This is a genomic window from Polaribacter sp. Hel_I_88 (genome assembly GCF_000687935.1).
Classification (GTDB): Bacteria; Bacteroidota; Bacteroidia; order Flavobacteriales; family Flavobacteriaceae; genus Polaribacter.
The window spans coordinates 1,441,785-1,672,470 of sequence record NZ_JHZZ01000001.1; the positions used below are offsets into that span (position 1 = coordinate 1,441,785).

The window sequence follows — 230,686 nt, forward strand, 5'->3', positions numbered from 1 at the left end:
AAACAACCCAATGTCCTATTGCTGTTCGCTCCTCTAGTTTGTTAGAAGATTCTAATTACCAACCCTTTGCAGGAGTTTTTGCAACCTATATGGTTCCAGATTCTCATATTGATAAAAAAGTTGAAATGGTTTCTAATGCCATAAAATCGGTTATTGCATCTGCTTTTTTTCAAAATAGTAAATTATATTTAAAAGCGATAGCACACACTATAGAAGAAGATAAAATGGCTGTAATTTTACAAGAAGTTACTGGAAAACAATACAAAGATGTGTATTATCCAAATGTTTCTGGAGTTGCACGATCTATTAATTTTTATCCTATTGGCGATGAAAAAGCAAATGAAGGAATTGCCAACATTGCTTTAGGTTTGGGAGAAATTATTGTTGGTGGAGGCCAAACCTTGCGTTTCTCACCTTATTATCCAAAGAAAATATTACAACTATCATCTCCAGGCTCTACTCAAAGAGATACACAACAACACTTTTATGGTTTAGATTTAAATCCTGAAAGTTATAAAATTTCTACAAGTGAAGCTATCAATAAAAAGAAAGTATCTGTAAGGCAAGCAGAAGACCATGGTTCTTTAAAATTTGTTGCATCTACTTACGATTTACAAAACAATACAATTAGGCCAGGAGTAATGCATGATGGAGTTCGTGTAATTACTTTTGATAATATTTTGAAGTATAACACATTTCCTTTACCAGAAATTTTGCAAGAATTGTTACGAATTGGGCAAAGAGAAATGAGAAACCCAATAGAAATAGAATTTGCTGTAAAATTAGATGTACCACCAGGAAAACCAAAAGAATTTAGCTTTTTGCAAATAAGGCCTATTATAGAAAGTATGGAAACAGTAAGCAAACTACCAAAAGATTTGGATGTTTCTGAAACCATAATTTACTCGGAATCTGCTTTAGGAAATGGAAAATATGAAAACATTTATGATGTAGTGTATGTAAAACCAGAAACCTTTAAAGCTGCCAATACAAGAGATATTGCCAATGCTGTGGAAGCCATTAACAAAAAATTTGTTGCAAAAGATAAACCTTATATTTTAGTGGGGCCAGGAAGATGGGGATCTAGCGATTCTTGGTTAGGGATTCCTGTACTTTGGTCGCAAATTTCTGCTGCAAAAATTATTGTAGAATCGGGTTTAAATAATTTTAGAATAGATCCTAGTCAAGGAACTCATTTTTTTCAAAATTTAACGTCTTTTAAAGTGGGTTATTTAACCATTAATCCATTTATAGAAGATGGTTTTTTTGATGTTGATTATTTAAACAAACAAGAAGCTGTTTTTGAAGATAAATATCTAAGACACATTTCTTTTAAAAAGGAACTTACTGTAGTTATTGATGGTGAAAATAATAAAGCTGCAATTTTTAAAGAAGGTGTATTATTAGAAAACACGATTTCTACTATAGAAGAATCTATAGAAGAATTACCACCAGAAGGATTTATGTAGAGATAGATATTGTAAAAAATCAACTTAAATAGGTAGTAAAATTTGCACATCCTTAAAAAACGGATAAATAATTGTTAAATGTTAAAAAACTCAAAATATATAGTGAAATATTATCAATATTAAAATGTATTTTTGATGTCAAATTTATTCAATAAATAGTTATTAAAAATAGTAGTATGAATGTAAAAGAAATTTTAACAAATCTAGAAACTAAACATCCTGGAGAAATAGAATATTTACAAGCTGTAAAAGAAGTTTTAGAGTCTATTGAGACAATATATAATGAAAATCCACAATACGAAGCTGCTAAAATTATAGAGCGTTTAGTAGAACCAGATCGAATTTTAACCTTTAGAATTTCTTGGATTGATGATGCAGGTCAGGTACAAGTAAATTTAGGACATAGAATTCAATTTAATAATGCAATTGGCCCTTATAAAGGAGGAATTCGCTTACACCCAAGTGTAAATTTAAGTATTTTAAAGTTTTTAGGATTTGAGCAAATCTTTAAAAATGCATTAACAACATTACCAATGGGTGGTGGAAAAGGAGGTTCTGATTTTAATCCTAAAGGAAAATCCGACACTGAAATTATGCGTTTTTGCCAAGCATTTATGTTAGAGTTGTGGAGAATGATTGGTCCAAGTACAGATGTACCTGCTGGAGATATTGGAACTGGTGGAAGAGAAATTGGTTTTATGTATGGAATGTACAAAAAGTTACAACAACAACATACAGGTGTTTTTACTGGAAAAGGTTTAAACTGGGGAGGAAGTTTAATAAGACCAGAAGCAACAGGTTTTGGTGGCGTTTACTTTACCAAAGAAATGCTTGAAACTAAGAATGATACGTTTGTAGGAAAAACAATTGCACTTTCTGGTTTTGGAAATGTAACCTGGGGTGTGGCTTTAAAAATTACAGAATTAGGTGGAAAAGTAGTTACTATTTCTGGACCTGATGGTTATATTCATGACGAAAAAGGGTTGGATGCTGATAAAATAAATTACTTATTATATTTAAGAGCTTCTAATAACGATATCGTTTCTCCTTATGCAGACGAATTTCCTGAAGCTACATTTTACCCAAATGAAAAACCTTGGAGCGTAAAATGTGATATTGCAATGCCTTGTGCTACTCAAAATGAATTAAATGGAGATGATGCAGCTAAATTAGTTGCAAATGGTGTACAATATATAGCTGAAGTTTCTAATATGGGTTGTACTGCAGAGGCAGTTCATATTTTTCATAAAGCTAAAATTTTATATGGACCAGGTAAAGCTGTAAATGCTGGTGGTGTTGCAACTTCTGGGTTAGAAATGACTCAAAATGCAATGAAAATGAATTGGACTAAAGAAGAAGTAGATGATAAATTAGTTCAAATTATGCACTCTATTCATACAGCGTGTTTAAAATACGGAACTGAAGAAGATGGTTATATAAATTATGCTAAAGGAGCAAATATTGCAGGTTTTATTAAAGTAGCAGATTCTATGTTAGACTTAGGTGTTATTTAAACTAAGCAACATATTTAAAGAAGAAAAAGCATCATTTAGTTGATGCTTTTTTTTTGCATCAAACTAAAATATCAAACTTCATATTTATATTAATAATTTTTTGGAAACATCGATATTATTCTATTTGTACAATTTTTCATCAATTATTTCGCAATAAATTATGATGAAAAACTAAGTCATCAATTCACGAACTTTAATTATTGTAAAATATTTTTGTTTACCAACATAAAAATCCAAAGGATTTTTAAAATTAGTGAATTCGTGGCAAAAATTTGATACAATCGAAAATTTGAAATTAAATGTTAGAAAGTTTTAATTTAGTCTTGGTTCTTAAAACGAAGCAATCTTATCATTTTTTATCAAACAAAATAAATTTTATTTTAAATTGATGTAATAATAATAAGATACTTAATTTTATAGCATTGAAAATTATTATATTTACAGCATTATCTTTTATATAATTCGTAAAAAAACATACTTTAAATTATGGAATCAAAAATTAAAGAGTTCATGAAAATGGTTAAAACTAGAAATAACCATGAACCAGAATTTTTACAAGCTGTTCAAGAAGTTGCAGAAACTGTAATTCCTTACATCGCAAAAAATGATATTTATAATGGTAAAAACATTCTTCTAAGAATGGTAGAACCAGAAAGATTAATTTCTTTTAGAGTTAGTTGGGTAGATGATGATGGAGAAATACAAGTAAATAGAGGGTATAGAATACAAATGAACTCTGCAATTGGTCCATATAAAGGTGGTTTGCGTTTTCACCCAACAGTAAATGCAAGTATTTTAAAGTTTTTGGCTTTTGAACAAGTATTCAAAAACTCTTTAACAACTTTGCCAATGGGTGGTGGAAAAGGAGGTTCTGATTTTGATCCAAAAGGAAAATCAGATAATGAAATTATGCGTTTTTGTCATGCTTTTATGAGCGAATTGTTTAGACATATTGGTTCAAATACTGATGTGCCAGCTGGAGATATTGGTGTAGGAGCTAGAGAAATTGGTTTTATGTTTGGTAAATATAAGCAGCTTTGTAACGAATTTACTGGGGTTTTAACTGGTAAAGGGCAATCTTGGGGTGGTTCTTTAATTAGGCCAGAAGCAACAGGTTATGGAAATGTTTATTTTGCAGACAATATGCTAAAGCGAAAAAATGATTCCTTTAAAGGAAAAAAAGTTGTTATTTCTGGTGCAGGAAATGTAGCCCAATATGCAGCTGAAAAAGCGATTGAATTAGGCGCAACTATTTTAACATTATCAGATTCTGGAGGTTATATTTTTGATGAAGATGGAATTGATACAGAAAAGTTAAAACACGTAATGTATATCAAAAATGAAAAAAGAGGACGAATTAGCGAATATGTAGATAAATATCCGAATGCAAAATATGTTGAGGGAGAAAGACCTTGGTCTGTAAAATGCGACATTGCTTTGCCTTGTGCAACTCAAAATGAGTTAAATGGCAAGGAAGCTAAAATGTTAATCGATAATGGTTGTATGTGTGTTTCTGAGGGTGCAAATATGCCTTCAACTCCAGATGCAGTGCATGCTTTTACAAAGGCAAAAATACTATTTGCTCCAGGAAAAGCAAGTAACGCTGGTGGAGTTGCAACTTCTGGTTTAGAAATGTCTCAAAACTCATTAAGAATTTCTTGGTCTAGAGAAGAAGTAGATTCTAGATTAAAAGATATTATGGAAGATATTCATGATTCTTGCGTACAATATGGAGAACAAGAAGATGGTTCTATAGATTATATAACTGGCGCAAATATTGCAGGTTTTGTAAAAGTTGCAGATGCTATGTTGGCTCAAGGTGTTATTTAAAAAAAGCAATTACGTTAGTATAAATAGGAAACGCATCAATGTATTGATGCGTTTTTTTGTTTTTTTGTGCTGATATAAAAATATGGACATTTTTCTCTTTATAGTTTTGGGTTTTTTTATAGCTGCTGGAGGCAGTATAACCCCTAGTTTTTTAAATTTAACGGTAGTAAAATTTAGTTTAAGAAATGGTGTAAAACCAGCACTTTATTTAATTGGTGGTTATGCAACTGTTTTATTTTTTCAGGCAAATATTGGTGCGTATTTATCGAATATTTTAATGGAAAATTCAGAATATATTACCTTAATTCAAAAAATAGGAACTGGTATTTTACTATTGTTATCAATCAATTTTTTTAGATTGTATTTTACATCAAAAGAGAAAAAAGAAAAAGTAGATATTCCTAAATCTAAGGCCTATTTTCATGGAGTTTTAATGTCTTCTTTAAACACAATTGCTATTCCTTTTTATTTTACATCAATTTCCTTTTTAATAGGATTAGAGTATTTTGAATATTCCTATTTAAATGGATTTTTCTTCTCTATTGGTTCAACTTTGGGTTCTTTTACATTGTATTCTTTGTATGCAATTGTTGCCAATAAAATTGAAGATAAGTTAACATATATTGCCACAAAAATGGATTTTATTTTAGGCTGTTTAACTGGTTTTGTTGCAATTGCAAATGCTGTATATTTGTATATCCAATAATATGTCTTGAATTTATTTTTACTTTTTTCTTCGGATTTTTCTTTTCGTTTGTGGGCTCAATTACTCCAAGTATGTTAAATATGACTGCTTTAAAAGTTAGTTTAGAAATTGATGAAAAAGCCTCAAATAGTTATGCCTTAGGGGTTTGTTTAGTAGTAATTCCACAAGTTTATATTGCTATAATTCTAACAAAATACATTACTGAAAACCCAACAATTTTAGAATCTTTAGAGAAAGCAGGAATTGTAATTTTCTTTCTATTATCATTCTATTTTTATAGAGAATCTAAAAAAAGTAAAATTCAAGTGGAAGGTATCACATCAAAAAAACAAAATACTTTTTTAACAGGAATTACCTTATCACTTTTAAACATGTTTGCCATTCCTTTTTTCTGTGGAATAGCAGTGTTATTAGAATCTTTTAAATTTTTTGGTTTTGATATTTTCTCGGTAATTTCTTTTATTTTAGGTTCTGTAATTGGAACCTATTATATCCTCTTTTTATATGGAAAATTTGCAAAAACGATTCAAAAAAGAACTGGAAAAATCACAAAAGATATCAACCTTATATTAAGTATTTTAACAGCATTTGTTGCTCTTTTTTCTTTGATTAAGTTGATTTATGGTTCTATGACTTAAATTTTTTTTTAAGACTTTCTACCTCTTTTAAATTTTTGAAAGTAAATCTTTATATCCTATTTTTAGATTTTAAATATTTTAAGATAGAACAAAATTAACAGCAACTCACCAAAAGTAATGTTACATTATGATAGAAAACAAATAAATAGTTTTTGTTTATTAAAATTTATAGAATTAGTATCTTGTTTTTAAACCATTTATATTTACAAACTAAATTTCTTAAATATGATTTCAAAATATTACGATATTAAAAACTTAAAAGGTGATTTAACTGGAGGTTTGGTTGCAGGTGTTGTTGCACTTCCTTTGGCATTAGCTTTTGGTGTACAATCTGGTTTGGGTGCAATTGCAGGCTTATATGGTGCAATTGCAGTTGGTATTTTTGCAGCTATTTTTGGAGGAACAGCTACACAAGCAAGTGGTCCAACTGGCCCAATGACAGTAGTTTCTGCAGCATTAGTTGCAAGTGCAATAGAGCTTACAGGAAGCCTAGAAAATGCCATGGGTATTATTGTACTCACATTTCTTTTAGGCGGAATTTTTCAAATTATTTTTGGGTTTATCAACATTGCTAGTTATGTAAAATATTTTCCTTATCCTGTAGTTTCTGGTTTTATGAGTGGAGTTGGGTTAATAATTATTATTCTACAATTATTTCCTTTTGCAGGTTTATCATCAGCAAAATCAACTTGGTTGGTAATGCAAGATCTACCAAGAATGTTTACAGATTTTAATTGGCAAGCATTGGTATTAGGAGGTTTAACAGTTTTTGTATACTACGTTTTTCCATATATTACAAAAATAATTCCAAGTGCTTTGGTTGCTTTAATCGTGGCTTCAATTGCTGCTTATTTTTTGCAATGGGATGTTCCAATAATTGGCGAAATTCCTTCTGGTTTGCCTTCTTTACAAATTGATGGACTTTTATCAATCGATTCAAATGCTTATATGTTAATTATAGAATATGCTTTAGTGCTTTCTGTTTTAGGTTCTATAGATTCCTTATTAACTTCTGTTATTGCAGATAATATGACCAAAACAAAACACAATAGTAATAGAGAATTAATTGGGCAAGGAATTGGAAACGCAATCGCTGCAATATTTGGCGGAATTCCTGGAGCTGGCGCAACAAAAGGAACTGTGGTAAATATTAATTCTGGAGGAACAACTAGAGTTTCAGGAACTATTCATGGTTTGGTTATGCTAACAGTTTTATTAGGTTTAGGAACATTAGCTGGGTATATTCCTTTAGCAGTTTTAGCAGGTTTATTAATACCAATTGGTTTTAAAATTATTGATACAAAAGGTTTAAAACACCTTTTAAGAGTGCCAAAGGCAGATGCTTTTGTGTTGATATTAGTATTGCTAATTACAACTTTTGGAAGTTTAATTCAAGCTGTAGGAATTGGGTTATTATTAGCATCATTACTATTTATGAAACGTGCAAGTGATATTGGAGAACAAGGATTAAGAGTTGGAACGTTAGCTGGTTTTGATGGCGAAAAACCCTGGCAAGATGAATTAGAATTTTATGAAAATTACAAAGACAAAGTATTTATAAAACATTTATATGGACCTTTATTTTTCGGGTTTACGTCTCATTTTCAAGATGAAATGAAAAACATTCCAGACGATGTTAAAGCATTGATTATAAGAATGGATAGAGTTCCTTATATAGATCAATCTGGTTTGTATGCTTTAGAAAACTCGGTTTTAGAATTGCATACTAAAGGGGTAAAAGTAATTTTGACAGCTGTGCAAGAACAACCAAAAGATAAATTAGCATCTATCGATATTGTACCAGATTTAATTTCTGAAGAGCACATATTTGATAACATAAATGATGCTTTCGATTATTTAAAGACAAATTTTAAATTATAAATAGTTACTATTTTGAATGATATTAAGATTGTAAAACAGATACTTTTAGAAGGAAAACACCAAAAACCAATTGTAACTGATGTTTTTTACAAAGAAACTCATCAACCAAAAAAAATAGTAATTTTTTGCCATGGTTATAAAGGTTTTAAAGATTGGGGAGCTTGGAATTTAATGGCAGAACAGTTTGCAGAAGCAGGTTTTTTCTTTATAAAATTCAACTTTGCATATAATGGAGGAACTCCAGAAAACCCAATTGATTTTCCAGATTTAGAAGCTTTTGGAAACAACAATTACACCAAAGAATTAGATGATCTAAAAAGTGTTTTAGATTGGATTTCATCCGAAGAAAAGTTTAAAACCGAAGTTAATATTGATGATATTGCTGTAATTGGTCATAGTAGAGGTGGAGGAATTGTGTTGATAAAAGCCAGTGAAGACGCAAGAATAAAAAAGGTGATTTCTTTGGCTTCAATTTCAGATATTGGCTCAAGAAGTTCTGTTACTGGCGATTTAGAAAATTGGAAAAAAGATGGCGTAAAATATGTTGTAAATGGAAGAACGAAACAGCAAATGCCACATTTTTATCAATTTTATGAGGATTTTAAAGCCAATGAACAACGTTTAAATATTCAAAAAGCTGTAGAACAAATTCAAATTCCACAATTGGTAATTCATGGTGATAAAGATACTTCTGTTGCTATTGTTGAAGGTCATAAAATACATTCTTGGAATGCAGAAAGCGCTTTAAAAATCATCGAAAACGCAGATCACGTTTTTAATGTTTCTCATCCTTGGGAAAAAGAAAATGTTTCAAAAGAATTAAAAGAAGTTATAGAAATTTGTATTGATTTTTTAAAGGATTAAAATCATATGAAAAGAAAATCTAATTTTTTTTTACTATTGATTATTGGATTCGTTATTTTTTCTTCATGCTTTTCAAATATAAACGATAAGAAGTTAAATATAGAAATATATGACTGTGTAGAGAAAAAATCAAAAAAACTTTTACAAGGACAATATAATATTTACGAAGAGTTTATAAAAACCGAAAAATTATTAATAGAGGAAGGCATCTTATTAGACAACAGTAAGATTAGCTACAAGAAAGCTTTGACAGAGCTTTTTGACTCAAAAAAAACAAAAGCCAAATACTTAAAAAGTTACAATAAAATTTTAGATAATATAGATTATTCAGGGATGTTATTTTTTTCAGAAACACTTACAACTCCATTCTCTTGTATTGGATTTTATTTAGAAAAGAATAACTTACATAAAACAGATAATTATTCTAAATATTATAAGGTTTTAAAAAAGGCATATCAAGATATGACACCTGAAAACCCTCAAATTTATTATGATTTAATTGATTTTACTCCAAACTATAAAATGGATGAAATTATTTTCAGAGCTCCAATTATTTCAGTTTTTATTGGTGTTTTATATCATAATGTAAGTATAGATTTGTTTAAATAATGGAATTACAACCTCCTTTTCGCAAGATAATTCATGTAGATATGGATGCATATTATGCATCTGTAGCAGAATTAGACAACCCAGAATTGCGAGGAAAAGCAATTGCTGTTGGTGGAGGTGGAGATAGAGGAGTCGTTTCTGCTGCAAGTTACGAAGCCAGAAAATTCGGTGTAAAATCTGCCATGAGTAATGTTTTAGCGAAACAAAAATGCCCACATATTATTTTTGTAAAATCGGATTTTGCACGGTATAAAGAGTTATCAGCACAAATAAGAGAAATTTTTTACGAATACACAGATTTGGTAGAACCTTTGTCTTTAGATGAAGCTTATTTGGATGTAACAGTTAATAAAAAAAACAATCCTTCTGCAAATGATATTGCAAGAGAAATCCGCCAGAAAATATTTGAAAAGACAGGTTTACGAGCCTCAGCAGGAATTTCTATCAATAAGTTTATTGCAAAAGTAGCATCCGATATTAACAAACCTAATGGTCAAAAAACTATTCATCCTGAAGAAGTTATCAAATTTTTAGAAGAATTACCTGTCAATAAATTTTACGGAGTTGGTAAAGTAACCGCTGCAAAAATGTACAATTTAGGCATTTTTGTTGGGAACGATTTAAAGAAAAAATCCTTGGAAGAACTATCACTTTTATTTGGGAAATCTGGTAATCACTATTATAATATTGTAAGAGGAATTCATAATAGCGAAGTAAAACCTAATAGAATTCGAAAATCGGTTGGCGCAGAAAGAACGTTTAGAGAAAATATTTCTTCGGAAATTTTTATGTTAGAAAAATTGCATGATATTGCTGATGAAATTGAAAAACGAATGCAAAAAAGCAATTCTAAAGGAAAAACAATTACCTTAAAAATTAAATATTCGGATTTTACAAGACAGACAAGAAGCAAAACAATGGAGCAATATATGAGTAAAAAAGAAGAGTTTTTCCCTATTGTAAAAGAATTGTTATATCAAGAAGTATTGGCAAATTCGGTACGTCTTTTAGGACTTTCTTTTAGCAATTTGAACATCAATAAGAAAGAACCAATTTGGGTGCAATTAAAGTTTGATTTCTAATTTTTCCTGCAAAATTTCAAAAAACATTTAGGTATTTTCTAATAAATAATGACTTTAAAAAGAACAAATTCAAAGAACACAGATTTTATTAAATTAGTAAAACAATTAGATGCCTATCTTAAAATTACTGATGAAGATGAACACGATTTTTACAATCAATTTAATAATATTGATGTTTTAAAAGAAGTTGTTGTAATTTATGCTGAAACTGAAATAAATTCAGCACAAGTAAATATTCCAGTTGGTTGTGGAGCTTTTAAAAAGTTTAATGATATTGCTGTTGAAATAAAAAGAATGTATGTTGTACCCGAAAAAAGAGAGCAAGGTTTTGCTCAAAAAATAGTATCTGAATTAGAAACTTGGGCAAAAGAATTGGGCTACAAAAAATGTGTTTTAGAAACAGGTAAAAGACAGGTTGAAGCTGTAAAATTTTATAAAAAATGTGGATATTCAATTATTTCAAATTATGGACAATACATAGGAATAGAGAACAGTATATGTTTTGAAAAAGAAATTTAAATGAACTACAGTTATTGGGAATTAAAAGAATGGTTTACCAACGTCGATTTTACGATTGTTGGTAGTGGAATTGTGGGACTAAATTGCGCTTTAGAATTAAAGAAAAAGCATCCAAAAGCAAAAATTTTAATTCTTGAAAAAGGAATGTTACCTCAAGGAGCAAGCACAAAAAATGCAGGTTTTGCTTGTTTTGGAAGTCTCTCTGAAATTATTGATGATTTAAACTCTCATACAGAACAAGAAGTTTTTAATTTGATTGCTAAACGTTGGAAAGGGTTACAATTATTACGCAAAAATTTAGGTGATGCAACTATCGATTTTCAACAAAATAAAGGTTTTGAATTGTGTGAATCTGGAGATTTTTTTCAGGAATGTATTGCTGAGAAAGAGAACATAAATCAACTGTTAAAACCTATTTTTAAAAGTGATGTTTTTTCAACTTGCGATAATACTTTTGGTTTTCAAAAAGTGCATCAACAATATATTGTTAATAATTTTGAAGGGCAGATTGATACAGGTAAAATGGCATCAGAATTATTAAAAAAAGTGCAGAGTTTAGGAGTTAAAATGCTGAATAATATTACAGTTGAAAGTTATATTGAAAACAATTCAAATATCAACATAAAAACCAACAAATTAGATTTTTATACAACTAAATTGCTAATTGCAACCAATGGTTTTGCGAGTCAATTATTACAAGAAAATGTGAAACCTGCAAGAGCGCAAGTTCTCATTACAAAACCCATAAAAAACTTACTTATTAAAGGCACCTTTCATTTAGATAAAGGCTACTATTATTTTAGAAATATTGATGATAGAATCTTATTTGGTGGAGGAAGAAATCTCGATTTTAAAACAGAAGAAACTACCGAATTTGGTGAAACAGAAATCATTCAAAATCAACTTGAAAAAATATTAAAAGAAACCATTTTGCCAAATACCAATTTTGAAATTGAACACAGGTGGAGTGGAATTATGGGCGTTGGCAATCAGAAAAAAGCCATCGTAAAACAAGTGTCTAACAATATTTTTTGTGGAGTTCGATTAGGAGGAATGGGCGTTGCTATTGGTAGTTTGGTAGGCAAAGAATTGGCAGAATTAATAAAATAATGAGCACAGAAAATTCAAATTACGATGTAGTTATAATTGGTGGAGGTTTGGCAGGTTTGTGCAACGCAATTCACTTGTCAAAATTTGGCAAAAGTGTTTTGCTGATTGAAAAAAACAGCTATCCAAAACACAAAGTTTGTGGCGAATATATTTCGAATGAGGTATTACCTTATTTAGATTTTTTAGAGATAAATCCTTTTGATTTTGGTGCCGTAAAAATTGATAATTTTCAATTATCAACCACAAATAACAAACTAATTAGTGCAAAATTACCTTTGGGAGGTTTTGGGATTTCTCGTTATCAATTAGATTTTATTCTATCAGAAAAAGCCAAAGAAAATGGCGTTAAAATTTTACAAGACACTGTTTTAAATATAAATTTTAAAGATGATATTTTCAATATTGAAACTAAAGAAAATAGCATTTTCAAATCAAAAATAGCCATTGGTGCTTTTGGCAAACGTTCGTTATTAGATGTAAAAATGGAGCGTAGTTTCATCAAAAAGAAATCACCTTATTTGGGTGTTAAAATTCATGTAAAAGGAAATTTTCAAGAAGATTTAGTGGCGCTTCATAATTTTAAAGGCGGTTATTGTGGCGTTTCTAAAGTAGAAAATGATGCCATTAATTTGTGTTACATTACTAGTTTTTCATCATTTAAAAAATATAAAAATATTGATGATTTTCAGGAAAATGTGGTTTTTAAAAACATATTTTTAAAAGAGATGTTTCAAAACTCAAAACCAATTTTTGAGCAACCTTTATCTATCAGTCAAATTTCTTTTGAAACCAAAAAACCTGTTGAAAAGAATATGATTATGTGTGGCGATTCTGCAGGAATGATTCATCCATTGTGTGGAAATGGGATGAGTATGGCAATTCAATCTGCACAAATTGCATCTAAACTCATTCTAAATTATTTAAATAATGAAAACTCATCAAGAAAAGAACTTGAAAACACTTATATTTCAACATGGAATAAACAATTTAGTTGGCGTTTAAAATCGGGTCATTTTATCGCAAAATTGTTTAGAAATGATAAAATTGCAAACATTTTACTCCAAATTTTAAGTAAAATGCCATTTTTATTGGCAATTATAATCAAACAAACGCATGGTAAATCAATAAAGCTATAATGGACTTTTTTATCAGTACAAAACAAAGAACAGACAAGGAAGAATTGATGGACGATTTTTCTATTGGTGGCGATTTATTACGAGACACTTTAGATAAATTAGAGAACATAAACAGATGGTTAGGAGGAAATAAAGCAACTGTAAATGGTTTGCAATCAATCTTAAAAAATCACCCAAAAGACCAAGAATTTACGATTGTAGATGTTGGCTGTGGACATGGAGATATTTTAAGAGATGTTGCTAAATTCGGACGAAAAAACAACTATAAATTCAAATTAATTGGAATTGATGCAAATCCAACAGCTATAAAATACGCAAATGAATTATCTTTAGAGTATGAAGAGCTATCTTTTGAAACCCAAGATATTTTTTCTGATGATTTTATTAAACGCGAGTTTGATGTTGTTTTAGCGACTTTATTTTTACATCATTTTAAACAACAGGAATTAGTGTCATTTTTAAAAAACACTTTAAAACAAACTAAAATAGGTATAGTTGTAAATGATTTACACAGACATAAAGTAGCTTATTATTTGTTTATGTTGTTATCTATTTTTATCAGTAATAAAATGATTATTGAAGATGGATTAACATCAGTTTTAAGAGGTTTTAAAAGAAAAGATTTAAAAGAAATGTCAAATAAATTAAACGTGAAACCAAATATTTCTTGGAAATGGGCATTTCGATTTTTATGGATTCTGAAGAGTTAAAATTAAACGCAAAGACGCAAAGTTTTTCGCAAAGGGCGTAAAGTGTTTTGTTTAAAACCTCTGTGAATCTCAGTGTAAAAAAAATATATGAAAGTAAAAATAACATCGGTTGCAAAGCAACTTCCAAAATATTATCGAGAAACAAAAGATATCATTCCATTTGTAGAATTGTGGATGCAGAATCAAGACACTCGTTTTAAAAGAAAAGTAACCAAACTTTTTGAAGGAGCAGGTGTTGACAAACGCTACTCAATTATGGATCCTGAAGAAGTTTTTACAGCCACTTCTTTCGAGGATAAAAATAATATTTACGCAAGAGAAGTTGTAAAATTAGCAGAACAATCACTCAAAAAATCTTTAGACAAGGCCAATTTAAAAGCTAAAGAAATCGATTATATTATTACAGTAAGTTGCACAGGAATTATGATTCCTTCTATGGATGCTTATTTGATTAATTCACTGCAAATGAAACAAGATATTGTTCGTTTGCCAGTTACAGAAATGGGCTGTGCAGCAGGTGTTTCAGGTATTATTTATGCAAAGAATTTCTTAAAATCGAATCCAAATAAAAGAGCAGCAGTTGTTGCTGTAGAAGCACCAACAGCAACGTTTCAGTTAGAAGATTATTCTATGGCAAATATTGTAAGTGCAGCCATTTTTGGTGATGGAGCATCAGCAGTAATTTTGTCTTCTTATCAAGATGATAAAGGCCCAGAAATAATAGATGAAGCCATGTATCATTTTTACGATGCAACACATATGATGGGTTTTAATTTGGTGAATTCTGGTTTGCAAATGATCTTGGATAAGGAAGTTCCACAGAAAATTTCCGATCATTTTCCTGCAATTGTGCATCCTTTTTTAGAACGAAATAAGGTAACAATTGATGCTATAAATCACTTGATTTTTCATCCAGGAGGAAAGAAAATTGTTCAAACTGTAGAAGATTTATTTGGAGTTTTAGGTAAAAATATAGACGATACAAAAGAAGTTTTACGTTTGTATGGAAACATGTCTAGTGCCACAGTTTTATATGTTTTAGAACGATTTATGGATAGAAACCCAGCAAAAGGTGAAAGAGGATTAATGTTAAGTTTTGGTCCAGGTTTTTCTGCGCAGAGAATATTGTTGGAGTGGTAACGAATCTAGACCTCACAGGTTTTTGAAACCTGTGAGGTCTCTTTAAAAAAACGAATTAATATGAAATATGAAGTTTTAGTCGAAGATTCTTTTTATCACGTTTATAATTGTGGAAACAATAAAGGAAACATTTTTATTGAGGAACAGAATTATTCTTATTTTTTAAAGTTAACTAAAAATCATCTTTCTAAAACTTCTAATATTTTAGCATACTGCTTATTAAAGAATCATTTCCATTTTTTAATTAAAACGAAAGAAAATATAACTTCAAAAGAAATTTCTCAATCATTTTCAAATCTATTTAATTCGTATTCAAAAAGTATCAATAAAAAATATGGGAGAAGTGGAAGTTTATTTAAAGACCGATTTTCGAGAATAAAATTAGATAATGAAGAGTATTTAAAAAATTTGATTCTTTACATTCATTTAAATCCAATACATCATCAATTTGTAGACGATTTTAGAGTTTACAAACACTCATCTTACAATTCAATATTGTCTAATAAACCAACAGATTTATTAAGAGAAGATGTTATAAATCTTTTTGAAGAAAGGAAAAACTTTATTGATGCACATCAAATTAAAGAGGTAAATATTTTAGAAATCTTAACGTTAGAATAAAGCACAAGACCTCACAGGTTTTTGAAACCTGTGAGGTCTGAAAAAAGAAGCAAATGAACCAAACAGAAATCATAAAAAACCTCCCTTATCAAAAACCTTTTTTGTTTGTGGATGAACTTACAGAAATTTCAGAAAACGGAATTATTGGAAATTACGCATTCAAAGAAAACGAGTTTTTTTATGAAGGTCATTTTAAAGATAATCCAATTACGCCAGGCGTAATTTTAACAGAAACAATGGCACAAATAGGTTTGGTTTGTTTGGGAATATATCTTCTAAAAAATGCAATTTTATCCGAAGAAAAAAAACCGAAAATAGCCTTAACTTCAAATCAAGTTGATTTCTTTTTACCAGTTTTACCAAACGAAAAAGTAACGGTTATCTCAGAAAAAGTATACTTTAGATTTAACAAACTGAAGTGTAAAGTAAAAATGATAAATCCTAAAAACGAAGTAGTTTGCAGAGGAATTATTTCTGGAATGATAATAGTTTAATCCGTGAAATCCGTGTCAAATAATCCACATAAATGAAAAACAGAGTCGTAATTACAGGTTTAGGAGTTGTTGCCCCAAATGGAGTGGGTTTATCCGCTTTTACAAAAGCTATTAAAGCTGGTAAATCTGGAATTACATTTCATCAAGCATTAAAAGATAAAGGTTTTTCTTGTTGTATTGGTGGAATTCCAGAAATATCCGAAGAAAAAAAGCTAGAATATTTATCGCCTTTGCAATTAAGAGGATTCAACTCAACATCAATTTTATATGGATGTATGGCTGGAATTGATGCATGGAAATCAGCAGGTTTTTCTGTTGATGAAAATTCAGAATTAGATTACGATTCAGGTTTGATATTTGGCACAGGAACATCAGGAATTGAGAAATTTAGAGAATCGATTTACAAAATTGATGACCAAAAAGTAAGACGCTTAGGAAGTACTTCTGTAGTGCAAACCATGGCAAGTGGAATATCTGCATATTTAGGTGGAATTCTTGGTTTTGGGAATCAAGTGACCACAAATTCATCTGCGTGTACAACAGGAACAGAAGCTTTATTGTTAGGATTTGAAAGAATCAAAAATGGAAAAGCAAAACGTATGTTAGTTGGCAGTTCAAGCGACTCAAGTTTATACACTTGGGGAGGTTTTGATGCAATGAGAGTAATGAGTTATAAGCATAATGAAAGCCCAGAAAAAGGCTCAAGACCCATGAGTGAAACTGCTGCAGGTTTTGTACCTGGAAGTGGAGCAGGAGCTTTGGTGTTGGAATCTTTAGATAGTGCTTTGGCAAGAAAGGCAACTATTTATGCAGAGGTTTTAGGAGGCAATATAAATTCTGGTGGCCAAAGAAATGGAGGCACTTTAACTGCGCCAAATGCAGAAGCTGTTCAAAAATGTATTACAGATGCTATTATTGACGCTAACATTTCTGCTGATGAAATTGATACGATTAATGGCCATTTAACAGCAACAACAAAAGATAGTTTAGAAATAGAAAATTGGACAAAAGCCTTGGAAAGAAAAGGAGATGATTTTCCTTATATAAATTCGATAAAATCGCAAATTGGACATTGTTTGGCAGCAGCTGGCGCCATTGAATCTGTTGCTTCTGTTTTGCAGATTAAGGAACAATTTGTGTTTCCGAATATCAATTGTGAAGATGTACATCCAGAAATTTCTGAATTAATTGCTAACGATAAAATTCCGACTAAACTGATCGAGAAAAACATTAATATTGTAGCAAAAGCAAGTTTTGGTTTTGGTGATGTAAATGCTTGTGTTATCTTTAAGAAGTTTGAAGCTTGATGTTTGAAGTAGGAAGAAAAAACGGATATTTGATTAGTATTTAATATAAAATTATGACAAAAGAAGAAATCATAAAGAAATTAACGACGATTGTAAAACCTTATATTCATAATGAAGAAGGTTTTAAAAACATGAATGAAGATACCGATTTTATAAAGGATCTAGATATTAATTCTGCAAATTTGGTGGATATTATTTTAGATGTAGAAGATGAATTTGATATTCATATTGACAACGATTCAATGGAAAAAATGCTTTCTGTAAAAGAAACTGTCATTATTATTCAAACTAAAATGAACGCTTAAATGATTGGCAATGATGTTGTTGATTTAAAACTAACAAAAACCGAAAGTAATTGGCAACGTAAAGGATTTTTAGAGAAACAATTTACCGATTCTGAAATCAGCGAAATCTTAAATTCAACAAATCCATTTGTAAAAGTTTGGCTGTTTTGGAGCATGAAAGAAGCTGCTTATAAATGCTATGTTCAAGAACATCAAAAACGATTTTTTGCACCTAAAAAATTTTCTTGTAAAATAATTTCAGATAAGGAAGGAGTTGTGCAAATTGAATCTAAGAAATACTTTATAAATTATTTAATGTCAAATAATTATATAGTTTCAGTAGCTAGAAAAACTAAAAAAATAAAAATGGTTTCAGAGTTGATTTTTATTGATAAAAAAGAAAGTTCAACCAAAATTATTGATGATAAATTATTGTCCTTTTTTACTAATGAAACTCAACTTTTAAAGAACGATTTAGGAATTCCTTCTTTGTATCAAAATAACAAAAAATTACCGATTTCAGTTTCAAAAACACATCATGGAGATTATGGTGCATTTGCTTTTACATTTCAAAAATAATCTATATAATATTTTTTTTTCGATGAAAAAACTGCTAGTATTTATCTTTCTTTTTTGTGCTTTTTCGAGCTTTTCTCAAGAACTTTTGCAAGATGATAAAAATTCTTCTATTACGTTTACCATTAAGAACTTTGGTTTTGATGTAGAGGGTTCTTTTAGCAATTTTAAAATAGTAAGTAATTTTAATGCTGATAATTTAAAAGAGAGTTTTTTAAAGGCAAATATTCCAGTAAATACAATATTTACAGACTCTAAAGCTAGAGATGAACATTTACTAAAATCTGATTATTTTGATGTTGAAAACTATCCAGAAATAGTATTTGAATCTTCAGCAATAGAAAAAAACACAGCTAATAAATTTATTATAAAAGGAATTTTAACCATAAAAGGAATTAAAAAAAACATAGAGACTTTATTAGAAGTTGATGACACAGAAAATAACATTATAATTTCCTCAAATTTTATGATTAATAGAAAAAATTTTAATGTTGGAGGCAGTAGTTTTATACTTTCTAAAAATGTAGATATTAAAATGATATATGTTGCAACTAAAAATTAAACAGCAACTTTTTGAGTTATGTAAAAAGTTTGTTGATAAACGTTTGCAAACGGTTGAAGAAATTATAACATCGAACCAAAAAGCTTTGCAATCTGAAACGAAGAGTTCTGCTGGAGACAAGCATGAAACTGCCAGAGCCATGTTGCAGCTAGAGATGGAAAAAGCGAGTCAGCAATTGGAAGGAATTTCTGTAATGAATCAAATTTTATCAAAAATTGATATTTCTAAAATGTCTAAAATTGCACATTTAGGAAGCATTATTATTACAGAAAAAGCCAACTACTTTTTAAGTATTTCAGCTGGCAAGCTAACAGCTTGTGGTAATAACTATTTTGCGATTTCTGTATCATCACCCATTGGAAAACTGTTATTGAGAAAAAAAGAAAACGAGGAAATTGTTTTTAATGGGAATTTGATAAAGATTAAAGAAGTTTTTTAAAAAGTTTCTATCCAGATTTTTAAGTCAATTTCTTTCCCTTTTTCTAATTCTTCAATATGGTTTAAAAAAACAATTTGTTTTTCAACTTCAGCTTCAATTAACCAAAAAGCACCTTTAAAATAAGAGTTTAAAACAGTTCCAGTAATATCAGATGTTTCTACAATTTTTAGTTGATGAGGATATAATAAATGTTTTTCACCATCAATAATAATAATTTCATTTACATCATCAAACAAAGCTGCAACATATTTCTCTTTTGGATTTTTGTAAATTTCTTTAGGATTATCGTTCGCTAAAATTTTGTTATTTCTGATGATTAGTAAGCGATCAGCAAAAGAAAGTGCATCATTTTTATCATGAGTAGCAACAATACAAGCAATATTTTTTTCTTTTAAATACGCAAACAAACGTCTTCTTAATGAGTTTTTTTTGAAGTTGTCTATTTGTCCAAAAGGCTCATCTAACAAAATTAATTCGGGTTCATTTGCCAAAGCTCTAGCAATAGCAACACGTTGTTTTTGGCCACCACTTAAATTTTTAACTTTCGTGTTTTCGAAAGCTTTCATTTCAATAACCTCCAACAATTCTTGGGTTCTTGCTTCACTTTCTTCAGGATAAAAACGAGATAAGAATTTTTTAATGTTTTCTGAAACAGAAATGTAAGGCATCAAATCAAAATCTTGAGCAACATATTTAAAGAAATCCATTCCTGGAACCAAATGAAATTCTGGTCCTAAAACCTGATTTTCATTCCAAAAAATAGTGCCTTTTTGTAGATCTAACAAACCATAAATTGCTTTTAGTAAAGTAGATTTTCCACAACCACTTTCGCCCATTACACAAAGGTGTTCACCTTTTTGCAACGTGAAATTGAAGTTTTCTAAAACTGTTTTGTTTTTAGAATATCCAAAAGAGATGTTGTTTACTTGAAGCATAAAAAATTATAAAAAACGGTTATACCAACTATCTTCAATTGGTATTTCCCAGAAGTTTTTAAAATCGTGATTGTTGGTTATTAAATTATCAAAAATGATGGTTTTTGCAGTAACAGCTCTATTTTTTACCAATTTTTTGAAGTCTTTCAATTCTTTATATTGTACAAATTCGCCTTGTTTAAAACAAACATTCATTTTATCTAGCAACTCAACTTTATAGGTTTCTTGCAGTTCTAAAATAAAAGAAACAGAAGCATCAATATCAGTATTTGTAATGGTAGCATTTTCATCATCAGCAATTAAAACAATAAACCTGTTGTATAAAAACTGATAAGAAACTTTGAAGTTTTCGTCTTCTTTTTTCCAATTTTCAACAAATGTTTTTATTTTTTGCTCAATTTCTGGAATTTCAGCAGGATAAAATTTTCTATTAGAAGGATAAATCCAAACTTTGGCATCTTCAGAAATTTCGTTATAATCAACAAACATTATATAAGTTTTAAGTTGCAAAGATACCAAAGAAAAATCGCAAACTTGAATTTTTCAAATTTGCGATTTTAATCTATTTTATAAAGTTTCGTTTTGTTTATAAAGATGATTGTATCAACGCAACAAAATCTTCTTGTGTACTTAATCCTTTGTCTTTATTATACCAAACTTGTAAGAATTCTTTAAATTGAGCATCTAAACTACCATGTGTTTCCTTGTAATCTGCAGCCATTTTTGTAGCAACATTTGGTCTTGGTCCCCAAGTATCAATTACGTTATTATCTTTGTCTAATGCAATTAATTTAGGAATAGATCTACCACCATTTGTCAAAAACAAATCCATTAATTCTAAGTTTTCATCACGTAAAACTAATTTTAAATTGATGTTTTTATTTAGTTCAGCCATTTTATGAATAATTGGCAAATTCTGAGCAGCATCTCCACACCAGCCTTCAGTAAGCACCAACCAAGTTTGTGGTGTTGCTAATTTTTGAATTACTTGAGTTGTTTCATCAGAAATTTTTGTGGTTTTATCCAAACGTTTCATTCTGCTCTCATTCAATTTGCTATAATTTAAAATATAGTCAGATTGTTCTGGCCCAGTAGATTTTCCGTCTGCCAATAATGTTTTTACTAAATCTCTATATTCTTGATAAGTATAGGCGTTTTTTAAACTATTTTCGATACTTTTTTTCATTATTCTTATTTTATACAAAGGTATTATTCTATAATAATTTTGGTTGTAACCAATGTTACCAAAAATTATTTTTTTGAAGTAGACGTATTAAAATAGATACCTTACAAGGCTATAGGTTATTGATTTTTTAAACTTTCAAGAATGTCTTCTGTCATCGTTTTTAAATCGAATTTATGCTCCCAATTCCAATCATTTCTGGCTTTAGAATCATCAATTGTTTGTGGCCAACTGTCTGCAATTTGTTGTCTGAAATCTGGATTATAGGTAATTTCAAAATCAGGAATATGCTTTTTAATTTCTGCAGCAATTTCTTTAGGAGTAAAACTCATGGCTGCTAAATTATAGCCATTTCTAATGCTTAAATTTTTAGCATCTGCTTGCATTAATTGAATGGTTGCATTAACAGCATCATCCATATACATCATTGGTAAAGTTGTATTTTCAGATAAAAAACACTCGTATTTTTTATCTTCTAAGGCTTTAAAATAAATATCTACAGCATAATCTGTGGTACCTCCACCTGGTTTCGTTTTCCAAGAAATAATTCCTGGATAACGCAGACTTCTTACATCAACCCCAAATTTATCATGATAATAATTACACCAAAACTCACCAGAAACTTTACTAATTCCGTACACTGTAGAAGGTTCCATAACCGTTTTTTGTGGTGTATTTTCTTTAGGAGTTGTTGGGCCAAAAACAGCGATAGAACTTGGCCAATATATTTTTTCGATATGTTTCTCTTTTGCTAAATCCAATACAGCCAACAAAGAATTCATGTTTAAGTTCCAAGCTTTTTGAGGCATTTTTTCTGCTGTTGCAGATAACATTGCAGCCAATAAATAAACTTGAGTAACACCATATTTTTGGATAACTTGTAAAATTGCTTCCTTATCTGTAGCATCAATTTTTTCAAAAGGTCCAGAAGTCATTAGTTCTAAACTGCCTTCTCTAATATCTGAAGCTATAATATTATTATTGCCATATAATTGGCGTAATTTTTCAGTAAGTTCGGTGCCTATTTGTCCACTTGCACCTAAAACTAAAATAACGGTTTTCATAAAACGAAATTGAATTATTATTAACAACAAAGGTACTTATTTTTATTATTCGCAATTAAGATTCTCTACATCAATTTTTGTTATAGTATCCTTAATTTATTTGTTTAAAAAATTATGTTTTCTATAAGGAAATCAGTTTTAAAAATTGTTTATTTTTACAAACTCAATTTATAATTTTGAAATACTTTTCGATCCTTTTATTATTTGTTTTTATTTTTTCTTGTGATAAAAAACAAGAAACCACCACGCAGCAAGAAGATAGCAAACCACTTTTAAGTGTTGAAAACGAATTTTCCTCTGTAAAAGGAATAAACCCGATTTTTAGAAAAGATGTTGAAGAATGGAAAGAACTAAACGCAGTTACTGATTTTTTAGAGAGATTTAAAAAAGCATCTCCAAAAGAGGTTTTAAGTAATGCTTTAGAGTTAAAAGGCTTAGTAGAGTCTTTAAAAGATAGTATAAAACCAGTAATATTTAATGCTTCATCTTTTGATGCTAGGATAAATATTTTTTACAACGAAACTTTACGATTGGCAGATATGACTACAATACCTGCAATACAAGCGCAGGAAGTAAACGTACAAACAGAAAAAATTTTAGAAGCTTTTTCTGCTGTAAATGCAAAAGTAAATACCATTTTATCTAAAAAAAGATTCGAAGACGAAATAGATATTGATGTAAGTTTTATTGGCTTAGATTCAACAAAAATAGATAGTATTTCTAAAAAAGCCATCAACCAACAGCTGCAGAATAGAAAGATCAATAAAAAAGAGGATTTAGAATTACAAAAAAATCAATAATGATACAAAAGGGAATTTCAATTTTTGCGTTAATGTTTATTTTAGTTGGTTGCAATTCTGATAAAGAAATTTCTATTTCGGAAAGTAGCGTAATTAAAAATAATGTAAACACTCTTTTAAACGATTGGCATTTAGCAGCATCAGAAGCAAATTTTGAAAACTATTTTAGTAAAATGGATAGCATTTCTGTTTTTATTGGTACAGATGCTACTGAAAATTGGAATAAAGAACAATTTATAAACTACAGCAAACCATATTTTGATAAAGGAAAAGCGTGGAGTTTTAATACGTTAGAAAGAAATATTTACCTAAATAATTCAGGAACTTTTGTATGGTTTGACGAACTTTTAAACACACAAATGGGTACTTGTAGAGGTTCTGGAGTATTGGAGAAAAAAGGCAATTCTTGGAAAATTAAACACTATGTTTTGTCGATTGCAATTCCAAATGAAGATGTAAACGCAGTTATTGAAGCAAAGAAAAAGAACGATGCTATTTTTCTAAAGAACTTTTAACTTTAAAGATTTAAATCTACTTATTATTTTCAACATAGTCTCTAGCAGTTTCCTCATCTTTTTTAAGTTGATGAACTAATAATTCAACAGATTCAAATTTATATTCATCTCTTAAAAAATAAAGTAATTCAATCGATAAATGTTGGTTGTACAAATCTTTATTAAAATCAAAAAAATGTACCTCAATAGTTTGGTGATTTCCATTTACAGTGGGTCTGCTACCAATGTTCATCATTCCAAAAATTGTCTTTTTATCAATCGTAGATTTTACCACATAAACTCCTGTTTTTGGTATTAATTTATACGTTTCTTTAACATCGATATTTGCTGTAGGATACCCAATTTTACCACCTAATTTTTTACCATTTACAACAGTACCATTTAGCATAAAATTGTAACCCAAATAATTATTAGCAGTTTTTAGATTACCAGCGTGCAAAGCACGCCTAACTTTTGTAGAACTTACAGAAACACTATCTATATCTTGTGCAGGTATTTCCTCTACAATAAAATCGTATAAATGGCTATATTCTGTTAATTGTGTGATATTTCCTTCTCTATTTTTACCAAAATGATGATCATAACCGATAATTAATTTTGATATATTTAGTTGATTTACCAAAATATCTCTTACAAACTCTAAAGCTGTTGTTTTAGAAAATTCTTTACTAAAAGGATGAATAATCAAATAATCTAAACCTGTTTTCTCTAACAAAACAGCTCGCTCATCAATTGTATTTATCAACTCTAAAGAAGCATCTTTTTGTAACACCATCCTTGGATGAGGAAAAAAGGTGAGCACAACAGATTTTTTTCCTACCTTTTTTGCTTCAGAAACCAGTTTTTTAATAATTTGTTGATGTCCAAAATGCACACCATCAAAAGTACCAATAGTTACAAAAGTTTGCGTTGAAGAAGAGAAGTTAGAGATTCCTTTTACGATTTTCAAAAACTAAATATTTAATAAATTTTAGAGTGCAAATGTACAATAAAGAGAGTTTAAAATGATTAATAAGAGGATGTTTTGGGCTAGCTATATGATAAATTAAAGAACCTTAATTTGTTAAAACTGTAAATAATTGATTGATTTATTCATAAAGTCAAAAAAATTTGTATTTTGCATGATAGTTAACAAACAATTAACAAATAAACCAAATTATGATAAAAAAGATTTTATTTGTAGCATTTATAGCTTTCGGAAGTCTTGCTATGGTTGGGCAAACTACAATAACAGGAACCGTTAAAGATGCTAATACAGGAGAGACTCTTCCTGGAGCAAACATTAAAGTTGCTAATAAATCTGTTGGTACTACAACAGATTTTGACGGAAATTTTGAGTTAAAAGTTACAGACAACCCACCTTTTACATTAGAAATATCTATGTTAGGGTTTCAAATGAAAGAGGTTGAGATTACTAAAAAAAATCAAAGAATAGAGGTAACTTTAGAAGAGAACGCAACTTCTTTAGATGAGATTGTAGTATCTGCATCAAGAACGCCTGAACGTGTTATGGAATCTCCAGTAACCATTGAAAGAATGGATGCTAGATCTATAAAAAACACAACTTCACCTTCATTTTACGATGGATTAGAAAATTTAAAAGGTGTAGATGTAAATACAAACAGTTTAACATTTAAATCTGTAAACACTAGAGGTTTTGCAACATTCGCAAATACACGTTTTATGCAGTTAGTAGATGGGATGGATAATTCATCTCCTGCATTAAACTTTGCAATTGGAAACCTTTTAGGAATGTCTGAATTAGATGTGAATACTGTAGAATTATTACCAGGAGCATCTTCTGCTCTTTATGGTGCAAACGCATTTAATGGTATTATGTTTATGACAAGTAGAAGTCCTTTTAACGATCAAGGAATTAGTTTTTCTTATAAACAAGGAGTTACTACACAAGAAGCAGCAGGAACAAATGAAGTGTATGATGTTAATATTAGAATGGCATATGCTTTCTCAGAAAAACTTGCAGCAAAAGCAACATTAGCATACTTACAAGGTACAGAGTGGTTTGCTACAGACCATAGAAATACTAGAAATGGAGAATATGCTCCTGGAGACAGGTCTTTAAACGATTATGATGGTTTAAATGTGTATGGAGATGAAGTTGCTACAAATTTAGGTGGAGCTGTTGGAAGAGTTAGTAGAACAGGTTATGAAGAGCAAGATTTAATGCTAGATTATGAAGCAAAAAGTGTAAAATTAAATACAGCTTTGCATTATAGACCTTTTGGAGATGACAGATTGGAAGTAATTTTTAACTCTAAATTTGGAACAGGGAATACTATTTATCAAGGTGCAAACAGATACAATATTAGAGACTTTTATTTAGCGCAACAAAAATTAGAGGTTAGAGGTAAAAACTTTTTTGTAAGAGGATATGTTACTACTGAAGATGCAGGTAATTCTTATGATTCACGTTTCGCAGCTATTAACATTAATAGAAGATGGAAATCTGACCAAGACTGGTTTACACAATATGCAGGGACTTATTTAGTAACAGGTTCTCATCAAGCAGCAAGAGCAGCAGCAGATACTGGGCGTTTAATTCCAGGAACTCCTGGGTTTAAAGCAGCTTTTGATGAAGTTACTGCAGACCCAAATTTAGCAACAGGTGCAAGATTTCAAGATCAAACAAAATTATATCATGGAGATGTAAACTACAATTTTCAAGATGTTATTGAGTGGGCAGAATTCCAAGTTGGTGGTTCTTATAGAAGATATTCATTAAATTCTAATGGAAGTATTTTTACTGATAATGATGGTCCTATTGATTATGATGAATATGGAGTGTACACACAAATGCAAAAGAAATTTTTAGAAGACGATCGTTTAAAATTAACAGCTTCTGTTCGTTATGACAAAGCACAAAATTTTGATGGTAACTTTTCACCAAGAGTTTCTTTGGCTTATGCAGGAGGAGAAAATAAAAATGATAACTTTAGAGCATCTTTTCAAAAAGGATTTAGAAACCCAACAACACAAGATCAATATATTGGTTTAGATGCAGGTGCAGCAATTTTAGTAGGTTCTGCTCCAGACAACTTAGACAGGTATACAAGTACACCTTTACCAGTAAGTACAGCAGGTCAAGTAATTTTAGGAAGCCAAACAACTACTTTATCTGGTAGATTGGCTTATGAGAATTCTTTTGCAGCAAGTTCTGTTCAGGCAGGTGCTCCAACAGCATCTAGTGCTCCATTGGTAAAACCAGAAGAAGTTACTGCTTTCGAATTAGGATATAGAGGTTTAATAAATGCAGGAGATTCTAGAATAACTTTAGATGTAAGTGCATATTATAATCAATATAACGACTTTATTTCTGCTAAGAACGTTTTAGTTCCTTTCTATGGAACTGTTGGAGATAATAGTTTATCTCTTTTAGCACTTCAAAATGGAGATTTTAAAGCGTTTCAAGTATACACAAATACGAGTGCAGATATAAATTCTTATGGAGCGTCATTAGGATTAAATACAAAGGTTTTTAATGGTTTTGATTTAGGATTAAATTACACCTATGCTAAATTTGATTTTGATCAAGCATCAGATCCAGATTTTGAAGCAGGTTTTAACACACCAGAGCATAAAGTAAAAATTCAATTTGGTAAAACAGATTTATTTGAAAACTTTGGTTTTAACATAAATGCAAGATGGCAAAATGAGTTTTTATGGGAATCTACTTTCTTAGATGCAACAGTAGATGCAAGAACTGTATTAGATGCACAAATTAACTATACTGTACCAGCTTGGAAATCTACTTTTAAATTAGGAGGTGCAAATTTAGGTGGACAAGAATATTTTAGTGCGCCAGGAGTTGGAGCTATAGGTTCTCAGTATTACCTTTCTTGGTCAATTAATAATTAATAAAAAATATATCAATTCATGAAAAATTATAAATATATAGGTTTGTTCCTTTTATCATTAGGAGTTATCTCTTGTGATGTAAACAACGATTTAGATCCAATTTTAGAAGAAACAGGGCCAGTAGTACAATTAAACACAAACGGATTAGATTTTTCTAGTTATGTTTCTGTAGGAGCTTCTTTTACTGCAGGTTTTACAGACAATGCATTATTTATTCAAGCACAAGAAAATTCATTTCCAAACATACTAGCAGGTAAGTTTAGTACAGATTTTTCTCAACCTTTAATGAATGATAATATTGGTGGTTTGTTATTAGGTGGAAACGTAATTCAAGGACCTAGACTTTATTTTAATGGTGCAGGACCAACAGGATTAATGGCAACACCAACTACTGAGGTTACAACTTCTGTTGCTGGTAACTTGAATAATTTTGGTGTTCCAGGTGCTAAAAGTTTTCATTTTGTTGCTCCAGGTTATGGTAGTTTACAGGCACTACAGTTAGGGAGAGCAAATCCTTATTTTGTAAGGATGGCTTCAGGTGCTAATGCAACTGTTTTAGGAGATGCTATGGCTCAAAGTCCAACATTTTTTACCTTATCAGAAATTGGTGGTAATGATGTTTTAGGTTATGCTACTTCTGGTGGTTCTGGAGTAGATCAAACAGGAAATATTGATCCAAGTACTTATGGTCAATCAGATATTACAGATCCAAATGTATTTGCGAGTGTTTTTAGCAGTATGGTTACAACATTAACTAGTGGTGGTGCAAAAGGAGTTGTTGCCAATGTTCCTTACATTACAAATTTAGCTCATTTTACAACTGTACCTTTTAATCCAGTTCCTTTAGATGCTGCAACAGCAACTCAATTAAATAGCCAATTGTTAGGGCCAGTAATTCAAATTTTAACTGCTTTGGGGCAGCCAGATAGAATTTCTTTGCTTGAGGCATCTAGCAGTAATAAGTTACTTTTAAGAGACGAAAATCTTACAGATTTTTCAGCACAAATTTCTGGAGCATTACAACAAGCTGGAGTATCTGCTGCTCAAGCACAATTAATGGGAAGTTTATATGGACAAGCAAGACATGCAACTTCAGCAGATTTATTTGTATTGCCATTATCTAGTCTAATAGGTACTTCTAAAGCAAACATCCCAGCACCATTTAATACAATAGGTGTTACGTATCCTTTAGATGATAATTTAGCATTAACACCACAAGAACAATTAGCAATTAAAACTGCTACAGATGCTTACAATACAACTATAGCAGCTGTTGCAAGTGCAAACCCTAATGTTGCTTTGGTAGATTTTAAAGGTCTTTTAGAGCAATCAGCTAACGGTATTGCTTTTGATCGTTATACATTAACGACAAATTTAGTTACTGGTGGTTTAATTAGCTTAGATGGTATTCATTTAACAGGTAGAGGATATGCTTTAATGGCTAACAAAATTATGGAAGCTATGGACGCAGAATTCGGTACTAATTTTACAATTGCTACAAATGGTTTAGCGAAAGCAGATGATCATCCAACAAACTACTCACCAGCATTGAGATAGTAATATTATATTATAGAAAACAAAAAAGGTTGAGAATTTAATTCTCAACCTTTTTTTATTTTAAAAAATCTAGCTTTTATAAAAGCATCATTTTTGCTCTTTTAACACCAGCAACTAAAACATCGATTTCTTCTTTTGTATTATAAAAAGAAAAAGAAGCTCTTACTGTTCCTGGTATTTTATAATAATCCATAATAGGTTGTGCACAATGATGCCCTGTTCTAACAGCAATGCCTAATTTATCTAAAATTGCTCCCATATCATAAGGGTGAACTCCATCAATATTAAATGAAATAACCGCTGTTTTTTTGTTTGACGTTCCATATATTTTAAGACCCTCAATTTTTAGTAATTCTTGGGTTCCATAGTTTAAAAGTTCGTCTTCGTACTTGGCAATAGTATCAAAACCGACAGAATTCATATAATCTAAAGCTGCACCAAAGGCAATTCCTCCGCAAATATTTGGAGTTCCAGCTTCAAATTTATGAGGTAAACCTGCATAGGTTGTTTTTTTGAAAGATACAGTAGCAATCATTTCTCCTCCACCTTGATAAGGAGGTAATTTCTCTAACCATTCTTGTTTTCCATATAGAAATCCAACACCTGTTGGCCCACATAATTTATGAGCAGAAGCTACATAAAAATCAGCATCTAAAGCTTGGACATCTGGTTTGATGTGTGGAGTTGCTTGAGCACCGTCAATTAAAACAGCAGCACCAACTTTGTGAGCAGCTTCTATTATTTCTTCAATTGGGTTTACTGTTCCTAAAGCATTAGAAACATGGTTACAAAAAACTAATTTCGTTTTATCGTTTAAAAGTTGATGATACGTTTCCATATCTAAAGAGCCTTCCTCATTCATAGGAATTACTTTTAAAATAGCACCCGTTTTTTCGCATAACATTTGCCAAGGAACAATGTTTGAGTGATGCTCTAAAGCAGATACAATTAACTCATCACCTTTTTGTAAAAGAGATTCAAAACCAGCAGCTACAATGTTTATACTATGTGTGGTTCCTGCAGTTAAAATAATTTCGTATGTTTCTTTTGCATTAAAATGTTTTTGTACTTTAATACGTGCTTCTTCATATTTATCAGTTGCTTCTTGACTTAACGTATGCACTCCTCTATGAATATTTGAGTTGTAGTTACTATAATAATCAACAATTGTATCGATTACAATTTGAGGCGTTTGTGAAGTGGCAGCATTATCAAAATATACCAAAGGTTTTCCGTGAACTGTTCTTTTTAGGATGGGAAAGTCTTCTCTTATTTTATCAATATTCAACATAAAAATCAATTTAAGTTACAAAGATAAAGGTTGATTGTTGAAACGTGTAAAATTCTCAATATGATTTTCTTATTTTTACATTATTAAAACCACTTTACATGAAGATTTTTAAAAGAATTGTACTTTTAGTATTGGTAATTATAACTATTGCTGTTGTTTATAATTATCCTAAGTTAAATATGATTGCAGGCTATGCAGCTAAAAGCGCGGCTTCCTCTGTTTATTTGGCAGATAGAACTTTAGCTTTTACTAACAAAACAGACAATAATTTTTCTCCCATAAATTTAGCTGAGAGTAAAGTTAATAAACCTGAAAAGTGGGCATCTTCGAGTGTTTTTGGTTTATTAACTAGAAAAGCCTTTTACAGAGAAGGTTTAGGAACGGTTTTGGCAATTGATGAGGATGATTTAAACAAAACTTATTTAACTCCAATGAGAGCAGTTGCAGATAATCCAACTCCTTATCCTTATGGAAATGCGCCACAAAAAGATACGGTTTTTGCTAATGTTGATTATCAAAAAATAAATGAGACTTTAGAGGTTTTATTTGATTCTGTGAACCAAACTAGGGGAGCAGTTGTGGTTTATAAAAATCAAATTATTGCAGAAAAATATGCAGAAGGTTTTGATGAGAATTCTAAAATTTTAGGCTGGTCTATGACCAAAAGTATTGTGAGTACGTTGTTTGGAATTTTAGAACATCAACAAAAAATGGATGTTTACAAAAAAACGAATTTTGAGGAATGGAAAAATGATGACAGAAACCAAATAACCATCCATAACTTGTTACAAATGAATTCTGGCTTGGAATGGGATGAAAATTATGAGGAAATTTCTGACGTAACAAAAATGTTATTTCTGGAAAGAGATATGACCAAAAGCCAAATTAGAAAACCTTTGGCAGGCAAACCAAATGAAAGCTGGTATTACTCTTCAGGAACCACAAATTTATTATCAGGAATTTTAAGAAATCAATTTAAAACACACCAAGAATATTTGGATTTTTGGTACACGGATTTAATCGATAAAATTGGCATGAATTCTATGACCATAGAAACCGATTTAGCTGGCAATTACGTAGGTTCTTCTTATGCTTGGGCAACTCCAAGAGATTGGGCAAAATTAGGACTACTGTATTTAAATAATGGAATCTGGAATGGAGAACAACTTTTTACGGAAGATTGGATAAAATACGCTACAGAACCAACTCCAACTTCCGATGGTTGGTATGGAGCACAAATTTGGTTAAATGCAGGTAAAAGGTATCCAAATGTGCCAGAAAACATGTACTTCTTTAGTGGATATCAGGGTCAGAATGTTTTTATATTACCAGATGAAGATTTGGTAATTGTAAGAATGGGTTTAACCAAAAATGCAGATGTAGATGCTTTGTTGAGTGGTATTATTTCGTCAATTAAAAGATAATGAGACTTATTAGCGTCATAATTCTATTACTTTTTGCTTCTTGTAATTCTAACATTAAATTCAATGCTGAAAAATGGTCTTATTATGAATCAGGAGTAATTGGAGGTGATAGAGAAAAAATGTTAGATGACTTAACAAATAATATTATAAAACCATTTAAAACATGGAAGAGAGAAATTGATTCTTTGATTGGTAGGCCAGAAAAAATAAGTAAATTAGATAGTTCTTTAGTTTATTTAGTGACTGAAAAATATGGATGGAATATTGATCCTGAAGGATATGTTTATTTGAAATTATTCTTTAATAGAGATTCAATTGTGCAACATTGGGCTATAGAAGAAACAACTTTTAATCCATAAAAAAACCACTCAAAAAGAGTGGTTTTTGCAATTCTAATATTTTATTTTTTTAGCTTTTTCCTTTAATTAAACTTAGTGCAATTGCTGCAATTCCTAAACCAATTGTAATATAAGCGTTTGTGTTATCTTGAGCTTCTATTAAATCTAAATCTCCAATAGAAACCTGAGTTTCTGGAATTACCATTGCATAAATTCCATATGCTAATAAAATAACACCTACAATTAGTAATACTGTTTTTATTGTTTTGTTCATAATTTGGTTGTTTAATGTGAGTTACAAATGTATGATTTAAAAACAGTTACAATTACCCTTAATAAAATAAAGGTTAACTCAATCAATTATAAATCGAAGCCAATTTTTACACCTAATTTATTGGCAATTAATTTGGTAATTCTTGATTTTACTTCAGGAATTTTTACACTTTCTAAGACTGTATTTGCAAAAGCAAACATTAATAAAGCTTTTCCTTCTTTTTGTGGAATTCCACGTTGTTGCATGTAAAATAAAGCATCATCATCTAATTGACCAATTGTACAGCCATGAGAACATTTTACATCATCAGCAAAAATTTCTAGTTGAGGTTTTGCGTTAATTGTTGCTTTATCACTCACTAAAACATTGTTGTTTTGCTGATAAGCATTTGTTTTTTGAGCTTCTTTGTTTACAATTACTTTTCCGTTAAAAACTCCTGTAGAACGTTCATCAAAAATACCTTTATAATCTTGGTGAGATTCACAATTTGGTTCAATATGATGCACTAAAGTGTGATGATCTACATGTTGTTTTCCTTCAATAATTGTAATTCCTTTCAAAATAGAATCTATATGTTCTCCATTTTGATAAAAGTTCAAATTATTTCTGGTGATGTTTCCACCAAAAGAAAAAGTATGCACAGAAACAACACTATTTGATTTTTGATCTACATACGTATTATCAACAATAGAAGCGTTTAAATCGTCATTCTGAATTTTATAAACATCTACAGTAGAACTTTTTTCAGAAAATATTTCTGTAACTACATTCGATAAAACTGCATTCGAAGTTAAACTTTGATGACGTTCTATAATCTGAACATGTGCATTTTCTTCTACTATAATTAAATTACGAGGTTGCGTCATTATAGCATCTTCAGAACCAGTTGTAAAATTGATAATTTGAATTGGCTTTTTTACTTCTATATTTTTTGGAATATGAATGTAAGCCCCTTCAATTGCAAAAGCTGTATTTAAAGACGTTAAATTGTCTTGTTTAGCAACTTTGTTAAAATAGGTATCAATAACTGTTTTGTATTTTGGATTTGATAATGCAGATGACATCAAACAAACATCAATCGTATCATGAGTAGTTTCTGATAAAAAAGAACTGTATTTACCATCGATAAAAACAATTTTATACGTGTCTATATCGTGAATAAAGTATTTTTTAACATCCGCTAATTCTACTGTTACTTCTTTATTCGGAAAAATAGAGAAATCATTTTTCAGGACACTATTTAAGCTTGTGTATTTCCAAGCCTCTAACTTTTTAGTAGGAAAACCAACTTTTTCAAAATTCTCTAAAGCTTCAGTTCTAATGTCGTGAATTGCAGAATTTGTGTCTACTTTATCTTCAAAAGCTACGTAAGAAGTTACTATTTTATCTTTTAATTCCATCTTTTTTAAGTTTAAAGTTCAAAATTTAGAATTCAAAGTTTATCATCCTTGAACTTAAAATTTTGAATTTTGAACAGGAATTGGTTATACCAATTCTTGCTTAATCCAATCATATCCTTTTGCTTCTAATTCTAAAGCTAAAGAAGCATCGCCAGTTTTTACAATTTTACCATCGTGTAAAACGTGCACAAAATCTGGAACGATATAATCTAACAAACGTTGGTAGTGTGTAATTACAATTACAGCATTGTCTTTAGATTTTAATTTATTAACACCATTGGCAACAATACGCAAAGCATCAATATCTAAACCAGAATCAGTTTCATCTAAAATGGCTAATTTTGGCTCTAACATTGCCATTTGAAAGATTTCGTTACGTTTTTTTTCTCCTCCAGAAAAACCTTCGTTTAAAGAACGAGATAAAAATTTACGATCTATTTCTAACAATTCAGATTTTTCACGAATCATTTTCAACATATCTTTAGCAGGCATGTCTTCTAAACCTTTTGCTTTTCTAGTTTCGTTTATCGCTGTTTTTATAAAGTTAGTCACAGAAACACCAGGAATTTCTACAGGATATTGAAACGATAAGAAAACACCATTATGCGCTCTTTCTTCTGGAGCAAGCTCGCTAATATCTTCGCCATTTAATTCGATAGTTCCATTTGTAACTTCGTAATCTTCTTTACCAGCAACAATATTTGCCAAGGTACTTTTACCAGCACCATTTGGACCCATAATTGCATGAACCTCACCAGCTTTTACCTCTAAATTCAATCCTTTTAAAATTGATTTCTCATCAATTGAAGCGTGTAAATTGTTAATTTTTAACATCGTTTTTAAGCTATTTTACTTATAATTATTTCTATAAGTTGTTTAATAATTTTTCTAATTTTTCGAAATCTTTTGGAGAATGTTGTATAATAACATCTGCATTTTTTTCTTTTGCAAAAGCTTCAAATTTCTCCATACTTTTTAAAGTTGCTTCTACATCATAATTAAAAGAAGGTACACCTTTGTTTTCTCTATTTTCTTCAAAGTGATATAAATCTCCCGTTAATAAAACTGGTTTTTCTAAACCAGCAACTTCAACATATAAAGCTTGATGCCCAACTGTATGACCAGGCATGTATTTAATAACTACTGTACCATCTCCAAAAACATCATGATCTCCATTTAGTTTTTTTACTTCTTTAAGTGTTTCTAAAACAGGGTTTCTCAAAGTTGCAGAATCGCCAACAACAGAATTATATTCATTTTCTTGAACCATCCAAGTTGCTTCTTGCATATAATTTGCGTGACCTGTATGATCAAAATGCGAGTGAGACATTGCAAAATATTCAAAGTCTTCAATTTTAAAACCTTTGGCTTTTAATTGATTTTTTAAAGAATCTGGTCTTTGAATTCTATACACACCACTTGGTTCATCAAAAGGTTCTGGCAATACCAATTGTTCTGGCAAACCTGCATCCCACATTAAATTTCCTTTAGGGTGCGAAATGATATAATACGCATCTGTAAATTGTTTTTGCTGACCTGTATAAGTTGTATCTTGAGAAAAAACTTCTAACTTTTTAACCAAAATAGAACCACCAACTAATTGGTATAATTTTACTTCTGGCTTTTTAGTTTCTTCAGCCTTTTTTTCTGCATTTTTACAACTAACGATGCTAATTGCAAGAAATAAGAAGAGTATTTTTTTCATTTTTGATGATGTTTGTATTTACAACCTGCAAGGTTTGTTTTTAAACTTGTAGGTTTTTCTTAATATATACCTACAAGGTTTTAGAAACCTTGCAGGATACAAATTTTATTATCCTACAGAACCTTCTAAAGAAATTTCCAATAATTTTTGAGCTTCCACAGCAAATTCCATTGGTAGTTTATTTAAAACTTCTTTACTAAATCCGTTTACAATTAAAGCGATTGCTTTTTCGGTATCAATTCCTCTTTGGTTACAATAAAACAATTGCTCTTCACCAATTTTACTGGTGGTTGCCTCATGCTCTATTTGTGCCGATTTATTTTTAACTTCTATATAAGGAAATGTGTGCGCTCCACAAGCATTACCCATCAACAAAGAATCACATTGAGAAAAATTACGAGCGTTTTCTGCTCTACTATTTATCTGAACTAAACCTCTGTAAGAGTTTTGAGAATTACCAGCAGAAATACCTTTAGAAATAATGGTTGATTTGGTGTTTTTTCCCAAATGAATCATTTTTGTTCCTGTATCTGCTTGCTGAAAATTATTAGTTACTGCAATCGAATAAAACTCGCCTACGGAATTATTTCCTTTTAAAATACACGAAGGATATTTCCAAGTTACAGCAGAACCTGTTTCAACTTGTGTCCAAGAAATTTTTGCATTGGTTTCACACAAACCTCTTTTGGTTACAAAATTGTAAACACCACCTTTTCCTTCTTTATTTCCTGGATACCAGTTTTGTACAGTAGAATATTTAATTTCTGCATCATCTAAAGCAATCAACTCTACAACTGCTGCATGTAGTTGATTTTCATCTCTACTTGGAGCTGTACAACCTTCTAAATAAGATACATAACTGCTTTCATCTGCAACCACTAAGGTTCTTTCAAACTGTCCTGTTCCTCCTTCATTAATTCTAAAATAGGTTGATAATTCCATTGGACATTTTACACCCTTTGGAATGTAACAGAAAGATCCATCAGAAAAAACTGCAGAATTTAAAGCGGCATAAAAGTTATCTGTTGTAGGTACAACAGTTCCTAAATATTTACGAACAAGTTCTGGGTGTTCTTGAATAGCTTCAGAAATGGGCATAAAAATAATACCTTTTTCACCTAATGTTTTTTTGAAAGTGGTTGCCACAGAAACAGAGTCCATTACAATATCTACAGCAACATTGGCTAATTTTTTTTGCTCATCTATAGAAATTCCTAAACGTTTAAAAGTGTCTAATAACTCAGGATCAACTTCATCTAAAGAATTTAATTTTGGTTTCTTTTTTGGAGCAGAATAATAGGCAATATCTTGGAATTTTGGTTTTTCATAATGCACGTTTGCCCATTCTGGTTCTTCCATTTGTTCCCAAACTCTATACGCTTCCAAACGCCAGTTTGTCATCCATTCTGGTTCGTTTTTCTTTTTAGAAATTGCTCTCACAACATCTTCACTTAAACCTATTGGAAACGTGTCACTTTCTATATCTGTATAAAAACCATACGCATATTCTTTGGTTTTTAATTCTAATTCTAAATCGTCTTCTGTGTACTTCATACTTCAGGTTCAAAATTTAATATTTAATATTCAAAATTTCTTACTCAAACCTATAAAATTCCGAGTTTTTTTTGAATCTTTTAATTTTTATAATTTAAGGTTATAAATCTTAATCTTTATACTTACTTCCTTTAAAATCGCTTTTTTGCAAATAACTTATAAAACCACCAATCATTTTACTTAAAGCAATTGCCTGATTTTTTAATTTATTAAAATCTTTTTCATTTATATAATTTCTATCAAAAACTCGATATAATTGAGATCTTGTTTCTCCACAAGATGCTTTTGCTATTGATAAAAACTGGATAAATTCTTTATTTCCATTTCTTTCAAATCCTTCTGCAATATTATCCATAACTGAACCAGAAGAACCATCTATTTGATTATATAATCTATAATCTTTTCTTAATTCTGTATTATTTGCAACTATGTTAATATCAATACAAAGAATTCTAGAAAGTTTCCAAATTTATAAATCTTCAAAAATTTTAACAGTTGCCATAACTTTGAATTTTAAATCTTAAACATTGAACTTTTTTAGAGTGAAAATGATTCTCCACAACCACAAGTTCTATTTGCGTTTGGATTGTTAAAAACAAAACCTTTTCCGTTTAAACCGCCAGAATACTCTAATGTGGTACCTACTAAATATAAAAAACTTTTTTTGTCAACAATAAGTTTTACATTATTTTCTTCAAAAACTTTATCGGTTTCTTGTCTTTCTTTATCAAAAGTTAAATCGTAAGATAAACCTGAACAACCACCACTTTTTACTCCAACTCTAACATAGTCTTTAGCTGCGTCAAAGCCATCATCAGTCATTAATTCTATGACCTTTTTCTTTGCTGTGTCTGAAACTTTTATCATAATTTTAAATAGATTAAATCTAAATTGTCCGCAAATATACGATATAACTTGAACAAAATTTGTTAAATTGATTAGCAAGATTAATGTTACTATTGGTTTTATTGATTATTGTTGAAAGGCAGTATTATTGATAAAATCTAAATCGGAAAGTGTTACTAAAAATGCTTTTAAATCGGCTTTATCTTTGGGTGATAAATTTACGCCACCTTTATCAATTTGCTTCATTAAAGGATCTATGGTTGCAGAGGGTTGCAAACCTTCTGAATAATGATTGATAACCTCTTCTAAGGTTGCAAATCGACCATCGTGCATGTAAGGTGCTGTAAATGCTAAATTTCTAAGCGAAGGTGATTTAAATTTTCCATTATCTGCAGGATCTCCAGTAATTTTACCTAAACCTAAATCTGTAAAATTACGATCTAAACCATTGTTATGAAATTGATTATTCGTCCAAAGAGGATTGTTATTACTTCCATGGCAATGAAAACAATCGCCTTTTGCTTCATCCATAAAAACATTAAATCCGTTTTCTTCTTCAGGTGTTAATGTTGCTTTTCCCAGTAAAAATTCATCGAATTTTGAATTGCCAGAAATAAGTGTTCTTTCAAACTGTGCAATTGCATTGGTTACGAATGTAGAATCTATGGTTGATGAACCAAATGCGCGCAAAAATAAGGTTGGATATTCTTGATGATTCTGTAATTTTTCTTCAATTTTTTTCCAATCAGCATGCAATTCAATCGGATTTGAAACGGGTTCAAAAGCTTGATTTTCTAAACCGAAAGCTTTTCCATCCCAATTAAAACGATCATCAAAATTCCAAGCTAAATTAAATAATGGCATTGCGTTTCTAAAACCAATTTTGCCATCAATTCCTACACTAAATTGTTGCTCATCTGTAAAAGCACTTTTTGGATTGTGGCAACTTGCACACGATTTTGTTCCATCAGCAGAAAGAATTGTATCAAAAAAAAGTTTTTTACCAAGTGCAACACCTTCTTCAGTTAAAGGATTATTTGTTGGTATTATAGGCGCAATTAATTTGTCTGCAAATAATTGTGGAATGTCTAAATTGTATGGAATTGGTGTATATATTTCTTCTTCTTTTGATGCGCAACTCATCAACAGAAAAAAGGAAAGAAGAAAAATATATAGTTTTTTCATTTTGTAAATCTTTTAAACTCAGTAAAGTTTTTAAAGCAAAGATAATTTTACACCAAATTTAAGTTTTTTAACTTATAAATTTTACTGTTGACTTTAATTTTGTTTTCACAACCAATAAATTAAAACCTTTTAAAACACTCAAAAAAATCTTGTCTTAAAATTATTACCTTTGTACTTCATCAAAAATAATTCCAATGAAATATCATCAAATAGACTCAAATTTATTCATAAAAAATCGTAAAAATTTTGCAGCAGCAATGCAGCCAAATAGTATGGCAATTTTTAACTCCAATGATGTGTATCCAATTGGTGCAGACAGTACAATGCCATTTGAACAACATAGAGATATCTTTTATTTATCGGGTGTAGATCAAGAAGAAAGCGTTTTGATGCTTTTTCCAGATTGCCCAAATTCAGCTTTAAGAGAAGTGTTGTTTTTAACGGAAACCAACGCACATATTGCTGTTTGGGAAGGTGAAAAATTAACCAAAGAAGCTGCTTTTAAAACTTCAGGAATTAAAACTGTGTATTGGTTGCAAGATTTGGAAAAAGTATTGTTCGAAATGAGCACCTATGCAGATACTTTTTATATCAATACAAACGAACATTATAGAGCAAATAGAGCTACTGAAACTAGAGAAGATCGTTTTACAAAATGGTTATTAGCAAAATATCCTGCACATTCTGTTGCAAAAAGTAATCCTATTTTACAGCGTTTACGTTCTGTAAAAGATACAATCGAATTGGATTTAATGCAACATGCTTGTAATATTACCGAAAAAGGTTTCAGACGCATTTTAAACTTTGTAAAACCAGATGTTTGGGAATATGAAATTGAGGCTGAATTGCTACATGAATTTGTAAAAAATAGATCGAAAGGTTTTGCTTATACACCCATTATAGCCAGTGGAAATAACGCAAATGTTTTGCATTATGTAGAGAATAATCAGCAGTGTAAAAAAGGCGATTTAATTTTGTTTGATATTGCTGCAGAATACGCAAATTATAAAAGTGATTTAAGTAGAACAATTCCTGTTTCTGGTCGTTATTCTGCTAGACAAAAAGAAGTTTACAATGCTGTAAATCACGTTAAAAAAGAAGCAACAAAATTATTAGTTCCAGGAACTATTTGGAAAGAATATCATAAAGAAGTTGGTGATTTAATGACTTCTGAATTATTAAAATTAGGTTTGCTAGACAAAGCTGATGTGCAGAATGAAGACAAAAATTGGCCTGCTTATAAAAAATATTTTATGCATGGAACTTCGCATAACATTGGTTTAGATACACATGATTATGGTCTTTTACATGAGCCAATGCAAGCAAATATGGTGTTTACTGTAGAGCCAGGTATTTATATTCCAGCTGAAGGTTTTGGTATTCGTTTAGAAGATGATGTTGTAATTCAAAAACAAGGAGAACCTTTTAATTTAATGGGAAATATTCCTATTGAAGCTGATGAAATTGAAGATTTAATGAATTCTTAAAATTTAAGAAACATAAAAAAAAGCGAGCTTTATGCTCGTTTTTTTTATGTTTTTATCGATTTAATCTACCTGTAATTTCGCCATTTAAAATAGTAATTACATCTCTTTCGTTTGCGTAATTTACATCACCCAAATACGTATGTTTTATAGCGCAAGCTGCAGATGCAAATTGCATGGCTTTAAAATCATCAAACTTTTGCAAACCGTGAATTAAGCCAGCAGCAAAAGCATCTCCAGTTCCAATTCTGTCTATAATATGTGTAATATCTAAATCTTCGGTTTCTTTAAATTCTTTGCCATTCCACATTCTAGCTCTAATTTTATGCCAAGAAGAATTTATGGAAGTTCTAATTTTATCGAACACTTTTTCTATGGATGGATATTTTTCTATTAATTGTTTACTTGCTTCAATAAAATCGTCATTTGAATACGTGAAGTCCGTTTCTAAAAGTTCATTAATTTCATTAATACCTCCAATAAAAATGGTAGAATGATTTACCAATTCTGATAAAACCTCTTTTGCATTTTCACCATATTTCCAAAGACCACTTCTGTAGGTTGGATCTGCAGAAACTTGCATTCCTTTTTTTCTAGCTAATTTTAAACCTTCTAAAAGAGTTTCTTGACTTCCTTTGTTTAAAGCAGGTGTAATTCCTGTCCAATGAAACCATTTGCCATTTTCTAAAGATTTATCCCAATTTACCATTGCTGGTTTAATTTCTGAAAAAGAAGAATGAGATCGATTATAAGAAATAGAACTTGCTCTCATAACTGCACCAACTTCTAAAAAATAAACGCCTAAAGGTCTTGGAGAACGTACAATAGCAGAAGTATCTAAATCGAATTTATTTAAATAAGAAATTGCAGTATCACCAATAAAATCATCAGAAATACAAGAAATATGTTTTACATTTCCGCCAAAATTTGCAATAGAAATACCAACATTTAATTCTGTACCACCAAAATAAAATTCAACAGCATTAGATTGTACAAACTTTCTGTTTCCTTGTGGAGAAATTCTCATTAAAACTTCGCCAAATGTTATAATTTGATTCATTTATCATCTTTTAAAAAAGTAAATATAAGAGATAATAATTGGTTAACCAATTATGTGGTTCCAATAATTCTAAGCAAGTGCAGAAATAAACTGAATTGTTTGGTTGTTAAAAACGGCTGGTTGCTCTACATTTACAACATGGCCACATTTATCAACTACCACTAAAGAAGAGGTTTTGTGTTTAGAAACAATGTTTTTTATGGATGGTAAAAATAAATGATCTTCTGCACCCATTATATAAAGTGTTGGGATTTTAATTTCTTTTGTTCTAAAAAAACGCAAAAGGGGATTGATTTCTGATGTTAATTTAAACCAACGAATAAATTCTTTTTGGTATAATTTTTTGGCTTCATTTACAAATAACAATCTAGATTTTTTATGATTTTTATTGGGCATAATAATGAATGCAAATAATTTGTACAGTAGCATATAAGGCACTACAGATTTAAAAATATTACCAACTTTCATTAAAACTTGAGAACGGAAATTCATCTTAATTATGGCACCACCCATAATCATACTTTGTACCAATTCAGGTCTTTTTTCGGCTAAATTTCTAATCAAAATTGTACCCAAAGAAATGCCAATAAAATGAGATTTCCCAATCTTTAAATAATCGATAACCTCAACAATATCTGCTGTAATAGAATCGAAGGTGTATTTAGAATTAAAAGTATCTTTTAAACTAGGTTTGCTATTTCCATGACCTCGCAAATCTAAAATTAGCACATTAAAATGCTTTTTAAAATCTCTTATTTGCTTATACCAAATGGAACTACTACCTCCTGCACCATGTACAAAAGTTACCCATTCTTCAGAAGTTTTATGCGGATATAAATAGTAGTTTAACAAATATGTTTGAGTTTAAAAATCTAAAAATCAGATGTAAAAATACTACTTTTTAATTAGTAGGTATAATTTTGAGTGATTCTTAACATAAATTAAGGTCAATTTATAACAAATAGAAAAAATTATGTAAAATTTTAGGGAGTGTTTTGTACTATTTTTGATACATAAAAATCATCAACCATGAAAAAAATAATCTTAACAATAGCAGTATTTAGTTTTATTTCTTTTATTTCTTGTAAAGAAAGAACGCAAGGTCAAACAAAATCATCTAAAGATAAAAAAGAGAAAAATATTGATAAATTAGAAAACTCTAAAAAGAACGTTGAGCATGATGATTATAATGTAAAAGAAAATAAACAACCTTTGGAATCAGTAGAAACAGCTACCATAAAAAATGTAACTAATGCCAACAATAAAATAGAAAATACAATAAAACTCCCTGAAATAAAAACGGTTTCTTTTGAAGGGATAAAAGTTGGAGATACTTTTATAGATCATTCAGATAAATTTAAAAGGGCAGATTCAGAAAAAGACGAAAGTACTTTTAAGGGTTATGAAATAATGGATAAAAATGCAAAAGTAATTGGTTTTGCGTTTGCAAATTCTTCTGACAAATCTAAAATTGATAAGATTGAAATAACAACTCCCAATTACAAAACAAACGAGGGAATTGGTATTGGAAATACTTTTGAAGAGACAAACAAAGCGTATCCTGATTTAAAATTAGTCCAAAATAAAAATTGGGTTACAGTTCATAATTATAAGTTTATTTTTGATGATGATACAGTTAAAGAAACTTCAAAAATTAAAAAAATAACACTTATCAAGTAGAGAGCTAATTTTATTGAATTTAAGATTGTAACTTTTTATTATAGAACATATAGGTGTAGCAAACAAAGTGCAGGTTTGTTAGTTGTTTGAAATATTCTTTTTTACAAAATTAACTTCCTAAAAACTGCGATTCTAAGAAGAGATTTTCCATTAAATTATAATTTTAATATATTTAAAATGTAATTTTTTAAAAACATTTATAGTAACATTAAATAATATGGATAGTAAAAATACTGTTGTAACTACAATTTTTAATGGCATTTCTTTTTCGCAAGAAGAAATCAATTTTATATACGATAGATTTACTAAGATACATATTGAGAAAGGCGATGTATTAATTACTCCAAATACAGATGTAAACCATCAATTTTATGTTTTTAGTGGTTGTTTGCGTGCTTTTTTTAATGATACATCTGGAAAAGAACATACAGTACAATTTGCCATAAAAGATTGGTGGATAACTGATTATGCTTCTTATTTTAATTTAGAAAAATCAATGTTAACTATAGAATGTATTAAAGATTCTGTAGTGTATAAGATTGAAAAAGAAGACTTTGAAGAAATATATGAATTGTACCCAAAAGTGCATTTTTTTATTAGAAAAAAGTTAGAGAGAGGGTATGCAAGCTCCTTTATAAGAATTTTAAAAAACTTATCCCAAACTGCAACTGAACGTTATTTACAATTTTTAGAAAAATATCCAGACATTGAAAAAAACGTTAAAAATTATCATATTGCTTCTTATTTAGGAATTACTACTGAGAGTTTAAGTAGAATTCGTAAAAAAAATCTTAAAAATTAATTTCTTAACCTAGATCAATTTTATCACTTTAAAAATTTTCTATTTTTGTTTTAAATCTAATTTTTAGTTTTTTAATTAACCAAAAATATCGATTTTGTCCCCCAGCAAAGTACATTTTAAAATGTGAAAAAGCACAAGCTTTAGCTTGTGCTTTTTCATTTTATATAATATCGTTTTTAGACGAATAAATTAAATTTAGTAGTATAAAACTCAACAAAGCAGGTAAAATCCAACCTAAACTAAATTCCCCTAAATAAACATAACTTTTCATTTCTATTGCCAAGTTTTTTAAATTAGGAATAAAAACCAAAAAATCGGGAATACTAAATAGAAATGTTACTAAAATTACGCCTCTAAAAACCAATTTTGATGCGAATTTTTCTGGCACAACATTTAGTAAAATTAAAATGATGGTTATTGGATATACAAACATCAAAGCAGGCACAGCAACATCAATAATAAAACCAACATTATAACTACCCACAACAATTCCAATTACAGCACAAATTGCAGCTGTAATTAAATAGGCTTTTTTCGAATTGTTAAAAATACCTTTTATATAATCTGCTGTTCCTGTTACAATACCAACAGCAGTTGTAAAACAAGCCAAAGCTACTAAAACACTTAAAAAAGTAGTTCCTAAATTGCCTAATGTTTGTGTGCTTAAACCCGATAAAACCTCAATTCTTGAAGCGTTTTCTGCAAATGTTGATGAAAATAAAGCACCACTTAAAATTAAACCTCCATAAATTAACAGCAAACCAAAACCAGCAATAAAACCAGCTTTTCTAATTAATGTTCTTCTAGCCGTAAAAGTTGTATGGCTACTATAATCTAAAGAAATAATAATTACTGCACCAACAACAACGCCAGCAATTGCATCAAACGTTTGATAACCTTCCATAATTCCTTTTACAAGAGGATTTTTAAAGGTTGATGCTTGTATATTTCCTGGTGATGTAAAACATGCAATTCCGATAATTACAAGCAAAATTATTACAATAATTGGTGTTAAAAACTTACCAATTAAGCCAATAATTCTAGATCTATTTACAGCAAAAACAAAAACCAATACAAAATAAATAATACTGGTTACAATTGGAGGCGAATCGAAAAAAGGTTGTACTGCCATTTCATGAGTAACTGCAGCTGTTCTTGGTGAAGGAATTGCAACTGCAATGATGTATATTAAAAAACAAAAAGTGGTACTAAAAATTGGCGATACTTTTTTACCAAAATCATATAATGTGCCTTGTAATTTTGCGTGCGCAAAAATTGCTAAAATAGGAATTGCAATGGCTGTTATGATAAAACCCAAAACAACAATCCACCAATCTTCACCAGATTTTAAACCCAAAGTTGGTGGTAAAATTAAATTTCCAGCTCCAAAAAAAAGCGAAAACAATGCAAAACCAGCAATCCAAATTTCTTTTGTTTTATTCAAAATTAATCGAGTTTTTTAAGGTGTAAATGTTCAAAATCGAAACTGAAATCCGTAATTGGTGCAATAAACTTCATAGTTGCACTTTTTGCATTTCCTTTTTCATCAAACGTAAAATTTACAAAAACATCGGCATCAAAACTTCTGTTATTCCATTTTGCAACATAAGTTGTTTGATTATAAGGTAGTAATTCGCCTATAATATCAGCAGATCTTTTGCTTTTTATAGTATATTTATTTTCATCAAAAGAAATTAGAATATCTCCAAACCAATCGTCAGAATATCTGCCAACAATTTGAGCTGGTTTTGGTAAGTTTTTATTGGTTTTTGCCAATTCAACTTTATTGTAAACTGCAGTTTTTAAACTGTCGTTAAATTGTAAATAATCGGTATTTCTATCTCCATAAGTTTTTAGCCAATTTCTATCTTTATAGCCTAAATAACTATCTTTAATTGTATTTGTAATCGTGTTAAAAGCATTTCCATTCATTTGATTCGTCAATACAACAATTCCTAAATCCAAATCAGGAATCATGGTAAATTGTGTAACTGTGCCTAACAAACCACCTGTATGATATACTTGTTTGTAACCTCCTTTTACATCTGTTAAAAACCAGCCTAATCCATATCCTCTAAAATTGGAATTGTACCAATCTCCTTTTCCAACTTTTAAAGGCGTTTGCAATTGCCAAAGTTCATGAAATTGATTTTCGCTTAACAATCTTTTTCCTTCTGCTGTTACTGCATCATTCATTAAAAATTTTGCCCAAGTTAGCATGTCTTTTACGTTGCTTACAATTCCTCCAGCAGCGTTTGCAGTTTCGCTCCAATCATGTGGAATTTGTACAACTTTGCCTTCTGTTCTTGTGTGTGCATCAATAATATTTGTTTTGTTGGAAACTCTATTGTAAGATGCTTTGCTGTTAGTCATCCCAACAGGTTGCATAATTTTTTGTTCGATAAATTCTTCCCAAGTTAAACCACTGACTCGTTTTAAAACTTCTCCAGCAATAATAAACATGTTGTTGTTGTAAGCAAATTCGCTTCTAAAAGAACTTTCTGGTTGTAAATATTTTACATTGTTGATAACGTCTGTTACTGTAAAATCATTTCCTTCAGGAAAAAACATTAAATCTCCAGCGCCTAAAGCCATTCCACTTCTATGTGTTACTAAATCTCTAACCGTAAATTGGTCTGTAACCCAAGCATCATATAATTGAAATTCAGGAATGTGTTTTCTTACTTTATCATCCCAATTTAGTTTACCTTCATCAACCATCATTGCCAATGCAAAACAAGTAAATCCTTTGCTGTTAGAGGCAACACCAACTAAAGTGTTTTCGTTCATTTCCTTTTTATTTGTAAGTGAACGAACTCCAAAACCTTTGGTATAAACCATTTCCCCATCTTTTAAAATACCGACAGAAATACCAGGAACATCAAAAGTTGTTAAGGTATTTTGTATGAGTTTATCTAACTCTTTTTCTTTGATTTGTGCTGAAAACGCTAAGGAAAATGCTAAAAATAAAAAAGTAAATAGTTTTGATAATTTCATAATTGCTAGGTTCTTTTAAAGTTGAAATATACATATTTTCATTATATTTAAAGAAATTATATATTATTAACCCACTAAAAGGTTTTGAATTCTTTGAAGGATGAAGTAAGATAAATTATGAGAGAAATTGAATCTATAAAAACTGATCATTATTATCATATTTATAATAGAGGAAATAATGGAGAAGATTTATTTTATAATGACAAGAATTATTTTTATTTCTTGAAATTGTACAAAAAACATATATTTCCTATTGCAGAAACTTTTGCTTGGTGTTTATTGAAAAATCATTTTCATTTATTGGTTAAAATAAGAAGTGATAAAGAAATCTGCAGTAATTTTTCTATTAATATTGATAAAGTTGATAAAAAACCATCTCAACAATTTTCTAATTTATTTAATGCCTATGTTCAAGCAATAAATAAACAAAATAATAGACATGGTTCTTTATTAGAAACACCCTTCAAAAGAAAAGAAATTAAAGATGAAAAGTACTTGAAAAGTTTAATCATTTATATTCATAATAATCCAATTGAGCATAATTTTGTAAAATATTTAAAAGATTATAAATGGAGTTCTTATAGTTCTTTAATTTCGAATAAAGGAACTAATATTGAGAGAAACAAAGTAATTGAGTTATTTGATAATAAAGAAAATTTTGTCTTTGCACATCAACAAAAAATTAATATTATTGGTATTGAGAAAAGTTTACATATCTAAATTTTATATACTAATCCCTCAAAGGGTTTTAAACCCTTTGAGGGATACAAATTCTAAAGGATATAATAATTAAAAAAGGGAGTGATAAAATCAATACTTTTTAAAAATGCAAACATTTCTTTTTCTGATGAAGGAAAAGGTAGAGCAGTTGTGTTCATTCACGGATTTTTAGAAAATTCTACTATGTGGAAAAATATAATTCCTGCACTTGTTGCAAATAATAGAATTATTACGGTTGATATTTTAGGACATGGAAAAAGTGATTGTTTGGGTTATGTACATTCTATGGAGCTTTTTGCAGAAACTATTGAAGCTGTTTTACAACATTTAAAAATAAGAAAGTATATTTTGGTTGGCCATTCCTTAGGAGGTTATATTTCTATGGCTCTTGCCAAAAATAATCCACTTAAAATAAAGGGTTTGTGTTTGTTAAATTCAACTTCTAATGCAGATTCTGAAGAGGTGAAAATTAGAAGAATTCGTGCAAATAAAATGGCTCAAAATAATTTTGAAAATTTAGTGAAAATGTCTTTTTCAAACTTATTTAGTGTAGAGAGTAGAACTACTTTTAAAGATGAAATTAAGTTGGCTTTGCAAGAAGCTTTACAAACACCAATTCAAGGATATATTGCTGCAAACGAAGGTATGCGAATTCGCCCAAATAGAAATCATATTTTATCAGAAAATAATTTTCAAAAATTAATTATTGTTGGTGAAAAAGATCCTGTTTTAGATGCAGAAACTGCTAAAATAGAGGCTAAAAAAACAAATTCTCAACTTATTATTTTATCTGGTGGACATATGAGTCACATCGAAAATAAAGAAGAATTAATTAAGGTTTTAAAAGTGTTTTTAAAAGGCTGTTAAATTTCATTATTATTATAAAATTGGCAATGCATTAATTGTTCTTTCTCAATCCAAACAGCGCCAAACCAAAAGCAATACTCGTTAAAACTGCTAAAAAAACATAACTCATTACCAAATTGCTAAAATTAGAGATGGCTCCTAAAATTACTGGACCTACTAAAAAGCCAACAAAACCAATTCCAGACACAATTGAGATAGCAAAAGAAGTCTCTAGTTTTTCATTTTTACCAGCCAATCTGTAAATTTCAGGAATAATTACAGAAAGCCCAAAACCTAACAACCCAAAACCAAAAAGACTGGCATAATAGTTTGTTGTTATAATTGATGCATACGCAAAAACTGCAACTAAACTGGCAAATAAAATCGTTTTTCTAGAACCTAATTGTTTGCTAAATCCATCGCCTAAAAAACGACCAAGAGTCATGGTTAAAGAAAATATTACAAACCCTAAACCTGCTTTTCCATTGGTAACTTTTACAACATCAAAAAGATATAAATTACTCCAGTGTTCTACTGCACCTTCATTAAATAGAATAATAAATGCAATTATAGATAATGCTAAAAGAGGTTTTATATTTTTGAAAAAAGAGCCTTTTGTTTTATCCTCTTTTTTCTCATCAACCAAAATAGTAACATAGTTTTTAGCCAGAAATAAATTTGAAACAATTACAAAAGTGGAAATCGCTAAAATATGGATTTGAGGATTTGAATACTGACTCATATAAAAAGTTCCTACAGAAGCACCCACAAAACCACCCAAACTAAAAAAGCCATGTGCAGCAGACATAAAATTCTGTTGTTCTCTTTTTTCGATAGTTGCTGTTAATGCATTTAAAGAAACATCTGTGAATGCAGAAAATACGCCAATTGTAAATAAAGAGCCACAAAGCAATATATAACTTGGTGCTAACAGCGGTAAATTATAAACTACAGCTAAAGCAATAATGCCAATTTTGGTTGATTTCCCTAAACCTATTTTGTTATTAATTCTTGGTATAAAAGGTATTGCAATCAACAAACCTAAAGCTGTAAAAAACAACGCAAAACCAACCTCTGCATCATTTAAAGCAAATTTAAGTTTGATAAATGGAATGTAAAGAATCCATGTACCAATTAAAATATTGATAGACGAAAACACCCAAGCAGGCGCAAAATAAATTAGGTTAGAAAGAATTAAACGTAATGATTTCATTAAAAATGATACTAATAAATTACGAAAAAATTAATCTTTCTGTAAAGAATTCCAACCTTGTGCTTTCAATTCAATTTCTTGGTTTGCTCTTGTAACCAATTGTAGCCCTTGATTTTCTGCAGTAATATGTCCAATAATAGAGAAATGTGGATTTCCTTTTATCTTATCAAAATCGGCAATTGGCACTGTAAATAACAATTCGTAATCTTCACCACCACTTAAAGCAACCATGGTTGAATCTAATTCAAATTCCTCACACGTGGAAATTACTTGAGGATCTAAAGGTAATTTCTCCTCATAAATTTTACAACCAACTTTGCTTTGTGTACAAATATGAAAGAGTTCAGAAGATAATCCATCAGAAACATCAATCATAGAAGTTGGTTTAACTTCTAACTCTTTAAGCAAACCAGCAACATCTTTACGAGCTTCAGGTTTTAATTGACGCTCAATTAAATAGGTATAACTATCTAAATCTGGCTGATTATTTGGGTCAACTTTAAAAACTTGCTTTTCTCTTTCTAATACTTGCAAACCTAAATAAGCTGCACCTAAATCACCAGAAATCACAATTAAATCGGTTTCTTTTGCAGTGTTTCTATACACAGCTTCACCTTTATCAACCTTACCAATAGCAGTTACAGAAATTAAAATTCCTTTGGTAGATGAGGTTGTATCTCCACCAACTAAATCAATAGTATAGGTTTCACAAGCTAGTTGAATTCCTGCATATAATTCTTCAATTGCTTCTAAAGGAAAACGATTAGAAACTGCAATTGATACTGTAATTTGTTCTGCAACACCATTCATTGCATACACATCACTCAAATTAACCATCACAGCTTTATAACCTAAATGTTTTAAAGGCATGTAACTTAAATCAAAATGGACACCTTCAATCAACAAATCTGTAGTAACTAAAGTTTGCTTTTCTGAGGCGTCTAAAACTGCAGCATCATCTCCAACTGCTTTTATGGTTGATGAGTTTGCTACTTTAAAATATTTTGTAATATGATTGATCAAGCCAAATTCTCCTAATTCAGCTAATGACGTTTTTTGCGTATTTTTATCTTCTAACATTTTGCAAAGATAAGTACATTCTAAAAATAGACTCAATTACTTTAAATATCATTTGCTTAAAAATCAAATTATAAATCTTATTTTTGGATTAGTAATTGTGTTTAATTTTTAATTGCAATACTTTCTATAAAAAAAAAATATCTCTCAAAATTAAAAATATGTTTAAAAAAGTCTTCTTTTTATTGATGTTGGTAGCACTTAGCTGCTCAAAAGAAACAATTGAAACTCCAACATTGGTAGATCCAGTAGTTCCTGAGAGTTTAATAGTAAAATGTGAAAATGGCATGGCTGGAATATATCCTTGTAATGATTACGATTTATTGGCACAAATAAGTTTAGAAGATTTAGATCCTACAGCAACAGTTTCATCAAATTTAGGAGGAAATGATTCTTGGGGATGGACAGATGCAACAACAACTAAAGAATATGTTTTAATGGGGTTAAATTCTGGGGTTTCTTTTGTAGATATTAGCAACCCAACAGTACCAATTGTTCTTGGTTTTTTACCAACAGCAACCGTAAATAGCGATTGGAGAGATGTTAAAGTTTATAATAATCACGCTTTTGTGGTTAGTGAAGCTGCAAATCATGGCATGCAAGTTTTCGATTTAACACGTTTAAGAAATGTAGCAAATCCACCAGAAATTTTTACAGCAGAAACTACTTTAACAGATTTTGGAAATGCACATAACATTGTAATTAATGAAGCTTCAGGATATGCGTATGCTGTAGGAACTTCACAAGCAAGTGGAGGGCCACTTTTTATCAACATTCAAAACCCAATAAATCCTGTTATAGAAGGCAGTTTTAGTGAAGGTGGTTATTCACATGATGCTCAAGTTGTAAATTATAATGGGCCAGATGCAGATTATGCATCAAAAGAAATTATGGTATCTAGCAATGGAGAAAGATTTGGAACCAATGAAGTTGTTATTGTAGATGTAACCGATAAAAATAATCCTGTTGAAATTTCTAAAATAACCTATGCAAATGAAGCCTACACACATCAAGGTTGGTTTACAGAAGATCAGCGTTATTTTATTGTTGGCGATGAATTAGATGAAGTTGAAGGGAAGGTTGATAAAACTAGAATCTTAATTTTCGATTTATTAGATTTAGACAATCCTGTTTTATCAAGCGAATATTTTGGGCCAACTGAAGCGATAGATCATAATGGTTATGTAAAAGAGAACACCTATTACCAAGCAAATTATACTGCTGGTGTAAGAATGATTGATATTACTGATGTTAGCAACAAAAACTTAAATGAAATTGCATTTTTTGACACACATCCAGAAAATAATAACACTTCTTTTCAAGGAGCTTGGAATGTATATCCATATTTTACAAGCAATGTTATTGTAGTAAGTGATATAGAAAGAGGGTTGTTTTTAGTCAAAAAATCTGAATAATAATTATTGAAATTGATAAAAAAAATAAGCTTTTTAGCAATACTCTTTTTATGTATTCATTGTTCAAAAGATGAAGAATCAGAAAACCCTACAACAAATTTAAGAGAAACCGAATTTGTTACAACTTTTGGTGGTTCTAAAAATGATGTTTTTCAGTCGGTTGTAAAAACTGCTGACGGAGGTTATGCAGTTTTAGGCTATACACAAAGCAACGATTTTGACATATCTAATAAAACAAACGAAAGTTTTGATTTTTGGTTGCTAAAATTTTCTGCTGATGATAATTTACTTTGGAGCAAAAATTTTGGAGGTTCAGATGATGATAGAGGTTATGATATTGTTGCAACTCAAGATGGTGGTTTTGCACTTTTAGGTTTTAGCAAAAGTTCAGATGGAGATGTTTCAGCAAACAAAGGAAATCAAGATTTTTGGTTCTTAAAAATCACTGCAAATGGTACTATTTCTTGGCAACAAACATTTGGGTATTCAGGTTCAGATTCTGGTACTACCTTTATACAAACTTCGGATTCTGGCTATTTAATCACGGGTGTTTTAGATGTTTCAGCTTCTAATGGACAAGGAAATTCTAAAAGTGCTCAAAAACATGCTGGTGGAGATGTTTGGGCAATTAAACTAACTAATTCTGGAGAGTTAGAATGGAGTAAATATTTTGGAGGTTCTTTTACAGACACACCTTTTGGTGCTGTTGAAACTACAGATAATAATTATATAATTGCAGCTTCTTCTGATAGTGACGATTTTAATATTACAAATAATAAAGGTACCTACGATTTTTGGGTTTTAAAGATTTCTAGTGATGGAAATTTAATCTGGGAAAAAAGTTTTGGAGGTTCAGAAATTGATGAACCAAGAGGGATTACAACTACAAACGATGGTAATTTTGTGATTGTTGGCGATACAAGAAGTCAAGATAAAGATGTAAGTATAAACAATGGAGGTGCCGATTTATGGATTTTAAAAATTTCTGGTGATGGGAATTTAATTTGGGAAAAAACATATGGAGGAAGTAATTTTGATGTAGCAAGATCCATATCTAAAACTCAAGATAATGGATTTATTATTGCAGGAAATTCACGAAGTTCAAATTTAGATTTTACAAACCAAGGTCAAAATGATGCTTGGATTTTAAAAGTAGATAATTCAGGAAATAAAGTTTGGCAAAAATTTGTTGGTGGCTCACAAAACGAGTTTTTATTTGATGCCATAGAATTAAATAGTCAACAAATAATAGCTGTTGGCGAAAGTAGTAGCTCAGACAATCAAATACCTGAAAACAAAGGTTTTTCTGATGGTTTAATCATCAAAATAAAATAGAAAATGAAAAAAATAATCATGTTTTTTTTGATAACAATTGCATTTTCGACTTGTAAAGATGAAACAGATTGTTGTGTAAATCCATCAAAAAGTGTTTCCTTAAAATTTACGCATAATTGGGATGGAACTAATATCAGTGCATCAGATTTTAACAACTTTAAATTCAGCACTAAAAATGGCGAATCTGTTAGCATTACACGTTTACGCTATGTAATTTCTAACATTAGACTTATCAATGGGAATGAAATTTTTACTTTTAGTGATTATAATTTAATTGATATAGGAGAAGAAAAAGGACTCAGTTTAACTTTACCTGAACAAATATTTCCTGGCAGTTATCAATTAAAATTTACGTTTGGTTTTGCAGATGAAGATAACATGGATGGTGTTTATCAAGATTTAAATTCGGCTTCTTTTAATGTTCCAGGAATGCTGGGTGGAGGTTATCATTACATGCAATTTGATGGTAAATATAAAGATACCAACAATGCTGATGCCAATTTTAATTATCATGCAATTAGAGCTGTAGATAGGTCAGATCCAAATAATTTAATTTTTCAAGACACTTCTTTCGAAGTTGATTTGGGTACTTTGAGTTTTATAAATGATTCAGAAATTACCATAAAAGCAAATATTGCAGAATGGTTTAAAAATCCAAATACTTGGAATTTAAATGAACTAAACACAGTTTTAATGCCAAATTTCGATGCTCAACTTTTAATGAGCGCTAATGGGAAATCAGTTTTTTCTTTAGGTGAAGTTGCTCAGTAATATGTAAAAACTACATGAATCTTTGTTTAAAACAGAGAATCATGTAGTTTTTAAAAAATAATTTTAATTTGCTAAATTTCTTTACTGATAGATAAAAAGAAATCTAATATCTTTTCTTTTTAGGAGCGCCAGTTCTTCCTCTTCCAGAAGTTGAACCTGCAGATTTGTTCCCTTTAAAATGAGGTTTTCTTTTTGGCTTATTAGTGTTTGGTGAGCCAGAATTCCCACCTTTTTTCTTTTTCCCAAAAGATCCTTTACTTTGGGTTGCTGCTCTTTTTGGTGGTGCAGTATCTGTTGGCTCAAAACCTTCTAAAACAGACGTTTTTAATTTTTCGTTTAAGATTTTTTCGATTTCTTTTTGGTATTCTGTTTCTTCGCTACAAACAAAAGAGATTGCTTCTCCTTCTGCACCAGCTCTTCCTGTTCTACCAATTCTATGCACATAATCTTCAGGAACGTTTGGTAACTCAAAATTAATTACGTGAGGCAATAAAGGAATATCTAAACCACGAGCAGCAATATCTGTTGCTACCAAAATTTTGATAGCATTATCTTTAAAATTTTTCAAGGCTTTTGTTCTTGCACCTTGACTTTTATTTCCGTGAATTGCAGCAGCAGATATCCCAGATTTTACCAACTTTTCAGTCAATTTATTGGCACCATGTTTTGTTCTTGTAAACACTAAAACTTGCTCCCAATTATTCTCTTTTATCAACTTGATGATTAAAGGTGTTTTTTGTTTTTTATCAACATTATAAACCTTGTGAGATACTTTTTGCGCAGTTGCGTTTTGTGGAGCAGTTTCTACTTCCACAGGATTATTTAAAATACCACTTGCTAACTTTTTAATATCATCAGAAAAAGTTGCAGAAAACATCAAGTTTTGACGTTTTGCAGGCATAAAACTTATAATTTTATTTAAGTCTCTTGCAAAACCCATATCTAACATTCTGTCAGCTTCATCTAAAATTAACACATCAACACGTTTAAAAGAAACCGCTTTTTGATCATGTAAATCTAACAATCTACCAGGAGTTGCTACTAAAATATCTACACCTTGTCTTAATGTTTTTATTTGCGATGCTGCTTTTACACCACCAAAAACTACTGTAGATCTAATGTCTACATATTTGCTATACTCTCTAACATTGTCATGCACTTGAGCTGCTAACTCTCTTGTTGGTGTTAATACTAAGACACGTAAAGGTCTGTATTTTGGGTGTTTTGTAGCTGTTAAATAGTGTAAAACTGGCAAAGTAAAACCTGCTGTTTTTCCTGTTCCTGTTTGTGCAGAAGCTAAAATATCTTTACCTTCTAAAATATGTGGAATTGCTTTTTGTTGAATTGGAGAAGGAGTTGTGTATCCTTTTTCTGTAACTGCTTTTACTAAAGCATCAGATAATCCTAATGATTTGAACGACATAATTATATTTTAAAGAAACAACAAAAGTTAGTGTTTCTAAATAGGCTACAAATGTACGTTCATTTGTTGCTTGTCGTCTATAATATTCCATTAATATTTTATTTGCGTAGTTTTTAGGCATAAAAAAAGATGCTTTTTAGCACCTTTTTTAATTTTATAAAGCTAAAAGTTACCTTCTTCTGCTGCGAGTTCCTCTTAAAACCCCTACTAAAAACAGAATTACAATAGCACCAGTTGCACCAATTATAATATCTTTTAGCCAATAAGGGTTTACATTGATGTTTAAACCTAATTCGCCATAAAGCCATTTTCCAACAAAGCTACCAGCAATACCGATAATAATATTAACTATTAGGCCAAAACCATTATCTCTCATTAAAACATCTGCAATATAACCACAGATTGCTCCAATAATAAGTGTGTACAAAATTCCCATTTGATATAATTTAATTGATTAGTTACATCAAATTTAGTAAAAATTAACAATAAAAACTAAAGTATATATTTAAAAACTAATATTTTAGTGGCTTAAAAAACGACCAAAACTTTATATTTTATGAAAAAATTTACCTTTTATTTCTTCATTTTTTTTAGCTCAATTATTTTAAGCCAATCAAAACCAACAAGTTCTTCTGTTGTTGAGCAGGCATTAGTTGAAAAAGAAAATTTAACAAAAAACTCACTTGTAAAGAATATTAACTTTACGAATATTGGGCCCACAGTAATGAGTGGTCGAGTTGCAGATGTTGCTGTAAACCCTGAAAATCCAACTGAATTTTATGTAGGTTATGCTTCTGGTGGTTTATGGTATACGAATAATAATGGTACAACTTTTACGCCTGTTTTAGACAATTCTCCTACTCAAAATATTGGAGATATTGCTGTAGATTGGAATTCTGAAACTATTTGGGTTGGCACAGGAGAAAAAAATTCTTCACGCTCAAGCTATGCAGGAATTGGAATGCTAAAATCTACGGATAAAGGTAAATCATGGCAAAATGTTGGTTTAACAGATTCGCATCACATCAGCAGAATACTCATCAACCCAAACAACCCGAACGAAGTTATTGTGGCTGTTATTGGTCATTTATATTCATCAAATGAAGAAAGAGGAATTTTTAAAACTGTTGATGGAGGAAAAACATGGATAAAATCTCTTTATATTGATGAAAATACAGGAATTATTGATGTTGATTTTGCACCAGAAAACTTTAATGTAATGTACGCTGCTTCTTGGGAAAGAGAGCGTAAAGCTTGGGATTTTGATGGTGATGGAAAAAATTCTGCGATTTATAAAAGTACAGATGCAGGAACTTCTTGGGCAAAAATTTCAGACAAAAGTGGTTTCCCAACAGGAGATGGAGTTGGTAGAATTGGTTTAGCCGTTTTTAACGAAAATACGGTTTATGCTTTGCATGACAGCCAATTTAGAAAACCAAAAGATGCTGATAAAAAAGTTTCAGACGAATTAACAAAAGATGATTTTAAAACCATGTCTGCTACTGATTTTTTAAAATTAGATGATGGTAGATTAAATACGTATTTAAAAAATAACGGATTTCAAGAAAAATATAGAGCTCCAAATGTAAAGCAAATGGTGCGTGTTGGTTCTGTAAAACCAATGGATTTAGCAAGTTATTTAGAAGATGCAAATGCTATGTTGTTTGATACAGAAGTAATTGGGGCAGAGGTTTTTAAAACAACTAATGGAGGAAAGTCTTGGAAAAAAACACACGATAATTATTTAGAAGGTGTTTATAGCTCTTATGGATATTATTTTGGTGAAATTAGAGTCGATTTACAAGATGAAAATGGAATTTACGTTTTAGGAGTTCCGATTATAAAATCGAAAGACGGTGGAAAAACATTCACCTCAATTAGTGCAGAAAATGTGCATTCAGATCATCAAGCTTTGTGGGTAAATCCTAAAAATTCTGGCCATATTTTAAACGGAAATGATGGTGGTTTAAATCTTTCTTATGATGATGGCGCAAACTGGACAAAATTAAATGATCCTGCAGTTGGGCAGTTTTATTCGGTGTATGCAGATACTCAAAAAAACTACAAAGTTTATGGAGGTTTGCAAGATAATGGAGTTTGGGTTGCCAATAATAATGCAAGAATGGATAAAAGTTGGTTGCAAAGTGGTCAAAACCCTTATGAATCAATTATGGGTGGAGATGGAATGCAAGTGCAAGTAGATGAAAGAAATCAAAATATTGTATATACAGGTTTTCAATTTGGTAATTATTACAGAATTGATAGAGAAAGTGGAAGCAGAAAATACATTCAGCCAAAACATACTTTAGGCGAAAATCCTTACAGATTTAACTGGCAAACTCCTATTCATTTATCAAAACATAACCAAGATATTTTATATTTAGGAGGTAATAAATTACACAGATCTTTAAACCAAGGTGATGATTGGGAAACGATTTCAGGCGATTTAACAACTGGAGGGAAAAAAGGAAATGTTGCTTATGGAACGTTGACTTCAATTTCAGAAAGTCCGTTTCAATTTGGATTAATTTATGTGGGTTCAGATGATGGCTACATCAACGTAACCAAAAACGGAGGAGGAAGTTGGACGCGTATTTCAGATAATTTACCACAAGATTTATGGGTTTCTAGGGTAATTGCATCAGCACACAAAAAAGTACGCGTTTATGCAACTTTAAATGGGTACAGATTTGACGATTTTACAACCTATGTTTATAAGTCTGATAATTATGGAGAAACTTGGGAAAATATTGGAGAGGCAATTCCAGCATCACCAGTAAATGTAATTAAAGAAGATCCTGAAAACGAAAATATTTTATATGTGGGTACAGACAATGGTTTATATGTTTCTTTTGATACAGGCAGTTCTTGGAGTATTTTCAATAAAAACTTACCAAATGTTGCAGTACATGATTTGGTTATTCAGCCAACAGCAAAACATTTAATTGTTGGAACTCATGGACGTAGTTTGTATAAAGCTGATGTTTCATCATTACAAAAAATGACCGATAAAGTTTTAGCAAAAAAGAGTCACGTTTTTGAAGTTTCAGATATTAGACAAAACAGAAATTGGGGGCGTTCTTGGAGTCAGTGGAGAGACGCATATGAACCAGAAATTACCATTCCTTTTTATGTAAATGCTGATAAAAAAGTAGATGTAGAAATTTACCAAGGAGAAACTTTGGTAAATGAGATATCTGTAAATGCTGATAAAGGATACAATGAATTCAATTTTGATGTTTCTTTCTCTAAAAAAGGGTTAAAAAACTACGAAAAAGCAAACAAGGAAGCTAAATTAAAGGCTGCTGCAAATGATGTTTATTATTTACCAAAAGGAAAATATGTTGTAAAAATTGGTGAAGCAAAATCAGCATTTGAGATAAAATAAAAATTAAAATATATTGCTAGTGCTCGTTTTAAACGAGCACTAGTTTTTTTAAAAAATATCATTAAAAGGTAGGTATATAAACTCAAAAAATTTTTAAAAGTTTTTTTGGGTTAAAAAATAACGAATGAGAAAAAAAATTATACTATTATTTTTTATGATTTCGATGATAACGAATGCACAATCAAGCCCAAAAGGTTTTTTTGATCTTTCTGGTCCTAAAAAAATCTGGGTATTATTTCATCCCTTTAAAGCAAAAAAATCATATAGAATATCTCAAGAAGCAAATAGGGTTTCCGATTCTATTGCAAAAACAAATGTATTAGATGGTGATGGTTCTGGAGGTCAAGTAGATGCTTTTAGACACGCTTATTGGATGGCACGTTTGCGACAAGAAATTGGCAAATCTGCGGCACAATCTTTGGGCAAAGCACATGAAAGAGAAAATTATCAAACTTTTAAAAAAAATCAGTTAGAAGATGGGGTTGTGCCAGATGAAATTTCATCGATAATGGATTTATTCAACAATGAAGAAGGGTTAAAACTGACAGTAAAAAGAAGTGAAATATCTCAACAAAGCTTAATTTATAAAGTGATAAATGCTATTAAAGAAGGTGAAATGAAAATCATCAAAAAAAATAATAAAGGCGATTATGTAACGTGTGAAGGAGAGATTATTACACCAGAATCTTTAAAAGGAAAATGGGAAAATAATAAATGTTTAATTCCTTCAAATTAACAGAAATTAAAACACTTTCTTAACATATTGTTAAACGTTTAATCAAATTATTTAAAACTATTCTAAATACATGCGAAAACGATGTAATTTCTTTGTTTTCGGAATTGTTTAGCCGTATTTTTGTGCTTAAAATTATAATAATTTAAACAATGAGCGGATTTTTCAAATCTTCAATTGGAAGAAAAGTGGCGATGGCACTTTCAGCATTTTTTTTGATGTTCTTCCTGTTACAGCATTTATCAATAAACATTTTATCGGTTTTTAGCCCAGAACTCTTTAATGAAGTTTCTCATTTTATGGGGACAAATCCTGTGGTTCAGTTTGCATTACAACCTGTATTAATTTTTGCAGTTGTATTTCACTTTGTGATGGGCTTTATTTTAGAATTAAGAAATAATAAAGCAAGAAATGTATCGTATGCTAAAAATAATGGAAATGCAAACTCTAGTTGGGTTAGCAGAAACATGATTTGGTCTGGACTTACAATTTTGGCTTTTATCGTTTTACATTTTATCGATTTTTGGTTTCCAGAAATTAATACAAAATTCATACAAGGAGATTGGTCTGGAACTATGGAAGGTGTAGAAGGTTTTCGTTATCATGAAGAATTAGTCCATAAATTTGTAAATCCTTTAAGAGTTGGTGCCTATGTATTAGCATTCGTGTTTTTAGGGTTGCATTTAGCACATGGTTTTGCATCAGCATTCCAATCTACAGGACTTTCTACTGTTCGTCAAAAAACATTACAAACAATTGGTAAAGCATATTCAATTATAATTCCAGCAGGTTTTATTTTTATTGCTTTATATCATTATTTTAACCATTAATCTTATAAAATTATGGCTTTAGATTCAAAAGTACCAAAAGGTCCAATTAAAGATAAATGGACTGAATATAAAAATCATATCAACCTTGTAAACCCTGCAAACAAACGTCATATAGATGTTATTGTTGTGGGTACAGGTTTAGCAGGTGGTTCTGCTTCTGCAACTTTAGCAGAATTGGGCTACAATGTAAAAGCATTTGCATACCAAGATTCCCCAAGAAGAGCGCACTCAATTGCAGCACAAGGAGGAATTAATGCAGCAAAAAACTATCAAGGAGATGGAGATTCTACCTACAGATTATTTTACGATACTGTAAAAGGTGGAGATTATAGATCTCGAGAAGCAAACGTATATAGATTAGCAGAGGTTTCTGCAAACATTATTGATCAATGTGTAGCACAAGGAGTTCCTTTTGCTCGTGATTATGGTGGTTTGTTAGACAATCGTTCTTTTGGTGGAGTTTTAGTTTCTAGAACTTTTTATGCGAAAGGACAAACTGGTCAGCAACTTTTATTAGGAGCATATTCTGCAATGAACAGACAAATTGCTCGTGGAAAGATTGAAATGTTCAATCGTCATGAAATGTTAGATGTTGTTATTGTTGATGGAAAAGCAAGAGGAATTATTGCACGTAACTTAGTTACAGGAGAAATTGAAAGACATTCTGCACACGCAGTTGTAATTGCTTCTGGGGGTTATGGAAACGTATATTTCTTATCAACCAATGCAATGGGTTCTAACGTAACAGCAGGTTGGAAAGTGCATAAAAAAGGAGCATTTTTTGCAAATCCTTGTTATACACAAATTCACCCAACATGTATTCCACGTTCTGGAGATTATCAATCGAAATTAACATTGATGTCTGAATCTTTAAGAAACGATGGTAGAATTTGGGTTCCTAAAAACTTAGAAGATGTAAAATTAATTCGTGAAGGGAAGAAAAAACCTACTGAATTAACTGAAGACGAAAGAGATTACTATTTAGAAAGACGTTACCCAGCTTTTGGGAATTTAGTACCAAGAGATGTTGCATCAAGAGCAGCAAAAGAACGTTGTGATGCTGGTTATGGAGTTAATGCAACTGGAGAAGCAGTCTATTTAGATTTTGCTGCCTCTTTTGTAAGATATGGAACTGAGCAAGCTAAAATTCAAGGAATTGTAAATCCTACAGATGCAAAAATTAAGGAATTAGGGCAAGAAATTGTGAAAGCAAAATATGGAAACCTATTTCAAATGTATGAGAAAATTGTAGACGAGAATCCTTATGAAACACCAATGATGATCTACCCAGCTGTACATTACACAATGGGTGGTGTTTGGGTTGATTATAACTTGATGACTACAATACCTGGTTGTTATGCAATTGGAGAAGCTAACTTCTCTGATCATGGAGCAAACAGATTAGGTGCATCTGCCTTAATGCAAGGTTTAGCAGATGGTTACTTTGTATTGCCATATACTATTGGAGATTATTTAGCAGATGATATTAGAACTGGAAAAATACCAACAGATACACCAGAGTTTGATGCTGCTGAAAAAGAAGTTGCAGATAGAATTAAATTCTTTATCAACAATAAAGGAACACATTCTGTAGATTATTACCACAAAAAGTTAGGAAAAATAATGTGGGATAAATGTGGAATGTCTAGAAACGCAGAAGGTTTAAAAGAAGCGATTCAAGAAATATCTGATTTAAGAACAGATTTCTGGAAAAACGTAAATGTTCCTGGAGATGATCATGAATATAATGAGCAATTAGCAAAAGCTGGTAGAGTTGCAGATTTCCTAGAATTAGGAGAGTTGTTTGCAAAAGATGCTTTAGTAAGAGAAGAATCTGCAGGTGGGCATTTTAGAGAGGAACACCAAACAGCAGATGGAGAAGCAAAACGTTTAAAAGAATTTCAGTTTGTTTCTGCTTGGGAATATAAGGGTGAACCAAAAGATGCAGTTTTGCATAAAGAAGAGTTGGTTTATGAAAATATAGAAGTTAAAGAACGTTCATATAAGTAATTGGTTATTAGTTAATGTGTTATTAAAGTTATTTAGGAAAAATGTTGTTTGATGGGTGGTTTTAAATCTTTTGAAGAGTTGACTTGTTGGCAAGCAGCTAGAGAATTAAGATTGTTTGTATCCAAATCAATAGTACCAAAATTTCCAAAAGATGAAAGATATGCTTTAACAGATCAAATTAAAAGATGTTCTCGTTCAGAAGGAAATAATATAGCTGAAGGATATGGAAGATTTCATTTTCAAGAAAACATTCAATTTTGTAGAATAGCTAGAGGCTCTTTATTTGAAACTTTAGATCACGGAATTATAGCTTTTGATGAAAATTATATCTCTAACGAAATATTAGAAGAATTAAAAAAATTACACAACAAAACACTTTTGATTTTAAACGGATACATTAAGTATTTAAAAAGTCAGAAATTAAAATAAAAAGTTAGTGTTGTTTGGTTTTATCATAATAACCAAATAACTAATAACATAATAACACAAAAACAATGAATTTAACGTTAAGAATTTGGAGACAAAAAGACGCATCAACCAAAGGGAAGATGGTCGATTATAAAATTTCTGAAATTTCAGATCATATGTCTTTTTTAGAAATGATGGATGTTTTGAATGAGCAGATTATAAATAAAGGTGAAGAGCCTGTTGCTTTTGACCATGATTGTAGAGAAGGTATTTGCGGAATGTGTTCTATGTATATTAATGGAGAAGCTCATGGGCCAGATAGAGGTGTAACAACCTGTCAATTACATATGAGAATGTTTAAAGATGGAGATACGATTACTATAGAACCATGGAGAGCTGCTGCTTTTCCAGTAATAAAAGATTTAGTAGTAGACAGATCTGCATTTGATAGAATACAACATGCAGGAGGTTATATTTCTGTAAATACATCTGGTAATACACAAGATGCAAACTCAATACCAATTAAAAAAGAAGCTGCAGATACAGCAATGGATGCTGCAACCTGCATTGGTTGTGGTGCTTGTGTAGCAACCTGTAAAAACAGCTCTGCAATGTTATTTGTGGGTGCAAAAGTATCTCAATATGCTTTATTACCTCAAGGACAAGTAGAAGCTGCAGACAGAGTTAAAAACATGGTTGCACAAATGGATTTAGAAGGTTTTGGAAACTGTACAAACACTGGTGCTTGTGAAGTGGAATGCCCAAAAGGTATTTCTTTAGAAAATATTGCAAGAATGAACAGAGAGTTAATGAAAGCTTCTGTGTAATTATTTAAAAGTCATTGCGAGTTTTTACGAAGCAATCTATCTATAAAAAAACAAATTTTATTTTAGATTGAATTCTAAAAGATTACATTCATAAATTATAAATAACAAAACCCAAAACTAATTTTAGTTTTGGGTTTTGTTATTTATAATAGTTTCTATATTTCCTTAAAATCCTTAAAAAAATCGCTAAGATTTACGTCAAAAATTTGTAAAATAAATAGTAAACGCTGCACATCTAACTTTATGTGTCCGTTTTCTAATTTTGAATAGGCATTGTCACTTAAACCAAGCTTTTCACCCACTTGGTATTGTGTATATCCTTTTTCTTGTCTAATAAAAACTAGCTTATCTAAAATAGTTTGGTATTCCTCTTTTACAAAGTAAGAGAAGTAATCTTTCTTTTTCATAAAATCAAAAATAGCAAATATTTTCAAAATAGAATGTTCCATTTACGCTTCATCCTTTAGGGGGATATTTTTGTGTTTTTCTCCCCCTAAAGGACGAGCCGTAAATGGAAAGCTATTTCCTTTTTTTAGTCAATAATCTTTCCCAAATTTGAAAAATAGAAATTGTTAAAAAGTTTCTCTAAAATAAAAACCTCTGTTTGAGGTAATAAGGAATATAAAAATCTTGCAAATAAATGTATCACCTAAAACAAATGCTTATGTAAATAAACAATAACAAACAGAGGAAGTTTTGCAAAAGTAATGCTTTTTCTACCAATTTTTTAGAGAATTTTAATTTGGTTTACTCAACTAAAAACTCAAAAAACAATTAGTAAATTAACCTTTAAATAGGTTTTAAATTTTATAAAATGAAAAAACTAATATTAAGTTTAGTGTTTGTAACTTCTTTGTTTCTTATGAGTTCTACGTCAACAGTTTCTATTGGCAATGAGAATATTATAGAAAATGAAATGGTTAGACCACCTTGTGTTGGATATGCTGTAGATCAAGTTACTGAAATTGCCAATGCTTTTAATCAAGATATTCGAGGGGCTAACGAAAGAGCGTATATAAAAATTTTTCAGCATATTTATGAAGAATGTATGAAAGGTAACGAAGGACCTTAAAAATTAATTCAATCATACTCATTAGGTACACTAATGAGTATGATTCAACAAAATAAAAAAAATGAAAAACATACATACTTTTTTAATTCTATTTATTGTAAAATTAACTTTTTCTCAAACTAATGGAAAAATAAATTATATAATTAATTTTAATAAACCAAAAATTGAATTAAAGAAAAATCAGGCTAAAATTGCAATGAGACTAATTAAAGAGGCGAAAGCTATATCAGCTACACTTTTGTTTAATCAAAATGAGTCTGTTTACCAAATTGATAGCAAAATGAAAGTTGATTCAAATAAAGATTTTAACATCACTCAAGCATTTGCAGATGATGGAGATGTGTTTTATTCAAATGTTTTTACTCAAAAACAAATCAAAAAAACTAATTATGGAGATAAAGAATATATTATTTCTATTGAAAAGCAAAATTGGAATTTGATTCAAGAAACAAAAAAAATTGGAAAATATTTATGTTATAAAGCTATAATAGATATTAAAAACGATTTAGTTATAGCTTGGTACACATATGAGATACCATTAAATTTTGGTCCTAATAAATTTAATGGATTACCTGGTTTAATTTTAGAGCTACAAACGAAAACACTTCATTATTCATTGAATAAATTAAGTTTAAATATTAAAGAAGGAGTTAAAATAAAAACACAAAATTATGATTCAGCAATAACTGAAGAAGAATTTAAAAAAATAGTATCGCAAAATTCAGTTTTTAATAGAAATTAATGTTAATAAATATTCTCAACAAGTTGTATCAATTAAAAAAGGAAAATTAGTTTTTGAAAAACTTAAAAAAACAATAAGCATATATTTATGAAAAACAAACTCCTTATTGTTTTAATTTTTGCAAAAAAATCAATTTATAATATAGGAGATAATTTAAAAAACGATCGGAAAATCAATATTAAATATAAATAGAATTTATATTGAGAATGAGGACGATTATTGTTAAACTTTTTTCTACCAATTTTTTAGAGAATTTTAATTTGGTGTACTCAACTAAAAACTCAAATAATAATTAGTGAATAAACCTATTAATAGGTTCTTAAATTTTATAATATGAAAAAAGTAATTTTAAGTCTAGTATTTCTACTAGCAACAGGAACATGTTTTATGAATGCGAATTCAACGGAGGTCGAAGTTTTAACAAGTAAAGTAAAAAATATTGAAATTATTGATGATTTTAGTTGTTTAACAGATGCCTATGTAGTTACAAATGTATTAGAAAGTATGAGTCCTGGAGGAGCATATAGTTGGGATATAGATACTTGGTCTCAATTATTTAATTTCTTTTTTGAACAATGTGATAGTGGTGCAGATATTTTAGGTATTTAATATTTGTATAATATTATGAAAAAAATTATATCAACTATAATGCTACTGTTTTTGACAGTAGCATTATTTAGCCAAAAAAATGTTAGTTATAGATTTCTATACAAAATAACTTTAAAAAAAATACAAACTGACTCATCATCCCTTACTGAAAAACAAAAAAGATACAATAGAATCGTCAATAAATCAAAAGGGAAAGATTACATTTTAGATATAAAAGAGAACAAAAGTATTTTTTATGAAGATAAAAAGCTGTCTTCCGTTTCAAATGAAAAATTAGATATAGTTTCAATTTTTGTAGGTAAAGGCTTGTTTTATTATGATTCATCAATAAAAATAGCTCTAAATAAAAAAAATGTTCTCGGTGAGGATTTAATTATAAGAAGTAATCCTAAATTTAGTTGGACATTAACACAAGAAAGTAGAAAAATTGGAAACTATCAATGTTATAAAGCTATTTCTTATATAAATATTACAAATAGAATAGGCAAAAATGTAAGGAAGAAAATTATTGCTTGGTATAATCCTTTAATATCAATAAATTTTGGCATTAAAAATTATCATGGTTTGCCAGGTCTAACAATGTTATTAGAAGAAGATAATTTAATTTATGAAATACAAAAAATCAACTTAAATACAAAAATTGAATTTGATATAAAAAAGCCAACAAAAGGAAAGATTTTGTCAGAAAAAGAGTATAATGATATTTTGCTAAAAAAATACAGACAAAGATTTTAGAAAAAAACTTCTAAATCGCTAATTATAGAAGAATTAAATAAATAAGATTTACTTTCCTTAATAAATTATTACAATTAAAAATCACAATTTTACATTTGAAAAATAATCTTTTAATTATTTTAATATTTTTTATTTCAAACTTTTGTTTCTCTCAAAAAGTAACCTTAACAGGTTTTGTAAAAGATAGCTTACAAAACCCTTTGCCTTATGCAAATGTAATTGCTAAACCCAAAGACGTTTCTAAAAATTTGCAATTTGCCATTTCAGATAACGAAGGCTATTATAAGTTAATTTTAACAGAAGGAGATTCCATTACCATTAGCATTTCTTATTTGGGTTATAAAGCCATAGACTATAAATTTGTCGCTTTAAAAGACACTAAAAAAGATTTTAGGTTACAACAATCTTCAGAACAATTAGACGAAGTTGTGATTGAAATGCCAGTAACTGTAAGAGGAGATACCACCATTTATAAAACCAGAACATTTATAGATGGCTCTGAACGCAAACTAAAAAATGTGCTTAAAAAATTACCTGGAGTTGAGGTAGATAAAAATGGAACAGTTACTGTACAGGGCAAAAAAGTAACCAAAATGTTGGTAGATGGCAAAAAGTTTTTTGGTGGTAATTCTAAACTAGCTGTAGAAAATATTCCTGCAGATGCAGTTGGTAATGTAGAAGTGATTGATAATTATAACGAAGTTGCCTTTTTAAAAGGTTTGTCAGATTCAGATGAAATGGCAATGAACATCCAACTAAAAGAAGATAAAAAACGCTTTGTTTTTGGTGATGTAGAAGCTGGTAAAGGCAATGATGATTTTTATAAAACCAGTGCCAACTTGTTTTATTATTCACCTAAAACCAATGTAAATTTTATAGGGAACATTAATAATATTGGCGAGAAAACATTTACGTTTAGAGATTATATGAGTTTTTCTGGTGGTGTTAATGCCATTTTTAGCGGGAATTTTAATTTTAGAGGTGGCGATTTTTCTCAATTTTTGGAAAGTAATGATGTCTTAACAAGTCAACAAAAATTTGGTGCGTTAAATATTACAAAAGTAGCCACAGAAAAATTAGATGTTTCTGGGTATGCTATTTTCTCAAATTCTGAAACAAGTAGTTTTATAGAGAACTTTAATGAATACACTACGTTTTCAGAAGAAAGAACCAATGCAACAAATACAGATAACTTATTAGGAATCGGAAATTTAAATATTGAACTCAACCCAAATGCTAAAGAAAAATGGTATGCAAGAAGTCAAGTAAAAAGAACTAATAATGCCAACAATAACAGCTTAATTTCTTTGGTAAATGGCAATACAAATACCATAAATACTGATAGAGATTTAACAGCAACTTATATCAACCAAAATATAGAATGGCATAAAAGGCAGAATGATAAACATACGTTTTCTTCTGTTTTTAATTATGTGTTTGATAAAAGTAATAAAACCGCTTTTTGGGAAACGCAAGACCCAATTTTACAAGGTTTAATTCCTGCTGATAACAACCAAACCTTATTACGAATTAATCAACTTAAAAATACCCAAGAGCAAAATATAGATGCTGTTTTTAAACATTTTTGGGAAATAAACAACAGCAATCACATTTATACAACCTTAGGAAATAAGTTTTTAAGCGAAGATTTTTTTACGGATGACAGTCAAATTTTAGACGATGGTACAATCAATAATTTTGCAACAGGTGGTTTTGGAAACGATTTAAATTTTAGGCTAAATGATTTATTTTTAGGCGTTCATTATAAATTTAGAGCAGGTATTTTTACTGTAAAACAAGGTTTTGAAGCCCATAATTATAGTTGGTCTTTGCAAAATCAAACCGATTTAAATAAAAATAAATGGGTTGTTTTACCAGATTTTTTAGCAAAAATTGAGTTTAATAAATCAAAAAAAATTCAGATTAATTACAATTTAAAAACCACTTTTTCTGATGCCAGTAAATTCGCCAATCGTTTTTATTTACAATCTTACAATTCGGTTTTTAGAGGAAATGAAGCCATTGAAAACAATTTATTTCACAATGCAAGAATTTATTATAGCAGATTTAGTTTGTACAGAGGTTTAATGATGTTCGCTAGTTTAAACTATAATAAACAAATAAGAGGTATTAGAAATACGGTTGATTTTAATGACATCAATCAATTTTTAACGGTAAAAATGTTTGATAATCCATCTGAAGATTGGCGAGGAAACATCAACATTCAAAAAAGCATTAATAATTTAAAATATAAGGTTGATGTTGGTTTTAACAACTCCAAATACATTCAAGAGTTAAACAATAACGTCCAAACTAACACCAACAATAATTACGATTATGAGTTGGGTATAGAAACCTTGTTTGATAATTTTCCAACGATAGAAATTGGATTAAAAAATACTGTTGGCAATTTTACAGCAAGTACAAACACCTCAAAATTTGTAACCACAGAACCTTTTATAACAATTGATTATGATTTTTTAGAAGGTTTTATCTTCAATTTTGATTATAGACAAAGCAAGTATCAAAATAAAACATTGGGTCAAAAAAACACTTATGAAATTGCCAATGCAACTTTATCTTACAAAGGCGAAAATTCTGCTTGGAGTTATAAAATTACCGCTCAAAATTTATTCGATGCACAATTTAAACAAAGCAATAGTTTTTCAGATTTTTTAATTTCAGATCGTAAAACTTTTATTTTACCAAGAATTGTAATGTTTAGTATTGGGTATAATCTTTAGGTTCAGTAGGCAGTAGGCAGTTTTCAGTAAGCAGTCACAGTTTGCGTCAAAATTTTCACAAACAAGCTAGCTCCTTCCCTTTGGGAAGGTTGGGATGGGCTTTATTTTCTCCCAAAATCCGCAGGAATTTCTCCCCAAGCTTTGGTTTCCCATTTTAAGATTGGGTTTTGAAAGGAATTTTCTTTTAGCCAGTTTTCAGCTCTTTTTATCAGCTCTAATAAATCACTATTAGAAGCATCAAAATGAAGATTTGTTTTGCATTTTTTTTGACGAATCCAACTCATCGCAATTTTAGAATCGGAATAAATAGGTAAAGTATGCTTATTTTTACTTTTTAATAAAGCGATTCCATGCACCAAAGCTAAAAATTCGCCAATATTATTCGTCCCTTTTTTAAAAGGCCCTTTTATAAAAATTTGCTGTTTATTATGTGTTAAAACGCCTCTATATTCCATTTTTCCAGGATTGCCAGCACAAGCAGCATCTACAGCAATACTTTCTAAAATTGGTTTTCCGTATTTTTCTTTTTCTAAGGATGATAAAGTTGGTTTTGTAGTATTTTTGCCTTTATAATCTTCATATTTTTTTTTGGACGCAATTTCGGCTTCGTCTAAACTTGTAAAAGATTTGTATTGGGCATTTTCAAAACCATCTACCTGTTTTTTAACAACATTCCAAGAAGTAAAAACGCCTGTTTTTCTTCCATTCCAAACTACGTAAAACTTCTTTTTTTTACTCATTAACTTCTAAAATAACGCTTTCTATAATTCTAGGAAAGTATTCTTGCTCTAAAAAATGAATCTTTTTAGCAATAGTTTCAGGAGTATCTGCATCATTTAATGCTGTTTTTGCTTGAAAAATAATGGCTCCTTCATCATAATTGGCATTTACATAATGAATTGTAATGCCAGTTTCTTCTTCTTTATTTTCTTTTACAGCTTTATGAACATTCATTCCATACATTCCTTTTCCACCATATTTTGGCAACAATGCAGGGTGAATATTAATGATTTTATTCGGAAAAGCATCCACAATTTTCTGTGGAATTTTCCATAAAAACCCGGCTAAAATAATAAAATCTGCTTGTTCTTTTAAGAGGTTTAAAATTTTATCCGAAGTAAAAAAATCTTCTCTAGTAAAGTGCAAACAGTTTGTATGTAGGCTTTTACATCGTTCAAGAACTTTGGCATGTTCATTGTTACAAAGCACTTGAGTAACTTTAGCAGTTTTAGTGTGATTAAAAAACTTAATAATGTTTTCTGCGTTCGTTCCAGAACCAGAAGCAAAAATAACAATACGCTTCATAACTTATATCTCTAGAGTACAAAAAAAAGAATAAAAATTAAGAAAAAGGGTAATTATGATAAGGGATTAAACAAAATTAATTATCTTTCGTCATCAATTTTTTAAGCAAAAGTTAGTTAGAATTAATAAGATTCGTATTTTTGCCTCGATTAAAATTTTAAAAACAAACAAAATTATGTCAGACATTGCATCAAGAGTAAAAGCTATTATCGTAGATAAATTAGGAGTAGACGATAATGAAGTAACAACAGAAGCTAGCTTCACAAACGATTTAGGAGCAGATTCTTTAGATACTGTTGAATTAATTATGGAGTTCGAAAAAGAATTCGATATTCAAATTCCAGACGATCAAGCCGAAAATATCGGAACAGTTGGTCAGGCAGTTAGCTATATAGAAGAAGCAAAAAAGTAATATTTATATGCAGTTAAAACGAGTTGTAGTCACTGGACTTGGCGCATTAACGCCAATTGGTAATAATATTGAAGAATATTGGAACGCTTTAATTAACGGAGTTAGTGGAGCAGCGCCTATCACTTATTTTGATGCTGCCAAGTTCAAAACTCGTTTTGCATGTGAATTAAAGGGTTTTACAGCAACTGACTTTATAGACAGAAAAGAAGCCCGTAAAATGGATAGATTTACACAGTATGCTATGGTTGCTTCAGATGAAGCAATTTTAGATGCTGGTTTAGATCTAGAAGCAATTAACAAATTTCGCGTTGGCGTAATTTGGGGAGCAGGAATTGGTGGTTTAGAAACATTCCAAAACGAAGCCATGAGTTTTCAGGCTGGTGATGGAACTCCTAGATTTAACCCATTCTTTATTCCAAAAATGATTGCAGATATTGCTCCAGGAAATATTTCTATTAAAAATGGATTTATGGGGCCAAATTATACAACTGTTTCTGCATGTGCGTCTTCTGCAAATGCAATGATAGATGCTTTAAATTACATTAGACTTGGACATTGTGACGTAATTGTAACTGGTGGCTCTGAAGCTGCTATTGCTTTTGCTGGTGTTGGAGGTTTTAATGCAATGCATGCTTTATCTACAAGAAATGAAAGTCCAGAAACTGCCTCAAGACCTTTTGATGCAGAACGTGATGGTTTTGTTCTTGGTGAAGGTGCAGGCGCTATTGTTTTAGAAGAATATGAACATGCTAAAGCTAGAGGAGCAACTATTTATGCAGAAGTAATTGGAGGAGGAATGTCTTCTGATGCTTATCATATGACAGCTCCACATCCAGAAGGATTGGGTGTAATTGCAGTGATGAAAAACTGTTTAGAAAATTCAGGAATTAAACCAGAAGATGTAGATCATATCAATACACATGGTACTTCAACACCTTTAGGTGATGTTGCAGAATTGAAAGCAATTTCAGCTGTTTTTGGTGAGCATGCTAAAAACATCAACATCAACTCTACAAAATCTATGACAGGGCATTTATTAGGTGCAGCTGGTGCAGTAGAATCTATTGCTGTTATTTTGGCAATGAAACACGGTATTGTACCACCTACAATAAATCACACTGTTGCAGACGAAAACATTAATCCAGCTTTGAATCTTACACTAAATAAAGCACAAAAAAGAGACGTTAAAGTTGCCATGAGCAATACGTTTGGTTTTGGTGGCCATAATGCTTGTGTAGCCTTTAAGAAACTAGAGGAATAGTATATGAACTTTATTCGTAAAATAGTTAACACTAAATCTATAGAAGATAAAGAGTTATATAACGAATTAAAGAAATTACTTAATTTTTCTCCAAGAAGTATCAATAAATACAAAAAGGCGTTTACACATAGGTCTGTCCACATGTTAGATGATGATGGAAATCCTATAAATTACGAACGGTTAGAATTTTTAGGTGATTCCATTTTAGGTGCTGTTATTGCTGCTTATTTATACAAAAAAGTTCCTACAGGCACAGAAGGTTATTTAACTCAAATGCGCTCTAAAATTGTTAGTAGAGAACATTTAAATGAACTTGGTAAAGATTTAAATTTAATCCGCTTTATAAATAGTAACGTAGATGAGGCCAATGTTGGCGATAATATTCATGGTAATATTTTCGAAGCATTAGTGGGGGCTATTTATTTGGATAAAGGCTATAATTTTTCTCAAAAATTTATTTTTGAAAACGTAATTGATCCTTATGTTGATATTGAAAAACTAGAAGGGAAGATTACAAGCTACAAAGGTTTGATTATAGAATGGTGCCAAAAACAAAAGAAAAAATATAAGTTTGATACTTATGAAGATTCTGGTAATGAACCCATCAAACATTTTAGTGTTAAGGTAAGTATCGATGGTGAGCAAGTTGCAAAAGGAAGAGCAACATCTAAAAAAAAGGCAGAAGAACAAGCCTCGAAAAGAGTTTATTACGCGTTCCAAAGTCAAATTTCAGTTGGCTAACTACGATAACGTTTTCGTGAATATCCTCAAAAATCTCATAAACTATTAGTAAATTAGCACTTCCTTAAAAGGATAAAAAGCTAATTTCTGTTTATGCAAATTCATTCATTAGGTTTCGATAGTTTATGTGAAGACGAATACTCTTTAATAGGAATTCATACTACATTAGAAGATTATAAACTAGCTTATTTACTGAATAGAATTTTAGGAACTAGTTTCTCTAAATCTAAAAAAGATTTACATATTGAGGAGTTGTCAAAAAAAACAGCTTTTTCATTATTCAATTACTCAAATTTAGAATATGAATTTGAATGGTTTTTGATAGCAAATAGTTCTAAGAGAGAAAATCAAACAGAATCTAACGAACTACTATTAACAACAGAAACAAAAACATATTTAATTCCAGAAAAGAAAAAAGTTGATTTTTTTATTAAAATTTCTGGAAACGTATCGTATAGTTTTGTTGTTAAAACAATCGATAAAATTAATACGATAGATCAGGTAATTACCTCTTATTCAATAGATAAAAACACATTAAAGTCTAAAGACTTTTTAATAATTTAAAAATATGCCACACAATAATAAAACAAAAATTGTTGCAACCTTAGGGCCAGCAACTGATACGAAAGAAATTTTAACAGAGTTGGCTAAAAACGGAGTCAATGTTTTTAGAATCAATTTTTCTCATGCAGATTATGAAGATGTTAAAAATAAAGTAAGAATCATTAGAGAAATTAATGAAGAAAACGGATTTAACATTGCTATTTTAGCAGATTTACAAGGACCAAAACTTCGTGTTGGAGTTATGGAAGATGATGTTATTTTAAAGGATGGAGACACCTTTAAATTTACAACTGAAAAGTGTATTGGTACAAAAGAAAAAGCTTTTATGACCTACAAACGTTTTCCTAAAGATGTAAAAGTAGGAGAACAAATTTTGGTTGATGATGGTAAGTTATTATTTGAAGTAGCTTCTACAAACAAAAAAGACGAAGTAGTTGTAAAAGTAATTGTTGGTGGTGCTTTAAAATCTAAAAAAGGTGTAAACTTACCTAATACAGCAATTTCTTTACCAGCTTTAACAAAAAAAGATAAAGAAGATGCCGTTTTTGCATTAGGTTTACATGTAGACTGGATGGCATTATCGTTTGTAAGAACTCCAGAAGATTTAAGGATGTTACGCGATTTAATTGCAGAACATTCAGAATATAGAGTGCCAGTAATTGCAAAAATTGAAAAGCCAGAGGCTGTTAAAAATTTAGATGCTTTAATTCCTTATTGTGATGGATTAATGGTGGCTCGTGGAGATTTAGGGGTAGAAATCCCTATGCAAGATGTGCCTTTAATTCAGAAAAAATTGGTAAGAAGAGCAAAAAGAGCAAGAATTCCTGTAATTATTGCTACACAAATGATGGAAACTATGATTGACAATTCTGTGCCAACAAGAGCAGAAGTTAATGATGTTGCCAACTCAATTATGGATGGTGCAGATGCTGTAATGCTTTCTGGAGAAACGTCTGTTGGGAAACACCCAATTAGAGTTATTCAGAAAATGTCTGAAATTATAAAAAGTGTAGAAAATTCTAGAATGATAAAAGTGCCACAAGAAGCACCTCATATTAGAACAAACAGATTTATCACAAAATCTATTTGTCATCATGCAGCAATGATGGCAAACCATACAGATGCATCTGCAATTTGTACTCTAACAAACAGTGGTTATACAGCATTTCAAATTTCTGCATGGAGACCAAGAACACACGTTTTAGCTTTTTCTACGGACAAAAGAATTTTAGGAAAGCTAAATCTACTTTGGGGTGTTAGAGCTTATTATTATGATAAAAACTTAACTACAGATGATACTGTAGAAGATATTAATCAAATAGCAAAAGACAAAGGTTTTGTAAAAGCAGGCGATATTGTAATTAACCTTGCATCCATGCCAGCAGAAGCTAGAGGAATGGTAAATACATTACGTGTTACTGAAATTGAGTAAAAGATAATCTCGCAAATACAAAAATTCTCACAATTTTATTTTAATATATTATTAAAAAACGTTCGGAAATTTCCGAACGTTTTTTGGTTTTGTGAAATTTGTAATTTTGTAGAAAGCTAAATTAATTTACAACCTTTTGAAGCAAAGAATAATAAAATTGAAGAGTTTGTATGTTTGAGATGCTTTCAGCAAGACAAACTGTGTAGAGTTTGTCTGTTTATTTCCATTTTTAACGTCAATTCTCATTCACTTTGTCATTTCGTAGAAATCCAACACCAAGTTTTTGAAATGAAGTTAATACTCTATTATAAGATACTTTCATTCTTATAAATTAAAGGTTTTTAGTATTTTACAAAAATTTTCTCCACATTTTCTTTGCGCATTTGCAAGATTTTTAAAGCATAACAAACCATACACTTTTAATAAAATATATAAAACAAGAGTGTTTCTTCCCTTTTGGAAGATTAAGATGGGCTTTTACAACTCCAATTTCTTACTAATAATAATTGCATCATTCGTAACAAAAGGCATTGGCATCATTTCTTCTGATCTTGCGTTTAAAGAAAAATTCGGATTGGTTAATAAATCATAAGAAACTTCATTTAAAATAAAATCTAACTTTTCATCTTTGTTTACCATGAATGATAACGTAACATCTTCATCAGCATTTCCTAAAGTATACACTAATAAAGTTCTAGATTTGGTTGTGTAATTTTTGCCTTTTAAAACTAAAGCATCATTTACTTTAAATTGTTTAATTGTAATTTTATTTTTAGTCATAAACTCCAACTTATTTACTTTTCTATTGGGAGTAACAACAATTTCTAAAAAACGATTTTCGCCAATAATAGTATCTAAATCAACACTAATGTCTGAAGATTGTATGTTTTTAAAATCCGTTTTTTTGTGATACGTAAAACGAGTATTGTACTTACTTTTCGTTTCTGCGTTTGCAATACTTCCTTTTATAGATGTTTCATCAAAAATTTGTTTTGTGTACGCATCTAAAGTATTATTATAGGTTCCAAAATAGGCAGTTTTATCATCAGAATTTTGAATGTAAACAATACTATTTGGTTTTTTGTTATCCACAGAAAAACCACTTGTATAACTTCCATATCCAAAGAAAATAATAGCAAAAACACCCGTTGATTTTAGCAACCATTTTGTCTTTTTCTGATAAAAAACAGGAATCATCAACCCAAAAATTAAAGCGATTAAAACGCCACTTATTACTAAGTTTTTGAGTCCTAAACCAATTGGAAACATTTGTATTAAAGGAGCAAAAATATAAATAGTTGGTATAAATAATAGTGTTGATAAAATACGTTTGGAGCGCTGTTCTAAATTCATAAAAACGCCAATTGCAAAGAGTAATAAAGCTGTAAAAACAGGAATTATTAAAAATCCAGCACCTTTAAAATCTTCTAAAATTAAAAAGTTGATGAGTAACCAAACAAAAATGGGTGCAACTATTAAATCTGTAACCTTGTCTTGCTTTCTAAAATAGCTGTAAGTTTTTAAAAGTATCCAACTATTTAAGAACACAAAAGCGATAATATATGTATGGCCATTATACGTAAAACCATGCAACATGTCTTTGTATTGTGGATGAATTATTTCTAGCAATTTCCAACCATAAAATGAAACTAAACCACATAAAATTATAGCAATTAAAAACGGAATAAATCCTTTCAAAATCCCTTTTACAGTAATTTTATTCAATGATAATCCAAAGAACAACAAAGTTATAAAGACGATTGCTGCAATAATTAGCATTGTTGTTACATATGAAAATGGATACGTTAACATTTTTATAAACGGAAAATTTACATATACATAATCAACATCAGAATCTAAATTTGTTAGATCAGAATTCGCAAAATAGTTAAGCGAAGTTGTTAAATAATCTGCTTGATGCAACAAGGTTTCTCTATCTAAACGTTCGTAAGAATCTTGTGCTGTATGATAATCAAAATGATCATCAATAAAAGCAAAGTTGAAACCGTTGATGTTGGCATCTTGTCTAAAAACGGTTAAATCTGTATCATTTGGCAAACGTTTATAAATGCTATACATTAAAGAATTCGCAACAGGAAAATTGGGTTTTGCAGCTAAAAATTCTGATAATAATTGGCTGTTTTTGCCATTGGTTTCCATCAACATATAACTTGGGCCTCCACTTCCTCTAGCTTCAAAATTTAAAACCAAACCAATATCTTTTGTCCAAGAATGTTCATCAACAAAAGCTTGTGCGCCTAATAATCCTAATTCTTCTGCATCAGAAATAAGAATAATTAGATCGTTTTTTGGAGTTATGTTTTTTGCTAAATACGCTCTTAATCCTTCTAAAATTGTTACAACTCCAGATCCAGCATCACTTGCGCCAACAGAAGAATGTGGGTTAGAATCATAATGCGTAAGCAACAATAACGCTTTTCCAGATCCAGAACCTTTAATTCTTGCTAAAATATTTTCGGCTGTAGTTCCTGCAATCCACTTTTTATTAATGGTAGTTTGGGTCTGAATTTCAGTTTCTAATCCCATTTTTTGCAATTCTGTAACAATGTAATCTTGTACTTTTTTATGATTTTCAGAGCCAACAAAATGTGGCTTTTCGCTAATATTTTTTAAGTGAAATAAAGCATTATCTAAAGAAAAATCGGTTTTTAAAGTTGATTTATCTTTCGGTAAAGTAGGTTTTAAATCAGAAAAGCTCCAAGAAATTACACCCAATATAATCAGGACAGATAGGATAGAAGATACTCTTTTCATTTGGGTTATAAGTTTTTATAAATGTACTAAATAAAAAAAACTTTCAACAAATGTAAATCGAATGATAAAATTCTGTAATTTTAAGACAATTTAAAATCAACTATTATGGGTATAAAGAGCTTTCAAGGAAAACGAGATTCATCACAAGAAAAATCAGCAGAACAAATTTTAGTGTCAGATTATATGACTAAAAATTTGATTACTTTTAAGTCAGATGATTCTTTAGATCATGTTATTAATTTGTTGATAAAGCATAAAATTTCGGGTGGTCCTGTTGTAAATGATAAGAATGAATTAATTGGTATTATTTCTGAAACGGATTGTATTAAGCATATTTCTGAAAGAAAATATTACAATATGCCTGCTGATGTAAATAATACTGTAGGCAAATATATGGTTACAGATGTAGATACTATTGATAAGGACATGAATATATTTGATGCTGCTTTTAAATTTATTTCATCTCATAGAAGAAGATTTCCTGTGGTTGAAAATGGAAAACTAATTGGACAATTAAGTCAAAAAGATGTGTTGAAAGCTGCTATCAAAGTAAAAGGAAATACTTGGAAGTAATTTTTCAATTAGAAAAATTACTTAATTCTAAAATATTATTTTTCTTTTCTAATTAGCAGAAAAACTTCATTTTCCAAAGCCAAGTAACCTTCATTATATACATAAAAATAGGTGTTTCCTGTTTTTGTAGTGTATATTGATGTAAAAAACTGAAAGTCGAAACCTTTGTCATATAATTTAGTTCTTGTTACTTTAGTTTTACCAGAAACGTTTAATTCGGATAAAATTTTATAATTTTTTCGGAGTCGATTATTTATATTTCTTATAAGGTTTTTACTGTCTTTATTTACGCGATTGTTATACGAATTTCTGCAGTAATCAGAGCAAAATTTCTTATCTACTCTGCCTTTTACAGTTTCTTCACACTCTAAACATTTTTTATTTTCCATAGCAAATGGTTATTTAATTTCTATTTCACTCCAATTTTCACCAGATTTTATTCTGTATAATTGAGTGGTAGTTACACCAAATTGTTTAGCAATAATTCGCAATCTTGTTTTTCTATTTGGGTCTAATAATTTTTTCTTAATAATGGTAGCTTTACCTTGTGTTAATTTAGCACCTGGTTTAATTCCATATTTTGCTTTTCTTTTAGGATTTGTATGTTGATGTTTAGTTAATTCTTTTTGATTTACCCATTTTAAATTAGCAACATAATTATCAGTTAAATCATGATTTTTATGAATTACAAACTTTTCATTCTCTTTTTTATCTAAAAAAAGATAAGCTACAGCTCTGTGTACATAAAAATTACTTTTTCTTTTTAATCCAATTTTTGGGTATGTAAATGTTTCAAAATTGTTTATTTTACTAATAGTTACTAACTCAAATTTATTATCATCATACTCTTTTTTTACTCTACCATAGTTAGAGATATAGATTTTTTCTCGTTTTAAATCGTAATTTTCTTTTTCAAATAGCTTCCATTTTTCATTTCTAAAAGCTTTCATATATTGATATTTATAGCTGTAAAGATAGTTAAAATTATCCATTTACAAACGACTACAAATAATTACAACCGAAAGTAATTGTTTTGTAACCGAATAAAACTTGAGTAGTGTCGCAACTTTGCAGTGTTGAAATTATGCTGGACTTGATTCAGTAACAAATCAACAAAAACAAATTATAAACTTGCATTTAAATAAAAGTGCACAAAAACTTATCTTATGAATACGTTAAGAAACAAAGTACAGTTAATTGGTAGATTAGGTCAAGAGCCAGAAATTATTACGTTTAAAGACGGTAACAAAATGGCAAAATTTTCGATGGCTACAGATGATAGTTACAAAGACAAAAATGGCAATAAAGTAGAAAAGGCTTATTGGCACCACGTTGTTGACCATATGCGAAATTCAACTAACTGCCCAAAAGCCCAAGCCTAGGGGCTATAACATCAATCCTGTAACTTTAGGAGACTACCTGAAACAATATCGCTTAGAAAATGGTTACACTACTTCTGAACTGGCTTTAGAGCTTGAAGTATTCCAATCAACCGTATATAAATGGGAAGCTAATCTCTCAAAACCACAGGGAAATAACTTAAATAAAATAATAGAATTTATGGGTTACGACCCAAGAATTCACAAATCATTAAAAACAAAATATTATGAACTCACTTAGAAACAAAGTACAATTAATAGGAAATTTAGGAAACGATCCAGAAATCATTACGTTGGAGTCTGGAAAAAAATTAGCAAAGTTCTCTATAGCTACAAACGAAAGTTATAAAGATGCTTCAGGACAAAAGATTGATAATGTGCAATGGCATAATCTTGTGGCTTGGAACAAGACTGCTGATATTATTGAGAAATATGTAACCAAAGGTAAAGAGGTTGCTATTGAAGGTAAATTAACTTCTCGTTCTTATGAAACGAAGGAAGGAGAAAAACGATATATTACTGAAGTTGTTGTAAATGAACTTTTGATGTTGGGGAGTAAATAATAGGGGAAACTATATCAAGAATACAAAAAGGTTGCTTTAAATGCAACCTTTTTTAATACTAACTTATACTCTAGAATGTTTCTATTTTGTTTGCTCTAATTCCCGTAATTTCTGCAACCTTTTATCTTTAGTATTTTTAATATAATCTGATGGCCATATAGCTAAACTCATATCTAGGTATAAAAACTTCTTACCTCTATTATTAAAAGAATATCGGTTAATATCATCAATAGCAAGATGTTTTGCTTTGGTTAAATATTTTAAAAAATATTCAAGGTCAACACTTGCACCTTTGTTCTCTATTGTTAAAATATCTACTAATATTTTTAACAAACTATCATAACCGACTGTTGTATGGAATATATTTTCAGTTTTAGAATTATTATTAATAAATTCCCAATATGATTGTCCGTTAGGATTTTTAAATACTTCTTTGACAGCTCTGAAGTAATAATAGAAAATATCAGAAATTAAAAAATCATCATTGTTTGCGTAGTATTTTCTAAATGGTAAAAACTTTTTTGAACCTTCAGTTCTCTTTAATAGTTCTTTCCTTAATCTATTTCTATCTCTTTCCGATTCTCTAATGCTTTCTGAAATTAGGCCTACAATTGATTTAACCATTGCAGCTTGAGTTAAAGGTGGACTATTCAGTTTAGAATAATCACCTCCATAAAACTTTATGCGTTTATAAAAAGGTGAGTTTTCATGACCATTAAGTTTAATAACACATTCAAGAGCTGTTTTTTGAGGTGTATCATCTAGATCTAAACCAAATAAACTATATACAAGACTTTGTGAAACTCTTTTTTGAGTTCTGTTAATTGTTGAAAATATCATTGCTTGATATTCAATAGTTTTATCAATAAAAAAAGACACTACAAGTTCTATGTTTTTCAAATCTTCAAGACGCTCAAGTCTCATATTCAACTTATTTCTTAGATCAGTGTTTTCAAATTTTCTTAAAGTTTTAATATAATCCTCTATTTCTTTTTGTATTCTAATTAAAGCCTCTTCGATACCCTTAATTCTATGTTGTCCATCGATAATTGTAATGTAAACGTCTCCATTTTTCTTTTCTAACTCGGAAAATACTTTATCTTTAATATGTATCTTAACAAGATTTCCATATTCAACTTGTTCTTCAATTGCTTCTAATGGAATATGTAAAACTATGTTGGTAGGGAAAGTTGCTTCAGGATCTTCAATTAAGAAATCTGCAATTTTATTTACTCGTGAATTTTCAATTTGACGTTGAACTTCCCCATTATAAATAGGAATACCTTTTTCATCAAAACCGTTTAAAATTCGAGATGTATACTTTGTGTATTTAAAAATCTGATCAATAGTTAATTTAGTAATAACGAAATCTTGTTTGTTTTGGATTACTGGTATTCCTTCTATTATATTATCTTTCATAATTTCTAAATTTAGTTACCCCAGCTTTGACCATGTTCATTTGAACTTTCTCTAATTACCGAATCAAAAGTTTTATCAAGAAAATCTTCTTGAAGAAGAAATATTTTTCTACTAATATTTGATGAAGCATAAACAAGTAAAGCAGAGATAATTAATAAAATTATAATTGTAGAAAACTCTAAAAAAGGTGAGTTTATTACTTGTACAGCAAATAATAAAATTCCTAAAATTAAAATTCCTAGAGAATAATACCATAATTTAGTTCTAAGAACAATTGTATCATTAATGTTCAGGTTTTTTTCTTTATTTCTATCAAATTTAAAAACATGAAGTCCAATACCACTTATTTGATTTATAGCTATTAATGGTAAACTACCGTTTAATATTAAATTAAAGTACACTAGTATTTCTGTTCTTTTTTCACTAAATGATATTAAACATAAAAATGCCAAAATAATAGCTCCAATTGGAATTAATAAATTAGGTATTTTCCAAAGGCTATTTTCATCTTTGTTTGCTTCTGCGACTTCATTAAGAAGTTCACGCTCTGAATCTTTTATTATTGCAAATCTCATTTAATTTATATATTTAATGAATCACCGTTAATACTAAATTAATCTCTTATTTCAACGAAATTCGGAAAATAACGATAGGTAGATTGGTATTTTGTTCTGTCCTTAATAGGTATAAAATCAATTTTCTTAATGTTTAAAAATTGTTTTTTAGATTTAGGTAAGTAATTATTCATTAAATCTAGTTCTTGGGTAGTAACTATGGGAGAAATTAAATCTAATGGCTTATCATCTAATCGAACAAATAAAAATTTATTTATTCTTTTTTTTAAAAATATTTTATGGTTAGACTTTTTCATAATATAACCACCAATAGAAATCATTGGCGCTCCATCTTGATATGTAATATATAACATTTGATGAAAGAGTAACTTTTCTTTTTCTATTAAAGTGACATTTTTTAAATCTAAATTATGTTCAATCCTTTTCTTTATCATTTCATATATTAAATTTACTGATTGATTTTTTGATAGGCTTTCTTTTTTTATTCCATTAGGGACTAAGCCATCAAAGTCATTTTCAAATTGGTTTAGCTTATGATTCCCGTCTTGACTTGTATAACGGTTTAACCCACTATTACAGCTCATAAAATAAAAACTACCCTCTATCGCATTTGTAAAAACAAAATCTATATCATCAAACATAAAAGATTGAAGTGATTGGTCGTAATCTAGCCATATAATTTTACGACTTTTCCAATCTAGTGTTGGTAGAACATCTGTAGTATCTCCCCATTCTAGTTTTATACAAGAAAAAGGCTTGTTAAATTCAAATCTTTTTTTATCAGTTTTATTTTTTTCAATATTAACTAAGTTGTTTATTCCTAATTCTTTATGAATCATTTTAAAATCAGAAAAAAAAACTGAACCTAAACCAATATATGAACAGTCATTTCCTGGAGAGATACCATAAATTTCTTTTAATAATTCAACAAATAATTTTCTTTCTATTGACTTTGCAGGTCTGTAATTATAATTAAAAATATTATAAGATGCCATAAAATTTTATTCCAGTTCGTTCATATTAAAATAATAGTCAAATGTTAAGGAGCCAACTTCTTTATTACTTGAGATTCCTAGATTGTCCTTAACTTTTTCAACCAAATCTTTTTCTTTTTTGTAACTGATCCCAACAAATTTATTAGCAGTTTTATGAGCTTTGGTTTTTGGAAAAACAAAATCTTTAGTATATAAAGTTTTGTTATCTCTAATTTCTGTAATATTTACTGGTGTGGAATTGTTAATTATAGTTTGACCTTCTTCTTTATCTTCTATTTTTCTTAAATATCTTATAACTTGGCTCATAGAAGTTAACATAAAAGGTCTTATTGTTTTATAAATAGGATGATCTAAATCTATACCTGTTTTAGTTGTTGTCATTGGTAACTTACTGGAATCATCTGAATCAAAAAAAACAGCCCCTCTAAACATTGCTAAATCATTATGAAACTTAACAATACTTCCGTCATCACTTCTGTTTTCTTTCCAACCTGTTGTGAAAGTCTTGTCAGCCTCTAATACCAAACGGTCATTGCAGAATATATACCAACCAGCCTTATTAGGAAAATAGTCTCCAATTCCTGCATATATTTTTATTTCCACCCCATTTATTTCCTTTGAAACTTGTAGCGGACGCAAACCATCTTTTTCTAAAAAAGTAATATCAGTCCTTTCAATTAAAGAGTTGTTGACTTCAATTTTAAGATTTTTTAAAATACTGTAACTTAAGGCTAAACTTACTTCTTTCTTAAGTTTTGCTATAAATTCGGTCGATTTAAAATCAATCTTAATGTTTTCATATAGTTTTGATACTGTAATTGCAGTACCGTCTTCACCATTTAGTTTAGATTTTTCTTTAGTAATATTATCATTTTCAATATAATTAAATGTCCATTTCTCATCTTTTACCCATTCATTTATATCTACTTCAACTATAAAATGATCTTCTTTATGCTTTGACTCAACTATAAAATGTCCACCAATTTTAAATAAAGAACGTTTCATTCCTACGCCAAATCTTCCAATAGAATGTTGTACAAATTTTGCTTCAGGTTCTGTAGGTCTACCAAATCGAAAAGCATAATTTTTTGCAGTATTTAATGAAAACCCACCGCAATTATCAATAATTTCAAAATTGTTTTCATTCAAATTTAATTGAACATTTAACCCTTCATAATCTTCTTTTGGTTTTAGATTTTTAGCTCCATCAATACAATTATCAATTAAATCAATTATTGCTCTATCTAAACGAATATCTCGAGTGAGCATATTTATAAAGAAATCTTTCGTAGGGTTTGCGTCAATAATATTTTCATTCATAATTATAAATTTATTTTATTTAAACCAAAATTTATTTTTTTTATAACATAATCAAATCCATCTATACTTGAGTTTTCTTGTATTTCATTTTTCATCAATTCTAATCCATCATCAATATGCATTTTAATTAATTTTGGAATGTCTTTATCTTTTTTAGATAACCCATAATTGACACATAATAAACCTAAATATACATCTAGGTTAACACCAAATAATACAGATTTCGAATACTCTTTACCTCCAGAATCCTCTATTTTTGTTAGGTCTAATTTTCTATCTTTTGACAAAGAATATGTATAAGCTATACGTGCAATTATATTTTCTTTACCAAGATTTAATTTCCTTGTAAGTTGCGCTACTACTTCTCTATTTGCAGAGCTTGTTTTAATTTGAGTAAACATCTTCTTTAGCTTTTTTAAATACTTCCATTAAATCCTTTTGTTTAATAGTAGAACAATCTTTATTGCTTTCAATCATAAATGTTTTGCTTAAATTTGGTTTAAGCATCATATATTCTTCTTCCGTCAATTCTTTTTCTAATAATGGTAGTAATACTACTTGATTAGAAATTTCTGGATAAAATTCTTGAATTATATTTTGTGAATGATTTTTATCAAATTTTTGTAAAGGACTATCGATAAAAACAGGAAATTGAATTCCTGATTCATCAACTAAAGCTTTTAATAATGCTGTAGCATATAGTTGCTGTTCTCCTTTAGATAAAGAGTCTTTATTTATAACATTGTTTTTACTGTCTAGTAAGTCAATATCCATTATATCACCATCAATGTTAACCTTTATATTAGAAACAAAATCATCCTTATGCATTAACTTATTCAATCCTAATTTAAGAGCTTTTTGCAAAGCATATTTCTTTTCTTCTTTAATTCTAGTTATTAAAGTATTGATTTTTGACAATAAATTCTCAGTTACATCATATTTTTTTCGATCAGTTTCAATTAACTTAAAGTTTTTCTCATATTCTGAAGATTCTTTTCTAGTAACCCTTAACCTGTTTTTTAATTCACCTATTTCTTCTAATAATGAATTTTTATCTTTAGTAAGAGTAGAAATTCTTTCATTAATCAAATCTCTTTCTTCTCTATACTTTTTTACTATTTCATTGTCCTTTCTAGCTTCTGCTTGCTTTATTTTTTGATTTGTTCTTGATAAAACTACTCTGTTATTTTTTTCTTCTTGAACAATCGCATTTAATTGATTTACATAATTACCTTTAATATTTGAGTATATAGCTTCAAAAGCCAAATTTTGGTCTTTATTGAAGTCTAGTAAAACATCAACAGATTTAATTGTATTATTTTCTTTCTGATTATTATTCTCCTTAATAGTATTATTTAATATTTTTTCTATAGTAGTAATTTCAGATATTGGTAGTTGGTTATCTTTTAGTCTTTTTAATACTTTTTCAGAAAAAGATTCAATCTCTTTTTTTATAATTTTTGAATCAATAAGATGTTCAGCTTGAGATTGTTCTTTTAATAATTGATCTCTTAAATCAACTAATTTTTTACCAGCAATGATTAAAGGAGCAAATTCCATTAAATCATTTAGTCTAGATTTTATTTCAGAGGACTCTTTAGTTAATTCATCTCTTTTACTTTTTACGTTTTTTAACTCTTCTAAAGTGATGGAATTACCTTCTCTTATTAATTTTTCTTGCAGTTCGTCACTAATTTTACGCTTTATAATTATTTCACGATCGCATTCTAATTGTTTTTCAAGATTCAATTCAATTAACCTCTTTAGTTCTTTTTCTTTTTCTAATAATGAATCTAGTTTGGATTTCTCCATACCAGAGACTCCTGCTCGTCTAAGCTTCGTTAAAAGCGTTTCAAGATTCTTTTTTAAATCTTCGTATTTTTTAATGCCTAAAACTTCAGAATAAGCTTTACTTAAACTTCTTAACTCTTCTTTGGATTTAGCTTCTGCTAGAGAAACTATTTTCTCTGCATCAAAAAAGAAAAATTTAGCAATTTCTCGAGGTAATATAAAGTCATTGATAAAAACTTCGTAACCAACCTCTTTGGTTAGCTCATTTTCTGTACCATCAATAAAAATTGTTAAGTCCTCTTTATTGTTTGCTAAATTAAAAGAACGTTTTATACGTACTTCTTTGCAAGGTATTGATGGTACTAATAAATCTGTAAGAGTAACTTCTATTGAAAAGTTTGCAGTTTTAATAGAACCTGATTCAAATTTTCTATGAATATCTTTATTTATTAGAGAGCGTAAAAAATTATCATATCCACCATAACTCTTTATATCTCTTCGGTATTTATCTTCTACTTGTCCCATTAGTTTTCCGTAGAAAACCCATATTAATGATGTTAGAAAAGTAGTTTTTCCATAACCATTTTTTCCCGCAATTATATTAATATTCTTGTCTGTAAAAGGCGAAAAAGAAACAATATTTTCTCCTTTATAAATTCTGAAGTTAGTCAGGTTTATTTGAGATATCTTCATTAGCTTTTCGGGTTTACAAAAGATTCAATACGTTTTTCGACATCATTGTGTAAGCCATATTTAGACAACATTAAAGATTTAGTTTCTTGTAGTGTAATTAAATTATCTATTAAATGATAATAATTAGTTTCATCTCCACAAACCTCTTTAAGTATTCTACGTTCTGTAGCATCTAAAGATTTAAGGTTGTTTGTGCTTAGTTCTTTTCCATAAACATCTCTATAAATATCTCCGACTCTTTTTTCGAAATATCCTTCTCTATTCCATCTTACTTGAATAGCTATTAATTCTTGATTATTAATTAGATTTATATGAGGCTTTACTTGTTGTACTTCCTTTTGCAATTCTAATAATTCTTTTAATAGTCTTACTTTGTAAGACATTTCATATGTTCCTCGTGGATTTCCATCTTCATCTACAGCAAGCATACCATTTCTTCTTCGATCAGATCTGTTTTCAGGTAGATTTCTATCATCCACAAGTTTTGTTCTAAAATCAAGCAAAGGTTTTAGCCATTCCTGACCATTATTTACTAATGAAGACATTGATTTATCTTTTTTCACAACTGTACAAGTCCAACAACCAAATCTACTTTGTCCACAAGATTTATGTTCTTTGTCAGTTACAATTGTTGGACATTCATAATCATCAGCACTTGCATCAACATAAATTTTAAAGAGGATTGAATTGTCAAATCCCCAAGGAGATTTAATTGCATTTATTATATACCATACTTCCTCTAGCATTAATTCTTTAATTGGAGCGTAAACCCAAGTATTAATATCAGTGGCATGTTTTGCTAATCTTTTACCTTCTGTTTCGTGCTTTTTTATTGATTTTTCCCTTTTTTTACTTTCTTCATATCTAGTTCCTAAAAGGACAATTGCTTCTCCTTTTTCATCAATTTGTTCGTGTAAAAAATTTGAAGTAGGTCTAATTTTTAATCTATCTGTACACCAACGAAATGTATTATTGGGAACAGGATATCCTTTTCCTATTACATTTATCCAAAAAGTCTCTTCGAGCTTTGGTGTAGTTTTTTTTACAAATATTGGTAAACCTTGGTCTCTTGCTGCGATTTCAATTTTGACTAATACTTCATCAACATATTCAGCAATAATTGGATTCTCGACCATAGTATCATTACAAACCACATATACAGGTCGTCTTAACTGAAAAGGATTTGGCATAGCTCTTATTTTCTCTAAGGCTTTCCAAACTAAAGTTAATAAAACAGTAGAATCTTTACCACCACTAAAACCAATTATCCATGGTCTTTTAGAAGTATCTGCAAATGCGTATTGATCTATAATTTCGTCAATAATTTGGTCAATTCTTTTACTCATCAATTTTTTATCTAATTAAATGATAAAATAACAAAAATTTTTAAGATTTATCATAAGAATTAGCCCCTATTTTTTAGATATAATTAAAAACTTTTTTAAAATTTTGATTTTTTTAGTTTAAAGAGTTGCATCCATTGCTGGAAGAACTATATGCATTCCAGAAATTATATAAACAAATATTCTTTTTTTTGATTTTCTAATTCTTATTTTAACTCTATTTAATTAAACACATTAGTTTAATATAAGGTGTTGCAAAATATTATTTTCCAAACTCTTCGCAACAACAAGATAATTCTATCGAATTTCTTTTTGGGGTTGCTTTTAGTTTTTCATTGTGTTTAGAACATTTTTCTCTTTCAAGATTTCGATCATTTTTTTAGATCCATATAATTTCGTTTATTCTGATTGACTGATTTTTAAATCAGGAAAATGATCAATTTTACTTTTTAAAAAATATTTTGGAATTGTATAACTCAAAATTAATGTTCCAAATATTGTGATTATGAGTTCACATGTAAAGTTAATTTCTATTAATTCTATTTCTTTCAATTTTTCCAATAGTAGAATACTCCAAACAATTGAGACTACAAATGAAAATAATATTGCAATTTTAGAAGTAGAAATATTTGCTCCTCTAAGCGGATTTAGATAGTTATTTTGAGTGTTTTTATTAGCGAAAACAAAATAGACACGTTTCTCTTCCTTTAACTTTAAGGTGTTCCTTTCGCAGTCATTGACAAGAGTTATAAAATTTATATTCCAGAAGTAATAACCTTTACTTGACCAGTACCAAAAAAGTGAAGTAATGTAGCCAAGTGTAATTAATATTATTTTTTCAGTATTCATGTTTTCAGATGAAGCAATAGTATAGTAACCAACAAATAAAGCACCAATAGCTACATAAAAATATGTCATCCATTTATTGAAATTATCATAATGGAAATTTCTCGCATTAATTAAGAATTGATATCTCTCTTTTCGAGTGATTTTTTTGTTTTTAGAAACGTTATTTTTCATTTAAGGAATATTTTTTTAATTTTGCATTATGTTTATTATATTTTTTCGTGAGGGATTACATGCTTTAAAACTATCAAATTAGATCCAAAATTAATCTGAAAGATAGCGCTCGAAAATCTCTAAAATCCTTATTAATTATGCACATTGTTAGATATATTTTATTATAGATTTCTCCTTTGCCAAAATTTTGAAGGTGACCACCTTTTTTCTTTATTGTAATACCTTGTTTTTATTTGATGATATCGATTGAAATTCTTTAAAATATCTTCTTGATATGAGTCAATAGTTGAAATACCTTCTTTAAATTCCTGAGCAATATGTTTTGCAGCGTAGATTGCAGAACTAATTGAAAATCCGATACCCATAGAAGAAATGGGGTCAAAAGACGCGGCGGCATCTCCAATGGCAATAAAACGTTCTAAAGTTCTAGTATCACTTACTTGAGTTTGCGCATTCTTAACCCACAATTTACCTCCAATTGAGTGGTTTTCTTGTAAGACATTTTTTATATGATTACTCTGTTGTATTAAATGACTCCACTTATTAATCTGATGGATTTTGTTTTCAGAGATAATGTCAGCATCTGAGAAAAAAACAATCACCATTCTATTATCCGGCAGACATGCTGCATACCACCAACCCAATTCCACTGATTCTATAACCTGCTCAAATTTCTTGTAACCTTCATTTAAATCGAAAAACATGCCTACACTCATTAATGAATCATATTTTTTCGAAATACCCCCGATTTTGCGACACACGTTGGCTGATCTTCCTGAAGCATCAACAAGATAATTTGCATGAATAATAAATTTACCTTCGGTAGCGTGATTCAGAAATATTCGCCAACTTTTATCAGCCAGCTGCTCGTATTCCAAACATTTTGTTCTTGGGTAAATGGTTGCCCCTCTTTCTGCTGCGGTTTCGATTAACTTAAAATCAAACTTTTGTCGGTCCAATTGAAAAGTGGCCTCATCAGCAGTGAATATAGTGTTGATTGTACTTACTTCATCGTTCCCCCAATAGGCTTTGCTAGCATAAGAGGGCATAAAACTATCTTTTTCGAAATCGCCCTTGCTTAACTTCAAATATTCAATTAAACCGAAAATACTTGTAGAAACGTGTTCTCCAACTCTAGTTGTATTAAAATCAGATTGCTCAATGATGGTTACATTGTATTTAGAGTGATTTAACAAACTTAATGCAGCAGAGGCTCCACTGGGGCCTCCACCAACAATAAGCACATCTGTTTGTCTCATAGAATCTGGCATTAACGTCTCATTTTTGTACCAGAGCGAGGAGGGCCTAATTCGTTTCTATTAACGGTGATTGGTTTAAAGGCACGTTCCTCAAGAAAACCCACTAGTTTTTTAGCTCTCTCATTTTTACTCTTTATTTTTTTTAGATTTTGTTCGATATAAAATACGGGCATTGTTGTGCCATTATCGTCTGCATTACCACTTATCTGCCCAACACCATATTCTTGAAATGAGAATAGCTCGTTTGTTCGTTCAGTTTCTGCAAAATAAGGGAACCCCTTATCCTGCGAATTTGTATTTCTAATGAATGCTAATGCAGACCAGTGTTCTACCATTTGAACAAAACTATTGATCCCTCGTGCATAGTTCATTTGCTGACCTGCTGGTAAATTGGATTGCATTTGCCCTTCTAGAGTAGTTTCACCAGTTAATACATCCCATGGGCTTTGTGGTGGCCACCAATATGAATAATAAGTTGGAGGTAACGGTTCTTTGATAGGATCAGAACTGTACGTTTGGTTGTCCTGATAGGTAGTTTTAGATTTCTTCCAAGTATCCGTGGTATTGATCTCTTCTCTGGTGGTTCTCTGGTCTTTATTGAAAGCTGGATTCGTAAAGTTTACTGGCTGAACTGTACACTGAAAAAAATCTGCCTGCCAAGGACACGCCATTCTTTTAGTTAAATCCCCTGGTTCACACCCACCTCCTTCACATTCATCTCTTGAAGGAGTAAGACCTGAGTTGTTATAGCCACCAAGACCTCTTTGATCTGAAATAATATATGGGGCTGAATAAATCGCTGGATTTTGAACACTCCACGTAACTTCAATACCGGGGCACATAGGTAAACCAACGCAATTTCCTATACTTGCCTGGTCTTCCTTACTGATAGGTAGTGGTTCGAATGAAGGATTGTTTTCAAAGTTTCCATTTGCCCATTGTTGAAACATAAAGTATTGAGTATCATTTAATGCCAAAAACTTAACAATCGTCTCGTTACTTACCGAGTTACTACCGGAGTTTAAGGGCATCATAGGAAAAGAATCATCACCATTCATTTTAAACAACTCAGATTGAGGTTGGTCAAGCGAAGAATCAGATTTATCGTTGGGACGTCTGAAATAGGAGAAGTAGTTTTCCCTATTTTTTCTATTGTCTTCACTTGGATCTGAGAAGTCGATTAAGTTTGCGGTAAAAGCCATCATTGATTGAACGTTTGATACCCACTGATATCCAGCAAAACGTTTAATAATAGGTAAAATATCCCGTTGATAATTGACCTTATAATTCGAGTTAAAAACACCTCCTTTACACATGTCAGGAACAAGATTAAAATACCTTACTCCAACATCAAACATACTGTCGCTAAGCGTTGAAATATTAACAATTTCTGGAGCAAAGTCTGGAGAACCTATAATCACCCAAGCTTGAAGTGTAATAGGGTCTGAACCATCTTTAAAGGTAAGTGTACAATACACGGGACCATCTGCGGTATCATCGTGCCAAGTGTCTGAGCCACCATAACTCGTAAGAGGCTCATTCCCTCCAGCATGTCCATAACCTCCGATAACGATAAGTCTTCCCTCGTCATCTGTTTTAAGATCACCTAAGGTTTTAATAGGTGTTCCAGATGACACTTTTGATGGTGGAAATTGAGCAGGGTATCCTTTTGGAACTGAAGGTTGATCGAACTTAACGCTTTGATTTGGGCCACAAACGCTTCTTGGTCCTGGATCAATGATTAGTGTTTGTCTTTCTCCCTCAGTTTTCATAGAGGCATTTCTGAAAGGCACTTTTCGGTTTTTATAACTGTTTTCTTTACCATAAAGTAAATTACCTTTAAGCTCACTGTACTGATACCATGCTGCTTTTTTGTTGGCCAAATGAACCGTCCATTCCATAGAGGCAATGTTAGGTGAGTTTGAAGTTAGTTCTTCACCATCTGCGCTAAAAACTTTGAATAGTTGTCCTTGTTTTCGTACTTGACTTTGATCGTCTTTAAAATTTTTTATAGGTCCCAACTTGTTCCCATGGGGATCAGCTTCATATGGAAGGCCTCCTATTTCATCTGGTGAAAGGCAAAACTGATTTTTGCTGTTTCCCAATCTTGCAACCCCTATAGAGGGACTAATTTTAAATTCCATGTTTTGTTGTTTTTAAGGTTTTTGTTGTTTTTTAGAATTGGATTGAGATTGTTTATTTAAAAGCCCAAACCGTCATTGAGAAGGCCTGCTGAGTTGTAATGCGTAAAGGATTTGATTTCTATATTGCTCATTGTGCCATCTTCGAGTTTAACTTCATACTCCCAATTTCCACTGGTATTTTGAGTTTGGTTCTGAAGTGGGTCAACTTTTGACGTATACCCGCTTGGAGCTCCCCATATCAAATGATATTGGTTGTCTAGAAAAGATACCCTTTGTAAGGTTTTTGGTCCTACATCTATGATTTTTTTAGAAGGAACACTAAATTTCAAAACTCCATTGTGATTTTCAGCTTTCCAAAAGGATGGAGCTTTGAAAAGTTTAGCAACAGTATGAATATTAGGCGCTCTTGAAATGAAATAGTCGATAAACACATCTTTTTCATTACCATACATCAAATATGTCAAGCCATCTGGGTGCGGTATATCTGGTGTAAACCTTCTAAAATGCAATATTCTTTTGATTTTCACCTTGGCGTTTGCCCCATCTGGTCTATTAAATTTTGGGTGGTTTACTTTTGCACCCCTATAAATTACACTGGGTATCTCTGTTTTTAAGTCTGTGTGATATCGTAAACTATGAATATCTAACTTTTTCAATTTCCCCGATTGAATATCAATAAGCGCAAGATGGTTGAAAAACAAATCCACTTTACCGTCTCCAAAATCAGAATTTCGTAATTCATTGTATGCATCAATATGCTCTTGTTCTACAAATGAACACTCTAAGATGATTTGAAAATGGTGACGTGTATCAGCAAAAATGGGTGTATGAGTAAGGTAAATTTGATCGCCTGTTTTTCCTCCTGTTACGAAACCGTGAAAATGTTTAAGATGTTCGTTTTCGCCCATTCCCATGTGATGATCATCAAGGGGATATTCAAAGTCACTCTCAGGAGCATCACCTTTAATGGTTATAAGGCCTAACAAGTTGGGAGTAAGTCCACAACCATATCGAAAACCTTTAATTTGCTTTTTGCTATTGAATAACACTGCACTAGATGACTCACCTGGGAAAATAACGCCAATGTCGAATCCAAAATCAGGATGCCTTAAATCTGAGTTGATTTGATGTGGAACATTATCTTCATTTTCCCATATAACGTATTGACCTATTTCAACCTCGAAGGAAGGAAGTTGACCCTTGTTAATTTTCTTTCTTAACTCTTTCATAAACATAGTGTTTAGGTTTTCTTAATTAGGATATTCATTTTCTGGTTTTTCTTTTAGATTTTAGCACTCAGAATCATGATACTGGTTTACAAGAATAATTTCTTCTAAAGAGTTTGAAAAATTATGAAATAATTATAGTTTTTTTATAAGGTAAATTCATACTCTAAGTAATGTTTTTAAATTAAATTTTAAAGCGTTAACTTAAAAAAAACAGCTAAAGCCAGCTATCTCTTTGTAATTACTTTCTTTCTTGTTCTGTTCTAATTTGATCGATTCTTGCCTTATCAGTAATACGCTCAGTTGCAATATACTTTGGTAATTTTTTTTTGATGTAAAACGCATTAATTTCTTTATTCTCTAGAAGTCTTGGATAGTAGACTATTTTAGCTTTTTTGTGCTTAAAAGGTTCTGTTAAATCATAATTTAAATAATCTGTTACTTGGATAAGTTTTTTGTCCAGTAACTCCTGTATTCCAGTGGTCACAATTCTATTAAATAATCCTGTTTGTTCAAGCTGAGAATGAGAAATCTAGTCTTTGTATTTTACTCTTCCATTTTCATCTCTCCAACCCAAAACATTTTTAATAATTTTAAGGTATACTCCTATGGCAGAACCACTTAAATTTCCAATATATTTCTCGAAGAAAATATTTTTGATTCAAGATAAATACAAGACTAGTTTAATTTTTTTGCATTAATTTAAATAATCTTTTAAGTCTTCATTTGTTTTATCATAAAATACTTCATAGGCAACATATCCAAATTCTTCATAGTTATGAATTCCACCAACTCTATAATTTATAATAAGACTTTTTGGGTTCAATTTTGTATTCTGATAAACTAGCTTTCCTTGAGAAATAACCCAATAAATAAAATAATCTAATCCATCATCAGAACAACCAATATCGCTCATTTGAATTGCAATATGTTGCAACTCTCTACTTTTGATATTTTCTACTAGTTGATTAGTTTTGAGATGAAATCCTTTAATATCCGCAAGCGAATATCCTTGTAATTTTTCTTTCAATATGCTGTGGAAGATATCGTTTTTTAATCTCAAAGAATTAACTTTTTCAATGCAACTCCAGTATTTATGATCTACTAAAGGAACATTTATTCTTTTTAATTTGGAATTAAAATTACTCATATTTTTAATTTTATCACAAATAATTTGAATCAGGAATTTTTTTCATCTATATGTTTTTTCATTGTGATAAAATCCCTATTCCTCCAAATAATAATGCGTCAACATCAGCGCAAAAGCATCAAACAATCCCATTTGGTAATGTTCCGCCATCCAAGGAAGCCGTTTATGAGGTGCTTTCTCTTTTAGTTCTGGATACCAACTCAATACCATCATTGCAATTTCATACTTTGTTTTCGCTTGAAATGACAAAAAGGTTTGTTTGATTTGAGAACGAGAATAGGTTTTCAGTTGGAGATTTTGAGCTCTTGCCAATTGCAAAATCGCATCAATAATTCGTTTTTGGCGTTTGGATATTTTTCTAGATTTATAATCCAATAGTAAAACAATGTCAGGTTTGCAGTATTCAAACAACCATTTCACTTTTTTCATGTATTTATAATGAGAAATAGGCTGTACTTTTTTAATTCCATAGTCTAAAATCTCTTTGGGTCCTTCACAGATGACAAAGCCCACCCCAAAGGTATTTGGATACATCGCTAAGGTAATCCGTTGTTGTCTATTCGCTGTCATGCTCTTTTTCACTCACTTCTTGTAAACATCCGATGTTATTCAACACCTCATACAACGCAAGAATCCTTTTCTTGAGTTTGGGAGTCGTCATCTCATCTTCCAACTGACTAATCAAAGAGGTCGTTTTGCTAGAAACTGCATCAATCACTCCAAGCAGACTATATTTGAACAGTTTTTTCAATGGTGTTTTTGTAATAATGTGATACGCTATGATCACACGAGCAGGAGGTTGCTTCTTTCCCGTTTCATATTTGGATAGGTTTGAAAAATCCATATCCAAAAGATAGGCCATATCTTGAAGGGTTAAGTTTGCACTACGTCGTGCTTGTTTTAAGTAATTGATAATATACATAATTGCTATAAAAGTCATAGGGGTTAATCTCTCCTATGACTTTTAGTATACTAGCTCTAGAAATTATTATCTTGGAGTTACGCTTTTTGGTACCGGAGTACCAAAAAAAATCGCTCTCGCCCAAAATATGTGAATGAAGTGTGCATAAGGTTGTCGATGATTATCCGCTGGAGTTTTTCTTAGTTTTCTGCAAAATAGCTTGATACCTTTGTGCATCTGTCTGCCGAACGTACCTTCCCTCTTTTGCTATTGTATTTCTTTTTGTCTGTGTTTGTTTTGTATCAGGTGGATAAATACTCAAGTCATTCAACTTCTTTACACAGGTCTTTCTTTTTAATGCTCTATACAAAGGAGCATATGCGTAATAAACACGTTTCTTTCCTCGTCTGTCTTTTGGATGCCTTAACTCCTGATTCTTATTATCTAATGCAACGATTAAATTTTTATAAACCAAAACAGCAATTGCCAGAGATATGGATTTATGGGTTAATCGTGTTTTTTTAGAAAAAAACGAAATACTAATCCAATCCTGGCCTTTGCGTTGCTTTGTTTTTGGGTTTACCCAGCCTAACGTTTGACGAATGACCACCAGCAACACTTTTAACTGGGTTTGATTCAAATAGGGTAGGTGTTCATCGAAAATTTCATTAGGAACTTGTGTGGACTGATGATAATAGCGCATATAAAAAAGTATCCTAAAGATCCTTTAAATATAAAAGTTTTGCTTTTTGGTAATTAGGCAACCAATGCGTTTAAGGGATGCTTGCGTATTTGTTCTCGAAGATGCTCTGCACTTGCAGATAAGTATATTGTCGTGGTTTTGATATCACTATGTCCCATCATTTTAGAGAGACTGTAAATATCACAGCCTCCCTCTAACATCAAGGTAGCAAAAGTATGTCTCAACTTGTGAATCGTAAAGGAAATCCCAGAAGCTTCTTTTAATTTGTTGGTTAGTAGTTTCAATCCTGAATTGGTAAACCCTTGGTTGAGATTCAAACTGGTAAAAAATTCTGGACATGTTTTACCGCTTTTCTTACGCTCTATAAGGTACCGATTCAAACTTTTTGCCAAATTGCTATCCATAGGAATGATGCGATCTTTATTTCCTTTTCCCATTCGTATAAAAATACTCAAGTTTTCAACATCCACATCTGCCAACTTCAAATGTAATACTTCATTCTTTCGAAGTCCGGCAAATAAAAATAAAGAGAAAATAGCGTGGTTTCGATATTTTAGGTATTTCTGAGTGTATGGATAATTATAGGCGATTTCTAACAATCGCAATGCTTCCTCTTTTCTTATTTTTTTAGGGAGTGATTTCTCTAATTTTGGCAATTCAAAATCTTTTAGATAATTTGTCTCTAAATGATTGTTTTTAACGCACCATCGAAAGAACACGACCAACGTCATGTAATAGGTTCTGTAGGTGCTGATTTTCCACTCCTTATCCCTTCTTCCATGAAGAAAGAAGCTTTGTACCGTTTTCTCTGAAACGTCGCTGATAAGGGTGATTTTGGATGCTTTGGCGAAGTAAGAGATTTTCTCTCGATAACGGCATTCTGTTTCTTTTGACACGCCTCTCATATATCTGGCGTAATGGCAAAAATCTTCCAGTAAAAATTCAATAGTCATAGTGGTTTGAAGGTATCGATTACTTGTACAAGAGATTTTTTGAGTTGTCTAGAGACTTATATTTTAGGGACGGGGTCCAATAAGGCTATTTTTTAACCCCTTCATCTCTCTAAAACGTTGAGAAATAAGGGGATTTTGTGCGCGTGCTAGGACTTGAACCTAGGACCTCGTCATTATCAGGAATGGGGTTCAATCTTAAACCCGCTAATTCGTTATATTATATGGGTTTTAGCCGAATTGAGTCGAAAAAAATATTTTTTTCATTGAACCCCGTCAGCAACTCATTTTAATGCTCTTTTAAGCAAGTAATACGTACGTAAATTATTTTTGTAATGTATTACATCTATATACTATATTTGTGGATATAGTGTAGGTTCATTATAGCTTTTTGGCGAAGATGTGTACAGTTAAAAGTTAGATGAATTTAAATTTTCATTATCCTCAGTCAATGTATATTCTTCTTTTCTATTTTAACTTTCCTTTGAACTAAATTTAAAGTTAATATTCAAACCCTAAAGATGTGTGATTTTATCTTCGCCAAACCAATTAACTAATGTTTCGAGAGCTTTAATGCTTAGTCGCTGAGTAAATAATAGTGTTAAATTCTTTATAGGTCGAGAGCAAGCAACATAAAAGAGATTACGGTTACGTATATAGAAATCCTCTTGACCTAAATGATTACTATTTTCCGGATTACTTAATCCTAAGAATTTGTCCCAATCATATTGATTCCACCCTCTGCCAAAAACAACAAGAACGTTTTCAAACTCATCTCCTTTAACACCATGCTGAGTGCTAAATGGAGTGTAACCAGATATGAATTTAGATAATGCTCGAACTTGAGAATATTCAATAACTTTTAGCTTCCTCAACTCTTTTTGAGACGATGAAAGTTCATTTTCATTTTCTATATCAATATTTAATTCTTCTTCTCTTCTCAAGATGCCTGAATCAATAATTGGTTTTCCCTTTAACATGATATGTTTAACAACATCTTCAACACTCCCATTATCACAGATTTGAAATAGTTCAGTTAATGAATCATTCCAATCTTTTTTATCTGAAATTGTCTTTATATGAGGAAATTTTCTTCCCAGAAGTTTAAACATTTCACCGTATTTGCCTTGTTCAAATAATTCTCTCAAGGGTTCAATAACATCAAGGAAGTAAGCAATATGTTTATCCTGTTTCTTTATAAAAGAATCATTATATCTGAATGCAGAAACAATATCTTCATAACCTTGTTCAATACCCAAAACTCGGTGCGTTAACATCAAAGTTTTAGTATTCTCATTATCAAATGTCCAGCCTTCATCGGATTTAAGAATTTCGCGTACTTTATTTAAGTTGATGCTAGCTTGATTGCTTGGAAGTGCACCTTGCCAATGGTTTCTCGTTTCCCATCCACCAGTCCAATTATTTGAAGTATATACACGAATTGAACCAGAGCTTTGAGGTTCTACTACTTCTTGCTGAAGGTTAGGTCTAATCTTGTTGAGTGTTTCAACAATGTTTTTTTCTGATCGAAAATTCGACTGTTTTTTTACCACCTCCAAAGACGAATCATTTATCTCTCCACATCCATCACCATAGATTTTTTGCCAACTGTCCCCAAAAAAACCAATAAGTATTTCTGTTTCACTTTTCACAATATTCTCTAAAATAGAATCCACTAATTGCTCATTGGTATCTTGATACTCATCTATTAATATGATGGGAAAAATACTTGATAAATATTTTAGAAACTTCTTATTTTTCAGAAATTCAATTGTAAAATTAATAACATCATCATGATGAATTTTTAAAATAAAATCTTCTTTTTTTCTATATCCGAAATCGTATTCAATATTGAAATCATTAATATTTTGATCTTCTTCAAGTAATTCAATTAATTTTTCATTAGTTAATACTAATTTCCGCAATTCACTTTGAAACTTACTTAAAATCATCCAACAGAACGAATGGATAGTTCCACTGAATAAAGCAGGGTGATTATTTTGGGTAGATGTAAAATTATCAGCAGCAATATTAGTATAGGTAATACACGCAACTTGCTGAGCGCTACGTTGCATGAATATTCCCTGATCATCTAAAATATAGGAAAGTGATTTATTTAGTGAATAGGTTTTTCCTGCTCCAGCACCTGCTTCTAGAATAAAAGATTTCTTATCTCTAATACAAGTGTATATTTTCTCTAATGATTGTAATGCAGCAATTTCTGCAGGGCTAGTATTAGTCATTTTTCTCTTCAATACTATGGTTTGTTAATGATTTCACATTTTGGTTAGCCAACCATATAATTCCTTCTTCCATGTATTTGGGAACTATCCAATCAGTATCTTCAATTGAATGCTTCAAGGCAAAATCACTTTTCTTAAAAGTTTTGGCTAATTCTGAAGCCTCAATTTCAAGCTCTTCAATATTTGATCCTGTAAGTGAAAATTTATCGCTATTTGCAAGAATGAAAGATTCTTCTAAGCTTCTTCCCGTTGGAGAATCTTCTTCTTGAGCAATTTGAAAAGCCAACCGTTTTTTCCCAATAATTTTCTGTGAATCATCCAATTGTAGAAGTTCAGTAATAGTAATATTACCCTCACGCTCACTATCCAAGAGTTGTGCCCATGTATTGATTCCTGTATTACTCGTAAACTCTCCCTTAGAGACCATACAAGCATTATTACGATTATTAACTCCTTTTTTGACAGAATCGATATCAGTAATGATAAGACTCGGGATTTCCAAAAAATCTAACAACGGAAAAAAAAGATGAGAGTATGCTCCTCCAACCTCCATAATAGCTGTGTATTGCGAAGATAAATTTCTTTCAAATTCATTAGCTTCTTCAATTTTTTGTATCATCAATGGCAGAAATAATCTTTCCGCTGTTCCCTCTATTAGAATGACTTTATCAGCAAAAAATAAATCACAATTAGTTAATGTTAAATACTTATGCAAAAAATCTTCATTTTTACGCTCTAAGTTTTTTGCTAAATTCTTTAGATCTTTAATTTTTGATTCTTGAGTATCTATCGATTCGTTTGAATTTTGTGTAAGGAAATATTGAATGTCCTTAAAATTTGCTCTATTGGCTATGTGAGAAGAATGAGTAGTAAGTACAAATTGAATGGGCCATGGGCGACCTTCATTAAAAGATTTAGAAAATGTTTTTACGATATTCTTTAACTGATCTGTAAATACTTCTTGCATTTGGGGATGTAAGTGAGCCTCTGGTTCTTCAATAAAAATTACATGAACTCCAGGTTCCGTAGGGCTGTTTTTATATCCCTTAAAGTAATCATAGATTTGGAGTAATATATAAATCAAATTCCTTGAACCTAATCCGTTGTAGTTTTCAGGTAAATCGATACCTCGAGAGCCGGCGTAATTCACGCTTGTATGACCACTTAGAAGTCTTTTTGCATCCAATGTCGTCTTTGTTATTAAATTAGGGTCTGAAAGACCTGGGTAGCCAAACATATTAAATGTTGGAAAGAGCTTCCCTAACTCCTCTTTAAAGGCACCATCTAAAGTTTCCTGTATATGTTCGACGGATTTTTCAATCTTCTCAATAATACTTTTTTCATCTAAATCTTCTGAACCCTCAGTATTAATAAAAAGTTTCTCTAGAATTGAAGCTAATATTCCACGCTTATCGCTCAAGGTATCATCATTCAATCCTCTTTGAGCATTTACAAATCCACATCGTAGAAGTGATTTTAATTGTGAGAATTCAACGGAGCGAAAGTTATCTTCATCATTTACATCTATACAGACAAGATCAAACACAAAATTTTCTCTAATTAAGTTATTCAAATTGCTATTAAATTCAAATTCATCAATTGTAGTATCAATATCATTGAATATATGTTCAATTCGATCACTTTTTATATGGTATTGGGCGGAAATTTTTGCCTCAAAACACTCTGGATTGAGATCAATAATAAACGGGCTCAAGGAGCCTAGATTATGATCTTGAGTATAATCAATGATAAATTGAATTTGAATATTGGGTACTAAATTTAAGTATTCTTTCTTTTCCTTGAATAATTGGAAAGCTTTCCAAAAATTATATACACTTTCAAGTGAAAAGTCTTCTGCCCTAAATAGCGGTTTATCACTTAATAGTCTGCTAAAAAGTTCAGTTAAAGAAGTTTTTCCGCTGTTATTACGGCCTACAACGACAGTCAATTCATCACTCAAATTAATATTCACTTCTTTAAGTAATCTAAAATTTTTAATTTTAATAGTTGTTAGTTTCATACTGCTTAAATGATAGCTTAAATATTTGAAACAAAATAGTGTTTTTTTTAAAGTTAATTTAATAAACTTCTTACTAATTGTTTAAATGTAAAGAGTATGAAGAGTAAAGGATATCGGACAATACAATTTACAGAAGGCTATCGATGTGTGATCGAGCATCTTCTGTTTTGATAGAACGTAAATAACGCTCTGTCATTTGTGTCGTAGCATGTCCCAACAAGTTTTTAATATTGATGATGGCTGTGCCTTGAGTGGCTAAATTACAAGCAAACGTATGTCGGAACTGATGCAGATGAAAGTTTACACCTGATAAACGTTTGTATTTTTTCACCCAATACTTCATTCCCTGTCGTGTCAATGGCGCATCTCTTTTGATAGAAACAAATAGATATTCCGAAGTTGTATTTTTTGATGCTCGAGTTTGGAGGTAAAATTTTAAAGCGGTTCTTAAGGAATAATGAAGAGGAATATACCTGCTTTTTTTGGACTTGGAGGTATCGCTGTTGATGAAAAGGGTTTTTTGTATAAAATCCACATCTTGGACTCGAAGCCCTAATAGTTCTCCTTTGCGTATTCCTGAATATTGAAGCGTTTTAATGATGGCAAGGTCTCTTTTTAATTGCTCATCATTATCCGTATTATGAAGTGCAATGGATGCTATAATTTTAGAGACTAGAGCATTACTTAATGCTTTCTCATCATTATATTTGGGGTTTGGTGGTTTGATGATTTTAGAGGTCAACGAGCCCTTTTCAACCAAATCATTCATTTCTAACCAATTAAAAAACACCTGGAGTTTGTTGAAATAGGTTCTAATGGTAGATACTCTAATTTCCCGATTATTTCTTTTGGCTCGTTTTCCCAATCTTTTAAAAAATTCATGGACCAAATAAGGATGTAAGTCCAATGGAGTGGTGATTTCAGGCATCACTTTTAAAAAGTTTTTCATCACATCTCGATAACTATTCATCGTGTGTGAACTCAATCGCTTGGTATACTCACATTCTGATAAGTATTGGTCAAAACAATCTCTGATGTGGCAAGTAGAGGTAATCATATCTCTATCTAAACAGAAGGCATTTAAATCTCTAGTTGTGCTTTTTGGTATGGACCTTTGATACCAATTGGCATTACTCCAAAAACCATACAAATTACAGTAGTATTTTGGTATGCCTCATCGATATGAACCTTATATCTCTTATTTTGCTCAAACTGATTTTCGCGACCAAAAAGATGTTTTTGGTATCTATCAACATGATCGTTATGTGGGCATGTACCTCTTAGGTAAGACAGGCGCTGGAAAAACAAATGTATTGGAAGTGCTGATTCATCAAGATATTTTGCATTCTAGAGGTTTGGCGCTTTTTGATGTGAGTGGTGATTTGGTAAAAAAAGTGCATCAAAGCATTCCCAAAAACCGTCAAAAAGATTGTGTGTATTTGGATACTTCCAACCCTAATCTCACATGGGGTTACAATCCCCTGCGCAAAGTAGCTTACCAACACCGTCATTTGATTGCGTCTCACATCATCGAAACCTTTCAAAAAATTTGGGGACAGCAGGCCTGGGGAATCAAACTAGAACATATTCTACGTAATGTATTTATGACGTTGTTGGATCAGGAAAAAGCCACCTTTTCGGACGTGACTCGTTTGCTTGTGGATGAAACATTTCGATTACAATGCCAACAACATATTGTTGCCAAGGAAGTCAAGCAATTCTGGACACACCAATTCCCTAAATACTCTAAGTCAGATGTTTTGCCTGTTTTGAATAAAATAGGTAGTTTTTTGGCTATCCCAATGGTGAAAAAGATATTGGTCGACAATACGCAACAACTCTCTATCCAATCGATTATCGATTCAGAAAAAATCTTCTTAATTAATTTATCCAAAGGAACTTTGGGTGTTGATGCGGCTCATCTACTAGGCTCCTTGCTTTTAAATTCTTTATCCGCAGCAGGATTTCATAGGTCTTTAATTGAGGAAGAAAACCGAAAACCTTTCTTTATCTATTTAGATGAGTTTCACAATTTCACGACTCTATCACTTGTGAATATGTTTGCAGAACTGAGAAAATTTAAAATAGGGTTTATCGTGGCACACCAGTATTTGAATCAGCTTCCTGTAAAGATTAAAGAAGCTGTTTTAGGGAACATCGGAACCCTAATTTGTTTTAGAATTTCCTATGCAGATGCCAAATACATGGCGCAAGAATTCTACCCAATCTTTTCAGCCAGTGACTTTATCGGGCTTGAGAATTTTCATATCTATTTGAAGCTGATGATCAACGGAAAACCTTCCCAACCGTTCTCTGCTAAAACCATTACCAAGAATTGGTTCAAAAAACCAAAAGGCTGAACTCCGCTGTTTTTTGTTTTTCAAGCATACTGTTTTCAAACATTGCAAATCTATTTTTTAACAAAAGCAGCTGCTAATTCACCTTAAAATTAATACGTATGAAATCAACACATGTATCAACTCAATTGATGAGTTGCAATGAAGTAGAACTTCATTACAAACGCCCTTTATTTTCTTCCATGAGAAGCATTACTTCTTCTCAGGATGCAAATGAGATTCTAAGAGATTATATCCATCCTTATGTATTGGATGTAAAAGAATTCTTTTGGACCATTTTCTTATCTAGAGCCAATGGAGTCCTTGCAATTTCAACCATTGGGTCAGGAGATATTTCTGGAGTAATGGTCAATATTCGAGAGATTTTACAGCTGACTTTACTTACAAATGCTTCTCATTTGATTGTGGCACATAACCACCCTTCTGGAAAATTAGTTCCTTCTGAGAGAGATCGTAAAATCACCAAAAAATTACAACAAGGGTTGCTCTTATTTGATGCCAAGCTATTGGATCATTTGATTTTAACCTCTGAGAACTTTTTCTCTTTTGCAGACAATGGAGAGCTCTAACAACCCATTTAAAATTTGAAAATTACGAATTCCCTTTGGGTGCAATTCGTAATTCTTCTTTATCCATCTTTAACCATCCACTGATATGTCAAAAACCCCAATTTCTTATTATGGAGGCAAACAAAACATGGTCACCACCATATTGCCACTCATTCCCAAACATCGAATCTATACAGAAGCCTTTTTTGGAGGTGGTGCTGTCTTTTTTGCAAAAGAACAAAGCGAATCAGAAACCATCAATGATATCCACAATATGGTCGTTAACTTTTATCAGGTAATTCAAACCAATTTTGAGGATTTAAAAGCCAAAGTCGAGGCGACCTTATTTTCAAGAGCGAGTTACAAAGTGGCATTGACCGTTTATAAAATGCCACACTTGTTTAGCAAACTTCAACAAGCTTGGGCCTTTTATATCGGAACTAATATGGGGTTTTCCTGTCAGATTGGTTCTTGGGGTTATGATAAATATGGAAAACAGGTGCTGAAACTCAATAACAAAAAAATAAAATTTAACGAAGAAATCTATCAGCGTTTAGAGCATGTACAGATTGAACATAATGATGCCAATAAAGTCATTAAAAGCAGAGACAATCCAGATGCTTTTCATTATGTAGATCCTCCTTATTTCAATTCCTGTCAATCTTTTTATAGTGGCTATACTGAGCAGGACTTTAGAGAACTTCTTGACACCTTATCGAATATCAAAGGAAAATTTCTACTGAGTAGCTACCCTTCTGAAATTCTTGATACCTACACTAAACAAAATGGCTGGCACACCAAAACCTTTGACAAACCTCTGTCTGCTAAAAAAGGAGTGGCTGGAAAATCAAGGGGTCGAAAAACGGAGGTTTTAACAGCTAATTACCCTATTTCAGGCGAAACACTCTAAAAATAGGAAAGGAGCTAGTCTCAAAATAGAAAAAAGAATACAAAAAAAGCATTAAATCTAAAACAATTAAATATGAAACAAATCGTCAACAAAATGATTGACCTCGACCTTAGAGGTTTTAAAGGAACTACTACAACACTGTTAGGTCTCTTTAAGCATATCGCTAAAAGAGAATCTTGGAGTGATGATGAGATTCAGTATGTAATTACTGAAGCTAAAAAACACAATGATCAAGACCATTTGGTTGAAACTATTCGTGAATACTGTAAATATTAATTTAAACATTAAAAACAATGAAAAAAGTAATTGAAAAAACTGTTAATCTCAACTTGGTTGGTGTTGATGGAAATGCCTTTATGGTTATGGGAATCTTTAGACGACAAGCTAAAAAAGAAGGATGGAGTTCTGAGGAAATAGAACTAGTAATGGATGAAGCTAAAAGTGGCGATTATGTTCACTTATTAGCGACCATTGAAAACCATTGTGAACCTAAAGACGAAGAAGAATGAAATTAAGAACCTATAAACAAATTTTGTTTTTCCTTAGTAGACTAGAATTCTTTTTAGAGTCTGAAAAACAAGCAAAGCCTTCACCTGAATTAGTGAAGCTTCAAACGGATAGTGAATTACGAGAAATGATTCACTGGCTGTATCGTGATGTGTGGAGTAAAAACGCACTTGGGTTTATGCAACGCTCAAAACTTTTAGAGTTAATCAATGGTGATTATGGCATTCTGCTCTGGACGATTCATCGTTTAGAAAAACAAATGATAGATACACCAAGCATTGCTCAAGAAGATATTGATGCTTTTTTCCAAAGAACCCAAAACGAAATCCATTATTTAGCTTCAAAACCTGTTGAGGAATGGGACGAATATGATACTTCCAATTATCGCAGTTTGCTGGTTAAAACAGGAATGACCAAAAAAGTCTTTGCCATATTTACCAGTGATGTTTTGGTTGAAGATGTGTATGCGGTTACGACAAAGCCGTCTTACTTTTTTGATACTAAGGAGGAAGCAGAAGCTGAAATAGACAACATCCTTATTGAAAAGAAATTTACTCGAGATGAACTCGTGGTGCATAGCCTTTGGCTACTTACTTAAAACTAAATATTAATTTTAAAATTGAATAAATATGAATGCAACTATCGTAGATGTTTTAATAGAAAACATCAAAACAGACCAAAGTCTTCTGGAACAAACAGAAGCACAAATTGAAACTGCAAAAGAAAATAAGAAAAACGTAGTAGATCGTCTAAAAGATTATAGACGTGATATTACTGTTCTCTTGAAATATGCAGATGATGAACAACGCAAGCGTATTGAGGAACTTGGTTTTGATTTTTCGGAATCAGAAAGAGGTCTCAATCCTGTAGCATCCTTAGTAATGGATATTATTATGAAAGCTAAAGACAATCAGCTTACCAATGAGCAATTGTATGAGGCTTATGTAAAATCCTTTAAGAATAAAGGTGATGCGTTTAATTATACTGAGTTTAATATTAAATGTCGTTCTCTGTTTAATACGCAACGCTTACTTCGTAAAAAAGGGACAGATCCAAAATCTTCAAGGGATGATATTGTTTCTTTAAATGGACGTGTACTTCCTAAAGAAGATGATACAGCAACTTCAAAAGTTGAAAATGCAAAGAAATCAAATTCTAACGCTAAAAAGCCTGCTCATGAAAAATGATAATTATTTAGACCTTTTTGAGAAACAGCAAAAAGCAATAGATCATTGTTTATGGCTCAATTTTAAATACAGAATTGCGGGTATTAGATTTGGTGTTATCAATGGTCCTCATAATAATTTTGCTGTTTGTGAACAAGCTACAGCTGAGGAAATGGAGATGGAGTTTTTAGATATTCTTCCAGAAAATCATTCTCAATTATCTTACAAACAACTTGATGTTATCAGGCAGAATCAAGAACCACTTCCTTTTTGGGAATCAATTATTGGAATTGTTTCTGTAGTTGATGGTGAAATTTTGCGGTATATCTTAGAACAAAAGATTCCGCTTGATAAAATCATTCGGCACGAACTCGCATTTCGAGGTTTTGATAAAAATCATCGATGGTGTGGGTTTGAAAGAGCTCGTGAAATTTGGTTTGATGAAAATTGAATACTTTAAAACACTCATTTATTTGAGTGTTTTTTTATTAGTTCCCATTTTGTGCGTATTCGAATTCCTAAAGTTATTTATTCAAGTTTAAATGATAAATATCCCATTTTTGAGCGTTCAATGTTTTCTTTTCTAATTTTTGGGCAATAACTACTCTTTCTCCATATGTTCTTAAAGTTATCATTCCATACTTTGCCACATTACTATCTTTAAGTCGATCCATTCTCTCTATCTGATTGATGTTCTTTTTCTGAGCCTTGAAAAAACAGTGGTTAGAATAAAGAGCTAAATGAAGTATATGATTTTTTGCTAATTAAATTTTTATATTCTAATTTAGATACAAAAAGTAAAATGAAAAATAATGTCCCAAGTTTATTTAAGTTGATTGATATTTTAATAAAAAATCAAGAAAATATTTTTGATTCATATGAAATAAAAAATTTCAATCAGCTTTTGAACTTGAATGTTGTATCAGTACGTGATACTAATTCTAAAAAAGCAAAAGTTAATTTCAATTCTGAATTCTTTAATTCTCAATTATTAAGCTATGCTGAATTAAAATTGAATAAGAAAATGGAAATAGATATTTCAAATTCAATGTTATTTGCTGATGAATTTGAGAAATATCTTAAGAAAAATAATAAGACTAAATACTTAAATCAATATGACTATCTTATCAACTCATTCAAATCTTGGATTATTATTTTCCTAAATAATGAAAATAATCTTGATGTAAATAATTTTTTATTGGAGCTTCCTGAAGAACATAAGGAAAGAGAAAAACACCTTGATTTATTTGAAAGATATTTTTTTAGAGCCTTGCCTTATATAGATCTGAGTGTTGAATTAACATATAATACTTTAGTTTATTCTTTTGTTAATGAAAGACATAGTCATAATGCTTTTCAGTATTTAGAAGAATTAACTAGTGAGGACTTATCTAAAGCAATTAAACTTTATGAATATGGGGTTGAGAATAACATTTTCAATAATATTAGTTTTTCTGGAAACCTGCTTTTAGGGATGTATAGAAATGGGTATTTAAAAGCATATGATATTTCTAAAAAACTATTTGGTGAGCATGAAAAAATTGCTTTATTTTTTTTTGGTAGAATCAATTACACTAATGATTCAAATATTGAAGAAATCATAAATTTTATAGATAAAGTTGATTTAACAAAACAGAATAATCTTAATGAATGTGTATATTTTTACGAAAATTTACTTAAGCTAGAATTAAATGATAAACTTAATAAAAAGTGTTTTGAAAAGTTTAGAGAGTACTACGAAAAAGGAGATGAAAATGAAAAAAAATGGATTATTTATAATTTATCTTGGCATATAAAAGGTTTTGAAAAAGAAAGATATGAGTTTTTACACTTTGTGTTAAAAACAGTTAAGAAGCCAAGTTTTTTAAAAGAATATTTTGGAACATTTGTAGACCCTAAACATTTTTTTCATTTTTTTTATATAAGTTATGCTAAGCATGGCTTTCAAACAGATTTGAATTATTTTGAAGGAGGGATTAATCATTTCTGGGAAAATTCGAAAACAGAAACTGAATTACATTTACTAGAATTGATATCTCAAGAAAATAAGATAATTAGAACAGGAACTATTAAGCTAATGTTGTTAGGGAATTGTGATATTAATTTACTTAATTTAAAAACTGAAATTGCTCAATTGAGAACTGTTGAGACAATTATAGACTTTCCTCATTCTTTTAATTTAATTCTGCCAATGCTTTTGTGTTTAAGAAAATCAAAGTTTAAACGTGTAATTAATGAAATTCAAAATGGATTAAGTGAAATGATTGTTAATTCATATCATGATGAGTTATTTAATTGGATTAAAGAAAGTATAGGTAAGAATGTGAAAGACATGAGATTTATTAAGCCTATAAAATCTGCTTTAGAGTCTTATCATAAGATAAAAGAGATTAAGAATGGAAATAGACATATTGATCCAATAGAAAATGAAAGAGGGTTAGCCGATTTGTATTATAGATTAGAGCATGAAAATAAAGCTAAAATGATAAGAGAAATTAATAAAGGTGATAATTCTTTTTTAAGTGCTATATCTAAATCAATTATTGTCGTTAGAGGTAATTCTTGGAAATCTGAAAATAATGATGAAATATCTCCATTAAATAAAATTGAAAGTTCATCATATATAGATATTAAGGCATTCAAAAATCCAGACTTATTTGAGTATAATTTAAATAATCCTAAAAGTAAATTTTAATTATGGATATTAAAGCAATTGTAGTAAAAAATTATCTCGAATCTTTAACAGAAAGTGAAGAATTAGATATGATTTTTCCTATTCTTTTAGAGTCTAAGGGTTTTGTTATCTTATCTAATCCGAAATTAACTAAAGGTTTTCCTCAATATGGTAAAGACATAGTTGCTGTTGGTAAGGATTTTAACACAGGTAAGTTGACAAAGTTTTATTTTGAAATTAAAGGAGGAAAAGACAGGCATGTTTCAAGTTCAACATTTAAAAAAGATGATGGGATTAAAGAGTCATTATTGGAGGCGAAATTTAAGAAGTTTGAAAGTTCTTATCCTAATTTTGATAATTTGCCTTTAAAAATAATTTTAGTCCATAATGGGGATTTAAAAGCTGGTGTCCAAGAAGTTTTTGAAGGCTTTATAAAAACAGAGTTTCCAGAGAATTCAATAATCAAATTTGAAAGATGGGGTATTTCTGATTTAGTAAAATATTTTTCTGAATATCTTTTTGGGGCATATTTATTAACTGACCAAAAAACAACTAAGCTTTTCAATAGAGTTCTAGTAAATTTTAATGTTAATGAAGGGGTTTCTGAGGATTTTAAAGAGTTATTAAATTTATTGATTGAAAGAAATGATTGGGAGGGATATAAAAGAACTATTCAAAGAAAATGGGTTTTATTATTTGAATCTTTAAAGTTGGTGTCATTTGTTATTTATTCGGAGTCAAAAGAGTATGAAAATTTAGATATAGCAAAAAGGTATGTTGAGTATTTGATAATTCGTTTTTGGTTTTGGATTCTAAAAAACAAATTAGAAAAAGATAAAATTATTTTAAAATACTTCAACCAAATATTTAAATTTTTCTATTTAATCTTATCCGAATATTTTATAAATACTTTAGACCTAGCTACTATCAAAGACGGTCTTTATTCTGAAAAAGGTGGGAGATATGAGGAAATAGGTTATACTTATAGGACTTTTGAATATTTAAAATACTTGTGTTTTCTAATTAATTTAGATTTGGTTAATGGAAAAGATGAGTATAGGGTTAAATTAAGAAATATACTATTGAATGTGATTAAAGCAAATAGTGTTAGTGCAAGGCCTTTATTAGATATTCATTCAAATGTTATAATAGATATTTTAATTATTCTTATAAAAAATGGAGAGCTTGATGAAGCTAAAACTTATTTGAAGGAGGTATTAGCTTATATAAAACTAGGTAAAGAAAATCATGATAGATTGCCTGATGCTAATAATAGTATTGAGAATGTAATTAAATTTACCGTAACTAGAAATAAACCTGTGTATTATTCTGATTCTACCTCTCCTTTGCTTTCGGTTTTGGTTGAGTTTGTTGCTATCTTAGGTTTAGAAAATGAGTTTAATATGGTTAAAAAGTTTGTTGAAAAGTATGATATTGGTTTGGGTATTTTTATTCCTCATCATGGAAATAATTCAAATTCAAAACATTTAATTGAAGACAAAATTAATGACTTAGAAGAACAATTGTTTTCTAAATCTGTTACTGATGGATATCAGTCAGAATTAAGATTAACTAAATTTGAAATTGAAACTTTTGATATTAATGCAAAGCTTTCATTTGAAGATTTTAAAGAAAAAATTAAACTAAGGGTAAGTGAGTTTGAGTATAATTATAGAACAGATGAGGCGGATCATAGGTACTTGAGAGATTTGGCACACATACACTATTTAACCCCTTATTTTCCTGATAAGTGGAGGTATTTAATTGGATAGATTTTTTTTCTTAAAACTCCATTTCAAACATCTATATATTCTTTAAAAGAATAAATTATACCCCTTAATTATTTAATTAAAATCATCCTTTGTTAATATGATGTTTTTATCACTTTTTAATATAAAAGTTGATTCTTGCGCCTTATACTTTGTAAAAGTTGTAATACTTTCAAATCTATAAAATCCTTTTGGTAATTGAATTTCACTAGAAGATTTACTACCTATAATAATTGACTCTGTTTCGTTATTTTTATTATAAAATGTCAGTTTCCTTGCATAATAATTTGGGTTATTAATTTTAATAGTAAATAATTTACCAGAAAAATCAGGTTTTATAATTTTTCCATTAGAAATAGTTTTAATAGGTTTATTGGTTATTTTTTGTAATTGTGAACTACATTTCTCAATGGTAAAGTCTCCTTTTGAAATAACATTAGAAGTACCAACAATATTTGTTCTATCTATCCTGTAAACCTCAAATGTATATGGACCAACATTTAAATCTTTAAAACAACCATCAGTATCAATTGGTATCACTAATTCTTTTTTATAATTGTAACTGTTACCAGAGTTTATAACCACTTTTACAGGAATTCCAGAATTATTAGAAAAACAATGGTTTCCAATATTTAGGGAATTACAGTTAGGGTTTTGGCTTTTGTTAACATTAGCTTTTGCTTTTTTATCATCCCAATTTTCTATTTCGAGGAATTGAGACATATCATAATCAATAGGTATTTTAGTTGAGTTAAATGAGATAATTTCACCTGTTTCTGTATCTGTCAATTTAATAGTTAAGTTGATAACACTACCAAAAACGTATACTTTTCCTGTAACGTATGCATCTGCAGCAATAAGCTTTCCAAAGTCTTTGGCTGTTTTTTTATCAATAAGTCTATTAGAATTTAATTGATGTTCAGCTAAATAACTATCAAGTGTTCCTCGATCCATTAGTTTAAAATTGTACTCTTTTGCTTTGAGTGATGTATGAAGCTCTTCAAAGATATGCAATGACAGATTACTTTCTTTTTTTTTCAAAGAAGTAAAGGGGTAAATAGCAATTACATAATCTTTTTTAATTCTTAAATCTTTGGCTATCTTAATGCTTATCTCTCCCATCTTGTCATCTAATGTTTGTGATTGTAGAGTAGCATAAAAGATTACAGCCAAAATAATAATTATCCTTTTTTTCATTTAAATACCTTTTTGAAATTCAATGTCTTCGATAGCTCTTTTTTTTGCTTCATTCTCAGATAATCCTGACCCTCTTCCTATGATGCTATTATTATCAATTTCTTTCTGGTTACTATTAGATCTAACAGTATAGGTCAAGGTAATATCACAAATAATTAATTTTTCGTCTAGGGTGCTTTTTGAAAATATATAATTTACTTTTCCTGTACAAGTATAGTTAGAAACGTTGGAATTATAATTCTTCTTAAAGTACATACTGATAACGTCATCTAAATTTTTATTATTAAATATGTTCACAGTTGTTTCTTTTGGAGCTTCTTTAATGATTGCACGAATATTTTCATCTTGACTTATAAAAGTCCTCATAATCTCTCTTGTAACAGGTTTTAAACTCTCCCTTGTCATTGGGTGACTCCCTTCCCTATTAAAAAAATCTATTTCATTTTTATTATTTGCATACCACACCATAGGTTCTCCTTGAGGAGAGAAAAACTCAGACTCTTTGGTTGGGTAAACTTTTCTAAAATCATTATTATTGATATTAATCTGATCAATTTTTGTGGAGGGTTGTTTAGACTTTTCTGTGTTAAAGAAAAAAGCAGAGATAACAATTGAAACTATGGAGAGAGCAACAACCCAAATTACATAATGCCGATTCTCTTTTATGGTATTTTCAATAGTAATAAAAATAGGTTTGTGAGAATCTTCTTCTTCATTAATTATTTTTTCTTCTAAATCTTTCCCCTTAGATACTTTTATAAGGATGTCTAACTCTTCTTCACTAATGAGCTTGGTAGAGTTGATTTCCTTCAAGGTGTCTTTTAAGTAAGTTTTAAAAGTCTGATATTTTTTATTCGTATACCAAAAGACGATACTATTTAATGTTTGAAAAGAAATTTTTGGATTATTTGAAATATTAAAAAAACGACCGAAAGAGGTTTTTGATACTTTTTTGTAGTTCAAAGTAAAAGATTCTAATTCTTCGCAAGCAGATGTAATACCATCTTCAAAGTAGCCCTTGTACTCTTCATCATTTTTAATTTTATTCGCTAAATAAATAGCTCCTAAAATATCTTCTCTGGTATTTATTAGTGCTCTGGACATATACTCAAAAGTACTAAAAAAAAGAAATATTTTCTTATATAATTTCCTTTCATGAACTTCATGAACTTTCATGAATTGGTATCCAAGATATGCTCAATTACTTTCGTACCAAGTTTAAACCACATGCTTTTGCGCAAGGCAAATTGTATAATCTTCAAAGTGAGAAATCATAGGCTCTCATTTTGTTCAATACCAAGATGTCATGAAGGTACGTATAATGTATTTATTCTTGATGGGTATTCTAACTTTATCTTTAAGTTCATGTACTATGAACGATGACGAGCTTCTAATGGAATTGCACGCCACAGGAGATGAGATAGACGATCCAGTAGAACCAGACCGAGAGGATAATTAATTAGAATCTCAAGAATTGCAAACCTCTTGAAGTTAGAGGTTTGCTTTTTTTATTAAAAATTCAAAATAAACATTTATTTTTGAAATATGAATATTTTTTCTAATCGTTTTCCAATATCTGTATTCACGCTGTTGACTCAACTTATACTTTTGATAAGTTTTGTTGGATGCCAGAATAGTAAAACATCAAACAAAGAATTAATAAAAATTCCTAATGATGTTGATTCATTGTATATTTTGGCAAAAGAGACTAAAAATGATTCACTTCTCAATCTTGCACTCAAATCGTACATCAAAACCTACTATCGTAAACAAGACTGGAAACCTTTTCACGAATATCTGAAAGAACACTTATCTCTAACTTCTCGTATTGGAGATACTACTTCTTATGCTAGAACTTTAGAATACAAAGCAGGATATTTTAATAAACAAAATGAAATAGATAGTGCTTATTACTACTATGCGCAAAGTCTTAAACTTTATAAGGCAACACAAGACTCATTAAATATCGGTTTTGGTCTATTAAATATAGCGATTATTCAAAAAAACTTTCGAGATTATCCACGCAGTATCCATAATTTAAAACAGTCATTGTTATTTATGGAAGGTAAGGCAAGTGCAAGACGCATTTCCTCAAGTTATAATACGTTAGGAATCAACTTTAATTACATGAATGCTTATGATTCGGCTCTGGTATACCATAAAAAATCAAAAGAATTAAGAGAAACAATAAAAAACCAAGCATATCTTATTCAGTCACTCAATAACATTGGAAAAGTATATGAGGACAAAGGCAATTACACTATTGCTCTGGATTATTATGAAAGGGCGTTAAGTTATGACTCCATAATTATTGAATATCCAAAAACTAGAGCAACTTTAATTGATAATCGAGCTCATAGTCTTTTTTTGTTAGATAAAAATAAAAATAGTATTGAAGAAGATTTTTTGGCTGCTCTAGCCATTAGAGATAGTCTAGATGATGCTTATGGAAAAACAGTGAGCTATATCCATCTGGCTAAATTCTATGGATTTCAAAATAACAGTAGAAAAGCCAAGTATTATACAAGACAAGCAGAAGCAATTGCTAAAAATATTAATGACCACCAAAATCATTTAGAAACTTTAGAGTTACAAATTCTTCTTTTTGATGGAGAGGATAAGCAACGTGCCTTGAATTATTATAAACATATTCGAGATAGTCTTGACTTTGGAGACAAAACCAAATTAGAGAGCTTATATGATGTTGAAGAAAAAGTCTCCACTAGTAAGAGCATCATTGATACTCAAAAAAAAGAAATAATACTTCTAAAAGAAAGTAAGTGGTGGATAATGCTTTTTGTTTTATTTATTATTGTACTATTTGCTACCATAGTAAACTATATTAATAATAAAAAGAGAAAAAAAGAAAAAGAGTTAGATAGAATTAAAGAGTCTGCACTCCAAATGGTTTATCGAGGTAAGGTTGAACCCCAAGCTGAAGAATTTCATAACTACTTGGAAGAAACATTTAATTTAAACAAGAATCCTGCGCTCTTTCAATTTCTTATACTTCGAGGAGCTGGAAAGTCAGAAAGAGAAATAGCAGATATTTCTGATGTAAGCATAGGGGCAATAGAAAAAAGAAGAAATAGATTAATTAAACATCTTAAAAAACTCTTGGATATTTCTCCTAATGATTTTTTTTCAATTAAGGATTTTTACAATATAGAGTTAAAAAAATTTCGAAAAGAGAACAATAAAAACTTAACAGACCAAAAGTAAGGTTTATATATGTACCCCTTAAGGGTTACATATATGATTATCAGTGAAATAAAATATTTTTTACACTGAATTTTATTTTATTTTTATTAAGATTGTACTTGATATATTATAACACAAGGTACATCTTATGAAAAAAATTATTCCTTTTTTATTGTTTTTTTTAGTATTAAACAGTTTTTCTCAAACATTAGACAAAGTATTTCTTACTAACGAGGTTTTTAGAGTAATTTATGGTAATGGAGCTGATCCTGATGATTATCCCGCTGCTCATTATCCAGCGGTCTATAATGAATTACAAGCCAATGGAGGATTTGAGAAAAAAGCAAAATTATTAATCTATTTAGAGTTTAAAGATAATGTACCTGTATTTAGAAGAGATTTAAGTTCTTTTAACATTAAATCCGTTCCCTTTAGAACAAGTGTAATAAAAGTTCTTTTGGAGGCATTTAAAGTTCCATTAAATACAAATGGTTCACTTCACTACAATGACGTTGATTCAAACACTTTGTATTACGAGCATCTTCTCACAGCATATAATCTCGGAATGCTTCCTAATTCATCTTCTTTAAATCCAGAAAATGGTATTTCCTATAATGAATTTCTTGAGTATGTTAAATTTTTAGAAAGTTCATCTTCTGTTGATGCTCCAACGCAGTCAGAACTTAAAGATGAAGAAAACTACTTTAGACCAGGTATATATAGTCCTGAAACACTAGGTCAATTCAGAGGAATTGAACAAGGGGTTTTTAGTCATTATGCTAAAAATAGCTTTGCAATCCCAGATCGTAAAATGAACTTAAATTTCTCTCATTTTTACAGCACTTCTATGGTAGAAATTCCTGAGGGATATTATCCTATAAAGCCTTTGGGGCGCGGTTGGTCTCATAGCTATAATTCCTACATAGTAAGAGAAAATAATGTAGGAAATGAAAAAATTGATTATTACAATATTGTTTGGCCAGATGGCACTATTCATATATATAATAAAGATGATAATAAGTATGTAACTCTTGGAGTATATGATGAATTTGATGATAACTCTTCTACAATTTATATTACAAAAAAAAATCAGGTTCGTTACAAGTATGAGAAATTAGACTCAGATAGACTTATTTTTTATCTGACGGAAATTCAAGATTCCAATGGAAATGAGATTACTATTGACTATGAAAATGCAGAAGAAGATGATACCAAACGTATAGAATATGTAGAATCCCCTTCTGGAAAAAAACTTCGATTTGAATATGCTAGTAATACGGATTATATTAAAGACATTACAGATCCAATAGGAAGAGAGATACGGTTTGATTTAGACGATGATGACGATAATAGACTGGAAAATTTCTATGATGCAAAAGGAAATCGAACTCGATATAGTTATATTGAGAATGATGCTGAAGCCCCATTATCTGAACAAATTAATCGGTTTCTTTTAGATGAAATAAAGTTACCCAAAGGAAACGAAATAAAAGCAACATATAATAGCGATAATGCCAAGCTTTCTTCATACAGAATAAACAATGATGACGAGATAGATATTGATGTAAAATTTGATTATGAGTCTAATGAATTTACTTCTAAAGTAAAAATCCCGACAGCTGGTGGTAAAACACTTACCCAAAATTATACATTTAACGCAAATGGATTAGTAACTGTATATGACAGTGATATAGACAACATTACCATAGAGTATCCAACATCAGGGAAAAATATTTTGCTTCCTAATAATACCAATACCAATGGGATTGATGTTGAATATGACTATGACTCTAATGGAAATGTAACCAAAATTGATAAGGAAAATGGAGGTGTTGTGGAAGAGTTTGAATACGATAGCGATAATAACTTAACGAAATATATCGACCCTAATGAGAACGTAACCCAATTCTTTTATGATAGTGATGAAAACTTACTACAAGTAATAGATGCTATTGGAAATTCCATCCACTATAGTTATGACACTTATGGTCAACTTACCTCCATAGTTAACCAAGAGAACATTGAAGTTAAGTACAAGTATGAGGATGATGGAGTAGTATCTTCTATAACTGCACCTAAAGGAATACAAAGTACATTTTCATATGATGGAATTAACCGACTTTTAAAAAGAGTTGATAATGGACTCGTATCTCAATATAAATATGACGAAAATGATAACTTGACTTCATTCACCAATTCTGGGAATTTTACAACAAGTTACAGCTATGATACCAATGATAATCTAACCTCTATTGTAAACGCAAAGAATGTCGCAACATCATTCACCTATGATGAGCAAGATAGAGTTATTGAAGAAACTTTTGGTAGCCATACCAAACACTATGAGTACTCTGATGAGGGTTTTTTAACAGAATTTATTAAACCTTCTGGAACTGACATTGATTATAAATACGATAACGATGGAAGACTTGAGGAAACAGGAACTATTACTGATATTGATTATAATAATAGAAATTTGTTAGAAGATGTATCTAACGCAAGTGGAAAAGTTTCATTTAGATATGACAATTTAAACCTTGTAGAGCGTGTAACCACAACCCACGGATATAGAATTGAATATGATTATGAAGATACGGGTAGTCTTGATGATATTGAATACCCAACAATCAATGGAGTAGAGTTGGAAACCCACTACTTATATGATGATAAAAATCGAGTGACAAAAATTGAGTTATTAAGAAATATCGGTCAAGATAATTTGATTTTAGCAGAGTACAAATATCTAAAAGACGATAGAATAGCACACATAGATTTAGCTAACAATTTTAGAATAGATTATAGATACGATGAAGCCGGCAGAAGGGACTATGTTTCTCATGTGGATTTAAATTCAGGAAATCCAATTTATGAAGGAAAGTTTATTTTAGATGTTCATGGAAATATTACTAAAGCTTCAGAGTCATTACCCTTTGCAGCTGTAGATTCAAATTCAAGCAGTAGTAGCAACAATAGTTACTCATACAATCAAAATAATCATATAACTCAAGGCAGTGGCATTCCCATTTCTGTTAATGAAGATGGAAATACCACTTCGATTGATTCAGGAATTAGTTTAAATTATGATATTGATGATCGTTTAATAAGCTATTCAGATATTGACAATGACTTTGAGTTTAAGTACAATGGATTTGGTCAAAGAATTGAAATGTCTAAAGATGGAGTAAACACCAAATTCATTCGAGATGTTTTGCAAGACAATATTCTTGTAGAGCTAGATCAAAATAACAACCCAATATATTATTATATCTATAGCCCAACAGGAATGCTTATTGCACGAATGAAACCCAATGGTGATTTGCAATACTATCATGGAGATATTAGAGGTAGCACTATTGCAATTACTAACGAGTCAAGAGAAGTTACTCATAAATATTTTTATGATGATTTTGGTGAAATCACCAAAATAGTTGAGCCTGATAATGATAGCAATAGATTTAGATATGTTGGAACTTATGGAGTTGAATATGATACTGAAGATTTATTTTACATGCGTGCACGATATTATAAGCCTACGATAGGTAGATTCTTAACCGAAGACCCTGTTTGGAGTAATAATTTGTATCCGTATGCGGATAATAATCCGATTAGTAGGATTGATCCTAAAGGAACAAAATCTTTTCCTGCGTTATTTAAAGAAGAGAAATATAAAGATTCTAACGGTAATACAATATCTAGTATAGAGGCTTTTAGAATTCAGCATAGTGGTAAAGTAGAGAGTGAAATAATTTATGGCGAATCAAGAATTCCTATTATAGGATATAAACATCCTAATGATACGGATAAAAACTATCGATTTGTTCAGCTAAAAAACGGGAAACAAGTAGATATGATACATTTTTTTGTTGTTGGAAGAAGAGGTCATTTATTAGGTTTTGCTAAAGAAATACAGCAGTTTGTTATGGGGTCTAAAAGTGCTTTCAACCCTCAAGATGTTTATTCCAATGAACTAGGAATTCAGTTCTTCAAATCCTTTGATGATTTATTAAAAGATAATCCTGATAAAATATCAGAATATATATCAATTTATTTCAATCAATTTAACTAAATATGACTAAAAGAAAAACAATTAAATCAGCTATAATATTATTTTTATTAATAATATTATCAAGTTTATTTTATAATATAACCATTACTAAATCTCAAGAGCGTAGTATTAATTCTGCAAAAAAAATAGAAATTGGAATGACGTATTCTGAAGTTTTTTCTGTAATGAAAGATAAAAACGTCCCCTGTATAAAACCATTTAATTATTGCGATAATTTATTACTATATGATACTCACAATGATAGCTTTCCTTATATAGAAGTTACATTTGATAGGAGCCAAAAAGTCAAAGAAGTGTATATTCCTAAATTTTAAAAAAATGAAAATAAAAATTAAATATTTATTCCTTCTTATATGCATTTCAGCATATACTCAAGGAATAGTAGAAACAACTTATGAGTACGACAACCTAAACCGTTTGGTAAAGGTTGTTTTTACTGGAGAAAAAGAGAAAAACTATGTCTATGATGATTTAGGAAATAGAATAGTGCTAAATATTACAACTCTAAGTATTGATGCTGAAATCTTAAAAAACACTATCACAGTCTACCCCAACCCAACAGATAGTTTTTTAAACATTCAATTACCGCAAACTATTCTTGGTGAAAATATCTCTATTGTACTCTATGATATCAATGGAAAACAAATTAAAAAATCCGAAATAAAAGTAAAAGATAATTCTGCAATGATTAATGTAGAAAATTTATCAAAAGGAGTTTATCTCTTACATATTAAAAATGAAGATAAAAAATGGTCTCAACTTTTTATTAAGAAATAAATAATCATTTTGTCTGTTTGGAGACCAATCTAAGGCCTTAGTATTAAGTAATTAATTTTATTTTAAAATTCACTAAATTTAGATAAAAAAACTATTTTTGAAAAATGGTAAAACTATTTATAAAAGGAGTTTTTATTTTAGGGGTTATAGGAGTACTGCTTTTCTTCCTTTGGTCTAAATTATTGATAGTTTCATTAGTGCTTCTTATCGTTTTAGATACCATTACACTTAATAAAATTTATTTTTTCTTAAAAACTAATTTATCAAAAATAGTTCTATCGGTTATTAGGTATGTTTATATTATTATTCTACCAATTCTATTTACAGTTTTTATTAGAACCTTTTTCTTTGATGTTTATTATGTTCCCTCTAGTTCTATGGAAAGAACCTTATATCCTGGAGATTATGTGCTGATTAATAAATTTAGTTATGGAGTAAAACTTCCAAAGCATCTTAGAAATTTACCCGTTATTGGAAACTTATTTGATTCACCAGAAAATGAATATAATTTATATAGAATGTTAAACTCTTTTGCAAAATTTGAGAGAGAAAATATTGTAGTTTTTAAAGCAATAGATAATTCAGATAAATTTTTAATTAAAAGGATTATAGGTTTATCCGGAGACACTATACAAATTAAAAAAGCAAAAGTTTTTATTAACTCTAAAGAACTCAAACAAAATCAAAATTACACTTACAGCTACATTTATAATCAAGAAAATAATGTCACTATACATCAAAATTATTCTAATAAAGAATATGCAGCACTTTCAGATAACGAAAGAAAAAAACACAAAATAAACATAGAAGAAAAAACAAACTATAATTATTTCTTATTCCCTTTAAGTAAACAAGATGAATGGACAAGAGATAATTATGGAAAACTAATTATTCCAAAAAAAGGAATGAAAATTGAATTAACAGAAGAAAACATATCAATCTATAATGCTTCAACAACCAATTTTGAAAATACAGATTTATCAAAATTAACAGATACTACCTATATCTTTAAAAATAATTATTTTTTTATGATGGGAGATAATAGACACTATTCTATAGACTCAAGAAGTTTTGGTTTTGTTCCAGAAAGTTATATACAAGGAAAAATGATTAAAATATTTTCTTTTAATGATGACTAATTTTGAATTACTCTCTTTTTCAAAGTAAACAAAGGCAGATAAAACAAAATACCTATAATAGAAAAAACTAGTCCTCCAATAGTTCCTGCTCCTAAAGCAAACCAAAATACCTCATTTTGACCATCTTTTATAAATGGAATAAATCCTAGAATTGTTGAGATAATAGTAAGTGTAATTGGAAATATTTTTTGTTTAAAAGCTTCAATATATAATTCTAGATAATTTTCATTTGGCTTTTGTTTTCTTAGCTTATTAAAACCATTAATTATAAATATAGATGCATTTACAGTTATTCCACTTAATAAAACAAAACTAGCTAAACCACCTTGATCAAAATTAAAATCGAAAAGATAAAAAGTTAGAAAAACTCCGATAAAAGATATTGGTATTACACTTAAAATAATAAATGGCTGTTTTAGACTCTCAAATAAAATAGCACATATAAAATAAATAATTACTAAAACAAGCAACAATAAAAAAGTATAGTTATTATTTTTATCATCATTTAAAAACCAGTTATTTTGAGAACTTTCAAATTGATATCCTAAGGGCAATTTTAATTTAAGTTCTTCTAATTTTGTTTTTAAAAACTTTGCACCAAACTTTGCAGAACCTGTATATTGAAATTGAACCAATCGAATATATTCTTGATTTTCTTTATAAACACTTTCCTCTTCCCTTTCTTTGGATGTAACTGCTATATTTTTTAAAACAATAGGAGTATGCAAGCTATCTAAGGGCGTATTTTTTATTGCCCATAAATCAAAAGTTTTAGAATTATCAGATTCTAATCGAATTGGCATATATTTTCCTTTAATATTTATAGAAATATCAGATTGTTTAGAAAGTGTTAAAGATTTTAATTCATTATAGATTTTAGAAGGATCACTATTTCTTAACGCTATTTGCTCTTTATCTAAACTAAAAAGATATTCAAATGAAGGTTTTTTAGACCAATAAGAATTTTCTTTTATCAGAACTTTTTGAATTCTTGGGTGTTTTTCTAAAGCTGTTTTTAAAGTATCTGCCCAACTATTTAGATCATCATAATTATAACCTTTTGCTTTAACAGTGAAATTAACAGGGTCATTACTACCTCCACCTGAACTAAAGCCATTACCTACACCATATACATTCCAGTCTATACCACCAAGATCTAAAACTTTTCTTACTAATCGTGCTTTTAATATAAAAGGGAAAGAGGATTCTTTAAAGGCATCTTTAAAAGTAATTTCCATTCTAGCATTATCTCCACTATAAATAGTACTTGTGTATTGTTTAATCTCTATAAATTGTTGCAAGTAGTTTTCAATGGCTAAGTATGCTTCATTCATTTGATGCACAGTAGCTCCTTTTTCCATAGAAGCAGATACATATAGTTTTGTTTCTTCATTTCTATTGTAGTATGCATTTTCAAAAACATAATAATTAAAAAGACGAAAACTTCCTCCTAAATATCTGTCTAAATGTGGTCGAATATTCTCTCTATACCATCCATTCCCTAACGTATTGTTGTATGCTTTTTCAAAGAATGTAGTATTCGTTTCTATTTTCTGAGGCAACATAAAAAAAGGAATTCCGAATATTAGAATAATAAAAATAAGAGCTATTTTTTTAAATCTCAATAAAACTTTTAGGAGCTTTTGATATGAAGTATAAAACTTTTCTTCAAATTTTAATTTCCATTTATTAGTGATTGTAGGTTTTAAAGGGATTTTTTCTAATAAAGCAGGTATTAAAAACAAGGCAACAAAAAGCGAAACACTCAAGTTAATAATAATAACAAGTGCAAAATCAATAAGATTTACCTTATAAGCATCATCTAAAAAATAAATAATTGAAAGTGCACCTACTGTTGTTAAAGTAGATGCTAAAATTGGTACAAATGCATTTCTATTTCCTTGTTTTTTAATATGATCAATCATCACAATACTATTGTCTATAATTAAACCGAGAGAAATAGTTATTCCCGCTAAAGAATATAATTGAATTTCTACTTTAAATAGATAATACAGTAAAAAGGCAATGCCTAAGTTAGCTACCAAACTAATTACAGTAATTAATAAATATTTAAAACTCTTACTTGTAAGTAGTATAAATAAAAGTAAAATTAGAACTGTATAAGAAGATCTTTCATAAATTTTATTTAATTCTGTTTCTAAATATTCAGTTGCATTATAAGTTTCAATAATTGAATATCCATTTGGAAGTAAAGTTTGTATTTCTTGCAGTTTTTCACTTACCCTTTTTACCAACACAATTGTATTTGCATTTTTATTAGCGTAAATAGATAAAGTTATAGCATTTTTACCACTTACCCTGTAATAACTTTGGGTCTCTTGCTCTTGCTCTAAAATTTTTGCAATATCATCTAAATAAATAATTCTTTCTCCAACCTTTTTTATAGGAATATGCCAGTTTAATTCATTATTCGTGTTAATAGATAAAGTAATATATTCTTTTTTGTAGAAAATAGCCCCTAAACTTTGTTTAGTAAATTGTTGTTGCAAAGAAGTAATAATATCTTGTTTATTTATAGAAAGTTGCTTTAGTAATTGAAAATTATAATTAATAATAAATTCTTTAGGAGTTGCACCATATACTTGAGTTTTATCTACGCCCTGTATTGCACCAATAATTGGTTCTATTTGGTTTTTTACCGTTTCTTGAATTGCAAATGGACTTTGTTTAGCATTAATGCTAAAAGACAAAAAAGCGCGCTCATTCTCTTTATTAGGTTTATTTACGCTTAAAGTTGGATAACTAACTTTTTCTGGAAGTTTTTTATAAAGCTGTCTAATAATGGTTGCAATTTCAAAACGTACAAAGTCTATGTTTGTATATCTATTAAACTCTAAAGTTATATTACCATTTCCTTTAGAAGATTTAGAGTTAATTTTGGTTAACCCTTTTACAACACTAAAACCACCTTCTAAAATATTTGTTACTTCCCTTTCTGTTGCATAGGCAGATGCATTTGCCCAATTGTAACTTATATTTAAGGAAGGTAATGACTCACTTGGATTTAATCTAATTGATAATTTAGGAAGTAATAGAAAACCTAAAAAGCTTAAAATTAAGTAAGCAATAAAAATTTTAAAATAGGAGTTTTTTTTTGAATTCAACTTTTTAGTTTTAATAATACAAAATAAGGTTAAAAATTTAAATTTTAGGTAAAAAATTTTATTAGAATAATTTAAAATGGTCAAACATTACTATAAATAATGTTTTTCTATTCTTTTATAATTTGTAGATTTAGAGGGTGTTTTTTTTTTATAATTTTATTGTAATATTAATCTTACCTAAAGTTAGGTAATTAAAAATTTATTTTATTATGAAGAAAAATTTTTTAAAAGTCTTAATGGTCTTTAGTGCAGTTTTAACTATAACTTTATCATTATCTACAATGCAAAATGTAGAAGCATATCCTGGAATAGGAGGCACGTTATCAGCAAGTTGTGGTCAATGGGTTTGTACCGGTAGTTGCGCAGGTGGCGGAGGTGTGTCCGTAGAATTAACTAAACATGGAGGTATAGAAGCTACGGTTGGTGGGAGTAGTTCAGGTGAGGAATATACTTGGACATCTGGCACAGAAAAAAGCTGTGGAGATAATTGGGAATACTGTTCTTGGACTGGTTGTAGACTAGGGGCTTAAATTATCTTATAAATAAGGTGGTTACTAAATTTATTAATCATCTTATTTATTATTAATATCTCCTTTTGTTCAATCAAATAAAACCTCTATAGCAATAAAATTTTTTTAAAAAAAATCTAGAGTTCAAAAATCTCTTTTCTGTATGCAAAAAATAGTTCAAAAATGGTTGTTTTTATTAATAATTGTAATTTCTTGTTCAAAAGAAAAAACCAATCGACCTAACATAGATCCACCTAAAATAAATAAAAATGAACTTGTAAATTATAATAAAAACAGTCAAATTGTTAAAATTAAATTAGATCCAAAGAAATCGAAAGATTTAATTGATTTTAACAAATATTTTAAATTAGAAAAAATTATAAATTTAGATAACAAAGCAGTTGTTGGAACAATTGATAAAATTCAATTTACTAATAATAAAATTATTATTTTTGATAGAAAAAATACAGAGCAACTTTATTGTTATGATTTATATGGGAACTTAATATGGGAATTTAAAAATAAAGGTGGAGGACCAAATGAATATGTAAGACTTAAAGATTTTGATATAGACACTAAACAAAAAACTGTTGATATTTGGGACAGTAGAGGTCTAAAAGTATTAAAAATTGATATCGAAACAGGAAATTTAAAAGGAACAGAAAAAGTCCATACTTTTGGTCAAGAAATGGTAACATATAAAAATATTAAATATTTTTATAATATAGGAGGTGGATTTTCAGATTCGTTGTGTTTTAAGTTAATTGGTGTAAATAATCAAAATCAAGTTGTTAGTAGATTATTACCCTATGAAAAAATAGATTTTACTAAAAACTCATACTCAATAAGAAGTTTAAATTCTAGTTTTAATAAGAACTCTTTAATGTTCAGCGAAATTTTAAATGACACAATTTATGAATTGAAAAATGACGAGTTAAAAGCTAGTTATTTAGTAGATTTCTCAAATTATGGAGTAAATGTTAAAGAAATAAAAAATGATAAGTTCATAGAAAATTCACCTATATTAAAAAATAAAATAATTAATTTCTCAGATAAAATAGTTTTTAATGATGATTACTTAATATTTAACTATCCTTTTAAAAGTAATTCAGATAGATATGAAACTTTTAGAACAGTTTTGTATAACAGAGTTTCTAGAGAAATCATTCATTTCAGAAGAATTATTAATTCTCCCTTAACTTTGACAAAATCTGAACAAATTATTTTTGAAAATTTTGATTCTAATGATAACTTGGTTCAAATTATAGATCCAATGATTTTTAATGAGGCAAGGCAACGAATAAAGAATGGAGTTGTTAGTGAAGAAGACATTAAATTGTTTAAAAATAAAAAACCAGAATTATATAATTTAATAACTAATTCTAATGAATATTCTAATCCCATACTAGCATTTTATAAACTTAAATAAAATGAACCGTAAAAAATTACTAATATTTTTATTTTTCATATTACCTTTATTATTTTTTATATACAAAACAAATGTTTTGAAAGTTAAAATACCAGAAGAATTAAAAGAATTAGTTAAATACACAACAGAAATAGAAAAAAAAACAAATGGCTCAACTTTCTCCAATTCAAAAATTGAAGATTTTAATGGAAATTTTTTAAGTTTAATTGATATTAATCAAATGAATAAAAAACTTTTCTTTTATTATAATAAAGAATTACATTGTAAACAATGCGTTGACCAGACTATACGGATTTTAAAGGAAGAGTTATCAAAAGAACAATTAAATAATCAATTAGTAATTTTAATTAAATTTACTTCTAAAAAAGAATTTAATAACTTCAAAAGACTAAATTTACTTCAAAATATTACGGTTTTTAAAATGGATAATGAAAAAATAAATCTTCCAATTGGAGATACTGGTTTGCCATTTTTTTTAAAATTAGATGAAAATTTAAAAGTACAAAATTCACATATAGTAATACAAGAGTTACCAGAACTAACTAAGAAGTATATAGCAGATTTTTAGTTTTGGCTAAATATGTACTTCTCGCAATTTTTCACTTATTCTTTTTGCCAACACAATTGTATTTGCGTTTTTAGTAGCATAAATAGATAAATTAATAGCATTCTTACCATTTACCCTATAATAACTTTGTGTTTCTTGTTTTTGTTCTAAAATTTTTGCAATATCATCTAAATAAATAATTCTTTCTTCTACCTTTTTTATTGGAATATGGCAATTTAGTTCATTACTTGTTTTGATAGATAAAGTAATATATTCTTTTTTATAAAAAATGGATCCTAAACTTTCTTTAGTAAATTGTTGTTGTAAAGTAGTAATAATGTCTTGCTTATTTATAGACAGTTGCTTTAGTAATTGAAAATTATAATTAATAATAAATTCCTTTGAAGTTGAGCCAAATTCTTGAGTTTTATCTACGCCCTGTATTGCACCAATAATTGGTTCTATTTGGTTTTTTACCGTTTCCTGAATTGCAAATGGACTTTGTTTTGCATTAATGCTAAAAGACAAAAAAGCACTTTCATTCTCGTTATTGGGTTTATTTACACTTATAATTGGATAACTAACTTTTTCTGGAAGTTTTTTATAAAGCTGTCTAATAATGGTTGCAATTTCAAAACGTACAAGGTCTACATTTGTATATTTACTAAATTCTAAAGTTATATTACCATTTCCTGTAGAAGATTTAGAGTTAATTTTGGTTAACCCTTTAACAACACTAAAACCACCTTCTAAAATATTTGTTACCTCCCTTTCTGTAGTATATGCTGATGCCTTTACCCAATTGTAACTTACGTTTAAAGAAGGTAATGACTCGCTTGGATTTAATCTAATTGATAATTTAGGAAGTAATAGAAACCCTAAAAAGCTTAAAATTAAGAAAGTAATAGAAATTTTAAAATAAGAGTTTTTTTTGAGCTCAAATAACTATTTTTAGTAAAAAAATTAAAAAATAGATACCAATTTACAAAATAACATAGCAAGTCAAACTAAATTCTATTAACAAATTACAACATAAAGGTAAAACCTTATTTTTAATAAGGCTTAGCATTTAAAACTGCAAGCCTAAAAATTAGTCAATATAAATTTATATTACATTTATATTTTAATAATTATACCCCATTAGTTAATGAGGTATAGCAATGTTTAACCGTATAAATTTAATTGAAATGAAAAAAAAAATCTTTTTGCTTGCGTTCTTAGCTGTAGTTATGCTGAGTGCATCATCATCAACAGTTGAGAATTCAATCGCTCAAGAACCATCTCCTACAATAGAATCTAAAGGATATTTTCTGTGGTGGGGAGGGTTTGATTGTATGGGGCTAGGCGATATTCGCTGTTATTATCCAAATCCAGTAATTACAGAAGCTCCTTAATAATTTAAAACTATATATGATGAAAAAAATGAAAAAAAAATTAATTATCTTAAGTTTTTTGTGTTCTATAATTTTTAGCTTCTCAAAAACAGAAGAGGCTAACGCTGAATGGTCAAATGGTGGTATGCGTTATGATCCAGAACAAGGAACCTCTTGGTTTGAATGTTTAGGTACAGGAATTACAATTTGTTTCTATCCAGACCCAGTAATTACAGAAGCTCCCTAAAAAGAGAATTAAAACAAATAGTCCTTTTTTCAAAAAGGACTATTTTTATATCTATGTACAATGAAAAAATTAAATTTTATTCTAATTCTAATTCTAATTTTTAGTGCTTGTAATACCTCTAAGAAAAGTGATTCCAAAGAATTGATCAATAATCTTAATTTAAAAATTATTGATTCAATAATAATAAGCAAACCGAATATTTTTTTCCAAGATAGAATCGGAGATAATTTACTCTTAACCAACTATGTGAATTCAGAAATTCATATTTTTAATATTAGAAAACATATTCTTAGTAGTTTTACAAAACAAGGAAGCGCATTCGATGAATATCGTCGTACTATAAGAGGTAATTTGAAATTTTTGAATGACTCTGTATTGGGAGTTGGTAATATTAAAGGGATAAAAAAATATAATTTTCAAGGTGATTTCCTCGGGAATATAAGTATTAATAATAAAAATACTTTTGCTCCTCTTGTAAATTTTAAACTGTATAAAAATCTATTAACTTGTCTTCGCACATTTCAGGGTGATCCTTCAAAAAAGAAATTCTATGAGAATAAGCAGCAAGTCTTATTAACTAAAGATTTGAATACTTCTGAAGAAAATAGCTATGCAAATTTTCCAACAAATGAAAGTGACTTATCTAACAAAACTCACTACTATAACTATATTTATGATTTTTATTCTACTGCAAATGATAGTATTTATTCTTTTGTAAATTCTAACGATGCAAATATTTTTGATTATAATGTTTTAAGTGGTCAATTAATATCACACAAGAAATTGGATTTAGATAAATATAATCCGTTATCAATCGAATTTGGTAAACTTCCTAGTAACCAAGAACGGTTCACAAATCTCTTTATTGGCGGAGCTATAAGGGGTTATTTCAGAAAAGATAACAAAGAAATAATTCTTTACAGTGAAGGATTAAATAAAGAAGATGTAATATCTTTTTACAAAGAGAACAGCTCTTATGATGTGCCAGATCCAATCTATTGGATTTCTGTTTTGGATAAAAGAAAAAAGACTACAAATGATTTTAAAATTCCTAAGAAAATAGGGAGTTTAGTTCATATGATATCAAATGATAAATTAATGTTTAGAAAAAATAAAAATTATCTAGATGAACAAAAAGGTATTACGACATTTTATTACGTTCAAGTTATTTATAATTAGTACTTTTGTTATATTGCTACTATCTTGTACTAACAATAGTTTAGAAGAAAAGATCATAGATATTATGGAATCAGAGTTAAGTAGCATAAAAAACTATGATAATAACAAAATAATTATAATTTTATCTGATAAAAATTGTTACAGTTGTTTTTATAATTATGAGAATATTGAGGCAGATAAGTATGTAGCATTTTATTATTCTGATAACCCATTATTTTTGAAAAAAATAAAAAAAATAAATAATAAAATTAAATGGAATCCCATTAAAAATAAAAATGTTTTAGATTTACTTTTTAAATTTAATAATCATTCTTTCGGGCCATATAATTTTATTTTTGAAAAAAATAAAATAAAATTTATTAATACTATAAACTAAAGTAAATAATATTTGCTTTTATTCATTATATTCATAATATGCGATTTTACTTATTATTACTTATTTTTTTTTTAAATTCTTGTGTTAATCAAAGTGAAAAAAAAATAATTGATGGTAATGAATCTAAAGTAGTGATTAATGATGCTACAGTCGATGTTGCAGTATCTACAATCTCCATGCATCATTTTATGTCGAAACTACTTTTGAATGGTAAGATAGTTACCAATCAAAAGAATGATTTATTTTTTCGAATAAATGAAAAAATAACTAAACTCAATATAGAGAATGGTCAAAAAATTAATAAAAACCAAAAACTAGCTTCATTAGAAAATAGTTTATTAAGAAACAATGTTGAAAAAGCAAAAATAGAATTAAGAAAAGTTGAAAATAAATTATCAGAAGAAAAAATAAATTATGGTCAAGAAAACATTACACTAGATATTATTAATAAATTAAAAATTAAAAATGGTTTTTTAGAAGCTATAAATAAACTAGAAAGAGCCCAAATAGAATATGAGCAAACAATATTAAAAGCTCCATTTTCTGGTGTTATTGCTAATTTAGAAAAAAAAGAAGGTGATTTTATAACAACATCTGATGTACTTTGTACTTTAATTAACCCAGATAATTTAGAGGTTTCCTTTTCAGTTTTAGAGAATGAATTTCAGTTCGTTTTTAAAGGACAAGACGTGGAGATACACTCTTTTGTAAATAAAGGGGAATTTTTAAAAGGCACCATAACTGAAATAAATCCGTTGGTTGATAAAAATGGTTTAATTAAAATTAAAGCCAAAGTTTTAAGTAAAAAAACCAATTTATTAGATGGTATGAATGTTAAAATTTTTATCAATAAGTCTTTAAAAGATGTTATTGTGATACCAAAAGAAGCATTGGTTTTACGATCAAATAGGCAAGTTGTTTTTACCCTAGAAAAAGGATTGGCAAAATGGAATTATGTAGAAGTGGCTGGAGAAAATAATAATAGTTATGCAATTAAAAAAGGCTTAAAAGTTTCGGACACTATTATAGTTTCAGATAATTTAAATTTATCTCACGATGCAAAAGTTAATACTACTTTTATTGATAAAGAAATAAATATAAAATAAATAGAAACTATGGTAAAGTTTCTAATAAATAGACCCATTGCCGTTTTTATGGCTACTCTAGCCTTTTTATTATTAGGTGTTGTTTCTTCATCAAGAATTCCAACTTCTTTAATGCCTAATATTCCAATACCAGAAATTACAGTTCAAGTTAGTTATCCTAACAATACTACTCGAGAATTAGAAACAAACTTAATAAGACCGCTAAGAAATCAGCTACTTCAAGTCGGTAACTTAAAAGATATTACTTCAGAAACAAGAGATGGTTTTGCAACCCTAAAGTTAGTGTTTGAATATGGTACAAACACTAATTTAGCTTTTATTGAGGTTAATGAAAAAGTAGATGCTTCATTAAATTATTTGCCTAGAGATTTAGAAAGACCTAAAGTTATAAAAGCTTCTGCCACAGATATTCCTATTGTTAACTTAACAGTCTCATTAAAAGAAAATTTTTCTAAAGAAAAATTTTTAGAATTAAGTGATTTTACAGAAACTGTTTTAAAAAAAAGAATAGAGCAATTACCAGATATTGCTCTTGCAGATATTAGTGGTTTAACAAAACCAGAAATTTCAGTTACTCCTAATACTCAAAAGTTACAAAGTTTAGGAATTGGCACAAATGAGTTAATTAATGAAATTAAACAAAATAACTTTGAACTAGGAAATTTATTGGTACAAAATGGAATTTATCAATACAATTTCAAGTTTGCAAATCCACTTAAGAATAAAAAAGATATTGAAGCAATTTATTTAAATATTAATGATAGATTATTTCAATTAAAAGAATTAGCTATAGTTAATTTAGTTCCAGAAAAAGATAAGGGATTAATTTATTTAAATGGAAAAAGAGCAATTGTTTTATCGATTATTAAACAAGCTGATGCAAGAGTTTATGAGCTAAAAGATGCCTTAGAAAAAGTAACAAGTTCTTTTAATGAAGATTATCCTGACTTAGAATTTTCAACAAATCAAGATCAAACTAAATTGCTAAAACTTTCTATTGATAATTTAAAATCGAGTTTATGGATAGGAAGCCTTTTGGCAATTATGATTATGTTTTTCTTTTTAAAAGATGTGAAATCTCCTTTAATAATTGCAGTAAGTATTCCGATATCATTAGTAATTAGTGTTTTATTTATGTATTTATTTGGCTTGTCTATAAATATTATTTCACTTTCTGGTTTAATATTAGGTGTAGGAATGATGATAGACAACGCTATTATTGTAATCGACAACATAACACAAAAATTAGAAGCTGGAGAAAATTTAATAAATGCTTGTGTAAAAGGAACCAATGAAATTATAACACCTTTAATAAGTTCTGTTTTAACAACTTGTTCTGTTTTTTTACCATTACTTTTTTTAAGTGGTATTACAGGTGCATTATTCTATGACCAGGCATTGGCAGTTGCTATTGGTTTATTTTCTTCTTTACTAGTATCTATACTACTAATACCTGTAATCTATAAACAGTTAAAAAATAAAAACTTTAAAATAGAAAAATGGTTACAATTTAATGTGAAAACTCAGCAAATTGAAAATTGGTACGAGAAAGGATACCATTTCTTTTTTAAAAGGAAACTAATTGTTTTTTCTATTTCGATAATAAGTATTTTACTAGCAGTAATTTTATTTTTAACAATGCCCTATTCACAATTACCAAATACAAATCAAAATGAGGTAATCTTGTCTGTAGATTGGAACGAGAATATTAATGTTGATGAAAACCAAAATAGAATACAAACTTTATTTGAAAATGAGAAAACACTGAAAACGGTTTTTTCTAAAGTTGGAGAGCAACAATTCTTATTAGAAAGAGATAATAGCAAGAGTTTTTCTGAAGCATCTATATACCTACAAACAAAAACGGTAAATGAAATTGAAAATTTAAAAAAAGAACTTAAAGTAAAACTTTTAAGGAGTTATCCAAATGCAACAATTTCATTAGCTGCTCCAAAAAATATATTTCAATATTTATTTGGAAATGAGAAAGAAGAGTTAATCGCGCAAATATCTTCAAGAGGATCTCTAGAGGTGCCAACTGAAAATAAGGTGCAAGATATACAAGAACTATTTAATGGCTATACAAACTCTGAAATACCCTTAAAACAAACAGCATTTATAGAAGTACTTCAGGAAAATGTTTTACTATATGATGTTTCTTATGATGATTTAGTAAATGAACTAAAAACCACTTTTAATCAAAACTTTATAGATAATCTAAAAACTGCTCAAAAGTTTATTCCTATTAAATTAAATTATGAAAATGAAGCTTTCGATAAAATGATTTCTGAATTATTCGTAAAAAATAAAAATAAAGAATTAATAGCTGTTAGAAATTTAATTAGAATATGCCCTTCCAAGCAATACAAATCAATTACAGCTAACAGAGCTGGTGAGTATTTAGCTTTTAATATTAAAACTCAAAAAAAACCTGAGAAGAAAATTGAAGAAATACAAAGCATATTTCAAAATCAAAGTAATTTTAATGTTAATTTTAGTGGCAGTTTTTTTGATGTACAAGAATTAGGTAATCAGTTATTAGTAGTAATCTTAGTAGCGGTATTATTACTTTATTTTATTATGGCAGCTCAATTTGAGTCTTTGTGGCAACCTATCATTATTTTATTGGAAATACCAATAGACATTGGTGGTGCATTGTTATTACTTTGGTTGTTTGGAGGAACAATAAATGTGATGGCTGCAATAGGTATAGTGGTAATGAGTGGAGTAATTATAAATGATAGTATTTTGAAACTACACACCATAAATATGCTTAGAAAAGAAGGAAAAACTATTGAAGAAGCAATTAAATTAGGAGGTAAATTACGTTTAAAACCTATTTTAATGACTTCTTTAACTACAATTTTAGCATTACTGCCTTTTCTATTTATGGATGGCTTAGGAGCTAAATTACAAAGACCACTAGCATTAACGGTTATAGGAGGAATGATTATTGGAACTTTTATAAGTTTGTATTTTATACCTTTAATGTATTCTTTATTAAGTAAAAAAGAAAGCTAATGAAAAACATATTGAAATATATAATATTTAGTTTTTTACTATTTGTTTCTAATAATTTACGGTCACAAAAAAAATGGACTTTGGAGGACTGTATAAATTATGCCAAGGAAAATAATGTTGAAGTGATTAAGCAAAAAATAAGATCAGAAATTGTAAATAGTGATATTAAAATCTCTCAAGGAAATTATCTGCCAGACGCAAACTTTAATGCCTCTCAAAATTTATCTTTAGGAAACTCTTTTAACGTTTCAACTAATGTAGGGCAAAGAGAAAGTAGTTCTAATAGTTTTAGTTTATCTTCTTCTCTACCTATATTTAATGGTTTTTCTAATAGATATAAACTAGAAAAATCTAGACTAGAAAAAGAAAAATCTGAAGCTGAAATTGAAAGAATTAGATTTGATTTAAGTTTAAATATTACTAATAAATTTTTACAAGTTTTATTTAATAAAGAAATTTTAAAACTTACAAATCAACAATTTAATATTAGTAAACAGAATTACAACCGTTTAAAAAAACTATATAGTAAAGCTCTAACAGGAAAAAGAGAACTTTTAGAAATAGAGGCTTTATTTTCATTTGATCAAAAAGAAAATTTAGTAGCAGAAAATAATGTTCAAAATAGTCTAATTGAACTTCAAGAATTATTAGGAATAACAGAAATTAAAAACTTCGAAATAGCAGAAGTTTTAGTAGAGAATTTTATATCTAAAAATTTTGAATTTAATGATGAAATATTAGATCGGAACCCAATAATTGTTTCCTCTAAATTAGATTTAGCATTAAGAAATAAGGATATTAAATTATCTAAAGCTAGCTTTTTTCCAAGAATAAATTTAAACTATTCATATAGTAGTAATTACTTTCATATTCTAGGCCAGGAAGATTTAGTCTTTAACCAGATAACAAATCAAAATGAGCCTAATGGATTTTGGGTACAATTAAATAATAACAGAACCCATTATATCGGTTTATCTGCAGTTTTCCCAATTTTTAATCGTTTTGCAACAAAAGAAAATAGCAAAAAAGCTAAGGAAGAATTAAAAATTTCTGAGGTGGAATTTGAGAGTAGTAAGCAAATATTAAGAAACAAAATTAAAATGGCTTCAAATGATGTTAAAACTGCTGAAAGTAGCTTAAGCTCTAGTAAAATTGCATATACAACCCAAAATGAAGCTTTTAAAATTATTCAAAAGCAATATTTATTAGGTAATATTAACAATTATGAATTTTTAGAAAGTAAAGCGAAATTAAACAGAAATAACTCAGATTATATTAAAGCAAAATATGAGTATTTTTTTAAAGTAAAAATTTTAAACTATTATTTTTTCAAATAAAACCTTTTTCTCTTGCTATTGCAATTAAATCTTTGTCATCAAGATTAGAAACATTAAAAATACTTTTTAAATTTCTTTTTCTTTTTTCTACTCCAGCAATCGATAGAGGTAAAATTTCTGGAAGATCTTTTGTTTTAGTTCCAATAGAAATTTCGTATAACAATCTTCTATCAATTTTATCTAAAAGAAGATCGTTTAACATTTCATTTCTAATCGTCTGAGAAACGGAACTACTGTAGTAAGGAGGGTTTTCAAGAACTAAAGTTATGGCGTTAACTAGTTCATTTGCAGTAATATCATTTTTGATTAATAACCCATCAGGATTCAAGCTTTTCAGTAAACTATAAATTCTATAATTATCATTATGAGTAGTTGAAATAATAATTTTTGCTTCTGGTAGTAACTCATTTATTTTTAGACCTAAATCTTCTCCAGAAAGTATTTTTCTGTCTGAAGAAGGTGGTAATTTAATATCTAAAAAAATTAGCTGATATTTTAATATTCTATTTGAAGATTCTTTAATTTTTGCAAAAGCATCATCACAATTATGTGCTAAACTTATTTTAAAGACTAAATTAGAATTTCCTTTTTCTACTAAATTTAGTGCATTAATATATGCATCACAAATTAGAGGGTGATCATCTATTAATAATACTGAACATTTTTCTCTTTCCATTTTTCTTAGCTTATAGGTAATACTATTACAATCTCTACTCCCTTATTTAAAGACGACGAAATTTCAAAAATACCATTCAATTTTTGTACTCTAGATTTAATATTTTTAAGACCTATTCCATTTCTTTTTTTCTTAACATTAAATCCAATACCATCATCAGATAAAGATAAAACTAAATTGTTGTTTTTCAAACTAAACTTAATTGAAACTAAGGTTGCATTTGCATATTTCATTATATTTTGGATTACCTCTTGTATAATTCTGTATAAATTAACTTTAACTACCCCATCTATTTTATACCAATTGATATTTTCATCAAAATAAATAGTGTATTTAAAATTCCCTATTTTACTTTTATCTATTACTAGTTGTTTAATAATAAATGTGAAATTTATCTCAGCGTTATCAAAATTATCACTTAATTTATGAGAAACATCTCTAATTTCTTTCTCTACATTTTGAAGCTCATCTAAAAAAAGTTGGTACTGTTTTTTGTTCTTTTCATTAGAATTAATTTCTATAAACCCTAAACCAACCCTAGCACCAAAAAGTCTCCCAAGAATTCCATCATGCAATTCTTCCGAAATTCTATTACGCTCTTTTACTTTCTCCTCTTCCAGTTTAGACTGTTGTTTTAAGGTTAATAAATAAATTTGTTCGTTTGATTTTTGTTGCTCAGTTTCTAGTAATAGTTTTTCGTTTTTCGCCTTCTGAACTCTCAAAAAGTAGAATAATATTATAATTAAAATTATACTTAAAGAAATTATGGTTATCCAAATTTTCTGTTGAGATAATCTTTCTGTTTCTTCAATATACTCATCTGTATCATAAGATATTCTGGCAAATTTATTTTGATAGTTCCTTTCTAAAATTGATAAGCTATCTGAATGAGATATATAGTCTTCTAAATAATATTTTGATTTCTTTATGTCTAATGAAGCTAATAGTTTGAGAGAAGCTAGGTAATCTCTACTATTTTTAACATCCTTTGCTATTTTATTTGCTTCGGAAGCATATTTTTTAGCTTTTAAAGTATCATTTAAAAATTTATAGTATTTCGTTAAATGAATTTTACTTGTTAAAACGCCTTCTTTATTTTTTAAACTATCTCTTATAAATAGAGCTCTATAAAAGTCCTGTTTTATACCTAAAGTGTCTTTATTTAATAATTTGCAATATGCATAGTTGTCAAGAACTCTTGCATAATCTCGTGGGTTGCTTTTTTTAAAACCCATATCTAAGTCTTTCTTAAAAAACTCTAATGCTTTTTTATAATTTCTTTTTTCAAGGTAGATTAATCCAATATTATTGTTTAAATTTATTTTGTTTTTATCATTAGACAAGGAGGAATATTCTAAAGCTTTCTCGTAATAAAAAAGTGACTTATCATAGAATTTAAGGTCAGATTGAACTACAGCTAAAGATGTATAAGAATTTAATAAATCATTGTACTTATTAAGTTCCTTAAAAATTTTTATTGCTTTAATTTGATTTTGTTCACTACCTATATAATCTGAAAATCTACCTTTTATAAAAGCTTTTCCAACTAACATTTTACCAATATAATATTTTTGGCTTTTGAAATATTTTTCTGCTTCATTAAAATGATAATATGCCTTTTCATAACTTTCAGTTCTAACAAAATAAGTAGCATAGTTCCAGTGTGCATCTCCTAAAGAAAATGAATCTTTTACTTTTAAAGCTAGTTCTATAACTTTTTTATTTCTCTTTTTGAATAATAATGTATCTTTTACTTTTAAAGTTTGATATGCAATATCACTTAACTTTTTAAGAGCTGAAGAATCAATTGTATTAGATAAAATATAATTATAGCTTTTATCTAAATATTGTCTCCTTTTATATATAGAGATATTAAAGTTTTTTGAATTTCTAATCCAAGTAGAAATACTATCATTTTTAATTTTTAAACTTATATTTTCTTTTTTAAAAAGGTTACATGAAGTAACCGTAATTAGATATAGAAATAAAAATATGTATTTAAAAGGTTGTTTTTTTTGCAATTTTAGTTTTATCCCAAATATAAAAAAAACCTTTAACATTAAGTTAAAGGTTTTTTTAAATTAGTCTTTACCTCCATCAGGGTCTACTTTATCTTCACCAGTATCTGCTAAGGTATTTTCTATATTAATATTTGAATCATCGTCTTCCAGATCTGTACAAGAAGTAAGAGAGATTGAAAAAATTGCTAATAGTAATAGTTTTTTTAATAATTTCATAATGCAAAAATTTTAAGATTAAACAATAGTGTCTTTAAGCTGGATTTTTTACAGCTCATTTAAAATTGTGCACAATGAAAAGCGTGTGTTATTTTTTTTCACGCCCCTGAATTCATTTATAAAATTAGGGAACTATTAAGAATTATATGTGTAATTACACATACGTTTAGTGAAAGTCATACATCTACGAGTGAAAAGATTATTTTATATGGTGAGGTTTAATTTGAGGTAATTACATTTTTGTAATACAAGTCATTAATAATATCAATATTATATTTAAATGTTTTTGTAAATGGTAATTTATATTGATTATTACTTAGAGTACACATTGATTTTCCGTAATGAATTCTAGAAATAAAATTACTATTAATTATATAACTTTTATGAATTCTTAAAAAGTTAGTAGGTAGGCATTCTTCAAACGTTTTTAAGGTTTTATAGGCACCAATGATAGTTCCATCTGACATATGAAAATCAGTTGTATTATTATCAGCTTTTAAAAAAAGAATATCATCTATACACAGGTATCTATAATCTTTGTTAGATTTTAAACAAATAGTTTTATTAATATGTACTGTTTGTTTTTTTTTGAACTTCAGAATACATTTCCTGATACTCAATTCGTTTAAAGGTTTTAGAATAAAATCACAAAAGTCATAATTGTAAGCTTTGTAAGCACTTTCTTTTTTTGAAGATAAGCCGATAAAATTAAGTTTAGAATTATAAGAATTTTTAACATCCAATAAGAATTCAGGTATATTAAATTTATTTGAATCCATATTAAAAAAAATTAGGTTGAAATTATTTTTTAAAATTAAATTTAATGCAGTTTCCTCTACTTCTGTTGTGTAAGTGAAATTTATATCTATAAATTCATTTTCTAAAGCTGAAATTTTTTCAATCTCTTTTTTATCATTTTCAATAATTAAACAATTAGTCATAACTAGTTTTATTGAAAATTAAAGGAACTTTACAAAACTCAAGTAAGGAAATAGTTCACAAAGAATAAGGTTATTACTATAAAAATTAAATATTGCAGAATAGTATCAAATTTCATATCGAACTTTAGAAGTATTATAATACAAAAAAAATTTAATTATGCTTAACCTTTTTATTATTCTAATTTTTCTATTCATTATTACTTTTCTAAAAAAAGGAACTCCAACCTTAAATGCCAACTGGAATAACCTTTTGGATAATTTTGAATATTCAACACAGGATTTTTATAAATTATTAGCAATAGAGTTAGAATCTAACGGAATAAAAGAAATTAAAATTGAAGAAAAGTCTATCAGTATAGGGAATGCTCTTGGTGTAAAACGTTTATATTTAAGAGTAAAGTGGAAAAATTACACATATGATTGCTGTATGGCGCCCTTCGGAAATGGCACTTTTATTTCTTGGTGGATGTTTACTGAAAAAACAGGAATGGAATTATTGCTTTCTAAAATTCCTTTTATTGGCAACTACTTTGTAAGAGCTTTTTTTCCTATAACCTATTATTCAATGGATAGTGCCAGTATGTTCCGAACTTATGCCCAAGCATCTGTTTTAAAAGTAATTGATGGTATTACACAAAATAAAGGAGTTCGTGCATTATCTGAGGCAGAAAAAAAGCCAATATTAAATGATATTTTCAATAGGTAATTTATATGCAATTTTCTGCACAAGAAAAGGCAACCTTACATTTCTACCAATGGGAATACAGAAATCGTGGGTATTATCATTTTGATACGCCTGTTAATATTGAAGCACCATATATTCCATTTTACCACAAATCCTTTTCTGATGCATCAACAACAGATGATGGAATAGCTCCTTCATTTTTTAAAGGTATTCAAAACCTTTTTCTACCAACCAAAGAAATTAAAGAGTCTGACGAAGAAGAAGTTGTTTTAAAGCCTAATTTTTTAGTTTTTTCAGAAAAGCCAATACTAGTTGGTTTCTCAATTTCCTTCCCAAAAAAAACTGAAATATTACCAAGTAGAAATATAGAATTTTTAAATATATTATCTTTTTCTGAAGATATAATTTCTTTTGAAATTATTGGAACTAGAGAAGATTTTACGATTCAATTTTTAAGTAGTGAGCTAGATTCAGAACGAATAAAATCTCATTTAAAAGCATATTTTCCAACAGTTATAGTTAAACAAATTTCTTTAGACGGTTTTAATTTTGATAAAGATAAAGAAGTTGCCATCGCAGACTTTGGTTTAAATGATGAGTTTATGCGTCCCATAAAACAAACAGATTCTTTTGGAATAGACTCTTTGACTTCCCTTTTTGCAACAATGGATAGTTTACAAACAAATGATATCGTTGTTTTTCAACTTCTTTTTAAAGGTATTACATCACCTTTAGCAAAAGAGATTCCTTATGCTGTTTCTGATGGTGCTGGAGGTTCTTTTTTTGCTGATGCCCCGGAAATGGTTTATTGCGCTCTAGATAAAATTTCAAATCCATTATTTTCTGTTGTTATGCGAATTGCAACTCAAGGGAAAACGAAAACTAGAAGTCAATATCTAGCACAAGAATTGGCACGAAGTATTTCATCAATTTCAAGTTCTCAATTCAATAAATTAATTCCACTTTCTAACGAAGGATATAATTATGATTTTCATTGCTATAACCTTCAAAATAGATTAAGTAATCGATTAGGTTTTGTGTTAAATTCCAAAGAGTTAAACACTTTTGTACATTATCCGAATAAAACAGTCGTTAGTTCAAAACTTGGATTAGCAGGAGCAAAAACTAAAAGAATTAAGATAATTTCAGAAAAAGGAATTCTTATTGGTAACAATATTCATAATGAAGAAGAGGTTCCTGTAATTTTCGATATAGAAACAAGATTAAGTCACACACATATTTTAGGAGTTACAGGTGTAGGAAAATCAACATTGCTTGCTAATATGATTTTAGCCGATATTTCTCAAGGTTTAGGTTGTGCAATGTTTGATCCCCATGGTGATATTATCGATGATATTTTACTTCGAATTCCAGAAGCTAGAACAAAAGATGTAATCTTAATTGATCCTTCAGATGCAGACTTCCCCATTGGTTTCAATTTATTAGAAGCAAATACGGATGCAGAAAAAATAGTATTGTCTTCGGATTTAGTTTCTGCTTTCAAAAGACATGCAACAGCGTGGGGAGATAATATGACTGCGGTTTTACAAAACGCTGTAAATACGATTTTAGAAAGTATTAGAGGTGGAACTCTAATAGAATTAAAACGTTTTTTAATTGAAGAGAAATTTAGAGAAGAATATTTAACCTCTGTAGAAGACCCATCATTGCAGTATTATTGGAAAAACGAGTACCCAATGTTGCGCAAAGGGATTGCTCCATTACTTACAAGAATAGATACATTTCTTCGCCCAAAGCTAATACGCTATATGTTGGCGCAGAAAAAAGGAGTTGATATTTCTGACTGTTTACACACCAACAAAATTGTATTATTAAAACTTTCACAAGGTCTTATTGGAGAGCAAAATTCTTATTTATTAGGATCATTATTTTTAGCGAAATTTAACCAAGCAGCACTTGCAAGACAGTCTAAAAATAGAGAAGATCGTAAACCTTACATGCTCTATCTAGATGAATTTCAAAACTTTATTACTCCAAGTATTGAGCGAATTTTAAGTGGCTCAAGAAAATATGGCCTTGGTTTAACAATTGCCCATCAAGAGCTAGGTCAAATTCAAGATACTTCTCTTCTAAATTCAGTTTTATCAAATCCCAAAACCCGAATTTGCTTTAGACTTGGTGATAACGATGCAAAGAAATTGGAATCGGGATTTTCATATTTTGAACAGTCAGATTTACAAAGTTTAGAACGAGGAGAAGCAATTATGAGAATTGGTTCTAGTTCTAATGATTTTAATGTTAAAACAACTATCCTTCCAGAAGTAACCGAAGATTTTTCCAATACTATTATTTCATCAGTCAGATCAAATTATGGGACTCCAAAAGTAGAGGTAGAGAAGCTTCTAATATCGATGCTTCCTTCTTTTCAATCTATTAAGAAAAAAGAGTTTAAAAAGCCGATTGAAGAAAGTTCCAAGGAATTAAAAGAATTTGAAAAAATATCTGAACCGAAAATAGAAGAGATTAAAAGTGAAGATGTAAAAGTAATTTCAAATAAAGTAAGAGAACAATTAATTCAAAATGAAAATACTTCTGAGGAAATTCGCACGCATATCTACTTACAATCCATCATTAAAAAGTTGGGTCAAGATAGAAATTATAAAGCAACAACTGAATATTTAACCAAAGATGGAGGAAGAATAGATGTTGTTTTAGAACAAAATGGATTAAAAATTGGTATTGAAATTTCAGAAACGAATAAACCAGCTTACGAGGTTCAAAACATAAAGAAGTGTTTAAGAGATGGATGTATTCCAGTAATAGTTGTTTCAAAAAATAGAAATCATTTAAATGCTATTAAAAGTTTAGCTGATAAAGAACTTTCTAAAAAAGACAAAACTTTGGTTCAATTTATACAGCCAGATGAAATATCAAAGTTATTAGATGGTTTTGCAGTTCTTCCGCAGAAACAACAAGAGGTTATTAAAGGATTTAGAATAGTTACCGAATTTGATACTAACGAAAGTTCTCAAACAAAAAATATTAAATCACATCTTGCTAAGATATTTAAAAAGAAATAATAAAGCTTCGTATTGTCTTTGATTTAGTTTTTAAAAGGGTTATTTTTAGACATAAAACACTGTAAATATGAATGTTGCAATATTTGTAAGAGTAAGTACTCTCGACCAGAAAAATAACACCGATTCTGTAGAAACCCACATAGAGAGAGGAAAAATGTATGCACAATCCAAAGGATGGAATGTAGTCAAAATATATAATTTAGCAGGTGTCTCTGGTAAAAGCACCATCAAACATCGACAAACTTTGGAGATGTTTCAAGACGTTAAAACTTCTAAGATACAGGGAATTATCATAAGCTCTTTAAGTAGATTAGCGAGAAATACTTCTGAATTATTAGAATACAGTAAATTCTTTGAAGAGCATAATGCCAGTTTAATATCTATAAATGAATCCTTAGATACTTCAACAAGTGGGGGTAAATTTTTCTATACCCTACTATCTGCGCTTTCTACTTACGAAAGAGAGATTACAAATGAACGCCAAATTGCAAGTTTAAATTACAGAAGAAAACAAGGAAAGTTTACAGGCGGAATGGTCAGTTATGGCTTTAAAATTATCGATGCAGAAGTTGTTATTAATGAAGAAGAAGCAACTGTAAGAAGATTAATTTATGATTTGTTTTTAGAGCATCAAAGAACATCTACAGTTGCTAAAGAATTAAATCAAAGAGGGTATGTAACAAGAAAAGGTAGAAATTGGTCTGATGTTACTATTAAAAGACTTTTAAAAAATACGGATGCTAAAGGAATTAGAAGATGTAATTATCGAGGAAATTCATCAAAAGAAAATCCTAAAGGTTTCAAACCTCAATCTGAATGGCAGTTTCTACCCTGTCCAAAATTAATATCTGAAGAAAAATGGGAAGAAGTAAATGCAATTATTAGAGCACAAGAAAAAGGAAGCTTTTTTAAACAACCACTAAATAAAAGAGTTCATTTATTTACAGGTTATTTAAAATGTGAACAAGGTCATAAAATGTCTATCAAATCGAAAAGTAATAGATACACCTGTAAAGAATGCAAATACGGAATTGGTAAAGATGATTTAGAAGAAGTATTTTTAAGCAGAATAAAACAGTTTTTGATTTCTGATGAAGAATTATCAGAATATAATCAATCAAATATTCAAGAACTAAATTTAAAAGTTGATGAGATTGAATTTGCAAAATCTGAACTTTCTAAATTGGAATCCAAATTAGACAAATTAGTCGATTTAAATATCAAAGGAGAAATTCCAACCAAAGGATTTAAAAAACATTATGACCCAATATTTGTCAGAAAAGAAAATTTGGAAGCTTCTATAAAAACTTTAGAAATAGAATTAGAACAGTTAGAAAAAGCAAAATCTTCTTTTCAAATCATAGCAAATAAATCCATTGATTTTTATAACAATTGGAACAATTTAGATAGAGGAGAAAAAAGGTATATTGTGGAAGCGATTACCAATAAAATTATTTTTGATAATCAAACCATTCTATTTAAACTAAAACAGATTGCGCCCCTATCTTTCTTGGAACTGAACCCAAAAGGTCAACAACGTGGCACAATATTGTAATTACTGGTGGTTTGGTTAAAGTTGTAGAAGGGTATGTAAAAAAAGGGCAAGAAATTGCAGTTGAAGGCAAATTAACCAACAGATCTTATGATACCAAGGAAGGTGAAAAAAGATATATCACAGAAATTATGGTAAATGAATTGTTGTTAATGGGAGGGAAGTAAATGATACTATTTTTTGAAATATTTCATAAAAATCTAGCTTTAGGCTAGATTTTTTTATTTAGTACTATTTACATACTCAAAAGTAGGTATATGCTAGTATTCTGAAAAATAGTATATTGCAAACAATGTTTATCTATTTAAATTGTAATAAATGAAAATTTCAAAACTAGTTTTAATAGGATCAATTTTATTTTTTTTGGTATATAGTTGTAAACCAAACTCAACGAATGAAGTTAAAGTAGAAGTTGAAAATCAGAAAGTTAAAAGTATAAAAACGTATGGACTTTATTTTCCTGAGCAAGATAGCATTAGCGTGAATATTAATTTAGATGAATACAAAACTTACAAAGAATTAATAGATAGATTCAAACAAATTTCTTGTTCAGATCGAATTCCAAAAATAACAATAGAAACGGATTCTTTAGTAAGAAAAATATATTTTGCTAGTTTTTGTGACAAGAATAATTTTCCAATTATTAAAAACAAAAATGTAATTGAAATTTATGATGATAAAATATATCGAGGTTATGATAATGAATTGTTACCATTAGACAGTGCACATAATTATGTAGAGAAAAATTTAAAAAATTTTGGTAAACTTGATAATCTAAGTGAAAGCCCAGATAAACTATTTTTTATAATGGATTCTTATAATGATAGTGAATTAAATAAACTTGAAAATAATTTATTAAAACTATTAAAAGTTTTTGACCAAGTTGGAGGGAATAATAGATTAAATGTATTGATTATGCAAACAGAACTTCCTCCACCACCTCCACCTCCTGCACCAGTTGCTCTTAAAATTATTGAAGAAAAAAAGAAACCCAAAAAAATTGAAAAGAAAATAGAAAAAACAGTATTAGAATCTGTGGGGGCAGATGAAATTTCTGAATCTAAATTATATGGTACTTGGAGTGTTACAAAAGTAGATACAAATAAAAATAAGCTTAAAAATATTGATAAAGAAATCTATGATCCTTTAAAAATTGCTCTATATAATGCTTATTTTAAATTTAACCCTAACCATACTGCTTCAATCTATATAAAATTTGATGAGTTTGAAGATACTTTCAAAGATGTGCGATGGTCTTACAATAAACAAAAATCAGAAATTACAATTATAGATAAAATTGGTGGAGAATTAGAATCTGAAGGTACATTGCTAAATATCGAAGTTAAAAAAAATAATACCGGTCTAATTTTTACAACTATGGTTGGTGTTTTCTCTTTACATGTAGAAAGATAATTAAAACCATTTTTTTTGTATCTTACAACATCAATTTAAAAATACATATCATGCCAAATTATACACTAAATATTAATGGAGAGAATCGTTCTGTTTCAGTAGATGAAGATACACCTTTGCTATGGGTTTTAAGAGACGAATTAAATTTAGTAGGTACAAAATTTGGTTGTGGTATTGCACAATGTGGTGCTTGTACAGTTCATTTAGATGGCATTGCAATAAGAAGTTGCCAAATGAAAGTTGCCTTTTTAGATGACGCAAAAATAACAACGATTGAAGGTTTATCCGAAGATGGAAAACATCCTGTTCAAGAAGCTTGGAAAGAGATTGATGTGCCACAATGTGGATATTGTCAAGCAGGACAAATTATGACTGCTTCTGCTTTTTTAGCAGATAATAAAAATCCTTCAGAAGAAGAAATAAGACAAGCAATGCATGGCAACATTTGTAGATGTGCTTCTTATAATAGAATTGAAAAAGCAGTAAAAGTGGCCTCAGAAAAAATGTCTTAGATTAAAAATTATTTCTTTTAATTTTTATGAAAAGGAAAATCTTTAAATTGTTTTTCCTGAAAACAGGAATTTAAAATTACACAAAAATGAAATCTCAACTCAATACAAATTTTAGCAGAAGAAACTTTTTAAAAACTTCGGTTTTAGCAGGAGGAGGAATGTTAATTGGTTTTAACTTTTTAACCGCATGCAAAAAAGAAGTAGCAATGCCAGTAGATATTGCAAGTTTAAACTTTAACGACTTTAATGCGTTTATAAAAATTTCTGATGAAGGTTATGTAACCATTTTTTCACCAAATCCAGAAATTGGACAAGGTGTAAAAACTTCTATGCCAATGATTATTGCAGAAGAATTAGATGCAGATTGGAGTAAAGTAACTGTTGCTCAAGGTGCTTTAGATACTAAGAATTTTACAAGACAAGTTGCAGGAGGAAGTCAATCTATAAGAAGTAGTTGGGATGCTTTAAGGCAAACAGGAGCAACTGCCAAACAAATGTTAGTAAATGCAGCAGCTGCAAAATGGAATGTAGATGCATCTACTTTAACAACATCCAAAGGAGTAATTACCAATGCAAATGGAGATGAGTTGGGTTATGGAGAAGTTGTAAAAGAAGCTGCTTTATTAGAAGTTCCTGAAAACGTACAACTAAAAGAAATTAAAGATTTTACCATTATTGGTAAAGACGCAATAAATGTAGATATTGATGAAATCATCACTGGAAAACCTTTATTTGGCTTAGATTATAAAGCTGAAGGAATGGCAATTGCTGCTGTTTTAAGACCACCAGCTTTTGGTCAAAAATTAGTAGATTTTGATGATCGTAACGCAAAAGCTGTAAATGGTGTTTCTGAGGTAATAAAATTTGGAGATAAAATTGCTGTTTTAGCAACTTCAACCTGGGCAGCCATGAAAGGTAAAAAAGCATTATCTGCAAATTATAAAGATGATCAACCAGAAAGTACAGAAAACCACGATAAAATTTTAAACGAAATTTTAGATGGTAAAAAGTTTGATACAAGACGTGAAGATGGAGATATAAATCAAGCCTTTGCAACTGCAGACAAAGTGATTGAAAGAACATATCATTCGCCTTTTTTACCTCACAACTGTTTAGAACCTATGAACTTTTATGCAGACGTAACTGCTGATAAAGTGCATTTGGTTGGGCCAATTCAAACTCCTCAATGGACTGTAAATAGAGTTGCACAATTGCTAGAAAGAGAACCAGAAACGATTCATTGCGAAATGACAAGAATGGGTGGAGGTTTTGGAAGACGTTTGTATGGAGATTTTGCTTTAGAAGCAGCCGAAATTTCAAGCTTAGCAAAAAGACCAATAAAAGTTGTTTTCACTAGAGAAGATGATATGACTGCAGGAACGTATAGACCTGCAATTAAATACAGAATAAAAGCAGCACTTAAAGATGGAAAAGTTTCTGGATATTATTTAAAAGAAGCTGCCATAAATGGCAATATGTATGGTGCAATTCCTAACTTTTTTCCTGCTGGATGTATCCCGAATTATAAAGTTGATTCAGGTAATTATGCCAGTAACATTACTACTGGTGCTTGGAGAGCACCTTATACAAACTTTTTAGCTTTTGCAGAACAATCTTTTTTTGATGAGTTAGCCACTGAGTTAAATGTTGATGCGATTCAATTGCGTTTAGATTTATTGGAAAACGTAAAAAATACTACTGATGAAAAAATAGAATATTCTGGTCAAAGAATGGAAGACACTATTAAATTGGTCAGAGAAAAAGGAAATTGGGGCAAAGAAGAACAAGGCGTTTATCAAGGTTTTGCAGCTTATTATTCTCATAATACACATGTTGCAGAAATTGCAGACATCGTTTTAAAAGATGGTTTTCCTGTCGTAAAAAAAGTAACAGTTGCTGTAGATTGTGGAATTTTGGTAAATCCTACAGGTGCAAAAAATCAAGTTGAAGGTGGTGTTTTAGATGGAATAGGGCATGCAATGTATGCAGATTTTTCTTTTGAAGATGGAAAACCAGCTCACAAAAATTTTGATACCTATAGATTGATCAGAATGCAAGAAACACCAAAAGTTGAAGTGCATTTTGTAGAAAATAATTTATCGCCAACAGGTTTAGGAGAACCAGGTTTACCTCCTGCAGGTGGTGCAGTTGCCAATGCAATTAATGCTGCATTAGGTAAACGCTTATATAGTCAACCTTTTGTAAAAGAGTTAAAAGAAAATTCAGTTTTAGGGTAGAATAAATGGAATTGTTCTTTTTATTCCCAGATTTCAATATTTATAGTACGCCGTTATTAATTCTTGTTTTTCAAGGATTAATATTCGTATGCTTATTATTTGCTAGGTATTTTAAGAAAAGGAATATTTCAGATTTATTTCTCGGACTTATTTTACTTTTTATTTGTTACGAACAAATTTGCTATACAGTTGGTTTTATGGGGTGGTATAATGTGTTTAAAAACACAAAAATCAATTATTTTTTAATTGATATGGGCATGGCTATTGCCCCATTAATTTACTTTTATGTAAAATCGATAACTACATCAAATTTTAAATTTAATAAGAAAAATTGGTGGCATTTTGCTCCTATTTTTTTACTGATTACTTTCCGATTATCAATTTATGTTTATGATAGTTTACAACCAGGTTTTGAAGCTACTCAAAATGGTGTTTTAAAATTGTCTGCAGATGAAGCTGTGGTTGCTCCCATGCACATGTTTGTTAGTTTTGCACAAATGTTATTGTATTTGGCATTTACTTTCCAACTTTTTTATAATTATAGAAAACGAATTACAGCCTATTTTTCAAATACGTATAAGCTAGAGCTCAACTGGATTTTGAGTTTTTTAATTCTATTTACAGCATTGTTTTTATACAGTTCTTTACAAAGTATTATTGGTAGTTTAGTTGTTGACTTAAATTATCAACAACGTTGGTGGCTAAATATTTTTATGGCTTTGGTTGTTTTATTTATTGGGATAAAAGGATATTTTACAGACACAACTAAATTGAATAAACTATCTTTTAGTTTTTCTCCAAATCCAGAAAGCATTCCTCAAGTATTAGAGCATAAAAATGAAGTTTCTAAAATTGATATTGAAACTGTTTCAAAATTTATGCAAACTGAAAAGGCCTATTTAAACCCTGATTTAAATTTAGCTGATTTAGCCAATTTGTTACAAATGAATCGTTCTGAATTGAGTAAAATTATTAACACTGGTTTCAATAAGAATTTTAATGACTTTATAAATGAGTATAGAGTAAATACTTTCAAAGAAAAGTTGAAATTAGGTGCACACAAACAGCTTTCTTTGTTAGGGATAGCTTACGATTGTGGATTTAATAGCAAAGCTACATTTAACCGTGTTTTTAAGAAAATGACACAAACTTCTCCATCAGAATTTTTGAATTCTCAAACAAAATAAGGCGTATCAAATCGTATATAAGACCTTATCATACGTTTTAAGTCGCTCATAGGATAGCATTTTTACAACTTTGTAGCATCAACGTAATAAAGGAACAAAAATGCTAATTATGAAAACACATATTTTAAAATTATCAAAACTAATTATTACACCTGTCATCCAAAAAAAATGGTTTGGAGATCTGTTATTTACAATTCCAAGATTTGTTTGTGGAATGTTATTAACTGTAAGTTTTGGTTCAGATAAGTTTGGTTTGCCTTGGTCTTCTACAGACAATTTAGGCTTTTTTGAAGTAGCTGCTTGGTTTCCTAAAGACGTTGCAGCATATGGAGGCATTTTTGCTTTATTTCCTGTTTTCTTTGCTTGGTCAGGAGCTTTTGCTGAAGCAGTTGGTGGGTTGTTTTTAGCTTTTGGTTTTAAAACAAGAATTGCATCTTTTTTAATTATGTGTACTATGTTGGTTGCTATATTTATGCAAAAATGGAATCAAGGATTATGGGGCATGTTACCAGCAATGGGTTTTTTATGGGTTGCTGTATATCACTTGTATTTAGGTTCTGGACGTTTTGGAATCGATTTTTTTATCTCAAATAAATTAAAATAAAGCATAAATTTTAAAATAAATAATATGAAAATAATTGTATCAATAATCATTAGTCTTTGTGTTTTATCAACACTAAACGCACAAAAAAACGTAGAAATTTCTGATTTCGAAATATTAAATAATACCAACTGGAAAGGCATTTTACTATATAAAAATTATAGTGATGGCAAAGAAGTTACACTGCAAACTACTATGACTATTTCTTTAAAAAAGAATAAAGTAATTACCGAAATTAAATTCACTGGAGAACCAAAAGCAAACTCAAAAAACATAGTTAAACTTAGAAAAAAAGGAACTTATTTTGGTAATGAAAAAGTAATTCGAAAAGAAATTTTAAAAAATGGATTTACAAAAATAATTACTTTTTATAGGGGAAAAGACAATAGTAAAAAGGCAAAAATGTACAATACCTATCTGTTTAATAAAGACAGCTTTTCAATTACAAAAGAAGTTGAATATTTAGATTCGAAAGGAAGATTTATAAGAAATAAGCAAACTTACACAAGGATTTAAACAAGCGTATTATGAAAAAAACAATCACAATTTTAGCTATAGGATTTGTAATTTTATCAAGCTGTGTGCAAAAAGAGTATGAAAAGAAAGTAACTTTTATAGTGGATACTAATGGAGTTGTAGAGATTAAATCTTTAGGTATAAAAGGTGATTTTTTACCCAACCAATGGCAAGAATCTTATGCCTTAAAGGATAGTAATAATGATGGAATTTATGAAGTTACTTTCACTGAAAAAACAGCAGTTGCTGGCATTAATTTTAAGTTTGTTAAAAACGGGTTTGATTATGAATTAAAAGATAAGGAAAACAGAGAAATCATTTTTGAATATAAACCAGAAGTTATCACTTACAAGACAAAATTTAATAATCCAACATCAGAAATTATTAAAAAATAAGAGTATCAAGAAAAATTACTCATCATAGCATTGTTGATAAATACTTTAATTTTTGCAAAAGTAAATTTAATAGTGAAAAAAAAACGAGTAAATATTTTGGGTATAGTTAAAGCGATTTTTTATTTACAAAATAAGGTCATGGTTTTGCTGTGTTCAACTTATAAGTGTAACAAAATTATTTTTTAAGGATCTACTAAAAATAAATTTCTTGCGCCAACCTAAACGTATTTGCATGCGCTTCTACAACAATATTTACATCTTTAGAATAACCACCACCCATAGAACACATTACCGGAATTTTTAAATCAAAACAAGTTTGTAAAACAAATCGATCTCTTTCTTTACAACCTTCAATAGTTAAGGAAAGTTTTCCTAATTTATCAGATTCTAAAACATCTACACCACATAAATAATATATAAAATCTGGTTTTTCTTGGTCAATAAGTTTTGGTAAAGTTTTTTTTAAAGTTGATAAATATTCATCGTCTTTTGTATTATTTTCTAACCCAATGTCTAAATCAGATTTTTCTTTTACAAATGGATAATTGCCTTTTCCATGTATAGAAAATGTAGAAACTGTATTGTCTTTTTGGAATATTTCTGCAGTTCCATTTCCTTGATGTACATCTAAATCTACAATTAAAACTTTTTTTACTATACCTTTATTTTGCAAATATTTTGCACCAATTGCTTGATCATTTAACATACAAAAAGCTTCACCTTTATTAGAAAACGCATGATGTGTACCACCAGCAATATTCATGGCAATTCCATTTTTTAAGGCAAATTCACTTGCTTTCATGGTGCCATCTGCAATGATCATTTCACGTTCAATTAAAACTTCAGATAAAGGAAAACCTATTTTTCTAGCTTCTTTTTGGTTTAAAGTAATATTTAGTAAATCAAAGAAATACTCAGAATCGTGAACTGTAAAAAAATGTTTGTTGTTTGGAATTTCTGGTTCAAAAAAATTCTCTCCATTGCAAGTGCCTTCATAGATTAATTGTTCAGGAAGCAAATCGTATTTTATCATCGGAAAACGATGCCCTTCCTTTAATGGATGATGATAAATAGGGTGATGCGCAATTTTTAGCATTCTAATAAATTAATCTAAAGGATAGATTGTTTTCGTTTCAGAAATAAAGGTTTTACCATTTACAATGCCTTCTATATGTAAATTTATATCAGGTGTATAGGTGTTTAAAATTTTAAATGTAACAAGTCCATTCTCATTAATTTTTAAATTAGGAAACCAATCAAGAGTTCCATATTCTTTAAAAAATCTTGATGTGTAATTTTCATAGATTGGAGTATAATATTTTTTTGGTGAATTAAAAGTAAGAGGAAACTCATATGTAGCTACATCACTTTTTGTAAAATTTACGGATTGATTCAATCTTTTAATTGGATCTGTTACAATTTTTATAACACCTCCACCTCCTCTTAAACCATAACCAATACCAGATTTATTAATTTCTATATAATCCACAGTATTCATTGGGAAGTTATTAAGAAAACTAAAATCACTTAATTGCACATCGTCTAAAATAACTAAAGGAACATTATTGTTAAAGCTATTAGGATTGGGATTAGTAATTACTAAGCTTCCTGTAAAATCAGTAGCATTAAAGCCTCTTGAGCTTAAAAAGATTGCTAAAGTTAGCCCTCCTCTAGTTTTTTTGTCATCAAAAAAATCTACGCTTCCATAGCTTCTATTTCTTATTTTTTCTTGTCTAGTAAGTTGTACTTCACTTTTTATTTCGATTCCATTTAATACTTCAGTGTCAGATGATTTTGTGAAGTTAAGTTGAAAATCATCAATCTCTTGTGGTACTAGACTTTTTGTAAATGGAATGCTATAAGATTTGATTGTTAAATCTGGTATTTTAGCTGGGAAATAGTTGAGGTACAAATTTGGTTTTTCAGTATCGTCATTCTTTTTAACAATACTAACTCTATAAAGTTCGTTATCTTCTGGAAAAAGGTTGGTATGTTTAAAAGATTTTTCAGAATCCGTTAACGTAAAAACTTGAGTCTTGTTGTTTTTTAATGGATATACTAAAAAACTTTTATTTGATTTTTTATTAATATTTGCCAGGATATTAATACCCTCTTCAAACTTATTTGAGTAAGTTATTTCTTTAAAAATATCTCCCCAATCGTAACTACTCCAACCTTGCGTAATTAATAAATTATCTAAATCATATTTTGTCTTGGCAGTATCATTATCAAAATAATAGGATGCATCTTGAATAAAACCTTTTACATAAGGTTCAAGATATGTTTGAGATAAAATATTTGAATTAAAAGCATAAGATTTGGTTTTGCTTGGCAATACTGATATACTAACATTTTGAATTTTAGTTAAATCAATAGTGTTGTTTACTTGAAGTTTTACAAGTATAGAATCATTTTCAATATTGGTTTGAACGGTTGTTGATTTTGCTTTATTAATACCAACTGAATTAAAGTACATACGCTCTAAAATGGGTCTATTTTTTTCGACGTCAAAAACAGTAAAGATGTTAATACCAGTAAATAAATCCTTTTCGTTTATAATCTTTGAGATTTCTGTTTTCTCGTTAAATTGAAATGTTGATGTTTTTAGTTCATTACCATTGTGAATGGCAAGAATAAATTTCTTGTTTTTAATTATTTCTTTTGTGGCCTTATTAATTTTAAAATCAATGCCTAGTTTGTCTCTTAGCGTATAAATTGAAAATGCAATACCAGTATTTTCTATATTTTCAATTTCACTTTTAATTTCTCTATCATTATAATTTACGATTATACTGTACTTTCTATTGTTTAAAGGGATGAGAGGAGCTTTAGCAATTCCAAATTGATTTAACGTAAATTCTGCAATAGTTTTATTTTCATCGTTAACAATTTTGCCATTTGCGTTAGCAAGTCCAAACCCTTCTTGATCTTTTACTACAATACCAATATTATTTTTTAAATTTAAAACCAAATGCCCACTTTCTGGTAATGCCTGTATTGTATAATTTTTTTCGTTTAAAGGTTTCTTAATTTCTTGATCAATAACGTAAAATGATTGTTCATAATAATTGCGTTCGTTAAAGTTTAACATCCAATTTGTATATGCTTTAAACTTATAGATTCCTGTGCTAAAAAGGCTGTCTATTTCAAAAGTATTGTGGCTTAGACTATTATTAACTTTTACTAACTTGCTTTTAATAACGTTATCATTTTTATCAGTTATAACGCAGTATAAATTCTTTGTTATTTTTAAAGATTCTTTTTTAGCTTTATCTAAAATATAAGCACTAAAACCTAAAGTTTCATTTTTAATAAAGGTAGATTTATTAATGTGCACGTATGCAATTTCTCTAGTAGAAACTCCAAACTCTTTGTAAGTGTCTAAAAGTTTTTTTTCATCTACTTGACTTTGTACATTAGAAATTTGAAAAAATAAGGAAAAGAATAGGAGAATACCATGGTGATTTTTCATAATTTGGGTTTTTGTATTATCATCAAAAAACATGCCAAAATACAAGTATAATTCTAATAATACGCTGTTTTTGTCAAAAATAATATATAATTTTAATATAATTTTTGTTTAAATCAAAATAAGTAGCTTTCATTTTTCTTTATACAGTTGCCAGTTTTAGCATTTGTAATCCTTAATCTGTAAACTTCTTAAAGTTAAAGTCTTTCGAAAAAGAATTATACCTTGTTTTTATAAAAAAATCTTTGTATTTAAATACAGTTCCACCTTTATTATTAGATTTAAAGTCTTTCATTTTATCAAAAGCATTTTCCTCGATTTCTCCTTGAATATGATTAAAATCACTATCTAATAAAGATTCAATTCTTGTAGTTTTGTTATTTGTAAAAGAATTAAAAGCTATTTGAGCAGGATTAAAAAACACGGTTACAGCTCCAATTGAACCAATAGGAATTCCTCCAAAAGGCATCATCATTCCTCCACCTGTATTTTGTACTATATAGCCACCAATGGTTAAATGATATGTATTTTTCACTTTTCTAACAGACAAACCTGTATTTCCTTTTGCAATTCTTCTTAAAAATCGTTTTGTTTTCCCTAGTTCTCTTGAGGAATCATATAAACCACCTTCTTGCATAATAGGTGTGTTTTTAAAAGTAATAGAATCGTTTTTAGTTGCAGAATACTCTTTTATTAAATTACCAGTTTCAAAATCTAAAATTTCTACAGTAAATTTATCTTTTGTGGTTGCTAACGTAAAAAGGTGATCGCCATTTAAATAAGAATTTGTTCTTTTGGCTTTTTCACCTAATTTAGGTTTTCTAAATTGAAACGAGTTAGCTAACAAAGTATTCAAATCTATTTGAAGTACTTGTGTAAACATTTTATGGTGATCTAATGTGATTAAAATTGTATGATCTCTCACAAACATTTTTCTAAATTCAGAAGTTAATTCTATAGAATTTGGAGTGTTTTCATCAAATTTATTCAAATTTTCGCCTTCTATTAAAAGAGACGTTAACTTCTTATTTTTACCTTTAGTATCTATAAATCTTAACTCAGAAATATCAATATTATTTTTTTGTGGATCGCCATTTTCATTAAAAGTATAAATAGATAAACTATTATTAAATTTAGAACCAGCAATTAAATAAAACTTATTTTTAGAAACTACAGTTTGTATAAATGTTTCATTTTCATCAATAGTAAATTCTTTAAATGATGTTGAACCATCGTTAAAAGAAAACCTTACTGAAGCAAAATCAGTTTGATTTTTATTGGTTAAAAAAACACGATAAGAATCATCTTTAGAGGCGCTAGAACCAATAATAACTTTAAATTTTCTTCTTTTTTCTTCGGATGTAATTTTTTCAGTAACTTTAAAATCAGCATCAATTTTATAGCCATATACATTTTTTGCATCTGCTACAAAAAAAGCAATTTCATCAGTTTCTGTATTCACAACAGGAATTACATCTTTTATATCTGATGCTGATGTTTTTAAATCGTTCTGAAAAGTTATTAATGTTTCTTGTGATAAAACAGCAACACTAAAACACATAAAAAGTGCACTTAAAATATTCTTGATCATATTTATTTTTTAACTAACTTCTTGTCCGTTTTTAACTTTTTTTCCTGGTTCCATAAATGCTAATTTTCCATCTGGAGTATCAGTCATTAAAATCATTCCTTGGCTTTCTACACCACGTATTTTTCTAGGTTCTAAATTCACTAAAACAGAAACTTGCTGTCCAATAATTTCATCAGGAGAAAAGCTTTCTGCAATTCCAGAAACAATGGTTCTTGTATCAATACCAACATCAACCTTTAATTTCAAAAGTTTTTTTGTTTTGGTAACTTTTTCAGCTTCTAAAATGGTTCCAATTCTAATATCTAACTTTGTAAAATCTTCAAAATCGATGGTTTCTTTTTGAGGAGCAACTATTTTTTTCTCTTGTTCATTCGCGATTTTAGTAGCTTCTAATTTCTCAATTTGAGCATCAATCGTTTTGTCTTCAATTTTAGAAAACAATAATTCGCCTTTTTCAATTTGATGATTGGCATCAATTAAAATATTTTTTTCAGTGATATTTTGCCAAGATAAGTTTTCATCAATATTTAAAATTCCTTTTAGTTTTGTAGATGTAAAAGGTAAAAATGGTTCTGCTAAAACTGCTAAAGCTGTAGATATTTGTAGAGCAACATACATAATTGTTTGTACACGTTCTGCATCAACTTTAATCTTTTTCCAAGGTTCTTCATCAGCTAAATACTTGTTTCCAAGTCTTGCTAAATTCATTAATTCTTGGCTTGCTTCTCTAAATCTATATCTTTCTATTGATTTTCCAATTATGTTTGGAAACTCTTTTACAGCCGCTAAAATATCTTCATCAACTTCTGAAAAATTGTTTGGTTCAGGTATAATTCCTTGATAGTATTTGTTGGTTAAAACCACAACTCTATTAATAAAATTACCAAAAATGGCAACTAATTCGTTGTTATTTTTTGCCTGAAAATCTTTCCAAGTAAAATCGTTGTCTTTGCTTTCTGGAGCGTTTGCAGTTAATGTATAACGTAAAACATCTTGCTGATTTGGAAACTCTTCCAAATACTCATGCAACCAAACTGCCCAGTTTTTAGAAGTCGATAATTTATTGCCCTCTAAATTCAAGAATTCGTTTGCAGGCACATTATCTGGTAAAATATAATCTCCATGCGCTTTTAACATCGATGGAAATATAATACAGTGAAAAACAATATTGTCTTTCCCAATAAAATGAACCAATTTTGTATCGTCTTTTTTCCAGTAGTCTTCCCAGTTTTTGCCTTCTTTTGATGCCCATTCTTTGGTAGATGATATGTAGCCAATTGGCGCATCAAACCAAACATATAAAACTTTCCCATCAGCATCTTTTAAAGGCACAGGAATTCCCCAGTCCAAATCTCTGGTTACAGCTCTTGGGCGCAAACCATCGTTAATCCAAGAATTAACTTGACCTAAAACATTCGGTTTCCAATCCTTTTTAGAGCCAACCCAATTTTTTAAAAAAGCTTCATGTTTATCTAAAGGTAAAAACCAGTGTTTTGTTTCTTTTACGGTTGGCACATTACCTGTAATTGCCGATTTTGGGTTGATTAAATCTGTTGCATTATGAGATGTTCCACAGTTTTCACATTGGTCTCCATAACTTTCTTCAAAACCACATTTTGGACAAGTTCCTACAATAAATCTGTCAGCTAAAAATTGATCTGCTTCAGCATCATATAATTGTTCTGAAGTTTCTTCAATAAACTCACCATCATTATACAATTTTGTAAAAAAATCAGAAGCTGTTTTATGATGAATCTCTGCAGAAGTTCTTGAATAATTATCAAAAGAAATTCCAAAATCTACAAACGATTTTTTAATAATTCCATGATACTTATCGATAATTTCTTGTGGAGAAACCCCTTCTTTCTTGGCTCTCATTGGTATTGCAACACCATGTTCATCTGATCCAGAAATAAAGGCAACATCTTTGCCTTTTAAACGTAAATAACGTGCATAAATATCTGCTGGCACATACACACCTGCTAAATGCCCAATATGAATTGGACCATTTGTATAAGGTAAAGCTGCTGTAATTGTATATCTTTTTGGAGTATTCATTGAATTTTCCTTGATTGGTTTAAAACTGATTTTTTAAAGTGCAAAAGTACAAAAAATCAATTTTGTTTAGTTGTTGAAAATACTTACATTTCATAAAAAAAGAATGCAGAGAAGTAGCTTTATTTTTATCTTCTTTTTGATAAGTTTTTTATCAATAAAAGCACAAGAAATACAAGATTCTATTATTAAAAAGCCAAATCCTATATTTTTCGGCGATTTAAGTTTAGGTTATGGAAATGGTTCTTTAAGAGGATTAATGGGAGGTGTAAGTTTGAATTATCAATCAAAAAACAACCTTTTTACATTTAGACATTTAGAAATTATTCAATATGATAATATTGATTTTTTTCTAATTTTCCCTATCAACGTAGAAAGTAGAAATATTAGAGAATATGCTGTTTTATATGGAAAAAGATATATTGAAGATGGTACTTCGTATCATTTTTCTGGTGGTTTTTCTTATAATACATATCAACAAAGAAAAGAAAACGATATTATTGCAAGTGAATCTTTTGTAGGTTTTCCTTTAGAAGCAGGTATTAGCTGGTTTAAAAATACAAAGCAAAAGTTTAGAATTTTTTATGGATTAATTCCTGTTGGGAAACCCACAAGTTTTGGAAGATCTATTGGTTTTAAATTACATGCTAATATTGCAAGAAGAACGTATGTTGGTATTGGTGTAACTTTTGGATTGGGTTGGCATAAAGTTTATGAAGGCGATGATTAAAATTCAATTAATCTTCAAAAATTTCGCCAACTAAAAAGTTTAAATCAGGGAAAATAGAACTTGTTGCTATTTCTTCCTCAATTAATGGTTTTAAACCGATGTAAATATCATCTTTTAAAACATAACGCCAAATTACTTTTTCACGATAATCTACAATCCAATATTCTTTTACACCATTTTCTTCATACAATTCGTATTTTTATTTCATCTCTTTTTTAGAGTTTCCTGGAGATAAAATTTCGATAATAAAATCTGGAGATCCTAAACAACCTTTTTTATCTAATTTTTTAGGGTCACAAACCACACAAATATCTGGCTGAAAAACAGTAATTATATCTTCATCTTTTGTAGAATTTTTTCTTTTATCTACAAGTCTAACATCAAAAGGAGCAATGTAAACTTTATAGGAAGATTTGTAAAAATGATTCAAAAAAATTCGGCTCAATGCACTAGAAGTTCCTTGATGCATTCTTGCAGGTGCAGGAGACATTTTAAAAACCTTGCCTTTTATAATTTCGATACGTTCTTTAAAGCGCCACTGCAAATAATCTGCATAGGTATATATTTTTCCGTAATCTAAAATTGGCTCTTCTACAGAATTTTCCATATAATTTTATTTTCAATATTAATCTTCAAAAATTTCGCCAACTAAAAAGCTTAAATCAGGGAAAATAGAACTTGTTGCTATTTCTTCCTCAATTAATGGTTTTAAACCGATGTAAATATTATCTTTTAAAACATAACGCCAAATTACTTTTTCACGATAATCTACAATCCAATATTCTTTTACGCCATTCTCTTCATACAATTCGTATTTATATTTCATCTCTTTTTTAGAGTTTCCTGGAGATAAAATTTCGATAATAAAATCTGGAGCTCCTAAACAACCTTTTTTATCTAATTTTTTAGGGTCACAAACCACACAAATATCTGGCTGAAAAACAGTAATTATATCTTCATCTTTTACAGACTTTTTTCTTTTATCAATTAAGCGAACATCAAAAGGAGCAACATAAACCTCGCAAGTAGATTTATGAAAAACGTTCAAGAAAACTCTACTTAATTTACTGGAAACTTTTTGATGAAGCCTTGCAGGTGCAGGAGACATTTTAAAAACTTTGCCTTTTATAATTTCGATACGTTCTTTAAATCGCCATTGTAAATAATCTGCATATGTATATACTTTTCCATAATCTAAAATTGGTTCTTCAACAGAATTTTCCATAACTTTTGTTTTTATAAAATTACAATTTTTTAGAATATACACAAAATAGAGATTATATGACTATTTTTGATTGAATTTTAGTTTGATTTGATGAAAAAAAATATACTATTCTTTTTATTGTTGATGATTTTTACACTTGTAAAAGCTCAAGAAAAATTAATAAGTCCAGCTTATTTAAAGGTTGGAGATACGATTGCCATTGTTGCACCTGCTGGAATTTTACAAGGTAGACAAGCAACCATTCAAAAAGCGCAGAAATTAGCAGAAAGTTGGGGTTTAAAAGTAGTTTTGGGGAAGAATATCTACAATCAAAATAATCATTTTGCGGGTACAGATAATGAACGCTGTCAAGATTTTCAAGATGCTTTAGATGATAAAAGTGTGAAAGCAATTTGGGCTGCAAGAGGAGGTTATGGTTCTGTAAGAATTTTAGATATGTTAGATTTTACTGAATATAAAAAGCACCCAAAATGGATAATTGGCTATTCAGATATTACTGCCTTTCACAATCATATTCATAATTTAGGTTTTGAAACGTTGCATGCAATGATGCCCACAAGTTTGGAAGAAAAACCAGAGGAAATTACAGAAACAATTGCATCTTTTAAAAAAGCACTTTTTGGAGACAATTTAAAATATGAGATCCCATCATCAACATACAATAGGACTTTATCATTCAAACAAATTGAAGGAGAATTAATAGGAGGGAATCTGGCAATTTTAACCTCAATGTTGGGTTCTAAAAGTCAGTTAAACACTGAAAATAAAATATTATTTATCGAAGAAATTGGTGAGTATAAATATTCGATTGATAGAATGTTACAAAGTTTAAAACGAGCTGGTTATTTTACAAAAGTAAACGCTGTAATTGTTGGTGATATGTCGTTAATCAAAAAAAATACAACAAGTTGGGGGAGCTCAATTGAGCAACTAATTTTAGATGTTGTACCAGAAGGAATTCCTGTTTTGTTTGATTTTCCTGCTGGTCATGAAGCAGAAAATAGGGCTTTAATTTTTGGAAGAAACATTCAATTGAAAATTGACAGTGAGCAGTATTCAATGAGTTTTAAAAAGTAGTTTATTTCACTTTTTTAAAAGTGTAGATTTTGTCTTGTTTTGCTGTATAACCGCTAATTCTACCATCAGTATCTCTAAAAAATTTAAAAGAAACACTTATTGCTTTTAATAGAAATTCATCTTTTTTTGATGGCGTTAAAACAGCATCTCCTTCAGGATTTTTAGTGTCACTTAAAATTAATTGATTGTCAAATAATTTGATTTCGAACACCCTTTCCACATCTCCTTGTAATTTATAAATGCCCACATATTCTTTTAGTTTTTCTGATGAAACTTCCTTTTTTGTGAAAATTTTTAGTGGCTTTTCAATTAAAATACTGGCAATATAGTTTGAGATTTCGTCTGTTCTATCAAACTTCGTATTGGATAAAATACAGATATAAATGTCTTCTTTTGGCAAATACATTCCGTTTGTTGTAAAACCAAATAAATTTCCTCCATGTTGTATGGTTTTACTTCCTTGTACGTTTCTTAAAAAAAAACCATAACCATAACCTGTTCCTTTTCCATCTGTCGTTTTTTTCTCTGTTGTTAATTGTTCAACAACATATTTAGAGATGATTTTTTTGTTCTTTAAAGCTTCATTCCAAAGAAATAAATCTTTTGCAGTAGAAACAATTCCACCTGGTGCATATAAAGCAGAACCAACCATTTTTGGAGCAGGAAATAAAACGCCTTTTTTACTATTATAACCTGTTACAATTTTCTTTTTTTTGGTGTTTTTTGTATACCAAAGTCCTGTGGAATTCATTTGTAAAGGTTCAAAAATGTTAATTCTTAAATATATTTTTAAAGATAAATGGGTTACTTTTTCTAAAGCTGCACCCAATAATGGATAATTAGAATTACTATAAGCCCATTTTGTTCCTGGTTCAAATAATAATTGTTCATCTTTATAATAATTGATCAATTTTTCTGGAGTATGTTCTTGAGCTAATAAAAAAAACTCATTGTCATCAACATCAAAATAATTGGGAATACCTGATGTTTGTGCTAACAAATGATGAATGGTTATTGTATATTTTTTTGATGGATAATAAGGCACATATTTTTGAATAGAATCTGTTAAAGCCATTTTTCCTTCTTCTACCAACTGCAAAATTGCAGCAGAAACAAATTGTTTGCTCATAGATGCTAACTGAAAAACCATAGCTGTTTTTAGCTTTCTTTTTGGTTTTATAGATGATAAACCAAATGCTTTTTCGTAGATAATTTCTCCTTTTTTAGCAATTAAAACAACTGCTCCAGGTTCTTTCTTTGGATATTCTTCAGTAAGAAAATTATCGATTGTTTTTATCGAATTTACATTTTTTTGAGCATAATTAAAACTTACAAAAAGTATGGCGATTAAAAGAAAACTATATTTTATCATTTCTAATTATTTTCTGCAAATAAATCGATTTTGTAAGTAGTAGTCTATTCAAATCTAGATTTGAGTATTATTTTTAAGTTTTTAAATGCATTTTTCTAAATTGACTAGGAGATAGTTTTGTATTTGCTTTAAAAACTCTTTGAAAAGTAGCTTGCGAATTAAAACCACATTCGAATGCAATACCCGTTATTGTAAATTTTTCTTTATTATCACTTAATAACCTTTTTTTAAATTCTTCAATTCTGTAAGTATTCACGAACTCGTTAAAACTAGAATTGAAATGCTGATTTAAAACTGCTGAAATTGTTTTTTGAGGAATATTTGTTTGCTTAACAATATCTTTTAATTGCAAAGAGCCATTTAGATAAAGTTTGTCATCTTTCATAAGATTGTTTAAAATCTCGATTGTTTTTGCTACAACTTCATCATTAATTAATAATGATTTTGAATTTTTTTTATAGGTTTTAAAACTAATGATGTACCCATTAATTCCTAACCAATACACCAAAATAATTAATGGAATGTAAACTGGATACCAACCTAAATTACTTAAAAGAATATTAGATAATGATGGAATTAAATAAGGTACTAAATGAAAAAACCAAATAATAGAAAAAATGGTAAAACCAAGTGTAAAATTCTTTGTCCATTTTGTAAAAACTTCATTTGTAACATCACTTTTATGATTTGAAATCAGTTTATAAGTAAACCATAAATAAATGGTTAAAGAAAGCCATCTTGGAATATCTACAAACTTATTGTAATAGTAAATAAAGTTTCCTAAATCAAAAGTAGTGTTATTTATAAACCCTAAAAACCCTAGAATTATGTAAAAAACAACCACAATATTTGGTGCAAAATCTAAAATAGTACTGTAAAAATGTTTTCTTTTTGATTGGTTAATTTTAAAATCTGGATTTAAAATTGTTTTTATATAAAAGTAAATTAAAGGACCAATTGGCATAATAATAACCAAAGGAATTATTGCTTCTAAAATTTCAAAAAGAGTAGAGGTATTCTGTAAAGTTTCTAGAAAAAATAAGTTTAAACACGCCAAAGAAATCAGCAAAATAATCCAAGCCAATAATTTATTTGCTTTCTGGTTTGCTTTTATTCGGAATAATAAAATAGTGGTTATAATTCCTTGAATTACTCCTAATAAGATAATATTATTCAGAAAGTTTTCAAAAGAGTTCAACAAAGCGTTTTATAAATTAACAATACACAAAACGCTAAATTATGGATTTTTATATTGATTATTCAATCTCTTCCAAAACTGTATTAGAAATCTCTTTCCCTTTTTTATCAATAGCAACAACCCAAACATTGGTGGTGCATTTTCTATTAAAAATATCAGAATTAGAAGTACAATTCTGTTTTGTTCCTTTTAGTAAAAAACCAGTATCTGTTTTTTCTGCTGAATAGCCATATTCATTATAAAAACCTCCATACGTATTTTGCCAAATTTTCTTTCCTTTTTTATCGGTTTTAATTACAAACATATCGTAATTTCCATTTCCAAAAGAACTTGTAGAGCCAATAATTAGGTATCCATCTTTTGTTGCAATTATTGAATTTGCTTTGTCATAACTTTTTCCACCAAATTGCTGCGACCAAATTTCATTTCCGTTTGTGTAGTTTTTAGTGAGTAAAATCTGAGATGAATTCCCGTTTTTAGAACCAATTGTAGTCACATTTATTGATCCGTTTTCGGTTTCAATTTTCGGTTGAAATTTCAGTTTTGTTTTTTTGACAAATTTGTTATTTAAAACTCTATTTGTAGTTAATAAAATTTCAACAACTCTACTAAATTGATCTCTTTTAATCTTTAAAATATAGTCATAAACCAACAATTCATTTCTATTTAAAACCGCCAAATCTACAGGTTCATCCCATTTTTCTAAAGATATTTTTAAAGTATTATCTGGTTTTAAATCAATAGTAAAAGACATTTCTAATTCAGTACTATAATATTCACCTTCGTAACTTTCTAAATCTGCTAACGTTGGTTTTTCATAAGGAATTTTCTCATAAACAGCTATTTTTCCAGATTCATAAAATAAGTTCAATTCATTTTTAAAGAAACCCACTTTTAAACTCGGGTTACTTTTCATTTTATAAATATTTTTGTTTTCTTGAACCAATTCTCGCGGATTATTATTCCCATTTCTCCAAAACAATTTTCCCTCTTTGCTTTCAATTCTAATTAAATACGCTCCTGGAGATCGATATTGGCCAACAATAGCATCAGTAATATTCAAATTTTCAGTTTCCTTAATTTTTTTATTATAATTATTTTTTAGTTCTTTTGTTAGTAACAAAACGTTTGTAATTTCATCTGCAATTGCGCCACTCCAAAGTCTGCTGTTGTTGCTCATTACAAAAACACTCAATTTATCATCTGGATATCTTACTATTTGCGAATGATATGAGCCTGTTCTTCCTGAATGATGTACAGATTTTCTATTTAATCGATCTTCCAATTCCAAACCAAAACCATAGGTTTGTATTTCGCTATTTTTAATTGGTTTTTGACTTTCAATTAGCAAACGATTGTTGTTATGATTAGCATTCTGAACAGCTTTTTCAAAGATTAATTGATCTTCTAAAGACGTGAATAAAAATCCATCTCCATACAAATTGGTAATCATTGGGTATTGTTGCCAAATTCCATCTCCCCAATCAGAATATGGCAATGCTATATTTGGAATTACGTACATATAATCTTTCAAAAATTGTGTATTTTTCATTCCTAAGTTTTCGAAGAAATTTTTAGAATAGTCATGAAAATCCTCACCAGAAGCAACAGCTATTATTTTTGTTAGAATCGTGTAACCAGAATTACTATACAGATATCTTGATCCTGGTTTAAATGCTAAGTCTTGCTGTTTTTCTAACAATTCTAAAGCATCGTTGTTGTCTAAACCTTCTCTTCTCCACCAAGGATTTTGCTGAATACTCATTAAATCATAAAAGTCTCGAACACCACTTGTATGGTTTAAAAGATGCCTAATTTTAATGGCTTCTTTTACTTTTGGATAAAAAGTTGGCAGGTATTTTCTGATGTCATCTTCCAAGCTCAATTTTTCTTCAATTGATAACTGCAAAATCATTAAAGCCGTAAATTGTTTTGCTGTTGATGCAATATTTGAAACCGATTTTTCAGTTGCTTTTACTTGATGTTGTAAGCTAATTAAACCTCTTGTTTTTTGATAAATTATTTTACCATCTTTTACAATTCCTACAAACAATGCAGGATCATTTTCAGTAATTTTTGAGTTTACAATAGAATCAATTTTTCTGAGATCTGAATCTTGAGCAATTGAAGAAGTTGCACAAAAAAGGATCAAAATTGAAATATATATTTTCATAAGTTTGTTTTTATTTTGATGCAAAGATGGCAAGTATTCATAGTTGAATCGCTTCAAATCTTGATTTGAGACAAATTTTCAGCCTAACTTCTTTAAATAATCTTTTGGCGATAAAGATGTGTTTTTTTTAAATGCTCTGTTAAAAGTAGCCTTGCTATTAAATCCACAGTCAAAAGCGATGCCTAATAAGGTTGATTTTTGATGTTCTCCGTTTTTTAGCTTTTCTTTTACGGCTTCAATTCTATACTTATTGATAAAATCGTTAAAATTCATTTCAAATCCTGAATTGATACTATTAGAAACTGTTTTGGTATTGGTATTTAACAATTTAGCGACATCAAAAAGTGTCAATTTGGGGTTTTTATAGATTTTTTCTTCTTGAATTAACTGTAATATTTTTTCTTTCCAAATTTTAATTTCTTGTTGATTAATAACTTCTTGTTTCGGTTTTTCTTTGATTTCAATTTCATCAAAAACATTAATATTTTCAGAATTTACATCACTCAAAAAAGACATTTTCACAGAATTTGCATATCCATTTATGGAAATATAAAGCACTACAAAAGAAAACATAATGTAATGCCAAAACTGACTTCCGAATTCTCCCCATTCAGGATTTAAAACAAAGAGTAAAACTCTTAAGATGATAATTGCTAAAAATGCAATCAAAAAATTTTGAATCCATTGAAATAAAATTGATTCCGCAAAACTAACTTTCTCAAACACCAGTTTTTTGTAGTTTGAATAATGTATTAAACTCAAAATCAAATAAAAAGACATGGAAATTACACCTGCTGATTGATACCAATTTGCCAAATCTTTATCTCTTCCATCAGCATAAAAGTAAAATTCGTCTAAAATGAGTTTATCTGTAATAAAAATTATCAAGCTATACATTAAATAAAGAAGTGCAGGAATAAAGTGTAAAAGTTCTTTTGTTGAGATTTTAAAAGCAGTATTTAACAAGCTTTTTGTGTAGAAATAAATAACAGGTCCAATTAATAAAACTTGCATAAAAGGAACAAAAAATAAGATTTCTCTTGTTGTTTTATTCGAATACCAATTTGCATAACCTAACATATATGGTGCAATGTACATGGCACATAAAAACAGCAAAAAACTCAACCATTTACTAGCCTTGTTGTTGTACAAAACGCCTTTTTTTAATAGTAAAAAAGAGAATACAATTCCGTGAAAAAAGAAGATTAGTAAAAGCGAACTTTTTTGTCCAAAACCAAAAGGGAAATTCATTTGCTAAAAGTAATCAATAATTTGTAAATTTATAAAATGGCAGCACACAATGAACTTGGTGAAAAAGGAGAAAAATTTGCAGTTGAATATTTACTCAAAAACGATTATAAAATTCTTGAGAAAAACTATCGATATTTAAAAGCAGAAGTAGATATCATTGCTCAAAAAGGACACACTTTGGTTGGAGTTGAAGTAAAAACAAGAAGTTCAGATTATTATGGAGATCCACAAGATTTTATCACTCCCAAAAAAATAAAATTACTAGTTTCTGCAGTCGATTATTATGTGGTGCAAAGAGATTTAGATGTTGAAGTACGTTTTGATATTATTGCTATTTTATATCAAAACAATAGATTTACAATGGAACATTTTGAAGATGCTTTTTTGTATTTCTAACGAAACTAAATTGTCATGCTGAATTTATTTCAGCATCTTTTTATCAATCAAAATGTCATTTTAAAATTCTTACATTTTCCCTAAAAACTCCCTAACATCATCAATTTCATCAGGTTTTGCAATAATTTTTTTATTTTTATCCAATACAAAATAAGTAGGAGTTGAGTTTATTTGGTAGGTTCTTGCAGTTTTATTTTCCCACTTATTTAAACCTAAAACATTATGCCAGCCTTGTAAATTTGTATTTTTATAAGTGTCCCAAGCATAAGAATCGTTCTCTAAAGCAAACGCAATTACTTTTGTATTTGGTTTAGTTTTCATGTAGGTATATAATTCAGGAATTTCTCTTAAACAATGAGAACAACCTGTACTCCAAAAAACCAACACATAATTTTCAGCATCATTTAAAGTAGATAATTTTAAGTTTCTGCCATTTTCAGTCCAAGAAAAATCTGGGGCAATTCTGCCAACTTCAGCAGCAAACAAAGCTTGTTTTTCTTTTTTAAATTTGGCATCTTGTAAATTTATTGGTAATTTATTGTAATGTTTTTCAAACAAATAATCTATAATTTCTAAATTTTTAGAGGTTTCAAACTGCTCAATTAAAAACTGAATAATATCTCTTTTATACGCTTGATTTTTAATTTTAGATAGCACAGTATCAATAGACGATTTAAAGAGAACTTGTTGTTGTTCTAAATCTTCAGCATAATTAATATAAAAAACATAATCTAAAACTCTGTTTATTAAAAAGGAGGAATTCATTAAGGTTTTGTTCGAGAAATCTAAATAATCGAAAAACGTATTTTTAATATTAGCCAAATAATCATTGGCAGAACTTAAGATTTCTGGAGTATTTTTTCTGGCACTAGCTTTGATAAATGGAGCAACATATTTGCCTTTTGCAGATTCAACATATTTGTTTTGAACAGCGTTTACATCTCTATACGCTTTTTTATATTTCTCTTTAAAATCTAAACTTGGGTTTTGCAAAACTGCTATTTGAATAGAGTCTAACCTTTGCTGCATAACAGAAATATCATTTATATAATTGTTGTATAACGTGTTTTCAGACGATTCTGTATACGCAACAGATTCCTGTGGATATTCTGGATTAAAAATAAAAGAAACATTCTCATTATTGTAGAAAAAATCTATGAAACTAGCACCTTCTAAAGCGTATGTTGCTCTATAAGTTCCTGGTTTTGCAGATGCAGGTAATTGTATTTCGAAAGTGCTAACAGCTTCTTTTCTATTTCCAATTAAAAGTGAATCTGTTTTTAAAGTAGTGTTATTTACAAAAACCTGTTTTGTGCCTTCAATTTTATAAAGTATTAACCAATCTGTCTTTAATTCTGGACTTACTGCTCCTTTTATAGTATGTTGTGCAAAAGATATTGATGAGATAAACAATAAGATAGGTAGTATTTTTTTGATCATTTTGTTTCGTTTTTTCTATAAAGATATTTGTCAAGAAGTATACCAAAAATAACATTTCTCTAACAAAATGAATTATATTGTAACGTTAAATTATAGGATATGTTTTTTTCTGATAAAATTGTGTGGATTACTGGTGCTTCTTCTGGAATAGGAAAAGCATTGGCTTTAGAATTATCAAACCAAAATGCAAGATTAATTTTATCTTCCAGAAAAATGGAGGATTTAGTGTTGGTGAAAAATGCATGTAAAAGCCCTGATAAGGTAAAAATTATCACTTTAGATTTAGAAGATTATCCAAATCTAAAATCAAAAGCAAATGAAGCTATTGCTGCTTTTGGCAAGGTAGATTTTTTGATAAATAATGGTGGAATTAGTCAACGGTCTTTAGTAAAAGACACCACTATTTTGGTTGATAAAAGAATCATGGATATTAATTATTTAGGAACTGTAGCTTTAACAAAAGCTATTTTGCCTCATTTTATCAAAAATAAAAGCGGGCAATTTGTAGTAACCACAAGTATTGTTGGTAAAATTGGCACACCTTTACGTTCTAGTTATGCAGCAAGTAAACACGCTTTACATGGTTTTTTTGATAGTTTACGAGCAGAAATTCATCAAGAAAATATTGCAGTAACCTTGGTTTGTCCTGGTTTTATAAATACCAATATTTCTAAAAATGCTTTAACAGGAAATGGAACTCCACAGCAAAAAATGGATACTGCTACAGCAAACGGAATTCAGCCAGAACGTTTTGCAAAATTAATGCTAAAAGCCATTGAACAAAGAAAAGAAGAGGTTTATATTTCTGGTGCAAAAGAGAAATTAGGAGTGTATGTAAAACGCTTTTTCCCAAAAATATTTTCGAAAATGATCAAGAAAATGAGTGTTACTTAACATTAAAAAAGCCACGAATTTTGGCAAAAAATATTATTTAATTCTTAAAATAATCCAATTCTTCAAAATAAGTAACAATGGCTTCTTTCATTAGTACAGTTTGTTCACCAGGTTTTAGGTTTGGTAATTCTGTAAGTGTTTTGTAATGTGGCCAACCATCATCATCAAAATAATCGAACTCATAATACCCATAAGGTTCTAACAACTTGCAGATTGCAATGTGCATTAGGTTCATTTTTTCGTCCTTTTTAAATTCTCTATAACCTTGTCCCAATTCTTGCACACCAATTAAATAGATAATTCCATCCACATTTAATTCATCACCTTCAGAGAAATCATTCGTTAATTTTTCAACTAAAAAACTCCATTTTTCTTTTAAGTCGCTTACTTTGGTCATAAAATATATTTAATTTGTAAAGATACAATGCCCATTTTTAATTTGTAAAAAAAGGGTGTAGATTTACAGAAATTATTTTAAAAATGAATATTATTGACATCATTCTTATTGTAATATTAATTTTTGCAGCTGTAAGAGGTTTTATGATAGGGCTTTTTTCTTCAGTAGCATCTTTAGTAGCCATAGTTGCAGGTGTTTTTTGCGCTATTCACTATTCGCATTATGTAGAAGCAGAATTCCAAGATTCTGTTTTGGAGTGGTCCAGTAATACCTATAAAATAGCCTCTTTTGCAATTACTTTTTTAGTAGTAATCCTTAGCATTATTTTTCTTGGAAAACTGTTAACTAAATTGGCAGATATAAGCTCTTTAGGATTGTTAAATAAGATTTTAGGTGGAATTTTTGGAGCGTTAAAATGGTCTTTGCTGTTAAGTGTTCTTTTTCTTTTATTTGATAAATTTAATAAGACAATACCTTTTGTAGAAAAAGAAACCTTAGAAGAATCTATATTATTTACTCCTGTAAAATCGATTGTACCTACTTTGTTTCCTGCAATTTTAGATAATAAAAACCCTTCTTTAAAATTTAAATAGGGTTACATTTCTACTGTATCTAACCAACTAAAATAGTTGTTATAAACATTCTCCTTTTCTAACTCTACGTATTCTAAAAATGCTTTTGCAACAGGCGATAATGCTTTCTTTTTTAGATAAATTAATTTCCAAACCGATTTTAAAGGTAAACCTTTAGCAGGTATTATTTTTAATTCATTTTGATGTAATTCGTTTTTAATACTTAATAATGATACAATTGATACACCAATATCGGCTATAATTGCTTGTTTTATAGCTTCGTTTGACGTGAGCTCGAGTTTAATTTTTGGTGCAATTTTTTCTTGTTTAAAAAACTGTTGCATTGTATGTCTTGTTCCAGAACCATCTTCTCTATAAATTAAAGGAATGGTTTTAAAGATGGATTTATCTGTACCTTTTTGACTAATAATTTTGTTTTCTTTTGATGCCACCAAAACCAATTTATTTTCCATTATTGGCAACTCTATTAAATCTAAATGATCTGGACTTACAGTTACCATAGAAAAATCTACTAAATTTTGCTCCAAATCTTTAATTACGGTTGTTTTGTTAGATACATCTAAAACCAATTCTACTTTAGGGTGTTTTTTTAAAAATCCGTTTAAAAAATAAGGAACCACATAATTACCAGTAGAAACAACTGATATTTTTAATTTACCCGACAGCAACCCTTTAAAAGCTTCAGTTTTATACTGTATGGTTTTAGTTTTATTTAAAATTTCTTGAGCAATGGTAAAAATTTCTTTCCCAAAATCGGTTACATAAAATTGTCTTCCAATAACTTCGGATAAAGGAATATCAAACTGATCTTGAAAATTTTTTAGTTGAATTGATGCAGCTGGTTGAGTCATATTTAATTCATTAGCAGCTTTTGTAATGCTCTTGTTTTCTACAATCGTTGTAAAAACTTTAAGTTGATGTAAAGTAAAATTCATAAATCTATTTTATGTATAACATAACAAATTTAAATAAAAATATATGAATGAATGGTTTTAGTTTTGTACCACCAAAACAATATTAAAGTAATGAATGTAGATATTTTAATTAGCAATTTAACAAATCCTGTTTTGTTATTTTTTGTATTAGGAATTATAGCATCTTTAGTAAAAAGCGATTTAAAAATTCCAGCATCGTCATCAAAATTTATCTCACTATATTTATTATTTGCCATTGGTTTTAAAGGTGGTCAAGAGCTATCTCATAGCGAATTTAATGCAGAAATTCTATATTCAATTTTATTTGCGATTGGTTTGTCTGTAATTGTACCTTTATATACTTTTTATCTTTTAAAAAGAAAAATTGGTGTTCCAAACGCTGGCGCAATTGCTGCAGCTTATGGTTCTGTAAGTGCAGTAACTTTTGTAACAGCAGTTTCTTTTTTAGAAAATCAAGGAATTACTTTTGGTGGACATATGGTGGCAATTATGGCAATTATGGAGTCTCCAGCCATTATAGTTGGTGTTATTTTAATTATGATAAATGACAGCACTAAAAAAGAGAAAAAATCCATAGGAAGTATTTTGAAACATTCTTTTACAAGTGGTAGCGTTTTAATGTTAGTAGGTAGTTTGGTAATTGGTTTAATTGCAGATGCTAGCCAAGCTAGAGGAATTGAGCCTTTTACAACCGATATTTTTAAAGGATTTTTATCGCTTTTTTTACTAGAAATGGGCATGGTTACTGCAAATAGAATTAAAGGGTTTAAAAAATATGGAATGTTCTTATTTTTCTTCGGAATTATGGTGCCACTTTTTAATGGAATAGTTGTAGCCTATATAAGTGGATTTATTACTGAAAGTGCAGGAAATAGATTGTTGTTTGCAATTTTAGCTGCTGGTGCTTCTTATATTGCTGTTCCTGCAACAATGAAACTTGCAGAGCCAAGAGCTGATGCTGGTATTTATATTCCTATGGCTTTAGGGATTACTTTCCCTTTTAATATTACTATTGGAATGCCAATTTATTATGCTGTTATTAACCTATTTTAAGAATAAATAAACTTAATAAAAAACCCATCAAAATATTACACTTTGATGGGTTTATATTTTTTTAATAAATTTTATTTTTTCTCTAAATCTAGCGTAAAAATATCATCTAAATGTGCAGTACTATCCATAGATACTTTTAAATCTTTAATGATACCATCATTTAAACCATATACCCATCCATGTATTTCTAAACCAGTTTCATTTTTCCATGATTGTTGCACAATTGATGTTTTTGCCAAATCGTAGACCTGTGCTTTTACGTTTAATTCAACCAACCTGTCAAAACGTTTTTTATCAGAATCTAATTTATTTAATTCTGTAATATTTTCTTTGTAAACTTCTTTTATGTTTCTAATCCATTTATTTATCAACCCTAAAGATTTGTTTTGCATAGCAGCTTCCACGCCTCCACAACCATAATGTCCACAAACAATTATATGTTTTACTTTTAAATGATTTACGGCATAATCTAATACGCTTAGCATATTCATATCTGTATGCACAACCATATTTGCAATATTTCTGTGTACAAAAATTTCACCAGGAAGTGTGCCTGTTATTTGGTTTGCTGGTACTCTACTATCTGCACAACCAATCCATAAAACAGGTGGTTTTTGTCCTTTAGATAATTCTTCAAAATATGTTGGATCTTTATCAATTTTATTTTTAACCCAATTTTTATTGTTTTCTAATAATTGATGATAATAAGTATTTTTCATTTTATATATATTAATTGGTTGTACTTCTATATTTTTATCAAGAAAATAAATAGTTATTATTTTCTCTTTTGAGTTGGTTTTAAATTTAATTTAAAAAACTCAATAAAACTATCTGGATTTTCTTCAATACCTCTTTCAGAAATAATTTTTATATCTATGTTTCTCTCTCTTGCTTTAATTGTAAAATCATCTAAGATCTCTATAATATCATGATCTAAATAGGTTGTTTTTCTTACATCTAATTCTAAATAAGTGTTTTTAGGCAAACTGTCTAATTCATTTAAAATAGATCCTTTGTTAAAGAAGGTAACCTCTTCAGCAAGCGTCATTTTAATTTGATTTCTATCATTACTTTTATCTTCAATATGTAAAAAGTGTGAGTTTTGAAAACTTTTAATTAAAATAACTACAATACCAACACCTAAACCTAAACCAATACCTACTAGTAAATCTGTAAAAACGATACCTACAATAGTAACAATAAATGGTACAAATTGTTTCCAACCAAGGTTGTACATTTTTTTAAATAAAGAAGGTTTTGCTAATTTATAACCAACAACTAATAAAATTGCAGCAAGTACAGATAATGGAATTTTATTAAGTAAAGTCGGAATTAATATTACAGAAATTAATAATAAGAAACCATGTATTATTGTTGATAATTTTGTTCTAGCACCAGATTGCACATTTGCAGAACTCCTAACAATTACCTGTGTAATTGGCAAACCTCCTATTAAACCAGAAATAATGTTTCCTGTTCCTTGAGCTAGCAATTCTCTATTTGTTGGTGTAACGTTTTTGTTTGGATCTAGTTTGTCACAAGCTTCAACACTTAATAAGGTTTCTAAACTAGCAACTAAAGCAATTGTAAATGCAACTATCCAAACTTCTGGATTTGTTATTGCCCCAAAATTAGGAAAACTAAACTGATTTAAAAAAGAGTTGATATCATCAGGAATAGGAACATTTACCAAATGTGATTCTGATATTTTTAATGATTCATTAGAACCTGTTAGCATATAAAAAACAATACCTAAAACAACAGCAACTAATGGCCCTTGAATTATTGTAAAGAATTTTGCTTTTTTTGATAAAACCTTGTCCCAAAATAGAATCACTGCCAATCCTATAAGACCAATAACTAGAGATCCTAAGATTAGATTATCAAATATATTTAAAATTGCAGAAAAGGTGTTTTCTCCAGAAGTTTCTATAAAACTATCTGCACCTTCTGGCTCTGCATCATATCCAAAAAAGTGAGGTATTTGTTTCAATATAATAATAATACCAATACCTGTTAACATTCCTTTAATTACTGACGAAGGAAAATAATATCCTATAACTCCCGCTTTTAAAATTCCTAAAACTATTTGAATAATTCCTCCTAAAACTACGGCTAATAAAAAATTTTGATATCCTCCTAAAGTACCTATTGCTGTTAAAACTATTGCAGCTAAACCTGCAGCTGGACCACTAACTCCAAGTTTCGACCCACTAAGACCACCCACAACAATTCCCCCAATAATACCTGCAATTACGCCAGAAAATAAAGGCGCTCCACTGGCTAATGCAATACCTAAACACAAGGGTAATGCTACAAAAAATACTACAATACTTGCAGGTAAATCCTTTTTGATATACTTAAACATATATAAAATATTTAACTCTAAATAATGTATTTAGAGTATTTTAAATTTAAAATGATAATTGATTTCTTACTTTATAAACTATTTGTTATAGTAAGTATTTTGGAGGTGGAGTAGTAATTTTAGGGTATTCAGAAATGTAGTTTTTAGATTGGAAACTAATATTTTTCATTTTCTGAATTTTATTTAAAACCAAATAAGAGTTTTCATTTTCTGAAGCTATTTTTACTTTGATCTCTTTTATAGAATTGTTTCCTTCCTCTTCTTCATTCATATTAACAAGAAGAGAAAGATTTATGCTATCATCAACCACACTAATTACAGTAGGAGCGATTAGTAGAATTGAAAATATTAATGAAAAAAAAAGGGCTATTTTAACTTTCAAATAAATTATGTATTTATTTTTGAAAGATATAAAAATTTTAATAGAATGGTAATTATTCGTTTAATAATTTTATTTCTGAAGCAATTATCCAGCCGATTTTACCATCAGCAAGTTTAATTTTATTCCAATTATCAATAGTATCTAAAACAATTACTTTTGTACCTTCATGTAGTGTAAAAACCTCATCTGAGTTAAAAGTTGGTGCGTTTCTAACTTCAGTTGTTTCTGCAAATACAATAGCTTCTTTATTTTTTTTATAGAATGTATATTGATTGTAAGTGATAAAAAATGAAAATATCAATAGTATAAAACTAATAAGACTTGTTGCAAAATAAAACCTTTTCTTGGAAGGCGAATTAGAAAAATAGAATAATAAAAAGAGTAAACTACCTAAAAAAGAAAATACAATAACTACAATTGCCCATTGATTATAGGAGAGCTTTTGCAACCAATTTTCATTAAACTTTTGAAAAACAGTTTTTGGTAATTCTTCAATATTATCTAAAGCCAAACGTTTTGCAAAAACTAAATTGTTTTGAACATCTTCATTTAAAGGATTTATTTTTAAAGCTTTTTCGTAATAATATATAGATGGACCAACTTTGTTTAGTTTGTAATAAGCATTCCCAAGATTATAATATAATTCAGACGAAACCATACCTTGGTCTTCTATTTTTTTATACAAGTCTATAGCTTCTTCAAGTTTGTCATTTTTGTATAAATCATTGGCAGTAGAAAACAAGTTTTCAGCATTTTGAGCAACTACAGAGTTGGCAATTATCAACAATAAAAAAAGGATTTTTTTCATTTTATAACTGTTTATCTAATTCAACGATTACTTGTTTTGCTCTCTCAAATTCCTGTTTCATTTCAGTGTCTGTAACAGGTGTGTAGCGTGCAAAATCAGATGCTTTTAATACGTCTATAAATTGTTTAATAGTAGTTTCATTTACTTTTCTTTGTTCAAGAATTTTTGCAATATTTTCTTTACTTATGTCTGCAATTTCTACAATTAATTTTGCTTTTAAATAATTGTGTAAAGCACGCTCTAAAGCTTCGTAAAAAGCTTCTTTTTTACCTAGTTGTTTTTGTGCTTCCGATAAATATTTTTTAGCTAATCTTTCTGCTTTTCTTAATTTAAGACCAACAAGATCACTATTACGTTTTTCGTTGTTTTTAGCAATGATAATTCCTATAGGAATAATTGCTAAAGGCAGCAATAATAAAAGGTAGAATAAGTAAGATTTGTAAAAATCGTTATTTTCTTTGGGTGTAAAAGTGCTTTGGGTTTGTATATATCTAAAATTGTTGCCAGAGGTAACCACATTTTTCTTTGTAGCAGAATTGCCATTATTTGTAATTAATTCTTTACCCTCAGTAACATTTACGTACAAATCATCAGTATTAATAGTATTGTACTCTTTTGTATTTGGATTAAAATATGAGAAAGATACATTTGGTATTTTATATTTGCCTTTGTATTGAGGAACAACAGTGTAAGAATCTGTTACAGAACCACTCAAACCATCAGTTGTAATTCTTACGTCTTCTTTTCTTTCTGGTTGATATTTTTCTAATTCAGCAGGTGTTTCTACAGAAGGTAATTCAAATAATTTTAAGTTTCCTTTTCCTGAAACTGCTACTTTAATTTGAGATGATTCATTTGCTTTTAAAATATCTTTACTTAGAGAAACATCAAAATTAAATTCACCAACAGCACCTGTAAAGTTTTCTGGTTTGCCTTCAAAAGGAAGACTTTCTGGACTAATAACTTTTTTGGGTGATGAAAACTCTTTTCTTATATTTTTGGTGATTACGTTTCCAAAAAAGTCTGCTCTTCCTGTGGGTACACCAATGGTAATATCCATTTTCATTGGGTCTAACGTAAGTCTTCCTGTTTTTGTAGGAATTAGCAACGCTTTTTGAAGTACTATATATCTATAATTTTCTCCATTATATTTCCCCATTTTAACAGGGAAGCCATTTATTTTAATTTCTTGATTCCAAAAACCATTGTATTGTGGAGCTTCAGTTACAGAAGTATCATAAACACTTATATTTTCACTTACATACAATCTATATTCCACATAAATACCTTCGCCAACATATGGTTTAGATTTAGAAATTTCTGCTACTAAATGAATATTTTGTTCGGCTATATAATTTGGATCATTTGGATTTTCTGGAACCTCAATAGCATCTGAAACAATAACTTTTATCATTTTAGAATTTAACGTATTTCCATTAATTTTAATACTTGCAGCATCAATAATTAATTCGCCTTTTCTGGTAGGTTGTAATATATATGTATAAGATTGAGAAAAACTAACTTTTCCGTTAATCCAAGATTGACTAACAGATTGGCTTGGGCCTTGAATAACCTTAAAATCACTAAATTTTGGAGGTGTAAAATCGTCTGCACCTTGTTTATTTATAGAAAATTCTATTCGTAAACGCTGGTTTAAGCCCAGTTTATTTTTACTAACACTTACCTCTAATTCCGCTTGTTGAGCAAAAGTAGCAAATGAAAGCAAGCTAAGTATACAAACAAAAAATCCTTTTCTAAATTCCATAAGTGGAAAGAAAGTAATATTTAAAACTGACTTTTTTAAATAATCTTTTAAATTCATAATAATCTTTCTTATTTCCTAAAGGAAAGAAATATTTGATTTATTTTTTATAGAGAAAGAGTGGGGCTTCCTTCCCTTTGGGAAGGATTGAGGATGGGCTTCTACCAATCTTTTTCCTGTTTTACTTTTTTACCCTTTGCCTTTTGGGCATTCATTTTCTTTTGTGTCTTTTTTTCTTCGTTATTTAAGCTTTCTAACAACTGCTTAATTTGTTCAGGAGACATTTTTCCTTGTTGTTGCTTAGGTTTTTGATCCTTATCATCTTTTTTAGGATCGTCTTTTTGATCTTTATTTTTATCCTGCTCGTCTTTTCCGTCTTTATCTTTGTCGTCTTTTCCTTCATTCTCTTTATCCTTTTCATCATCTCCTTCTTTCTTGTCTTTATTATCCTTGTCTTTATCGTCTTTGTCTTTATTATCCTTGTCTTTGTTATCCTTATTATCCTTGTTGTCTTTATTATCTTGATTTTCTTTGTCAAGCATTTTTTGAGCAACTGCTAAATTATAACGAGTTTCATCATCATTAGGATTGTTTCTTAAAGAGTTTTTGTAAGCATCTACAGCACCTTGATAGTTTTTTGTTTCCATCATTGCATTTCCAAGATTATGATACGCTTCTGCTTTTGTAAACTTATCTTCTGCTGTTTTTGCTGATAATTCAAATTGAGGAACAGCCTCTTTAAAGTTTTTATTTTGATACATAGCGTTTCCTAAATTATAACTTGCTTTGTCATAATTAGAATTATTGCCTAACGCTTTTTTATATGCTACAGAAGCATCTGTAAATTGATTTTGACTGTACAATTTATTGCCTTCTCTAACCATTTTTCTTGCCTTACGTTGTAAAGCAATTGAATCTTTTTGTGCACTAATTTCATTTGATGAAAAGATCATTAAGAACACAATAAGTATGTTTAAGTATGTTTTCATGTTTGTTATTTTTTCGTTTTTTCTTCGTTAAATAAATCTACTTTTTTCAACCATTTTGTTTTTTTATCAAACAAGAAAATATCAAAAAGTAAAAATAAAATACCTATTCCTAAAAACCATTGAAATTGGTCTTTATAATCTGAAAATTGTTTCGTTTCAAATTCGTTTTTTTCTGCGTTTGCAATTATGTCTGCCATTATTTTTACAGGATTTTCAGTAATATTACCATCCATATAATTTCCTTTAGCAACATCGGCAATTTCTTGTAAAACCTCTGGCATTCTTTTAGTAATTACAGTTTCTCCTTGGTTGTCTTTTTTATAACCAATCATTTCATTATTTAAACGCATTGGAATTGGTCCACCTCTTTCTGTACCAACACCAATGGTAAATATCTTTACTCCATCATTATTCAAATTCTGTGCCACTTGTTTTGTTTCTTCTTGATGATCTTCACCATCAGAAATAATAATTAAAAATCTATTGGTTTGATCATCATTATTATAATAGGTTTTGGCAAGTTCTAAAGCTTCGTTAATGGCTGTTCCTTGGCTAGAAACCATATCTGGATTTGCGTTTTGCAAAAACATATTGGCAGCTGCATGATCTGTAGTTATTGGCAAAAGTGGATACGCATTACCAGCGTAAATTATAATTCCAATTCTATCTGAACCTAATTGATCTATAATTTTAGAGATAATTTGTTTGGCTTTTTCTAGTCTGTTAGGAGCAATATCTTCTGCCAACATACTTTTAGAAACATCTAAAGCAAATACAATGTCTACACCTTCTCTTTTTACGGTTTGTAATTTTGATCCCATTTTAGGGTTTACCAAAGAAATTACTAAAAATGCAATTCCTAACAATAACATCAATAGTTTTAAACTTGATTTAAAGGTAGATGAATTTGGCGCTAATTTTTTTAATAATTCTGGATTAGAAAATTTACGTTGTGTTCTTTTTTTCCACCAAAAAACCAATAGAAAAACAACAATCATTATTGGAATGATTGCTAATAAGTAAAAATAAATTGGTTCTTCTAGTCTATACATTGTTTTAATGTGTAATTGTTTAATCGTGTAATTGTTGTTTGCGTAATCTAAATTTGTTTTTAATTGTGAATTGGATTTACAGTTACACAATTGAACACTTCAACAATTACACAGATTTCAATTGTGTAATTGATGTTTAACTGTTCAATTGTGATTTTCTTAAAGCGTTTAACATATTTGATATTTTATAAATTCTTTTTCTTAAATCAGTATAAACTTCATCATTTATAAATTTAAGTTTATTGCATAAAATAATATGATTTAAAACTTCCATTGTTGAGCTAAATGCTATTGTTGAAAAATGTGCTTTGTCTTTATCCGTAATTCGTGATGTGCCTTCTGCAATATTTGCAGAAATTGAATTTGATGCTCTTTTTAACTGACTTGTAATTCCAAACTTTTCATCTGAAGGAAAATTTCTTGTAATTCTATAAATTTCAACAGAAAGGTCAATTGCTTCTTGCCAAACCTTTAATTTCTCAAATGAAAATATGTACATCTTTTTTACAATTACACAGTTAAACGATTACACATAAATACATCAATTTAAATAAAACTCTTAAACAACGTATTTCTCAACAAGAATTCCAATAGTAAAAAACCAAGTGCTAAAAAGACTAAATCTCGATACATTTCTTGATAATTATAATATTTAAATTCTTCTATTTTTGTTTTTTCTAGCTTGTCAATTTCATCATAAATTTCTTTTAAAGTTTCGTTATCTGTTGCTCTAAAATACTTTCCATTGGTTTCTTTTGCAATGTCTTTTAGCAAGGCTTCATCAATTTCTACTTGTTGTTTTCTAAAATTTAAAAGTCCAGTTCTTGGATCTTTACTCCAAGGAAAATCTGCCATTCCATTTGTACCAATTCCAATTGTGTACACTTTAATTCCCAGTTCTTTTGCCAATTCTGTTGCAGTTCTTGGATCTATATTTCCAGAATTATTTACACCATCTGTTAACAAAATAATTACTTTACTTTTTGCTTTACTTTCTTTTAACCTATTTACACCAGATCCCAAACCCATACCAATGGCTGTACCTCCATCTAATTGACCCCATTGTAAACTAGAAATGGTACGTTTTACAATTCCTTTATCACTGGTAATAGGTGTTTGCGTAAAACTTTCTCCTGCATAAACCACAATTCCTATTCTGTCATTTGGTCTTCTATCCACAAAATCTACAGCAACTTTTTTTAAGGCTTCTAATCTATTTGGCTTTAAATCTCTCGCCAACATACTAGCAGAAACATCAATTGCCATTACAATATCTATTCCTTTATTCGATTTTGTTTTTTTACTTACAGATACATTTCTTGGTCTTGCCAAAGCTACAATGATTGCAGCCAAAGCCAATAATCTCAACAAACCTAAAATTGGTTTTAATTTTGATAAAATAGACGATTTTGTGTTAAAACCTTTAATGCTTGGCACTGTTAAAACAGCAGCATCTCTTTTACGGACAAAGAAAAACCAAACCGCTAATAAAGGAATTAATATCAGCAACCATAAAAACTCGGGATTTAGAAATTCGAAATTACTCCAGTTTTTCATCTTTGCTAATTGGTTTTGGTTTCAAATTATGAACTACTTCTTCAGCGTCTTTTCTATCTTCCTCTATTTCTGGAGCTAATGGTTTCGATTTTGCGAACTTCACTAAATCTGCTTCTTGTAATAAAGCTTTTAATTTTTTAATAGTTTCTTTAGTGGTATTGATCGTATTTGCATCATGGAAATCATTTAGTGTCTCAATAATTTCATCTGTTGTTTTTTCTAAAGCAGGTACTTTTAATTCACGCTCAATATAAGCACGAATTATTTCTGTCAACTCAATATAGTACTCTTTAACTTTATTATTTTGCCATAATAACTTTTCATCTAATTCGCCCAATTTATGCATTGCTTCTTCATAAGGAGGTAATGCAACATAAGTAGGTTCATCTTCTTCAAGTTTTCTTTTTCTGATAACAAACCAATAAATCCAGAAACCAATAATTAATAAAGCTGCTATTAATAAATAGATGTACATTTTAAAATCATCAAAAGTATAAGGTTCTTTTTTGATAGATTTAATTGGGAATTTTTTAATTTTTGTAGTGTCAATAGCAACTGTAGCAACGTTTATCAACAAAGAGTCTGTAAGATATGCTTGATTTTTTACAAAGACTTGCTGTTGAGGAATGTAAAATGCGCCACTATCAAAACCTGTTAACACATACTTTTGAATTAGCATATTGTTTAAAGTATCTACTCTAGCTGAATCTATAACTTCTAAACCTTGCAATTCCAATTTAGGTAGAATAACATTATCAGTTTCATTGACAGAAATTCTATAGGTAAATTGCTCTCCAATTCTAATTTTAGAAGTTTCAACTTGCGATTTTACCATCGAATTTTGAGCAAAAGAAGCAAAACCACAAAAAAGAAAAAGAAAAAAGCCTATCTCTCTAACTCTCTTTCCAAAAGAAAGAGAGCACTTGGCTTGTGCGTATTTTTCACTTGACTGAAAACCTTTAAATGTATTTCTTTTTTTCAACTTTTAATTATCTGTTTTAATGACGATTCCATTAACATTTACCATCTGAGTGTTCCTTCCAGTCGCCTGCATTGAGCGCAGTCGAAATGGGAAGGTTAGGATGGGCTTTTTATCTCCCTTTATATTTAAAATAACCTAATAATTTCTTTACGTAACTCTCGTCAACTCTCGTGTTTATTGTTCCTGCACCACTTCTTTTAAATGTACTTAAATAATAATCTGCAAGTCTTAATGCGTTTGCTTTGTAACTATTTCTTATTGATTTTGATGCTGTATTTACATATTGTATTGAGCCAGACTCAGCATCTAACATGGGTACCATTCCCAAATTAGGAATCTCCTCATCGTGTTTATCATATACTCTAATTCCTGTTAAATCGTGTTTTTTACTCGCTATTTTAGCTGTTTTTTCATAATCATCGTCCATAAAATCCGACAACATAAAAACGATGGCTCTTTTTTTCATCACACTAGATAAAAATTTTAAAGCCACACTAATATTTGTTTTTTTACTTTTTGGTTTGAACTCTATTAGTTCTCTAATAATTCTTAAAACGTGACTTTTTCCTTTTTTTGGTGGAATAAACAATTCAATATCATCAGAAAAAAGAATTAAACCAACTTTATCATTATTTTGAGTCGCAGAAAAAGCCAATGTAGCAGCGATTTCTGTAACAGTATCTTTTTTAAATTGATTGATGGTTCCAAAAGATTCTGAGCCAGAAACATCCACCATTAACATCATTGTTAATTCGCGTTCTTCTTCAAAAACTTTAATGTAAGGTTCGTTATAACGTGCAGTAACATTCCAATCAATGGCTCTTACATCATCACCAAATTGATATTGGCGCACTTCAGAAAAAGTCATACCTCGTCCTTTAAATGATGAATGGTATTCACCACCAAAAATATCATTAGACAAGCGTTTTGTCTTAATTTCTATTTTACGAACTTTTTTTAGTATTTCCTTTGTATCCATGAGCCCATCCTAAATCCTTCCCAAAGGGAAGGACCTTTACTTTTAGCTTAAATTCTATTTGATTGATTTTTTAAATAACGTCGATTCCATTTTGCTTTTTCTCCTTTGGGGGAATTAAAGGGGCTTATGGTACCTCTACTTCATTAATAATTAAGTTGATAATCTCAACAGATGTTACATTTTCTGCTTCTGCTTCATAGGTAATTCCTATTCTGTGACGTAAAACATCAAAAACAACAGCTCTAACATCTTCTGGAATTACATACCCTCTTCTTTTAATAAAAGCGTAGCATTTTGCAGCTCTTGCAAGGTTAATACTTCCTCTTGGAGATGCTCCAAAACTGATTAAATCTTTTAATTCTGGTAAATTATATTTTTCTGGATAACGAGTTGCAAAGATGATATCAAGAATATATTTCTCAATTTTTTCATCCATATACACTTCATTTGCAGCTTTTCTTGCTCTAATAATTTGCTCAACAGAAATTACTGGATTTACAGATGCAAAACCACCAGTTAAATTCTGACGCATAATAATTTGTTCGTCTTGTAATTTTGGATAATCAATTACAACTTTTAACATAAAACGATCTACCTGTGCTTCTGGTAAAGGGTAAGTACCTTCTTGTTCTACAGGGTTTTGGGTTGCCATTACTAAAAATGGTTCATCTAATTTAAAGGTAGTTTCGCCAATTGTAATTTGGCGTTCTTGCATGGCTTCTAACAATGCAGATTGCACTTTTGCAGGAGCTCTGTTAATTTCATCTGCTAAAACAAAATTTGCAAAAATTGGTCCTTTTTTAATTTCAAAACTGTTTTTTTGCATATTGTAAATCATGGTTCCAACAACATCTGCAGGCAGCAAATCTGGCGTAAACTGCACTCTACTAAAAGAGGCATCTACAGCTTTAGATAAGGTGTTAATAGCTAATGTTTTTGCCAATCCAGGAACACCTTCTAGTAAAATATGCCCATTACCAAGCAAGCCAATTAACAAACTTTCAATCATTTGTTTTTGCCCAACAATAACTTTGTTCATTTCTAGAGTAAGAATGTCTATAAAGGCACTTTCTCTTTCTATTTTTTCATTAATAGCTCTTACATCTACATCCATGATTTTGATAATTGATTTTTAAATTTTAGAAAACAAATCTACAATTTTAACATTTTGCCATTTGTTAAAAGTAGGTTAAAGATTTTCTAAGGTTTTGTTTATTTTAAAGGGATTCAGTATTGTATTTTAACAGTTTTATGTCATTATTTTTAAATTCGCCATAGGTAAAATATTGTATCCAATCGCCAAGATTAATATATGTACTTTTTGCTGATAAATTAATTTCTAAAGGTAAGTGTCTGTGACCAAAAATAAAATAATCGTAATGATTTTTTGTTAGCTTTCTTTTGCAATATTGTACCAACCATTCATTTTCTTCGCCTAAAAATTTAGCATCATCATCACCAGAAATTATTTTATTTTTTACGGACATGTATTGCCCAAGTTTTACACCTAAATCTGGATGCAACCATCTAAAAAGCCATTTGAATAAGGGAAAAGTAAACACTTTTTTCATACGTTTATAGCCTTTATCTTCGGGGCCTAAACCATCTCCATGACCAATGAGGAACTTTTTACTATTGATGATAAATTCTTGTGGCTTATGATAAACAGGAATATTTAATTCTTTTTCAAAATAATCATGCATCCATAAATCGTGATTTCCTACAAAGAAATAAATAGGAATACCAGCGTCTTTAATTTCAGCTAATTTGCCTAAAACTCTTACAAATCCTTTTGGAACAACAGTTTTATATTCGAACCAAAAATCGAATAAATCGCCTAATAAAAAAATAGCTTCTGCATCTTTTTTAATTTCATCTAACCAAGCTACAAACTTTTTTTCACGAGGAACACTAGCCTCAGGAGTTGGAGCACCTAAATGCTGATCTGATGCAAAATATACTTTTTTCTTGTTGGATGTTGTTATGGAAATCAAATTTTTGAAAAATTTTCAGGATCTTTTTTTGTAGGATAGACTCTTGTAATTAAAATTATATCATTAATATTTTTATAAAGAACTCTAAACTTTCTATTGATTATCATTCTTCTGCAAGATGGATCATATTTATCTACTTGCCATTGTTTGGAAAATATGGTTTCTTCGACATTTAAAATTAGTTCAACAATTCTTTCCGTAGATTTTTCTGGAGAAACTTCTGCATAATATTGTTCAATATCATCTAAATCTTTTTCTGCATCTAATGACCAAATAATATCTTTGAATTTACCATCATCCATAATATAATTAGATACTTTTTTTGTATTTATTTAAAAGTTCTTCTTGAGTTTTAAAGTTTCCTCTTTTGTATGAATTAAGGGCTTGTTCGTTTCTTTTTATGTATTCTTTTTTTGAGATTGCTTTTCCATCAATAGAATATGCAACAATTTCTTCTGATGAATTTTTGTGCGAGTCTTTCAAATTTTCCACATAATTCAAAACAGTTTCTAGAACAGAGGAATCTTCAATAGCATTTAAACTACTAACAATTTTGTTTTTTATTTCTAGTGTGCTCATATTTCATCAAATATAAAAGTTAAAGATACAAAATAAGAAATTTAATTAATTAGAATTCTCCAACTCTAAAACTTTTTGCAACATTTTATCATCTTGATGCATAATTCTGTAGAAACCAACATCACCAAAAAGAACGCTCGCAATTGAGGCTTTTAAATATTTTTTTAGGCTTTCTTTGGTTTTAAAAGATGGATTTGCTCTGTCTTTTATTTTTGATAAATAAGCATCTAAAACAGCTTCATCAGTATCAAAATCATTTACAAAATCTGCAATTTTCCATTTTGATAGCTTTTTTCTGTTACTATCAACATAATCAAAAGCAAAATTATTAATAGAATTGAAATAAAAACTAGACATGTAAGAAGTGGTATCTATTGCAACAAAAACATCAGGAATAATACCTCCTCCACCATAAACTATTTTGCCTTTTGGTGTTTTATATTGCAAAGAATCTATAACTTTTATACTGTCTTTGCTTAGCAATTCTCCGTTTGCAATTCTTTCTTGATAGTCTCTTCTGTAGTCTTTATCGCCATTTTTGTCATAAGGTTTCTGAATGGAACGTCCTGTTGGAGTGTAATATCTTGCCGTTGTTAAACGTACAGCAGAACCATCACCTAAATCCATCTCAACCTGCACTAAACCTTTACCAAAAGAGCGTCTTCCAATGATAGTTCCTTTGTCATTATCTTGCAAAGCACCAGCCACAATTTCAGATGCTGAAGCCGAATTTTCATCAATTAAAATATACAAACCACCTTTTTCAAAAGATCCAATAGAGGTCGCAAAATATTCTTCCACAAAATTCTTATTGTTTTTGGTGAAGACCATTAACTTTTTATTTTCTAAAAATTCGTCGATAATTCTGTTGGCAATATCTATAAATCCACCTCCATTTCCACGCAAATCTAACACCAAATCAGTCATACCATCGTCAATCAAATCACCAAGAGCAGCTTTAAATTCTCTGTATGTATTTCTTGCAAAACGATCTAATTTTATATAACCAATAGAGTCGTTAAGCATGTACGCTAAATCTACACTTTTAATATTTACTTTGCCACGAGTAACATCAACTGAAAATAAGGAATCATTACTTTTTCTATAAATTTGAAGCGCAACTTTAGTTTCTGGTTTTCCTTTTAAGTATTTTGGAACAATGCCACTTCTAAAATCCTTGCCATATAAAGTATCTTTATTAGCCATTAAAATTCTGTCTCCAGCTTTAATACCAGCTTTAATGCTTGGGCCACCTTTTATGGGTTGTACAACTGTAATGGAGTCTTTTATCATTCTAAATTGAACACCAATACCAACAAAGTTTCCTTGCATACTTTCTGTTACAGCTTGCAGATTTTCTCTTGGTATATATACAGAATGTGGATCTAATTTTCCCAACATTTGTGTAATTGCACCATCCAATAATTCTTCTGTATTTACGTCATCTACATAATCTTGCTCAATAAAGTTGATGAGTTTTTTTATTTTTTGTTCTTGCTTTTGTGTTTTAGTAAAAGACAATAAATTATTTGAATTTCCGCCAAAAAAAACACCAATTAAAATTCCTAAAACTACTGCAATCGAAAAGTAAATAGGTAGGTTATTTTTATTCATAAGGCAAATGTTTTAGTTCTACACCAGCTTTTTTTAAAAAATTTAATCCAGATGCGTCTCTGTAATCTTTTGCATAAACAACACGTTTTATACCTGCTTGATGAATAAGTTTGCTACATTGTACACAAGGTGATAAAGTAATGTATAAAGTTGCGTTTTTTGCAGATTGTGTAGAAGAAGCCACTTTTAAAATTGCGTTGGCTTCAGCATGTAAAACTTCCCATTTTGTTTCGCCATTTTCGTCTTCACAACAATTATCAAAACCAGTTGGTGTGCCATTAAAACCGTCAGAAATAATCATTCTATCTTTTACAATTAAAGCGCCTACTTGTTTCCGTTTGCAATGTGATAATTTACCCCACTCTAAAGCCATTTTTAAATAGGCTTTATCGTATTTTAATTGCTTTTTTTCTGTCATGCAACGAAATTAAAAAGATTTGTAGAAATGGAACGTTAATTAATAGACAAAATTTGTTTACCAGAAAACTCGTTCAAGCATCATTTGTATAGAAAAACCTATAACAATACTTGAGGTGACTAAAACCCAATCTCTTCTTTGCACTTTTAAGAAAGTTTTTAGTAATAAACCAATTATTAAAATGCCCAAAACAATAATTATTTGAGCAACTTCTATACCTAATGCGAATTCTATTAAAGGAAATAGTTTGTCTTCTTCTTTACCAATCATCATTTTAAAATAATTAGAGAACCCTAGACCATGAATTAATCCAAAAAATAATGCTAAAACTAGGTTGATATTTCCCTTTTTTGTTGGTTCTTTTTTAGCAGTTATAATGTTGATTAAACCTGTAATAAAAATGGTTAGTGGAATTAAAAATTCTATTAAATCCATTCTAATTTCCAGAATTTTGTAGGCGGATAAAGCTAGTGTTATAGAGTGTCCAAGCGTAAATAAGGTAACTAACCAAACTACTTTTCGCCATTGAAAATTATTAAAAATAACTGCTAAAACAATTAAGAATAAAATATGATCATAAGCAGAAAAATCGAGCACGTGTGTTAGCCCCATTTTAAAATATAGAATAAAATCGTCCATTTAAGATTTTAGATTAAGAAAACACCAAAGATATTAAAAAAGTATTACTGTTTTAAAGTGATTTTATTTGTTGATATTTACATTTTATTTACGCAAATAAGGTAGCAAAAGCCTCTTCAATTTTACCAACTAAAACTAATTTAATGCCATGATTTTTGGAAGAAATTTTATTGTATTTCGAAGCCACAAAAGTTTTATAACCTAATTTTTCTGCTTCCAAAATACGTTGATCTATTTTGGAAACAGGTCTAATTTCGCCAGCCAAACCAACTTCTGCTGCAAAACAAACATTTGGGTTGATAGCAATATCTTGATTCGATGATAAAATTGCAGCAACCACAGCCAAATCAATTGCAGGATCATCAACATTGATACCTCCAGTAATATTTAAAAAAACATCTTTTGCACCCAATTTAAAACCTGCTCTTTTTTCGAGAACAGCTAAAATCATATGTAAACGTTTTAAATTATAACCAGTTGTAGATCTTTGTGGAGTTCCATAAACTGCTGTTGAAACCAACGCTTGAATCTCAATCATTAAAGGACGAACGCCTTCTAAAGTAGAGGCAATGGCTGTTCCACTTAAATCTGCATCTTTTTTAGAAATTAAGATTTCTGACGGATTTGAGATTTCTCGCAAACCATTAGAAAGCATTTCATAAATCCCTAATTCTGATGTAGAACCAAATCTGTTTTTTTGACTTCTTAAAATTCTGTAGGTGTGATTTCTGTCGCCTTCAAATTGTAAAACAACATCTACCATGTGTTCTAAAATTTTTGGTCCAGCAATGTTTCCTTCTTTATTGATGTGTCCAATTAATAAAACTGGAGTTGCAGTTTCTTTGGCAAATTTTATCAATTCTGCTGATGTTTCTCGTATTTGAGAAATACTTCCAGGAGAAGCTTCAATAGAATTGGTATGAAGGGTTTGTATCGAATCGATTACCAAAACTTCGGGCTCAGTTTCTTCGATATTTTTAAAGATTTGTTGCGTGTTTGTTTCAGTTAAAATTAAACAGTTTGAGTTTTTTGCATCTAACCTTTCTGCTCTCATTTTTATTTGAGATTGGCTTTCTTCTCCAGAAACATACAATACTTTTTGGCTAATATTTAAGGCAACTTGTAATAATAAAGTCGATTTTCCTATTCCAGGTTCACCACCCAAAAGAGTTACAGAACCTTTTACCAAACCACCTCCTAAAACTGTATCTAATTCATTATTGTTTGTAATGACTCTTTCTTCAGGATTTAACTGAATATCAGCAATTTTTAAAGGTTTATTAATGGTTTGTTTGGCAGTTGTAGCTTGTTTCCAAACGCGTTTTTCTTCTTTTTGAATTACTTCTTCAACAATAGTATTCCATTCTTTACAAGCACCACATTGCCCAACCCATTTTGCATGTTGAGTGCCACAATTTTGACAGAAAAAAGTTGTTTTGGTTTTAGCCATTTATTTTAGTTACAAAGTTTTGAAAAATCAAAGTTACAAAGTAAAATTAAAAAATAAAGAGACTATTTTACTTTCTTAAATTTTGACTGTTATGAAGAATTGCGTGAATAAAAAAAGTTTTCTTTTCTATTGTATAATGAAGTCCAAATTGAAATCTTTTTGTAAATACGACTCTAAAATCTTTATATCTTTTTTGAAATAAATTTGGATTTTCTTTAATCGTTTCTATGGTTTTTGAAATTTCAAGGTATAATTCGGTTTCTAAGTTTTGTTTTTTGAAATCATACCATTTTAAAGCTTCTATAAGTTCTTTTTCTGCTGATGGCTTTATAATTGCTTTAAACACCATATTTTAAAGATAATTCAGCTTTTATTTCATTCCAATCTCTGCCACTTGTTGGGTTTTTCTGGTGATATAAAAGTCTTTTGTCTAAAATGTTTTTATGTTCCTCAGAAATTTGTGATTTTTGAGATGTTGTATTATAAATAGCCTCCACTTCGTTTAAAACGTTTTCATCTGTTTCTAGAATCCATTTTGATAATTTTTTTCTCCTCTCTTCTGTATTCATAAAGTAGCTTTTTACCAAAGATAATACTTTTAAACAATAAATTAATTTGAAGATTTTCTAAAAGTCAGCAAGTATTTGCGTTAGCGATTGAATGGCATGTTTGAGCTCTTTTTTCTTTTTCGGAAAAAAAGCGAGTAATGAAAGCGCGACCTTTTTAGGGAACGCCCAACTTCTTGATACTATTTTTTAAAAAAGAATTACTCGAAGTTATTTTGTTTTGTTTACAACTGGCAATAACAAGAAAGCCAAACCTCCAAAAACGATAATCATGGCTGTTTGTGCTGTCCACATAATCCAACCAAAAGCGTTTCCTGTAACTTTATCAATTCCAAAAAGTGCGAGTGCACTTGCAACTGCAACAGGATATAAACCTACACCACCATTGGTTGCAGCAATTGAAAATCCGCCTGCGATAAAGCCAATTAAAATGCCACCTACAGGAACTTCTAAACCATCTACAGCAGGAATTGTTGCCCAAAACATAGCAATGTACATTGCCCAAATAAAAACAGTATGGAAAATAAATGCCCACTTATTTTTCATGTTTAAAATGCTAAAAACACCTTCTTTTAAGCCAAGAAAAAAGCCTTTAACTTTAAGTGCAAATTTTGATTTTCCTTTTTTGATGTATAAAATAAAAACAGTAAAAAATACAATTACGATTAGTAAACTACCAAAAGTTTTTACGGGATTAAAATCTTTGGTTAAGAGTGCCCAAATAAAATCGAACTGAATAAAAAGCGTAATACCAACAACAAGTAGCATCATTATTAAATCTGCCAATCTTTCTGCTACAATAGTTCCAAAACCTTTTTCAAAGGGAATGTTTTCGTAGTTCGTCATGACTGCTGCTCTTGTAACTTCACCAGCTCTTGGTAAAAAGATGTTCATTAAATAGGCTACTAAAACTGCTAAGGTAGAGTTGATAAATTTTGGTTTGTAACCCAAAGGTTCTAATAAAAATTTCCATCTGTAGGCTCTAGACAAATGGCTTAAAATTCCGAAAAATAAGCCCAGAGCAATCCACCAGTAATTGGCGCTTTTAAAATACTGAACCAATTCTTCAGGAGAAACAATGGTTAATGAATACCAAACCAAAAAACCTCCCAAAATGAGAGGTATTATTATTTTTAAAACTTTTTTAATATCCAAAATTATGTAAGGGTGTTATCTTTTTCGTTCGGAAAAACTAATTGTGGTTTGAATTTTTTGGCTTCTTCTAATTCCATAAAAGCATATACAATTAAAATTAAAACATCACCAACAGCAACCAATCTAGAGGCTGCACCATTTAAAGTGATTTCGCCACTTTTTCGAGGTCCAGGAATTGCGTATGTTTCTAAACGATTTCCGTTATTATTGTTCACAATTTGAACACGTTCGCCTTCAATAATACCAGCAGCATCCATTAAATCTTCATCTATGGTAATGCTTCCTATATAATTTAAATCTGCACCTGTAACTTTTACACGATGGATTTTTGATTTTACAACTTGTACTAACATTTGGCAAAAATAAACATTTTTTAGTTACTAATTTTTTAATTGAATGTTATCTATCAATCTAATTTCGCCAGCAAAAACAGCAATAAAAGCTCTGTATTTTTTGTCAGATTCTTTTTTGATAATTGTTTCTAATGTTTTTTCATCGGCAATTGTAAAATACTCTAGTTTTAATAAAGGTTCTTTTTTAAATTGATTTTCTACCCATTTACTCACTTTATCAGCACTTTTATCACTAAATTTTTTCTTTGCTTTTTTAAGTGTTTTGTAAATAAAAGGAGCAATTTCTCTTTGTTCTTTAGTTAATCTAACATTTCTAGAACTCATTGCTAAACCATCTTTTTCTCTAAAAATTTTACACCCTTTAATTTTTAAATTTAATTGATGTTTCTCAACCATTTTTTTGATGATTTGCAATTGCTGAAAATCTTTTTGTCCAAAATAGGCATTATCTGGCTCAACAATTTCGAACAATGTTTTTACGATGGTACCAACTCCGTTAAAATGACCATCTCTAAATTTTCCTTCCATTTGATGTTCCAAACCATCAAAATCAAAACTTTCTGAAACGATATTTTTATGGTAAATTTCTTCTATTGAAGGATGAAAAAGCACATCACAAGCAACACTTTCTAATAATTTAGTGTCACTTTCTAACGTTTTAGGATATTTTGCAAGATCTTCTTTATTATCAAACTGCGTAGGATTTACAAAAATGCTAACAACTACTACATCATTTCTTTGCTGAGCTTGTTTAATTAAAGACAAATGCCCTTGGTGTAAAGCACCCATTGTTGGCACAAAACCTATTGTTTTATTTTGCGCTTTTAATGTTGCTAAATACACTTTTAAAGCATGTTTTTCTTTGAAAATAATCATAGTAAGTTACTGTATATAGAGTGCAAACTTACCAATTTAACATCATATTAGCATAATAATTTGTACTTTTGCGCATCTTATAAAAGAGTTGGATTTAATGAAAGACAAAAGAATTTTATTTGTATCGTCTGAAGTTGTGCCTTATTTACCAGAAACAGAGTTGTCTAAAACAGCTTTTGCCTCTGCTAAAAATGCCCATTCTAAAGGAGTTCAAACCCGTATTTTTATGCCAAGATATGGTGTAATTAATGAAAGAAGACATCAATTACATGAGGTTATTAGGCTCTCTGGAATGAACCTAGTTGTGAATGATATAGATATGCCTTTAATTATAAAAGTAGCTTCTATTCCTAAAGAAAGAATGCAAGTTTATTTTATAGATAATGAAGAGTATTTTAAAAGAAAGGCCGTTTTTACAGATGAAGATGATGAGCTTTTTGAAGACAATGACGAAAGAGCCATTTTCTTTGCAAAAGGAGTTGTAGAAACTGTAAAGAAATTAAACTGGGCTCCAGATGTTATACATATACATGGCTGGATGGCATCTTTACTACCTCTTTATTTAAAAGAATTTTATAAAGAAGAGCCTTTATTTACAGAAAGTAAAATTGTTACTTCTTTATATAAAAATGGTTTTGAAGGCGAATTAAATTCAGATTTGGCTGAAAAAGTACAATTTGATTTAAATAATCCAGAAAAAATAAAAACGATACAAACACCAAATCATAATAATATTTTAAAAAGTGCTATTGAAAATTCGGATGCAATTATTCATGGAAGTGAAACAATTGATGAAGATTTGGCTTCTTTTATAGAAAAACAAGAAAAGCCTGTTTTAGAATATCAAGAGGAGAACCTAAAAGAAGCTTATTTAAATTTTTATGCTGAATTAATAGCAGCTAATTAATCGTTTTACAGTGAGAAATTTTATTAGAAGAAGTGTTTATATAAGTGTTTTTGTATGCTTATCAGTAGCAATAGTATCTTGTGAAAAAGATTTTACAGATATTGGATCGAACGTGATTAGTAATGTGAAGTTTGATACCAATGTTGATTCAGTTTATGTTACTGCAGAAAATAGTCCTTTAGTCAGGATTCAATCAGATAATATAGGTTTAATAACACAACCTCAACCTACGGATTTAAATCAATATTTATTGGGTGTATATGCCAGCCCAGACTATGAAAAATTAGAAGCTTCTATTGTTTCTCAATTAGCAATTTCACCAGGTTTACAAGTTGTAGATGATGCAGATATTACAGATACAACAGATGTTGTTAGTGTTGTTGATACGGTTTTTTTAAAATTACCATATCAAGTAAGTTTAGACGCAGATGGAACAAAATTTGAAATTGATTCTGTGATAGGTGATAAAACCAAACCTTTCAATTTAAATGTTTACAGGACTAATACTTTTATTAGTCAATTAAATTTAGCAGATCCAACAAAGACAAACAAGTTTTTTTCTGATGCTGATTTTGAAAAATTAGGAGATCCATTAAATGATCAACTTAATTTCCCTTTTACACCTAACGAAAATGATACGATATTAGTTGTTAATAGAAAACTGTTTGATGGTTCCATTTATAAAAATGACACTGTTAGATATACAGCCTCTGCAACAAGTACAATTCCTGTTCCTTTTGCTAGAATTCCCTTAAACAAAGAAACTTTTAAGAATTTATTTTTAGATAAATACGGAGAAGCTGAATTTTCTTCCCCAGCAGCTTTTAACGATTATTTTAGAGGAGTTATTTTAGAGGCTTCAGGGAATGAAGGTTCTTTAATATCGTTTAATTTTATTAACCCTAATGCAGATTTAAATCCATCTATTGAAGTTTATTATACAAATACCGTTTTAAATAAAGGAACAACGGATACTTTAAAAACGGTAAGAAAAAATAATTCTTTTCCTTTATCAGGTTTTAGGATTAACACCTACAAGATGGAGGAGAAAGTATATACGGATAATAATACGATAAAAATACAGGGAACTGCTGGTAGTGAAGGCAATATTACTTTATTTGATCAAAATAAAATAGACGAGTTAAAAGCCAAAAATTGGTTGATTAACGATGCTACACTAACTTTTTATGTAAATAAAAATGCTGATTCAGAGAATCTTCCAGAAAGATTATATCTTTATAAGAGTAATCAAGTTGGTTCAAGTACTGTATTTACTCAAATAAAGGATGCCTATAGTGAAATTGCATCTGGTGGTATTCTTGGATTTTTAGACGCAGATGGAGAAAGCTATTCTTTTAAACTTACGGATTATTTATCTGATATTTTAAGTGGAGAAATCACCTATGATTCAACATTAAAATTAAAAGCCTTTAATCCCTCAGATTTACCAAATTCTACCAGTGATGAGTCTTTTAGAAATTATAGCTGGAATCCGAAAGCAGTTACAATTTTTAATAATACATTAGCAAATGGTGATAAAAGACCAATATTAAAAATATCCTATTCAGAAAAAAAATAAAAAGAACTAACTAAAAAAAAAGTGCAATGTGTGGAATTTCAGCTTACATAGGTTATAGAGATGCCTATCCAATAGTTATTAATGGTTTAAAAAGATTAGAGTATAGAGGTTATGACAGTTCTGGTGTCATGATTTATGATGGAGAAAAAATGCAACTTTCTAAAACCAAAGGAAAAGTTTCTGATTTAGAAAAAATTACGGACGCAGAAGAAGAAAGAAAAGTAGGTAAAATTGGAATGGGGCATACACGTTGGGCAACGCATGGAGTTCCTAATGATGTAAACTCACATCCTCATTATTCTCAATCAGGAGATTTAGTAATTGTACACAATGGTATTATTGAAAATTATGATACGATTAAAAAGGAGCTAATTACTAGAGGCTACACTTTTAAAAGTGATACAGATACTGAAGTTTTAATCAACTTAATTGAAGAAGTTAAAAAAACAGAAGGTTGTAAACTTGGGAAAGCTGTTCAGTTAGCATTAACAAATGCTGTTGGAGCTTATGCCATAACTGTTTTCGATAAAAATAGACCTAATGAAATTGTTGTAGCGCGTTTAGGAAGTCCTATTGCAATTGGTGTAGGAGATGCTAACAAAGAGTTTTTTATAGCATCAGATGCTTCACCTTTTTTAGAATATACAAAAAATGCCATCTATTTAGAAGATGAAGAAATGGCAGTTGTAAAATTAGGGAAAGAAATAAAAGTTTTTAAGATAAAGGACGACTCTAAAGTAGAGCCAACTATCCAGAAACTTCAAATGAGTTTAGATCAAATTGAAAAAGGTGGTTTCGATCATTTTATGTTGAAAGAAATTCATGAGCAACCTAAAGCAATTACAGATACTTTTAGAGGTAGAATGTTAGTGGAGGAAAATATGATTAAGATGTCAAGTATCGATGATAATCTTGATAAATTTTTAAATGCAAACAGAATTATTATTATTGCTTGTGGTACCTCTTGGCATGCAGGTTTGGTTGGAGAATATCTTTTTGAAGATATGGCTAGAATTCCTGTAGAAGTAGAATACGCTTCTGAATTTAGATATAGAAATCCAATTATTACAAATAAAGATGTTGTAATAGCAATTTCACAATCTGGTGAAACTGCAGATACTTTAGCAGCTATTAAACTAGCTAAATCAAAAGGAGCTTTTGTATATGGTGTTTGTAATGTTGTAGGTTCATCTATTGCAAGAGAAACACATTCTGGAGCTTATACACATGCAGGTCCAGAAATTGGAGTTGCATCAACAAAAGCATTTACAACACAAATTACTGTGTTAACTTTAATAGCACTTAAATTAGGAAAAGCAAACGGATCTTTAGCAGACCATACTTTTAAAGATTATCTTAAAAAGATGCAATTAATTCCTAGGCAAGTAGAAAAATTGCTGAAAATTGATGAGCATGTTAAAAGTATTGCAGCTGTTTATAAAGATGCAACCAACTGTTTGTATTTAGGTAGAGGTTTTAACTTCCCTGTGGCTTTAGAAGGAGCTTTAAAATTAAAAGAAATTTCTTATATTCATGCAGAAGGATATCCAGCAGCAGAAATGAAACATGGTCCTATTGCTTTGATTGACGAGAATATGCCAATTTTTGTGATTGCCACAAACAGAGGTCATTATGAGAAAGTAGTAAGTAACATTCAAGAGATAAAATCTAGAGCTGGTAAAATTATTGCAGTGGTTACAGAAGGAGATACGCAAGTAAGAGAAATAGCAGATCACGTAATTGAGGTTCCTGATACAGAAGAGGCATTAACACCTTTATTAACGACTATCCCTTTACAGTTATTGTCTTATCATATAGCAGTAATGTTAGGTAAAAATGTAGATCAACCTAGAAATTTAGCAAAATCAGTTACTGTAGAGTAATTTGTTTTGATGTTCTAAAATAGCGTTACAAAATTAATAAACTAAAGGTAGTGATTTTTTATCACTGCCTTTTTTCTTTTTTGTACGATTTTCTTTTGCTTGTGAATTTGATTAGGAGTTAGCATATAATCAGACAAATGAGGCCTGTAATTATTATAGATTTCGATAGCGTTTTGAACTATTTTTCTTCTAACATTTTTTAAAATGTTGACTGTAACATTATTTCAGGACGCGACATTTTTTTATATATACTTATCTCATTCTAAAATAGTATCCTATTTAAATTACTCTTTTAACCCAATTCTTTCTTTATCATTATTCTCTTTTAACAAAGGCGATTTTTTACTTGGAATAAAAAGAACATCATCATCCCATTTTGGATTATTATAAATTAAATCTTCATCTTTTGCACCTTTAGATGTTTTTACAAATCCACTATTATGAATCAAACAGTTTGTAATAAAGTTATAATTTCCTTTTAAGTCTATAGGTGCTTTTTGTTTGTAACTGTTTTCAAAAACAGTATTCGTAATCTCAACTGCATAAATTCCTGTTGTTTTTAAGAAGTTCCCCTTTTCTTCATTATTTACATTGCTAAAAACACAGTTTGTTACTACTAATTTTCCTCCAGGAATATCTTCTAGAGGTGTATTTCTAATATAGTTTACAGCTTCTTCTTCAATATCTTTAAAAACTGAATTTTCTAAAATAATAATATTGGCATTATAAAAACCGACTTCATCTTTATCATAAGATAAATTAAAACCTCTGTAGCTATTATCGAATCTCGAATTTTTAAAACTTAACGTATCTGCTTTTGTACCATTATAGGCTTTAAAAATTGCACCTCCGTCTTTATTGTTGAAATTTTTAAAAACCACATTATCCACAAAAACACTGTAAAGACCTCCTTCATTTTTGTCTGGTGAAACTATTGCATATTTTGGGTTTGAAACTTCACCATCAATTATAACATCACTTAAAGAAAATTTTACCCCTTCATTTACTCTAAAAAAGTAACTAATTGGTTTTTCTAAATCTTTCATTGCTGTTAAGATTGATGCACCTCCTTTATCACCTTTAATCGTAATATTTTTGTCAATTTTAATGGTTTTCTCAAAAATATACTCTCCAGTTTGTAAAATAAGGGTAGCACCAGCAGCAGCTTTAGCAATAGATTTTCTTAAAGATTCAACACCAGGTTCCACAATAATATCTTCTACTTCAATAACTGGAGCAATAATTTCTGGTTTCCAACCTGGGCCAGCTCTTAATTTTAATGCTTTGGGTAAATCTGTAGCATCTAAATTAAAAGCTCCAACATTAAATGCCGTTCTTTTTGAACCATTAATATCTTCTTCAGAACTTTTAGCGTTTATTGATGCAACTAACAAATCTGTATTATCTGCAGTTGGAATAGGAACATTTTGAAAATCTTTAAAAGTTATTTTAGTTGATGTAAAACCTTTTTCAGAAGTACCATTTGCATCTATATAATTGTTATTAAAGTTGATATTTGCAGATTCATCAACAAAAATCACGTTTTTATTAGATGTATTATTAAATACTAAATTGTTGGCAAAATTAACATTTGTAGGTGCTAGAGATTTTTCATCATCTTTACCTTCTCCAAATGAAATTGGTCCTGAATTGATGATGGTATTATTTTGGATATCAACATTTTTAACTTGTTCGTATCTATTTAATGGCGAGTTTGGCACACCATTCATAAGTACAATTGAGCCTCTATAGCCATCACCTAACAAACCTATCATTAAATTATTTCTGATAATATGTCCAGAATTAATTACTCTAATTCCACCTGTTTTAGATACTCCATTACCAAGAAATACATTTCTTTCTACTAAAGCATTATCTCCATGTCTTAAAGTTAAAGCTCCTTTACTTCCCAAAAATAAATTGTCTCTAAAAATATTATCTCCAGATTTGTTAGAAATTATTTCTATTTCCCCATCACAACCTGCAAATATGTTTCTTTCCACTAATGTTTTAGAAGATTTTTTGGAATTTGCACTTGTACCAATTCTTATCGTTTCTCCACCATTTGTTCCTAATTCTGGCCTTACTCCAAAGTAATTATAATCAATCTTATGATTATTCTCTATATGTTCATCACCTTTTAACCAAACTACAACTGTAGTTCCAGGACTCATTTTACCAGTAAAATTATTGTGATCTACTCTGTTATTTTTACCCCAAATATCTACCCAGTGATTATTTATACCATCTTCAACAGCAAAATAAGAAATTGTTGAATTGGTTAATCTACAATTATTAGCAAATTCTTTAGAATTTTTTCTAAATTGAACAACAGATTTGTAAGTAGACAGACCATCTTTAAACCATAAACCGCTAACAATTATATAATTACCATATATATTTAAAGTGGAATTTCCAGAAATAACTACTTCTCCAGCATTTTCTGCTTTTACAATTATAGGATTATCCTCTGTTCCATTTCCATATGCATTAAGTTCTACATCTTTCCAAGTTCCATTTTGTAATACAATTGTAGTTCCAGGCTTTGCTGTTTTTATAGCTTTATTATATTCTAAAATACTAGAAACTAGAAGTTCTTGGGCATATCCTTTAATTGAAAGTAAAGAAATAATAAAAGTAAATATTAATGTTGTTTTTTTCATAAGATAAATTTATAAATTGAACATAACTTAATTAATCAAAAAGTAAACCAAATTATATAAGAAGGAATTTAAAAATAAAACACAGGTTTATTACTCTATCTTTTTTGGTAAACCAATTTGGTAAACCAAATATACATAAGTTTTATAAATAAATAATTTTATATTTAATAAGCACACTAAAAATTATTTATTTATAAAATTCATAAACAGCTCATATTAAAATATATAAAAACTATTATTTTTGCACCTGAAAAGAACCTTAAAAAAAACAAACAAAAAAAACAAAAAGTGTTTGCCAGATATATAAAACTTGTTATATTTGCATCGCTCTAAGAAACAGAGCGCATACGTTCATAAAAATAAGACTGCGAAAGTAGCTCAGGGGTAGAGCATCACCTTGCCAAGGTGGGGGTCGCGGGTTCAAATCCCGTCTTTCGCTCTAAACCTTTTATAAAATTTCATGCTGAAGTGGTGGAATTGGTAGACACGCTGGACTTAAAATCCAGTGGTCAGTAATGGCCGTGCGGGTTCAAGTCCCGCCTTCAGTACAAGAACCGTTGTTAATCTTTTGATTTTCAACGGTTTTTTTGTTTTATCAAAAATTACAATTTTAAGAACAACAAAAAACCAAGTGTTACTGATACCTATGGCTTACTTGGGGTAAATAGACAGGATTATTATCCAGCTATAAAATCATTACAACAAAGACAAATATTGAGTTTTAAGGTTATAGAACTTGTCAATCAAAAGCGTCTTTTAATGCCAAAAATTGGTGCTAGAAAACTGTATTATTTATTAGAAAATCAGTTAAATTTTCTCAGATTTGGAAGAGATAAATTATTTAAAGCAAATTATTTATTAATCAAACCAAAGAGAAAATATTATATCAAAACAAACTCGTATCACAGGTTTAGATTTTACAAGACCAGAACAAGTTTGAGTAAGTGATATTATCTGCATTGGAAAACAGGAAGAACCCAAGTTATTTAGCCTTAATAACAGGTGTTTACTCTAAGAGAATTATCGGATATAAAGTTATAAAAGTTTAAATGTAGATGGTTTTTTATCCGCTTTAGAAATGGCTCTAAAAAAGATAAATTATAAAAATAAACCTGTAATTCATCATTCTGATACAGGTTTACAATATTGCTCAAATGAATATCAAAAAATATTAGATAAACAAGGATTTAATATTGATAAATACGATATATTTATTAATGTTAAAAGAAAATTAGTTCAAAACGCTATCGAAATCTATAATAATTGCAGGTCTCATTTGTCTAATTATATGCTAATTGCTAACCAATTGCACAAGCAAAAAAAATCAAAAGAAAATCATATAACAAGAAAAAAGGCGGTGGTAAAAAATTGTTACCTTTAGTTTCTAAATTTTGTAACGTTATTTTAAGACGTCACAAAAAGTCCATTAAAAAAGGGTTTACAACTCTTTTAAAGTTGTAAACCCAATATATAAACAAATTCAAATAATTAATATTAATTTATATAGCCAGGATTTTGAGTTATAACTCCATTACTAGCTAAAACTTCTGAATTTGGAATTGGAAAAACATGATAATTTGAATTGATTGTTTGTCCCATTTCAGCATCAACAGTTCCTGTTCTTACTAAATCAAACCATCTATGGCCTTCAAAAGCTAATTCTAGTCTTCTTTCATCTTGAATAGCTTCTCTTATAGCTGATTGAGAAGTGATTGTTCCTGTTAAACTATTTAAACCAGCTCTATCTCTAATGTCATCTAATAAAGGTAACACTGTTGTTGCAGGAGAACCAGTTTCGTTTAAAGCTTCTGCATATAATAAGATTACATCAGATAATCTTAGTTCTATAAAATCTTGTTCAAGAGTTTCATTATATTTATTTCCTACAGATAATGCAGGGTTAATAGATAAATCTTTTCTTAAGTCAGTTCCTCCTCCAGCAGCACTACTAGCATCAAAAGCAGCAGTTAAATCAGAATCTAAAGGGAAAAGTGATTTTGTATCACCACCTTCAAACCAACCAGCAAAATCTGTACCTGCTGTATATGCAGAAGGAATAGAACTTGATATTTGAGTTGCAAAAATAATTTCAGAACTTGAATCATTAGTAACGTTTGCAAAATTACTTTCTAAAGAAATTCCTGCAGAACTAGCGCCACTTATAGCAGCAGCAAGTTGTGTAGCTGCTCCACTAAAATTACGCCTGTGCATATAAACTTTTCCAAGAAATCCTTGAGCAGCAACTTTAGTTGCACGTCCACTTGATAAACCAGAATTATCTAAAGAAGCAATTGCGTCTTGAAAATCTGGAATTATTATAGTATTATAAATACCTTCTGCAGGTTGTCTTGCAAAAATAGTTAAATCTTCTGCACTTGGTGCTTCATCTAAATTAACAGGTACATCACCAAAAACCATTATAAGTTTAAAGTAAGATAATGCTCTTAAAAATTTTGCTTGTGCAATATCATTGGCTTGTGTTGAGTTATTAATTACATTATTTGCGCTTAATATTGATTTATACAAGTTACTGTAAAATGGACGAAAAAATTGTTCAACCAAATCTCCACCTGCTAAATCCGAATTAAATCTGTCGAATGCAGGATAAGGTTCTTCATCCATCAACATATTATCTGCCCTAAAGTCTCCCATAATTGCTAATGGAGTTGCAGTTCCTGTTTGATAATGGTAAGCTGCATTTAGAACACCCGTTAAATCTGTTAAAGCACTTGCCTCAAGTTGTTTTGGAGGTGATTGATCTAAATCATTATCACAAGCTGTAATAAATAATACAACAGCTAATAGTATATATAAATTTTTCATTTTTTTCATTATTTTTCTAATTAAAAATTAACATTTATACCAAGTGTAAAACTTCTTACAATTGGGCTGGCACCTTCTTGGTAACCGTAAGTTGTTGGTCCTGCATAACCTCCATTAGTTGTTTCTACTCCTTCAGGATTGTATGATGTATAATCGTCTCCAAATATGTATAGTAAATTAGTTGCTGCACCATAAACTCTAACAGAACCTATTCCTATTTTTTCGGTTAAATCTGAATCAAAAGAATACCCTAAAGTTAAGTTTCTCAAAGCTAAATAAGATGCATCTTGAATACCAGAACCATGTGCGTTTCTTGTTTGTTCATAAAATTTACCTGTAGCATCTTCAATACCATCATTATTAGCATCAAAACTAGATCTTAATCTACCACCAAATTGTGATTTCCAGTAAATAGGGTCAAGATTGTAAACTTCTGCACCTTGAGATCCTTGGAATTGCATCGATAAATCAAATTTCTTGTAGCTTAAATTAGTTGATAATCCCCAATAAAAATCTGGTGTTGCAGATCCTAATTTTACATAATCACCTTCTTCAGTTATTTGACCATCGCCATTTTGGTCTACAACATACCATTCAGAACTTCCAAATCCTATATTTCTTGATGGATCAGCTATATGGATTGGATCAACCTCTCCAGTTACTGCATAACCCCACATTTCACCAAGTTCTCCACCAACATAGTTTCTAAATTCTGGACCTCTACCACTTGGACCACCATAAACTTGTCTTGGTAACTCGTCTAACGCACCTAAACTAGTAATTTCTTGATTTACAGTTGATAGGTTACCATTTACACTCCATGATAAATCACCTTTTTGAATTAAGTTTGTATTTAATTCAAATTCTAAACCAGAACTTGTAATATTTCCACGATTAAGTACAATAGATGGTGTACCAATAACTTCAGTTACGCTTTGGTTAATTAGCATATCTTCAATATCAGAAGTATAATAATCTACACTAAATTTAAAACGATTGTTTATAAAACCAAAGTCTACACCAAAATTGTTTTCTGTATTTGTTTGCCATGTTAAATCTGGGTTTACTACATCATTAGGGATTAAAAATCCAGTTCCAAAAACAGTTGGTGCAGTATTTAAGATACTTAAAGATTGGTAAGAACCTAAAAAAGAGGTTGTTCCTAAAGAACCAGTACTATATCTTAATTTTAATAAACTTACTACATCACTATCTTCTAAAAAAGATTCTTTATGTACATTCCAACCTAAAGAGAATGCTGGGAATGTTGCATATCTTTCATTAACACCAAATCTTGAATCACCATCTCTTCTTAACGAAACAGATGCTAAATATTTATTATCATAAGCATAACTAACTCTACCAAAAACACTTCTTCTTGTTTGTTTAGCGTCAATTTCGTTGGTAATAACATCTGCAGGATTAAATTGACTATAATTTATTGGTACTCCAATAGGCACGTTAGTTCCTCTAGAACTCATTCCTTTAAAAATTGTATTTTGAAATTCAACACCAACTACAGCAGCTATATCATGTTTTTCATTTATAACTTTTGCATAACTTAAAGTAGTTTCACTTAATACAGTAGATCTTTTTAAATCATCGATATCTAAATCAGATTGATTTGAACGTTCACGAGAATCTGCCAAAGTTCCTTGATAATAGTAGTTTCTTGTATCTCTAATATCTACACCAAAAACTGTCTTAGCTTTTAAACCTTCTAAAATTTCATATTCTAAATAAGAACTAACATTTGCAAAAAATGTTGTTACACTTCTTTTTGCGTTGTCAAGTTTTGCTGCAGGACCAGAATCTCCTGTTCCCCCAATTCCATTTTGTCCTCTACCATAATGCCAGTCATGAGCTATGTCTCCTGGTTGTAATGTGTAGATACTTGAATTTATATTTCCAGTTCCTCTATAACCTTCATCAAAAGATTGAGAAAATGCACTAGGAAGCCCTACACCTCCTGTAGAATTGAAAAGTGCTTGTCTTCTAGCATCTAAATCTTGTACAAATGCTATAGATGCATCTGTATGATAAATAGGGCTTATACTATATGCTCTTAAAAGATCTCTCATATCATGAGGTACAATATCTTGCTCACTATAATTTCCATTCATAGTTAAACCAGCCTTGAATTTATCACTTAATTCAGCATTTATATTTATACGTCCATTATATCTTTCAAAACCTTGCCCTAAAACAATACCATCAGTATTTAAATATCCTAATGAAGCAAATACTTTAATTTTATCAGTTCCACCACTTATACTAAAGTCATGACTAGTTGAAGATCCACTTTTAAAAAGCCAATCCTCCATAGCTAAAACATCTGGAGCATTTTCATAAGCATTAATTCTATAAGCTAACAAAGCAGGGTTAACTTCGGAAGTGTCATAAGCATCAGATTGTAAATCTTGAGCCCATTCTCCAGCAGTTTTAAGCATTTCAATATCCCCTCTATATTTATTAGAGATACTTGTGTAACTATTATAACTAACTTGCACTTTACCTGTTTTTCCTTTTTTGGTAGTAACTAAAATAACACCATTAGCACCTCTAGAACCATAAATAGCAGCAGAAGCAGCATCTTTTAAAACTTCTAAACTTTCTATATCATTTGGGTTAACAGTTGCTATACTTCCAGAAATAGGGTAACCATCAACTACAATTAAAGGACCTGTATCTCCTGATAAAGAAGAAGCTGCTCTAATTTGAATTTTTGGATCTGCACCTGGTTCACCACTTTGGTTTTGTATTAAAACCCCAGGTAGTTTTCCTGCTAAGGCTTCATCAACCCTTGCAGTTTGAATAGCAGCTAACTTTCCACCTCCTATTTTTGCAATTGCACCAGTAAGATGAGATTTTTTACGAGTACCATAACCTACCACTACAATTTCGTCTAATTGACTAGAATCTTCTATCAAAGTTACATTAATTGTAGATTGGCCATTAACAGCTATTTCTTGAGTTTTAAAACCTAAATAACTAAAAACTAAAATAGCATCTGCGTTTTTAGTAGTAATTGTATAATTACCATCAAAATCTGAAGTTGTTCCTATGCTAGTTCCTTTAACTTGAATAGTAACCTCAGGAATTCCTCCTGTATTATCTTTTATTACTCCAGTAATTTTTTGCTGAGAGTAAGCAAAAAGCGATGCTATTAAAAATAAGCATGTACTAATTTGTTTAATGAATTTGTTTTTTGACATAATTTTTATTTAAACGATTTTTTATTGGTTTTCCAGATTGGTTAACCAGATTGGTTTTCCAAATATACGATTATATTCATATTAACAAAATTTTAATAGTATTTTTAATTTATTTGATATTCAGATACTTAGAATTAGTTTTTTTATATGAAAACTTACTTCCTTGTGTTTAAAGGGAATTTTGGGTTAATTTTACATATTTTTAGGGTAAAATAATTGATGTAAATTTTTTTTAAAATATTTGATTTAAAGGTCAATTTTAATCTAGATAAAGTAGAATTTGAGTTTGTTTTGAAGTTTTTATTGCAAATAAACTTTGTTTTATAGTTTATATTTCTTGATATAAATAGTGTATATTTGAAAATCTAAATTGGTTAACCAATTATATTATTATGAAAAATTTACTATTTATACCTTCGTTTTTTTTATTTTTATCTCATTCAATAATGTCTCAAACATTATTATCAGCAGATGGAAAAACAGAAACATATGCTTTAATAAATTCGGTTTTAGCAAACCCAAATAGAGATGTTGTAGAAGTGCCAGATTGTAATCACAGCAGTTTTGGAAAACATATTACACAAGCTTTTGATAGCGAATTAAACAAAAATGTCTTTTTATTTCATATACATGTAACTCCAGATAATGATCGTTGTAAAGCAGGTGTAAATGACAGACAGCGTAATGAGATTAAAACATATGGTGATTCTCCAGAAAATTTAATTGCAAGAAATGGGGAAACCGTTCAATATAAATGGAAATTCAGATTGTCTGATACTTTTAAGCCAAGTGCTAGTTTTACTCACATTCATCAAATAAAATCTGTTGGTGGGCCTTTTGAATCAATACCAATGATTTCTTTTACACTAAGAAAATCAAATCCAGATAGATTAGAGTTACGATATACTGCCACAACTGACCAAACAACTATTGCAACAGCAAATTTAGATTTGTTTAGAGGTAACTGGGTTTCAGTAACAGAAACCATTAAATTTAGTAATAATGGGAGTTATACTTTAGAAATTAAAAATATTGCAACCAATCAAATCATTTTAAATTATAATGCTACCAGTAAAGATATGTGGCAAGATGGAGCTGATTTTTCGCGTCCAAAATGGGGGATTTATAGAAGTTTAAATAACCAACAAGATTTGCAAGATGAAATTGTAAAATTTGCAGATTTTAGCATCGAAGAGAATCCAGCAACATTATCTATTGTTGATATCAATATAGATGCTTTAAAGGCGAAAGCAGAAAATATTTTGTTGTATCCAAATCCTTCTTCTAAAGAAGTAGAATTTAAAAATGCCAATTCAGATAATTATGATACTATTGAAATGTATGATTATTCTGGACGTAAAATGCCAATAGAAAAAAGACTAAATGATGATAAATTAGATGTTTCTGGTTTTGCTAAAGGATTATATTTTATCGTTTTTAAAAAAGATACTGTTACAGCTAAAGTTTTAAAGTGTTATGTAAAGTAATCATTTAAAAATATTTAAGACAAGAAAGTTATCATTATGGTAACTTTTTTTATATTTGTTAAAATTATTTTAAGTGAAAATATTTTCGAGAGGAACATTAAGAGATTTTTGGGTAAAACATAATAACTGTGAATTACAATTAAAAACTTGGTATCGTGAAACTGAAAAGGCCAATTGGTCTTCAATTAACGATTTAAAATTAGAATATCCAAACGCAAGTATTTTAAAAGATAATAGAATTGTCTTTAATATTAAGGGAAACGATTATAGACTTATTGTGAAATTTAATTTTGATTATCAATTAGCGTGGATAAGATTTTTAGGAACACATGCAGAATATGATAAAATTAATGCAAACGAAATTTAAGATGAATATAAAACCAATTAGAAACGAAGCAGATTATCAAAATGCTCTTAAACGTTTAGAAAAAATATTTGATGCCAAGAAAGGAACTATTCAAGGAGATGAATTAGAAATACTTGCAATTGTAATTAATAATTACGAAAATGAGAATTTCCCAATTGAAATGCCAGACCCAATTTCTGCTATCAATTTTAGAATGGAACAAATGGGCTTAAAACAAAAAGATTTGGTAGAAATGATTGGTTTTAAAAGTAGAGTGAGCGAAATAATGAATAAAAAAAGAAAATTGACTTTAGAAATGATTCGAAAATTAAATGCTCAATTACATATTCCTACAGAGGTATTAATTCAAGATTACTAGCTAATAAAACTATCAATAATCTTCATTACTATTAATCCATCTTTTACAGTACAAGGGTTTTCAGCTTTCTTTAAAAAGTAATTTACAGTAGCTTCAATCATGGGTTGTTGAATATTCTTTGGATTCGTAAAACTAAAAACTTCCTCTTTGTCATCCGAAGTTAAAAATACTTTTTCGCCATAAAATGAAAATGTAATTGTGCCTTTTGTACCGTAAATTTTACATTCGTCTTTGGTGTCTTTTTCGTTTGCGTTAAAATTCCAAATTCCTCTAAATTGAATTCCGTTTTTAAAGTTGATAATTCCGTTTACAATATTATCTACATTATCATTTTTTAAGGAATGGGAAAAACCTGTTGAGTTTTTAATGTCACCAAAATAATAATACATTAAATCTAGTTGATGAGGTGCAATGTCATTAAAATAACCACCACCAGAAATGGCTGGTTTTAAACGCCAATGATTTTCAGTTTTGGTAATAATTTCATTTTCTTTCGATTGCAAAATTTGAATATCAGCAAACATAATGTCACCAATACTATTCGATTCAATAAGTTCTTTTACTTTTAAAAATGGCAGTAATTTTCTCCTATAATGTGCCACAACAATGGTATCGTTTTCAGTTACAATGTTATGTAGTTCATCAGCTTCATCAGCATTCAATGTCATTGGTTTTTCAAGATAAATGCACTTTTTTGCAGCTAAACATTTTTTAGCTATTTCTAAATGTGAAGAAGGTGGAGTTGCAATATATACTGCATTTATATCTTTGTTTGCTAATAAAGCATCAATTGAATCATACCAAAAAGGCACATCATGCCTTTCTGCAAAATCTTTTGCTTTAGCAGCATTTCTTCTCATAACCGCTAATAGTTTTGAGTTTTTTACTTTATTAAAAGCGGGTCCACTTTTTACTTCAGCAACATCTCCTGCACCAATTATTCCCCAATTTATTGTGTTCATTTTTATGATTTTTAGATCTCAAAGGGTTTTTAAAACTTTTGATTTCTTGCTAACTATTTAGCTTTTTGTTTTATGATGTTATTATAAGGTGTGGTTTATGGTTTTTTAAACATTAATTTTCAAGATACTTTTCTTCAAAAATATACGCTCCATTTTCTGTTATTCCTTCAACGAATAATTTTATGGAATTAGATTGTCCGTTTTTAAACGTAAAAATTAAGTCTCCATTTTCATCAATTTTGTTTTTTGGTAACCAGTCTATAGTTCCATAATGATTGTAAAATTTACTATCATAGCTTTGATAAATAGGTCTGTAAAATTTCTTATCATCACTAAAAGTTATTGGAAATTTAAATTTTGAAGCTGTTTTTCTCCTGTTTGATCTGGCTTTAGAATTGTCAGTATAAATTCTTATAGAACCATTTGCTCCTAAAATACCTTCTCCATTTCCAGATTTGTTAATTGCTATATAATCAATAGTGTTTAAATCTAACCAAAGAATTTGATTTAAGTTAGGTATTAAAAAATCATTAATAAAAACTACTGGAACTATTGTATTGCTAGTAAAAGAAGGGCTAGGTCTGTTAATTGCTAAAAGCAAATCTCCTGTTCCAATTTTGCGTTCTGCAATTATACCTTTAGATCTAAAAAAAGGTAATAAATCTTCATAGATGGGCGCTTCTTCTTGATTAAAAAAGGTTACTTCTCCAATAGTATTATTCTCAATCTTTTCTATTCTTTCCTTTTCTAAGTTTGTTGTTAAAACAATTTCATCTAGTTTTTGAACATTGCTTAAAGAATTTTTAACCAATTTGTGATTAAAGTATTCTTCTTGTATATAGTAATTTTGGCTTTTAGGAATAGTATTTTCGGTTTCTAAAACTGGAAATGAATTAGGATAAAATTGAATCAATAAATCTGCTGGGCTAAATTTACCTTTTTTGCTCATGTTTGAGATGTACAAAGGCTCGTTTTCTTCGGGTTCATATCCAAGAGCCTCAAAAGAGTTTGTGTTTTTATCAATTTCTACAATATTTGAGAGCTTTTTTTCAGTTTTATGAAAGAAATATTTTTGACCTCTTTTATTTTTTGGAATATTTATTTTTAAGTTGATGCCATTTTCAAAATCGTACTGCTGAGCGAATTCTTCTTTAAAAATTTCATCCCAATTATAACTGCTCCAACCTTGTGTAATTAATAAGTTATCTAAATCGTATTTCTTTTGTTCAGTAATATTAGAAAAATAATACCCAGCATTTTCTATATAATTATTAATGTAGGGTTGAAGTAATGTTTGAGAAAGGATATTGTTATTTTTATTGTAAGATTTTGTTTTTAAAGGCAAAACAGCAACACTAACGTTGTTAAATTTTGCTGTTTTAAAATCTTTATAATTTATTTTTACAGACAAAGAATCTTCGCTTTTATTAATAACGGAAACTTCAGAACTTTTTAAGATCGAAACTCCCTCATAATTAAAAAATAACCTTTCTGCTATCGGATTATGTTCAGCATCAAAAAGCGTAAAAACATTCATACCTGGAAAAAGATTTTTTAAAAATATTTTTTTGGTTTCAGTTTCGTTATCAGAAAATGTAAAATCGATTTTTTTTAATTGATGACTGTTATGATTTGTAACTACAAAGTTTCTATTTTCTAATTGATTTAACGTTTCTTTATTTGTAATTGCAGAGAGTAAAATATAATCTCTAACTTGAACAAGCTTTAAGTTTATACCCTGTTTATTTATGTTAGTTTTAATAGGAAAAATTAACTTTTTACCATTATAATCTATTTCTGCACTATAATTTTTGTTACTATTTGGTAACATATAAAACCTTCCAATGCCTAAATCGTTTAAAGAAAATTGAGTAACAATATTATTTTCATTATCAACAACTTTACCTTTAATATTTGTTAATCCATTACCAATATAATTTTTTACAATTACGCCCATGGTTGTTACAACATTATCAATAAGATGACCACTTTCAGGTAAAAATTGGATATCTAAATCTGTACTTGGTATTTCTTTTTTTATGGCATCATCATCATCTAAATCAATTACTTTAAAAGGTTGTACAAAGTAATTTTGTTGCTCAAAATTAAGCATCCAATTTGTAAACGCTTTAAATTGATAATCACCAGAAACAAATAAGGAATCTATGTTAAAAACATTGCTAGCAATTCCATTTTTTACATTTAATAATTTTTGTTTGATTACATTATTGTTTTCATCAGTAATAACACAATATAAATTTTTTGTTCTGGTAGATAATGTATTCTCTTTCGCATTTAAAACGTAGGCAGTAAAACCTATAGATTCATCTTTTAAATAAGTAGATTTATTAAGATGTGCATATACAACTTCTTTATAAGGTTTTGAGTAATTTATAAAGGTAGTATCTAGTTTTTTATCATTATTATTTTGTTGGCCAAATGAATTATAAGCAAAAAAAGTTATTAGTAAATAACTACATACATTCGCTAAAAATTTTGAGGAATATAGATTCATTTTTTGAATTTTTTTTTACAAGATAATCAATTTTGTACTTTCAAAACAGTAGTTTTATAAATCTTTAACAATATAATCTTTGTGCTTTTTACGGAGATATTTTCTTTAATTCAAATTTAGTTGCTATATTTGGTAAACCAATTTGGTAAACCAGTTTAATTTTAACCCACCTTATGAAAAAAACATTTCTAATTTTAAGTACTATTTTTCTTTTTATTTCTTGTGATAAAATAACTACAAATTCAATTTTAGTTAGTAATTCATCTGAGCTAATAGAAGCTACAAAAAATGCAAAAGCTGGTGATCATATTATTATTAAAAACGGAACTTATAATAATGTAGCAATTAAATTTATTGGAGAAGGTACAAAAGAGAGTCCAATAAACCTAAGTGCAGAAACTGCTGGAGAAGTTTTTTTAGAGGGAACATCGAGTTTAGAAATTAGCGGGAATTATCTAAATGTAGATGGGTTGTTTTTTAGAAATGGGTACTCTCCTAAAGATAATGTAATTGCATTTAGAACAGGTTCTAAAAAAGTAGCCAATAATAGTAGTGTAAGCAATTGTGTTATTTTAGATTATAATAGTTTAGAAAGAGATCAAGACAATCTTTGGGTGCAATTCTATGGAAAACACAATGTTTTACAAAATTGTTATTTAGCAGGAAAAACAAATGGAGGGCCAACAGTTAGAGTAGATTTAAAAGGAAACCAAAGTATTAGAAATTTTCATAAAATTATCAATAATCATTTTGGGCCAAGACCTAGAAAAGGTGGTGCAAGAGGAGAAACCATTCAGTTAGGAAGTAGTTTTACATCTATGAGTCCTAGTAATACATTAATTGCAAATAATTTATTCGAAGAATGTAATGGAGAAGTAGAAATAATATCGAGCAAAACCAATTTTAACATCATAAAAAATAATGTTTTTTACAAAAGTGAAGGTTCTGTAGTTACAAGACATGGAAATTATGTGACTATTGATGGTAATTATTTTATAGGTGATGGAATTAACGATCAATTTGGTGGTATTAGAATTATAAATACGGGTCATTGGGTTACCAATAATCTGTTTTACAAAATAAAAGGAAAGAATTTTAGAAGCCCAATTGCAATTATGAACGGAATTCCAAAATCGCCATTAAATAGATACAATCAAGTTACAGATGTTGTGGTTGCTTACAATACGTTTGTAGATTCAGATTCGCCTTTTCAATTTGGTGTAGGTACAAATATTGCACAAGCAGCTGTGTTGCCAAAATCGGAAATTAGATCTGCAAGACCTTTAAGAACGGAAGTTGTAAACAATGTAATTTATAATTCTAAAGGCGATGAAAACCCAATTATTGAGCATGATAAAGCTGATGGAGTTACGTTTAAAAGTAATATTATAGACAATAATGGAGTTGAAATAAAAAATGCCCATGGTTTCATTACTAAAGATTTAACGTTAACAGATATTGGTTCTAATCTTTCAATACCTATTTCTGGTTTTGCTGATGTTGAGGTGTATAAAGGTTTCGATTTTGATGTAATTGAGAATGATTTATTAGGAAATTCAAGAGGAAAAAATAACCAAATTGGAGCGTTTTTAAATGCTGATAAAATCAATTTAGATATATTAGATAAAACAAAATATGGTGCAAATTGGTTTTCTAACGAGGTTGAAGATAAAGAGCCAAAAACACATTCGGTTTCTACTGCAGATGAATTAGTTGCTAAATTAAAAGCTGCAGAAAGTGGCGATATTATCGATTTAGGATTAGGACTTTTTGAGGTTGCTGCATCTTTAAAGATCGATAAATCAATTACCATTAAAAGTTCAGGAGATGGTAAAGCTCAAATCGTTTTTACAGGAGAGGAAAACACACCTTTATTCGAATTAAGACCTTATGGAAAATTAACAATCAACCAAGTAATTCTTGAAGGAAACAATAGCAATTATGCTTTTGCAAGTTTACAAAAGAACATGTCTAATCACTTTGGTTTAATGGTTTCTGAATGTGAAATCAGTAATTTTAACTATGTTTTAAAAGTCTACAAACAATCTTTTTCTGAGAAAATTACATTTGAAGGTTCTTCAATTTCTAATTGTGAAAACGGATTAGAATTATCTGAAGAAACAAATGATAGAGGAGATTACAACACAGAATATTTAACGATAGATGGTTGTTCGTTTAATAACGTACAACAAAACGTGGTCGATTATTATAGAGGAGGTTATGACGAATCTACCATTGGTGGAAATCTTTTAATAACGAACTCAACATTTACAAATTCTGGAGCGTCAGAAAAAAATGGAAGACTTTTAAACCATAATGGCATTCACAATGTAAACATCAACAATAATACTTTTAAAAACAATAAAGTTGAGTTTGTTTCTATTCTTTGGGGAGCAAAAAATAATGTGGAATCTAACAATACAATTATTAATTCTGGTTCAATTAAAACCGAAGAAAATTTGGTGCAAAAACTAATGTATTAAAAATTTTAAATAAAAAAATCAACTTAAAATGAAGAAAACAATATTCGTACTTACAGTATTTTTAACAATTTTAGGTTGTAAAAATAATTCAGAAGTTAAAAAAGATACAAGCTCAAATAAAGAGAAATCTATAAAATACCCAAGTGATGTTTTGCCATTTTTAAACGAATGGAAAATTCTTTTAGGTGATGGAACTTATGTTGATAGTTTAGAAAATTATCAAAAAGAAGAATTTTTTTATGTAGTAAGTGAAGATAAAGTTGATTGGGTTGTTTATAAAACTCCAAATTCTGGAATAACATCCAAAACATCAAGCAATACAAGAACAGAGTTAGGGCAAAAAGAACATTGGATTCCTGAAGTTGGTGGCAAATTAACAGGAACTTTAAAAGTACAACATGTTTCTACAACTGGAGATGCAACAGCTTCATCATCTTTTTCAGTTGTTATTGGGCAAATTCATAGTGATGAAGGTCATGAAAACGAACCTTTAAAAATTTACTACAAAAAATTTCCAGGACATGAAAAAGGTTCTGTTTTTTGGAATTATGAAATAAATACAGAAGGAGATAATATTGGCAGATTTGATTATTCTACTGCTGTTTGGGGTCATGATTTTTCGGTTGTTGGAGCTGATGCAACTTCTTTTCCAGAAGAACCAAAAGACGGAATTAAATTAGGAGAAGAATTTACTTATGAAGTAAATGTTTATAAAGGAATCATGTATTTAACTTTTACTAGTGAAAATCACGAAACTATAAAATTCACAAAAAGTTTAATCAAATCTGAATTTGCAAAAAAAGAAGATATTCCTGAGCAGGTTTTAAGAGTATATGCTAATAGAGAAAAAGGTGGTGGAGTTGAAAAGGAAATAGCGTACGCAGGTGAAATTAATTATTTTAAGCAAGGTGCATATAATCAAGCAAATGCAAAATCTACAAAATCAGAAATTTATGGTGGAGATATTGCAAAACAATATGCAAATGGCAGTTATGCAGAAGTTTGGTTTAAAGAAGGTTCTTTAGGTGAAGGAACAGCACCAAAAAATTAACAAATTTTGAATCATGTAATTTTTATTATAGGAGTTTCAGGTTGTGGAAAAAGTACAATAGGTAAACTTTTAGCAAAAGAATTACAAATTCCTTTTTTTGATGGCGATGATTATCACTCAGAAAGTAACATCAAAAAAATGTCTGAAGGAAATGCTTTGAATGATGATGATAGGCAAAACTGGTTAGAAACTTTAAATAGTTTAGCAAAAGCAGAAATTAAAAAAAATAGTTGTGTTATTGTAAGTTCTGGATTAAAACAAAAATATAGAACTATTTTAAGCAACAATATTCAACAACATTCAAAATGGATTTATTTATCTGGGTCTTTTCATCAAATTTTAGAAAGATTACATAGTAGGTCTCATCATTTTATGCCAGCAGATTTGCTAAAATCTCAATTCGATATTTTAGAAGAACCAAAAAATGCACATAAAATTGATATTAGTTTATCACCAAAAAGAATCATTAATATCATTAAAAAAGATTTCATGAAAACTTCTGAAATAGGATTATTTGGCTTAGGAGTAATGGGTAAAAGTCTGTGCAGAAATTTGGCCAATAATGGTTTTAAAATATCTATGTTTAACAGACATGTACCAAATATTGAAGAAAATGTTGCCAAAAACTTTAAAGAAAGTCATCCAGAATTATCAAATTCAGAAGCGTTTGATGATATAGCAGATTTTGTAAACTCTTTGCAACAGCCCAGAAAAATTATGCTGATGGTAAATGCTGGTAAAACTATAGATTTTGTTATCGAAGATTTATTACCTCATTTATCAGAAAATGATATTTTAATTGATGGTGGGAACTCAAATTACAAGGAAACCAAAAAACGTGTAGAATATTTAAGTACTAAAAATATCCATTTTATTGGAACAGGAGTTTCTGGAGGAGAAGAAGGTGCATTAAAAGGACCATCAATAATGCCAAGTGGAAATTTGGAAGCATATAATAATGTAAAACCGTTTTTAGAAAAAATAGCTGCAAAAGATCAAAACAATTTGCCTTGCTGTTCTTATGTTGGGCCAGAAGGAAGTGGTCATTTTATAAAAATGGTACACAATGGAATTGAATATGTAGAAATGCAATTATTGGCAGAAGTTTCTACAATATTAGAAAAAATTGGTCAAAACCCAGATGAAATTGCTGCTACTTTAAAAAACTGGAAATTAACTGCAAATAGTTATTTATTAGAAATTACAGTAGATATTTTCAGGAAAAAAGAGGGTGAAGATTGGTTAGTACATAAAATTTTAGACAAAGCAGGTAATAAAGGTACAGGAAACTGGACAACCATTGCTTCTGCAGAATTGGGTTTGCCAAGTACTTTAATAGCTTCTGCTCTGTTTTCAAGATATACTTCCTTTTTTAAAGAAGAAAGAATTCAACTTCATAAAAATTTTGAATTTAAAAATTCTTCAGAATTAAATATAACAGTTGATAATGCTTTAGAAGCGTATCAATTTGCAAGAATAATAAACCATTATCAAGGTTTTAAATTGATAAATGAAGCTTCAAATACCTACAATTGGAGTTTGAATTTAAGTGAAATTGCAAGAATCTGGACAAATGGATGCATTATTAGATCTTCTCTAATGCAAAATCTTGTGGAGGTTTTTAAAGAGACAAACAACATTTTAACCGATTCAAAAATTGAAAAACAATTAAAAGACTCTAAATCATCAATCAAAAAAGTAGTTTCTGAATGTGTTTTAAATGATGTTACAATTCCTGCTTTAAGTGAAGCTGTTCAGTTTTTTAACGCGATTACCACTGCAAATTCATCAGCAAATATAATTCAAGCACAAAGAGATTATTTTGGTGCACATACATATAAAAGAATCGATGATACCTCTGATAAGAGTCATCATACTAAATGGAAATAAACCTCAATAATCTTACACTAACTGCCAAAAAATAAAACTATGGAAGTAACTGCGTCTAAAAAATCTTTACTAAAAAAAATAATTTTAATTGTATTAGGTTTTGGACCAGGAATTTTCGCAATTGGTTATACAATTGGTACTGGTAGTGTAACTTCTATGCTTGTTGCTGGTAGTACTTATGGCATGCAACTTTTATGGGTATTATTTTTAAGTTGTCTTTTTTCTGGAGTTTTAATGTTCGCTTATGGAAATTATGCATTAATAACAGGAGAAACAGCACTTTATAGTTTTAAAAAATATATTAAAGGAGGCAAAATACTGGCTATTTTCATTATAATCGGAGTTTCTGTTGGTCAATGGGGGTCTCTGATGGGGATTTTAACAATATCCTCTAACATGCTTTTTGAAATATTTGCAATGAATTTTGAAGGGATTAGAAGTTATCAATATGAAACAGTTTTAATTATTGCAATTGCTGTTATAGTCATTTTTTATTCAATAATGTTGATAGGTAAGTATTCCTTTTTCGAAAAAATATTAGTCATATTCGTTACTTTTATGGGACTCTCTTTTATTGTATCCTTATTTTTTGTACATCCATTACCATCAGAAGTTTTAGAAGGATTTATTCCTAGAATACCAAAAGTACCTGGAGGTAAAATGATGGTGGCTGCTTTTGTGGGTACAACTATGGCTGCAGCAACATTTTTATCTAGACCTTTATTTGTACAAGGAAAAGAATGGGGAATTAAAGATTTAAAAAAACAACGTAAAGACGCTATTACTGCAGCAATATTGGTATTTATTATTAGTGGAGCAATTATGGCAGTTGCAAGTGGAGCCTTGTTTCATCAAGGAAATCCTGTAGAAAATGTGTTAGATATGGCCAAACCATTAGAGCCAATTGCAGGAAGTTTTGCTGTAGCAATTTTCTTTTTTGGAACATTAAGTGCAGGATTATCTTCAATTTTTCCTTGTTTGTTAATTGCACCTTTAATGATTGCAGATTATCAATCTGGTACATTAGATACTACTTCAAAACAATTTAAAATAATTACAGCAATTGCTTGTTTAGTAGCTTTAATTGGTCCTGCTTTTTTTGGAGGAAAACCAATTCTAGTCCAAATTTTATCGCAAGTTTTTAATGTGTTTGTATTACCAGTTGTGGTTCTTGGTATTATTATTTTAATCAATAATAAAAAATTAATGAAAGGATATAAAACAAGTCTGTTTGTAAATATTGGCTTATGTACTGCATTGTTATTTTCTTGTATCATCTCTTACAATGGAATTTTAGGGTTGTTAGAAGGTTTCTAAAATTTCTTACCTATATGAATAGCTGGATAAATTCATAAAAAATATTATCAACCGTAAAAAATAATTAAAAATGAAAAATGTAAACTTCAGGATTGGATTAAAACTAGTGTTTCTTGGTATTTTATTATCACTTAATAGTTGTAAAAAAGCTAGTGAATCTGCAAAAGAAGAATCACCAAAAGAAGAAGGCTCAAAAACAGTGTATGCTAGTGAGGTTATTCCTTTTTTTGATGACTGGAAATTAATTTTAGGTGATGGCTCAAATGCTGGAATTGCCAATAATTTTGAAAACAAAGATTTCTTTTATACTACAAATGATGAAGATGGAAATTGGGTTGTTTTTAAAACTCCAAATGGTGGAGATACCCATGGAACATCAAACAATACTAGAACAGAATTGGCACAAGTAAAAAAATGGTATCCAGAAACTGCAAATGATAAGTTAACAGCCACCTTAAAAGTTATGAATGTTTCTGCAACAGGAGATGCTAGAGTTGCAGCTTCTCATGCTGTAGTTGTTGGCCAAATTCATAGTGCAGATAAACATGAAAATGAACCGCTTAAAATATTTTATAAAAAGTATCCAGGTCATACAAAAGGCTCTGTTTTTTGGCATTATGAAATTAATACTTTAGGTAATGATAATGCTGGCAGATGGGATTATTCCTCAGCAGTTTGGGGTAATGATTTTTCTGTGGTTGGTAAAGAAGCAAATACATATCCAGAAGAACCTAAGGATGGAATTGCTTTAGGAGAAGAGTTTAGTTATGAAATAGAAGTGAAAGATGGAATAATGTCTTTAAAATTCACAAGTAAAAATCATGAAACTAAAACATTTACTAAAAATTTAATCAAATCCGAATACACAACAAAGCAAGACATATCAGAACAAACTAAAAAACTATTTTTTCCAATTGGTCAAGATGGGGTAGAAAGAGAAAATGCATATTTAGGAGAAGGATGTTTCTTTAAATTAGGTTCTTACAATCAAACCAATGGAAAATCGCCAGAAATAAATAGAAATTGGTGTTCAGGTGCAGAAACTCATAATGGAGATATTAAAAAACAATATGCTGATGGTAATTATGCTGAAGTTTGGTTTAAAACTGCAAGTATTTCTGTAAGTGAAACTGCAGTTTCCAATGATGGATATTTTACTAAAAATGATTAAATTAATTAGAAAATACAATGATAAACAAGAATAAATTAGAAGGGAAAAATGTTTTAATAACTGCAGGTGCTCAGGGAATTGGAGAATCTATCACGAAACATTTTATAGATAGTGGTTCTAATGTTGCTATCCATTATTTTTCAAGTGCCGAAAATGCAAATAAATTAGTAGCCTATGCAAAAAGCAAAGGTCAAAAAGCAGTTGCCATTTCAGGTGATTTAACAATAGAAGCAGATGCAAATTCTTTAGTTACTAAAACAATAGACGCTTTTGGTGGTTTAGATATTCTAATTAACAATGCAGGTTCTTTGGTTGCACGTAAATTACTAAGTGAATTAGAGGCAGATTTTTGGCATAAAGTTATGGATATCAATCTTACATCTATGCAATTTGTAACAAGAGCTGCAGCTTCTTATTTAGCTAAAAATAATAATAGCAGTATTGTAAATTTAGCATCACTAGCAGGAAGAAAAGGTGGTCATCCTGGTTCTTTAGCATATGCAACCAGTAAAGGTGCAATACTAACTTACACAAGAGCACTTTCAACAGAATTAGGCCCTAAAGGAACCAGAGTCAATGCTGTTGCTCCTGGACTTATTTTAGGAACATCTTTTCATAATACACACACAACAAAAGAATCTGCCAATGAAACTATTTCAGGAATTCCTATAGAAAGAGCAGGAAATACAGCAGATGTTGCAAGAGCAGTTTTATTCCTTGCTTCGGAATATGATGGCTTTATAACTGGTGCCACTTTAGATATTAATGGAGGGGTTTATAATATGTAGTTTTAATTGCTCTTTGTGTTTAAAATTAAAGAATAGTGTTTTTTTCATAATTCTTTTTACTCATTTAATATTTTCATTATCTAATAATTAAATATTAAATAAAGTTTTAAAAATCAAAATATTATTGTATGTTTGGTAAACCAATTTGGTTTACCAATATTTGGTTTGAAAAAAATCTATTATAAATAATTTAAAAACAAACACTTATGAAAAAAACATTACTTTTTATTTCTATAGCTTTTTTGGCTGTAACAATTAATGCTCAAACTGAATTAGTTCTAAATGGAACTTGTGACGATTTTCAAGAAGAGACAGGTGATAATGCAGATGCATGGGATATGACTCCTAATAGTAAAGTTAAGTTAGATGGTGAAAATGGAGCAGAATCAGATAGTCCATATGCTGCAATATGGAAAAATGATGCTTTAGAAGATGCACTAGAAATTAAATATCTTGGTGCAGCAGGTTCTTTAGATGAACAGCCAGGTTCTACAAGTAGTGGAAATAATGGAACTAGAGGAGTTAAGTTGTATGATGATGGAAACCCTTCAATTACTGGTAGTTCTCGTCGTTTGTATCAATTAGTGAAAGGTCTTGTAATAGGTAATACTTACAATTTTTCTATAGATTCAAATTCAGAAGCTGCAGGAACTCCATCAGAAGTTTATATTTTAAATAACGAAATATCAAATGAAGATGGTATAGATGCAAATGGTTATACAGATGCTTCTGTTACAGCAGGTATGAGTATTACAAATGATGAGGGTCAGTGGGTAACAACAACATTTTCTTTCGTAGCAACAACTACAGAAGTTGTAATTTATGTAAGAGCATTAGCTGCTGATTCTGGAGATACAGAAGTTTTTTATGACAATATATCACTTAAACAAGCTGCTGCTGCTTCAGTAGATGATATTTTTGCTTCTCAAGTGTCAGTATATCCAAACCCAGCAAATGAGTTTGTAAAAATTTCTTCTTCAGTTGATATTAACAAAGTAGAGATATACAATTTACTAGGTAAAAAAGTAATCAGCACATCAAAACTAACAAATAATAATTTAGATGTTTCTTCTCTATCAAAAGGAGTATATTTAATGAAATTAACTAGTGGAGAGTCTGTAGCTTCTAGAAAGTTAATAAAAAATTAAAGACAATAGTTTAAAATTTTAAATAAGGACTCATGCAAATGAGTTCTTATTTTTTTAAAATAAAATATAAAATGAAAAAATTTCAAGCACTTTTATTTCTAGTATTAATTGCTTTTTCTTGTACAAATAACAAAGAAAAAGTTTTGGTTTCTGTTGATGATCAGCAGCATCCCAATTTAATATTAACTACAAAAAGTGTTGCTGAAATTAAAACTCAATTAGGCTCAATTCCTTTGTTTGATGAAACTTTAGCAGTTGCCAAGCAAGAAGTAGATGCTGCCATTGAAACGGGTATAGATGTACCAGTTCCTAAAGATATGGCTGGTGGTTATACACATACTCAGCATAAATTAAATTATGCAAACATGCAAAAAGCTGGTGTTTTATTTCAGCTTTTGGGAGATGAAAAATATGCGATTTACATTAGAGATATGTTGTTAGAATATGCAAAAATATTCCCAACTTTTAAAACACATCCAGAACCAAGAAGTTATGCAACTGGTAAATTTTTCTGGCAATGTTTAAACGATTCTAATTGGTTAACCTATACAAGTCAGGCATATGATTGTATTTATAGTTGGTTGCCAAAAGAACAATCAGAGTATCTAAACAAAAATTTATTTAGACCTTATGCAGATTTTTTATCCGTAGAAAATCCAAAATATTTTAACAGAGTGCATAACCATTCCACTTGGGGAAATGTTGCTGTTGGTATGATTGGTTTGGTAATGGATGATGAAGAATTAATCAACAGAGCTTTATATGGTTTAGATAAAAGCAATGTAGATTTAACCGAAAAAGATAATGATGGTGGTTTTATTTTTGATAAAGATGGCAAAGCAGGTTTTTTAGCAAATGTAGATTCTCCTTTTTCTCCTGATGGTTTTTACACAGAAGGCCCTTATTACCAAAGATATGCAATGTATCCTTTTTTAATTTTTGCAGAAGCTTTAGAAAATAAAAAACCAGAGTTAAAAATTTTTGAATACAAAAATGGTGTTTTAATAAAAGCTGTGGATGCTTTATTAAACTTAACAGATGCAGATGGAGAATTTTTTCCTTTAAATGATGGCCAAAAAGGAATGTCTTACTTTACGCCTTCTTTAATTTCAGCTGTAGATATTGCTTATTATTATGGTAATCAAGATGCAAGATTGTTATCAGTTGCTAAAAAACAAGGTGCTGTTCAATTAGATGCAACTGGTTTAAAAGTTGCGTTGGCATTAAAAAATGGCGAAGAAAAACCATTTATAAAACAATCTATGGAATTATCTGATGGCTCAAAAGGCGATGAAGGTGGCATAGGAATTTTACGTTATAATAATGAAGACCAAACAATGGCTTTAGTATATAAATATGCTGCACAAGGGCTAAGTCATGGTCATTATGATAAATTATCATTTTCTATGTACGAAAATGGTGATGAAGTTTTACAAGATTATGGGTTATCCAGATTTGTAAATGTGGAACAAAAAAATGGTGGAGGTTATTTAAAAGAGAACAAAACCTACGCAAAACATACAATTGCACATAATACAATTACACAAAATGAAATTTCTCATTTTGATTATGATTTTGAAACAGGAAGCAAAAATCATCCAGAAAAATATGTTTTTGATGTTGCTGATAAAAATTTTCAAATTGTAAGTGCGAAAGAAAAAAATGCGTATCCAGGAACAGAAATGCACAGAACTTTTATCATGATTAAAGATGAAAGTTTAGCAAAACCTTTTATAGTTGATATCAATAAAGTACAATCAAACAAAAAAAATCAATACGATTTACCTTTCCATTATTTTGGGCAAATCATTGCTACAAGTTTTAGGTATGATGTTCCAAAAACGCTTTCAACTTTAGGAGATAAATTTGGCTATAATCATATTTGGAAAGAAGGTTCAGGAAATGCAAATGCAGAAAGCGTTCAATTTACGTGGTTAGATAATAAGCGTTTTTACACGCTTACAGCAGCTACAAATAAAAACGATGAACTTATTCTAGCAAGAGTTGGTGCCAATGATCCTGAATTTAATTTAAGAAAAGATCCATCCATCATAATTAGAAAAAAGAATACTCAAAATACGGTTTATGCATCTATTATAGAATCTCATGGAGATTATGACCCAGTAAAAGAGGTTGCAAATAATGCATACAGTAATTTTAAAAATATTCAAGTTTTAAGTGATGATACTAATTATACAGCTATCAAAATTCAATTTAAAGATGATAATGAGAAAACAATCATTTTATCGAACTTAGATACAGATAAAAACAAAACACACACAGTAACTATAAATGGTATTAATTATTCTTGGGAAGGTTTTTACTATTACAAATAAAATAATCAGACAAAATATATAAAATGAAAAGATTTAGCGAAAAGTACATCGTTGCAAAAGAGTTAGAATGGGAAGTTCTTGGAGGAGGAGTTTCAAGAAAATTTTTAGGGTATGACAATCAAATTATGATGGTAAGCGTAAAGTTTGATAAAGGAGCGTTAGGTGCACCACATCAACATTTTCATACACAAGCTACCTATTGTGTTTCAGGTAAATTCGAATTTGAAATTGATGGTGTAAAGCAAATTGTAGAAGCTGGAGATGGTGTTTATATAGAACCTAACTTATTACATAGTGCAATTTGTTTAGAGGAAGGACAACTAATTGACACTTTTAGCCCTGTAAGAGAAGATTTTTTAACAGGTGAAGGACCATCTTATTTTGGAGATAAAAGTTAAAAAGAAAAATTAATTCTTTTATTTATAAAATAATATATATATTTGGTAAACCAGTTTGGTAAACCAAAAGAAAACTCGAACAATAAATATTTTTAAAAATAAAATTTTGACAAATTAATTCAAATCAATTAACTATGAATTTAAAAATTAAGTCTATATTTTTTCTTTTACTCTTAAGTTGCTCTTTCTTGCATGCACAAGAAGAAGTTACAGTAAAAGGAACTGTTACATCAGCAGGTGATGGTGAACCTATTTTGGGAGCAAATATTGTTATTTTAGGTACTGTAAGAGGAACAAGTACAGATTTTGATGGTAAGTATAGCATTAAGGTAAAGTCTGGAGAAATAATTCAATTTTCTTATTTAGGTTTTGTTACGAAAACGATTACGTTCAAAGATCAAAGAATAATTGACGCACAACTTGTAGAAGATTCTAATCAATTAGATGAAATTGTTATCGTTGGTTATGGAGACCAAAAGAAAAAAACAGTAACAAGTGCTTTAACTCAGGTTTCTGGAGATGATTTGCAGAAACAATCAGTTGCAAGAGTTGAAGATGCGTTAAGGGGTAGAGTTGCAGGTTTAAGAATACAAACTGTAGCCTCTGAAGCTGGTGGAGATCCAAAAATTACATTAAGAGGTCCAGGATCTATAACAGGTTCTTCATCTCCATTAATTGTTGTAGATGGAGTTGTTTTAGGTAACGAACCAGATATTTTAGGAACTATCGATAATAATAATATTGAAACTATAAGTGTATTAAAAGATGCGTCTTCTGTAGCAATTTATGGTTCAAGGGGTGCAAATGGAGTTATTTTGGTTACTTTGAAAGAAGGAGTTGTTGGGCAAACAACATTTTCTTATAATACATTTACAGGATATAAATATGCTGAAAATAATTCAAATTTCAACACTACTATAGCACAAGAAAGAGCAAGGTTAAATGGTTTGCAAAGTACTATAGATGGCATATCTACCAACAGTATAAATTATGATAGAATAATTGGTAGCTATAATTCAGCTTATGCAGAGTTAGAAGCTATGGATTTTATAGCTTCTTTAGGGGATGGAGAAAAAAACTGGCAAGATGAAATATTTGAAGGTGGTTTTATACAGAATCATTCTTTTGCTGTAAGAGGTGGTACAGAATTAACTAGTTACTCTGCTTCTATGGGTTATTTAGAAGATCAAGGTATTGCAATTAAAGATAACTTTAATAAGTATAATGCAAGAATAAAAATAGATAGCAGATCTAAAAACAAAAAAATTAAATATGGTGCAAACATTCGTTTAAACTATAATGATCAAGAAAGGTTGCCATCAAGATTTACAGATCCTATAAGACAATTGGGGCATTTGCCACTTCGTTTAAATGAAGATCATTTAAATTATGTAACCCAATTTTCTACAGCACCAGGTGTTTCTACAGATGCAGGAAAATTATTTGAAAACTTAGGCGTTGGTAGTTATGGTTTCTCACGAGCTTTTGACCACGTTTTTACACAAGATCCAGACAATCCAAGAGCCATTGCTAGAGATCCAATTACGGGTTTACCTATAGCTAGTCCTCTTACTTCTGGCGGATTGACTTTATCAACTACTAAAAACGTACACCCATTAGTACATTTTTTAGAAAGATCTAGCACTAAAAAGAAGTTGGATTTAAATGCATCATCATATATTGATTTTAAATTAGCAGATGGGCTAAATTTTAGACAATCTATTTCTGGTGTTTTTAGACATAATAAAACAAATCAAATCGATTTTGTACTGGGTCAAGAAAATAGAGATCAAGAATCTACTAGATTTGAAAGTAGAGATGAATTAAATCAATATGCTTTTGAATCTACTCTTAAATATAAGAAAGAAATTAAAAAACATAGTTTTAATTCTATTCTAGGTTTTGAATATACACAGAGAGATTTTTACACGCAAGAATCTGATGCTGTAGGTTTTTCAAATGATTTTAATAATAACATTGCAATAGCAGATGGAGGAACTACTTTTACAGATAATGGAACAGATAAATTAGTTTCTTATTTTGGTAGAATAGACTATAATTATGATGAAAAATATTTATTGCAAATATCTGCACGTGCAGATGGTAGCACAAGATTTGGTTCAAATAATAGGTTTGGTTACTTTCCTGCAGCTTCAGCTGGTTGGATTTTATCCAAAGAAAAATTTTTAGAATCTAGTAAGATAATTAGCTTTTTAAAATTAAGAGCAAGTTATGGTGTGTCTGGTTCTAATGAAATATCAAACGATGTTTTTCAATCTTTATACAGATTTGAAGAATCTTTTAACACTATTAGTTATGATGGAATAACAGGGGTTAAAGGAATTACACTAGCGAATCAAGCTTTAGGATGGGAGAAATTAATTGAATTTAATCCTGGTATCGATGTTACTTTTGGTAGAGGTCTTATCAATTTATCTGTAGACTACTATACAAGAACTAGTGAGGATTTATTACTTTTTGCACCAGTTTCTGCAACCTATGGAACAGATAATTGGCTACAAAATATTGGTGAAGTAGAAAATAGAGGATTAGAAATTGAATTAAATTCTAGATTAATTACCAAAGAAAACTTTAGATGGAGTGCTTCAGGGCAATTTTCATTAAATAGAAATGAAGTTAAAAGTTTAGGAAATAACGACCAAATTATTTCTAGAATTGAACAGGATACAAGAGCAACAGAATTTATAGCAAGAGTTGGGCAACCAATAACCTCTTTTTATGGTTGGGTTTATGAAAAAGAAGTTCCTTTAGAGTGGATTGATAACCCTTTTAACAGATTTAATAATGATTTTGCAGATGTATATGTAAAAGATTTAAACGGAGATGGTATTATAGATGATGAAGATAGAACTGAATTAGGAAGTCCATATCCAGATTTTGAATGGGGCTTTGCTTCAGATTTTACTTTCTATGATTTTGATATGTCTTTCTTATTCCAAGGTTCTCATGGTGCAGAAGTAAGAGTTGCAGATTTAGATCAACTTTATTATGCAAGTGAATCTGCTGTGAATGAAGTTGCTAATTTTCCAGATAGAGATTTAACTGTTCACAGAAGATTTACAGACGATCATATACAAGATGCTTCTTTTGTAGCTTTAAGAAACGTAACATTAGGGTATAATATGCCAGAATCTATAACATCGAAACTTAATTGTACTAATTTGAGATTGTATTTAACTGGTGAAAACTTATTGTTTTTTACAGCAAAAGGATACGAAGGCTTTAATCCAGAAGCACAAGGTCAAACATCAAGTAATGCAAATACACCTTTAACTTCTGGTTA

General features: G+C 29.4%; 208 protein-coding genes, 2 tRNA genes and 3 pseudogenes (2 of these 213 only partly in view). 114 read left to right on the forward strand and 99 right to left on the reverse strand.

All coding sequences use genetic code 11. From position 1 onward, the window contains the following. The 21 genes from P161_RS0106440 to P161_RS0106540 form a co-directional block, all read left to right on the forward strand. Positions 1–1,469 carry the end of a PEP/pyruvate-binding domain-containing protein gene (locus P161_RS0106440; protein ID WP_026776209.1) on the forward strand. Its footprint begins 1,564 nt before the window's first position, so 1,469 of the gene's 3,033 nt are visible here — the last part of the coding sequence; the start codon falls outside the window, past its left edge; the stop codon is at positions 1,467–1,469. 176 nt (positions 1,470–1,645) lie between these two features. Beyond that, positions 1,646–2,983, forward strand: a complete 1,338-nt coding sequence (gene gdhA / locus P161_RS0106445) for an NADP-specific glutamate dehydrogenase (protein ID WP_026776210.1) — start codon at positions 1,646–1,648, stop codon at positions 2,981–2,983. Between the two features lie 486 nt (positions 2,984–3,469). Then, complete coding sequence (gene gdhA / locus P161_RS0106450; RefSeq protein ID WP_026776211.1) at positions 3,470–4,813, forward strand: NADP-specific glutamate dehydrogenase; 1,344 nt, start codon at positions 3,470–3,472, stop codon at positions 4,811–4,813. An 82-nt stretch (positions 4,814–4,895) separates the two neighbouring features. Next, the gene (locus tag P161_RS0106455) at positions 4,896–5,519 is read left to right on the forward strand and encodes a LysE family transporter (RefSeq protein ID WP_026776212.1); all 624 of its coding nucleotides are present in this window, start codon (positions 4,896–4,898) and stop codon (positions 5,517–5,519) included. Between the two features lie 50 nt (positions 5,520–5,569). Next, positions 5,570–6,157 carry a LysE family transporter gene (locus P161_RS0106460; protein ID WP_302846536.1) on the forward strand — a complete coding sequence of 196 codons (588 nt, stop codon included), beginning with the start codon at positions 5,570–5,572 and terminating at the stop codon, positions 6,155–6,157. Between the two features lie 225 nt (positions 6,158–6,382). Further along, on the forward strand, positions 6,383–8,038 hold the full coding sequence (locus tag P161_RS0106465) for a SulP family inorganic anion transporter (protein ID WP_026776214.1): 1,656 nt from the start codon (positions 6,383–6,385) through the stop codon (positions 8,036–8,038). 21 nt (positions 8,039–8,059) lie between these two features. Continuing rightward, positions 8,060–8,902, forward strand: coding sequence for a S9 family peptidase (locus P161_RS0106470; RefSeq protein WP_026776215.1), 843 nt, complete (start codon positions 8,060–8,062; stop codon positions 8,900–8,902). A gap of 6 nt (positions 8,903–8,908) precedes the next feature. Continuing rightward, positions 8,909–9,511 carry a hypothetical protein gene (locus tag P161_RS0106475; RefSeq protein WP_026776216.1) on the forward strand — a complete coding sequence of 201 codons (603 nt, stop codon included), beginning with the start codon at positions 8,909–8,911 and terminating at the stop codon, positions 9,509–9,511. Then, entirely contained in the window at positions 9,511–10,593 is a 1,083-nt protein-coding gene (gene dinB, locus P161_RS0106480) for a DNA polymerase IV (RefSeq protein WP_026776217.1), read from the forward strand. The genes P161_RS0106475 and dinB overlap by 1 nt, the downstream gene beginning before the upstream one ends. 48 nt (positions 10,594–10,641) lie before the next feature. Continuing rightward, entirely contained in the window at positions 10,642–11,112 is a 471-nt protein-coding gene (locus P161_RS0106485) for a GNAT family N-acetyltransferase (RefSeq protein ID WP_026776218.1), read from the forward strand. Further along, complete coding sequence (locus tag P161_RS0106490) at positions 11,113–12,222, forward strand: FAD-binding oxidoreductase (RefSeq protein ID WP_026776219.1); 1,110 nt, start codon at positions 11,113–11,115, stop codon at positions 12,220–12,222. After that, complete coding sequence (locus P161_RS0106495; protein ID WP_026776220.1) at positions 12,222–13,358, forward strand: NAD(P)/FAD-dependent oxidoreductase; 1,137 nt, start codon at positions 12,222–12,224, stop codon at positions 13,356–13,358. Before P161_RS0106490 ends, P161_RS0106495 begins: the two co-directional genes overlap by 1 nt. Next, positions 13,358–14,068 carry a methyltransferase domain-containing protein gene (locus P161_RS0106500; protein ID WP_026776221.1) on the forward strand — a complete coding sequence of 237 codons (711 nt, stop codon included), beginning with the start codon at positions 13,358–13,360 and terminating at the stop codon, positions 14,066–14,068. Before P161_RS0106495 ends, P161_RS0106500 begins: the two co-directional genes overlap by 1 nt. Positions 14,069–14,155: 87 nt before the next feature. Beyond that, entirely contained in the window at positions 14,156–15,208 is a 1,053-nt protein-coding gene (locus P161_RS0106505; RefSeq protein ID WP_026776222.1) for a type III polyketide synthase, read from the forward strand. 60 nt (positions 15,209–15,268) lie between these two features. Beyond that, positions 15,269–15,829 carry a transposase gene (locus tag P161_RS0106510; protein ID WP_026776223.1) on the forward strand — a complete coding sequence of 187 codons (561 nt, stop codon included), beginning with the start codon at positions 15,269–15,271 and terminating at the stop codon, positions 15,827–15,829. Positions 15,830–15,882: 53 nt separating this feature from the next. Continuing rightward, positions 15,883–16,323, forward strand: coding sequence for a 3-hydroxyacyl-ACP dehydratase FabZ family protein (locus tag P161_RS0106515; RefSeq protein ID WP_026776224.1), 441 nt, complete (start codon positions 15,883–15,885; stop codon positions 16,321–16,323). A gap of 32 nt (positions 16,324–16,355) precedes the next feature. Next, positions 16,356–17,630: a beta-ketoacyl synthase gene (locus P161_RS0106520; RefSeq protein WP_026776225.1), complete on the forward strand. Its 1,275-nt coding sequence runs from the start codon at positions 16,356–16,358 to the stop codon at positions 17,628–17,630. Positions 17,631–17,683: 53 nt separating this feature from the next. Next, positions 17,684–17,935 (forward strand): acyl carrier protein, encoded by a 252-nt coding sequence (locus tag P161_RS0106525; protein WP_026776226.1) that lies wholly within the window; start codon positions 17,684–17,686, stop codon positions 17,933–17,935. After that, positions 17,936–18,493 carry a 4'-phosphopantetheinyl transferase superfamily protein gene (locus tag P161_RS0106530; RefSeq protein WP_026776227.1) on the forward strand — a complete coding sequence of 186 codons (558 nt, stop codon included), beginning with the start codon at positions 17,936–17,938 and terminating at the stop codon, positions 18,491–18,493. Between the two features lie 22 nt (positions 18,494–18,515). Further along, positions 18,516–19,052 carry a YceI family protein gene (locus P161_RS0106535; RefSeq protein ID WP_051605688.1) on the forward strand — a complete coding sequence of 179 codons (537 nt, stop codon included), beginning with the start codon at positions 18,516–18,518 and terminating at the stop codon, positions 19,050–19,052. Continuing rightward, entirely contained in the window at positions 19,033–19,491 is a 459-nt protein-coding gene (locus tag P161_RS0106540; protein ID WP_026776229.1) for a 3-oxoacyl-ACP synthase, read from the forward strand. The genes P161_RS0106535 and P161_RS0106540 overlap by 20 nt, the downstream gene beginning before the upstream one ends. Here the strand turns inward: P161_RS0106540 and P161_RS0106545 are convergent. The 4 genes from P161_RS0106545 to P161_RS0106560 all read right to left on the reverse strand — a co-directional run bounded on the left by P161_RS0106545 (position 19,488) and on the right by P161_RS0106560 (position 22,673). Continuing rightward, positions 19,488–20,426, reverse strand: coding sequence for an ABC transporter ATP-binding protein (locus P161_RS0106545; protein WP_026776230.1), 939 nt, complete (start codon positions 20,424–20,426; stop codon positions 19,488–19,490). The genes P161_RS0106540 and P161_RS0106545 overlap by 4 nt on opposite strands. A 6-nt stretch (positions 20,427–20,432) precedes the next feature. Next, positions 20,433–20,915 carry a hypothetical protein gene (locus tag P161_RS0106550; protein ID WP_026776231.1) on the reverse strand — a complete coding sequence of 161 codons (483 nt, stop codon included), beginning with the start codon at positions 20,913–20,915 and terminating at the stop codon, positions 20,433–20,435. A 97-nt stretch (positions 20,916–21,012) separates the two neighbouring features. After that, positions 21,013–21,612 carry a thioredoxin family protein gene (locus P161_RS0106555; RefSeq protein ID WP_026776232.1) on the reverse strand — a complete coding sequence of 200 codons (600 nt, stop codon included), beginning with the start codon at positions 21,610–21,612 and terminating at the stop codon, positions 21,013–21,015. Positions 21,613–21,728: 116 nt separating this feature from the next. After that, positions 21,729–22,673 (reverse strand): NAD-dependent epimerase/dehydratase family protein, encoded by a 945-nt coding sequence (locus P161_RS0106560; protein WP_026776233.1) that lies wholly within the window; start codon positions 22,671–22,673, stop codon positions 21,729–21,731. A gap of 176 nt (positions 22,674–22,849) precedes the next feature. On the opposite strand from P161_RS0106560, the gene P161_RS0106565 reads away from it, so the two are divergent. After that, positions 22,850–23,473, forward strand: a complete 624-nt coding sequence (locus tag P161_RS0106565; RefSeq protein ID WP_026776234.1) for a hypothetical protein — start codon at positions 22,850–22,852, stop codon at positions 23,471–23,473. Next, the gene (locus tag P161_RS0106570; RefSeq protein ID WP_231494711.1) at positions 23,473–23,988 is read left to right on the forward strand and encodes a nuclear transport factor 2 family protein; all 516 of its coding nucleotides are present in this window, start codon (positions 23,473–23,475) and stop codon (positions 23,986–23,988) included. The genes P161_RS0106565 and P161_RS0106570 overlap by 1 nt, the downstream gene beginning before the upstream one ends. A 16-nt stretch (positions 23,989–24,004) precedes the next feature. Here P161_RS0106570 and P161_RS0106575 read toward each other — a convergent pair whose 3' ends face one another. After that, positions 24,005–24,937 (reverse strand): bifunctional riboflavin kinase/FAD synthetase, encoded by a 933-nt coding sequence (locus P161_RS0106575; protein ID WP_026776236.1) that lies wholly within the window; start codon positions 24,935–24,937, stop codon positions 24,005–24,007. A gap of 209 nt (positions 24,938–25,146) precedes the next feature. Here P161_RS0106575 and P161_RS0106580 point away from each other — a divergent pair, with 209 nt between their 5' ends. Next, positions 25,147–27,864 carry a TonB-dependent receptor gene (locus P161_RS0106580; RefSeq protein WP_026776237.1) on the forward strand — a complete coding sequence of 906 codons (2,718 nt, stop codon included), beginning with the start codon at positions 25,147–25,149 and terminating at the stop codon, positions 27,862–27,864. Between the two features lie 18 nt (positions 27,865–27,882). Further along, positions 27,883–29,421, forward strand: coding sequence for an SGNH/GDSL hydrolase family protein (locus tag P161_RS0106585; protein ID WP_026776238.1), 1,539 nt, complete (start codon positions 27,883–27,885; stop codon positions 29,419–29,421). A 76-nt stretch (positions 29,422–29,497) separates the two neighbouring features. Here the strand turns inward: P161_RS0106585 and P161_RS0106590 are convergent, their stop codons facing one another. Then, positions 29,498–30,712 (reverse strand): aminotransferase class V-fold PLP-dependent enzyme, encoded by a 1,215-nt coding sequence (locus tag P161_RS0106590; protein WP_026776239.1) that lies wholly within the window; start codon positions 30,710–30,712, stop codon positions 29,498–29,500. Positions 30,713–30,810: 98 nt separating this feature from the next. Here P161_RS0106590 and P161_RS0106595 point away from each other — a divergent pair, with 98 nt between their 5' ends. Continuing rightward, positions 30,811–32,136 carry a serine hydrolase gene (locus P161_RS0106595; protein WP_026776240.1) on the forward strand — a complete coding sequence of 442 codons (1,326 nt, stop codon included), beginning with the start codon at positions 30,811–30,813 and terminating at the stop codon, positions 32,134–32,136. Continuing rightward, on the forward strand, positions 32,136–32,495 hold the full coding sequence (locus P161_RS0106600) for a hypothetical protein (protein ID WP_026776241.1): 360 nt from the start codon (positions 32,136–32,138) through the stop codon (positions 32,493–32,495). The genes P161_RS0106595 and P161_RS0106600 overlap by 1 nt, the downstream gene beginning before the upstream one ends. A gap of 49 nt (positions 32,496–32,544) precedes the next feature. Here the strand turns inward: P161_RS0106600 and P161_RS0106605 are convergent, their stop codons facing one another. The 8 genes from P161_RS0106605 to P161_RS0106640 all read right to left on the reverse strand — a co-directional run bounded on the left by P161_RS0106605 (position 32,545) and on the right by P161_RS0106640 (position 39,438). Beyond that, a complete protein-coding gene (locus P161_RS0106605) occupies positions 32,545–32,748 on the reverse strand; it encodes a hypothetical protein (protein WP_026776242.1) in 204 nt (67 codons plus the stop codon). 86 nt (positions 32,749–32,834) lie between these two features. Continuing rightward, positions 32,835–34,148, reverse strand: a complete 1,314-nt coding sequence (gene sufD, locus P161_RS0106610; protein ID WP_026776243.1) for a Fe-S cluster assembly protein SufD — start codon at positions 34,146–34,148, stop codon at positions 32,835–32,837. A gap of 84 nt (positions 34,149–34,232) precedes the next feature. Further along, positions 34,233–34,982 carry a Fe-S cluster assembly ATPase SufC gene (sufC, locus tag P161_RS0106615; RefSeq protein WP_026776244.1) on the reverse strand — a complete coding sequence of 250 codons (750 nt, stop codon included), beginning with the start codon at positions 34,980–34,982 and terminating at the stop codon, positions 34,233–34,235. Between the two features lie 31 nt (positions 34,983–35,013). After that, positions 35,014–35,853 (reverse strand): N-acyl homoserine lactonase family protein, encoded by an 840-nt coding sequence (locus P161_RS0106620; protein WP_026776245.1) that lies wholly within the window; start codon positions 35,851–35,853, stop codon positions 35,014–35,016. A 108-nt stretch (positions 35,854–35,961) separates the two neighbouring features. Next, entirely contained in the window at positions 35,962–37,407 is a 1,446-nt protein-coding gene (sufB, locus tag P161_RS0106625) for a Fe-S cluster assembly protein SufB (protein ID WP_026776246.1), read from the reverse strand. Positions 37,408–37,516: 109 nt separating this feature from the next. Beyond that, entirely contained in the window at positions 37,517–37,876 is a 360-nt protein-coding gene (locus P161_RS18165) for a four helix bundle protein (protein ID WP_231494776.1), read from the reverse strand. A gap of 68 nt (positions 37,877–37,944) precedes the next feature. Next, positions 37,945–38,274, reverse strand: coding sequence for an iron-sulfur cluster assembly accessory protein (locus P161_RS0106635; RefSeq protein ID WP_026776247.1), 330 nt, complete (start codon positions 38,272–38,274; stop codon positions 37,945–37,947). Between the two features lie 105 nt (positions 38,275–38,379). Beyond that, positions 38,380–39,438: a cytochrome-c peroxidase gene (locus P161_RS0106640; RefSeq protein ID WP_026776248.1), complete on the reverse strand. Its 1,059-nt coding sequence runs from the start codon at positions 39,436–39,438 to the stop codon at positions 38,380–38,382. A 194-nt stretch (positions 39,439–39,632) separates the two neighbouring features. Here P161_RS0106640 and P161_RS0106645 point away from each other — a divergent pair, with 194 nt between their 5' ends. Further along, a complete protein-coding gene (locus tag P161_RS0106645) occupies positions 39,633–40,925 on the forward strand; it encodes an aminopeptidase P family protein (RefSeq protein WP_026776249.1) in 1,293 nt (430 codons plus the stop codon). 52 nt (positions 40,926–40,977) lie between these two features. On the opposite strand, the gene P161_RS0106650 is transcribed toward P161_RS0106645, so the two are convergent. Together P161_RS0106650 and P161_RS0106655 are read right to left on the reverse strand one after the other, a co-directional pair. Further along, positions 40,978–41,982 carry a sugar kinase gene (locus P161_RS0106650; protein ID WP_026776250.1) on the reverse strand — a complete coding sequence of 335 codons (1,005 nt, stop codon included), beginning with the start codon at positions 41,980–41,982 and terminating at the stop codon, positions 40,978–40,980. Between the two features lie 69 nt (positions 41,983–42,051). Beyond that, entirely contained in the window at positions 42,052–42,834 is a 783-nt protein-coding gene (locus tag P161_RS0106655; protein WP_026776251.1) for an alpha/beta fold hydrolase, read from the reverse strand. 177 nt (positions 42,835–43,011) lie between these two features. Here P161_RS0106655 and P161_RS0106660 point away from each other — a divergent pair, with 177 nt between their 5' ends. Continuing rightward, the gene (locus P161_RS0106660) at positions 43,012–43,662 is read left to right on the forward strand and encodes a hypothetical protein (protein ID WP_026776252.1); all 651 of its coding nucleotides are present in this window, start codon (positions 43,012–43,014) and stop codon (positions 43,660–43,662) included. 217 nt (positions 43,663–43,879) lie between these two features. Then, positions 43,880–44,464, forward strand: a complete 585-nt coding sequence (locus tag P161_RS0106665; protein WP_026776253.1) for a Crp/Fnr family transcriptional regulator — start codon at positions 43,880–43,882, stop codon at positions 44,462–44,464. A 160-nt stretch (positions 44,465–44,624) separates the two neighbouring features. Here the strand turns inward: P161_RS0106665 and brnQ are convergent, their stop codons facing one another. After that, complete coding sequence (gene brnQ, locus P161_RS0106670) at positions 44,625–45,908, reverse strand: branched-chain amino acid transport system II carrier protein (protein ID WP_026776254.1); 1,284 nt, start codon at positions 45,906–45,908, stop codon at positions 44,625–44,627. Positions 45,909–45,910: 2 nt separating this feature from the next. Next, the gene (locus tag P161_RS0106675; RefSeq protein ID WP_026776255.1) at positions 45,911–47,461 is read right to left on the reverse strand and encodes a serine hydrolase; all 1,551 of its coding nucleotides are present in this window, start codon (positions 47,459–47,461) and stop codon (positions 45,911–45,913) included. Positions 47,462–47,578: 117 nt separating this feature from the next. Between P161_RS0106675 and P161_RS0106680 the strand changes: the two genes are divergently transcribed. Both P161_RS0106680 and P161_RS0106685 read left to right on the forward strand, forming a co-directional pair. Beyond that, the gene (locus P161_RS0106680; protein WP_026776256.1) at positions 47,579–48,181 is read left to right on the forward strand and encodes a hypothetical protein; all 603 of its coding nucleotides are present in this window, start codon (positions 47,579–47,581) and stop codon (positions 48,179–48,181) included. An 81-nt stretch (positions 48,182–48,262) separates the two neighbouring features. Continuing rightward, the gene (locus P161_RS0106685; protein WP_026776257.1) at positions 48,263–49,048 is read left to right on the forward strand and encodes an alpha/beta fold hydrolase; all 786 of its coding nucleotides are present in this window, start codon (positions 48,263–48,265) and stop codon (positions 49,046–49,048) included. 31 nt (positions 49,049–49,079) lie between these two features. Here P161_RS0106685 and P161_RS0106690 read toward each other — a convergent pair whose 3' ends face one another. After that, positions 49,080–50,240, reverse strand: coding sequence for an MFS transporter (locus P161_RS0106690; protein ID WP_026776258.1), 1,161 nt, complete (start codon positions 50,238–50,240; stop codon positions 49,080–49,082). Positions 50,241–50,270: 30 nt separating this feature from the next. Then, entirely contained in the window at positions 50,271–51,320 is a 1,050-nt protein-coding gene (gene thiL, locus P161_RS0106695) for a thiamine-phosphate kinase (protein ID WP_026776259.1), read from the reverse strand. 158 nt (positions 51,321–51,478) lie between these two features. Between thiL and P161_RS0106700 the strand changes: the two genes are divergently transcribed. The 3 genes from P161_RS0106700 to P161_RS0106710 are packed head-to-tail and all read left to right on the forward strand — an operon-like array spanning position 51,479 to position 54,838. Continuing rightward, positions 51,479–52,732, forward strand: coding sequence for a choice-of-anchor B family protein (locus P161_RS0106700; protein ID WP_026776260.1), 1,254 nt, complete (start codon positions 51,479–51,481; stop codon positions 52,730–52,732). A gap of 12 nt (positions 52,733–52,744) precedes the next feature. Continuing rightward, a complete protein-coding gene (locus tag P161_RS0106705; protein ID WP_026776261.1) occupies positions 52,745–54,067 on the forward strand; it encodes a hypothetical protein in 1,323 nt (440 codons plus the stop codon). Between the two features lie 3 nt (positions 54,068–54,070). Continuing rightward, on the forward strand, positions 54,071–54,838 hold the full coding sequence (locus tag P161_RS0106710; protein WP_026776262.1) for an MbnP family protein: 768 nt from the start codon (positions 54,071–54,073) through the stop codon (positions 54,836–54,838). A 103-nt stretch (positions 54,839–54,941) separates the two neighbouring features. Here P161_RS0106710 and P161_RS0106715 read toward each other — a convergent pair whose 3' ends face one another. Together P161_RS0106715 and P161_RS0106720 are read right to left on the reverse strand one after the other, a co-directional pair. Next, positions 54,942–56,261, reverse strand: a complete 1,320-nt coding sequence (locus tag P161_RS0106715; RefSeq protein ID WP_026776263.1) for a DEAD/DEAH box helicase — start codon at positions 56,259–56,261, stop codon at positions 54,942–54,944. Positions 56,262–56,430: 169 nt separating this feature from the next. Next, positions 56,431–56,697, reverse strand: coding sequence for a GlsB/YeaQ/YmgE family stress response membrane protein (locus P161_RS0106720; RefSeq protein ID WP_026776264.1), 267 nt, complete (start codon positions 56,695–56,697; stop codon positions 56,431–56,433). A gap of 120 nt (positions 56,698–56,817) precedes the next feature. Here P161_RS0106720 and P161_RS0106725 point away from each other — a divergent pair, with 120 nt between their 5' ends. The 6 genes from P161_RS0106725 to P161_RS0106750 all read left to right on the forward strand — a co-directional run bounded on the left by P161_RS0106725 (position 56,818) and on the right by P161_RS0106750 (position 64,457). After that, positions 56,818–59,649, forward strand: coding sequence for a glycosyl hydrolase (locus tag P161_RS0106725; protein WP_026776265.1), 2,832 nt, complete (start codon positions 56,818–56,820; stop codon positions 59,647–59,649). A 124-nt stretch (positions 59,650–59,773) separates the two neighbouring features. Further along, a complete protein-coding gene (locus P161_RS0106730; protein ID WP_026776266.1) occupies positions 59,774–60,385 on the forward strand; it encodes a hypothetical protein in 612 nt (203 codons plus the stop codon). A 149-nt stretch (positions 60,386–60,534) separates the two neighbouring features. Then, a complete protein-coding gene (locus P161_RS0106735) occupies positions 60,535–61,212 on the forward strand; it encodes a succinate dehydrogenase cytochrome b subunit (RefSeq protein ID WP_026776267.1) in 678 nt (225 codons plus the stop codon). Between the two features lie 12 nt (positions 61,213–61,224). Next, positions 61,225–63,222 carry a fumarate reductase/succinate dehydrogenase flavoprotein subunit gene (locus tag P161_RS0106740; RefSeq protein WP_026776268.1) on the forward strand — a complete coding sequence of 666 codons (1,998 nt, stop codon included), beginning with the start codon at positions 61,225–61,227 and terminating at the stop codon, positions 63,220–63,222. 51 nt (positions 63,223–63,273) lie between these two features. Then, the gene (locus P161_RS0106745; RefSeq protein WP_026776269.1) at positions 63,274–63,651 is read left to right on the forward strand and encodes a four helix bundle protein; all 378 of its coding nucleotides are present in this window, start codon (positions 63,274–63,276) and stop codon (positions 63,649–63,651) included. 65 nt (positions 63,652–63,716) lie between these two features. Beyond that, on the forward strand, positions 63,717–64,457 hold the full coding sequence (locus P161_RS0106750) for a succinate dehydrogenase/fumarate reductase iron-sulfur subunit (protein WP_026776270.1): 741 nt from the start codon (positions 63,717–63,719) through the stop codon (positions 64,455–64,457). Positions 64,458–64,612: 155 nt separating this feature from the next. Here P161_RS0106750 and P161_RS18170 read toward each other — a convergent pair whose 3' ends face one another. Beyond that, entirely contained in the window at positions 64,613–64,906 is a 294-nt protein-coding gene (locus P161_RS18170; protein WP_081816993.1) for a helix-turn-helix domain-containing protein, read from the reverse strand. 365 nt (positions 64,907–65,271) lie between these two features. On the opposite strand from P161_RS18170, the gene P161_RS0106760 reads away from it, so the two are divergent. The 5 genes from P161_RS0106760 (at position 65,272) to P161_RS0106785 (ending at position 70,359) form a co-directional block, all read left to right on the forward strand. Beyond that, positions 65,272–65,529 carry a hypothetical protein gene (locus P161_RS0106760; protein ID WP_155810431.1) on the forward strand — a complete coding sequence of 86 codons (258 nt, stop codon included), beginning with the start codon at positions 65,272–65,274 and terminating at the stop codon, positions 65,527–65,529. A gap of 61 nt (positions 65,530–65,590) precedes the next feature. Continuing rightward, positions 65,591–66,271 carry a GLPGLI family protein gene (locus P161_RS19040; RefSeq protein ID WP_051605690.1) on the forward strand — a complete coding sequence of 227 codons (681 nt, stop codon included), beginning with the start codon at positions 65,591–65,593 and terminating at the stop codon, positions 66,269–66,271. Positions 66,272–66,604: 333 nt separating this feature from the next. Next, the gene (locus tag P161_RS18180) at positions 66,605–66,880 is read left to right on the forward strand and encodes a hypothetical protein (RefSeq protein WP_036841303.1); all 276 of its coding nucleotides are present in this window, start codon (positions 66,605–66,607) and stop codon (positions 66,878–66,880) included. 15 nt (positions 66,881–66,895) lie between these two features. Continuing rightward, complete coding sequence (locus P161_RS19045; RefSeq protein WP_081816994.1) at positions 66,896–67,615, forward strand: GLPGLI family protein; 720 nt, start codon at positions 66,896–66,898, stop codon at positions 67,613–67,615. Positions 67,616–67,710: 95 nt separating this feature from the next. Then, entirely contained in the window at positions 67,711–70,359 is a 2,649-nt protein-coding gene (locus tag P161_RS0106785) for a carboxypeptidase-like regulatory domain-containing protein (RefSeq protein WP_026776272.1), read from the forward strand. A gap of 101 nt (positions 70,360–70,460) precedes the next feature. Here the strand turns inward: P161_RS0106785 and P161_RS0106790 are convergent, their stop codons facing one another. Continuing rightward, a complete protein-coding gene (locus P161_RS0106790; RefSeq protein ID WP_026776273.1) occupies positions 70,461–71,099 on the reverse strand; it encodes a viroplasmin family protein in 639 nt (212 codons plus the stop codon). After that, positions 71,092–71,664 (reverse strand): phosphoribosylglycinamide formyltransferase, encoded by a 573-nt coding sequence (locus P161_RS0106795; protein WP_026776274.1) that lies wholly within the window; start codon positions 71,662–71,664, stop codon positions 71,092–71,094. The genes P161_RS0106790 and P161_RS0106795 overlap by 8 nt, the downstream gene beginning before the upstream one ends. A gap of 175 nt (positions 71,665–71,839) precedes the next feature. Here P161_RS0106795 and P161_RS0106800 point away from each other — a divergent pair, with 175 nt between their 5' ends. The 5 genes from P161_RS0106800 (at position 71,840) to pyk (ending at position 76,074) form a co-directional block, all read left to right on the forward strand. After that, complete coding sequence (locus tag P161_RS0106800) at positions 71,840–72,076, forward strand: acyl carrier protein (RefSeq protein WP_004569249.1); 237 nt, start codon at positions 71,840–71,842, stop codon at positions 72,074–72,076. Between the two features lie 7 nt (positions 72,077–72,083). Next, the gene (gene fabF, locus P161_RS0106805) at positions 72,084–73,337 is read left to right on the forward strand and encodes a beta-ketoacyl-ACP synthase II (RefSeq protein ID WP_026776275.1); all 1,254 of its coding nucleotides are present in this window, start codon (positions 72,084–72,086) and stop codon (positions 73,335–73,337) included. 3 nt (positions 73,338–73,340) lie between these two features. After that, entirely contained in the window at positions 73,341–74,078 is a 738-nt protein-coding gene (gene rnc / locus P161_RS0106810) for a ribonuclease III (RefSeq protein WP_026776276.1), read from the forward strand. A 93-nt stretch (positions 74,079–74,171) separates the two neighbouring features. After that, positions 74,172–74,642, forward strand: a complete 471-nt coding sequence (locus P161_RS0106815; RefSeq protein WP_026776277.1) for an IPExxxVDY family protein — start codon at positions 74,172–74,174, stop codon at positions 74,640–74,642. A gap of 4 nt (positions 74,643–74,646) precedes the next feature. Then, complete coding sequence (gene pyk / locus P161_RS0106820; protein ID WP_026776278.1) at positions 74,647–76,074, forward strand: pyruvate kinase; 1,428 nt, start codon at positions 74,647–74,649, stop codon at positions 76,072–76,074. A gap of 477 nt (positions 76,075–76,551) precedes the next feature. On the opposite strand, the gene P161_RS0106830 is transcribed toward pyk, so the two are convergent. Continuing rightward, complete coding sequence (locus P161_RS0106830) at positions 76,552–78,849, reverse strand: M28 family peptidase (RefSeq protein ID WP_026776279.1); 2,298 nt, start codon at positions 78,847–78,849, stop codon at positions 76,552–76,554. Positions 78,850–78,954: 105 nt separating this feature from the next. Here P161_RS0106830 and P161_RS0106835 point away from each other — a divergent pair, with 105 nt between their 5' ends. Continuing rightward, positions 78,955–79,422: a CBS domain-containing protein gene (locus P161_RS0106835; protein ID WP_026776280.1), complete on the forward strand. Its 468-nt coding sequence runs from the start codon at positions 78,955–78,957 to the stop codon at positions 79,420–79,422. Between the two features lie 35 nt (positions 79,423–79,457). Here the strand turns inward: P161_RS0106835 and P161_RS0106840 are convergent, their stop codons facing one another. Together P161_RS0106840 and P161_RS0106845 are read right to left on the reverse strand one after the other, a co-directional pair. Beyond that, positions 79,458–79,811: a hypothetical protein gene (locus P161_RS0106840; RefSeq protein ID WP_026776281.1), complete on the reverse strand. Its 354-nt coding sequence runs from the start codon at positions 79,809–79,811 to the stop codon at positions 79,458–79,460. A 9-nt stretch (positions 79,812–79,820) separates the two neighbouring features. Then, positions 79,821–80,372, reverse strand: a complete 552-nt coding sequence (locus P161_RS0106845; RefSeq protein WP_026776282.1) for an HNH endonuclease — start codon at positions 80,370–80,372, stop codon at positions 79,821–79,823. A gap of 216 nt (positions 80,373–80,588) precedes the next feature. On the opposite strand from P161_RS0106845, the pseudogene P161_RS18190 reads away from it, so the two are divergent. The 3 genes and pseudogenes from P161_RS18190 to P161_RS0106860 all read left to right on the forward strand — a co-directional run. Next, positions 80,589–80,759, forward strand: a pseudogene (locus P161_RS18190) (single-stranded DNA-binding protein); the annotation flags it as partial. Further along, positions 80,758–81,042 (forward strand): helix-turn-helix transcriptional regulator, encoded by a 285-nt coding sequence (locus P161_RS20045; protein WP_036841305.1) that lies wholly within the window; start codon positions 80,758–80,760, stop codon positions 81,040–81,042. The pseudogene P161_RS18190 and the gene P161_RS20045, both read left to right, overlap by 2 nt. Then, positions 81,029–81,364: a single-stranded DNA-binding protein gene (locus P161_RS0106860; protein ID WP_026776283.1), complete on the forward strand. Its 336-nt coding sequence runs from the start codon at positions 81,029–81,031 to the stop codon at positions 81,362–81,364. The genes P161_RS20045 and P161_RS0106860 overlap by 14 nt, the downstream gene beginning before the upstream one ends. An 81-nt stretch (positions 81,365–81,445) precedes the next feature. Here P161_RS0106860 and P161_RS0106865 read toward each other — a convergent pair whose 3' ends face one another. From P161_RS0106865 to P161_RS0106960, 20 genes are all read right to left on the reverse strand, one after another. Next, a complete protein-coding gene (locus P161_RS0106865; RefSeq protein WP_026776284.1) occupies positions 81,446–82,783 on the reverse strand; it encodes a DGQHR domain-containing protein in 1,338 nt (445 codons plus the stop codon). A gap of 11 nt (positions 82,784–82,794) precedes the next feature. Beyond that, positions 82,795–83,358, reverse strand: coding sequence for a hypothetical protein (locus P161_RS0106870; protein WP_026776285.1), 564 nt, complete (start codon positions 83,356–83,358; stop codon positions 82,795–82,797). 38 nt (positions 83,359–83,396) lie between these two features. Continuing rightward, a complete protein-coding gene (locus tag P161_RS0106875) occupies positions 83,397–84,353 on the reverse strand; it encodes an O-methyltransferase (protein ID WP_026776286.1) in 957 nt (318 codons plus the stop codon). Between the two features lie 6 nt (positions 84,354–84,359). Beyond that, positions 84,360–85,673 carry an ATP-binding protein gene (locus P161_RS0106880; protein ID WP_026776287.1) on the reverse strand — a complete coding sequence of 438 codons (1,314 nt, stop codon included), beginning with the start codon at positions 85,671–85,673 and terminating at the stop codon, positions 84,360–84,362. A 2-nt stretch (positions 85,674–85,675) separates the two neighbouring features. After that, positions 85,676–86,074, reverse strand: coding sequence for a DndE family protein (locus P161_RS0106885; protein WP_026776288.1), 399 nt, complete (start codon positions 86,072–86,074; stop codon positions 85,676–85,678). Further along, positions 86,058–88,157: a DNA sulfur modification protein DndD gene (gene dndD, locus P161_RS0106890; protein WP_026776289.1), complete on the reverse strand. Its 2,100-nt coding sequence runs from the start codon at positions 88,155–88,157 to the stop codon at positions 86,058–86,060. Before dndD ends, P161_RS0106885 begins: the two co-directional genes overlap by 17 nt. Further along, the gene (gene dndC / locus P161_RS0106895; protein WP_026776290.1) at positions 88,157–89,503 is read right to left on the reverse strand and encodes a DNA phosphorothioation system sulfurtransferase DndC; all 1,347 of its coding nucleotides are present in this window, start codon (positions 89,501–89,503) and stop codon (positions 88,157–88,159) included. The genes dndD and dndC overlap by 1 nt, the downstream gene beginning before the upstream one ends. A 396-nt stretch (positions 89,504–89,899) precedes the next feature. Beyond that, on the reverse strand, positions 89,900–90,520 hold the full coding sequence (locus P161_RS0106900; protein ID WP_026776291.1) for a hypothetical protein: 621 nt from the start codon (positions 90,518–90,520) through the stop codon (positions 89,900–89,902). A 161-nt stretch (positions 90,521–90,681) separates the two neighbouring features. Then, the gene (gene lodB, locus P161_RS0106905; RefSeq protein ID WP_026776292.1) at positions 90,682–91,791 is read right to left on the reverse strand and encodes a lysine-epsilon-oxidase maturase LodB; all 1,110 of its coding nucleotides are present in this window, start codon (positions 91,789–91,791) and stop codon (positions 90,682–90,684) included. Continuing rightward, positions 91,791–93,923, reverse strand: a complete 2,133-nt coding sequence (lodA, locus tag P161_RS0106910; protein WP_026776293.1) for a CTQ-dependent lysine 6-oxidase LodA — start codon at positions 93,921–93,923, stop codon at positions 91,791–91,793. Before lodA ends, lodB begins: the two co-directional genes overlap by 1 nt. A gap of 56 nt (positions 93,924–93,979) precedes the next feature. After that, complete coding sequence (locus P161_RS0106915) at positions 93,980–95,152, reverse strand: hypothetical protein (RefSeq protein ID WP_155810433.1); 1,173 nt, start codon at positions 95,150–95,152, stop codon at positions 93,980–93,982. Between the two features lie 238 nt (positions 95,153–95,390). Next, complete coding sequence (locus P161_RS0106920; RefSeq protein WP_026776295.1) at positions 95,391–95,636, reverse strand: hypothetical protein; 246 nt, start codon at positions 95,634–95,636, stop codon at positions 95,391–95,393. A gap of 210 nt (positions 95,637–95,846) precedes the next feature. Beyond that, positions 95,847–96,299 carry a DUF4240 domain-containing protein gene (locus tag P161_RS19050; RefSeq protein ID WP_051605692.1) on the reverse strand — a complete coding sequence of 151 codons (453 nt, stop codon included), beginning with the start codon at positions 96,297–96,299 and terminating at the stop codon, positions 95,847–95,849. A gap of 75 nt (positions 96,300–96,374) precedes the next feature. After that, complete coding sequence (locus tag P161_RS0106930; protein ID WP_026776296.1) at positions 96,375–96,869, reverse strand: hypothetical protein; 495 nt, start codon at positions 96,867–96,869, stop codon at positions 96,375–96,377. After that, positions 96,856–97,239 carry a helix-turn-helix domain-containing protein gene (locus P161_RS0106935; RefSeq protein WP_026776297.1) on the reverse strand — a complete coding sequence of 128 codons (384 nt, stop codon included), beginning with the start codon at positions 97,237–97,239 and terminating at the stop codon, positions 96,856–96,858. Before P161_RS0106935 ends, P161_RS0106930 begins: the two co-directional genes overlap by 14 nt. 142 nt (positions 97,240–97,381) lie before the next feature. Next, entirely contained in the window at positions 97,382–97,903 is a 522-nt protein-coding gene (locus P161_RS0106940; RefSeq protein WP_026776298.1) for a replication protein, read from the reverse strand. A 53-nt stretch (positions 97,904–97,956) separates the two neighbouring features. Then, on the reverse strand, positions 97,957–98,856 hold the full coding sequence (locus P161_RS0106945) for a tyrosine-type recombinase/integrase (protein WP_036841308.1): 900 nt from the start codon (positions 98,854–98,856) through the stop codon (positions 97,957–97,959). 512 nt (positions 98,857–99,368) lie between these two features. Beyond that, positions 99,369–101,096: a UvrD-helicase domain-containing protein gene (locus P161_RS0106950; RefSeq protein WP_026776300.1), complete on the reverse strand. Its 1,728-nt coding sequence runs from the start codon at positions 101,094–101,096 to the stop codon at positions 99,369–99,371. Further along, on the reverse strand, positions 101,089–103,116 hold the full coding sequence (locus P161_RS18205) for an ATP-dependent endonuclease (RefSeq protein ID WP_051605693.1): 2,028 nt from the start codon (positions 103,114–103,116) through the stop codon (positions 101,089–101,091). Before P161_RS18205 ends, P161_RS0106950 begins: the two co-directional genes overlap by 8 nt. Positions 103,117–103,243: 127 nt before the next feature. Then, the gene (locus P161_RS0106960) at positions 103,244–104,065 is read right to left on the reverse strand and encodes a site-specific integrase (RefSeq protein ID WP_231494713.1); all 822 of its coding nucleotides are present in this window, start codon (positions 104,063–104,065) and stop codon (positions 103,244–103,246) included. A gap of 220 nt (positions 104,066–104,285) precedes the next feature. Here P161_RS0106960 and P161_RS18210 point away from each other — a divergent pair, with 220 nt between their 5' ends. From P161_RS18210 to P161_RS0107000, 8 genes are all read left to right on the forward strand, one after another. Then, positions 104,286–105,476, forward strand: coding sequence for a type IV secretory system conjugative DNA transfer family protein (locus P161_RS18210; protein WP_051605694.1), 1,191 nt, complete (start codon positions 104,286–104,288; stop codon positions 105,474–105,476). Between the two features lie 98 nt (positions 105,477–105,574). Next, positions 105,575–106,042: a JAB domain-containing protein gene (locus P161_RS0106970; protein WP_081816999.1), complete on the forward strand. Its 468-nt coding sequence runs from the start codon at positions 105,575–105,577 to the stop codon at positions 106,040–106,042. 85 nt (positions 106,043–106,127) lie between these two features. After that, positions 106,128–106,931 (forward strand): DNA adenine methylase, encoded by an 804-nt coding sequence (locus P161_RS0106975; RefSeq protein WP_026776303.1) that lies wholly within the window; start codon positions 106,128–106,130, stop codon positions 106,929–106,931. Between the two features lie 72 nt (positions 106,932–107,003). Then, positions 107,004–107,207, forward strand: a complete 204-nt coding sequence (locus tag P161_RS0106980; RefSeq protein ID WP_026776304.1) for a hypothetical protein — start codon at positions 107,004–107,006, stop codon at positions 107,205–107,207. 17 nt (positions 107,208–107,224) lie between these two features. Continuing rightward, positions 107,225–107,440, forward strand: coding sequence for a hypothetical protein (locus tag P161_RS0106985; protein WP_026776305.1), 216 nt, complete (start codon positions 107,225–107,227; stop codon positions 107,438–107,440). Further along, the gene (locus P161_RS0106990) at positions 107,437–108,036 is read left to right on the forward strand and encodes a hypothetical protein (protein WP_026776306.1); all 600 of its coding nucleotides are present in this window, start codon (positions 107,437–107,439) and stop codon (positions 108,034–108,036) included. Before P161_RS0106985 ends, P161_RS0106990 begins: the two co-directional genes overlap by 4 nt. A gap of 31 nt (positions 108,037–108,067) precedes the next feature. Then, positions 108,068–108,625, forward strand: coding sequence for a hypothetical protein (locus tag P161_RS0106995; protein ID WP_026776307.1), 558 nt, complete (start codon positions 108,068–108,070; stop codon positions 108,623–108,625). Then, positions 108,615–109,055, forward strand: a complete 441-nt coding sequence (locus P161_RS0107000) for a hypothetical protein (RefSeq protein WP_026776308.1) — start codon at positions 108,615–108,617, stop codon at positions 109,053–109,055. The genes P161_RS0106995 and P161_RS0107000 overlap by 11 nt, the downstream gene beginning before the upstream one ends. Positions 109,056–109,128: 73 nt before the next feature. On the opposite strand, the gene P161_RS19480 is transcribed toward P161_RS0107000, so the two are convergent. After that, entirely contained in the window at positions 109,129–109,278 is a 150-nt protein-coding gene (locus P161_RS19480; protein WP_155810434.1) for a hypothetical protein, read from the reverse strand. Positions 109,279–109,406: 128 nt separating this feature from the next. Between P161_RS19480 and P161_RS0107010 the strand changes: the two genes are divergently transcribed. Continuing rightward, the gene (locus tag P161_RS0107010) at positions 109,407–111,299 is read left to right on the forward strand and encodes a hypothetical protein (protein ID WP_026776309.1); all 1,893 of its coding nucleotides are present in this window, start codon (positions 109,407–109,409) and stop codon (positions 111,297–111,299) included. A 2-nt stretch (positions 111,300–111,301) separates the two neighbouring features. Further along, positions 111,302–113,050 carry a hypothetical protein gene (locus tag P161_RS18215; protein WP_036841311.1) on the forward strand — a complete coding sequence of 583 codons (1,749 nt, stop codon included), beginning with the start codon at positions 111,302–111,304 and terminating at the stop codon, positions 113,048–113,050. A gap of 72 nt (positions 113,051–113,122) precedes the next feature. On the opposite strand, the gene P161_RS0107020 is transcribed toward P161_RS18215, so the two are convergent. Further along, positions 113,123–114,244, reverse strand: a complete 1,122-nt coding sequence (locus P161_RS0107020) for a CsgG/HfaB family protein (RefSeq protein ID WP_026776310.1) — start codon at positions 114,242–114,244, stop codon at positions 113,123–113,125. Then, positions 114,245–115,420 (reverse strand): hypothetical protein, encoded by a 1,176-nt coding sequence (locus tag P161_RS0107025; RefSeq protein ID WP_155810435.1) that lies wholly within the window; start codon positions 115,418–115,420, stop codon positions 114,245–114,247. Positions 115,421–115,789: 369 nt separating this feature from the next. Here P161_RS0107025 and P161_RS0107035 point away from each other — a divergent pair, with 369 nt between their 5' ends. The 5 genes from P161_RS0107035 to lepB all read left to right on the forward strand — a co-directional run bounded on the left by P161_RS0107035 (position 115,790) and on the right by lepB (position 123,427). After that, positions 115,790–117,466, forward strand: a complete 1,677-nt coding sequence (locus P161_RS0107035; protein ID WP_026776312.1) for a tetratricopeptide repeat protein — start codon at positions 115,790–115,792, stop codon at positions 117,464–117,466. A gap of 127 nt (positions 117,467–117,593) precedes the next feature. Beyond that, the gene (locus P161_RS0107040; RefSeq protein ID WP_026776313.1) at positions 117,594–121,511 is read left to right on the forward strand and encodes an RHS repeat-associated core domain-containing protein; all 3,918 of its coding nucleotides are present in this window, start codon (positions 117,594–117,596) and stop codon (positions 121,509–121,511) included. A 2-nt stretch (positions 121,512–121,513) separates the two neighbouring features. Next, positions 121,514–121,825, forward strand: coding sequence for a hypothetical protein (locus P161_RS0107045; protein ID WP_026776314.1), 312 nt, complete (start codon positions 121,514–121,516; stop codon positions 121,823–121,825). A 4-nt stretch (positions 121,826–121,829) separates the two neighbouring features. Next, on the forward strand, positions 121,830–122,288 hold the full coding sequence (locus P161_RS0107050; RefSeq protein ID WP_026776315.1) for a T9SS type A sorting domain-containing protein: 459 nt from the start codon (positions 121,830–121,832) through the stop codon (positions 122,286–122,288). Positions 122,289–122,392: 104 nt separating this feature from the next. Beyond that, positions 122,393–123,427 carry a signal peptidase I gene (gene lepB / locus P161_RS0107055; protein ID WP_081817000.1) on the forward strand — a complete coding sequence of 345 codons (1,035 nt, stop codon included), beginning with the start codon at positions 122,393–122,395 and terminating at the stop codon, positions 123,425–123,427. Here lepB and P161_RS0107060 read toward each other — a convergent pair. Then, on the reverse strand, positions 123,424–126,552 hold the full coding sequence (locus tag P161_RS0107060) for an efflux RND transporter permease subunit (protein WP_026776317.1): 3,129 nt from the start codon (positions 126,550–126,552) through the stop codon (positions 123,424–123,426). The two genes, lepB and P161_RS0107060, sit on opposite strands and share 4 nt — an antisense overlap. A 236-nt stretch (positions 126,553–126,788) precedes the next feature. Here P161_RS0107060 and P161_RS0107065 point away from each other — a divergent pair, with 236 nt between their 5' ends. From P161_RS0107065 to P161_RS0107075, 3 genes are all read left to right on the forward strand, one after another. Further along, positions 126,789–127,082: a hypothetical protein gene (locus tag P161_RS0107065; RefSeq protein ID WP_026776318.1), complete on the forward strand. Its 294-nt coding sequence runs from the start codon at positions 126,789–126,791 to the stop codon at positions 127,080–127,082. A gap of 142 nt (positions 127,083–127,224) precedes the next feature. Continuing rightward, complete coding sequence (locus P161_RS0107070) at positions 127,225–128,490, forward strand: 6-bladed beta-propeller (protein WP_026776319.1); 1,266 nt, start codon at positions 127,225–127,227, stop codon at positions 128,488–128,490. Position 128,491: 1 nt separating this feature from the next. Then, on the forward strand, positions 128,492–129,058 hold the full coding sequence (locus P161_RS0107075; protein WP_026776320.1) for a hypothetical protein: 567 nt from the start codon (positions 128,492–128,494) through the stop codon (positions 129,056–129,058). A 6-nt stretch (positions 129,059–129,064) separates the two neighbouring features. On the opposite strand, the gene P161_RS19350 is transcribed toward P161_RS0107075, so the two are convergent. Further along, entirely contained in the window at positions 129,065–129,949 is an 885-nt protein-coding gene (locus tag P161_RS19350) for an efflux RND transporter permease subunit (RefSeq protein ID WP_081817002.1), read from the reverse strand. 293 nt (positions 129,950–130,242) lie between these two features. Here P161_RS19350 and P161_RS0107090 point away from each other — a divergent pair, with 293 nt between their 5' ends. From P161_RS0107090 to P161_RS0107120, 6 genes are all read left to right on the forward strand, one after another. Then, entirely contained in the window at positions 130,243–130,431 is a 189-nt protein-coding gene (locus tag P161_RS0107090; protein ID WP_155810436.1) for a hypothetical protein, read from the forward strand. Positions 130,432–130,447: 16 nt separating this feature from the next. Beyond that, a complete protein-coding gene (locus tag P161_RS0107095; protein WP_155810437.1) occupies positions 130,448–130,657 on the forward strand; it encodes a hypothetical protein in 210 nt (69 codons plus the stop codon). A gap of 60 nt (positions 130,658–130,717) precedes the next feature. After that, positions 130,718–131,836 carry a hypothetical protein gene (locus P161_RS0107100; RefSeq protein ID WP_026776325.1) on the forward strand — a complete coding sequence of 373 codons (1,119 nt, stop codon included), beginning with the start codon at positions 130,718–130,720 and terminating at the stop codon, positions 131,834–131,836. 414 nt (positions 131,837–132,250) lie between these two features. Next, a complete protein-coding gene (locus P161_RS0107110; protein WP_026776327.1) occupies positions 132,251–133,318 on the forward strand; it encodes an efflux RND transporter periplasmic adaptor subunit in 1,068 nt (355 codons plus the stop codon). Between the two features lie 9 nt (positions 133,319–133,327). Further along, positions 133,328–136,339, forward strand: a complete 3,012-nt coding sequence (locus tag P161_RS0107115; RefSeq protein ID WP_026776328.1) for an efflux RND transporter permease subunit — start codon at positions 133,328–133,330, stop codon at positions 136,337–136,339. Positions 136,340–136,419: 80 nt separating this feature from the next. After that, positions 136,420–137,676, forward strand: a complete 1,257-nt coding sequence (locus P161_RS0107120; RefSeq protein ID WP_026776329.1) for a TolC family protein — start codon at positions 136,420–136,422, stop codon at positions 137,674–137,676. Here the strand turns inward: P161_RS0107120 and P161_RS0107125 are convergent. The 4 genes from P161_RS0107125 to P161_RS0107140 all read right to left on the reverse strand — a co-directional run bounded on the left by P161_RS0107125 (position 137,669) and on the right by P161_RS0107140 (position 141,530). Next, entirely contained in the window at positions 137,669–138,352 is a 684-nt protein-coding gene (locus P161_RS0107125; RefSeq protein ID WP_026776330.1) for a response regulator, read from the reverse strand. The two genes, P161_RS0107120 and P161_RS0107125, sit on opposite strands and share 8 nt — an antisense overlap. Positions 138,353–138,357: 5 nt before the next feature. Continuing rightward, a complete protein-coding gene (locus tag P161_RS0107130) occupies positions 138,358–140,373 on the reverse strand; it encodes an ATP-binding protein (protein ID WP_197026332.1) in 2,016 nt (671 codons plus the stop codon). Positions 140,374–140,433: 60 nt separating this feature from the next. Then, positions 140,434–140,589: a hypothetical protein gene (locus P161_RS19485; protein WP_155810438.1), complete on the reverse strand. Its 156-nt coding sequence runs from the start codon at positions 140,587–140,589 to the stop codon at positions 140,434–140,436. Between the two features lie 218 nt (positions 140,590–140,807). After that, positions 140,808–141,530, reverse strand: coding sequence for a LytTR family DNA-binding domain-containing protein (locus tag P161_RS0107140; protein WP_026776332.1), 723 nt, complete (start codon positions 141,528–141,530; stop codon positions 140,808–140,810). 157 nt (positions 141,531–141,687) lie between these two features. Here P161_RS0107140 and P161_RS0107145 point away from each other — a divergent pair, with 157 nt between their 5' ends. From P161_RS0107145 to P161_RS0107195, 11 genes and pseudogenes are all read left to right on the forward strand, one after another. Next, on the forward strand, positions 141,688–142,236 hold the full coding sequence (locus P161_RS0107145; RefSeq protein WP_026776333.1) for a hypothetical protein: 549 nt from the start codon (positions 141,688–141,690) through the stop codon (positions 142,234–142,236). 5 nt (positions 142,237–142,241) lie between these two features. After that, a complete protein-coding gene (locus P161_RS0107150; protein WP_026776334.1) occupies positions 142,242–145,256 on the forward strand; it encodes a type IV secretory system conjugative DNA transfer family protein in 3,015 nt (1,004 codons plus the stop codon). A gap of 67 nt (positions 145,257–145,323) precedes the next feature. Next, positions 145,324–146,811 carry a recombinase family protein gene (locus tag P161_RS0107155; protein WP_026776335.1) on the forward strand — a complete coding sequence of 496 codons (1,488 nt, stop codon included), beginning with the start codon at positions 145,324–145,326 and terminating at the stop codon, positions 146,809–146,811. Further along, positions 146,784–146,975: pseudogene (locus P161_RS18220) on the forward strand (single-stranded DNA-binding protein); the annotation flags it as partial. The gene P161_RS0107155 and the pseudogene P161_RS18220, both read left to right, overlap by 28 nt. A 151-nt stretch (positions 146,976–147,126) precedes the next feature. Further along, entirely contained in the window at positions 147,127–148,221 is a 1,095-nt protein-coding gene (locus tag P161_RS0107165) for a hypothetical protein (protein WP_026776336.1), read from the forward strand. 50 nt (positions 148,222–148,271) lie between these two features. Next, positions 148,272–148,733, forward strand: a complete 462-nt coding sequence (locus P161_RS0107170) for a (2Fe-2S)-binding protein (protein ID WP_026776337.1) — start codon at positions 148,272–148,274, stop codon at positions 148,731–148,733. An 86-nt stretch (positions 148,734–148,819) separates the two neighbouring features. After that, positions 148,820–150,970 (forward strand): xanthine dehydrogenase family protein molybdopterin-binding subunit, encoded by a 2,151-nt coding sequence (locus P161_RS0107175; protein WP_026776338.1) that lies wholly within the window; start codon positions 148,820–148,822, stop codon positions 150,968–150,970. A gap of 197 nt (positions 150,971–151,167) precedes the next feature. Further along, entirely contained in the window at positions 151,168–152,157 is a 990-nt protein-coding gene (locus tag P161_RS0107180; protein ID WP_231494714.1) for an AraC family transcriptional regulator, read from the forward strand. Positions 152,158–152,266: 109 nt separating this feature from the next. Next, the gene (locus tag P161_RS0107185) at positions 152,267–152,761 is read left to right on the forward strand and encodes a DoxX family protein (RefSeq protein ID WP_026776340.1); all 495 of its coding nucleotides are present in this window, start codon (positions 152,267–152,269) and stop codon (positions 152,759–152,761) included. A gap of 24 nt (positions 152,762–152,785) precedes the next feature. Beyond that, positions 152,786–153,274 carry a hypothetical protein gene (locus P161_RS0107190; RefSeq protein ID WP_026776341.1) on the forward strand — a complete coding sequence of 163 codons (489 nt, stop codon included), beginning with the start codon at positions 152,786–152,788 and terminating at the stop codon, positions 153,272–153,274. Between the two features lie 11 nt (positions 153,275–153,285). Further along, complete coding sequence (locus P161_RS0107195) at positions 153,286–153,669, forward strand: hypothetical protein (protein ID WP_026776342.1); 384 nt, start codon at positions 153,286–153,288, stop codon at positions 153,667–153,669. Between the two features lie 193 nt (positions 153,670–153,862). Here P161_RS0107195 and P161_RS0107200 read toward each other — a convergent pair whose 3' ends face one another. From P161_RS0107200 to metG, 4 genes are all read right to left on the reverse strand, one after another. After that, the gene (locus P161_RS0107200; RefSeq protein ID WP_026776343.1) at positions 153,863–154,765 is read right to left on the reverse strand and encodes a histone deacetylase; all 903 of its coding nucleotides are present in this window, start codon (positions 154,763–154,765) and stop codon (positions 153,863–153,865) included. Between the two features lie 9 nt (positions 154,766–154,774). Further along, positions 154,775–157,141, reverse strand: coding sequence for a hypothetical protein (locus P161_RS0107205; RefSeq protein WP_155810439.1), 2,367 nt, complete (start codon positions 157,139–157,141; stop codon positions 154,775–154,777). A 172-nt stretch (positions 157,142–157,313) separates the two neighbouring features. Beyond that, positions 157,314–158,729: a hypothetical protein gene (locus tag P161_RS0107210; RefSeq protein WP_155810440.1), complete on the reverse strand. Its 1,416-nt coding sequence runs from the start codon at positions 158,727–158,729 to the stop codon at positions 157,314–157,316. Positions 158,730–158,738: 9 nt separating this feature from the next. Next, positions 158,739–160,802, reverse strand: coding sequence for a methionine--tRNA ligase (gene metG, locus P161_RS0107215; protein WP_155810441.1), 2,064 nt, complete (start codon positions 160,800–160,802; stop codon positions 158,739–158,741). Between the two features lie 88 nt (positions 160,803–160,890). Between metG and P161_RS0107220 the strand changes: the two genes are divergently transcribed. Then, positions 160,891–161,514, forward strand: coding sequence for a hypothetical protein (locus P161_RS0107220; protein ID WP_036841314.1), 624 nt, complete (start codon positions 160,891–160,893; stop codon positions 161,512–161,514). A gap of 7 nt (positions 161,515–161,521) precedes the next feature. On the opposite strand, the pseudogene P161_RS18225 reads toward P161_RS0107220, so the two are convergent. Both P161_RS18225 and P161_RS0107230 read right to left on the reverse strand, forming a co-directional pair. Next, positions 161,522–162,121, reverse strand: a pseudogene (locus P161_RS18225) (Uma2 family endonuclease). An 18-nt stretch (positions 162,122–162,139) separates the two neighbouring features. Beyond that, positions 162,140–162,739: a Uma2 family endonuclease gene (locus tag P161_RS0107230; RefSeq protein ID WP_026776348.1), complete on the reverse strand. Its 600-nt coding sequence runs from the start codon at positions 162,737–162,739 to the stop codon at positions 162,140–162,142. A gap of 90 nt (positions 162,740–162,829) precedes the next feature. On the opposite strand from P161_RS0107230, the gene P161_RS0107235 reads away from it, so the two are divergent. After that, complete coding sequence (locus P161_RS0107235; RefSeq protein ID WP_197026333.1) at positions 162,830–163,816, forward strand: LD-carboxypeptidase; 987 nt, start codon at positions 162,830–162,832, stop codon at positions 163,814–163,816. Position 163,817: 1 nt separating this feature from the next. Here the strand turns inward: P161_RS0107235 and P161_RS0107240 are convergent, their stop codons facing one another. From P161_RS0107240 to P161_RS0107255, 4 genes are all read right to left on the reverse strand, one after another. After that, a complete protein-coding gene (locus tag P161_RS0107240) occupies positions 163,818–165,188 on the reverse strand; it encodes a serine hydrolase (protein WP_026776350.1) in 1,371 nt (456 codons plus the stop codon). Positions 165,189–165,261: 73 nt separating this feature from the next. Continuing rightward, positions 165,262–166,386, reverse strand: coding sequence for an AraC family transcriptional regulator (locus tag P161_RS0107245; protein WP_036841316.1), 1,125 nt, complete (start codon positions 166,384–166,386; stop codon positions 165,262–165,264). Positions 166,387–166,444: 58 nt separating this feature from the next. Next, positions 166,445–168,559, reverse strand: coding sequence for a serine hydrolase (locus tag P161_RS0107250; protein WP_026776352.1), 2,115 nt, complete (start codon positions 168,557–168,559; stop codon positions 166,445–166,447). A gap of 78 nt (positions 168,560–168,637) precedes the next feature. Beyond that, positions 168,638–169,810: an AraC family transcriptional regulator gene (locus tag P161_RS0107255; RefSeq protein WP_026776353.1), complete on the reverse strand. Its 1,173-nt coding sequence runs from the start codon at positions 169,808–169,810 to the stop codon at positions 168,638–168,640. A gap of 36 nt (positions 169,811–169,846) precedes the next feature. Between P161_RS0107255 and P161_RS0107260 the strand changes: the two genes are divergently transcribed. Further along, positions 169,847–170,206 carry a YraN family protein gene (locus P161_RS0107260; RefSeq protein WP_026776354.1) on the forward strand — a complete coding sequence of 120 codons (360 nt, stop codon included), beginning with the start codon at positions 169,847–169,849 and terminating at the stop codon, positions 170,204–170,206. A 69-nt stretch (positions 170,207–170,275) separates the two neighbouring features. On the opposite strand, the gene P161_RS0107265 is transcribed toward P161_RS0107260, so the two are convergent. Further along, on the reverse strand, positions 170,276–171,646 hold the full coding sequence (locus tag P161_RS0107265; protein WP_026776355.1) for a thioredoxin family protein: 1,371 nt from the start codon (positions 171,644–171,646) through the stop codon (positions 170,276–170,278). A gap of 99 nt (positions 171,647–171,745) precedes the next feature. Here P161_RS0107265 and P161_RS0107270 point away from each other — a divergent pair, with 99 nt between their 5' ends. Next, complete coding sequence (locus P161_RS0107270; protein ID WP_026776356.1) at positions 171,746–172,540, forward strand: SDR family oxidoreductase; 795 nt, start codon at positions 171,746–171,748, stop codon at positions 172,538–172,540. A gap of 37 nt (positions 172,541–172,577) precedes the next feature. On the opposite strand, the gene P161_RS0107275 is transcribed toward P161_RS0107270, so the two are convergent. Beyond that, complete coding sequence (locus P161_RS0107275) at positions 172,578–172,937, reverse strand: hypothetical protein (protein ID WP_026776357.1); 360 nt, start codon at positions 172,935–172,937, stop codon at positions 172,578–172,580. Between the two features lie 83 nt (positions 172,938–173,020). Here P161_RS0107275 and P161_RS0107280 point away from each other — a divergent pair, with 83 nt between their 5' ends. Then, complete coding sequence (locus P161_RS0107280) at positions 173,021–173,530, forward strand: CvpA family protein (protein WP_026776358.1); 510 nt, start codon at positions 173,021–173,023, stop codon at positions 173,528–173,530. A gap of 2 nt (positions 173,531–173,532) precedes the next feature. Here the strand turns inward: P161_RS0107280 and P161_RS0107285 are convergent, their stop codons facing one another. Beyond that, entirely contained in the window at positions 173,533–174,465 is a 933-nt protein-coding gene (locus P161_RS0107285; protein ID WP_026776359.1) for a LysR family transcriptional regulator, read from the reverse strand. Between the two features lie 90 nt (positions 174,466–174,555). Here P161_RS0107285 and P161_RS0107290 point away from each other — a divergent pair, with 90 nt between their 5' ends. After that, positions 174,556–175,518: a sodium-dependent bicarbonate transport family permease gene (locus P161_RS0107290; RefSeq protein ID WP_026776360.1), complete on the forward strand. Its 963-nt coding sequence runs from the start codon at positions 174,556–174,558 to the stop codon at positions 175,516–175,518. A gap of 71 nt (positions 175,519–175,589) precedes the next feature. Here the strand turns inward: P161_RS0107290 and can are convergent, their stop codons facing one another. The 24 genes from can to panC form a co-directional block, all read right to left on the reverse strand. Next, positions 175,590–176,237 carry a carbonate dehydratase gene (can, locus tag P161_RS0107295; protein ID WP_026776361.1) on the reverse strand — a complete coding sequence of 216 codons (648 nt, stop codon included), beginning with the start codon at positions 176,235–176,237 and terminating at the stop codon, positions 175,590–175,592. Positions 176,238–176,293: 56 nt separating this feature from the next. Then, on the reverse strand, positions 176,294–177,886 hold the full coding sequence (locus P161_RS0107300) for a SulP family inorganic anion transporter (RefSeq protein WP_026776362.1): 1,593 nt from the start codon (positions 177,884–177,886) through the stop codon (positions 176,294–176,296). Positions 177,887–177,971: 85 nt separating this feature from the next. Continuing rightward, a complete protein-coding gene (locus P161_RS19490; RefSeq protein WP_036841318.1) occupies positions 177,972–178,268 on the reverse strand; it encodes a hypothetical protein in 297 nt (98 codons plus the stop codon). Positions 178,269–178,320: 52 nt separating this feature from the next. Beyond that, a complete protein-coding gene (locus P161_RS0107310; RefSeq protein WP_026776364.1) occupies positions 178,321–179,076 on the reverse strand; it encodes a tetratricopeptide repeat protein in 756 nt (251 codons plus the stop codon). Position 179,077: 1 nt separating this feature from the next. Then, positions 179,078–180,898: a BatD family protein gene (locus P161_RS0107315; protein WP_231494715.1), complete on the reverse strand. Its 1,821-nt coding sequence runs from the start codon at positions 180,896–180,898 to the stop codon at positions 179,078–179,080. 101 nt (positions 180,899–180,999) lie between these two features. Further along, positions 181,000–181,827 (reverse strand): tetratricopeptide repeat protein, encoded by an 828-nt coding sequence (locus P161_RS0107320; protein ID WP_026776366.1) that lies wholly within the window; start codon positions 181,825–181,827, stop codon positions 181,000–181,002. 5 nt (positions 181,828–181,832) lie between these two features. After that, on the reverse strand, positions 181,833–182,879 hold the full coding sequence (locus tag P161_RS0107325) for a VWA domain-containing protein (RefSeq protein ID WP_026776367.1): 1,047 nt from the start codon (positions 182,877–182,879) through the stop codon (positions 181,833–181,835). A 136-nt stretch (positions 182,880–183,015) separates the two neighbouring features. Further along, positions 183,016–183,378, reverse strand: coding sequence for a four helix bundle protein (locus tag P161_RS0107330; RefSeq protein ID WP_026776368.1), 363 nt, complete (start codon positions 183,376–183,378; stop codon positions 183,016–183,018). 47 nt (positions 183,379–183,425) lie between these two features. Continuing rightward, positions 183,426–184,436, reverse strand: a complete 1,011-nt coding sequence (locus tag P161_RS0107335) for a VWA domain-containing protein (protein WP_026776369.1) — start codon at positions 184,434–184,436, stop codon at positions 183,426–183,428. Further along, positions 184,420–185,418 (reverse strand): BatD family protein, encoded by a 999-nt coding sequence (locus P161_RS0107340; protein WP_231494716.1) that lies wholly within the window; start codon positions 185,416–185,418, stop codon positions 184,420–184,422. The genes P161_RS0107335 and P161_RS0107340 overlap by 17 nt, the downstream gene beginning before the upstream one ends. A 109-nt stretch (positions 185,419–185,527) precedes the next feature. Next, positions 185,528–186,397: a DUF58 domain-containing protein gene (locus P161_RS0107345; RefSeq protein ID WP_026776371.1), complete on the reverse strand. Its 870-nt coding sequence runs from the start codon at positions 186,395–186,397 to the stop codon at positions 185,528–185,530. 124 nt (positions 186,398–186,521) lie between these two features. Next, positions 186,522–187,511 carry a MoxR family ATPase gene (locus P161_RS0107350; RefSeq protein ID WP_026776372.1) on the reverse strand — a complete coding sequence of 330 codons (990 nt, stop codon included), beginning with the start codon at positions 187,509–187,511 and terminating at the stop codon, positions 186,522–186,524. 103 nt (positions 187,512–187,614) lie between these two features. Next, positions 187,615–188,391, reverse strand: a complete 777-nt coding sequence (locus tag P161_RS0107355; protein WP_026776373.1) for a UDP-2,3-diacylglucosamine diphosphatase — start codon at positions 188,389–188,391, stop codon at positions 187,615–187,617. Continuing rightward, complete coding sequence (locus tag P161_RS0107360; protein ID WP_026776374.1) at positions 188,388–188,693, reverse strand: type II toxin-antitoxin system RelE/ParE family toxin; 306 nt, start codon at positions 188,691–188,693, stop codon at positions 188,388–188,390. Before P161_RS0107360 ends, P161_RS0107355 begins: the two co-directional genes overlap by 4 nt. Before the next feature lie 7 nt (positions 188,694–188,700). Further along, complete coding sequence (locus P161_RS0107365) at positions 188,701–188,970, reverse strand: hypothetical protein (RefSeq protein ID WP_026776375.1); 270 nt, start codon at positions 188,968–188,970, stop codon at positions 188,701–188,703. A 45-nt stretch (positions 188,971–189,015) separates the two neighbouring features. Next, complete coding sequence (locus P161_RS0107370) at positions 189,016–190,584, reverse strand: S41 family peptidase (RefSeq protein ID WP_026776376.1); 1,569 nt, start codon at positions 190,582–190,584, stop codon at positions 189,016–189,018. Continuing rightward, positions 190,577–191,002, reverse strand: coding sequence for a dCMP deaminase family protein (locus P161_RS0107375; RefSeq protein WP_026776377.1), 426 nt, complete (start codon positions 191,000–191,002; stop codon positions 190,577–190,579). Before P161_RS0107375 ends, P161_RS0107370 begins: the two co-directional genes overlap by 8 nt. 57 nt (positions 191,003–191,059) lie before the next feature. Then, positions 191,060–191,641, reverse strand: coding sequence for a HupE/UreJ family protein (locus P161_RS0107380; protein ID WP_026776378.1), 582 nt, complete (start codon positions 191,639–191,641; stop codon positions 191,060–191,062). 88 nt (positions 191,642–191,729) lie between these two features. After that, entirely contained in the window at positions 191,730–193,091 is a 1,362-nt protein-coding gene (gene radA / locus P161_RS0107385) for a DNA repair protein RadA (protein ID WP_026776379.1), read from the reverse strand. 67 nt (positions 193,092–193,158) lie between these two features. Further along, on the reverse strand, positions 193,159–193,440 hold the full coding sequence (locus tag P161_RS0107390; RefSeq protein ID WP_026776380.1) for a type II toxin-antitoxin system RelE/ParE family toxin: 282 nt from the start codon (positions 193,438–193,440) through the stop codon (positions 193,159–193,161). Then, positions 193,430–193,660, reverse strand: coding sequence for a hypothetical protein (locus P161_RS18230; RefSeq protein ID WP_036841321.1), 231 nt, complete (start codon positions 193,658–193,660; stop codon positions 193,430–193,432). The genes P161_RS0107390 and P161_RS18230 overlap by 11 nt, the downstream gene beginning before the upstream one ends. Positions 193,661–193,867: 207 nt before the next feature. Then, positions 193,868–194,812 (reverse strand): lysylphosphatidylglycerol synthase transmembrane domain-containing protein, encoded by a 945-nt coding sequence (locus tag P161_RS0107400; protein ID WP_026776381.1) that lies wholly within the window; start codon positions 194,810–194,812, stop codon positions 193,868–193,870. Between the two features lie 2 nt (positions 194,813–194,814). Beyond that, positions 194,815–195,165 carry an aspartate 1-decarboxylase gene (panD, locus tag P161_RS0107405; protein WP_026776382.1) on the reverse strand — a complete coding sequence of 117 codons (351 nt, stop codon included), beginning with the start codon at positions 195,163–195,165 and terminating at the stop codon, positions 194,815–194,817. 27 nt (positions 195,166–195,192) lie between these two features. Beyond that, on the reverse strand, positions 195,193–196,041 hold the full coding sequence (gene panC / locus P161_RS0107410) for a pantoate--beta-alanine ligase (RefSeq protein ID WP_026776383.1): 849 nt from the start codon (positions 196,039–196,041) through the stop codon (positions 195,193–195,195). 97 nt (positions 196,042–196,138) lie between these two features. On the opposite strand from panC, the gene P161_RS0107415 reads away from it, so the two are divergent. The 3 genes from P161_RS0107415 to glmS are packed head-to-tail and all read left to right on the forward strand — an operon-like array spanning position 196,139 to position 200,410. Continuing rightward, positions 196,139–196,948, forward strand: coding sequence for a glycogen/starch synthase (locus P161_RS0107415; RefSeq protein WP_026776384.1), 810 nt, complete (start codon positions 196,139–196,141; stop codon positions 196,946–196,948). A gap of 10 nt (positions 196,949–196,958) precedes the next feature. Then, positions 196,959–198,527: a DUF4270 family protein gene (locus tag P161_RS0107420; protein ID WP_026776385.1), complete on the forward strand. Its 1,569-nt coding sequence runs from the start codon at positions 196,959–196,961 to the stop codon at positions 198,525–198,527. A 26-nt stretch (positions 198,528–198,553) separates the two neighbouring features. Then, positions 198,554–200,410 carry a glutamine--fructose-6-phosphate transaminase (isomerizing) gene (glmS, locus tag P161_RS0107425; RefSeq protein ID WP_026776386.1) on the forward strand — a complete coding sequence of 619 codons (1,857 nt, stop codon included), beginning with the start codon at positions 198,554–198,556 and terminating at the stop codon, positions 200,408–200,410. Between the two features lie 284 nt (positions 200,411–200,694). Here glmS and P161_RS0107430 read toward each other — a convergent pair whose 3' ends face one another. Then, entirely contained in the window at positions 200,695–203,073 is a 2,379-nt protein-coding gene (locus P161_RS0107430) for a polysaccharide lyase 6 family protein (protein WP_036841324.1), read from the reverse strand. 367 nt (positions 203,074–203,440) lie between these two features. Between P161_RS0107430 and P161_RS0107435 the strand changes: the two genes are divergently transcribed. Further along, a tRNA-Gly gene (locus P161_RS0107435) sits at positions 203,441–203,512 on the forward strand. A 23-nt stretch (positions 203,513–203,535) separates the two neighbouring features. Then, positions 203,536–203,621: transfer RNA gene (locus P161_RS0107440), tRNA-Leu, on the forward strand. A gap of 946 nt (positions 203,622–204,567) precedes the next feature. Here the strand turns inward: P161_RS0107440 and P161_RS0107455 are convergent. Together P161_RS0107455 and P161_RS0107460 are read right to left on the reverse strand one after the other, a co-directional pair. Continuing rightward, entirely contained in the window at positions 204,568–205,896 is a 1,329-nt protein-coding gene (locus P161_RS0107455; RefSeq protein WP_026776390.1) for a RagB/SusD family nutrient uptake outer membrane protein, read from the reverse strand. A 20-nt stretch (positions 205,897–205,916) separates the two neighbouring features. After that, positions 205,917–209,111, reverse strand: a complete 3,195-nt coding sequence (locus P161_RS0107460; RefSeq protein ID WP_036841328.1) for a TonB-dependent receptor — start codon at positions 209,109–209,111, stop codon at positions 205,917–205,919. 446 nt (positions 209,112–209,557) lie between these two features. On the opposite strand from P161_RS0107460, the gene P161_RS0107465 reads away from it, so the two are divergent. The 3 genes from P161_RS0107465 (at position 209,558) to P161_RS0107475 (ending at position 211,323) form a co-directional block, all read left to right on the forward strand. Beyond that, a complete protein-coding gene (locus P161_RS0107465; RefSeq protein WP_231494717.1) occupies positions 209,558–210,598 on the forward strand; it encodes a T9SS type A sorting domain-containing protein in 1,041 nt (346 codons plus the stop codon). Positions 210,599–210,671: 73 nt separating this feature from the next. Beyond that, entirely contained in the window at positions 210,672–210,965 is a 294-nt protein-coding gene (locus tag P161_RS0107470; protein ID WP_026776393.1) for a type II toxin-antitoxin system HigB family toxin, read from the forward strand. Between the two features lies 1 nt (position 210,966). Beyond that, positions 210,967–211,323 (forward strand): type II toxin-antitoxin system HigA family antitoxin, encoded by a 357-nt coding sequence (locus tag P161_RS0107475; RefSeq protein WP_026776394.1) that lies wholly within the window; start codon positions 210,967–210,969, stop codon positions 211,321–211,323. Here P161_RS0107475 and P161_RS0107480 read toward each other — a convergent pair. Both P161_RS0107480 and P161_RS0107485 read right to left on the reverse strand, forming a co-directional pair. Next, a complete protein-coding gene (locus P161_RS0107480; RefSeq protein ID WP_026776395.1) occupies positions 211,320–212,285 on the reverse strand; it encodes a Gfo/Idh/MocA family protein in 966 nt (321 codons plus the stop codon). The genes P161_RS0107475 and P161_RS0107480 overlap by 4 nt on opposite strands. 112 nt (positions 212,286–212,397) lie before the next feature. Then, positions 212,398–214,800 (reverse strand): hypothetical protein, encoded by a 2,403-nt coding sequence (locus P161_RS0107485; protein WP_026776396.1) that lies wholly within the window; start codon positions 214,798–214,800, stop codon positions 212,398–212,400. A 173-nt stretch (positions 214,801–214,973) separates the two neighbouring features. Here P161_RS0107485 and P161_RS0107490 point away from each other — a divergent pair, with 173 nt between their 5' ends. The 10 genes from P161_RS0107490 to P161_RS0107535 all read left to right on the forward strand — a co-directional run. Next, on the forward strand, positions 214,974–217,283 hold the full coding sequence (locus tag P161_RS0107490) for a chondroitinase-B domain-containing protein (RefSeq protein ID WP_026776397.1): 2,310 nt from the start codon (positions 214,974–214,976) through the stop codon (positions 217,281–217,283). A 28-nt stretch (positions 217,284–217,311) separates the two neighbouring features. Beyond that, entirely contained in the window at positions 217,312–218,334 is a 1,023-nt protein-coding gene (locus P161_RS0107495; protein WP_026776398.1) for a polysaccharide lyase family 7 protein, read from the forward strand. A gap of 6 nt (positions 218,335–218,340) precedes the next feature. Next, on the forward strand, positions 218,341–220,224 hold the full coding sequence (gndA, locus tag P161_RS0107500; protein WP_026776399.1) for an NADP-dependent phosphogluconate dehydrogenase: 1,884 nt from the start codon (positions 218,341–218,343) through the stop codon (positions 220,222–220,224). Between the two features lie 39 nt (positions 220,225–220,263). Further along, positions 220,264–221,541: an Nramp family divalent metal transporter gene (locus tag P161_RS0107505; protein ID WP_026776400.1), complete on the forward strand. Its 1,278-nt coding sequence runs from the start codon at positions 220,264–220,266 to the stop codon at positions 221,539–221,541. Positions 221,542–221,611: 70 nt separating this feature from the next. Further along, positions 221,612–222,712: a polysaccharide lyase family 7 protein gene (locus P161_RS0107510; RefSeq protein ID WP_036841331.1), complete on the forward strand. Its 1,101-nt coding sequence runs from the start codon at positions 221,612–221,614 to the stop codon at positions 222,710–222,712. 17 nt (positions 222,713–222,729) lie between these two features. Further along, positions 222,730–223,500, forward strand: a complete 771-nt coding sequence (locus tag P161_RS0107515) for an SDR family NAD(P)-dependent oxidoreductase (RefSeq protein ID WP_026776402.1) — start codon at positions 222,730–222,732, stop codon at positions 223,498–223,500. Between the two features lie 206 nt (positions 223,501–223,706). Further along, on the forward strand, positions 223,707–224,648 hold the full coding sequence (locus P161_RS0107520; RefSeq protein WP_081817005.1) for a T9SS type A sorting domain-containing protein: 942 nt from the start codon (positions 223,707–223,709) through the stop codon (positions 224,646–224,648). A gap of 71 nt (positions 224,649–224,719) precedes the next feature. Continuing rightward, on the forward strand, positions 224,720–226,984 hold the full coding sequence (locus P161_RS0107525; protein ID WP_026776404.1) for an alginate lyase family protein: 2,265 nt from the start codon (positions 224,720–224,722) through the stop codon (positions 226,982–226,984). A 23-nt stretch (positions 226,985–227,007) separates the two neighbouring features. Continuing rightward, positions 227,008–227,382 carry a cupin domain-containing protein gene (locus P161_RS0107530; protein WP_026776405.1) on the forward strand — a complete coding sequence of 125 codons (375 nt, stop codon included), beginning with the start codon at positions 227,008–227,010 and terminating at the stop codon, positions 227,380–227,382. Positions 227,383–227,516: 134 nt separating this feature from the next. Continuing rightward, positions 227,517–230,686, forward strand: the 5' portion of a protein-coding gene (locus tag P161_RS0107535; RefSeq protein WP_026776406.1) for a SusC/RagA family TonB-linked outer membrane protein. The gene runs 61 nt beyond the window's last position; only the first 3,170 of its 3,231 coding nucleotides appear in the window; its start codon is at positions 227,517–227,519; the stop codon falls past the right edge of the window.

Bases quoted from the DNA above. Each gene is read 5' to 3' on its own strand.
- P161_RS0107345 (WP_026776371.1), bottom strand. From the start codon at position 186,397: ATGGATACAAAGGAAATACTAAAAAAAGTTCGTAAAATAGAAATTAAG.
- P161_RS0106830 (WP_026776279.1), bottom strand. From the start codon at position 78,849: ATGAAAAGAGTATCTTCTATCCTATCTGTCCTGATTATATTGGGTGTA.
- P161_RS0107240 (WP_026776350.1), bottom strand. From the start codon at position 165,188: ATGATAAAATATAGTTTTCTTTTAATCGCCATACTTTTTGTAAGTTTT.
- P161_RS0107375 (WP_026776377.1), bottom strand. From the start codon at position 191,002: ATGACAGAAAAAAAGCAATTAAAATACGATAAAGCCTATTTAAAAATG.
- P161_RS0106620 (WP_026776245.1), bottom strand. From the start codon at position 35,853: ATGAAAAAAATACTCTTCTTATTTCTTGCAATTAGCATCGTTAGTTGT.
- panC (WP_026776383.1), bottom strand. From the start codon at position 196,041: ATGATTATTTTCAAAGAAAAACATGCTTTAAAAGTGTATTTAGCAACA.
- P161_RS0107490 (WP_026776397.1), top strand. From the start codon at position 214,974: ATGAAAAAAACATTTCTAATTTTAAGTACTATTTTTCTTTTTATTTCT.
- P161_RS0106815 (WP_026776277.1), top strand. From the start codon at position 74,172: ATGCAAATTCATTCATTAGGTTTCGATAGTTTATGTGAAGACGAATAC.
- P161_RS0107380 (WP_026776378.1), bottom strand. From the start codon at position 191,641: ATGGACGATTTTATTCTATATTTTAAAATGGGGCTAACACACGTGCTC.
- P161_RS0107275 (WP_026776357.1), bottom strand. From the start codon at position 172,937: ATGACCAAAGTAAGCGACTTAAAAGAAAAATGGAGTTTTTTAGTTGAA.
- P161_RS0106645 (WP_026776249.1), top strand. From the start codon at position 39,633: ATGAAATATCATCAAATAGACTCAAATTTATTCATAAAAAATCGTAAA.
- P161_RS0107230 (WP_026776348.1), bottom strand. From the start codon at position 162,739: ATGGAAAATTCTGTTGAAGAACCAATTTTAGATTATGGAAAAGTATAT.
- P161_RS0107415 (WP_026776384.1), top strand. From the start codon at position 196,139: ATGAAAGACAAAAGAATTTTATTTGTATCGTCTGAAGTTGTGCCTTAT.
- P161_RS0107095 (WP_155810437.1), top strand. From the start codon at position 130,448: ATGATGAAAAAAATGAAAAAAAAATTAATTATCTTAAGTTTTTTGTGT.
- P161_RS0106560 (WP_026776233.1), bottom strand. From the start codon at position 22,673: ATGAAAACCGTTATTTTAGTTTTAGGTGCAAGTGGACAAATAGGCACC.
- P161_RS0107190 (WP_026776341.1), top strand. From the start codon at position 152,786: ATGAAAATAATTGTATCAATAATCATTAGTCTTTGTGTTTTATCAACA.
- P161_RS0107460 (WP_036841328.1), bottom strand. From the start codon at position 209,111: ATGTCAAAAAACAAATTCATTAAACAAATTAGTACATGCTTATTTTTA.
- P161_RS0106505 (WP_026776222.1), top strand. From the start codon at position 14,156: ATGAAAGTAAAAATAACATCGGTTGCAAAGCAACTTCCAAAATATTAT.
- P161_RS0106730 (WP_026776266.1), top strand. From the start codon at position 59,774: ATGAGAAAAAAAATTATACTATTATTTTTTATGATTTCGATGATAACG.
- P161_RS0107180 (WP_231494714.1), top strand. From the start codon at position 151,168: ATGGGGTGGTATAATGTGTTTAAAAACACAAAAATCAATTATTTTTTA.
- P161_RS19480 (WP_155810434.1), bottom strand. From the start codon at position 109,278: ATGGATCGACTTAAAGATAGTAATGTGGCAAAGTATGGAATGATAACT.
- P161_RS0106600 (WP_026776241.1), top strand. From the start codon at position 32,136: ATGAGACTTATTAGCGTCATAATTCTATTACTTTTTGCTTCTTGTAAT.
- P161_RS0107170 (WP_026776337.1), top strand. From the start codon at position 148,272: ATGCCAAATTATACACTAAATATTAATGGAGAGAATCGTTCTGTTTCA.
- P161_RS0107510 (WP_036841331.1), top strand. From the start codon at position 221,612: ATGAAAAATGTAAACTTCAGGATTGGATTAAAACTAGTGTTTCTTGGT.
- P161_RS0106900 (WP_026776291.1), bottom strand. From the start codon at position 90,520: ATGAAAAATAACGTTTCTAAAAACAAAAAAATCACTCGAAAAGAGAGA.
- P161_RS0106680 (WP_026776256.1), top strand. From the start codon at position 47,579: ATGAGAGAAATTGAATCTATAAAAACTGATCATTATTATCATATTTAT.
- P161_RS0107255 (WP_026776353.1), bottom strand. From the start codon at position 169,810: ATGAATTTCCCTTTTGGTTTTGGACAAAAAAGTTCGCTTTTACTAATC.
- P161_RS0107495 (WP_026776398.1), top strand. From the start codon at position 217,312: ATGAAGAAAACAATATTCGTACTTACAGTATTTTTAACAATTTTAGGT.
- P161_RS0106665 (WP_026776253.1), top strand. From the start codon at position 43,880: ATGGATAGTAAAAATACTGTTGTAACTACAATTTTTAATGGCATTTCT.
- P161_RS0106760 (WP_155810431.1), top strand. From the start codon at position 65,272: ATGAAAAAACTAATATTAAGTTTAGTGTTTGTAACTTCTTTGTTTCTT.
- P161_RS0106980 (WP_026776304.1), top strand. From the start codon at position 107,004: ATGAAACAAATCGTCAACAAAATGATTGACCTCGACCTTAGAGGTTTT.
- P161_RS0106975 (WP_026776303.1), top strand. From the start codon at position 106,128: ATGTCAAAAACCCCAATTTCTTATTATGGAGGCAAACAAAACATGGTC.
- P161_RS0106885 (WP_026776288.1), bottom strand. From the start codon at position 86,074: ATGTTTACTCAAATTAAAACAAGCTCTGCAAATAGAGAAGTAGTAGCG.
- P161_RS0106640 (WP_026776248.1), bottom strand. From the start codon at position 39,438: ATGAAAAAACTATATATTTTTCTTCTTTCCTTTTTTCTGTTGATGAGT.
- P161_RS0107290 (WP_026776360.1), top strand. From the start codon at position 174,556: ATGAATGTAGATATTTTAATTAGCAATTTAACAAATCCTGTTTTGTTA.
- P161_RS0107280 (WP_026776358.1), top strand. From the start codon at position 173,021: ATGAATATTATTGACATCATTCTTATTGTAATATTAATTTTTGCAGCT.
- P161_RS0107040 (WP_026776313.1), top strand. From the start codon at position 117,594: ATGAAAAAAATTATTCCTTTTTTATTGTTTTTTTTAGTATTAAACAGT.
- P161_RS19485 (WP_155810438.1), bottom strand. From the start codon at position 140,589: ATGAAATTATTAAAAAAACTATTACTATTAGCAATTTTTTCAATCTCT.
- can (WP_026776361.1), bottom strand. From the start codon at position 176,237: ATGAAAAATACTTATTATCATCAATTATTAGAAAACAATAAAAATTGG.
- P161_RS0107525 (WP_026776404.1), top strand. From the start codon at position 224,720: ATGAAAAAATTTCAAGCACTTTTATTTCTAGTATTAATTGCTTTTTCT.
- P161_RS0107035 (WP_026776312.1), top strand. From the start codon at position 115,790: ATGAATATTTTTTCTAATCGTTTTCCAATATCTGTATTCACGCTGTTG.
- sufC (WP_026776244.1), bottom strand. From the start codon at position 34,982: ATGTTAAAAATTAACAATTTACACGCTTCAATTGATGAGAAATCAATT.
- P161_RS0106570 (WP_231494711.1), top strand. From the start codon at position 23,473: ATGATACAAAAGGGAATTTCAATTTTTGCGTTAATGTTTATTTTAGTT.
- P161_RS0106515 (WP_026776224.1), top strand. From the start codon at position 15,883: ATGAACCAAACAGAAATCATAAAAAACCTCCCTTATCAAAAACCTTTT.
- panD (WP_026776382.1), bottom strand. From the start codon at position 195,165: ATGTTAGTACAAGTTGTAAAATCAAAAATCCATCGTGTAAAAGTTACA.
- P161_RS0106585 (WP_026776238.1), top strand. From the start codon at position 27,883: ATGAAAAATTATAAATATATAGGTTTGTTCCTTTTATCATTAGGAGTT.
- P161_RS0106735 (WP_026776267.1), top strand. From the start codon at position 60,535: ATGAGCGGATTTTTCAAATCTTCAATTGGAAGAAAAGTGGCGATGGCA.
- P161_RS0107050 (WP_026776315.1), top strand. From the start codon at position 121,830: ATGAAAATAAAAATTAAATATTTATTCCTTCTTATATGCATTTCAGCA.
- P161_RS0106490 (WP_026776219.1), top strand. From the start codon at position 11,113: ATGAACTACAGTTATTGGGAATTAAAAGAATGGTTTACCAACGTCGAT.
- P161_RS0107365 (WP_026776375.1), bottom strand. From the start codon at position 188,970: ATGAGCACACTAGAAATAAAAAACAAAATTGTTAGTAGTTTAAATGCT.
- P161_RS0106700 (WP_026776260.1), top strand. From the start codon at position 51,479: ATGTTTAAAAAAGTCTTCTTTTTATTGATGTTGGTAGCACTTAGCTGC.
- P161_RS0106660 (WP_026776252.1), top strand. From the start codon at position 43,012: ATGAAAAAAATAATCTTAACAATAGCAGTATTTAGTTTTATTTCTTTT.
- P161_RS0106635 (WP_026776247.1), bottom strand. From the start codon at position 38,274: ATGATAAAAGTTTCAGACACAGCAAAGAAAAAGGTCATAGAATTAATG.
- P161_RS0106650 (WP_026776250.1), bottom strand. From the start codon at position 41,982: ATGAATCAAATTATAACATTTGGCGAAGTTTTAATGAGAATTTCTCCA.
- P161_RS0107515 (WP_026776402.1), top strand. From the start codon at position 222,730: ATGATAAACAAGAATAAATTAGAAGGGAAAAATGTTTTAATAACTGCA.
- P161_RS0106500 (WP_026776221.1), top strand. From the start codon at position 13,358: ATGGACTTTTTTATCAGTACAAAACAAAGAACAGACAAGGAAGAATTG.
- P161_RS0107335 (WP_026776369.1), bottom strand. From the start codon at position 184,436: ATGAAAAACTGGAGTAATTTCGAATTTCTAAATCCCGAGTTTTTATGG.
- lepB (WP_081817000.1), top strand. From the start codon at position 122,393: ATGGTAAAACTATTTATAAAAGGAGTTTTTATTTTAGGGGTTATAGGA.
- P161_RS18215 (WP_036841311.1), top strand. From the start codon at position 111,302: ATGGATATTAAAGCAATTGTAGTAAAAAATTATCTCGAATCTTTAACA.
- P161_RS0106580 (WP_026776237.1), top strand. From the start codon at position 25,147: ATGATAAAAAAGATTTTATTTGTAGCATTTATAGCTTTCGGAAGTCTT.
- P161_RS19040 (WP_051605690.1), top strand. From the start codon at position 65,591: ATGAAAAACATACATACTTTTTTAATTCTATTTATTGTAAAATTAACT.
- P161_RS0106985 (WP_026776305.1), top strand. From the start codon at position 107,225: ATGAAAAAAGTAATTGAAAAAACTGTTAATCTCAACTTGGTTGGTGTT.
- P161_RS0107270 (WP_026776356.1), top strand. From the start codon at position 171,746: ATGTTTTTTTCTGATAAAATTGTGTGGATTACTGGTGCTTCTTCTGGA.
- P161_RS0106465 (WP_026776214.1), top strand. From the start codon at position 6,383: ATGATTTCAAAATATTACGATATTAAAAACTTAAAAGGTGATTTAACT.
- P161_RS18230 (WP_036841321.1), bottom strand. From the start codon at position 193,660: ATGAATACAGAAGAGAGGAGAAAAAAATTATCAAAATGGATTCTAGAA.
- radA (WP_026776379.1), bottom strand. From the start codon at position 193,091: ATGGCTAAAACCAAAACAACTTTTTTCTGTCAAAATTGTGGCACTCAA.
- P161_RS0107475 (WP_026776394.1), top strand. From the start codon at position 210,967: ATGAATATAAAACCAATTAGAAACGAAGCAGATTATCAAAATGCTCTT.
- P161_RS0106915 (WP_155810433.1), bottom strand. From the start codon at position 95,152: ATGAAAGAGTTAAGAAAGAAAATTAACAAGGGTCAACTTCCTTCCTTC.
- P161_RS0107480 (WP_026776395.1), bottom strand. From the start codon at position 212,285: ATGAACACAATAAATTGGGGAATAATTGGTGCAGGAGATGTTGCTGAA.
- P161_RS0106510 (WP_026776223.1), top strand. From the start codon at position 15,269: ATGAAATATGAAGTTTTAGTCGAAGATTCTTTTTATCACGTTTATAAT.
- P161_RS18205 (WP_051605693.1), bottom strand. From the start codon at position 103,116: ATGAAACTAACAACTATTAAAATTAAAAATTTTAGATTACTTAAAGAA.
- P161_RS0107485 (WP_026776396.1), bottom strand. From the start codon at position 214,800: ATGAATCTATATTCCTCAAAATTTTTAGCGAATGTATGTAGTTATTTA.
- glmS (WP_026776386.1), top strand. From the start codon at position 198,554: ATGTGTGGAATTTCAGCTTACATAGGTTATAGAGATGCCTATCCAATA.
- P161_RS0106455 (WP_026776212.1), top strand. From the start codon at position 4,896: ATGGACATTTTTCTCTTTATAGTTTTGGGTTTTTTTATAGCTGCTGGA.
- P161_RS0106930 (WP_026776296.1), bottom strand. From the start codon at position 96,869: ATGACAGCGAATAGACAACAACGGATTACCTTAGCGATGTATCCAAAT.
- P161_RS0107520 (WP_081817005.1), top strand. From the start codon at position 223,707: ATGAAAAAAACATTACTTTTTATTTCTATAGCTTTTTTGGCTGTAACA.
- P161_RS0106990 (WP_026776306.1), top strand. From the start codon at position 107,437: ATGAAATTAAGAACCTATAAACAAATTTTGTTTTTCCTTAGTAGACTA.
- P161_RS0106875 (WP_026776286.1), bottom strand. From the start codon at position 84,353: ATGGCATCTTATAATATTTTTAATTATAATTACAGACCTGCAAAGTCA.
- P161_RS0107530 (WP_026776405.1), top strand. From the start codon at position 227,008: ATGAAAAGATTTAGCGAAAAGTACATCGTTGCAAAAGAGTTAGAATGG.
- P161_RS0106795 (WP_026776274.1), bottom strand. From the start codon at position 71,664: ATGAAGCGTATTGTTATTTTTGCTTCTGGTTCTGGAACGAACGCAGAA.
- P161_RS0107140 (WP_026776332.1), bottom strand. From the start codon at position 141,530: ATGACTAATTGTTTAATTATTGAAAATGATAAAAAAGAGATTGAAAAA.
- lodB (WP_026776292.1), bottom strand. From the start codon at position 91,791: ATGCCAGATTCTATGAGACAAACAGATGTGCTTATTGTTGGTGGAGGC.
- P161_RS0106935 (WP_026776297.1), bottom strand. From the start codon at position 97,239: ATGACTTTTATAGCAATTATGTATATTATCAATTACTTAAAACAAGCA.
- P161_RS0106740 (WP_026776268.1), top strand. From the start codon at position 61,225: ATGGCTTTAGATTCAAAAGTACCAAAAGGTCCAATTAAAGATAAATGG.
- P161_RS0107175 (WP_026776338.1), top strand. From the start codon at position 148,820: ATGAAATCTCAACTCAATACAAATTTTAGCAGAAGAAACTTTTTAAAA.
- P161_RS0107155 (WP_026776335.1), top strand. From the start codon at position 145,324: ATGAATGTTGCAATATTTGTAAGAGTAAGTACTCTCGACCAGAAAAAT.
- P161_RS0106970 (WP_081816999.1), top strand. From the start codon at position 105,575: ATGAAATCAACACATGTATCAACTCAATTGATGAGTTGCAATGAAGTA.
- P161_RS0107330 (WP_026776368.1), bottom strand. From the start codon at position 183,378: ATGTACATATTTTCATTTGAGAAATTAAAGGTTTGGCAAGAAGCAATT.
- P161_RS0107025 (WP_155810435.1), bottom strand. From the start codon at position 115,420: ATGAAAGTTCATGAAGTTCATGAAAGGAAATTATATAAGAAAATATTT.
- P161_RS0106880 (WP_026776287.1), bottom strand. From the start codon at position 85,673: ATGAATGAAAATATTATTGACGCAAACCCTACGAAAGATTTCTTTATA.
- dndC (WP_026776290.1), bottom strand. From the start codon at position 89,503: ATGAGTAAAAGAATTGACCAAATTATTGACGAAATTATAGATCAATAC.
- P161_RS0107250 (WP_026776352.1), bottom strand. From the start codon at position 168,559: ATGAAAATATATATTTCAATTTTGATCCTTTTTTGTGCAACTTCTTCA.
- P161_RS0107205 (WP_155810439.1), bottom strand. From the start codon at position 157,141: ATGAAAAATCACCATGGTATTCTCCTATTCTTTTCCTTATTTTTTCAA.
- sufB (WP_026776246.1), bottom strand. From the start codon at position 37,407: ATGAAGTACACAGAAGACGATTTAGAATTAGAATTAAAAACCAAAGAA.
- P161_RS0106790 (WP_026776273.1), bottom strand. From the start codon at position 71,099: ATGAGTAAAAAAAAGAAGTTTTACGTAGTTTGGAATGGAAGAAAAACA.
- P161_RS0107265 (WP_026776355.1), bottom strand. From the start codon at position 171,646: ATGATCAAAAAAATACTACCTATCTTATTGTTTATCTCATCAATATCT.
- P161_RS0107070 (WP_026776319.1), top strand. From the start codon at position 127,225: ATGCAAAAAATAGTTCAAAAATGGTTGTTTTTATTAATAATTGTAATT.
- P161_RS0107020 (WP_026776310.1), bottom strand. From the start codon at position 114,244: ATGAAAAAAAGGATAATTATTATTTTGGCTGTAATCTTTTATGCTACT.
- pyk (WP_026776278.1), top strand. From the start codon at position 74,647: ATGCCACACAATAATAAAACAAAAATTGTTGCAACCTTAGGGCCAGCA.
- P161_RS0107300 (WP_026776362.1), bottom strand. From the start codon at position 177,886: ATGTTTAAGTATATCAAAAAGGATTTACCTGCAAGTATTGTAGTATTT.
- P161_RS0107320 (WP_026776366.1), bottom strand. From the start codon at position 181,827: ATGAAAACATACTTAAACATACTTATTGTGTTCTTAATGATCTTTTCA.
- P161_RS0107235 (WP_197026333.1), top strand. From the start codon at position 162,830: ATGAAAAAAAATATACTATTCTTTTTATTGTTGATGATTTTTACACTT.
- lodA (WP_026776293.1), bottom strand. From the start codon at position 93,923: ATGGAATTTAAAATTAGTCCCTCTATAGGGGTTGCAAGATTGGGAAAC.
- P161_RS0106595 (WP_026776240.1), top strand. From the start codon at position 30,811: ATGAAGATTTTTAAAAGAATTGTACTTTTAGTATTGGTAATTATAACT.
- P161_RS0106745 (WP_026776269.1), top strand. From the start codon at position 63,274: ATGGGTGGTTTTAAATCTTTTGAAGAGTTGACTTGTTGGCAAGCAGCT.
- P161_RS0107075 (WP_026776320.1), top strand. From the start codon at position 128,492: ATGAACCGTAAAAAATTACTAATATTTTTATTTTTCATATTACCTTTA.
- P161_RS0106550 (WP_026776231.1), bottom strand. From the start codon at position 20,915: ATGTTTGTTGATTATAACGAAATTTCTGAAGATGCCAAAGTTTGGATT.
- P161_RS0106950 (WP_026776300.1), bottom strand. From the start codon at position 101,096: ATGACTAATACTAGCCCTGCAGAAATTGCTGCATTACAATCATTAGAG.
- P161_RS0106865 (WP_026776284.1), bottom strand. From the start codon at position 82,783: ATGAAAGATAATATAATAGAAGGAATACCAGTAATCCAAAACAAACAA.
- P161_RS0106525 (WP_026776226.1), top strand. From the start codon at position 17,684: ATGACAAAAGAAGAAATCATAAAGAAATTAACGACGATTGTAAAACCT.
- P161_RS0106725 (WP_026776265.1), top strand. From the start codon at position 56,818: ATGAAAAAATTTACCTTTTATTTCTTCATTTTTTTTAGCTCAATTATT.
- P161_RS0107505 (WP_026776400.1), top strand. From the start codon at position 220,264: ATGGAAGTAACTGCGTCTAAAAAATCTTTACTAAAAAAAATAATTTTA.
- P161_RS0106840 (WP_026776281.1), bottom strand. From the start codon at position 79,811: ATGGAAAATAAAAAATGTTTAGAGTGTGAAGAAACTGTAAAAGGCAGA.
- P161_RS0106960 (WP_231494713.1), bottom strand. From the start codon at position 104,065: ATGAAAAACTTTTTAAAAGTGATGCCTGAAATCACCACTCCATTGGAC.
- P161_RS0106530 (WP_026776227.1), top strand. From the start codon at position 17,936: ATGATTGGCAATGATGTTGTTGATTTAAAACTAACAAAAACCGAAAGT.
- P161_RS19045 (WP_081816994.1), top strand. From the start codon at position 66,896: ATGAAAAAAATTATATCAACTATAATGCTACTGTTTTTGACAGTAGCA.
- thiL (WP_026776259.1), bottom strand. From the start codon at position 51,320: ATGTTAGAAGATAAAAATACGCAAAAAACGTCATTAGCTGAATTAGGA.
- P161_RS0107110 (WP_026776327.1), top strand. From the start codon at position 132,251: ATGCGATTTTACTTATTATTACTTATTTTTTTTTTAAATTCTTGTGTT.
- P161_RS0107200 (WP_026776343.1), bottom strand. From the start codon at position 154,765: ATGCTAAAAATTGCGCATCACCCTATTTATCATCATCCATTAAAGGAA.
- P161_RS18170 (WP_081816993.1), bottom strand. From the start codon at position 64,906: ATGGAACATTCTATTTTGAAAATATTTGCTATTTTTGATTTTATGAAA.
- P161_RS0107430 (WP_036841324.1), bottom strand. From the start codon at position 203,073: ATGAAAAAAACAACATTAATATTTACTTTTATTATTTCTTTACTTTCA.
- P161_RS0107145 (WP_026776333.1), top strand. From the start codon at position 141,688: ATGCTTAACCTTTTTATTATTCTAATTTTTCTATTCATTATTACTTTT.
- P161_RS0107210 (WP_155810440.1), bottom strand. From the start codon at position 158,729: ATGATCAAGAATATTTTAAGTGCACTTTTTATGTGTTTTAGTGTTGCT.
- P161_RS0107360 (WP_026776374.1), bottom strand. From the start codon at position 188,693: ATGGATGATGGTAAATTCAAAGATATTATTTGGTCATTAGATGCAGAA.
- P161_RS0107260 (WP_026776354.1), top strand. From the start codon at position 169,847: ATGGCAGCACACAATGAACTTGGTGAAAAAGGAGAAAAATTTGCAGTT.
- fabF (WP_026776275.1), top strand. From the start codon at position 72,084: ATGCAGTTAAAACGAGTTGTAGTCACTGGACTTGGCGCATTAACGCCA.
- P161_RS0107010 (WP_026776309.1), top strand. From the start codon at position 109,407: ATGAAAAATAATGTCCCAAGTTTATTTAAGTTGATTGATATTTTAATA.
- P161_RS0106710 (WP_026776262.1), top strand. From the start codon at position 54,071: ATGAAAAAAATAATCATGTTTTTTTTGATAACAATTGCATTTTCGACT.
- P161_RS0107370 (WP_026776376.1), bottom strand. From the start codon at position 190,584: ATGAATAAAAATAACCTACCTATTTACTTTTCGATTGCAGTAGTTTTA.
- dinB (WP_026776217.1), top strand. From the start codon at position 9,511: ATGGAATTACAACCTCCTTTTCGCAAGATAATTCATGTAGATATGGAT.
- P161_RS0106845 (WP_026776282.1), bottom strand. From the start codon at position 80,372: ATGAAAGCTTTTAGAAATGAAAAATGGAAGCTATTTGAAAAAGAAAAT.
- P161_RS0107150 (WP_026776334.1), top strand. From the start codon at position 142,242: ATGCAATTTTCTGCACAAGAAAAGGCAACCTTACATTTCTACCAATGG.
- P161_RS0107310 (WP_026776364.1), bottom strand. From the start codon at position 179,076: ATGAAAAAAATCCTTTTTTTATTGTTGATAATTGCCAACTCTGTAGTT.
- P161_RS0106870 (WP_026776285.1), bottom strand. From the start codon at position 83,358: ATGAGATTTGCAATAATAAAAGATTCAGAGCGTGAACTTCTTAATGAA.
- P161_RS0107125 (WP_026776330.1), bottom strand. From the start codon at position 138,352: ATGGAAAGAGAAAAATGTTCAGTATTATTAATAGATGATCACCCTCTA.
- P161_RS0107115 (WP_026776328.1), top strand. From the start codon at position 133,328: ATGGTAAAGTTTCTAATAAATAGACCCATTGCCGTTTTTATGGCTACT.
- P161_RS0107325 (WP_026776367.1), bottom strand. From the start codon at position 182,879: ATGTATAGACTAGAAGAACCAATTTATTTTTACTTATTAGCAATCATT.
- P161_RS0107350 (WP_026776372.1), bottom strand. From the start codon at position 187,511: ATGGATGTAGATGTAAGAGCTATTAATGAAAAAATAGAAAGAGAAAGT.
- P161_RS0106485 (WP_026776218.1), top strand. From the start codon at position 10,642: ATGACTTTAAAAAGAACAAATTCAAAGAACACAGATTTTATTAAATTA.
- gdhA (WP_026776211.1), top strand. From the start codon at position 3,470: ATGGAATCAAAAATTAAAGAGTTCATGAAAATGGTTAAAACTAGAAAT.
- P161_RS0106715 (WP_026776263.1), bottom strand. From the start codon at position 56,261: ATGTCGTTCAAATCATTAGGATTATCTGATGCTTTAGTAAAAGCAGTT.
- P161_RS18210 (WP_051605694.1), top strand. From the start codon at position 104,286: ATGCCTCATCGATATGAACCTTATATCTCTTATTTTGCTCAAACTGAT.
- dndD (WP_026776289.1), bottom strand. From the start codon at position 88,157: ATGAAGATATCTCAAATAAACCTGACTAACTTCAGAATTTATAAAGGA.
- P161_RS0107165 (WP_026776336.1), top strand. From the start codon at position 147,127: ATGAAAATTTCAAAACTAGTTTTAATAGGATCAATTTTATTTTTTTTG.
- P161_RS0107220 (WP_036841314.1), top strand. From the start codon at position 160,891: ATGCAGAGAAGTAGCTTTATTTTTATCTTCTTTTTGATAAGTTTTTTA.
- P161_RS0106545 (WP_026776230.1), bottom strand. From the start codon at position 20,426: ATGCTTCAAGTAAACAACATCTCTTTTGGATATTCTAAAAACAAAACA.
- P161_RS0106720 (WP_026776264.1), bottom strand. From the start codon at position 56,697: ATGGGAATTTTGTACACACTTATTATTGGAGCAATCTGTGGTTATATT.
- P161_RS0107285 (WP_026776359.1), bottom strand. From the start codon at position 174,465: ATGAATTTTACTTTACATCAACTTAAAGTTTTTACAACGATTGTAGAA.
- P161_RS0106540 (WP_026776229.1), top strand. From the start codon at position 19,033: ATGTTGCAACTAAAAATTAAACAGCAACTTTTTGAGTTATGTAAAAAG.
- P161_RS0106605 (WP_026776242.1), bottom strand. From the start codon at position 32,748: ATGAACAAAACAATAAAAACAGTATTACTAATTGTAGGTGTTATTTTA.
- P161_RS0107315 (WP_231494715.1), bottom strand. From the start codon at position 180,898: ATGAATTTAAAAGATTATTTAAAAAAGTCAGTTTTAAATATTACTTTC.
- rnc (WP_026776276.1), top strand. From the start codon at position 73,341: ATGAACTTTATTCGTAAAATAGTTAACACTAAATCTATAGAAGATAAA.
- P161_RS0106675 (WP_026776255.1), bottom strand. From the start codon at position 47,461: ATGAAATTATCAAAACTATTTACTTTTTTATTTTTAGCATTTTCCTTA.
- P161_RS0106835 (WP_026776280.1), top strand. From the start codon at position 78,955: ATGGGTATAAAGAGCTTTCAAGGAAAACGAGATTCATCACAAGAAAAA.
- P161_RS0107045 (WP_026776314.1), top strand. From the start codon at position 121,514: ATGACTAAAAGAAAAACAATTAAATCAGCTATAATATTATTTTTATTA.
- P161_RS0107390 (WP_026776380.1), bottom strand. From the start codon at position 193,440: ATGGTGTTTAAAGCAATTATAAAGCCATCAGCAGAAAAAGAACTTATA.
- P161_RS18180 (WP_036841303.1), top strand. From the start codon at position 66,605: ATGAAAAAAGTAATTTTAAGTCTAGTATTTCTACTAGCAACAGGAACA.
- P161_RS0107065 (WP_026776318.1), top strand. From the start codon at position 126,789: ATGGTCTTTAGTGCAGTTTTAACTATAACTTTATCATTATCTACAATG.
- P161_RS0106690 (WP_026776258.1), bottom strand. From the start codon at position 50,240: ATGAAATCATTACGTTTAATTCTTTCTAACCTAATTTATTTTGCGCCT.
- P161_RS0106750 (WP_026776270.1), top strand. From the start codon at position 63,717: ATGAATTTAACGTTAAGAATTTGGAGACAAAAAGACGCATCAACCAAA.
- P161_RS0106475 (WP_026776216.1), top strand. From the start codon at position 8,909: ATGAAAAGAAAATCTAATTTTTTTTTACTATTGATTATTGGATTCGTT.
- P161_RS0106555 (WP_026776232.1), bottom strand. From the start codon at position 21,612: ATGAAAAAAAGTATCGAAAATAGTTTAAAAAACGCCTATACTTATCAA.
- P161_RS0107195 (WP_026776342.1), top strand. From the start codon at position 153,286: ATGAAAAAAACAATCACAATTTTAGCTATAGGATTTGTAATTTTATCA.
- P161_RS0106535 (WP_051605688.1), top strand. From the start codon at position 18,516: ATGAAAAAACTGCTAGTATTTATCTTTCTTTTTTGTGCTTTTTCGAGC.
- P161_RS0106590 (WP_026776239.1), bottom strand. From the start codon at position 30,712: ATGTTGAATATTGATAAAATAAGAGAAGACTTTCCCATCCTAAAAAGA.
- P161_RS19050 (WP_051605692.1), bottom strand. From the start codon at position 96,299: ATGAGTAATTTTAATTCCAAATTAAAAAGAATAAATGTTCCTTTAGTA.
- P161_RS0106860 (WP_026776283.1), top strand. From the start codon at position 81,029: ATGAACTCACTTAGAAACAAAGTACAATTAATAGGAAATTTAGGAAAC.
- P161_RS0106495 (WP_026776220.1), top strand. From the start codon at position 12,222: ATGAGCACAGAAAATTCAAATTACGATGTAGTTATAATTGGTGGAGGT.
- P161_RS0106520 (WP_026776225.1), top strand. From the start codon at position 16,356: ATGAAAAACAGAGTCGTAATTACAGGTTTAGGAGTTGTTGCCCCAAAT.
- P161_RS0107000 (WP_026776308.1), top strand. From the start codon at position 108,615: ATGAAAAATGATAATTATTTAGACCTTTTTGAGAAACAGCAAAAAGCA.
- P161_RS0106995 (WP_026776307.1), top strand. From the start codon at position 108,068: ATGAATGCAACTATCGTAGATGTTTTAATAGAAAACATCAAAACAGAC.
- P161_RS0107100 (WP_026776325.1), top strand. From the start codon at position 130,718: ATGAAAAAATTAAATTTTATTCTAATTCTAATTCTAATTTTTAGTGCT.
- P161_RS0106940 (WP_026776298.1), bottom strand. From the start codon at position 97,903: ATGCGCTATTATCATCAGTCCACACAAGTTCCTAATGAAATTTTCGAT.
- P161_RS0106800 (WP_004569249.1), top strand. From the start codon at position 71,840: ATGTCAGACATTGCATCAAGAGTAAAAGCTATTATCGTAGATAAATTA.
- sufD (WP_026776243.1), bottom strand. From the start codon at position 34,148: ATGGAATTAAAAGATAAAATAGTAACTTCTTACGTAGCTTTTGAAGAT.
- P161_RS0106945 (WP_036841308.1), bottom strand. From the start codon at position 98,856: ATGACTATTGAATTTTTACTGGAAGATTTTTGCCATTACGCCAGATAT.
- gdhA (WP_026776210.1), top strand. From the start codon at position 1,646: ATGAATGTAAAAGAAATTTTAACAAATCTAGAAACTAAACATCCTGGA.
- P161_RS0107455 (WP_026776390.1), bottom strand. From the start codon at position 205,896: ATGAAAAATTTATATATACTATTAGCTGTTGTATTATTTATTACAGCT.
- P161_RS0107185 (WP_026776340.1), top strand. From the start codon at position 152,267: ATGAAAACACATATTTTAAAATTATCAAAACTAATTATTACACCTGTC.
- P161_RS0107465 (WP_231494717.1), top strand. From the start codon at position 209,558: ATGTCTCAAACATTATTATCAGCAGATGGAAAAACAGAAACATATGCT.